The organism is Pseudomonas kielensis, assembly GCF_030505375.1.
Taxonomy (GTDB): Bacteria; Pseudomonadota; Gammaproteobacteria; order Pseudomonadales; family Pseudomonadaceae; genus Aquipseudomonas; species Aquipseudomonas kielensis.
The window spans coordinates 2,237,858-2,463,187 of sequence record NZ_CP130043.1 but is presented as its reverse complement, the minus strand read 5'-3'; the positions used below and the strand labels follow the sequence as shown (position 1 = coordinate 2,463,187).

At 62.0% G+C, this 225,330-nt stretch carries 207 protein-coding genes, 1 other RNA gene and 7 pseudogenes (2 of these 215 only partly in view); 111 read left to right on the top strand and 104 right to left on the bottom strand.

All coding sequences use genetic code 11. The annotated features are described in order from the left end of the window. A protein-coding gene (pepP, locus tag Q1W70_RS11405) for a Xaa-Pro aminopeptidase (RefSeq protein ID WP_166589209.1) crosses the window boundary here: on the bottom strand, window positions 1-965 show its 5' portion. The gene continues 370 nt to the left of window position 1, outside the view; only the first 965 of its 1,335 coding nucleotides appear in the window; its start codon is at window positions 963-965; its stop codon lies beyond the left edge, outside the window. 20 nt (window positions 966-985) lie between these two features. Beyond that, the gene (locus Q1W70_RS11400; protein WP_166589210.1) at window positions 986-1,543 is read right to left on the bottom strand and encodes a YecA/YgfB family protein; all 558 of its coding nucleotides are present in this window, start codon (window positions 1,541-1,543) and stop codon (window positions 986-988) included. Window positions 1,544-1,671: 128 nt separating this feature from the next. Here Q1W70_RS11400 and Q1W70_RS11395 point away from each other — a divergent pair, with 128 nt between their 5' ends. The 4 genes from Q1W70_RS11395 to Q1W70_RS11380 all read left to right on the top strand — a co-directional run bounded on the left by Q1W70_RS11395 (window position 1,672) and on the right by Q1W70_RS11380 (window position 3,121). Beyond that, window positions 1,672-1,881 carry a TIGR02449 family protein gene (locus tag Q1W70_RS11395; RefSeq protein ID WP_166589211.1) on the top strand — a complete coding sequence of 70 codons (210 nt, stop codon included), beginning with the start codon at window positions 1,672-1,674 and terminating at the stop codon, window positions 1,879-1,881. Beyond that, on the top strand, window positions 1,878-2,195 hold the full coding sequence (locus tag Q1W70_RS11390) for a cell division protein ZapA (RefSeq protein WP_095164733.1): 318 nt from the start codon (window positions 1,878-1,880) through the stop codon (window positions 2,193-2,195). Before Q1W70_RS11395 ends, Q1W70_RS11390 begins: the two co-directional genes overlap by 4 nt. A gap of 30 nt (window positions 2,196-2,225) precedes the next feature. After that, a non-coding RNA gene (ssrS, locus tag Q1W70_RS11385) (6S RNA) lies at window positions 2,226-2,404 on the top strand. 87 nt (window positions 2,405-2,491) lie between these two features. Then, window positions 2,492-3,121: a 5-formyltetrahydrofolate cyclo-ligase gene (locus Q1W70_RS11380; RefSeq protein WP_166589337.1), complete on the top strand. Its 630-nt coding sequence runs from the start codon at window positions 2,492-2,494 to the stop codon at window positions 3,119-3,121. Window positions 3,122-3,124: 3 nt separating this feature from the next. Here the strand turns inward: Q1W70_RS11380 and Q1W70_RS11375 are convergent, their stop codons facing one another. Continuing rightward, complete coding sequence (locus Q1W70_RS11375; protein WP_166589212.1) at window positions 3,125-3,271, bottom strand: hypothetical protein; 147 nt, start codon at window positions 3,269-3,271, stop codon at window positions 3,125-3,127. A gap of 198 nt (window positions 3,272-3,469) precedes the next feature. Here Q1W70_RS11375 and Q1W70_RS11370 point away from each other — a divergent pair, with 198 nt between their 5' ends. The 4 genes from Q1W70_RS11370 to Q1W70_RS11355 all read left to right on the top strand — a co-directional run bounded on the left by Q1W70_RS11370 (window position 3,470) and on the right by Q1W70_RS11355 (window position 8,860). Further along, window positions 3,470-3,919, top strand: a complete 450-nt coding sequence (locus Q1W70_RS11370; protein ID WP_166589213.1) for an EVE domain-containing protein — start codon at window positions 3,470-3,472, stop codon at window positions 3,917-3,919. 140 nt (window positions 3,920-4,059) lie between these two features. Beyond that, window positions 4,060-5,025 carry an HlyD family secretion protein gene (locus Q1W70_RS11365; protein ID WP_166589214.1) on the top strand — a complete coding sequence of 322 codons (966 nt, stop codon included), beginning with the start codon at window positions 4,060-4,062 and terminating at the stop codon, window positions 5,023-5,025. Then, on the top strand, window positions 5,022-7,742 hold the full coding sequence (rbbA, locus tag Q1W70_RS11360; RefSeq protein WP_182342816.1) for a ribosome-associated ATPase/putative transporter RbbA: 2,721 nt from the start codon (window positions 5,022-5,024) through the stop codon (window positions 7,740-7,742). The genes Q1W70_RS11365 and rbbA overlap by 4 nt, the downstream gene beginning before the upstream one ends. Then, window positions 7,742-8,860 carry an ABC transporter permease gene (locus tag Q1W70_RS11355; RefSeq protein ID WP_166589216.1) on the top strand — a complete coding sequence of 373 codons (1,119 nt, stop codon included), beginning with the start codon at window positions 7,742-7,744 and terminating at the stop codon, window positions 8,858-8,860. Before rbbA ends, Q1W70_RS11355 begins: the two co-directional genes overlap by 1 nt. A 190-nt stretch (window positions 8,861-9,050) precedes the next feature. Here Q1W70_RS11355 and Q1W70_RS11350 read toward each other — a convergent pair whose 3' ends face one another. Beyond that, window positions 9,051-9,458: a flagellar basal body-associated protein FliL gene (locus tag Q1W70_RS11350; protein WP_166589217.1), complete on the bottom strand. Its 408-nt coding sequence runs from the start codon at window positions 9,456-9,458 to the stop codon at window positions 9,051-9,053. A gap of 158 nt (window positions 9,459-9,616) precedes the next feature. Here Q1W70_RS11350 and Q1W70_RS11345 point away from each other — a divergent pair, with 158 nt between their 5' ends. Further along, on the top strand, window positions 9,617-10,594 hold the full coding sequence (locus tag Q1W70_RS11345; RefSeq protein WP_166589218.1) for an NADPH:quinone oxidoreductase family protein: 978 nt from the start codon (window positions 9,617-9,619) through the stop codon (window positions 10,592-10,594). A gap of 49 nt (window positions 10,595-10,643) precedes the next feature. Here Q1W70_RS11345 and Q1W70_RS11340 read toward each other — a convergent pair whose 3' ends face one another. Next, window positions 10,644-11,252 (bottom strand): energy transducer TonB, encoded by a 609-nt coding sequence (locus Q1W70_RS11340; protein ID WP_166589219.1) that lies wholly within the window; start codon window positions 11,250-11,252, stop codon window positions 10,644-10,646. Between the two features lie 324 nt (window positions 11,253-11,576). On the opposite strand from Q1W70_RS11340, the pseudogene glpT reads away from it, so the two are divergent. Beyond that, window positions 11,577-11,741: pseudogene (gene glpT, locus Q1W70_RS11335) on the top strand (glycerol-3-phosphate transporter); the annotation flags it as partial. 32 nt (window positions 11,742-11,773) lie between these two features. On the opposite strand, the gene Q1W70_RS11330 reads toward glpT, so the two are convergent. After that, window positions 11,774-12,442, bottom strand: coding sequence for a gamma-glutamylcyclotransferase (locus Q1W70_RS11330; protein WP_166589221.1), 669 nt, complete (start codon window positions 12,440-12,442; stop codon window positions 11,774-11,776). 331 nt (window positions 12,443-12,773) lie between these two features. On the opposite strand from Q1W70_RS11330, the gene Q1W70_RS11325 reads away from it, so the two are divergent. Next, window positions 12,774-13,253 (top strand): sn-glycerol-3-phosphate transporter, encoded by a 480-nt coding sequence (locus tag Q1W70_RS11325; protein WP_166589222.1) that lies wholly within the window; start codon window positions 12,774-12,776, stop codon window positions 13,251-13,253. Window positions 13,254-13,346: 93 nt separating this feature from the next. Here Q1W70_RS11325 and Q1W70_RS11320 read toward each other — a convergent pair whose 3' ends face one another. From Q1W70_RS11320 to Q1W70_RS11300, 5 genes and pseudogenes are all read right to left on the bottom strand, one after another. Further along, complete coding sequence (locus Q1W70_RS11320; RefSeq protein ID WP_166589223.1) at window positions 13,347-14,315, bottom strand: CDP-6-deoxy-delta-3,4-glucoseen reductase; 969 nt, start codon at window positions 14,313-14,315, stop codon at window positions 13,347-13,349. Further along, complete coding sequence (gene ubiD, locus Q1W70_RS11315) at window positions 14,315-15,781, bottom strand: 4-hydroxy-3-polyprenylbenzoate decarboxylase (protein ID WP_166589224.1); 1,467 nt, start codon at window positions 15,779-15,781, stop codon at window positions 14,315-14,317. The genes Q1W70_RS11320 and ubiD overlap by 1 nt, the downstream gene beginning before the upstream one ends. Before the next feature lie 140 nt (window positions 15,782-15,921). Then, a pseudogene (gene rho, locus Q1W70_RS11310) lies at window positions 15,922-17,182 on the bottom strand (transcription termination factor Rho). Between the two features lie 248 nt (window positions 17,183-17,430). Next, window positions 17,431-17,760, bottom strand: a complete 330-nt coding sequence (gene trxA / locus Q1W70_RS11305) for a thioredoxin TrxA (protein WP_003206727.1) — start codon at window positions 17,758-17,760, stop codon at window positions 17,431-17,433. A gap of 120 nt (window positions 17,761-17,880) precedes the next feature. Then, window positions 17,881-18,588 (bottom strand): FadR/GntR family transcriptional regulator, encoded by a 708-nt coding sequence (locus Q1W70_RS11300; RefSeq protein ID WP_166589225.1) that lies wholly within the window; start codon window positions 18,586-18,588, stop codon window positions 17,881-17,883. 256 nt (window positions 18,589-18,844) lie between these two features. On the opposite strand from Q1W70_RS11300, the gene Q1W70_RS11295 reads away from it, so the two are divergent. The 5 genes from Q1W70_RS11295 (at window position 18,845) to ppx (ending at window position 23,412) form a co-directional block, all read left to right on the top strand. Next, entirely contained in the window at window positions 18,845-19,630 is a 786-nt protein-coding gene (locus Q1W70_RS11295; protein WP_166589226.1) for a transporter substrate-binding domain-containing protein, read from the top strand. 22 nt (window positions 19,631-19,652) lie between these two features. Next, window positions 19,653-20,321 (top strand): amino acid ABC transporter permease, encoded by a 669-nt coding sequence (locus tag Q1W70_RS11290; protein ID WP_166589227.1) that lies wholly within the window; start codon window positions 19,653-19,655, stop codon window positions 20,319-20,321. Further along, window positions 20,318-20,968, top strand: coding sequence for an amino acid ABC transporter permease (locus Q1W70_RS11285; RefSeq protein WP_166589228.1), 651 nt, complete (start codon window positions 20,318-20,320; stop codon window positions 20,966-20,968). The genes Q1W70_RS11290 and Q1W70_RS11285 overlap by 4 nt, the downstream gene beginning before the upstream one ends. After that, complete coding sequence (locus tag Q1W70_RS11280) at window positions 20,955-21,692, top strand: amino acid ABC transporter ATP-binding protein (RefSeq protein ID WP_027616882.1); 738 nt, start codon at window positions 20,955-20,957, stop codon at window positions 21,690-21,692. The genes Q1W70_RS11285 and Q1W70_RS11280 overlap by 14 nt, the downstream gene beginning before the upstream one ends. Window positions 21,693-21,909: 217 nt before the next feature. Beyond that, window positions 21,910-23,412 (top strand): exopolyphosphatase, encoded by a 1,503-nt coding sequence (gene ppx / locus Q1W70_RS11275; protein WP_166589230.1) that lies wholly within the window; start codon window positions 21,910-21,912, stop codon window positions 23,410-23,412. A gap of 75 nt (window positions 23,413-23,487) precedes the next feature. On the opposite strand, the gene ppk1 is transcribed toward ppx, so the two are convergent. Both ppk1 and hemB read right to left on the bottom strand, forming a co-directional pair. Further along, window positions 23,488-25,755: a polyphosphate kinase 1 gene (gene ppk1, locus Q1W70_RS11270; RefSeq protein ID WP_302098829.1), complete on the bottom strand. Its 2,268-nt coding sequence runs from the start codon at window positions 25,753-25,755 to the stop codon at window positions 23,488-23,490. An 18-nt stretch (window positions 25,756-25,773) separates the two neighbouring features. Further along, window positions 25,774-26,787 carry a porphobilinogen synthase gene (gene hemB, locus Q1W70_RS11265; protein ID WP_095164764.1) on the bottom strand — a complete coding sequence of 338 codons (1,014 nt, stop codon included), beginning with the start codon at window positions 26,785-26,787 and terminating at the stop codon, window positions 25,774-25,776. 207 nt (window positions 26,788-26,994) lie between these two features. Here hemB and Q1W70_RS11260 point away from each other — a divergent pair, with 207 nt between their 5' ends. Beyond that, window positions 26,995-27,624 (top strand): DedA family protein, encoded by a 630-nt coding sequence (locus Q1W70_RS11260; RefSeq protein WP_166589232.1) that lies wholly within the window; start codon window positions 26,995-26,997, stop codon window positions 27,622-27,624. On the opposite strand, the gene Q1W70_RS11255 is transcribed toward Q1W70_RS11260, so the two are convergent. After that, a complete protein-coding gene (locus tag Q1W70_RS11255; protein WP_302098828.1) occupies window positions 27,605-28,840 on the bottom strand; it encodes a sterol desaturase family protein in 1,236 nt (411 codons plus the stop codon). The two genes, Q1W70_RS11260 and Q1W70_RS11255, sit on opposite strands and share 20 nt — an antisense overlap. 114 nt (window positions 28,841-28,954) lie before the next feature. Between Q1W70_RS11255 and elbB the strand changes: the two genes are divergently transcribed. Continuing rightward, window positions 28,955-29,623 (top strand): isoprenoid biosynthesis glyoxalase ElbB, encoded by a 669-nt coding sequence (elbB, locus tag Q1W70_RS11250; RefSeq protein WP_166589234.1) that lies wholly within the window; start codon window positions 28,955-28,957, stop codon window positions 29,621-29,623. Between the two features lie 51 nt (window positions 29,624-29,674). Here the strand turns inward: elbB and Q1W70_RS11245 are convergent, their stop codons facing one another. The 5 genes from Q1W70_RS11245 to Q1W70_RS11225 all read right to left on the bottom strand — a co-directional run bounded on the left by Q1W70_RS11245 (window position 29,675) and on the right by Q1W70_RS11225 (window position 35,544). Beyond that, window positions 29,675-30,130, bottom strand: coding sequence for a YaiI/YqxD family protein (locus Q1W70_RS11245; protein ID WP_095164772.1), 456 nt, complete (start codon window positions 30,128-30,130; stop codon window positions 29,675-29,677). Between the two features lie 136 nt (window positions 30,131-30,266). Further along, window positions 30,267-32,165 carry a cytochrome c/FTR1 family iron permease gene (locus tag Q1W70_RS11240; protein WP_166589235.1) on the bottom strand — a complete coding sequence of 633 codons (1,899 nt, stop codon included), beginning with the start codon at window positions 32,163-32,165 and terminating at the stop codon, window positions 30,267-30,269. A gap of 147 nt (window positions 32,166-32,312) precedes the next feature. Next, window positions 32,313-32,945, bottom strand: coding sequence for a LysE family transporter (locus Q1W70_RS11235; protein WP_166589236.1), 633 nt, complete (start codon window positions 32,943-32,945; stop codon window positions 32,313-32,315). Window positions 32,946-33,052: 107 nt separating this feature from the next. Then, window positions 33,053-33,634, bottom strand: a complete 582-nt coding sequence (locus tag Q1W70_RS11230) for a mechanosensitive ion channel family protein (protein WP_265536947.1) — start codon at window positions 33,632-33,634, stop codon at window positions 33,053-33,055. Further along, window positions 33,634-35,544 carry an ATP-binding cassette domain-containing protein gene (locus Q1W70_RS11225; protein ID WP_302098827.1) on the bottom strand — a complete coding sequence of 637 codons (1,911 nt, stop codon included), beginning with the start codon at window positions 35,542-35,544 and terminating at the stop codon, window positions 33,634-33,636. Before Q1W70_RS11225 ends, Q1W70_RS11230 begins: the two co-directional genes overlap by 1 nt. A gap of 50 nt (window positions 35,545-35,594) precedes the next feature. Between Q1W70_RS11225 and Q1W70_RS11220 the strand changes: the two genes are divergently transcribed. Continuing rightward, a complete protein-coding gene (locus Q1W70_RS11220) occupies window positions 35,595-36,059 on the top strand; it encodes a TIGR02444 family protein (protein ID WP_302098826.1) in 465 nt (154 codons plus the stop codon). Here the strand turns inward: Q1W70_RS11220 and Q1W70_RS11215 are convergent. Continuing rightward, a complete protein-coding gene (locus tag Q1W70_RS11215) occupies window positions 36,056-37,066 on the bottom strand; it encodes an AlgP family protein (RefSeq protein WP_302098825.1) in 1,011 nt (336 codons plus the stop codon). The two genes, Q1W70_RS11220 and Q1W70_RS11215, sit on opposite strands and share 4 nt — an antisense overlap. 192 nt (window positions 37,067-37,258) lie before the next feature. On the opposite strand from Q1W70_RS11215, the gene Q1W70_RS11210 reads away from it, so the two are divergent. Then, window positions 37,259-37,924, top strand: a complete 666-nt coding sequence (locus Q1W70_RS11210; protein ID WP_265536949.1) for an FKBP-type peptidyl-prolyl cis-trans isomerase — start codon at window positions 37,259-37,261, stop codon at window positions 37,922-37,924. 66 nt (window positions 37,925-37,990) lie between these two features. Here Q1W70_RS11210 and rsd read toward each other — a convergent pair whose 3' ends face one another. The 7 genes from rsd to Q1W70_RS11175 form a co-directional block, all read right to left on the bottom strand. After that, the gene (gene rsd / locus Q1W70_RS11205) at window positions 37,991-38,449 is read right to left on the bottom strand and encodes a sigma D regulator (RefSeq protein ID WP_166589241.1); all 459 of its coding nucleotides are present in this window, start codon (window positions 38,447-38,449) and stop codon (window positions 37,991-37,993) included. Between the two features lie 177 nt (window positions 38,450-38,626). Beyond that, window positions 38,627-39,178, bottom strand: a complete 552-nt coding sequence (locus tag Q1W70_RS11200) for a disulfide bond formation protein B (RefSeq protein ID WP_182342830.1) — start codon at window positions 39,176-39,178, stop codon at window positions 38,627-38,629. Between the two features lie 231 nt (window positions 39,179-39,409). After that, a complete protein-coding gene (locus tag Q1W70_RS11195; protein WP_185818439.1) occupies window positions 39,410-40,648 on the bottom strand; it encodes a heme biosynthesis protein HemY in 1,239 nt (412 codons plus the stop codon). After that, window positions 40,645-41,784 carry a uroporphyrinogen-III C-methyltransferase gene (locus Q1W70_RS11190; RefSeq protein ID WP_166589244.1) on the bottom strand — a complete coding sequence of 380 codons (1,140 nt, stop codon included), beginning with the start codon at window positions 41,782-41,784 and terminating at the stop codon, window positions 40,645-40,647. The genes Q1W70_RS11195 and Q1W70_RS11190 overlap by 4 nt, the downstream gene beginning before the upstream one ends. A 16-nt stretch (window positions 41,785-41,800) precedes the next feature. Then, window positions 41,801-42,565 (bottom strand): uroporphyrinogen-III synthase, encoded by a 765-nt coding sequence (locus Q1W70_RS11185; protein WP_166589245.1) that lies wholly within the window; start codon window positions 42,563-42,565, stop codon window positions 41,801-41,803. Then, on the bottom strand, window positions 42,562-43,503 hold the full coding sequence (hemC, locus tag Q1W70_RS11180) for a hydroxymethylbilane synthase (protein WP_302098824.1): 942 nt from the start codon (window positions 43,501-43,503) through the stop codon (window positions 42,562-42,564). Before hemC ends, Q1W70_RS11185 begins: the two co-directional genes overlap by 4 nt. A gap of 137 nt (window positions 43,504-43,640) precedes the next feature. Beyond that, window positions 43,641-44,387: a LytR/AlgR family response regulator transcription factor gene (locus Q1W70_RS11175; RefSeq protein ID WP_166589247.1), complete on the bottom strand. Its 747-nt coding sequence runs from the start codon at window positions 44,385-44,387 to the stop codon at window positions 43,641-43,643. 470 nt (window positions 44,388-44,857) lie between these two features. On the opposite strand from Q1W70_RS11175, the gene argH reads away from it, so the two are divergent. Beyond that, window positions 44,858-46,252 carry an argininosuccinate lyase gene (gene argH, locus Q1W70_RS11165; RefSeq protein ID WP_166589248.1) on the top strand — a complete coding sequence of 465 codons (1,395 nt, stop codon included), beginning with the start codon at window positions 44,858-44,860 and terminating at the stop codon, window positions 46,250-46,252. A gap of 48 nt (window positions 46,253-46,300) precedes the next feature. Here the strand turns inward: argH and Q1W70_RS11160 are convergent, their stop codons facing one another. Next, window positions 46,301-46,960 carry a glutathione S-transferase family protein gene (locus Q1W70_RS11160; RefSeq protein WP_166589249.1) on the bottom strand — a complete coding sequence of 220 codons (660 nt, stop codon included), beginning with the start codon at window positions 46,958-46,960 and terminating at the stop codon, window positions 46,301-46,303. Window positions 46,961-47,085: 125 nt separating this feature from the next. Here Q1W70_RS11160 and Q1W70_RS11155 point away from each other — a divergent pair, with 125 nt between their 5' ends. From Q1W70_RS11155 to Q1W70_RS11145, 3 genes are all read left to right on the top strand, one after another. Then, on the top strand, window positions 47,086-47,385 hold the full coding sequence (locus Q1W70_RS11155) for a hypothetical protein (protein ID WP_166589250.1): 300 nt from the start codon (window positions 47,086-47,088) through the stop codon (window positions 47,383-47,385). 107 nt (window positions 47,386-47,492) lie between these two features. Beyond that, the gene (locus tag Q1W70_RS11150) at window positions 47,493-47,738 is read left to right on the top strand and encodes a TIGR02647 family protein (protein ID WP_007942381.1); all 246 of its coding nucleotides are present in this window, start codon (window positions 47,493-47,495) and stop codon (window positions 47,736-47,738) included. A 184-nt stretch (window positions 47,739-47,922) separates the two neighbouring features. Continuing rightward, the gene (locus Q1W70_RS11145) at window positions 47,923-50,772 is read left to right on the top strand and encodes a class I adenylate cyclase (protein WP_302098823.1); all 2,850 of its coding nucleotides are present in this window, start codon (window positions 47,923-47,925) and stop codon (window positions 50,770-50,772) included. Window positions 50,773-50,779: 7 nt separating this feature from the next. On the opposite strand, the gene rnk is transcribed toward Q1W70_RS11145, so the two are convergent. The 3 genes from rnk to cyaY all read right to left on the bottom strand — a co-directional run bounded on the left by rnk (window position 50,780) and on the right by cyaY (window position 51,898). Continuing rightward, the gene (gene rnk, locus Q1W70_RS11140) at window positions 50,780-51,190 is read right to left on the bottom strand and encodes a nucleoside diphosphate kinase regulator (protein ID WP_166589252.1); all 411 of its coding nucleotides are present in this window, start codon (window positions 51,188-51,190) and stop codon (window positions 50,780-50,782) included. A 146-nt stretch (window positions 51,191-51,336) separates the two neighbouring features. After that, window positions 51,337-51,561: a DUF1289 domain-containing protein gene (locus Q1W70_RS11135; RefSeq protein ID WP_166589253.1), complete on the bottom strand. Its 225-nt coding sequence runs from the start codon at window positions 51,559-51,561 to the stop codon at window positions 51,337-51,339. A gap of 4 nt (window positions 51,562-51,565) precedes the next feature. Then, window positions 51,566-51,898, bottom strand: coding sequence for an iron donor protein CyaY (gene cyaY / locus Q1W70_RS11130; RefSeq protein WP_166589254.1), 333 nt, complete (start codon window positions 51,896-51,898; stop codon window positions 51,566-51,568). A 239-nt stretch (window positions 51,899-52,137) separates the two neighbouring features. Here cyaY and lptM point away from each other — a divergent pair, with 239 nt between their 5' ends. The 6 genes from lptM to Q1W70_RS11100 are packed head-to-tail and all read left to right on the top strand — an operon-like array spanning window position 52,138 to window position 56,754. After that, on the top strand, window positions 52,138-52,320 hold the full coding sequence (lptM, locus tag Q1W70_RS11125) for an LPS translocon maturation chaperone LptM (protein ID WP_095164813.1): 183 nt from the start codon (window positions 52,138-52,140) through the stop codon (window positions 52,318-52,320). Between the two features lie 9 nt (window positions 52,321-52,329). Continuing rightward, a complete protein-coding gene (gene lysA / locus Q1W70_RS11120; protein WP_166589255.1) occupies window positions 52,330-53,577 on the top strand; it encodes a diaminopimelate decarboxylase in 1,248 nt (415 codons plus the stop codon). A gap of 4 nt (window positions 53,578-53,581) precedes the next feature. After that, window positions 53,582-54,412: a diaminopimelate epimerase gene (gene dapF / locus Q1W70_RS11115; RefSeq protein WP_166589256.1), complete on the top strand. Its 831-nt coding sequence runs from the start codon at window positions 53,582-53,584 to the stop codon at window positions 54,410-54,412. A 13-nt stretch (window positions 54,413-54,425) separates the two neighbouring features. Beyond that, window positions 54,426-55,151 carry a DUF484 family protein gene (locus Q1W70_RS11110; protein ID WP_166589257.1) on the top strand — a complete coding sequence of 242 codons (726 nt, stop codon included), beginning with the start codon at window positions 54,426-54,428 and terminating at the stop codon, window positions 55,149-55,151. A gap of 2 nt (window positions 55,152-55,153) precedes the next feature. Continuing rightward, window positions 55,154-56,053 carry a tyrosine recombinase XerC gene (gene xerC / locus Q1W70_RS11105; protein ID WP_166589258.1) on the top strand — a complete coding sequence of 300 codons (900 nt, stop codon included), beginning with the start codon at window positions 55,154-55,156 and terminating at the stop codon, window positions 56,051-56,053. Next, window positions 56,050-56,754 (top strand): HAD family hydrolase, encoded by a 705-nt coding sequence (locus Q1W70_RS11100; protein ID WP_265536953.1) that lies wholly within the window; start codon window positions 56,050-56,052, stop codon window positions 56,752-56,754. The genes xerC and Q1W70_RS11100 overlap by 4 nt, the downstream gene beginning before the upstream one ends. A 100-nt stretch (window positions 56,755-56,854) precedes the next feature. Here Q1W70_RS11100 and sutA read toward each other — a convergent pair whose 3' ends face one another. The 4 genes from sutA to glnK form a co-directional block, all read right to left on the bottom strand. Next, complete coding sequence (sutA, locus tag Q1W70_RS11095; protein ID WP_019694242.1) at window positions 56,855-57,181, bottom strand: dormancy-specific transcriptional regulator SutA; 327 nt, start codon at window positions 57,179-57,181, stop codon at window positions 56,855-56,857. Between the two features lie 102 nt (window positions 57,182-57,283). Continuing rightward, window positions 57,284-57,709, bottom strand: coding sequence for a secondary thiamine-phosphate synthase enzyme YjbQ (locus Q1W70_RS11090; protein WP_302098822.1), 426 nt, complete (start codon window positions 57,707-57,709; stop codon window positions 57,284-57,286). A gap of 215 nt (window positions 57,710-57,924) precedes the next feature. After that, complete coding sequence (locus Q1W70_RS11085) at window positions 57,925-59,262, bottom strand: ammonium transporter (protein ID WP_166589261.1); 1,338 nt, start codon at window positions 59,260-59,262, stop codon at window positions 57,925-57,927. 35 nt (window positions 59,263-59,297) lie between these two features. Further along, window positions 59,298-59,636 (bottom strand): P-II family nitrogen regulator, encoded by a 339-nt coding sequence (gene glnK, locus Q1W70_RS11080; protein ID WP_095164831.1) that lies wholly within the window; start codon window positions 59,634-59,636, stop codon window positions 59,298-59,300. Window positions 59,637-60,050: 414 nt separating this feature from the next. Between glnK and Q1W70_RS11075 the strand changes: the two genes are divergently transcribed. Together Q1W70_RS11075 and Q1W70_RS11070 are read left to right on the top strand one after the other, a co-directional pair. Then, complete coding sequence (locus Q1W70_RS11075; RefSeq protein WP_095164833.1) at window positions 60,051-60,311, top strand: accessory factor UbiK family protein; 261 nt, start codon at window positions 60,051-60,053, stop codon at window positions 60,309-60,311. Window positions 60,312-60,554: 243 nt separating this feature from the next. Beyond that, window positions 60,555-62,048, top strand: a complete 1,494-nt coding sequence (locus Q1W70_RS11070; RefSeq protein WP_302098821.1) for a YifB family Mg chelatase-like AAA ATPase — start codon at window positions 60,555-60,557, stop codon at window positions 62,046-62,048. 13 nt (window positions 62,049-62,061) lie between these two features. On the opposite strand, the pseudogene Q1W70_RS11065 reads toward Q1W70_RS11070, so the two are convergent. Then, window positions 62,062-62,983, bottom strand: a pseudogene (locus tag Q1W70_RS11065) (LysR substrate-binding domain-containing protein). A gap of 158 nt (window positions 62,984-63,141) precedes the next feature. Between Q1W70_RS11065 and Q1W70_RS11060 the strand changes: the two are divergent. Continuing rightward, on the top strand, window positions 63,142-64,539 hold the full coding sequence (locus Q1W70_RS11060; RefSeq protein WP_166589338.1) for a NorM family multidrug efflux MATE transporter: 1,398 nt from the start codon (window positions 63,142-63,144) through the stop codon (window positions 64,537-64,539). A gap of 18 nt (window positions 64,540-64,557) precedes the next feature. Here Q1W70_RS11060 and Q1W70_RS11055 read toward each other — a convergent pair whose 3' ends face one another. After that, on the bottom strand, window positions 64,558-66,231 hold the full coding sequence (locus Q1W70_RS11055) for a putative bifunctional diguanylate cyclase/phosphodiesterase (protein ID WP_166589269.1): 1,674 nt from the start codon (window positions 66,229-66,231) through the stop codon (window positions 64,558-64,560). A 265-nt stretch (window positions 66,232-66,496) separates the two neighbouring features. On the opposite strand from Q1W70_RS11055, the gene rep reads away from it, so the two are divergent. Then, the gene (gene rep / locus Q1W70_RS11050; protein WP_166589270.1) at window positions 66,497-68,506 is read left to right on the top strand and encodes a DNA helicase Rep; all 2,010 of its coding nucleotides are present in this window, start codon (window positions 66,497-66,499) and stop codon (window positions 68,504-68,506) included. A 56-nt stretch (window positions 68,507-68,562) separates the two neighbouring features. Continuing rightward, complete coding sequence (locus Q1W70_RS11045; RefSeq protein ID WP_095081958.1) at window positions 68,563-69,135, top strand: xanthine phosphoribosyltransferase; 573 nt, start codon at window positions 68,563-68,565, stop codon at window positions 69,133-69,135. 40 nt (window positions 69,136-69,175) lie between these two features. Here Q1W70_RS11045 and Q1W70_RS11040 read toward each other — a convergent pair whose 3' ends face one another. From Q1W70_RS11040 to dadA, 6 genes are all read right to left on the bottom strand, one after another. Then, window positions 69,176-71,098, bottom strand: a complete 1,923-nt coding sequence (locus Q1W70_RS11040) for an acetyl-CoA hydrolase/transferase C-terminal domain-containing protein (RefSeq protein ID WP_302098820.1) — start codon at window positions 71,096-71,098, stop codon at window positions 69,176-69,178. Between the two features lie 135 nt (window positions 71,099-71,233). Then, entirely contained in the window at window positions 71,234-71,647 is a 414-nt protein-coding gene (locus Q1W70_RS11035) for a c-type cytochrome (RefSeq protein ID WP_095164845.1), read from the bottom strand. A gap of 182 nt (window positions 71,648-71,829) precedes the next feature. Then, window positions 71,830-72,378 carry a cupin domain-containing protein gene (locus tag Q1W70_RS11030; protein WP_166589272.1) on the bottom strand — a complete coding sequence of 183 codons (549 nt, stop codon included), beginning with the start codon at window positions 72,376-72,378 and terminating at the stop codon, window positions 71,830-71,832. Between the two features lie 128 nt (window positions 72,379-72,506). Further along, window positions 72,507-73,580: an alanine racemase gene (gene alr, locus Q1W70_RS11025; protein ID WP_166589273.1), complete on the bottom strand. Its 1,074-nt coding sequence runs from the start codon at window positions 73,578-73,580 to the stop codon at window positions 72,507-72,509. A gap of 92 nt (window positions 73,581-73,672) precedes the next feature. Beyond that, on the bottom strand, window positions 73,673-74,026 hold the full coding sequence (locus Q1W70_RS11020) for a RidA family protein (protein ID WP_182342843.1): 354 nt from the start codon (window positions 74,024-74,026) through the stop codon (window positions 73,673-73,675). Then, window positions 73,998-75,302 carry a D-amino acid dehydrogenase gene (gene dadA, locus Q1W70_RS11015; protein WP_095164851.1) on the bottom strand — a complete coding sequence of 435 codons (1,305 nt, stop codon included), beginning with the start codon at window positions 75,300-75,302 and terminating at the stop codon, window positions 73,998-74,000. The genes Q1W70_RS11020 and dadA overlap by 29 nt, the downstream gene beginning before the upstream one ends. A 156-nt stretch (window positions 75,303-75,458) precedes the next feature. On the opposite strand from dadA, the gene Q1W70_RS11010 reads away from it, so the two are divergent. Next, window positions 75,459-75,947 carry an Lrp/AsnC ligand binding domain-containing protein gene (locus Q1W70_RS11010; RefSeq protein ID WP_010465173.1) on the top strand — a complete coding sequence of 163 codons (489 nt, stop codon included), beginning with the start codon at window positions 75,459-75,461 and terminating at the stop codon, window positions 75,945-75,947. Between the two features lie 34 nt (window positions 75,948-75,981). Here the strand turns inward: Q1W70_RS11010 and Q1W70_RS11005 are convergent, their stop codons facing one another. Continuing rightward, the gene (locus Q1W70_RS11005) at window positions 75,982-76,335 is read right to left on the bottom strand and encodes a YkgJ family cysteine cluster protein (RefSeq protein WP_166589275.1); all 354 of its coding nucleotides are present in this window, start codon (window positions 76,333-76,335) and stop codon (window positions 75,982-75,984) included. Window positions 76,336-76,484: 149 nt separating this feature from the next. Between Q1W70_RS11005 and Q1W70_RS11000 the strand changes: the two genes are divergently transcribed. Continuing rightward, window positions 76,485-77,795 carry an NAD(P)/FAD-dependent oxidoreductase gene (locus tag Q1W70_RS11000; protein WP_166589276.1) on the top strand — a complete coding sequence of 437 codons (1,311 nt, stop codon included), beginning with the start codon at window positions 76,485-76,487 and terminating at the stop codon, window positions 77,793-77,795. Between the two features lie 12 nt (window positions 77,796-77,807). Here Q1W70_RS11000 and Q1W70_RS10995 read toward each other — a convergent pair whose 3' ends face one another. Continuing rightward, complete coding sequence (locus tag Q1W70_RS10995) at window positions 77,808-78,053, bottom strand: DUF1127 domain-containing protein (RefSeq protein ID WP_166589277.1); 246 nt, start codon at window positions 78,051-78,053, stop codon at window positions 77,808-77,810. Between the two features lie 175 nt (window positions 78,054-78,228). Here Q1W70_RS10995 and Q1W70_RS10990 point away from each other — a divergent pair, with 175 nt between their 5' ends. Further along, a complete protein-coding gene (locus tag Q1W70_RS10990; protein WP_166589278.1) occupies window positions 78,229-79,650 on the top strand; it encodes an aminotransferase-like domain-containing protein in 1,422 nt (473 codons plus the stop codon). 110 nt (window positions 79,651-79,760) lie between these two features. Continuing rightward, window positions 79,761-81,326 (top strand): phospholipase D family protein, encoded by a 1,566-nt coding sequence (locus tag Q1W70_RS10985; RefSeq protein WP_166589279.1) that lies wholly within the window; start codon window positions 79,761-79,763, stop codon window positions 81,324-81,326. 24 nt (window positions 81,327-81,350) lie between these two features. Here Q1W70_RS10985 and Q1W70_RS10980 read toward each other — a convergent pair whose 3' ends face one another. Beyond that, the gene (locus tag Q1W70_RS10980) at window positions 81,351-82,496 is read right to left on the bottom strand and encodes an MFS transporter (RefSeq protein ID WP_166589280.1); all 1,146 of its coding nucleotides are present in this window, start codon (window positions 82,494-82,496) and stop codon (window positions 81,351-81,353) included. Window positions 82,497-82,669: 173 nt separating this feature from the next. Further along, window positions 82,670-84,163 carry an aldehyde dehydrogenase gene (locus Q1W70_RS10975; RefSeq protein WP_166589281.1) on the bottom strand — a complete coding sequence of 498 codons (1,494 nt, stop codon included), beginning with the start codon at window positions 84,161-84,163 and terminating at the stop codon, window positions 82,670-82,672. A 225-nt stretch (window positions 84,164-84,388) separates the two neighbouring features. Here Q1W70_RS10975 and Q1W70_RS10970 point away from each other — a divergent pair, with 225 nt between their 5' ends. The 3 genes from Q1W70_RS10970 (at window position 84,389) to Q1W70_RS10960 (ending at window position 85,375) form a co-directional block, all read left to right on the top strand. Then, window positions 84,389-84,751, top strand: a complete 363-nt coding sequence (locus Q1W70_RS10970) for a cupin domain-containing protein (protein WP_182342850.1) — start codon at window positions 84,389-84,391, stop codon at window positions 84,749-84,751. Window positions 84,752-84,837: 86 nt separating this feature from the next. Beyond that, window positions 84,838-85,038, top strand: coding sequence for an I78 family peptidase inhibitor (locus Q1W70_RS10965; RefSeq protein WP_166589283.1), 201 nt, complete (start codon window positions 84,838-84,840; stop codon window positions 85,036-85,038). Between the two features lie 118 nt (window positions 85,039-85,156). Then, complete coding sequence (locus Q1W70_RS10960) at window positions 85,157-85,375, top strand: peptidase inhibitor (RefSeq protein ID WP_166589284.1); 219 nt, start codon at window positions 85,157-85,159, stop codon at window positions 85,373-85,375. Window positions 85,376-85,455: 80 nt separating this feature from the next. Here the strand turns inward: Q1W70_RS10960 and rpmG are convergent, their stop codons facing one another. Both rpmG and rpmB read right to left on the bottom strand, forming a co-directional pair. Next, window positions 85,456-85,611: a 50S ribosomal protein L33 gene (rpmG, locus tag Q1W70_RS10955; protein ID WP_007894709.1), complete on the bottom strand. Its 156-nt coding sequence runs from the start codon at window positions 85,609-85,611 to the stop codon at window positions 85,456-85,458. A gap of 11 nt (window positions 85,612-85,622) precedes the next feature. Continuing rightward, complete coding sequence (rpmB, locus tag Q1W70_RS10950) at window positions 85,623-85,856, bottom strand: 50S ribosomal protein L28 (protein ID WP_007894701.1); 234 nt, start codon at window positions 85,854-85,856, stop codon at window positions 85,623-85,625. A 481-nt stretch (window positions 85,857-86,337) separates the two neighbouring features. Between rpmB and Q1W70_RS10945 the strand changes: the two are divergent. Then, window positions 86,338-87,922 (top strand): annotated as a pseudogene (locus Q1W70_RS10945) (ABC transporter substrate-binding protein). A gap of 109 nt (window positions 87,923-88,031) precedes the next feature. On the opposite strand, the gene radC reads toward Q1W70_RS10945, so the two are convergent. Further along, window positions 88,032-88,706, bottom strand: coding sequence for a RadC family protein (radC, locus tag Q1W70_RS10940; RefSeq protein ID WP_166589286.1), 675 nt, complete (start codon window positions 88,704-88,706; stop codon window positions 88,032-88,034). Between the two features lie 135 nt (window positions 88,707-88,841). Here radC and coaBC point away from each other — a divergent pair, with 135 nt between their 5' ends. The 4 genes and pseudogenes from coaBC to argB all read left to right on the top strand — a co-directional run bounded on the left by coaBC (window position 88,842) and on the right by argB (window position 93,062). Further along, window positions 88,842-90,050 (top strand): bifunctional phosphopantothenoylcysteine decarboxylase/phosphopantothenate--cysteine ligase CoaBC, encoded by a 1,209-nt coding sequence (coaBC, locus tag Q1W70_RS10935; RefSeq protein ID WP_182342856.1) that lies wholly within the window; start codon window positions 88,842-88,844, stop codon window positions 90,048-90,050. A gap of 5 nt (window positions 90,051-90,055) precedes the next feature. Further along, window positions 90,056-90,511 carry a dUTP diphosphatase gene (dut, locus tag Q1W70_RS10930; RefSeq protein ID WP_166589288.1) on the top strand — a complete coding sequence of 152 codons (456 nt, stop codon included), beginning with the start codon at window positions 90,056-90,058 and terminating at the stop codon, window positions 90,509-90,511. 202 nt (window positions 90,512-90,713) lie between these two features. Then, a pseudogene (locus Q1W70_RS10925) lies at window positions 90,714-92,117 on the top strand (phosphomannomutase/phosphoglucomutase); the annotation flags it as partial. A gap of 39 nt (window positions 92,118-92,156) precedes the next feature. Beyond that, window positions 92,157-93,062, top strand: a complete 906-nt coding sequence (gene argB / locus Q1W70_RS10920) for an acetylglutamate kinase (protein WP_095164880.1) — start codon at window positions 92,157-92,159, stop codon at window positions 93,060-93,062. Between the two features lie 67 nt (window positions 93,063-93,129). Here argB and pyrE read toward each other — a convergent pair whose 3' ends face one another. Then, window positions 93,130-93,774 (bottom strand): orotate phosphoribosyltransferase, encoded by a 645-nt coding sequence (pyrE, locus tag Q1W70_RS10915; protein ID WP_150638147.1) that lies wholly within the window; start codon window positions 93,772-93,774, stop codon window positions 93,130-93,132. 82 nt (window positions 93,775-93,856) lie between these two features. Between pyrE and crc the strand changes: the two genes are divergently transcribed. Continuing rightward, complete coding sequence (gene crc / locus Q1W70_RS10910) at window positions 93,857-94,636, top strand: catabolite repression control protein Crc (RefSeq protein ID WP_003176915.1); 780 nt, start codon at window positions 93,857-93,859, stop codon at window positions 94,634-94,636. Window positions 94,637-94,791: 155 nt separating this feature from the next. Here crc and Q1W70_RS10905 read toward each other — a convergent pair whose 3' ends face one another. Beyond that, on the bottom strand, window positions 94,792-95,160 hold the full coding sequence (locus Q1W70_RS10905; RefSeq protein WP_166589290.1) for a DUF4870 domain-containing protein: 369 nt from the start codon (window positions 95,158-95,160) through the stop codon (window positions 94,792-94,794). A 29-nt stretch (window positions 95,161-95,189) separates the two neighbouring features. Then, entirely contained in the window at window positions 95,190-95,912 is a 723-nt protein-coding gene (gene rph / locus Q1W70_RS10900) for a ribonuclease PH (protein ID WP_095164885.1), read from the bottom strand. A gap of 268 nt (window positions 95,913-96,180) precedes the next feature. On the opposite strand from rph, the gene Q1W70_RS10895 reads away from it, so the two are divergent. From Q1W70_RS10895 to Q1W70_RS10870, 6 genes are all read left to right on the top strand, one after another. Continuing rightward, the gene (locus tag Q1W70_RS10895; RefSeq protein ID WP_302098819.1) at window positions 96,181-97,044 is read left to right on the top strand and encodes a YicC/YloC family endoribonuclease; all 864 of its coding nucleotides are present in this window, start codon (window positions 96,181-96,183) and stop codon (window positions 97,042-97,044) included. Between the two features lie 12 nt (window positions 97,045-97,056). Then, the gene (gmk, locus tag Q1W70_RS10890; RefSeq protein WP_166589292.1) at window positions 97,057-97,677 is read left to right on the top strand and encodes a guanylate kinase; all 621 of its coding nucleotides are present in this window, start codon (window positions 97,057-97,059) and stop codon (window positions 97,675-97,677) included. Between the two features lie 168 nt (window positions 97,678-97,845). Beyond that, on the top strand, window positions 97,846-98,109 hold the full coding sequence (rpoZ, locus tag Q1W70_RS10885; protein WP_003177259.1) for a DNA-directed RNA polymerase subunit omega: 264 nt from the start codon (window positions 97,846-97,848) through the stop codon (window positions 98,107-98,109). 57 nt (window positions 98,110-98,166) lie between these two features. Continuing rightward, window positions 98,167-100,272, top strand: a complete 2,106-nt coding sequence (gene spoT / locus Q1W70_RS10880; protein WP_166589293.1) for a bifunctional GTP diphosphokinase/guanosine-3',5'-bis pyrophosphate 3'-pyrophosphohydrolase — start codon at window positions 98,167-98,169, stop codon at window positions 100,270-100,272. A gap of 37 nt (window positions 100,273-100,309) precedes the next feature. Next, a complete protein-coding gene (locus Q1W70_RS10875) occupies window positions 100,310-100,690 on the top strand; it encodes a RidA family protein (protein ID WP_003229509.1) in 381 nt (126 codons plus the stop codon). Window positions 100,691-100,745: 55 nt separating this feature from the next. Continuing rightward, entirely contained in the window at window positions 100,746-101,486 is a 741-nt protein-coding gene (locus tag Q1W70_RS10870; protein WP_166589294.1) for a hypothetical protein, read from the top strand. Between the two features lie 128 nt (window positions 101,487-101,614). Here Q1W70_RS10870 and Q1W70_RS10865 read toward each other — a convergent pair whose 3' ends face one another. Beyond that, window positions 101,615-102,472, bottom strand: coding sequence for an SDR family oxidoreductase (locus Q1W70_RS10865; protein ID WP_166589295.1), 858 nt, complete (start codon window positions 102,470-102,472; stop codon window positions 101,615-101,617). Window positions 102,473-102,660: 188 nt separating this feature from the next. Between Q1W70_RS10865 and exbB the strand changes: the two genes are divergently transcribed. The 6 genes from exbB to Q1W70_RS10835 all read left to right on the top strand — a co-directional run bounded on the left by exbB (window position 102,661) and on the right by Q1W70_RS10835 (window position 109,473). Continuing rightward, complete coding sequence (exbB, locus tag Q1W70_RS10860; protein WP_166589296.1) at window positions 102,661-103,647, top strand: tonB-system energizer ExbB; 987 nt, start codon at window positions 102,661-102,663, stop codon at window positions 103,645-103,647. Between the two features lie 6 nt (window positions 103,648-103,653). After that, window positions 103,654-104,082 carry a TonB system transport protein ExbD gene (exbD, locus tag Q1W70_RS10855; RefSeq protein ID WP_166589297.1) on the top strand — a complete coding sequence of 143 codons (429 nt, stop codon included), beginning with the start codon at window positions 103,654-103,656 and terminating at the stop codon, window positions 104,080-104,082. Beyond that, window positions 104,079-104,825, top strand: a complete 747-nt coding sequence (locus tag Q1W70_RS10850; protein WP_166589298.1) for an energy transducer TonB family protein — start codon at window positions 104,079-104,081, stop codon at window positions 104,823-104,825. Before exbD ends, Q1W70_RS10850 begins: the two co-directional genes overlap by 4 nt. A gap of 161 nt (window positions 104,826-104,986) precedes the next feature. Beyond that, window positions 104,987-105,910 carry a hydrogen peroxide-inducible genes activator gene (locus Q1W70_RS10845; RefSeq protein ID WP_095164903.1) on the top strand — a complete coding sequence of 308 codons (924 nt, stop codon included), beginning with the start codon at window positions 104,987-104,989 and terminating at the stop codon, window positions 105,908-105,910. Between the two features lie 9 nt (window positions 105,911-105,919). Beyond that, window positions 105,920-107,995 carry an ATP-dependent DNA helicase RecG gene (gene recG, locus Q1W70_RS10840; RefSeq protein WP_166589299.1) on the top strand — a complete coding sequence of 692 codons (2,076 nt, stop codon included), beginning with the start codon at window positions 105,920-105,922 and terminating at the stop codon, window positions 107,993-107,995. Window positions 107,996-108,072: 77 nt separating this feature from the next. Beyond that, window positions 108,073-109,473 carry an aminoacyl-tRNA deacylase and HDOD domain-containing protein gene (locus tag Q1W70_RS10835; protein ID WP_166589300.1) on the top strand — a complete coding sequence of 467 codons (1,401 nt, stop codon included), beginning with the start codon at window positions 108,073-108,075 and terminating at the stop codon, window positions 109,471-109,473. An 81-nt stretch (window positions 109,474-109,554) separates the two neighbouring features. On the opposite strand, the gene Q1W70_RS10830 is transcribed toward Q1W70_RS10835, so the two are convergent. The 5 genes from Q1W70_RS10830 to Q1W70_RS10810 form a co-directional block, all read right to left on the bottom strand. After that, entirely contained in the window at window positions 109,555-110,811 is a 1,257-nt protein-coding gene (locus Q1W70_RS10830; RefSeq protein WP_302098818.1) for an NHL repeat-containing protein, read from the bottom strand. Between the two features lie 159 nt (window positions 110,812-110,970). Then, window positions 110,971-111,357 (bottom strand): SCP2 sterol-binding domain-containing protein, encoded by a 387-nt coding sequence (locus Q1W70_RS10825; protein ID WP_166589302.1) that lies wholly within the window; start codon window positions 111,355-111,357, stop codon window positions 110,971-110,973. 275 nt (window positions 111,358-111,632) lie between these two features. Beyond that, window positions 111,633-111,908: an HU family DNA-binding protein gene (locus Q1W70_RS10820; protein ID WP_003213368.1), complete on the bottom strand. Its 276-nt coding sequence runs from the start codon at window positions 111,906-111,908 to the stop codon at window positions 111,633-111,635. Between the two features lie 188 nt (window positions 111,909-112,096). Beyond that, a complete protein-coding gene (locus Q1W70_RS10815; RefSeq protein ID WP_185818431.1) occupies window positions 112,097-113,245 on the bottom strand; it encodes an NAD(P)/FAD-dependent oxidoreductase in 1,149 nt (382 codons plus the stop codon). A gap of 19 nt (window positions 113,246-113,264) precedes the next feature. Continuing rightward, a complete protein-coding gene (locus Q1W70_RS10810) occupies window positions 113,265-113,432 on the bottom strand; it encodes a rubredoxin (protein ID WP_007954349.1) in 168 nt (55 codons plus the stop codon). Window positions 113,433-113,633: 201 nt separating this feature from the next. Between Q1W70_RS10810 and Q1W70_RS10805 the strand changes: the two genes are divergently transcribed. Beyond that, window positions 113,634-114,197 (top strand): chorismate--pyruvate lyase family protein, encoded by a 564-nt coding sequence (locus Q1W70_RS10805; protein ID WP_166589304.1) that lies wholly within the window; start codon window positions 113,634-113,636, stop codon window positions 114,195-114,197. Beyond that, window positions 114,197-115,087, top strand: a complete 891-nt coding sequence (ubiA, locus tag Q1W70_RS10800) for a 4-hydroxybenzoate octaprenyltransferase (RefSeq protein ID WP_166589305.1) — start codon at window positions 114,197-114,199, stop codon at window positions 115,085-115,087. Before Q1W70_RS10805 ends, ubiA begins: the two co-directional genes overlap by 1 nt. A gap of 61 nt (window positions 115,088-115,148) precedes the next feature. Here ubiA and Q1W70_RS10795 read toward each other — a convergent pair whose 3' ends face one another. Further along, window positions 115,149-115,535 carry a COG4315 family predicted lipoprotein gene (locus Q1W70_RS10795; RefSeq protein WP_166589306.1) on the bottom strand — a complete coding sequence of 129 codons (387 nt, stop codon included), beginning with the start codon at window positions 115,533-115,535 and terminating at the stop codon, window positions 115,149-115,151. Between the two features lie 152 nt (window positions 115,536-115,687). On the opposite strand from Q1W70_RS10795, the gene phoB reads away from it, so the two are divergent. From phoB to Q1W70_RS10780, 3 genes are all read left to right on the top strand, one after another. Continuing rightward, window positions 115,688-116,377 carry a phosphate regulon transcriptional regulator PhoB gene (gene phoB, locus Q1W70_RS10790; RefSeq protein ID WP_095164918.1) on the top strand — a complete coding sequence of 230 codons (690 nt, stop codon included), beginning with the start codon at window positions 115,688-115,690 and terminating at the stop codon, window positions 116,375-116,377. An 81-nt stretch (window positions 116,378-116,458) separates the two neighbouring features. Next, the gene (gene phoR / locus Q1W70_RS10785; RefSeq protein ID WP_206684572.1) at window positions 116,459-117,745 is read left to right on the top strand and encodes a phosphate regulon sensor histidine kinase PhoR; all 1,287 of its coding nucleotides are present in this window, start codon (window positions 116,459-116,461) and stop codon (window positions 117,743-117,745) included. A 127-nt stretch (window positions 117,746-117,872) separates the two neighbouring features. Next, a complete protein-coding gene (locus Q1W70_RS10780) occupies window positions 117,873-119,213 on the top strand; it encodes a hemolysin family protein (protein ID WP_166589308.1) in 1,341 nt (446 codons plus the stop codon). Between the two features lie 62 nt (window positions 119,214-119,275). Here Q1W70_RS10780 and Q1W70_RS10775 read toward each other — a convergent pair whose 3' ends face one another. From Q1W70_RS10775 to Q1W70_RS10740, 8 genes are all read right to left on the bottom strand, one after another. Beyond that, window positions 119,276-120,169, bottom strand: coding sequence for a peptidoglycan DD-metalloendopeptidase family protein (locus tag Q1W70_RS10775; protein WP_302098817.1), 894 nt, complete (start codon window positions 120,167-120,169; stop codon window positions 119,276-119,278). 84 nt (window positions 120,170-120,253) lie between these two features. After that, a complete protein-coding gene (locus tag Q1W70_RS10770) occupies window positions 120,254-121,174 on the bottom strand; it encodes a response regulator (RefSeq protein ID WP_166589310.1) in 921 nt (306 codons plus the stop codon). A 163-nt stretch (window positions 121,175-121,337) separates the two neighbouring features. Next, complete coding sequence (gene phoU, locus Q1W70_RS10765; protein ID WP_166589311.1) at window positions 121,338-122,099, bottom strand: phosphate signaling complex protein PhoU; 762 nt, start codon at window positions 122,097-122,099, stop codon at window positions 121,338-121,340. 113 nt (window positions 122,100-122,212) lie between these two features. Beyond that, window positions 122,213-123,046, bottom strand: coding sequence for a phosphate ABC transporter ATP-binding protein PstB (gene pstB / locus Q1W70_RS10760; protein WP_020797931.1), 834 nt, complete (start codon window positions 123,044-123,046; stop codon window positions 122,213-122,215). A gap of 143 nt (window positions 123,047-123,189) precedes the next feature. After that, a complete protein-coding gene (gene pstA / locus Q1W70_RS10755) occupies window positions 123,190-124,860 on the bottom strand; it encodes a phosphate ABC transporter permease PstA (RefSeq protein ID WP_182342872.1) in 1,671 nt (556 codons plus the stop codon). A gap of 15 nt (window positions 124,861-124,875) precedes the next feature. Continuing rightward, complete coding sequence (locus Q1W70_RS10750) at window positions 124,876-126,909, bottom strand: ABC transporter permease subunit (protein WP_178117363.1); 2,034 nt, start codon at window positions 126,907-126,909, stop codon at window positions 124,876-124,878. 381 nt (window positions 126,910-127,290) lie between these two features. Next, the gene (locus Q1W70_RS10745; protein WP_166589314.1) at window positions 127,291-128,292 is read right to left on the bottom strand and encodes a phosphate ABC transporter substrate-binding protein PstS; all 1,002 of its coding nucleotides are present in this window, start codon (window positions 128,290-128,292) and stop codon (window positions 127,291-127,293) included. A 200-nt stretch (window positions 128,293-128,492) separates the two neighbouring features. Beyond that, window positions 128,493-129,791, bottom strand: a complete 1,299-nt coding sequence (locus Q1W70_RS10740; protein ID WP_166589315.1) for an MFS transporter — start codon at window positions 129,789-129,791, stop codon at window positions 128,493-128,495. A gap of 361 nt (window positions 129,792-130,152) precedes the next feature. Between Q1W70_RS10740 and Q1W70_RS10735 the strand changes: the two genes are divergently transcribed. Together Q1W70_RS10735 and Q1W70_RS10730 are read left to right on the top strand one after the other, a co-directional pair. Next, window positions 130,153-130,557 (top strand): acyl-CoA thioesterase, encoded by a 405-nt coding sequence (locus tag Q1W70_RS10735; protein ID WP_095164936.1) that lies wholly within the window; start codon window positions 130,153-130,155, stop codon window positions 130,555-130,557. Between the two features lie 30 nt (window positions 130,558-130,587). Further along, window positions 130,588-131,487 carry a D-hexose-6-phosphate mutarotase gene (locus Q1W70_RS10730; protein ID WP_166589316.1) on the top strand — a complete coding sequence of 300 codons (900 nt, stop codon included), beginning with the start codon at window positions 130,588-130,590 and terminating at the stop codon, window positions 131,485-131,487. Between the two features lie 27 nt (window positions 131,488-131,514). On the opposite strand, the gene Q1W70_RS10725 is transcribed toward Q1W70_RS10730, so the two are convergent. The 4 genes from Q1W70_RS10725 to purE all read right to left on the bottom strand — a co-directional run bounded on the left by Q1W70_RS10725 (window position 131,515) and on the right by purE (window position 134,077). Continuing rightward, window positions 131,515-132,051 (bottom strand): DUF3299 domain-containing protein, encoded by a 537-nt coding sequence (locus Q1W70_RS10725; protein ID WP_166589317.1) that lies wholly within the window; start codon window positions 132,049-132,051, stop codon window positions 131,515-131,517. A gap of 87 nt (window positions 132,052-132,138) precedes the next feature. Further along, the gene (locus Q1W70_RS10720) at window positions 132,139-132,384 is read right to left on the bottom strand and encodes a GlsB/YeaQ/YmgE family stress response membrane protein (protein WP_166589318.1); all 246 of its coding nucleotides are present in this window, start codon (window positions 132,382-132,384) and stop codon (window positions 132,139-132,141) included. Window positions 132,385-132,488: 104 nt separating this feature from the next. Beyond that, the gene (locus tag Q1W70_RS10715; RefSeq protein ID WP_302098816.1) at window positions 132,489-133,574 is read right to left on the bottom strand and encodes a 5-(carboxyamino)imidazole ribonucleotide synthase; all 1,086 of its coding nucleotides are present in this window, start codon (window positions 133,572-133,574) and stop codon (window positions 132,489-132,491) included. Between the two features lie 11 nt (window positions 133,575-133,585). After that, entirely contained in the window at window positions 133,586-134,077 is a 492-nt protein-coding gene (purE, locus tag Q1W70_RS10710; RefSeq protein ID WP_017341565.1) for a 5-(carboxyamino)imidazole ribonucleotide mutase, read from the bottom strand. Window positions 134,078-134,533: 456 nt separating this feature from the next. Between purE and Q1W70_RS10705 the strand changes: the two genes are divergently transcribed. Further along, a complete protein-coding gene (locus tag Q1W70_RS10705) occupies window positions 134,534-135,262 on the top strand; it encodes a zinc metalloprotease (RefSeq protein WP_302098815.1) in 729 nt (242 codons plus the stop codon). A gap of 96 nt (window positions 135,263-135,358) precedes the next feature. On the opposite strand, the gene Q1W70_RS10700 is transcribed toward Q1W70_RS10705, so the two are convergent. Then, on the bottom strand, window positions 135,359-136,270 hold the full coding sequence (locus tag Q1W70_RS10700; protein ID WP_166589321.1) for a LysR substrate-binding domain-containing protein: 912 nt from the start codon (window positions 136,268-136,270) through the stop codon (window positions 135,359-135,361). 180 nt (window positions 136,271-136,450) lie between these two features. Here Q1W70_RS10700 and aspA point away from each other — a divergent pair, with 180 nt between their 5' ends. The 7 genes from aspA to Q1W70_RS10665 all read left to right on the top strand — a co-directional run bounded on the left by aspA (window position 136,451) and on the right by Q1W70_RS10665 (window position 152,441). Continuing rightward, a complete protein-coding gene (gene aspA / locus Q1W70_RS10695) occupies window positions 136,451-137,875 on the top strand; it encodes an aspartate ammonia-lyase (protein WP_265536968.1) in 1,425 nt (474 codons plus the stop codon). 359 nt (window positions 137,876-138,234) lie between these two features. Continuing rightward, on the top strand, window positions 138,235-139,683 hold the full coding sequence (locus tag Q1W70_RS10690) for an alanine/glycine:cation symporter family protein (protein ID WP_166589322.1): 1,449 nt from the start codon (window positions 138,235-138,237) through the stop codon (window positions 139,681-139,683). A 79-nt stretch (window positions 139,684-139,762) separates the two neighbouring features. After that, a complete protein-coding gene (locus Q1W70_RS10685) occupies window positions 139,763-140,767 on the top strand; it encodes an asparaginase (protein WP_166589323.1) in 1,005 nt (334 codons plus the stop codon). Window positions 140,768-140,912: 145 nt separating this feature from the next. Next, entirely contained in the window at window positions 140,913-141,905 is a 993-nt protein-coding gene (locus tag Q1W70_RS10680; RefSeq protein ID WP_166589324.1) for an AraC family transcriptional regulator, read from the top strand. Window positions 141,906-142,064: 159 nt separating this feature from the next. Then, entirely contained in the window at window positions 142,065-143,093 is a 1,029-nt protein-coding gene (locus Q1W70_RS10675; RefSeq protein ID WP_302098814.1) for a histone deacetylase family protein, read from the top strand. A gap of 188 nt (window positions 143,094-143,281) precedes the next feature. Further along, a complete protein-coding gene (locus Q1W70_RS10670) occupies window positions 143,282-147,862 on the top strand; it encodes a DUF6543 domain-containing protein (RefSeq protein WP_302098813.1) in 4,581 nt (1,526 codons plus the stop codon). A gap of 28 nt (window positions 147,863-147,890) precedes the next feature. Continuing rightward, window positions 147,891-152,441: a dermonecrotic toxin domain-containing protein gene (locus tag Q1W70_RS10665; protein WP_265536971.1), complete on the top strand. Its 4,551-nt coding sequence runs from the start codon at window positions 147,891-147,893 to the stop codon at window positions 152,439-152,441. Window positions 152,442-152,476: 35 nt separating this feature from the next. Here Q1W70_RS10665 and pdxR (Q1W70_RS10660) read toward each other — a convergent pair whose 3' ends face one another. Next, window positions 152,477-154,030, bottom strand: coding sequence for a MocR-like pyridoxine biosynthesis transcription factor PdxR (pdxR, locus tag Q1W70_RS10660; RefSeq protein WP_185818422.1), 1,554 nt, complete (start codon window positions 154,028-154,030; stop codon window positions 152,477-152,479). Window positions 154,031-154,119: 89 nt separating this feature from the next. Here pdxR (Q1W70_RS10660) and Q1W70_RS10655 point away from each other — a divergent pair, with 89 nt between their 5' ends. Genes Q1W70_RS10655 through Q1W70_RS10645 form a run of 3 tightly spaced genes read left to right on the top strand, consistent with a single transcriptional unit; the run spans window position 154,120 to window position 155,887 of the window. Beyond that, complete coding sequence (locus tag Q1W70_RS10655) at window positions 154,120-154,749, top strand: FMN-binding negative transcriptional regulator (RefSeq protein ID WP_166589329.1); 630 nt, start codon at window positions 154,120-154,122, stop codon at window positions 154,747-154,749. Window positions 154,750-154,751: 2 nt separating this feature from the next. Beyond that, window positions 154,752-155,198, top strand: coding sequence for a GNAT family N-acetyltransferase (locus tag Q1W70_RS10650; RefSeq protein WP_302098812.1), 447 nt, complete (start codon window positions 154,752-154,754; stop codon window positions 155,196-155,198). A gap of 17 nt (window positions 155,199-155,215) precedes the next feature. After that, entirely contained in the window at window positions 155,216-155,887 is a 672-nt protein-coding gene (locus tag Q1W70_RS10645) for a GNAT family N-acetyltransferase (protein ID WP_166589331.1), read from the top strand. A 49-nt stretch (window positions 155,888-155,936) separates the two neighbouring features. On the opposite strand, the gene Q1W70_RS10640 is transcribed toward Q1W70_RS10645, so the two are convergent. Next, window positions 155,937-156,836: a homocysteine S-methyltransferase family protein gene (locus Q1W70_RS10640; protein ID WP_166589332.1), complete on the bottom strand. Its 900-nt coding sequence runs from the start codon at window positions 156,834-156,836 to the stop codon at window positions 155,937-155,939. Between the two features lie 113 nt (window positions 156,837-156,949). On the opposite strand from Q1W70_RS10640, the gene Q1W70_RS10635 reads away from it, so the two are divergent. From Q1W70_RS10635 to Q1W70_RS10625, 3 genes are all read left to right on the top strand, one after another. After that, entirely contained in the window at window positions 156,950-157,771 is an 822-nt protein-coding gene (locus Q1W70_RS10635) for an ABC transporter substrate-binding protein (protein WP_166589333.1), read from the top strand. After that, entirely contained in the window at window positions 157,768-158,601 is an 834-nt protein-coding gene (locus Q1W70_RS10630) for an amino acid ABC transporter permease (protein ID WP_159998627.1), read from the top strand. Before Q1W70_RS10635 ends, Q1W70_RS10630 begins: the two co-directional genes overlap by 4 nt. A gap of 175 nt (window positions 158,602-158,776) precedes the next feature. Next, window positions 158,777-159,982 (top strand): ISL3 family transposase, encoded by a 1,206-nt coding sequence (locus tag Q1W70_RS10625; RefSeq protein ID WP_302098811.1) that lies wholly within the window; start codon window positions 158,777-158,779, stop codon window positions 159,980-159,982. Between the two features lie 64 nt (window positions 159,983-160,046). Here the strand turns inward: Q1W70_RS10625 and oadA are convergent, their stop codons facing one another. Together oadA and Q1W70_RS10615 are read right to left on the bottom strand one after the other, a co-directional pair. Continuing rightward, on the bottom strand, window positions 160,047-161,852 hold the full coding sequence (gene oadA, locus Q1W70_RS10620; RefSeq protein WP_166588802.1) for a sodium-extruding oxaloacetate decarboxylase subunit alpha: 1,806 nt from the start codon (window positions 161,850-161,852) through the stop codon (window positions 160,047-160,049). Window positions 161,853-161,863: 11 nt separating this feature from the next. Then, window positions 161,864-163,279: an acetyl-CoA carboxylase biotin carboxylase subunit gene (locus Q1W70_RS10615; RefSeq protein WP_166588803.1), complete on the bottom strand. Its 1,416-nt coding sequence runs from the start codon at window positions 163,277-163,279 to the stop codon at window positions 161,864-161,866. A 191-nt stretch (window positions 163,280-163,470) separates the two neighbouring features. On the opposite strand from Q1W70_RS10615, the gene Q1W70_RS10610 reads away from it, so the two are divergent. Then, the gene (locus Q1W70_RS10610; protein ID WP_182342891.1) at window positions 163,471-164,433 is read left to right on the top strand and encodes a LysR family transcriptional regulator; all 963 of its coding nucleotides are present in this window, start codon (window positions 163,471-163,473) and stop codon (window positions 164,431-164,433) included. Here Q1W70_RS10610 and Q1W70_RS10605 read toward each other — a convergent pair. From Q1W70_RS10605 to Q1W70_RS10595, 3 genes are all read right to left on the bottom strand, one after another. Beyond that, a complete protein-coding gene (locus Q1W70_RS10605) occupies window positions 164,375-164,587 on the bottom strand; it encodes a PA3496 family putative envelope integrity protein (protein WP_166588805.1) in 213 nt (70 codons plus the stop codon). The two genes, Q1W70_RS10610 and Q1W70_RS10605, sit on opposite strands and share 59 nt — an antisense overlap. Before the next feature lie 124 nt (window positions 164,588-164,711). Next, window positions 164,712-165,578 (bottom strand): transcriptional regulator HexR, encoded by an 867-nt coding sequence (hexR, locus tag Q1W70_RS10600; RefSeq protein ID WP_095164987.1) that lies wholly within the window; start codon window positions 165,576-165,578, stop codon window positions 164,712-164,714. Between the two features lie 165 nt (window positions 165,579-165,743). Further along, window positions 165,744-168,605 carry a GGDEF domain-containing phosphodiesterase gene (locus Q1W70_RS10595; protein ID WP_166588806.1) on the bottom strand — a complete coding sequence of 954 codons (2,862 nt, stop codon included), beginning with the start codon at window positions 168,603-168,605 and terminating at the stop codon, window positions 165,744-165,746. A gap of 259 nt (window positions 168,606-168,864) precedes the next feature. Between Q1W70_RS10595 and uvrD the strand changes: the two genes are divergently transcribed. From uvrD to Q1W70_RS10580, 3 genes are all read left to right on the top strand, one after another. Next, window positions 168,865-171,048 (top strand): DNA helicase II, encoded by a 2,184-nt coding sequence (gene uvrD, locus Q1W70_RS10590; RefSeq protein WP_166588807.1) that lies wholly within the window; start codon window positions 168,865-168,867, stop codon window positions 171,046-171,048. A gap of 275 nt (window positions 171,049-171,323) precedes the next feature. After that, window positions 171,324-172,199, top strand: a complete 876-nt coding sequence (locus Q1W70_RS10585) for a Tim44 domain-containing protein (protein ID WP_166588808.1) — start codon at window positions 171,324-171,326, stop codon at window positions 172,197-172,199. Between the two features lie 136 nt (window positions 172,200-172,335). Beyond that, window positions 172,336-172,743, top strand: a complete 408-nt coding sequence (locus Q1W70_RS10580) for an SMI1/KNR4 family protein (RefSeq protein ID WP_166588809.1) — start codon at window positions 172,336-172,338, stop codon at window positions 172,741-172,743. Between the two features lie 160 nt (window positions 172,744-172,903). Here the strand turns inward: Q1W70_RS10580 and Q1W70_RS10575 are convergent, their stop codons facing one another. Beyond that, on the bottom strand, window positions 172,904-174,667 hold the full coding sequence (locus Q1W70_RS10575; protein WP_166588810.1) for a cation:proton antiporter: 1,764 nt from the start codon (window positions 174,665-174,667) through the stop codon (window positions 172,904-172,906). A 238-nt stretch (window positions 174,668-174,905) separates the two neighbouring features. On the opposite strand from Q1W70_RS10575, the gene Q1W70_RS10570 reads away from it, so the two are divergent. Next, a complete protein-coding gene (locus Q1W70_RS10570) occupies window positions 174,906-175,388 on the top strand; it encodes an acyl-CoA thioesterase (protein ID WP_166588811.1) in 483 nt (160 codons plus the stop codon). Window positions 175,389-175,392: 4 nt separating this feature from the next. On the opposite strand, the gene pdxY is transcribed toward Q1W70_RS10570, so the two are convergent. Beyond that, window positions 175,393-176,265, bottom strand: a complete 873-nt coding sequence (gene pdxY, locus Q1W70_RS10565) for a pyridoxal kinase PdxY (RefSeq protein WP_166588812.1) — start codon at window positions 176,263-176,265, stop codon at window positions 175,393-175,395. Window positions 176,266-176,380: 115 nt separating this feature from the next. Between pdxY and Q1W70_RS10560 the strand changes: the two genes are divergently transcribed. After that, on the top strand, window positions 176,381-176,779 hold the full coding sequence (locus Q1W70_RS10560) for a DUF3301 domain-containing protein (RefSeq protein WP_166588813.1): 399 nt from the start codon (window positions 176,381-176,383) through the stop codon (window positions 176,777-176,779). A 7-nt stretch (window positions 176,780-176,786) separates the two neighbouring features. Here the strand turns inward: Q1W70_RS10560 and Q1W70_RS10555 are convergent, their stop codons facing one another. From Q1W70_RS10555 to zigA, 3 genes are all read right to left on the bottom strand, one after another. Then, window positions 176,787-177,758, bottom strand: a complete 972-nt coding sequence (locus tag Q1W70_RS10555; protein WP_182344630.1) for a CobW family GTP-binding protein — start codon at window positions 177,756-177,758, stop codon at window positions 176,787-176,789. 88 nt (window positions 177,759-177,846) lie between these two features. After that, a complete protein-coding gene (locus tag Q1W70_RS10550) occupies window positions 177,847-178,491 on the bottom strand; it encodes a DUF1826 domain-containing protein (protein ID WP_166588814.1) in 645 nt (214 codons plus the stop codon). Continuing rightward, on the bottom strand, window positions 178,488-179,696 hold the full coding sequence (gene zigA / locus Q1W70_RS10545; RefSeq protein WP_166588815.1) for a zinc metallochaperone GTPase ZigA: 1,209 nt from the start codon (window positions 179,694-179,696) through the stop codon (window positions 178,488-178,490). The genes Q1W70_RS10550 and zigA overlap by 4 nt, the downstream gene beginning before the upstream one ends. Window positions 179,697-179,848: 152 nt before the next feature. Here zigA and Q1W70_RS10540 point away from each other — a divergent pair, with 152 nt between their 5' ends. The 5 genes from Q1W70_RS10540 (at window position 179,849) to Q1W70_RS10520 (ending at window position 184,060) form a co-directional block, all read left to right on the top strand. After that, window positions 179,849-180,226, top strand: coding sequence for a glutamine synthetase (locus Q1W70_RS10540; RefSeq protein WP_166588816.1), 378 nt, complete (start codon window positions 179,849-179,851; stop codon window positions 180,224-180,226). An 88-nt stretch (window positions 180,227-180,314) separates the two neighbouring features. After that, on the top strand, window positions 180,315-181,211 hold the full coding sequence (folE2, locus tag Q1W70_RS10535; RefSeq protein WP_166588817.1) for a GTP cyclohydrolase FolE2: 897 nt from the start codon (window positions 180,315-180,317) through the stop codon (window positions 181,209-181,211). Further along, window positions 181,208-181,768, top strand: a complete 561-nt coding sequence (locus Q1W70_RS10530) for a gamma carbonic anhydrase family protein (protein ID WP_166588818.1) — start codon at window positions 181,208-181,210, stop codon at window positions 181,766-181,768. Before folE2 ends, Q1W70_RS10530 begins: the two co-directional genes overlap by 4 nt. Window positions 181,769-181,770: 2 nt before the next feature. Further along, complete coding sequence (locus tag Q1W70_RS10525; RefSeq protein WP_182342897.1) at window positions 181,771-183,108, top strand: dihydroorotase; 1,338 nt, start codon at window positions 181,771-181,773, stop codon at window positions 183,106-183,108. Between the two features lie 37 nt (window positions 183,109-183,145). Further along, a complete protein-coding gene (locus Q1W70_RS10520) occupies window positions 183,146-184,060 on the top strand; it encodes a His/Gly/Thr/Pro-type tRNA ligase C-terminal domain-containing protein (protein WP_302098810.1) in 915 nt (304 codons plus the stop codon). Here Q1W70_RS10520 and Q1W70_RS10515 read toward each other — a convergent pair. Beyond that, complete coding sequence (locus tag Q1W70_RS10515; protein WP_166588821.1) at window positions 184,044-184,565, bottom strand: DUF3617 domain-containing protein; 522 nt, start codon at window positions 184,563-184,565, stop codon at window positions 184,044-184,046. The genes Q1W70_RS10520 and Q1W70_RS10515 overlap by 17 nt on opposite strands. A gap of 131 nt (window positions 184,566-184,696) precedes the next feature. Here Q1W70_RS10515 and cls point away from each other — a divergent pair, with 131 nt between their 5' ends. After that, window positions 184,697-186,136: a cardiolipin synthase gene (gene cls, locus Q1W70_RS10510; RefSeq protein WP_166588822.1), complete on the top strand. Its 1,440-nt coding sequence runs from the start codon at window positions 184,697-184,699 to the stop codon at window positions 186,134-186,136. Here the strand turns inward: cls and cfaB are convergent. Beyond that, a complete protein-coding gene (gene cfaB / locus Q1W70_RS10505) occupies window positions 186,133-187,320 on the bottom strand; it encodes a C17 cyclopropane fatty acid synthase CfaB (RefSeq protein ID WP_265536976.1) in 1,188 nt (395 codons plus the stop codon). The genes cls and cfaB overlap by 4 nt on opposite strands. A gap of 477 nt (window positions 187,321-187,797) precedes the next feature. Here cfaB and lpdA point away from each other — a divergent pair, with 477 nt between their 5' ends. Beyond that, window positions 187,798-189,198, top strand: coding sequence for a dihydrolipoyl dehydrogenase (gene lpdA / locus Q1W70_RS10495; protein WP_302098809.1), 1,401 nt, complete (start codon window positions 187,798-187,800; stop codon window positions 189,196-189,198). A gap of 25 nt (window positions 189,199-189,223) precedes the next feature. Here lpdA and Q1W70_RS10490 read toward each other — a convergent pair whose 3' ends face one another. The 7 genes from Q1W70_RS10490 to Q1W70_RS10460 form a co-directional block, all read right to left on the bottom strand. After that, complete coding sequence (locus Q1W70_RS10490; RefSeq protein ID WP_185818743.1) at window positions 189,224-191,365, bottom strand: hypothetical protein; 2,142 nt, start codon at window positions 191,363-191,365, stop codon at window positions 189,224-189,226. Continuing rightward, window positions 191,352-192,551 (bottom strand): DUF3142 domain-containing protein, encoded by a 1,200-nt coding sequence (locus Q1W70_RS10485; protein WP_302098808.1) that lies wholly within the window; start codon window positions 192,549-192,551, stop codon window positions 191,352-191,354. Before Q1W70_RS10485 ends, Q1W70_RS10490 begins: the two co-directional genes overlap by 14 nt. Window positions 192,552-192,660: 109 nt before the next feature. Continuing rightward, window positions 192,661-193,515 carry a class I SAM-dependent methyltransferase gene (locus Q1W70_RS10480; protein ID WP_302098807.1) on the bottom strand — a complete coding sequence of 285 codons (855 nt, stop codon included), beginning with the start codon at window positions 193,513-193,515 and terminating at the stop codon, window positions 192,661-192,663. After that, entirely contained in the window at window positions 193,509-194,663 is a 1,155-nt protein-coding gene (locus Q1W70_RS10475; protein WP_166588828.1) for an acyltransferase family protein, read from the bottom strand. The genes Q1W70_RS10480 and Q1W70_RS10475 overlap by 7 nt, the downstream gene beginning before the upstream one ends. Beyond that, entirely contained in the window at window positions 194,660-195,565 is a 906-nt protein-coding gene (locus Q1W70_RS10470) for a class I SAM-dependent methyltransferase (protein ID WP_166588829.1), read from the bottom strand. The genes Q1W70_RS10475 and Q1W70_RS10470 overlap by 4 nt, the downstream gene beginning before the upstream one ends. Next, complete coding sequence (locus tag Q1W70_RS10465; protein ID WP_166588830.1) at window positions 195,562-196,845, bottom strand: glycosyltransferase; 1,284 nt, start codon at window positions 196,843-196,845, stop codon at window positions 195,562-195,564. The genes Q1W70_RS10470 and Q1W70_RS10465 overlap by 4 nt, the downstream gene beginning before the upstream one ends. Further along, window positions 196,839-198,479, bottom strand: coding sequence for a glycosyltransferase (locus Q1W70_RS10460; RefSeq protein ID WP_302098806.1), 1,641 nt, complete (start codon window positions 198,477-198,479; stop codon window positions 196,839-196,841). Before Q1W70_RS10460 ends, Q1W70_RS10465 begins: the two co-directional genes overlap by 7 nt. A 428-nt stretch (window positions 198,480-198,907) precedes the next feature. On the opposite strand from Q1W70_RS10460, the gene Q1W70_RS10455 reads away from it, so the two are divergent. From Q1W70_RS10455 to Q1W70_RS10420, 8 genes are read left to right on the top strand one after another with little or no spacing between them, the layout of a single operon-like run. After that, entirely contained in the window at window positions 198,908-199,822 is a 915-nt protein-coding gene (locus Q1W70_RS10455; RefSeq protein WP_166588832.1) for a GDP-mannose 4,6-dehydratase, read from the top strand. Further along, window positions 199,819-200,790 (top strand): GDP-mannose 4,6-dehydratase, encoded by a 972-nt coding sequence (gene gmd, locus Q1W70_RS10450; RefSeq protein ID WP_166588833.1) that lies wholly within the window; start codon window positions 199,819-199,821, stop codon window positions 200,788-200,790. Before Q1W70_RS10455 ends, gmd begins: the two co-directional genes overlap by 4 nt. A gap of 3 nt (window positions 200,791-200,793) precedes the next feature. Next, window positions 200,794-202,236 carry a mannose-1-phosphate guanylyltransferase/mannose-6-phosphate isomerase gene (locus tag Q1W70_RS10445; RefSeq protein ID WP_166588834.1) on the top strand — a complete coding sequence of 481 codons (1,443 nt, stop codon included), beginning with the start codon at window positions 200,794-200,796 and terminating at the stop codon, window positions 202,234-202,236. After that, on the top strand, window positions 202,237-203,034 hold the full coding sequence (locus Q1W70_RS10440) for an ABC transporter permease (RefSeq protein ID WP_095165044.1): 798 nt from the start codon (window positions 202,237-202,239) through the stop codon (window positions 203,032-203,034). It abuts the gene before it with no gap. Further along, on the top strand, window positions 203,034-204,299 hold the full coding sequence (locus Q1W70_RS10435) for an ABC transporter ATP-binding protein (RefSeq protein WP_166588836.1): 1,266 nt from the start codon (window positions 203,034-203,036) through the stop codon (window positions 204,297-204,299). The genes Q1W70_RS10440 and Q1W70_RS10435 overlap by 1 nt, the downstream gene beginning before the upstream one ends. Continuing rightward, window positions 204,296-205,672, top strand: coding sequence for a glycosyltransferase family 4 protein (locus tag Q1W70_RS10430; RefSeq protein WP_166588837.1), 1,377 nt, complete (start codon window positions 204,296-204,298; stop codon window positions 205,670-205,672). The genes Q1W70_RS10435 and Q1W70_RS10430 overlap by 4 nt, the downstream gene beginning before the upstream one ends. Then, complete coding sequence (locus Q1W70_RS10425) at window positions 205,656-206,786, top strand: glycosyltransferase family 4 protein (protein ID WP_182342911.1); 1,131 nt, start codon at window positions 205,656-205,658, stop codon at window positions 206,784-206,786. Before Q1W70_RS10430 ends, Q1W70_RS10425 begins: the two co-directional genes overlap by 17 nt. Continuing rightward, on the top strand, window positions 206,787-207,917 hold the full coding sequence (locus tag Q1W70_RS10420) for a glycosyltransferase family 4 protein (RefSeq protein WP_166588839.1): 1,131 nt from the start codon (window positions 206,787-206,789) through the stop codon (window positions 207,915-207,917). On the opposite strand, the pseudogene Q1W70_RS10415 reads toward Q1W70_RS10420, so the two are convergent. The 5 genes and pseudogenes from Q1W70_RS10415 to Q1W70_RS10395 all read right to left on the bottom strand — a co-directional run. After that, window positions 207,909-208,799 (bottom strand): annotated as a pseudogene (locus Q1W70_RS10415) (pyridoxamine 5'-phosphate oxidase family protein); the annotation flags it as partial. The gene Q1W70_RS10420 and the pseudogene Q1W70_RS10415 overlap by 9 nt on opposite strands. A 31-nt stretch (window positions 208,800-208,830) precedes the next feature. Next, a complete protein-coding gene (locus Q1W70_RS10410) occupies window positions 208,831-209,454 on the bottom strand; it encodes a glutathione S-transferase family protein (RefSeq protein WP_182342915.1) in 624 nt (207 codons plus the stop codon). A gap of 130 nt (window positions 209,455-209,584) precedes the next feature. After that, window positions 209,585-210,487 carry a LysR family transcriptional regulator gene (locus Q1W70_RS10405; protein ID WP_166588842.1) on the bottom strand — a complete coding sequence of 301 codons (903 nt, stop codon included), beginning with the start codon at window positions 210,485-210,487 and terminating at the stop codon, window positions 209,585-209,587. A 238-nt stretch (window positions 210,488-210,725) separates the two neighbouring features. Further along, window positions 210,726-211,817 (bottom strand): flavin-containing monooxygenase, encoded by a 1,092-nt coding sequence (locus tag Q1W70_RS10400; protein WP_265536981.1) that lies wholly within the window; start codon window positions 211,815-211,817, stop codon window positions 210,726-210,728. 41 nt (window positions 211,818-211,858) lie between these two features. Beyond that, complete coding sequence (locus Q1W70_RS10395) at window positions 211,859-212,197, bottom strand: ArsR/SmtB family transcription factor (protein WP_166588844.1); 339 nt, start codon at window positions 212,195-212,197, stop codon at window positions 211,859-211,861. Between the two features lie 172 nt (window positions 212,198-212,369). Here Q1W70_RS10395 and Q1W70_RS10390 point away from each other — a divergent pair, with 172 nt between their 5' ends. From Q1W70_RS10390 to Q1W70_RS10360, 7 genes and pseudogenes are all read left to right on the top strand, one after another. Continuing rightward, window positions 212,370-212,726 (top strand): metalloregulator ArsR/SmtB family transcription factor, encoded by a 357-nt coding sequence (locus Q1W70_RS10390; RefSeq protein ID WP_166588845.1) that lies wholly within the window; start codon window positions 212,370-212,372, stop codon window positions 212,724-212,726. Between the two features lie 19 nt (window positions 212,727-212,745). Further along, a pseudogene (locus tag Q1W70_RS27410) lies at window positions 212,746-212,829 on the top strand (arsenate reductase/protein-tyrosine-phosphatase family protein); the annotation flags it as partial. A gap of 241 nt (window positions 212,830-213,070) precedes the next feature. Further along, window positions 213,071-213,787: an arsenical resistance protein ArsH gene (gene arsH / locus Q1W70_RS10380; protein WP_166588846.1), complete on the top strand. Its 717-nt coding sequence runs from the start codon at window positions 213,071-213,073 to the stop codon at window positions 213,785-213,787. 118 nt (window positions 213,788-213,905) lie between these two features. Further along, a complete protein-coding gene (locus Q1W70_RS10375) occupies window positions 213,906-214,910 on the top strand; it encodes an ArsJ-associated glyceraldehyde-3-phosphate dehydrogenase (protein WP_302098804.1) in 1,005 nt (334 codons plus the stop codon). A gap of 9 nt (window positions 214,911-214,919) precedes the next feature. Next, window positions 214,920-216,143: an organoarsenical effux MFS transporter ArsJ gene (arsJ, locus tag Q1W70_RS10370; protein ID WP_302098803.1), complete on the top strand. Its 1,224-nt coding sequence runs from the start codon at window positions 214,920-214,922 to the stop codon at window positions 216,141-216,143. Window positions 216,144-216,156: 13 nt separating this feature from the next. Next, window positions 216,157-217,221 (top strand): ArsO family NAD(P)H-dependent flavin-containing monooxygenase, encoded by a 1,065-nt coding sequence (locus Q1W70_RS10365; protein WP_166588849.1) that lies wholly within the window; start codon window positions 216,157-216,159, stop codon window positions 217,219-217,221. A gap of 119 nt (window positions 217,222-217,340) precedes the next feature. Next, window positions 217,341-218,303 (top strand): bifunctional GNAT family N-acetyltransferase/nucleoside diphosphate kinase regulator, encoded by a 963-nt coding sequence (locus Q1W70_RS10360; RefSeq protein ID WP_185818737.1) that lies wholly within the window; start codon window positions 217,341-217,343, stop codon window positions 218,301-218,303. Between the two features lie 181 nt (window positions 218,304-218,484). On the opposite strand, the gene glyA is transcribed toward Q1W70_RS10360, so the two are convergent. The 5 genes from glyA to serC all read right to left on the bottom strand — a co-directional run bounded on the left by glyA (window position 218,485) and on the right by serC (window position 223,274). Then, a complete protein-coding gene (glyA, locus tag Q1W70_RS10355) occupies window positions 218,485-219,750 on the bottom strand; it encodes a serine hydroxymethyltransferase (RefSeq protein ID WP_185818736.1) in 1,266 nt (421 codons plus the stop codon). A gap of 25 nt (window positions 219,751-219,775) precedes the next feature. Further along, window positions 219,776-219,946, bottom strand: coding sequence for a hypothetical protein (locus Q1W70_RS10350; protein ID WP_244647764.1), 171 nt, complete (start codon window positions 219,944-219,946; stop codon window positions 219,776-219,778). A gap of 23 nt (window positions 219,947-219,969) precedes the next feature. Next, window positions 219,970-220,815, bottom strand: a complete 846-nt coding sequence (locus Q1W70_RS10345; protein ID WP_166588851.1) for a YggS family pyridoxal phosphate-dependent enzyme — start codon at window positions 220,813-220,815, stop codon at window positions 219,970-219,972. Next, window positions 220,815-222,068, bottom strand: a complete 1,254-nt coding sequence (locus tag Q1W70_RS10340; protein WP_302098802.1) for a benzoate/H(+) symporter BenE family transporter — start codon at window positions 222,066-222,068, stop codon at window positions 220,815-220,817. The genes Q1W70_RS10345 and Q1W70_RS10340 overlap by 1 nt, the downstream gene beginning before the upstream one ends. Before the next feature lie 123 nt (window positions 222,069-222,191). Continuing rightward, on the bottom strand, window positions 222,192-223,274 hold the full coding sequence (gene serC / locus Q1W70_RS10335; protein ID WP_166588853.1) for a 3-phosphoserine/phosphohydroxythreonine transaminase: 1,083 nt from the start codon (window positions 223,272-223,274) through the stop codon (window positions 222,192-222,194). A gap of 136 nt (window positions 223,275-223,410) precedes the next feature. Between serC and pdxR (Q1W70_RS10330) the strand changes: the two genes are divergently transcribed. Continuing rightward, window positions 223,411-224,907 (top strand): MocR-like pyridoxine biosynthesis transcription factor PdxR, encoded by a 1,497-nt coding sequence (gene pdxR, locus Q1W70_RS10330; protein WP_166588854.1) that lies wholly within the window; start codon window positions 223,411-223,413, stop codon window positions 224,905-224,907. 274 nt (window positions 224,908-225,181) lie between these two features. Beyond that, window positions 225,182-225,330, top strand: partial view of an MFS transporter gene (locus Q1W70_RS10325; RefSeq protein WP_166588855.1) — the 5' end (the start) only. It continues 1,066 nt past the right edge of the window; only the first 149 of its 1,215 coding nucleotides appear in the window; the start codon lies at window positions 225,182-225,184; its stop codon lies off the right edge, out of view.

Below are 225,330 nucleotides of genomic sequence, written 5' to 3'. Positions count from 1 at the left end.
GTAATCACCTGGACCGTCGCCTCGTGGGCCTGGTTCCAGTGCTTGTTCGGTGCGATCTGGGCAAAGGCCGCTTCCTGGGCGGCCAGCACCAGTTCGTAGATCGCCTTCTGCTCCGCAGTGAACGTGCCGTTGACCGGCCAGGTGCGGGTGATGTCGCTGGCATAGCAGTCGATTTCACACCCGGCGTCGATCAATACCAGGTCACCGTCCTTGAGCAACGCGTCGTTCTGCTGGTAATGCAGGATGCAGCTGTTGCGCCCGGCCGCGACGATCGACCCGTAGGCCGGCATTTTCGCCCCGCCCTTGCGGAACTCGTAATCCAGCTCCGCTTCCAGGCTGAATTCATGCAGCCCGGCACGGCTGGCCTGCATCGCACGAATATGGGCCTGGGCGGAAATCCGCGCGGCCTCGCGCATGACCTTCACTTCTGCCGCCGATTTATACAGGCGCATGTCATGCAGCAGATGATCCAGGGCAACGAATTCGTTCGGCGGCTGGGCACCCAGGTGCGCCTTGGAGCGGATCACGTTGATCCAGTCCATCAAATGCCGGTCGAACTCCGGATTACTGCCCATGGCCGAGTAAACCCGGTCGCGGCCTTCGATCAGGCCCGGCAGGATGTCGTCGATGTCGGTGATCGGAAAGGCGTCGTCGGCCCCGAAGTCGCGAATCGCGCCTTCCTGGCCGGCGCGCAGGCCATCCCACAACTCACGTTCGGCGTTGCGTTCACGGCAAAACAGCAGGTACTCGCCATGCTCGCGGCCAGGCATCAGCACGATGACTGCCTGCGGCTCGGGGAAACCACTGAGGTACTGGAAGTCGCTGTCCTGGCGATACACGTGCTCAACGTCACGGTTGCGGATCGCCACGGCGGCGGCCGGCAGGATTGCGATGCTGTTGGGTTCCATCTGCGCCATCAGCGCCTTGCGCCGGCGCGCGTATTCCGACTTCGGGATATGGATCATGGGCAGATGGGGATCCTTTCTTAGTGCAGCGACGGCTTGGGTGCAGCCGGCTCAACCGGTTTTTTGGTCTCGGCGAACAGCAGGAGCGGCGCAACGCGCAGGTATTCCATCACTTCCATGTAGTCGCTTTCACCGTCTTCGGACTCTTCCAGGGCGTCTTGCACCTGGGAGATGGCCGCGAGGTCCTGCAGCACTTCCCGGGCATCGATGCTCAGGTCCAGGCCGGAGGCGTTGACGCCGAAGCCGTGGAGAAAGCCCTGGCACCATTGGCCCAGTGCCGCGGCGCGTTCGGTAAGCGGTGCGTCGTCGGAGGGCAGCAGCAGGACTACGGTGACTTCGTCACCCGTCAACTCGCCCTTGACCATTTCCTGCAGGCCGATCAGCGCGTTGCGTACGTTCTCGGCAGGCTCGGTTTCCAGCAGCTCGGCGACGTCAGCCAGCCAGTTGTCGGCGTCAAAGCCGACACCGGTGCAACTGCGGCCCAGCAGCACGCCGTGAAGCTCGGCAGGAGAGCAAGGATGGCCGCTGGTGCTCAGCAGGGTGGCAAAGGCGTTATACGGGGAATTCTGATTGGTCATGGGTAGCTAGGCGCCAAGCGGCGCTATGTCTAGAATGAAGGCCTTGTATCCTACATCGACAGACTCGCCAAGACTATTAAAGGCTGTCCGCCCGTTACCGCCCATCAGACAAAAAACCGTGGAACGCTATGGAAGACACCGACCTGCAAGCGCTGATGGCCAGACTCGAACTGCTAATTACCCGGGTCGAGCAACTTAAGGGCCAAAACGGACTCTTATTAGCTCAGGAAAAGACCTGGCGCGAGGAACGCGCGCACCTCATTGAAAAAAATGACATCGCCCGGCGTAAGGTCGAATCGATGATTTCGCGCCTCAAGGCCCTGGAGCAAGACTCATGAGTTCAAGCAATAGCGTAACCGTGCAGATCCTCGACAAAGAGTATTCGATCATCTGCCCCCAGGAAGAGCGCAGCAACCTGGTGAGCGCCGCCCGTTACCTGGATGGCAAGATGCGCGAAATCCGCAGCAGCGGAAAAGTCATCGGTGCCGACCGCATTGCCGTGATGGCCGCCTTGAACATCACCCACGACCTGCTGCACAGCCAGGAGCGACCGGACGTGCAGGCCAGCGGCTCGACTCGCGAGCAGGTGCGCGACCTGCTCGATCGCGTGGATCTGGTGCTGGCCACCGATCCGGATGTCAGCAAAGGCTGATTCCTTGGGGTGGTTGCGGTATACTCGCGCCACTCCCTGGGGTGCTTGCCAGTTGACGATGTCCCTGAGCCGATTCGCACTACCCTGGAGGTTGCACGTTGGGCTGGTGTGCATGTCCGCTAGACGGAAAGCCTGAAAGCCTACTGCATCTTCCACCTTGAACTTTCGGGTTCAAGGGCTAAGTCAGCAGCGGTTCATCCGGGGAGCCTGATTCAAGCCGATGCCAGCCCACGCTGGCATCGGCTTTATTACGCGAGCACCGTGCTGGTGCCTCGCCACTCGAACAGCCCATGACGATGACCGAACCTGCGCCGCTTTCTCGCCCGCAACTTCGACGCAAGCTGCGCCAGGCCCGCCGCGCACTGACCGGCAGCCAGCAACGCCAGGCCGCCCATGGGCTGTATCGGCAACTGGCGCAACACGCGCTGTTCCGCCGTGCCAGACACCTCTCCCTGTACCTGCCCACCGACGGTGAAATCGATCCGCGCCTGCTGCTGCGTGCGGCACAGCGCCGGGGCAAGGCGACCTACCTGCCGGTGCTCAGCGCCTGGCCACGCACCAAGATGGTATTCCAGCGCATTCGCCCGGGCGAAAAGCTGCGGCCCAATCGTTTCCGCATTCTCGAACCACGAGCCAACCCGGCACGCCAGCGCAAGATCTGGACCCTGGACCTGGTGCTGCTGCCATTGGTCGGCTTTGATCAGGAAGGTGGACGCCTGGGCATGGGCGGCGGCTTTTATGACCGCAGCCTGGCTTACCTGGCGCGGCGCCAGAGCTGGCGCAAGCCGACGTTGCTGGGCCTGGCCCATGAATGTCAGAAAGTCGAAAGACTGGATCAGGCGAGCTGGGATGTACCGTTGCAAGGAACGGTGACGGACCGCCAGTGGTACGTGGCGGATCCGCTGGCAGCGACGCCTATTGCGTGAAAATCAGCGCTTGAAGGGTTGAATCTGTTGCGCGAGCTCGATCGGAGCATCGGTTTTATTCGCCCACAGGCTCTGCGCGTAGCCGGTGGTCACCACACCCAAACCGAACACTATGACCAGAATCCAGAGTAAATCCGGTTTGCGTTTCATCGATTGCCCCCCTCAAGGCATTCCACACACGATGTCAGCAGCGGTGTCCATTTCAGGCCGTGCTTGCCGCGTCTTGCTTAAAAGTCCGGCATTTTGCGGTAACGTGAGGCGACACGCAAACGCTGGCGTCAACCGACCGTCGGTTTGTCATGTATTTGCCGGAACCCTTTTCCGCCCCCCTCTTCTGGAGCAAAAAAGATGGCCTATTGGCTGATGAAATCCGAGCCCGACGAGCTCTCGATCAAGGGCCTGGAAAAGCTTGGGAAAGCCCGCTGGGACGGGGTTCGCAACTATCAGGCGCGTAACTTCCTGCGGGCCATGGCGGTGGGTGACGCGTTCTTTTTCTATCACTCCAGCTGCCCGGAGCCGGGCATTGCCGGAATCGGCCAGATCATCGAGGCCGCCTACCCGGACCCCACGGCCCTCGACCCGCAAAGCCACTACCACGACCCCAAGGCCAGCGCCGAAAAAAACCCCTGGAGCGCGATCGACGTCGCGCACGTGGAAACCTTCGCCAAGGTCCTCAAGCTCGATTACCTCAAGCAGCAAACGGCATTGGCAGAAATGCCCCTGGTGCAAAAAGGCAGCCGGCTGTCGGTGATGCCGGTCACTGCCGAGCAATGGGCGGCAGTGCTCGCCTTGCGCTGAGCAACAGAACCCGACGGTCACGCCTGCCGCGGATGCATAAGCCCCCGGTACGGGTTAGGCTGGCGTTTCATTTGACGAGCATCAAGTCGCCACTGCGCTGAAGCCGTCAAACTAGGGCGCTACAGTTGCAGGATGCACTCATGTCGACGAACCATCGCTCATCCCGTCTATTTGCCGTTTCGTTAATGGTCCTGCTGGTCGCCGCCGGCGGTTTCGGCTATTGGAAATCCCTGAGCGACCGCCTGCCCGAAGGCATGAGCATGGGCAATGGCCGGCTTGAAGCCACCGAAGTGCAGATTGCCAGCAAGCTCCCCGGACGCCTCGCCGACGTAAATGTCGACGAGGGCGACAAGGTGCTCAAGGGCCAGTTACTGGCGCGCATGGACACCCGCACGCTGGAGGCGCAGCGCAACCAGGCCGAGGCCGAAGTGCTGCGCGCCCGACAAAACTACGCGGCGGCCGAGGCCAATCTGCAGTTGCGCCACAGTGAACTGCTGCTGGCCAGCCAGGAAATCAAGCGCTCACGGGAACTGTTCAATCGCGGATACGCCAGCCAGCAGATTATCGACCAGCAACAGGCCCGCCTGAATACCGGCAATGCCGCGGTCCAGGCCGCCAATGCCCAGGTCGCGGCGGCGCAGGCGGCGATCGGCGCAGCCCAGGCGCAAGTCGCCCAACTGGACAGTGAGATCGAAGACAGCAGCCTGCGGGCGCCGATTGACGGGGTGATCCAGCTGCGCCTGGCAGAACCGGGCGAAGTACTCGGCGCCGGCGGCCGGGTGCTGCTGCTGATCGACCCGAGCGATCAGTACATGAACCTCTATCTGCCGGCCTCGGTCACCGGACGCCTGACCGTCGGTGCCGAGGCGCGCATCCTGCTCGACGCCCTGCCCGACCGGCCATTGCCGGCCAGAATCAGTTTTGTGGCGGCTAAGTCGCAGTTCACCCCCAAGGAAGTGGAAACCCGTGACGAGCGGCAAAAGCTGGTGTTCCGGGTCAAACTCAAACTGACTGAACCGGCCGCCGTGCCCGAGGCCAAACCAGGGATGCCGGGTGCCGGTTATGTGCGCACGGCGACGGTGGACTGGCCGGCCAACCTGCAATGAGCGCCCTGGCGCTGCAGGCCAGCGGCCTGTGCCATGCCTACGGTGCACAACAGGCACTGATCGACATTGCCTTCAGCCTGCCCGGCGGCACACGCTGCGGCCTGATCGGCCCCGATGGTGCGGGCAAGTCCAGCCTGCTGGGGCTGATTGCCGGGGTGAAGAAGCTGCAACAGGGCGACCTGCAGGTGCTGGGGGGCTCTATCGACCAGCGCCGCCATCGCAACAGCCTGTACCCGCGCATCGCCTTCATGCCCCAGGGCCTGGGCGGCAACCTGTACCCGGACCTGTCGATCAACGAGAACATCCGCTTCTTCGCCACCCTGTTCGGCCTGTCGAAGGACGAATGCGAGCAACGCATGCACAGCCTGTTGCTGGCCACCGACCTGGCACGGTTTGCCGAGCGGCCGGCGGGCAAGCTGTCTGGCGGGATGAAACAGAAGCTCGGCCTGTGCTGCGCGCTGATCCACGAGCCGGATTTGCTGATCCTCGATGAGCCGACCACCGGCGTCGACCCGCTTTCCCGCCGGCACTTCTGGGAGTTGGTAGAGGATGTCCGCCGCCAGCGTCCACAACTGACCCTGCTGGTCGCCACCGCTTACATGGAAGAGGCCGAACAGTTCGAGCACTGCCTGATGCTCGACGCCGGCAAGCTGATCGCCGATGGCCTGAGCCGCGACCTGGCGGCCGTGACCCCCAGCGGCAAACTGGACGATGCCTTCACCTACTTTCAAGGTGACCACAAACGCAGCAGCCAACCCCTGGTCATTCCACCGCGCGCCCCCGACAACCAAGACATCGCCATCCAGGCCCACGAACTGACCCTGCGCTTCGGCGACTTCACGGCCGTGGACAAGGTCAGCTTCGCCATCGGCCGTGGCGAGATTTTCGGCTTCCTCGGCTCCAATGGCTGCGGCAAGACCACCACCATGAAGGTCCTCACCGGCCTGATGCCGGCCAGCGAAGGCAGCGCCACGCTGCTGGGCAGACCGGTGGACGCCAAGGACCTGGCCACGCGCAAGCGGGTCGGGTTCATGTCCCAGAGCTTCTCGCTCTACGGCGAACTCAGCGTGCGCCAGAACTTGGAGCTGCACGCCCGTCTGTTCGACTTGCCCAAGGCCCAGAGCGCGACGCGTATCGAGGAACTGATCCAACGCTTCGACCTGGGCAGCATTGCCGGGCAACAGTCGGGGGCACTGCCGCTGGGCTTGCGGCAGCGCTTGTCACTGGCGGTCGCGGTGCTGCATCGCCCGGAAGTGCTGATCCTCGACGAGCCGACTTCCGGCGTCGACCCGGCGGCCCGGGATGATTTCTGGCGGCTGCTGATCGAGCTGTCCCGCGAGCAAGGAGTGACGATCTTCCTGTCGACCCACTTCATGAACGAAGCCCAGCGCTGTGACCGTATTTCGCTGATGCACGCTGGCAAGGTCCTGGCCTGCGACACCCCGGCGGCACTGCAACAGCAGTTTGCCGGCGACACCCTGGAAGACGCCTTCGTGCGCTGCCTGCAAGACGCCCAGGACGCCAGCCCGGCAGCGCCGCCTCCCGCTGCGGTCAGCGCCGCGACAGGCCCTGCACCGATGGGCGGCAGCGCATTCAGCCTGCGCCGGCTGATCGCCGTGGCCAGCCGCGAGGGCAAGGAGTTGCTGCGCGACAAGGTGCGCCTGGCCTTCGCCCTCGCCGGGGCCCTGTTCATGATGGTGATCTTTGGCTACGGCATCTCCCTGGACGTCGAGAAACTGGCTTTCGCCGTCTACGACCAGGACCAGACCCCGCAAAGCCGCGCCTACCTCGAAGCGTTTCGCGGCTCGCGCTACTTCGCCGAGCAAGCGCCCATCCAGGACGCCCGGCAATTGCACCAGCGCCTGCAACGCTCGGAGATCAAGCTCGCACTGGAGATCCCCCCAGGCTTCGGCCGCGATCTGTACGCCGGCCGCCAACCGGCCGTGGCCGCCTGGCTCGACGGCGGCATGCCGTTTCGCGCCGAGACCAGCCGCAACTACGTCCAGGCGGTGCACCAGGCCAACCTCGAGCAACTGGCCGCGCAAAGCAGCCCGGCGCTCAACCAACGCCCGGCGGCCAGGCTGGAAACGCGCTTTCGCTACAACCAGGACGTGGTGAGCGTGAACGCCATCGGCCCAGGCGTCATGGCGCTGATCCTGGCGTTCATTCCGGCCATGCTCACCGCACTGGGCATCGTCCGGGAAAAAGAGCTGGGCTCGATCACCAACTTCTATGCCACGCCACTGACCCGCCTGGAGTTCCTGCTGGGCAAACAGGCGCCATACCTGGCCGTGAGCCTGGTCAACCTGGGTTTGCTGGTGGCGATGAACCGCTGGCTGTTCGATGTGCCGTTCAAAGGCAGCGGCCTGACCCTGGCCTTCGGTGGCCTGCTCTATGTACTGGCGACCACCAGCATGGGCCTGCTGATTTCGGCGTTCACCCGTACCCAGATCGCCGCCATCCTCGGCACCATGATTATCACCAGCCTGCCGACCATCCAGTTCTCCGGCCTGATCGTGCCGCGGTCTTCGCTCGAAGGCGCTGCGGCGCTGATGGGGCAGTTGTTCCCGGCCGGCTACTTCCTCGATATCGCCGTCGGCACCTTTACCAAGGCCCTGGATGTGCGCCAATTGTGGCCACAGTTTTTGGCCCTGTTCGGGTTTTTCCTCGGATTCACCGGGTTGAGCCTGATCATGCTCAAGAAGCAGGAGGTCTGATGCACAAGCTCTCGCACATCCTGCGCCTGGGGCTCAAGGAGCTCACCAGCCTGCGCCACGACAGCGTCCTGCTGCTGTTCTTGCTGTACGCCTTCAGCGTGGCGATCTACATGCCCGCCGCCGGCTCGGTGATTGGCGTCAACAACGCCAGCGTGGCCTTCGTCGACGAAGACCACAGCCAGCTCTCACGCCAGCTCGCCGACGCCCTGCAACCGCCGCAGTTCCAGCCCGCCGTACCCTTGCCGTACGACCAGCTGGACAAGGTCATGGACCGCGGCCAGTACACCTTTGTGATCAACGTGCCGGCCAACTTCCAGGCCGACCTGCTGGCAGGGCGCTCGCCGACCGTGCAGGTCAACGTCGACGCCACCGCCATGAGCCAGGCGTTCATGGGGGCTGGCTACATCGGGCGGATCTTCCAGCGCGAACTGCTCAACTACGGCGGGCAGGCGGACACGGCCAGCCAGGCACCGGCCCTGCTGACCACCCGCGCGCTGTTCAACACCAACCTGGAGGGTGGCTGGTTCCTGGCGGTGATCCAGATCGTCAACAACATCACCATCCTCGCCATCATCCTGACCGGCACCGCGCTGCTGCGCGAGCGCGAACACGGCACCCTCGACCATTTGCTGGTGCTGCCGCTGACGGCGCTGGAAATCATGCTGGCGAAAATCGGCAGCAATATGCTGGTGGTGGTGCTGTGCACCTGGGTGTCACTGGAGGTGGTGGTCAAAGGGCTGTTGGGGGTTCCGCTGGCAGGCTCCCTGGGACTGTTCCTGCTGGTGACGGCGCTGTATCTGTTCGCCAGCACGGCGCTGGGGATTTTTCTCGCAACCCTGGCCCGCTCGACGCCGCAGTTCGGCCTGCTGGCGATTCCGGTGATCATTCCGATGTTGCTGCTCTCGGGCGGGAGCACCCCGCTGGACAGCATGCCGCAATGGCTGCAGTGGGTCATGCAGGGCTCGCCCTCCACCCACTTCGTCAGCCTCAGTGCCGCGATCCTGTTCCGCGATGCCGCACTCGACGTCGTCTGGCCCGACGTGCTGGCACTGGCCGTGATCGGCCTGGTGTTCTTTGCGATTGCCCTGGCCCGGTTTCGCAAGAGCCTGACGTCCTGACAGACCGCCATCGCGAGCCCGCTCGCTCCCACGCAGGTTTGGTGGTTGTATGCAAAATCTGCGAACACCCAGAATCCCTGTGGGAGCGAGCTTGCTCGCGACGGGGGCGGTGCATTCACCATCGATGGCGCTCGATGCACCGCTATCGCGAGCAGGCCGCAAGCGGGCACTCGCTCCTACAGATCCAGCATTACTGGATGATCAGGTTGTTGAACAACAGATCGTCCACCATCGGCTTGCCGGTTTCGTCGTTCATCACTTGCTGGGTCTGCTTCAGGGCTTCCTGGCGCAGCTTTTCCTTGGCTTCGACGTTGTTCATGGTCTCGGTCGTCTGCTGGCCGAACAGCGCCACCAGTTGGTTACGAATCAACGGTTCATTGGCCTTGACCGCCTTGGCGGCTTCCTCGCCCGTGACCCGCAGCGCCACATCGGCTTTATAGACCTTGAGCCTGGTCGTGCCATCCAGGCCGTAATTGCCCACGAACGGCGGGCTCAGGCTGATGTAGCTGACCTTCGGCGCTTCGCCCTCTTTGGCTTCTTCGGCCTGCACTGCCACAGGCAGCGACAGGGCCAGCATCAACATGATCCACGCTTTCACACTTCGCTCCTTATCCGGTTTGCGGCCTAGCATAACCATCCACCCCCATGCGCCCAAGCGCAAAGCTTATGGGCGGCTATCAGGGTGGGGCATGCTCGTTGACCCCTTGACTCACCCACCTACACTTATCGGCCATCACTCCCAAAGGAATAGCCCTGATGAAAGCCGTGCTGTGCAAAGCCTTCGGCCCTGCCGAATCGCTGGTGCTGGAAGAAGTCGCCAGTCCTGTCGCCAAGAAGAACGAAATCCTCCTGCAAGTGCACGCCGCCGGGGTCAACTTTCCGGACACGCTGATCATCGAGGGCAAATACCAGTTCAAGCCACCCTTCCCGTTTTCCCCGGGCGGGGAAGCGGCCGGAGTGGTCAGCGCGGTGGGCGAAAAGGTCAGCCACCTCAAGGTTGGCGACCGGGTCATGGCGCTGACCGGCTGGGGCAGCTTTGCCGAGGAGGTCGCGGTGCCGGGCTACAACGTGCTGCCGATCCCGCCGTCCATGGACTTCAACACCGCCGCCGCCTTCAGCATGACCTACGGCACTTCGATGCACGCGCTCAAACAACGCGGCCACCTGCAGCCGGGGGAAACCCTGCTGGTGCTGGGTGCATCCGGCGGTGTGGGCCTGGCTGCCGTGGAAATCGGCAAGGCCATGGGTGCCCGGGTCATCGCCGCGGCCAGCAGCGCCGAGAAGCTGGCGGTGGCCAAGGCGGCCGGCGCCGATGAACTGATCAACTACAGCGAAACCAGCCTCAAGGACGAAATCAAGCGCCTGACCGACGGCCAGGGCGCCGACGTGATCTACGACCCGGTCGGCGGCGACCTGTTCGACCAGGCCATCCGGTCCATCGCCTGGAACGGCCGCCTGCTGGTGGTCGGTTTCGCCAGCGGGCGCATCCCCGAATTGCCGGTGAACCTCGCCCTGCTCAAGGGCGCTGCCGTGGTCGGCGTGTTCTGGGGCTCGTTCGCCCAACGCCAACCGCAGGACAACGCGGCGAACTTCCAGCAACTGTTCGGCTGGTTTGCCGAAGGCAAACTCAAGCCGCTGGTGTCGCAGGTCTATCCTTTGGCCAACGCGGCCCAGGCCATCAATGATCTGGGCCAGCGCAAGGCGGTGGGCAAGGTGGTGGTGCAGGTTCGCTGAGTCGATGGCGTGCTCTGCACAGCTGACAACGCTGCGCAGTGCCCGCCGGCTAAAGCACCTTGCGAATCTCCTCCGGCAGAAACCGCACGAACCTCGATGCGGGGTAGTCCAGGCAGCGCCTGGCGATCATGTGCGCTTGCTTGTTCAGCCTGGCGATCATGGCCAGGCGCTCTTGTGTCGTCCATTGATGCTGGAAAAAGCCACTCGACAGATACGCCCGGGTGTATCGGAACGCGGCGAGGTCGACCCACTGGTAATCGGCGGTACGGGCGAAATCCGGGTTGATCTCTCGGCATTTCACCTCTTTGAGCCATTGGTTGAGGCCGGTCGGGTCATCCAGATGGAACTGCATCGGCGCGATGATTTCCAGTTCAGCCGGCTTCTCCTTGCTCACCGTCCAGGGCTTGAAGCGCCACTGCTCGATCGCTTTTTTACTGACCGCGCTCAGATCCGGGTGAACGCTTTGGAGAATCCTGACCCGGTCCACCGAACCATCGGCCTGCACCGTAAAACCAACCCGTACCTCACCGCTGATCCCCGCCCTATGCAACGCCCGGGGATAAACCGGTTTGGGCGTGTCCTCTGGAATCAGGAACAACTCCCCGGCCAAAACGTCACTCGAAATACACCAGATCAAAAGCAAACCCAACCAACGCATGTCACCCTCCGCGATTTCCGTGCCAGCGTTGGCACCTGCGCAAAAGGTTACGGCGAAGGGTTCTGAGGCCCCATCCCCCGACTTCCGACCGACTCGCAGGAAGTCTCCCAAATCATTGCTGTTTTTTACCAGGCGACCGCCGGCGTTCAGCTCCGGAGAAATCTCCTACACCGCCCTTCAGTTATATCTGAGCGACATGTTCATAAAAGAACACGCGACTTTGTTCGTTTGCGACTGTTTTGCGGATGAGATGCAGTGCTATTTTCGGTAACGAAACTGTAACATTCGCATCCGCAGTCAAAACAAGAAATTTGGAGCTCTTGAATGTTTGCTTTTTTTCGCCCTGCCGCCCATCAGGCCCCCTTGCCTGAAGAAGACGTTGACAGCACTTACCGGCGCTTGCGCTGGCAGATTTTCGCCGGGATTTTCATTGGCTATGCAGGCTACTACCTGCTGCGCAAAAACTTCTCCCTGGCCATGGCATTCCTGGCGCCCACCCTGCGCCACAAGCAAATCGCCAGTCAGGGCCGCGAAGCTATCGCCTGATCCCTGGATGAGCCGCAACGCTTGAGCCGCGCCTCCAGATTCCGGTCTGGCATGGCGTGGCTACGCAGGGCGCTGACGGTCTGCTCAACATATTCGCGCGTGCTGCCGTAGCGTCCGCTGGCACTTTCAAAGACCTGGCTGAGCACATGGTCCGGCAAGTTGCCGGCATAGCTGGGCAGGTGCCGCTCCAGGACAAAACCCAATGCCTGAACCTTGCTGCCATCTTCCAGACGGCAATTGAGCCAGTGCGGACGGTACGAAGGGACCGGCATTTCGCGTTGCCACAAGGCGTACAACGACGCTTCCAGTTTCTCCTCGGGCAAGCGGTAGGCAAAACCACTGCAGGAACCGCCGCGATCCAGACCAAACACCAGCCCTGGCAACTCCGGCGTGCCCCGGTGTTCGTGGGACCACAGGTACAGACCACGATGGTAGCCATGCACGCGACCGCGCACCCGCTCGACGGCGGTGCACTCGGGACGCCAGATCAACGAGCCATAGGCGAACAACCAGACCGGCCCACCTTTGTGCAGGGCCATGGTGGAGTGCATCGAGTGCAACAGCTGCTCGCGCGTCAATTGCGCACCCAGATCAAGTCGCGGAGGGTAAGCCAGATCGAGAATGTCGGATTCAATGGCTGTCATGATAAAAACGATCGCCCCCACACATGTTGCAAGATGTAATTAACTTTAGCTCAACTGAAGGTAAAACTGTAAATACAACGCGCAAAGCACTAAGAACTCAGCACTTTCCCGAACAACAAAGTTAAATATTGGCGGGTATATAGCCTAACGCCATTTGGAAGTGATCTTAAATACCGTTATGAGCTAACCATAAGCGATTCGAGCCAATGCTCGCGCTGCCCATAACACGACCTTTGCCACGCCCCCGGCAACGTGTTCAGCCTGGTTACAGGAGCGACCCGGTATAAAGGCCTGCTGCCGTGCAAGTCCAACCGCACCCAGGGAGCGAACGATGAACACAACCTGGATCTGCCTGCTTCTGGCATTCACTCAAACTGCCCTGGCGTGGGGGCAGGAAGTCCCGCAACCCACGGGCCAAGGGCCGTGGTACCTGCAAACCAGTGTGTATACCCGACACTTCTCCCCCGACCCCGAGCACAATAATCACCAGCAGTTGATTGGCCTGGAGTACCACGACACTTCTGGCTGGCTGTTGGGTGGGGCAACCTTTCTCAATTCATTCGACCAGCGGGCTTATTACGCCTACGGCGGTCGACGTTATGCCAGTGCGGACTATCCCCTTTATGTAAAGCTCACGGGCGGATTACTGGAGGGCTATCACGGCAAGTACCAGAACAAAATCCCGCTCAATCGCTACGGCATTGCACCGGTCGTCATCCCATCGCTTGGAACCTATTACGGACCGGTCGCCGCCGAGCTGATTCTGCTCGGTTTCAACGCGGCGATGGTGACCACGGGGGTGCGGTTTTAGACGGGGGGATTGTGGGGAAGACCTTGATCCGCGATTGCGGATCAAGGTCGAGGATCAAGAGCGAGGATCAAGATAGAGGCTCAAGAGCGTGGCTCAAGAGCGAGGCGCGTATGCAAATACGTCGGCGCGCATTTGGTGGGCGTCCATGCCGGCTTCGACCAAGGCGTCCAACGTGCCATAGACCATCGCCGGCGAACCGCTGGCGTAGACATGCAGGGGCTTGAGGTCGGGGAAGTCCTGGCAGACCGCTTCATGCAACATGCCGCAACGCCCTTCCCAGCCACACAGGTCGCTGACCACCTGGTGCAGGAACAGGTTGGGCAACTTCAGCCACTCGTCCCAATGTTCCATCTGGTAGAAGTCTTCCGGGCGGCGCACGCCCCAGTACAGGTGCACCGGGTACTTGAAGCCCTTGGCCCGGCAGTGTTCCAGCAGGCTGTGGATCTGACCCATGCCGGTACCGGCCGCAATCAGCACCAGCGGCCCCTCCGGCAACTCAGCCAGGTGGGTATCGCCGAATGGCAGCTCGACCCTGGCCATGCGGTTGCGCTGCAACTGCTCGATCAGGCTCAGGGCACTGGCTTCGCGGGCCAGCACGTGGATTTCCAGGTCACGCCCCGAATGGGGCGCCGAGGCCAGGGAAAACGCCGACTTTTCACCGTTTTCCCGTTCGATCATCAGGTACTGGCCGGCGTGATAGCGCGGCGGCTTGCCTGCCGGCGCGCGCAAGCGTATCCGCCAGGTATCGCCACCCACGTCCACGCACTCAATCACCTGACACGACACGCTGCGCACCGGCAGTTCTCCCAACGCTAGGACGCCATCCCACAATACGATGCAGTCTTCCAGCGGCGCTGCTATGCAAGTGTAGAACTCGCCGTGGTCGCGCACCTCTGCGGCCTGCTCGACCCGGCCTTCGACCAGCAGCGCCGCGCACACGTGGCAATTGCCGTTGCGGCAGCTTTGTGGGCAGTCGTAGCCCAGGCGCCGCGCCCCATCGAGAATCCGCTCGCCGGGCAGTATCTCAAGCACTGCTCCGGACGGCTGCAAGGTTACACGCATCAATCTATTCCTAACTGATTCCAGATGGCATCGATCCGGCGCGTCACCGCCTCATCCTTGACGATAACCCGGCCCCACTCGCGGGTGGTTTCACCCGGCCATTTATGCGTGGCATCGAGCCCCATCTTCGAGCCCAGGCCGGAAACCGGCGAGGCGAAGTCCAGGTAGTCGATCGGCGTGTTGTCGATCATCACCGTATCGCGCTTGGGGTCCATGCGCGTGGTGATGGCCCAGATCACGTCGTTCCAGTCGCGGGCGTTGATATCGTCGTCAGTGACGATAACGAACTTGGTGTACATGAACTGTCGCAAAAACGACCAGACACCCAACATTACCCGCTTGGCGTGGCCCGGGTACTGCTTCTTCATGGTCACCACCGCCATACGGTACGAGCAACCTTCGGGCGGCAGGTAGAAGTCGGTGATCTCCGGGAACTGCTTTTGCAGGATCGGAACGAACACTTCATTGAGCGCCACGCCGAGAATCGCCGGCTCATCTGGCGGCCGGCCGGTGTAGGTGCTGTGGTAGATCGGCTTGATGCGGTGGGTGATGCGCTCGACCGTGAACACCGGGAAGCTGTCGACTTCGTTGTAATAGCCGGTGTGATCGCCATAGGGACCTTCGTCGGCCATTTCACCCGGATGGATCACGCCTTCGAGGATGATTTCAGCCGTGGCCGGTACTTGCAGGTCGTTGCCACGGCACTTCACCAGTTCGGTGCGGTTACCGCGCAGCAGCCCGGCGAACGCGTACTCGGACAGGCTGTCCGGCACGGGCGTCACCGCGCCGAGAATGGTCGCAGGGTCGGCCCCCAGGGCCACGGACACCGGGAACGGCTGGCCCGGGTGCTTCTCGCACCATTCGCGGTAGTCCAGCGCGCCGCCACGGTGGCTCAGCCAGCGCATGATGACCTTGTTGCGGCCAATCACTTGCTGGCGATAGATGCCCAGGTTCTGGCGGTCCTTGTTTGGCCCCTTGGTGACCGTCAGGCCCCAGGTGATGAGCGGGCCGACATCGCCCGGCCAGCAGGTCTGCACGGGCAGCATCGCCAGGTCGACGTCGTCGCCCTCGATGACCACTTCCTGGCACACCGCGTCCTTGACCACCTTGGGCGCCATGGCAATGATCTTGCGGAAGATCGGCAGCTTGGACCAGGCGTCCTTGAGCCCCTTCGGCGGCTCCGGCTCCTTGAGGAAGGCCAGCAGCTTGCCGATTTCGCGCAGTTCGCTGACCGCTTCGGCGCCCATGCCCAGGGCCACGCGCTCAGGCGTGCCAAACAGGTTGCCGAGCACCGGGATGTCGTAGCCGGTGGGGTTTTCGAACAGCAGCGCCGGCCCCTTGGCCCGCAGAGTGCGATCGCAAACCTCGGTCATTTCCAGCACAGGGGACACTGGAACCTGGATGCGCTTGAGTTCGCCGCGCTGTTCCAGGCCGCTGATAAAGTCGCGCAAGTCGCGATACTGCATGCGTTAGCCTCGCTTGGCCGTGGCGTTCGGGGGCATGAGTTTAGCGCCGAACCCGACGGTTCAAAATAGTGACAGCTCAGATCATGAAAAGTCAGATAGCAAAAAGCCGGGTTTCCCCGGCTCTTGCGGTCCCGCTCGACTTACTTGCGTTTCATCGACAGGAAGAACTCATCGTTGGTCTTGGTCTGTTTCAGCTTGTCGACCAGGAACTCGATGGCAGCCACTTCATCCATTGGATGCAGGAGCTTGCGCAGGATCCACATGCGCTGCAACTCGTCGTCGGCAGTCAGCAACTCTTCGCGGCGGGTGCCGGAACGGTTGATGTTGATCGCCGGGAAGACGCGTTTTTCAGCGATTTTGCGGTCCAGGGGCAGTTCCATGTTGCCGGTACCCTTGAACTCTTCGTAGATCACTTCGTCCATCTTCGAGCCGGTTTCAACCAGCGCGGTGGCGATGATGGTCAGCGAACCGCCTTCTTCGATGTTCCGTGCCGCGCCGAAGAAACGTTTTGGTTTCTCCAGGGCGTGGGCATCGACACCACCGGTCAGAACCTTGCCGGAGTCTCGGGATCACGGTGTTGTAGGCACGTGCCAGACGGGTGATGGAGTCGAGCAGGATGACCACGTCTTTCTTGTGTTCAACCAGGCGCTTGGCCTTCTCGATGACCATTTCGGCAACCTGCACGTGGCGGGTTGGCGGCTCGTCGAACGTCGAGGCAACCACTTCGCCGCGCACGGTGCGCTGCATTTCGGTTACTTCTTCCGGACGCTCGTCGATCAGCAGCACGATCAGATGAACTTCCGGGTTGTTACGGGCGATGTTCGCTGCGATGTTTTGCAGCATGATCGTCTTACCGGCTTTGGGCGGTGCAACGATCAGACCGCGCTGGCCTTTGCCGATCGGGGCGCACAGGTCGATGACACGACCGGTCAAGTCTTCGGTGGAACCGTTGCCGGCTTCCATCTTCATGCGCACGGTCGGGAACAGCGGGGTCAGGTTCTCGAAGAGAATCTTGTTCTTCGCGTTCTCCGGACGATCGAAGTTGATCGTGTCGACCTTGAGCAGTGCGAAGTAACGCTCGCCTTCCTTTGGAGGGCGGATCTTGCCAACGATGGTGTCACCGGTGCGCAAGTTGAAACGGCGGATCTGGCTCGGCGAGACGTAGATATCGTCTGGGCCGGCGAGATAGGAAGCGTCTGCAGAGCGCAGGAAGCCGAAGCCGTCCTGGAGGATCTCCAGCACGCCATCACCGGAGATTTCCTCGCCGCTTTTCGCGTGCTTTTTCAGCAGGGAGAAAATCACGTCCTGCTTGCGCGAACGGGCCATATTTTCTATGCCCATCTGTTCGGCCAATTCGAGCAGTTCGGTAATCGGCTTTTGCTTGAGTTCAGTCAGATTCATATAGGAATGACGTAATCATTTATGGAGGGGGGGGAAATTAAGCTTTTGGCTTAATGAGGCCGCGCCGCAGAGAAGGCGACAGGATCGCGTACTTATTCGAAAAGGAGTGCGTCGGCGACGGCTAGCAGGGGGCAATGGAGAAACCAGTGCGGGGCCGAATGTACCACCTGAGTTTCGGAGCGTCTAGCCCTCTATAACGAAAAAGCCCCGCAATTTGCGGGGCTTTTCGGTGCTGCAGGCAACGACGCTTAGATGTTGGCGTCGAGGAAGGCAGCCAGTTGCGACTTCGACAGCGCACCGACCTTGGTGGCTTCGACGTTGCCGTTCTTGAACAGCATCAGCGTCGGGATACCACGCACGCCGTGCTTGGCCGGGGTTTCCTGGTTTTCGTCGATGTTCAGCTTGGCAACGGTCAGCTTGCCTTTGTAGGTCTCAGCGATTTCGTCCAGGACCGGAGCGATCATTTTGCATGGACCGCACCACTCAGCCCAGTAGTCGACCAGTACAGCACCTTCGGCCTTGAGTACGTCAGCTTCGAAGCTAGCGTCGCTAACGTGTTTGATAAGATCGCTGCTCATGGAAGTCTCCAGGTTGTAAGCAAAAAAACGTGGCCCATCATAGCCGCCCTTCCCTCGTTCAGGAAGCCGCAGTTGATTGAGTCTCGCTATGGTGTTGCGTGAGTTTGGGTATAGCTCAAGTCAGGCGGTGGCGGGAGCGACGAAAGCGATTCCGGTGCGTAGCGCGGCGTTGCGCACGTGTTCGTGCATGGCCCTCTGTGCCGCGCCTGACGCTCGGCGAGCCAGTGCGCGAAGGATTTTGCGGTGCTCCTGCCAGGTTTCCATGGCCCGCTCGGCCCGGATGAACGGTAGCTTCTGGCTCTCGAGGAAGATATCGGCACTGGCGGTCAGAATGCTCAGCATCGCCTGATTGCCGCTGGCCAGCAGAATGCTGCGGTGAAATTCGAAATCCAGCCGCGCGGCGGCCTCGAAGTCACCGCACTTGAGTTCAATGCGCATGGCGGCAACGTTGTCTTCCAGCGCATCAAGCGCCTCGGTGCTCAAGGTCACGGCCGCCAACCCTGCAGAAAACCCTTCCAGCGCATAACGCAGCTGGAAGATATCCAGCGGCGACGCCTGCGCCGCGAATGGCCAGGCCGGCGCCGAGTCACCCCGCGGCAACGCCTGCGGCGACTGCACGAACACACCTTTGCCTGGCTGGATGCTGATGACTCCCAGCGCACTCAGCGATGACAACGCCTCGCGCAGCGACGCCCGACTGACCCCCAACCGCAGCGCCAGGTCTCGTTGCGAGGGCAGCGCCTCCCCCGGCTTGAAGCCCTGCTCGGTGATCAGTTTGCGGATCGCTTGGAGCGCCACTTCGGGTACGGCGCGGGAGATCGAATTCATGGTTTTCCATACAAACCAGGCCAATGTGCGCCCAGTTGTAAAGCTATTCGAGGCGCCCGGCAAGTCGCGCCCCATGGGGGTTCGTCGAGTTCCACGGATGCGCTATCGGGGTGCGAAATCCAACCTGACTGTTCAGACCAGTAAGACCGTTCAACGCCAGTAAAACCGTGCCCTGGCCACCCCGAAACCCCATGTTGGCATGTCCCGTGCTCTGTCGATCCGCAGAAATCACTAATCGAAGAGTCGGAGATTTGCCATGATCCAGCGTTACAGCGCCCTCCTCGCAGCCTTGTTCACCAGCCTGATGCTGATCCAGGCACCCGCCCACGCCGACGGCCTGGAAGATGTGGTCAAGCGCGGCATCCTCAAGGTGGCCGTGCCACAGGACTTCCCACCCTTCGGTTCGGTCGGGCCGGACATGAAGCCGCGCGGCCTGGACATCGACACCGCGAAACTGCTGGCCGAGCAGCTCAACGTCAAACTCGAACTGACCCCGGTCAACAGCACCAACCGCATTCCATTCCTGACCACTGGCAAAGTCGACCTGGTGATCTCCAGCCTGGGCAAGAACCCGGAGCGTGAGAAGGTCATCGATTTTTCCCGCGCCTACGCGCCGTTCTACCTCGCCGTGTTCGGCCCGCCAGACGCCGACATCAAGGGCCTGGACGACCTCAAAGGCAAAACCATCAGCGTCACCCGTGGCGCCATCGAAGACATCGAGCTGACTAAAGTTGCCCCGCCAGGCGCGACCATCAAGCGCTTCGAAGACAACAACTCGACCATCGCCGCCTACCTGGCAGGGCAAGTCGACCTGATCGCCAGCGGCAACGTGGTGATGGTGGCAATCAGCGAAAAAAGCCCGAAACGCGTGCCGGCACTGAAAGTGAAACTCAAGGACTCACCCGTCTACGTGGGCGTGAACAAGAACGAGCCGGCGCTGCTGGACAAGGTCAATCAGATCCTGATCACCGCCAAGGGTGATGGCGCACTGCAAAAGAATGCCCTGACCTGGCTCAAAGAACCGCTGCCGGCCGACCTCTGATCCGGCGCGCAGGAGACACGTTATGGCTTATCAGTTCGATTTTTTGCCGGTGATAACCAACACCGATCTGTTGTTGCGCGGTGCGTTGTTCACCCTTGAGCTGACGGCCATCGGCGCGGTGCTCGGCGTCGGGCTGGGCATCATCGGGGCGTTGGTGCGGGCGTGGAACATTCGTCCGTTTTCCGGGATTTTCGCGGTCTACGTCGAATTGATCCGCAACACACCGTTTCTGGTGCAGTTGTTTTTCATCTTCTTCGGCCTGCCGTCACTGGGCGTACAGATATCCGAATGGCAGGCGGCGGTGCTGGCGATGGTGATCAACCTCGGCGCTTATTCGACCGAGATCATCCGCGCCGGCATTCAAGCGATCCCCCGCGGTCAACTGGAAGCCGCCGCCGCGTTGGCGATGACGCGCTTCGAGGCGTTCCGCCATGTTGTATTGCTGCCGGCGCTGGGCAAGGTCTGGCCCGCCCTGAGCAGCCAGATCATCATCGTCATGCTGGGTTCGGCGGTGTGTTCACAGATCGCCACCGAGGAGCTGACCTTCGCCGCCAACTTCATTCAGTCTCGCAACTTCCGCGCCTTTGAGACCTACGCCCTGACCACGCTGCTGTATTTGTGCATGGCCTTGTTGATCCGCCAACTGCTGAACTGGATCGGGACACGTTACATTTCGAGGAGCAGCCGATGAGCGACTTCACTTTCTGGGACATCGTGCGCAACCTGCTCACGGGCCTGCAATGGACGCTGTTGCTGTCTCTGGTGGCGTTTATCGGCGGCGGCATCATCGGCCTGCTGGTCATGGTGCTGCGCATCTCCAGCAAACCCCTGCTGCGCAGCGTCGCGCGGACCTACATCGAGCTGTTCCAGGGCACACCGTTGCTGATGCAGCTGTTTCTGGTGTTTTTCGGGGTGGCATTGGCTGGCGTGGATATTTCCCCGTGGATGGCCGCTGCGGTCGCCCTGACGCTGTTCACCAGCGCCTATCTGGCGGAGATCTGGCGCGGTTGCGTCGACTCGATCCCCAATGGCCAGTGGGAAGCCTCGTCGAGCCTGGCGCTCACCCCGTTGGAACAATTGCGCTATGTGATTCTGCCGCAGGCACTGCGCATCGGCGTGGCGCCGACCGTGGGCTTTTCGGTGCAAGTGGTCAAAGGCACTGCTGTGACGTCGATCATCGGCTTCACCGAACTGACGAAGACCGGCGGCATGCTCGCCAACGCTACGTTTGAACCCTTCATGGTCTACGGCCTCGTTGCCCTCGGCTACTTCCTGCTCTGCTACCCCTTGTCGCTCAGCGCGCGCTACCTGGAAAGGAGACTGCATGCCTCTGCTTAGAATTTCCGCCCTGCATAAATACTACGGCGATCACCATGTGCTCAAAGGCATCGACCTGAGCATCGAGGAAGGCCAGGTGGTAGCAATCATCGGCCGCAGTGGCTCGGGTAAATCCACGTTGTTGCGCACGCTTAACGGCCTGGAGTCGATCAACGATGGGGTCATCGAAGTCGATGGCGAATACCTGGACGCAGCCCGCGCCGACCTGCGCAGCCTGCGGCAGAAGGTCGGGATGGTGTTTCAGCAGTTCAACCTGTTCCCGCACCTGACGGTGGGCGAGAACGTGATGCTCGCGCCACAAGTGGTGCAAAAAGTGCCCAAAGCCAAGGCCGCCGAACTGGCACGCCAGATGCTCGAGCGGGTCGGGCTGGGTGAGAAGTTCGATGCTTTCCCGGATCGCCTGTCCGGTGGACAGCAGCAGCGGGTAGCCATTGCCCGGGCGCTGGCGATGTCGCCGAAGGTGTTGCTGTGTGACGAGATCACCTCGGCCCTGGACCCGGAACTGGTCAACGAAGTGCTGAGCGTGGTCCGGCAACTGGCCAAGGAAGGCATGACACTGATCATGGTCACCCACGAAATGCGCTTCGCCCGGGAGGTGGGGGACAAGTTGGTGTTCATGCACCAGGGCAAAGTGCATGAAGTGGGCGATCCAAAGACGCTGTTTGCCCAACCGCAGACGGCGGAGCTGGCGAATTTCATCGGGACCGTCGAGGCGGCGGGCTGACCGTTCTTCAGCGTCAGTCAGCCCGTCCTCGCAGGCAAGCCCGCTCCCTCAGTGAATGGCAACATGGAAACCCACAGGTGGGAGCGGGCTTGCCCGCGATTGACCGCGCAGCAGTCAGCGGTTTTCCTGCACTGGATCAAGGCTTTGAACACTGCGCGTTGGCGGCAGCGATTGATCGTGGCACGATGGTCGGGTTATCGACCGAGACCTCTAGACCATGCCCCAATCCCAAGCCAAGAATCTGTCCCTGATCGCCGCTATCGACCTGGGCTCGAACAGCTTTCATATGGTCGTGGCCAAGGCTCACCACAATGAGATCCGCATTCTCGAGCGGCTTGGCGAAAAGGTGCAACTGGCGGCCGGGATCGACGAGGCCCGCCAGCTCAATGAAGAATCCATGCAGCGCGGGCTCGATTGCCTCAAGCGATTTGCCCAACTGATCAACGGCATGCCTTTGGGCGCGGTGCGGATCGTCGGCACCAACGCCCTGCGTGAGGCGCGCAACCGTGGCGAATTCATCCGCCGCGCCGAAGAAATCCTCGGCCACCCGGTCGAAGTCATCTCCGGCCGTGAAGAGGCGCGCCTGATTTACCTGGGCGTCTCCCACACCCTCGCCGACACCCCGGGCAAGCGCCTGGTCGCCGACATTGGTGGCGGCAGTACCGAATTCATCATTGGCCAGCGCTTTGAGCCGCTGCTGCGCGAAAGCCTGCAAATGGGCTGCGTGAGCTTCACCCAGCGCTACTTCAAGGACGGCAAGATCACCCCGGCACGCTACGCCCAGGCATACACCGCAGCGCGCCTGGAGATCATGAGCATCGAACACGCCCTGCACCGCCTGACCTGGGATGAGGCGATCGGCTCCTCGGGCACCATCCGCGCCATCGGCCTGGCCCTCAAGGCCGGCGGTCATGGCACGGGCGAGGTCAATGCCGAAGGCCTGGCCTGGCTCAAGCGCAAGCTGTTCAAGCTGGGCGACGTCGAGAAAATCGACTTTGAAGGCATCAAGCCTGACCGCCGGGCGATCTTCCCGGCCGGCCTGGCGATTCTCGAAGCCATTTTCGATGCCCTTGAACTGCAGCGCATGGACCATTGCGACGGCGCCCTGCGCGAAGGTGTGCTGTACGACCTGCTGGGCCGCCATCACCACGAAGACGTCCGTGAGCGCACCCTGAGCTCGCTGATGGACCGCTACCACGTCGACCTGGAACAAGCCGCCCGGGTTGAACGCAAGGCCCTGCACGCGTTCGACCAGGTGGCGGTGGACTGGGAGCTGGATGACGGTGTGTGGCGCGAGCTGCTGGGCTGGGCCGCCAAGGTCCATGAAGTTGGCCTGGATATCGCCCACTACCATTACCACAAGCACGGCGCCTACCTGATCGAGCACTCCGACCTCGCCGGTTTCTCCCGCGAGGACCAGTTGATGCTGGCGCTGCTGGTGCGCGGCCACCGCCGCAACATTCCCAAGGACAAGTTTGCCGAGTTCGGCGACGAAGGCATCAAGCTGATCCGCTTGTGCGTGCTGCTGCGCTTCGCGATCCTGTTCCATCACATCCGTGGCACCCAGACGATGCCCCAAGTCACCCTGCACGCCAACGGCGACAGCCTGGATGTGCTGTTCCCGGAAAAGTGGCTGGACGACAATCAACTGACCCAGGCCGACTTCGCCCTGGAGGCCGAGTGGCTGGCGCGGATCGGGTTCACCCTCAACGTGCGCTGACCCGTGGCCTGAGCGCTGCACAAACAAAAATGGCGATCCCCAGGGATCGCCATTTTTTTGCCTGCTAGCTGCAGATCAACTGCTGACCGGCAGGATCGGGCTGCCCAGGCGCTCGAGCAACGTCGCCTGCGCACTGCGCGGGTTCTGGTTGCCGGTCGGGGTGTTGCGGATGTACCGACCGTCCGACTGCAGGCTCCAGCTGTGGGTGTTGTCGCTGAGGTACAGCTCCAGCTCTTTCTTGACCCGGGTCAGCAGTTTCTTGCCTTCCACCGGGAAGCAGGTCTCGACCCGTTTATCCAGGTTGCGCTCCATCCAGTCGGCACTGGACAGGAACATCTGCTCCTCGCCGCCATTGAGGAAGTAGAACACCCGTGTGTGCTCAAGGAAGCGACCGATGATCGAACGCACGTGAATATTGTGCGAGACCCCGGCGATGCCTGGCCGCAGGCAGCACATGCCACGCACCACCAGGTCGATGCGCACCCCGGACTGGCTGGCCTTGTACAGCGCGCGGATGATCTTCGGATCGGTCAGCGAGTTGAACTTGGCGATGATGTGTGCCGGCTTGCCGTCGAGCGCAAACTGGGTTTCGCGGGCAATCATGTCGAGCATGCCCTTCTTCAGGGTAAACGGCGCGTGCAACAGCTTCTTCATGCGCAGCGTCTTGCCCATGCCGATCAACTGGCTGAACAGTTTGCCGACGTCTTCGCACAAGGCATCGTCGGACGTCAGCAAGCTGTAGTCGGTGTACAGACGGGCGTTGGCGGCGTGGTAGTTACCGGTACCCAAGTGCGCGTAGCGGACGATCTCGCCGGCCTCGCGACGCAGGATCAGCATCATCTTGGCGTGGGTCTTGAAGCCGACCACCCCGTAGATCACCACCGCACCGGCAGCCTGCAAGCGGCTGGCCAGTTGCAGGTTGGACTCTTCATCAAAGCGCGCGCGCAGTTCGATCACGGCCGTGACTTCCTTGCCGTTGCGCGCGGCGTCGACCAGGGCATCGACGATTTCCGAGTTGGCGCCGGAACGGTACAGCGTCTGGCGGACCGCCAGCACATGTGGGTCCTTGGCGGCCTGGCGCAGCAGATCGACCACCGGCGTAAACGACTCGAAGGGGTGCAGCAGCAGAATGTCCTGCTTGCTGATCACGCTGAAAATGTTCTCGCTGTTCTGGAGCAGTTTCGGGATCTGCGGGGTGAACGGCATGTATTGCAGCTCGGGATGACTGTCCAGGCCGGTGATGCTGAACAGGCGCGTCAGGTTGACCGGGCCGTTGACCTGATACAACTCGGTCTCGTGCAGGTTGAACTGCTTGAGCAGGTAGTCGGACAGGTGTTTCGGGCAGGTATCGGCCACCTCCAGGCGCACCGCATCACCGTAGCGCCGCGAGAACAGCTCACCGCGCAGAGCGCGGGCCAGGTCTTCGACATCTTCGGTGTCGACCGACAGGTCGGCGTTGCGGGTCAGGCGGAACTGGTAGCAGCCCTTGACCTTCATGCCCTGGAACAGGTCGTCGGCGTGCGCGTGGATCATCGACGACAGGAACACATAGTTGTCGCCCGTGCCGCCCACTTCTTCCGGCAGTTTGATGACCCGCGGCAGCAAGCGTGGCGCCGGGATGATCGCCAGGCCGGAGTCGCGACCGAAGGCGTCGATACCCTCGAGCTCGACGATGAAGTTCAGGCTCTTGTTCACCAGCAATGGGAACGGGTGCGTCGGATCGAGGCCGATCGGGGTGATGATCGGCGCGATCTCGTCGCGGAAATAGCGGCGCACCCAGGTCTTGATCTTGGTGTTCCAGTGACGCCGACGGATGAAGCGGACCTGATGTTTCTCCAGCTCCGGCAACAGGATGTCATTGAGGATGGCGTACTGGCGATCGACGTGGCCGTGCACCAGTTCGCTGATGCGCGCCAGCGCCTGATGCGGCTGCAGGCCGTCGGCACCGGCTTGTTCACGGGCGAAGGTGATCTGCTTCTTCAGCCCGGCGACACGAATCTCGAAGAACTCATCCAGGTTGCTGGAGAAGATCAGCAGGAACTTCAGCCGCTCCAGCAAGGGATAGGACTCGTCCAGCGCCTGTTCCAGCACGCGGATGTTGAACTGCAGTTGCGACAGCTCGCGATGGATGTACAGGCTGCTGTCATCCAGGCCCGGGATCGCGATGGCCGGTGCCGCAGGGGCGGTGTCGGCGACCACCACCGGCGCCGCCGCGACCGGGGCCGGGACCGGGACCGGGACCGGCTCAAGTTCCGGCAGCGCTTCGGGGGTGGATTCAACGACGGGCTCGACCACGGGCTGAGCTTCGTTTACAGCAACTTCAGTGAGTCCTTCGGTATTCATCGCGTGTTCCTGGGAGGGCTATTTTTGCTCTCGTAACAATTGAGCGGCACGTACGGCAAAGTAAGTGAGGATGCCATCAGCACCGGCGCGTTTGAAAGCGGTCAGGGATTCAAGAATCACCCCCTCGCTCAACCAGCCATTCTGGATTGCCGCCATGTGCATGGCGTATTCACCGCTGACCTGATAGACAAAGGTCGGCACTTTAAATTCTTCTTTGACCCGATAAAGAATATCCAGGTACGGCATGCCTGGCTTGACCATGACCATATCCGCACCTTCTGACAAGTCGCTAGCCACTTCATGCAAGGCTTCGTTGCCGTTGGCCGGGTCCATCTGGTAGGACGCCTTGTTCGCCTTGCCCAGGTTCAGGGCCGAACCGACCGCATCGCGGAACGGGCCGTAGTAGGCACTGGCGTACTTGGCCGAGTAGGCCATGATCCGCACGTTGACATGACCGGCCAGCTCCAGCGCCTCGCGGATTGCCTGGATTCGCCCATCCATCATGTCCGAGGGGGCCACCACCTGGGCGCCCGCAGCGGCATGGGACAAGGCCTGGCGGACCAGTGCATCGACGGTGATGTCGTTCTGCACGTAGCCTTCCTCATCGAGGATACCGTCCTGGCCGTGGGTGGTGAACGGGTCCAGCGCGACATCCGTGATTACCCCCAGCTCCGGGAAGCGTGCACGCAGGGCGCGGGTGGCGCGCTGGGCGATGCCGTCCGGGTTCCAGGCCTCGGCGGCGTCCAGGGACTTGAGCTCGCTCGGGGTCACCGGGAACAGCGCAATGGCCGGGATGCCCAGCTCGACCCACTGGGCCGCTTCTTCGAGCAACAGGTCAATGGTCAGGCGCTCCACGCCCGGCATCGAGGCCACCGCTTCGCGACGGTTCTCACCGTCCAGCACAAACACCGGCAAAATCAGGTCGTTGCTGGTCAGGACATTTTCCCGCACCAGACGGCGCGAAAAATCATCACGACGGTTGCGTCGCAGGCGGGTTGCAGGAAACAAACGGTTGGCGGGGGTAAAGCTCACGGCAGACTCCTGAGCCCGCGCTGGCGGGCGAGCGTGACAGTTATAAGCACTCATTATGACCGTCGTATGACAGTTGTGTGCACCCCTGTGACCGGTAGCCGCATTCATTGTCCTTGTAGGAATAGTTCACGTCGAGACACATTTGGATACTTTCCTCCATGGGCCCGAAGGGTTAGGCTGCGCGTTCATTTCGCCAGCACCCAGACAATGCTCCAACAATTCCTGCATGATTTTGGCTACTTTGCCCTCTTTCTAGGCACGTTCTTCGAAGGCGAAACCATCCTGGTTCTTGCGGGATTCCTCGCGTTCCGCGGATACATGGACATCAATGTGGTGGTGGTCGTCGCGTTCCTCGGCAGCTATGCCGGTGACCAGCTGTGGTACTTCCTGGGACGCAAGCACGGGCGCAAGCTGCTGGCGCGCAAGCCACGCTGGCAAATGATGGGCGACCGGGCGCTGGAGCATATCCGCAAGCACCCGGACATCTGGGTCCTGAGCTTTCGTTTCGTCTACGGCCTGCGCACGGTGATGCCGGTGGCCATCGGCCTGTCGGGATACCCGCCGGGACGCTACCTGATCCTCAACGGCATCGGCGCGGCGATCTGGGCCACCGCGCTGGCGGCAGCCGCCTATCATTTTGGCGCCGTGCTCGAAGGCATGTTGGGCAGCGTCAAGAAGTACGAGCTATGGGTACTTGGCGCCCTGCTGGTGCTGGGCGTGGTCCTGTGGCTGCGTCGACGTTTCAAGAACGCGCGCCTGGCCCGCCAGATCTATGCCGACGAGCAGGCCTTGATCGCCGAAAAGGCCAAGAACGAGCCTAAGACGCCAGCCGAGTGAAAGACCTTCGGCAACCGTAGAGCGCAATCACACTCAGCACGCTGTAAGCGCACAGGCCGACCCAGACCAGATGGCTGGCCGGCCATAGCCCCACCAGCGGTGCCAGCCACACCAGCGGCAGGTTCGATAGCAGCCGCAGCAGTTCCAGCCTGACCGCCTGCAGGCGATTCTCCAGGGCCATACCCAGCACATAGAGACCGAACGCCAGCGCGGCCCAGCCCAGCAGCAATGCGCTGCCTGGCAGTTGTTGCTCGCGGCCCAGCAGGTAACTGCCCAAGGCAACGTACAGGCAGAACTGCATGGCTATGTACAGTTGCTGGCGCCTGCCCAATGGCACCTCGAACTTGCGGAACTGGCTCAACTGCGGCTTGGACAGCGGGTACTTGGCGGCGACGTCCGCCGGCCGCCAGCCGGTGCGCATGAACCAGATCCGCAGCTTGTCCCACCGCCGCTCGGCGCGCCGCGCATCGGCCCACAACTGCGCGTAGAACTGCACATTGGCCCACAACGGATTCCAACTGGCCAGCGGCGTGGTCACGCCAAAAATCACCGGCTCGTTGTCGTCTTCCTCCTGATAGGAGCCAAACAGTCGGTCCCAAATAATGAACACCCCGCCGTAGTTGCGATCCATGTAGAGAGCGTTCTGTGCATGGTGAACCCGATGATTGGATGGGGTAATGAAGAACCACTCGAACCAGCCCAGCTTGGGAATGTGCCGGGTGTGGACCCAGAACTGGTACAGCAGGTTCAGCGCCGCGACACTGACAAACACCAGCAGGGGCACGCCGAGCACCGCCAGCGGCAGATAGAAGATCCAGCCCAGCAGGAACCCGGTGCTGGTCTGGCGCAGCGCCGTGGACAGGTTGTAGTCCTCGCTTTGATGGTGCACCGAATGTGCCGCCCAGAGGATGTTGCGCTCGTGGCCACAGCGATGCAGCCAGTAGTAGCAAAAGTCATAGAGGACAAAGGCCGACACCCAGGTCCATGGGTTGTCGGCCGACAGCTCGAACAGCGCCAGGTGCTCGAGGGCAAAGGCGTAGGTCAGCAGGCCCACGCCCTTGGTCAGCAACCCGGTGGTGGTCGACAACACGCCCGTGCTGAGGCTGTTGATCGCGTCCGCCAGGCGGTAATAACTGACGCCACGCCAACGGTCGGCCAGCAACTCGATGGCAATCAGCACGAAGAAAAACGGCACCGCATACAAAATGAAATTCATGACGCGACCCGTGAGCAGTGGTTGCCCTGAGATTAGGCCCGGACGCGCAGCAACCCTATGGCAACGAGCGACAAATTAGTGGACATTTAGCGCCATGAACCTGGAGAAGAACCCATGAGCAAAAAAGTTGCAGTGATACTTTCCGGCTGTGGCGTCTATGACGGCGCCGAGATCCACGAAAGCGTGATTACCCTGCTGCGCCTGGACCAGCGCGGCGCACAAGTGCAGTGCTTCGCCCCGAACATCACCCAGTTGCATGTGATCAACCACCTGAGCGGCGAAGAAATGCCCGAGTCGCGCAATGTGCTGGTGGAGTCGGCCCGCATCGCCCGCGGCCAGGTCAAGGACCTGCGTGACGCCAACGCCGAGGACTTCGACGCGCTGATCGTTCCCGGGGGCTTCGGTGCCGCCAAGAACCTCTCCAACTTTGCTCTCGAAGGCGCGGGTTGCAGCCTGCAGCCGGAAGTCCTGGCCCTGGCCGAAGCCTTTGCCGAAGCCGGCAAGCCCGTGGGCCTGATCTGTATTTCCCCAGCGCTGGCGGCGAAGATCTACGGCCCCGGCGTCACCTGCACCATTGGCAACGACGCCGATACCGCCGCCGCGCTGACCAAAATGGGCGCCACCCATACCGACTGCGCCGTCACCGACATCGTCGAAGACAAGGCACGCAAACTGGTGAGCACCCCGGCCTACATGCTGGCGCAGTCGATCAGCGAAGTGGCTTCAGGCATCAACAAGCTGGTGGACCGGGTGCTCGAACTGACCCACGAAAACGACGCCTGACCTGCCCCGCAGGCGCTGGCTGGCCAGCGCAGAGGGCCTGGGTGGCAACGCTCAGGCCTGGCGGCTGAGCCGGGTCAGGATACGGTCCAGTGCATTGGCAAACGCCTGTTTTTCCCGTTCGCCGAACGGCGCCGGACCGCCACTCATCTGCCCCTGCTCACGCAAGTCGGTGAACAGGTTGCGCACCGCCAGGCGGTCGCCCATGTTCTGCGCATCGAACTCCTTGCCACGCGGGTCCAACGCGGCAACGCCCTTTTTCACCAGGCGGTCGGCCAGCGGCACATCGCTGCAGATCACCAACTCGCCAGGTACGGCGTGCTCAACCAGGTAGTCGTCCGCCGCATCCGGGCCACTGGGCACCACGATCAACTTGACCAGTGCCAGGCCCGGCTTGGTCTGCGGCTGCCCCGCCACCAGCAGCACCTCGAACTGACGCTTGAGGGCAAACTTCACTACCAGATCCTTCGCCGCCCTGGGGCAGGCGTCGGCATCGATCCAGACACGCATCGTGTTTTCCTCTGTTAAAAGCATCGCGGGCAGTCGAATCGTCGCCCCGCTGCCCCCACAAGGTTAACGCTAAATTTGTGGGAGCGGCGGTGCGACGATTCGACTTGCCCGCGATTGTGAGCGAAGCGAATGCTGGTTACGAAACCATCATTCGCCGCTTCTCGGCCATACGACTGCGGCTGTACAGCACGGCAATCGCCAGGATCGCCACCGCCTGGGCGCCGAGCGAGTAAGCGTCAGCGTGAATCCCCAGCCAATCGAAGTCGAAGAATGGCACCGGACGCGTGCCAAAGATCCCGGCCTCCTGCAAGGCTTTCACGCCATGCCCGGCAAACACCACCGACAAGGCGCACAGCAGGCCGGCATTGATGCCGAAGAACAGCGCCAGAGGCAGCTTTGCCGAGCCGCGCAAAATCACCCAGGCCAGGCCAATCAACAGCACCAGCGCGGTTGCACCGCCCGCCAGCACCGCGTTATGCCCGGCCGGACCGGCTTGCAGCCACAGGGTTTCGTAGAACAGGATCACTTCGAACAGCTCGCGGTACACCGAGAAAAACGCCAGGATCGCAAAACCGAAACGCCCGCCTCCGCCCACCAGGCTGCTCTTGATGTAATCCTGCCAGGCCGCCGCATGGCGACGGTCGTGCATCCAGACCCCCAGCCACAGCACCATGACGCTGGCAAACAGCGCGGTCGCCCCTTCGAGCAATTCGCGCTGGGCACCACTGACATCGATCACATAGGCGGCCAACGCCCAGGTGGCAAGGCCAGCCAACAAGGCCAGGCCCCAGCCGACGTTGACGCTGCGCACCGCCGATTGCTGGCCTGTGTTACGCAGGAACGCCAGGATCGCCGCCAGCACCAGGATTGCTTCCAGACCCTCGCGCAACAGGATCAACAGGCCGGAGAGGTAACTCAGCGACCAGCTCAAGCCATCACTGCCCAGCCGGCTGGCGGACTCCTTGAGCTTGGCTTTGGCGGTGTCCAGGCGCTGCTGGGCCTGCTCCACCGGCAAGCCGTCCTGCAGTGACTGACGGTAGGCCATCAGCGACTTTTCGGTGTCTTTGCGCACAGTGGCGTCGACGTTATCCAGGGAGCTCTCGACCAGTTCGAACCCTTCCAGGTAGGCCGCCACCGACAGGTCGTAGGCCTGGTCGTGGTCGCCGGCACGGTAGGCGGCGATGCTCTTGTCCAGGGTCGCGGCGGTGTAGTCGAGCAACTGCCCCGGGCCACGCTTGACTTGCGGAGGCTGGGCCCGTTGCGCGCGAAAGGTGGCCGCCGCTTCAGGACCGTTGGCTGCCAGCACTTCGGCTGGAGTCTGGCGCGCCAGATCCGCCAGGTTGTAGGTCTGTTGGTTTTTCACCGCCGCCGGGTCGACGCTGAAACTGGCGATGTAAGTCGCCAGGTCCCAGCGCTGACGCTCGTCCAGCTGATCGGCGAACGACGGCATGTCGGTGCCTTCGATGCCCTGCCCAAGGGTGCTGTAGATCGCGTAGAGGCTCAGACGGTCCTGGCGCGACCTGTCCCGCAGGTTCGCGGGCGCAGGCTCCAGGCCGACCCCTGCGGGGCCATCGCCAGCACCATTGGCGCCGTGGCACACCGAGCAATGCTGGGCGTACAACGGCGCACCGCGCACGGGGTCAGGGGTAATGATCGGCGCCTGGCTGACCTCGTAGGCCACTGCCAGCTTCGCACCCAGTTGCCGCGCCTGGCGGGCGACACTGGCACCGTCCTGGCGCTCGGCGACCGCCTTGTTCAGTGCCAGCACGCCCTGCTCCAGCTCCGCCTTCTGCGGCTTGGCCGGCAGCGCGGCGATAGAGGCTTGCAGCGCTCGCAGGAACTCAAGCTGCTCCTGGTACTCGGCGCTATCAATCACCTTGCCTGCCTCGACCGTCGCCGGGTAGTCGGCGCCAATGTAGTCAAGTACATGCAGGGCTTGGGGAGCACCGTCCACGGTGTCGGCCAGCAGATTGAAGCTGCACAGCGTTAACCACGGGAGCACCAGCCAGGCCAGAAAACGGGACGGGGCAGTCATGAATGAATCTCAATTGGAAATACGAAGTTACACATTGTTCACTTCGAATGAGTTTCATTCAAGCTTTGTCGTGCTGTGTGCGATTTTATCCCGCGCAGAAATGAAAAAGGCGACCCCTCGGGGTCGCCTTGCCAGGTGGCGGAAGGCCTACACCACGGCTTTACGCAGGGTCGCCATAAACGCTGCGGCACCGATGAACAAACCGGCAAAGGTACGGTTCATGCGCTTCTGTTGTTTAGGCGTACGCAGCAGGCGCAGCACCTTGGACGCGAGGCCGGTGTAGCCGGCCATCACCACCAGGTCAACGCAGATCATCGTCGCACCCAGGATCAGGTACTGCGCCACGAGCGGGGCGTGCGGGTCGATGAACTGTGGCAGTACCGCCAGCATGAACACCAGCGCCTTGGGGTTGCTGATGTTGACCAGGAAACCGCGAAACACCAGCGCCAGGGGCTTGCCGATCGGGCGGACTGCCGCCTCATCGTTCAGGTCGCTGGGCAGCGCTTGCCATTGCTTGACGGCGAGAAACACCAGGTAGGCCACACCAAACCATTTGATCGCATAAAACGCAGTGGCTGAGGTCGCCAGGATCGCCCCGACCCCGGCCGCGACGATCGCGATCTGCAAGGCCAGGCCCAGTTGCAGGCCCAGGGCATTCCAGTAACCGCGCCAGAACCCGTAGCGCAAACCGCTGGACATCGACGCGATAGCGCCAGCGCCCGGAGAAAGACTGATTACCCAGCACGCGGCAAAAAACGCCAGCCATGTTTCTAGCACCATCGCACACCTCGACTCAAACGCTTGTCAGGCGTCTAAGCTAATGCGCCAGCCGGTGAATGACTATCGATTTTTTGTAGAAAGTGGCCGCTGCCGACCAGCGTGTCCGGCTATTTTTCAAAGCCGCTGGAAGGCAGTACGTCGCTACCGCGCCAGCGGCGCACCGAGCGCTGGAAGAACAGGCTGTTGGGCACTTGCACCATGGCGCTGCCGGTGCCCAGTTCCTCGGCCTCGATCAACGTGGTGTACAGCAAGTTGATCGCCACCACCCGCCCCTTGACGCCGGGCTTGTCCGTGGTATCCACCAGTTCGACCACATCACCCAGGCGAAACGGCCCGACGGTGAAGATCAGGATCGCGCACAGCAGGTTCGACAGCACACTCCAAATGGCGAAGAACGCCACCGCGGCGACCGCGACAAACCCGGACAGCGCGGTCCACAGCACCGTGGCGGAAACCCCCAGCCGTTCGAGGACAAAGATCAACGCACTGCCCATGATCAGCCAGCGCAGGCCGCCGCGCAGCGGCATCAGCAACTGCGGCGGAAACGGGTAGCGCTCACCCAGACGGGTCAGGCCCTTCGCCACGAAGCGCTGCGTCAGGTAGCCCGCCAACAGGATCAGCAGGATCTGCACGCCGAGCCAGATCGGCTCGACCCACACTGCCGGCAATGGCAGCTTGAAGGCTTCCATCACGACAACGCCTCCAGCTCCGCCTGCATGCCCTCCAGCAGCTCCAGGGCTTCCATCCAGGCCTCTTCGAGCTCGGCTTCACGGACTTTCAATTTGGCCTGTTCGGCCAGCAGGTCACGCAATTCGTTCTTGCGCGCCGGCTCGTAGATGTCGCTGTCGCCCAGACTGGTGTCGACCTTCGCCAGCTTCTCGTGAAGCTTGCCCAGTTCGGCTTCCAGCTTGTCGGCTTCGCGCTTGTGCGGTGCCAGTTGCTGACGCAACGCCGCGGCGGCCTGGCGCTGGGCCTTCTTGTCGGTCTTGTCCGGGTTGACCGGGGTGTTGCTCACCGGCGCGTTGCGCTGGCGATACTCGACCAGCCAGCGGGCGTAGTCTTCCAGGTCGCCGTCGAACTCCTCGACCTTGCCATCGGCCACCAGGAAAAAGTTGTCGGTGGTGCTTTTGAGCAGGTGACGGTCGTGGGAGACCACCAGTACCGCGCCACTGAATTCCTGCAGGGCCATGGTCAGCGCCAGGCGCATTTCCAGGTCCAGGTGGTTGGTGGGTTCGTCGAGCAGCAGCAGGTTCGGCCGCTCCCAGGCGATCAAGGCCAGCGCCAGGCGAGCCTTTTCACCGCCGGAGAAGTTCAGCACCGGCTCGTCGATCCGTGCACCACGGAAGTCGAAGCCGCCGAGGAAGTCGCGCAGGGTCTGCTCACGCTCGGTCGGCGCCAGGCGTTGCAAGTGCAGCAACGGGCTGGCCTTGGCATCCAGCGAGTCCAGTTGGTGCTGAGCAAAGTAACCCACCACCGTGTTCTCGCCACGGGTCAGGCGGCCCGCCAGGGGATCGAGCTCACCGGCAAGGTTTTTGATCAGGGTCGACTTGCCGGCACCGTTGGGGCCGAGCAGGCCGATCCGGGCGCCGGGGGTCAGTTGCAGCTTGACCTTCTCCAGGATGGTCTTGTCGCCATACCCCAGGCGGGCGTCGGACAGGTCGATCAGCGGGCTGGAGATTTTTGTCGATTCGCGGAACACGAAGTCGAACGGCGAATCGACGTGGGCCGCGGACAACTCTTCCATCCGCTCCAGCGCCTTGATCCGGCTCTGGGCCTGACGGGCCTTGGTGGCCTGGGCCTTGAAACGGGCGATGTAGCTTTCCATGTGCGCCCGTTGCGCCTGCTGCTTCTCGTAGGCCTGTTGCTGCTGGGCCAGACGCTCGGCACGGGCCCGTTCGAACGCGGTGTAGCCACCGCGGTACAGGGTGATCTTGCGCTGGTCGACGTGGGCCACGTGATCGACCACTGCATCGAGGAAGTCACGGTCGTGGGAAATCAGCAGCAGAGTGCCGGGGTAGCTCTTGAGCCACTCTTCGAGCCAGATGATGGCGTCGAGGTCCAAGTGGTTGGTCGGCTCATCGAGCAGCAACAGGTCCGATGGACACATCAATGCCTGCGCCAGGTTCAGACGCATCCGCCAGCCACCGGAGAAATCTCCGACCTGACGGTCCATCTGCTCGTTGGTGAACCCCAGCCCGGCGAGCAATTTGCGCGCACGGGCGTCGGCGGTATAGCCATCGGCGCTGTCGAGCTCCGAATGCAGGCGCGCCAGGGCGGCACCATCATGGGCCGCTTCGGCTGTCGCAAGGTCGCGTTGGACCTCGCGCAGACGCAGGTCGCCATCGAGCACGTAGTCGACCGCCAGGCGTTCGAGTGTCTCGATTTCCTGGCGCATGTGGGCGATACGCCAATCGGCCGGCAGGAAGCAGTCACCCGAGTCCGGGTGCAGTTCACCCCGGATCAAGGCGAACAGGCTCGATTTGCCGGCGCCGTTGGCACCGATGAGGCCGGCTTTGTGGCCGGCGTGCAGGGTCAGCTCGGCGTCTTCTAGCAGACGTTGCGGGCCACGCTGTAAAGTCAGGTTCTGAAGTCGAATCATAATGGCGGCGGAGTCTACCAGCTTCGCTCGCAACTAGCGCGAGTAGCACTATGCCCTCTGACCTATGGAGCTTTTCCCTCGACACCTATGCACGGCCAGGCGTGGAAGACGCGTGCCTGCGATTGCAAGGCGCCGGGGCCAACGTCTGCCTGCTGCTCTGCGCAGCCTGGCTCGGTGCGCGGGGTGTTGCCTGTAGCCAACAGCGCCTGCAAGCCCTTTCGCAAGTCGCCTTGCCCTGGTCCCGCGACGTGGTGGAGCCCCTTCGGCAATTGCGCACGTTGTGGAAGCCCGCCGCCGGCGCGGACCCACAGCTCGCGACTCTGCGCACGCAGGTCAAGGCACTGGAGCTTGCAGCCGAGCGGCAACTATTGGAGCGTCTGGAAAGTTCGGCACAGGACTGGCCGGTCGCTCAAGCGATCGACTTGACCGCGTGGCTGGAAGGTTTGGCGACGGACGCCGCCAACCTTGATCGCGACGCGCTGCAGCAGCTGCGCGTCGCGTTGACCTCGGCTTAGGAAGCGCTGGTCGGGGTGGTGGTGCTGTTGGTGGCGGCTGGCGCGGTGCTGGTCACTGCGGCCGGTGCTGGTGCAGCAGCTGGTGCAGGGGTCGCAGGCTTGGCAGCCACGGCAGCGGGGGCCGGTTTGGCAGCAGCCGGTTTCGCGGCGACCGGTTTTTTCACCGCAGGTTTGGCGACGGGTTTGGCCGCTGCTGGCTTGGCGGCAGGTTTCGCAACGCTGGCTGCCGCGGGTTTTGCTGCAGGTTTGGCAGGTGCCTTGGCAGCTGGTTTAGCAGCCGGCTTGGCAGCAGGTTTAGCGGCAACCGGTTTGGCGGCTGGCTTGACGGCCGGTTTGGCGGCTGCGGTTTTCGCTACTGGCTTGGCAGCCGGTTTGGCGGCGGCTGGTTTGGCTACTGGCTTGGCAGCTGGTTTGGCCACTGGCTTGGCTGCTGGTTTGGCGGCTGCGGTTTTAGCCACTGGCTTGGCCACTGGCTTGGCCGCTGGTTTGGCCGCTGCAGTTTTAGCCGGGGCCTTGGCTGCAGGCTTGGCTGCTGCAGTTTTAGTCGCAGCCTTGGTCGCTGCCGGTTTGGCCGCAGGTTTTTTTGCCGCAGGTGCTGGCTTGGCCGAACGCTGGGTCAGGACCTTGCCAACGGCCTCTTTCACCCGGCCCACACCCTGGGCCAGTTTCAGGCTTTCCTGGGCATCGCGCTTGAGATTGAGGATGTAGTTGCGCGTCTCGGATTGACGGTCCTTGAGCGCGTCGAGCAGGTCTTCAAGTTCCTTGACCGCACCCTTGGCCTTGGCCTGTGCCTTGGCTTTGCCGGCCGCCGCAGCGTCCTGCAATTTGGTGCGCGACTTGTGCAGTTTTTCCTGAGCTTTTCCGCGTTGCTTTTCCAGCTTGGCGAGCAGTTTTTCAGCATCAGCCAAGGCTTGCGAACAAGCAGTTTCCAAATGTTCGAGCAGGCTGCCCGAAAGCTGTTGGAGTAAGTGCAACGGAGTATTTACAGGCTTCTTATTGGCCGACATGGTTTACCTCCTGGCTGACGTGAGTGCGGCTCATACTAGACCTCTGCTGCTACCGCCGCTAGGTCATGTTGACAGTATCGATTGCCTTGGGTTGCACGGAACAGAAAATGTTCCGCCTGCACCACAAAGCAGTTCACCGTCCGACGTATTCTCACTGGCATAATCCTGAGCATTCCACGCTGGAGAGTGCTCATGTCGCGTCTGCTTTTTTTACCCCTGTGCCTGATCTTTTCAATGGCTCAGGCTGCTGAAAAAAAACCCGGAAATGAGGCTCATGATCTCGCCTACAGTCTCGGCGCGAGCCTGGGTGAACGCCTGCGCCAGGAGGCTCCCGACCTGCAGATCCAGGCCTTGGTCGAAGGGTTGCAACAGGCCTATCAAGGCAAGCCGCTGGCGCTGGACGACCAGCAGATCGAGCGAATCCTGGCCGAGCACGAAGCACGAATGAGCGAGCAGCCGGGCGTACCGCAAAGTGAAGTTGCCCTGCAAGCCGAGCAGCGTTTTCTGGCCAGCGAAAAGGCCCGACCGGGAGTACGCGAACTGGCGGACGGCATTCTGCTGACCGAGCAAGTTGCCGGTAACGGCGTCAAGGCCGGCCCCCACGGCAAGGTCCAGGTTCGCTACGTTGGCAAGCTACCCGACGGCACGGTGTTCGATCAGAGCGAGCAGCCACAATGGTTCAGTCTCGACAGTGTGATCCGTGGTTGGCACACGGCTCTGCAGCAGATGCCGGTGGGCGCGAAATGGCGTTTGGTGATTCCTTCGGCACAAGCCTATGGTGCCGACGGCGCCGCAGATCTGATCGCTCCGTTTACACCCTTGGTATTTGAAGTGGAGCTGCTGGGCGCCTCCGGCTGATCAATCCGCGAAAACGAAAAACGGCGCGCCATGCGCACCGTTTTCAGATTGCCAACCGATCAAGACTCAGGCTTGTGCCGGAGCCTCTTCCTTGTGGGCGGTATGCAGCACTTCGATCAGGCAGTCTTCCAGTTCGAAGCGCTCGTGGAGCAAGCCCCCCAACTCCTTGAACTTCTCGGCAACACACTTGCCGGCATCACACAGATCGTTGAACGCCAGCAGCTTTTCAGTGATGACGTCGATGCGTGGGTAGAGGGTTTCAGCCAACTCCAGCCCGCGTTTGTCGCCAAACGCCTTGGCCTCGCCGGTGAGCTGTTCGTAGATTTCGAAGTGGCCGGCAGAGACGTAGTCGACCAGGATTGCGCAAAACTCCTGCAAGGGCTGTCGATTGTCGCCCAGCGCCTCGGGCTTGGCGCCGAGAGCATCATAGGCCCGAACCAGCTCGTGACGCTCCTGCAACCAGCGATCGATCAGCAGGTGCACTCCACCCCAGCGTTCCTGAGCATTCTGACAACTTTCGAGCATGGTGATCTCTCTTCCCTTTTGGGTAATGCCACCCGCGCTGGCCGCAAGACTTGAGGATCAAGGTTCGGCCAGGCAAGGCACCATCGAGCAACATGAATCCAATGACACGTGCGGGCCAGATTATGCTCGCACGCCAACTGCTTCAAGGTACGCAGGAGATAAAGTTCATACAAGTGTTTAATCCGTTGTCCAGCTCGGGTGCGACGACTCGCCGCTGGACGGTCGCTGACGGGCATACCAGACCAGTCGCAGGGTTTGGTAGGCGGCGAGAATCAGCACAGCGACAAAAAACATCAGGCTCCACTCAGCGATGCTCAGGTCGAACAGCGACCAGGAAATATGCGCACAATCGACAGTGCCATCGAACATTCGCCTGAGCAGGCACAACAGCGGAGTGTCGGAAGAATAGGCCAGGGCTTCGGGCGAACAGGCCACCAATTGCTCGACCGGGTCACTCTGCAACAGCACCTGGCGCCACGCAATGGCCGTGCCCGCACCGGCACAGGCAAGCCCCGCCAGCCAGTACAGGACGCTGCCCAGGCGACGGGGGCCGTGCAATGCAGCGCTCATGCAGACCAGCGTGAACAGCAGCAGGCAGACCCGTTGCAGCATGCAAAGGCCACAAGGCTCGAGCCCGATGGCGTACTCCAGATAATACGAAGCGCCCAAGGCCATGGCACCAGCAAGGAACGCCATGAAGAACAAGGAGCGTGAGCAGGCCAAAGGCATGGCATATCCGTAGAAGAAGGGACAGGCCATTACGGTAGAGGAAAGCGCTGAGGCCTTTCAAGGCGGGGCTGCGCGGAGACTTCGACAAGTACGTAGGGAAACGCCGACAAATGTGAAAGGACCCCGTGTAGCCCACTGTAAGACTGCGCCTACAGCGTGAGGATCAACACGTAGCCCGGCCTTCGTGACGCGGCAGGTCCGCCCTTCTGGACGGCCCTGCCTGATCCCATCCTACACTCGAACGGGAACCGGTAACGGTGAAGCCAGCAGGCGCTCATCCAGCAGCCCAAGCCCTTCCTGGAAGAGTTGATTGCTGCGGTCGGTATCACCCAGTTGTGCCAGCAGCCGCGCCAGCTCGGCACAGGCTTCCGGATTGCGCTGCAAGCGCAGGCTGCTTTCCAGATAGTCCCGCGCCTTGCCCCACAGGCTGGTCTGCAGGCACAAGCGGCCGAGGGTCAGCAACAGGCTTGGGTCGTTGGGGTGCTGCTTCAGCCAGCCCTCGGCGGTCTGCAACTGGCGCGCCGGATCGCTGCCGCGCAGCAACCCGTACAGGCGCGCCAGGTGGCTGTCGTATTGACGCTTGAGGGCGGCCCGCAGGACCTCTTCAGCCTCGACCTCGGCGCCCAGCTGACGCAACTGCTCGGCATAGGCCAGCACCAGTTGTGGCTCCTGGCGCTGGGCCGAAGTCAGCTGTTGCCAGGCGCGATTGAGCGATTGCAGGCCCACGGTCCCACCCTCGTCCTGGCGCGCTGCCAGGGTCAGGTTTTCCCCCCAGGCCCGACGTTCCAGCTCAGCCAGCTCACTGGCCGGCAAAGCCTTGTCCTTGCGCAGCTCGGGCAACAGGCGGATCACCGAGGACCAGTCGCCCCGTTGCTGATACAGACGCTGCAACTGGCGCAACACTTGAACACTGTGGGGATGACGTTCGTGCATGGCCAGCAGCGTGGACAGGGCGCCGTCGGTATCGCCACGGTCGGTCTGCAGTTGCGCATGGCTCAAGGCAATCGCCAGCTCGGCCTGGGGCTGACGCTCCAGGGCACGCTCCAGCAGGTTGTCGCTTTCTTCATAGCGCCCCTGCTCATTGGCTGCCCGGGCAGCGCCCAGGTAGTAGAGCAGCGGCTGGCGCTCGGCCTCGGCAGCGCGTTGCAGGTGGCGCTGGGCGCTGGCCCAGCGGCCTTCGGCGAGGTCCAGCTGACCGTGCTCGATCGCCACCTGGACCCGCCGGCTGCGGTTGCGGTTCGACCAGGGATTGACCACACCACTGGAGACCGCCACCAACTCGACCAGGGCCTTGACTCCCCACAGCACCAGCCAGATCAGCGCAACCAGCAGCAAGGTCGCCCACAGGCTCGACTCATAACGGAAGGTCTTGTAGGCGATCAGTACGTACCCAGAGTGCTGGGCAATCGCCAGCCCCAACGCACCAGCGGCGGCGATCACCAGGAACACAATCACATAGAGACGTTTCATGGACTGGTCTCCGGCGTCGAGCCCTCGACGGCCTTGGCCGCAGGCTTGACCGACTCCTCGGCATTCACGTTACGCCGCTCCAGATAACCCTGGACCGCGCTCAAGGTGGTCGCCAGGTCAGGGGTCATTACCGTGACCGGCTGCTTGCTCAGTTCGTTGAGCTGCTCAAGCATCACCTGGCTTTGCGGGTTGTCCTGATTGAAACTGCCTTTGAGCACATCCCGCGCCTCGGTCAGCGCCTGGCTGTAGACCGGTGCCTGACCGTTAAGCGCGGCCCATTGCGCCTGCTCGATCGCCAGGCTCAAGGCCAGGCGGACCTGGGTCAGGCTCTGGCCGGCGAGCAACGGACGGATGTTTTTGTCGGCATTGAAATCGATGCGGATGTAGCGCGATATCTGGTCCCACCATTGCGCCCAGCGACTGGCCCCGTCGCCATCGGCGGTCAGGCCCAGCAGCGAGTCGCCGCGGTCGTGGTACTCGGGCGCCAGCTCGGTGAGTTCGGTGACCTGGTCACGCAAGGCGCCCAGCTTCAGGAACAACCCGGTGCGGTCCGGCTGCTCGGTGCTGCGCAACGCTGCCAGGCTCTTGGCGAGCTGCTCGCGGGCGGCAAAGGCACCCGGGTCATTCTGCTCACGGAGAATTTCGTCAGCACCCTGGACCAATGCCCGGGCGCTGCTGATGTCTTGCAGAGCGGAGAGGCGCAGGCTGGCCAGGCGCAGCAGATGTTCGGCCTCAGCCAAACGCCAATCCTTGCGGCTGGCCCCTAGCACGGTTTCCAGGCGCTGGTTCAAGCGCTGCTGGTCGCCCTGCAACTGGGCGACCAGGCGCTGTCGGGCGTCCAGCTCGTCGGCACCCGGCAATTGCTCCAGGCGTGCCGTCAGGCGTTGCTCATTGAGCTTGAGGCCTTGCGCCTGGTCGCTCAGCGCCTGCATTTGCGCCATTTGTTGCTGGGTGTTGGCCTGCAGGCTGCGCATCTGCCAGACGCCCCAGCCGCCAACGGCCACGCCCGCGGCGCCCACCAACAACGCCAGAATCGCCAGTCCGTTACCCCGGCGTGGCTCTGGGCTGTTCACAGTTTCAACCGGCGCATCGAGCGCGGGCTGGACGTCATCTTTAGGCAAGGCTGTTTCGCTCACGTATCCATCCTTTGCATTAGAGAACGGGTCGGGTTGCTCCCAACGCCGTTAGCAAGGCCGTGGCACTGGCACCACGACAATCCACAACTGTTCGGGCGCCCGCTGCCCGTGCCATTTCGGCGACACGCGGGCTCGGCACAAACAAGGGCAACTGCGCCAACGCCGGCCAGGCATCACCGGCCATTTGGTGCAGGTGCGCAAAACCCTGTCCACTGCTGACCACCAGGCCGTTCAAGCGTTCCGCTCGAATCAGTTCCGGCAAGGTCGCCTCGGCGTACTGCGGCAAGTCGCGACGATACACCTCCAAGTAATCGACACTAGCACCTTGCTCGCGCAAACGCTCAGCCAGCAGCTCACGCCCACCCTCACCGCGCAGGATCAACACGCGCCCTGCGGGCCGCGCGATCGCCTCACGCAACTGCCTGACCTGCAGCAACGCTTCGCTGTCATCGCCTTCCAGCGGAAAGCTGACGTCCAGGCCGTGTGCCTGCAGAACCTGCGCCGTCGCCGCGCCGACGCTGAACCACGACACCCGTGGTAACGGCGACCAGCGTTGCTCGAGCAGGGCCAGGCCCATTCTGGCTGCCGGCTTGCTGACCACTATGACCGCGCAGTAACGGTCGAAACCGTCGATCACCGCACGCATTGTGTCAGTCAATGCCAAGGGAGCCATTTCCAAAAGCGGCAAGCTGCTGCTGAAAATCCCCTGTTCGGCCAGCAAGCTCGCCAGTGCCGCCGAATCCTCAGCCGGACGCGTCAGCAGCAGGCGCCAGCCAGTCACTCGTGACCTGCCTCACCGTAGACCGCCTTCAGAATGTCATCGGCACCCTGGCGCAGAAGGTCTTCGGCTACTTGCACACCCAAGGCCTCGGCAGCGGCGCGTGGCGCACGGGCCTCAGCGCTGAGCAACAAGCCACCGTTCGGATCGCCGACCAGGCCACGCAACCAGAGCTGCTCGCCTTCAAGCACGGCGTAACAGGCGATCGGCACCTGGCAACCACCATTGAGGTGCTTGTTCAGAGCGCGCTCGGCAGTGACCCGGGTGGCGGTGTCTTGGTGATGCAGAGGCGCCAGCAGCGCGTGGATTTCGCTGTCGGCGCTGCGGCATTCAATGCCCACGGCGCCCTGGCCACCGGCCGGCAGGCTGTCGTCGACGCTGATCGAGTCGCTGATGCGGTGTTCGAAGCCCAGGCGAATCAGCCCCGCGGCGGCGAGGATGATCGCGTCGTACTCGCCGGCATCGAGCTTGGCCAGGCGAGTGTTGACGTTGCCACGCAGGAAGCGGATCTGCAGGTCAGGGCGACGGGTCAGCAGTTGAGCCTGGCGACGCAGGCTCGAAGTGCCGACCACACTGCCCGGGGGCAATGCGTCGAGGCTGGCGTAGGTGTTGGAGACAAAGGCATCGCGCGGGTCTTCGCGCTCACAGATGCAGTACAGGCCCAGGCCTTCGGGGAAGTCCATGGGCACGTCTTTCATCGAGTGCACGGCAATATCGGCTTCGTTTTCGAGCAGCGCGGTTTCCAGCTCCTTGACGAACAGGCCCTTGCCTCCGATCTTCGACAGGGGCGAATCAAGCAGCTTGTCGCCGCGACTGACCATGGGCACCAGCGTCACGACCAGGCCGGGATGAGCCTGCTCCAGACGAGCTTTGACGTATTCGGCCTGCCACAAGGCCAGGGCACTTTTGCGGGTAGCGATGCGGATTTCGCGAGGGGACATGGATCAATCCGTACTGAATAGATACGGCGGATAATAACAGCTCAGCCAAATTCGCTTTGACTTGTATCAGAAACAGCGCGGCCTCCCTGGCCTCGCTTGCCCGCGAAAGGGCCGCGCAATCGTTGCACCGCAGCCTTCTACAGCTGTTGCATCATCTTGCGTACACCGGCGACATGGCGCCGGCTGACAATCAGCGCATCGCCGTTGAGACCTTTGAGAAACAGCTGGAAATGTCCCAGTGGCGTGCGTTGCAGGCGCTCGATCCGCTCGCGGGCCACCAGCGCATTGCGGTGGATACGAACAAAACGGTCGCCAAATTCGTCTTCGAGGGCCTTGAGCGGCTCATCCAGCAGCACTTCGCCGCCCTCGTGACGCAAGGTCACGTATTTGTGGTCGGCGATGAAATAGACCACTTGCCCCAGCGGGATCAGTTCGATGCCTTTGCGGGTACGGGCGCTGATATGGCTGCGTGGCCCGCTGCCGCTTTCGGCCGCAGGACGGGTCAGGGCCGCGAGCTGTACCCGGTTGGGTCGCTCGGCCTTTTTCAGGGCGTCGAGCAGTTGCTCCGAACGCACCGGCTTGAGCAGGTAACCCACGGCGCTGGCTTGCAGGGCTTCAGTGGCAAATTCATCCTGGGCTGCGCAGAACACCACCGCGGGTGGGGTTTCACGCTCGCACAAGCGGGCTGCGACTTGCAGCCCATCAAGGCCGGGCATGCGGATATCGAGCAGCACGATGTCGGGTTTCAGGCTGTCGATCAGGGTCAACGCCTCATCGCCATTGGTGGCGCTGGGCTCCAGGACACTGTATCCCTCGAGTTCGCCGACCATACGGCTCAGGCGCTCGCGGGCTAGGGGTTCGTCATCAACGATCAGGACATTCATATTGCGCTGGATTCCTGCGTGAGTCTCGCACAAGGATAGCGTAGACAGGTGAAGTGACATCCGTCACCGCGATCCACGCTAAGACTAGCGCGAGCGCCAAAAAGTGCCGCACGTCGGACAGCAATATTTATCGGTGCCGGTGCAGCCGCGTTCAAAATCAGTCCTGGCCAGGCATCACCGCGGGGAATGTTGGTAGCCAATATGAACACCCCGCTCGTTGGTTTTCGGCCTGGCGTCTGAGCGCTGCGCGCATCGTTCGCGCGGCTCCTAACGTGCAACTGTAGACGCTCGCCGTGCCAAAAGTGGGCAATTGACAAATATCGTTGCGCATTCGTGGCGGCGACCTCTTGAGTATGGCCCCCCATCAGGAAAAAACGTATCGACCAGCGTCACCGACACGATTGGCAACCCTGTTATTATCCGCCGCAGGTTTTTACGCCATCTTCCTTCAGCCGATCACGAGCGAATTCATGAGCACTGACAAGACCAATCAGTCCTGGGGCGGCCGCTTCAGTGAACCCGTCGACGCCTTCGTCGCCCGCTTCACCGCCTCCGTCACTTTCGACCAGCGCCTGTATCGCCACGACATCATGGGCTCCGTCGCCCACGCCACCATGCTGGCCAAGGTGGGCGTGCTGACCGACGCCGAACGCGACAGCATCATCGACGGCCTGCGCACCATCCAGGGTGAAATCGAGGCCGGCACCTTCGACTGGCGCATCGACCTCGAAGACGTGCACATGAACATCGAGGCGCGTCTGACCGACCGCATCGGCGTCACCGGCAAAAAGCTGCACACCGGGCGCAGCCGTAACGACCAGGTGGCGACCGATATTCGCCTGTGGCTACGGGACGAGATCGACCTGATCCTGGCTGAAATCACCCGCCTGCAAAAAGGCCTGCTGGAGCAGGCCGAGCGCGAAGCCGAGACCATCATGCCGGGCTTCACGCACCTGCAGACCGCCCAGCCAGTGACCTTCGGGCATCACTTGCTGGCCTGGTTCGAAATGCTCAGCCGTGACTACGAGCGCCTGGTCGACTGCCGCAAGCGCACCAACCGCATGCCCCTGGGCAGCGCCGCGCTGGCGGGCACCACCTACCCGATCGACCGTGAACTGACCGCACAGTTGCTGGGCTTCGACGCCGTAGGCGGCAACTCGCTGGACAACGTGTCGGATCGCGACTTCGCCATCGAATTCTGCGCCGCCGCAAGCATCGCCATGATGCACTTGTCGCGCTTCTCCGAAGAGCTGGTGCTGTGGACCAGTGCACAGTTCCAGTTCATCGATCTGCCGGACCGCTTCTGCACCGGCAGCTCGATCATGCCGCAAAAGAAAAACCCCGACGTTCCGGAACTGGTGCGCGGCAAGAGCGGCCGGGTGTTCGGCGCGCTGATGGGCCTGTTGACCCTGATGAAAGGCCAGCCCCTGGCCTACAACAAGGACAACCAGGAAGACAAGGAACCGCTGTTCGACGCTGCCGACACCCTGCGCGACTCGCTGCGGGCCTTTGCCGACATGATCCCGGCGATCAAGCCAAAACACGCCATCATGCGTGAAGCGGCCCTGCGTGGCTTCTCCACCGCGACTGACCTCGCCGACTACCTGGTCCGCCGCGGCCTGCCGTTCCGTGACTGCCACGAAATCGTCGGCCACGCCGTGAAGTACGGCGTGGAAAGTGGCAAGGACCTGGCGGAAATGAGCCTGGAAGAACTGCGCAAGTTCAGCGACCAGATCGAGCAGGACGTGTTTGCCGTGCTGACCCTGGAAGGCTCGGTCAATGCCCGTAACCACATTGGCGGCACTGCACCGGCTCAGGTGAAGGCGGCGGTGGTTCGCGGCCAGGCGCTGCTGGCCAGCCGTTAAACGCTGAAAGCTTCGCTGGCGGCCGCTTGCGGCTCGCCAGCGAAAGCTCTACTTCCTTGAGGCGATCATCGCCAAAAATGCAGGCATCCCGGCCTCTTTGTCGGCATTGATACGCTGCGCAATCGGCGTTTCCTGCAAACGCTCCAGCAATGCCCTGGCCGCCGGCAGCTCTGCCAACAGGTCCAGCTCGAACAGTTTTTTACCCACCGCACAGGCCAGGCTGACGCTGTACAGGAAGTACAGATCGGCGATGCTCAGGCTGTCCCCCGCCACGTAGGGGGCAAACTTGCCATGCCGCCCCAGGGACGCAATACCCAGCAGCAACTCGCCCTTGGCTTTTTCCTTGATCGCGTCGGGTACCGACATGCCAAAAAACGCCTCGGCGAAACACGCGCGGGCGGGCAGTTCGATGTACAGCTCGATTTCCTTGGCCAGTGCCAGCACCTGGGCCCGCTCGAACGGTGCCTTGGGCAGCAGCGCAGGGCCAGCCTGGGTGTCTTCAAGGTACTGCAGGATCACACTCGTCTCATTGACAAACCCCTGCTCGACCTCCAACACCGGGACTTTGCCGCGCGGGCTGATCGCCAACGCCTCCGGGCTTTGGCCGGCATAAAAGGCGACCTCCTCGAACGCCAGGCCCTTCTCCAGCAAGGCGTGCTTGACCATGTTGTAGTAATTGCTGACGGAAAAACCATAAAGCTTGAGCATCACAAAGCCTCCAGGCCGTGCAGGGGGTTGGCAGCGACTGTTATAGATCCTCGGGCGCACTCTCGCCAGCAGCATCACGGCGCTGAATGCAGGTAAACTGCTGGCCTTACCTTGAGGAGCCTGCCATGAGCGAGCTGACCCCCGGCACCAATGCGAACGACGACATCGACGACGAAACGTTCGCCGAGAACACCCTGATCGAAGCCATCGAAAACCAGATCGAAAGCGATAACCCGCCTGCGGCCAAAGCCACCTTCAACAAACTGACCCTGGTGGGTTACGAGCGCGAGGAAATCCTCAACCTGATGGCCCACGTGCTGGCGGTGGAAATCGACGCGATCCTCGAAGAAGACCGCGCGTTCGACACCCAGTGGTACGAAGCCGCCCTGCGCGCCCTGCCCGAGCTGCCGCCGGAAAAGAAATAAGAATCACCCCAGCGGGCGAAAAGCCCGCAGCCAACACTGGACAGCTCGCCCGAGTGCGTTCACCTTAGGGGCGCTACAGTCATATTCCTAGAAAGTCTGGAGTCCTTATGTCGCTTACCCCTGAGCTGGTTGCCGAACTGGAAATCCTTGCACTCTTCAACCTGGACAGTTCCCAGGAAGGTTTGAAAATTCATCAGACCGCTGCCCCGAAAGCTATTGCTGCCGCACAACGCCTGTTCGAAAAAGAATTGATCGATCAACCCGACGGCGGTTATCTGACCAGCCTGGGGCGTGACGCCGCGCAGAATGTGCAGACTCTACTGACCATCCTGTCCGTCGAAGAAACCGCATAACGACACCGGTATCGCCCACGGGAACCCCTGTATCGGGATTTCCGCGGGCAGACTGTCGCCAAGCGATAGAAATTTGGCGCCAGAAATCACTAATCAGCTTAAAAGTCCTGCGCGCGAGGCTGTAGACTGACTCCCGCCCTGAGACTTTCCCACGTTCGTTGACTGCGAGCCGGTTTGAGCTGACATGACCCGCACCCATGAAATCCGCCCCGACCTGGACGAGGGAATCGATCGCAAGGTTCTCAGCCAGTTGCGCGCACGCTTCCTCACGCTCAATGAAGGCCGCATGGCCCGGGCCATGGAAGGGTTATCGCCGCGCCAGCAAATGGTCCTCAAGCTGCTGCCGCTGTTTTTCCATGTCAATCATCCCCTGTTGCCGGGCTACGTCTCGGGCAGCACCCCTGCCGGAGTGGCGAACTTCGAACCTGACGCCGCCACCCTCGCGGAAGCGCAGCGCCTGACCCGATCCTTTTCCTACAAGGCCCGTCGCGGCAACCCACCACAGCCGATTCACGGCCTGTTCCTGATGGGCAGCCTCGGCACCCTGGCCCAGGCCGATCAGAGCGACATGGACCTGTGGATCTGCCACGCCCCGGACCTCAGTGCGGACGAGCTCGCCGAACTGGGCAAAAAATCTCAGTTGCTCGAAGCCTGGGCCGCCAGCCAGGGCGCCGAGGCCCATTGCTTCCTGATCGAGCCGCAGCGGTTTGTCCGCGGCGAGCGTGATAGCCAGCTCAGCTCCGAAGACTGCGGCACCACCCAGCACTACCTGCTGCTGGACGAGTTCTATCGCACCGCAATCTGGCTCGCCGGGCGCACGCCGATCTGGTGGCTGGTGCCGGTGTATGAAGAAGCCGGCTACGAGCTGTACACCCATACCCTGCTGTCCAAACGCTTTATTCGCGCCGACGAGACCCTTGATCTCGGTCACCTGGCCCACATTCCGCCCGGCGAGTTCATCGGTGCCGGGCTCTGGCAATTGTTCAAAGGCATTGAGTCGCCGTACAAGTCGGTGCTCAAGCTGCTGCTGATCGAGGTCTACGCCAGCGAGCATCCGCAGGTCGAATGCCTGAGCCTGCGCTTCAAGCAGGCCGTGTTTGCCAACCGCCTGGAGCTGGACGAGCTCGACCCCTACATCATAGTGTACCGGCGCATCGAGCACTACCTGAGCGCCCGGGGCGAGACGGAGCGCCTGGAGCTGGTGCGTCGCGCCTTGTACCTCAAGGTCAACCGCAAACTCACCGGGGCCAACGCTCAACGCAACAGCCGCTGGCAGAATCAGCTCCTGCAGCGACTGGCCGAAGAGTGGCGCTGGGACCATCGACAGCTGGCACTGCTCGACAGCCGCAGCCAGTGGAAGGTCCGTCAGGTCAGCGCGGAGCGCCGGGCCCTGGTCAACGAGCTCAACTTCAGCTATCGCTTCCTCAGCCAGTTTGCCCGCACGGAACGCAGCGTCAGCCTGATCAACAAACGCGACCTCAATGTGCTCGGCCGTCGGCTCTATGCGGCCTTCGAACGCAAGGCCGACAAGGTCGAGTTCATCAACCCGGGCATTGCCCCGGACCTGGCCGAAGACACCCTGACACTGGTGCACTCCACCAACAAAAAAGCCCCCGGGCAAACCCAATGGGGCCTGTACAACGGCAGCCTGGGCAACCTGGAGTGGGAGCACTTCGCGCCGCTCAAGCGCAGCAGCCAACTCTTGGAGTTGCTGACCTGGTGCCACCGTAACGGCGTGATCGACAGCAGCACGCGCCTGGCACTGCACCCGGGCAGCAGCGACCTGAGTGAGTTCGAGCTGTTCAACCTGCTGGGCAGCCTGCAACAGACCATCGCCCTGCCCCTGGCCAGCGTCGACGAGGAGCCGCTGCTGCGTGCCAGCGAGCCGGTCGAAGTGCTGATCCTGGTGAACGTGGGCATCGACCCGCTCAAGCATCACCGCGACCTGAACATCCTGATGACCACCGAGCGCACCGACTCGCTGAGTTATGCCGGGGTCCGCGAAAACCTGGTACTGACCCTCGACCAGGTCACGCTCAACAGCTGGAATGAAGTGCTGGTCAATCGTCATGAGGGGCCCCACGCCCTGCTCGACTGCCTGCGCGACTACCTCAACCACCTGCCCCAAGGCCCCCGGCAACCGCACCTGCGGGTCCAGTGTTTCTGCCACAACCGCGCGCCGTTCATTGCCCGGCGCGTCGAAGAAATCTTCGACACCGCACAACACCTGCTGCTGAGCGACCTCAACCAGCGCTACCTGATTCAGGTCCAGCAGCACTACCACGTGCTGGAGCTGGTGCCCGGACAGGTCCGGCATGTGGCCCTGGGCACCCTGCCCGCACTGCTCGACTACCTGGGCCAGGAGCAGAGCGCCTACAGCCCGCTGCACCTGGACCCGATGGCCCTGGAAGAACTCGACCTGGCGCTGATCCTGCCGATGGGCCAGCCCGGCTGTATTCAAGTGTTCTACCGCGTCGGCGACAGCGGGGCCGAGCTGTACGTGCTGGATGAGTTCAACGCCCTGTGGCACCAGCGCCAGCCCTATCACGATGACAGCAGCCTGCTGGTGCCCCTGCAGCGATTCGTGCAGTCGATCCTGTTCCGCCGCGATGCCATGCTGCCCATGGACGCCACGCAGCCGCTGCCGCAACTGGACATCCACTACTACCAGTTGCTGCCTGCGGGCACCGGGCGTGCGCGCCGGGTCGAGCCGCAGCCAGCACCGCAGATACCCGCCGACAGGCCGCGCTATGACGTACAGGCGATTGTCGGCAAAGCTGCGCCGGGGAAGGTGCAGGTCACCCTGTATTGCAATCAACGGGAGTACAGCGAACTGGAGTACGGCGATCAGCTGTTTGCCGTGGTGGCGCGGGAGATCGTCGGGCAACGCCGGGAGTTGCAGCCCTATCGCTGCTACATCACCGACCTGGATCTGTCAGGGCTGCTGGGTGACAGCCCGGGCTCGAGCAATCTGTACCTGCGCTACAAGGCAGACCTGGAGCGCGCTTTGAACAAGGCGCTCGAACAGGTTTGAAGCCTTCTCAGAGGGAGAAATCGCCGCCATTGGCCGGCTGGTTTTCGACTTCGAGCAGGGTCAGCTTCAGGGTCTTGCCACCCGGCGCCGGCCAGTCGATGTGCTGGCCAACCTTCAGGCCCAGCAAGGCGCTGCCGACCGGTGCAAGAATGGAAATCTTGCCTTCGTCGGCATTCGCGTCCTTGGGATAGACCAGGGTCAGGTGATAGTCCTTGCCGCTGCTTTCTTCACGGCAATGAACACGCGAGTTCATGGTTACGACATCGGCAGGCACCTCATCGTGACCGACCAGAGTATCGGCGCGATCCAGTTCGGTTTGCAGCGCGATCACGCCCGGCAGCGTGTCATCCAGGCTGTCGATCAGGCGCTCCAGACGTTGTACGTCCAGACGGGTAAGAGTGATGGAAGGTACGGTCATGATTCAGGCAGACTCCTTTCTTCTGCACGAAAAAAGCAAAACCCCGCCATAAACAGGCGGGGTTTTCACGCGCCTCGATGGGTTGAGGCGTAACCGGACACTATCACAGCTCAAAAAATATACAAGCCGGTCGCGGCAGGTGGCGCCTACGGAGCGATGCGGGCACGGCGATTGTGCGCCTGGGCGCAAATCACCCGGCGTCGTTCATCGTCCGCCGAACGCCATTCACGAATGTCCTCGACATGGCGAAAACAGCCCTTGCAGACTTTCTCCTCGTCCAGCCGGCAGACATTGGTGCAGGGCGACGGCACGGCCGGGCTGACATTGCTGTACAGCGGCTTGGGCGCACGAACGGGGGCAGGTTCAGTCACGCTGTCAGAGACCTTCGAAGTCGAGCTCGGCGTCGGCTTGCTGCTTGACGATGCGCTCAAGCATTTCGCCCAGTTGCTCTTCGCTCTTGTCACACATCCAGCGCTCGCTTTCTTCGTCGTAGTCGAAGTGGAAACCGCCGGACACCGCTGCCAGCCACAACTGACGCAGTGGCTCCTGGCGGCTGAAGATCAACTGGCTGCCGCCTTCGAACTTGACGGTCAGGACCCCGGCCGAACTTTCCAGATCCACATCCAGGCCGCTGTCGTCGAAAATATCTTCCAGTGTCTGCTGGGTGGCATCGACCAGGTCGTGGAAACGGGCTTCAGTCAAACTCATTGCGGCAACCTCAAAAAGTGTCTACTTACGCTCAAGCGCCGCAAGATACGGACGCGCCCCGGCGATTGCAAAGGATACCGACCAAGCACCGGACAAGGTGGACCCATAAACGCCCACCACTGACTGCCCGATCGCAGGCGGCGGGCAAAGGCCCGCCGGACGGGTGGCCCGTCGCATAGGCAAGCTGCCGGGTGGCCGGTATACTCCGGCGCAATTAACGCATTCTCAAGGATTTCGCCATGAAGCGCCTGATCTCTTCCCTTGCTGCGCTCGCTTCGCTCGTCGCTTTTACCTGCCTGTTATCGGCCTGCGGTCAAAAAGGCCCGCTGTACCTGCCCGATGACAGCAAGCCTGCTGATGAACAGGCGAAATCGTCGCAGTCCAAAGCGCACGAACACAGCAACAGCAACAGCACCTACTAAGGGAACATCATGGACGCTTTTAACTACCGTGACGGTGAGCTGTTCGCGGAAGGTGTTGCCTTGTCCGCCATCGCCGAGCGCTTTGGCACCCCCACCTATGTCTACTCCCGTGCGCACATCGAAGCCCAGTACCTGGCGTATGCCGATGCCCTGGCAGGCACCCCGCACCTGGTCTGCTTCGCGGTCAAGGCCAACTCCAACCTGGGTGTACTGAATGTCCTGGCGCGCCTGGGCGCCGGTTTTGACATCGTCTCCCGTGGCGAGCTGGAACGGGTTCTGGCTGCAGGCGGCGCGGCCGACAAGATCGTGTTCTCCGGTGTTGGCAAGACCCGCGACGACATGCGCCGTGCCCTGGAAGTCGGCGTGCACTGCTTCAACGTCGAGTCCACCGATGAGCTGGAGCGCCTGCAAGTGGTGGCCGCCGAGCTGGGTGTGCGTGCACCGATCTCGCTGCGCGTGAACCCGGACGTCGATGCCGGCACCCACCCGTACATCTCCACCGGCCTCAAAGAAAACAAGTTCGGCATCGCTATCGCCGACGCCGAAGACGTCTATGTGCGCGCCGCCCAACTGCCGAACCTGGAAGTGGTCGGCGTCGATTGCCACATCGGTTCGCAACTGACCACCCTGCCCCCGTTCATTGATGCCCTCGACCGCCTGCTGGCGTTGATCGACCGCCTCAGCGATTGCGGGATCTACCTGCGCCACATCGATTTGGGGGGTGGCCTGGGTGTGCGTTATCGCGATGAAGAGCCACCGCTGGCGGCCGACTACATCAAGGCCGTGCGCGAGCGTATCGACGGTCGCGACCTGGCGCTGGTGTTCGAGCCAGGTCGCTTCATCGTCGCCAACGCCGGCGTGCTGCTGACCCAGGTCGAGTACCTCAAGCACACCGAACACAAGGATTTCGCCATCGTCGACGCGGCGATGAACGACCTGATCCGCCCGGCGCTGTACCAGGCCTGGATGGACGTCACGGCCGTGCGCCCACGCGACAACGCCGCCCGTGCCTACGACATCGTCGGCCCGATCTGCGAAACCGGTGACTTCCTGGCCAAGGATCGTCAACTGGCGCTGGAAGAAGGCGACCTGCTGGCGGTGCATTCGGCCGGTGCCTACGGGTTTGTCATGAGTTCCAACTACAACACCCGCGGCCGTTGCGCCGAAGTGCTGGTGGACGGTGATCAGGCATTTGAAGTGCGTCGCCGCGAGACGGTAGCCGAGTTGTTTGCTGGCGAAAGCCTGCTGCCGGAGTAACCCCATGCTGCTGCGTTTTACCAAGATGCACGGCCTGGGCAACGACTTCATGGTCCTCGACCTGGTCAGCCAGCACGCGCACATTCTGCCCAAGCACGCCAAACAATGGGGTGACCGACACACCGGTGTCGGCTTCGACCAGCTGCTGATCGTCGAAGCACCGAGCAACCCGGAGGTGGATTTCCGTTACCGGATCTTCAACTCCGACGGCTCTGAAGTGGAGCAATGCGGCAATGGCGCGCGTTGCTTCGCCCGTTTTGTGCTGGACAAGCGCCTGACGGCCAAGCGCCAGATCCGCGTCGAGACCAAGAGCGGCATTATCGAACTCGATATCCGCAATGACGGTCAGATCAGCGTCAACATGGGAGCACCGCGCCTGGTACCGGCGGACATCCCGTTCCAGGCCGACGTGCAAGCCAACAGCTACCCGGTCGAGGTCGACGGCCAGACCGTCGAGTTGGCCGCCGTGTCCATGGGCAACCCGCACGCCGTGCTGCGCGTGAACGACATCAACAACGCGCCGGTGCATGCACTGGGGCCGAAGATCGAACATCACCCGCGCTTTCCGGCACGGGTCAACGTCGGTTTCCTTCAGGTCATCGACCGCAATCGTGCGCAGTTGCGCGTCTGGGAACGGGGTGCCGGGGAAACCCAGGCCTGCGGTACCGGTGCCTGCGCCGCTGCAGTGGCCGCGATCAGCCAGGGGTGGATGGATTCGCCGCTATTGATCGACCTGCCCGGCGGGCGCTTGTCCATTGAATGGGCAGGCCCTGGCCAACCGGTGATGATGACCGGTCCGGCAGTGCGCGTATACGAAGGACAAGTGCGTCTTTGAGTGAGCCAAATCCATGACTGATCAGCCCAAGGTTCCAGCCCCGCAGCCCGACGAATGCCCTTCCGAGAGCCTGGAGGCGGCGGCAATTGCCGCGTACCTTGAGGCTCATCCGGATTTCTTCGTCGAACACGAGGACCTGCTCCCGGCCCTGCGCATACCGCACCAGCGTGGCGACACCATCTCGCTGGTCGAGCGGCAGATGAAAATCCTGCGCGAACGCAACATCGAGATGCGCCACCGCCTTTCGCAGTTGATGGATGTCGCCCGCGACAACGATCGGCTGTTCGACAAGACCCGCCGCCTGATCCTCGCCCTGATGGACGCCAACAGCCTGGATGACCTGGTCATAAGTGTCGAAGACAGCCTGCGCCAGGACTTCCAGGTGCCCTTTGTCAGCCTGATCCTGTTCAGCGACGAGCCCTTGCCGGTCGGCCGCTGGGTCAGCGATGCCGAAGCGCACAAGGCCATTGGCGGGCTGCTGTCCGAAGGCAAGAGCGTCAGCGGCACCCTGCGCGAGCATGAACTGGACTTCCTGTTTGGCGAAGAACAACGCCTGCAGATCGGCTCCACGGCCGTGGTCGCCATCAGTCACCAGGGCCTGCACGGTGTGCTGGCCATCGCCAGCCGTGACCCGCAGCACTACAAAAGCTCGGTAGGCACCCTGTTCCTCAGCTACATCGCCGAAGTCATGGGCCGCGTCTTGCCACGGGTCAACACCACCCTGCGCTCGGTACGCTGACCATGGAACGGCAACTGGACGCCTACTGCGAGCACTTGCGCAGTGAGCGTCAGGTGTCGCCACACACGCTTGAAGCCTACCGCCGCGACTTGAACAAGGTCCTGGCACACTGCGAGAAGCTGCACATCGCCAGCTGGAGCGCACTGGACATTCAGCGCCTGCGCGGCCTGGTCGCGCGCCTGCATGCCCAGGGCCAGTCATCGCGCAGCCTGGCGCGCCTGCTGTCGGCCGTGCGCGGGCTCTATCACTACCTGAACCGCGAAGGCCTGTGCGACCACGACCCGGCCAATGGCCTGGCCCCGCCCAAAGGCGAGCGCCGCCTGCCCAAGACCCTCGACACCGACCGCACACTGCAGCTGCTCGAAGGGGCGGTCGAGGACGACTTCCTGGCCCGTCGCGACCAGGCGATTCTCGAGCTGTTCTACTCCAGCGGCCTGCGCCTGTCGGAGCTCACCGGCCTGAACCTCGACCAGCTCGACCTCGCGGACGGCCTGGTGCAAGTGCTCGGTAAGGGCAGCAAGACCCGAGTGCTGCCCATCGGCAGGAAAGCCCGCGAGGCCCTGGAATACTGGCTGCCCTTGCGCGCCCTGGCCAATCCGCCGGACGATGCGCTATTCGTCAGCCAAAAAGGCCGGCGCCTCGGTTCACGCGCCGTGCAACTGCGGGTCAAGGCCGCAGGCGAGCGGGAGTTGGGGCAGAACCTGCACCCGCACATGCTCAGGCACTCCTTCGCCAGCCACGTGCTGGAGTCCTCCCAGGACTTGCGCGCCGTGCAGGAACTGCTTGGACACTCGGACATCAAGACCACCCAGATCTACACCCACCTGGACTTCCAGCACCTGGCCACGGTCTACGACAGCGCCCACCCTCGGGCCAAACGCATCAAGGGCGATGAGCAATGACAATCCAACTGATCACCTTCGACCTCGACGACACCCTGTGGGACACCGCCCCGGTGATCGTCAGCGCGGAAGCCGCACTGCGCCAATGGCTAACCGAGCACACGCCGGTCCTGGGCGCCTTGCCGGTCGAGCATTTGTGGGCCATCCGTGAACGGGTACTCAGCCTCGAACCCCAGCTCAAGCATCGCATCAGCGCCTTGCGTCGCCGGGTGTTGCTGCACGCCCTGGAAGAAGCCGGCTACGCCCACCCACAGGCCAGCGAACTGGCCGAGCAAGCGTTCGAAGTCTTCCTGCACGCACGGCACCAGCTCAAGATTTTCCCCGAGGTGCAACCGACGCTGGAGATCCTGCGCAACCGCTACGCCCTGGGCGTGGTCACCAACGGCAACGCCGACGTGCGCCGCCTGGGGCTGGCTGACTACTTCAAGTTTGCCCTGTGCGCCGAAGACATCGGCATCGCCAAGCCCGACGCCCGCCTGTTCCACGAAGCCCTGCAGCGTGGTGCAACCACGGCCGCCAGCGCGGTGCATGTCGGCGATCATCCCGGTGATGACATTGCCGGGGCCCAGCAAGCGGGATTGCGCGCCATCTGGTTCAACCCGATGGGCAAGGCGTGGGAAGCAGACAAGGCACCGGATGCCGAGATTCGTTGCCTGACAGAACTGCCAGAGTTGCTGGCACGCTGGTCGGAGCGGCGTTAAGCCCGAGCGTGTGGTATTGAACCGGAGGCGATGCCCCTCCATCACCCATGAAAAAGCCCGCAGCGACGGCGGGCTTTTTCAATCAGCACAGTGCAGACCCTTAGATAGGTCGGCTGCCGTACTTGTTATCAGGCTTCTTTGGTGGATCGGCCACCACGTTGGCCTCGACTTCCTGAACCTTGCCGCCTTTGGCCAGGAACTCTTCCATCGCACGTGCCAGAGCATCACGCTCCTTGTTCTTGGCTTCAACGCTCGGCAGTTCGTCTACCGACACCGCAGCCTTGGCCTTGCCTTTGGCGGTCGGGACCGGCGTATCGTCGCCACCGTCGTCGTCAGCAACGTCTTCCGCTGCTGCTTCAAGGCCTTCTTCGGTCTCGTCTTCGTCGCCTACTTCGAGGTCGTCGTTTTCCAGATCATCGTCGCTCATGTTCTACCTCATGACTTGCGAAAAGCAGATTAGTTATAGCCCAGCTTCGTCGCCTGTCGACGACTGCCAGAAAAAATTCAAAATCCACTGGTAACCAGCGGTTTATGCCCCGTCACCGTGTACGGTGGCGAGGACTTTACGAGCACCGCCATGATCACGGTGCTCGCCCAGATAAACACCTTGCCAGCTACCTAACGCCAATCGGCCCGCCGTGATCGGCAAACTCAATTGACAGCCTAGCAAACTGGCCTTGAAGTGCGCCGGGAGGTCGTCCAGGCCTTCGTCGTTATGCTCATAGCCGGCTGCGCCTTGTGGGATCAGCCGGTTGAAAAACCGTTCGAAGTCGCGACGTACCGCCGGATCGGCGTTCTCGTTGATGGTCAACGACGCCGAGGTATGCTGCAGCCATAAGTGCAACAGACCGACCCGACATGCCTTGAGTTCAGGCAAGCCGGCGAGTAACTCGTCCGTCACCAGATGAAAGCCCCGGGGCTTGGCCCGCAGGGTAATCAGAGTCTGTTGCCACATACAGTTCTCCGCACGTTCGGGGCGCATTCTAGCGCGCTCTGGGAAAAAACAAAGACCCTAATATTCGCGCCATGCTGTAAGCCATCGCCCCTGGAAAAACCGCTGCGGCAAACCTCGTCAAAGCTGTCTGAAAAATCCTTTCAGCCTGGGCCTGAGTGACAAATCCAGGATAAAAAAATGCCCGGCAAGCCGGGCAAGTTTTTTTCGGCGCCTGCTTACAGGTTGTAGCCGCGCTCGTTGTGTTGTGCCAGGTCCAGGCCGACGGCCTCTTCCTCTTCGGTCACGCGCAGCCCCATCACGGCATCAAGTACCTTGAGGATGATGTAGGTGACGATCGCGGTGTAGATCACCGTGAAACCCACGCCTTTGCACTGAATCCAGACTTGTGCGGCGATGTCGGTCACGGTGCCGAAGCCACCCAGCGACGGAGCAGCAAACACGCCGGTGAGGATGGCGCCGAGGATACCGCCAATGCCGTGCACGCCGAAGGCGTCGAGGGAATCGTCGTAGCCCATTTTGCGTTTCAGGGTCGTGGCGCAGAAAAAGCACACCACGCCGGCCGACAGGCCGATCACCAGGGCGCCCATCGGGCCCACGGTACCCGCGGCTGGAGTAATGGCCACCAGGCCGGCAACCACACCCGAGGCGATGCCCAGGGCACTAGGTTTGCCGTGGGTCAGCCACTCGGCCAGCATCCAGCCCAGGGCAGCGGCAGCGGTTGCGATCTGGGTTACCAGCATTGCCATACCGGCAGTACCGTTGGCCGCCGCGGCGGAACCGGCGTTGAAACCGAACCAGCCAACCCACAGCATGGCCGCGCCCATCAAGGTGTAGCCCAGGTTGTGCGGCGCCATTGGGGTGGTTGGGAAACCCTTGCGCTTGCCCAGCACCAGGCAGGCCACCAGACCGGCGATACCGGCGTTGATGTGCACCACGGTGCCGCCTGCGAAGTCCAGGACGCCCCAGTCCCACATCAGGCCGCCGTTGCCGGCCCAGACCATGTGCGCGATCGGTGCATACACCAGGGTGAACCACACACCCATGAAGATCAGCATTGCGGAGAACTTCATCCGCTCGGCGAAGGCACCGACGATCAGCGCCGGGGTGATGATCGCGAAGGTCATCTGGAAGGTGATGAACACCGCTTCAGGGAACAGTGCCGCCGGCCCTGTCACGCTCGCCGGGGTGACACCGGCCAGGAACGCCTTGCCCATGCCGCCGAAGAACGAGTTGAAGTTGACGACGCCCTGCTCCATGCCCGTGGTATCGAACGCAATGCTGTAGCCATAAATGACCCACAGGACGCTGATCAGACCGGTAATGGCGAAGCACTGCATCATCACGGAAAGAATGTTTTTGGAGCGCACCATGCCGCCGTAGAACAGCGCAAGGCCGGGAATGGTCATGAACAGCACCAAGGCTGTCGCGGTCAGCATCCAGGCGGTATCGCCAGAGTTGAGGACTGGAGCCGCCACTTCGTCTGCCGCCATGGCCAGGCTGGGCATTACGAGGGACAACAGGGCTCCTAGCCCTGCGAATTTACGCAGAGTCATATTGTTTTCTCCTGGGGCGTTGGGGTTGTGGCGGCTTAGATTGCGTCGGTATCGGTTTCGCCGGTACGGATGCGAATAGCCTGTTCCAGATTGACCACGAAGATCTTGCCGTCACCAATCTTGCCGGTGTTGGCCGCCTTGGTTATCGCCTCGATAACCCGGTCCAGATCCTTGTCGTCAATGGCGACATCGATCTTCACCTTGGGCAGGAAATCGACCACGTACTCCGCGCCGCGATACAGCTCGGTGTGACCCTTCTGCCGACCGAAGCCTTTGACCTCAGTGACGGTAATGCCCTGCACGCCGATCTCGGACAATGCCTCGCGGACGTCATCCAGTTTGAACGGCTTGATGATGGCAGTGACTAGCTTCATGAAAACTCTCTCCCGAATTGGTGGACTTGCCCCAGGAAAACAAACCCGACTCAAGTCTAAGCGCAGTGCCTGGCTTTGTAACGCATCGTCGGCCGTACCTGCCCGACTGACGCCAGTTAACCGCTGCCGACGAAACTCCCCGCTTCGCCTGCCGCACTGCATTCGTCACAGCGACTGCATCAGTGCATGGGTCACAGAGGTCTTAGCAGAAAGCTTGCCATCTCCAGAAAAACCACTGATTTCAATCCCTTGCCATTGAAACCAAGCGATTGCACGAAAGTGCGCGCACAGATACGCACAATAACGGTGCGCCGACCAACCAGCGAATGCGCGAAAAGCGTGCGCCGTAGCAGCACAAATGAGCCTGAACGCTGCGTGATACACTGCCCGCCATCAGTTTAAGGACTCCCTCACATGCTCGCGCCCAAAGACCTCCTCGACGCCCTGAGCGGCCACGCCTCCCGCCTGTTCAGCGGCGACACCCCGCTGCCCAAAAGCGAAATCGAAAGCCAGTTCAAGGCCCTGCTGCAAAGCGGCTTCAGCAAGCTGGACCTGGTCAGCCGGGAAGAATTCGACAGCCAGATGGTCGTCCTGGCACGCACCCGGGCACGCCTGGAAAGCCTTGAAGCGAAAGTCGCGGAGCTGGAAGCCAGGCTCAATCCGCCTGCCGAGTAATCCCCTGCCCCATGGTGGGAGCGACCCTGCTCGCGATGGACGTCAACGATACTGCGTCAAGCCTGACTCAACGCGTCGTCCTTGAGTGCTTCGCGAGCAAGCTAGCGCCTACGCAAAACCCCGCACAGGCCGCCGGCAACATCCTGCGAATCTTTGCCACCCCGCGCGCTGCGCTAAAACACCCCCTCGCAACTACACTTGAACAACCGCAGGAAGCGGTTCTTTTTCGTTCAAGGAATGCTCATGTCCCTGTCCATCGTCCACAGCCGCGCCCAGATTGGCGTGGAGGCGCCGGCTGTCACCGTTGAAGTCCACCTGGCCAATGGCTTGCCATCACTGACGATGGTCGGCTTGCCCGAAGCGGCGGTCAAAGAGAGCAAGGATCGGGTGCGCAGCGCGATCATCAATTCGGGCCTGCAGTTTCCGGCACGGCGCATCACCTTGAATCTCGCCCCCGCCGACTTGCCCAAGGACGGCGGGCGCTTCGACCTGGCGATTGCCCTGGGGATACTTTCGGCCAGCGTACAGGTGCCCACCCTGACCCTGGACGACGTGGAGTGCCTGGGCGAACTGGCGCTGTCCGGTGAGGTGCGGGCCGTACGCGGAGTGCTGCCGGCCGCCCTGGCGGCGCGCCAGGCCGGCCGGGTGCTGGTGGTGCCCTGGGCGAATGCCGAGGAAGCCTGCCTGGCCTCCGGACTCAAGGTGATCGCGGTGCATCACTTGCTGGAGGTAGTCGCTCACTTCAATGGCCATACCCCCATCGAACCTTATCGCTCCAATGGCTTGCTCCACGCCATCAAGCCCTACCCCGACTTGAGCGAAGTACAGGGCCAGGCCGCCGCCAAGCGGGCCCTGCTGATTGCCGCAGCGGGCGCCCATAACCTGCTGTTCAGCGGACCACCCGGCACCGGGAAAACCCTGCTGGCCAGTCGCTTGCCCGGGTTGCTGCCGCCGCTGACGGAAAGCGAGGCGCTGGAAGTGGCGGCGATCCAGTCGGTTGCCAGTGGTGTGCCGTTGAGTCATTGGCCGCAACGTCCTTTCCGCCAACCCCATCACTCAGCGTCCGGCCCGGCGCTGGTGGGTGGCAGTTCAAAACCCCAGCCCGGGGAAATCACCCTGGCCCATCACGGCGTGCTGTTTCTTGACGAGTTGCCGGAGTTCGATCGCAAGGTGCTGGAGGTATTACGAGAGCCGCTGGAGTCCGGTCATATCGTGATTGCCCGGGCCCGGGACCGCGTGCGTTTCCCGGCCCGTTTCCAGTTGGTGGCGGCCATGAACCCATGCCCCTGTGGCTATCTGGGCGAACCCAGCGGCCGCTGCTCCTGCACCCCGGAGATGGTCCAGCGTTATCGGCACAAGCTCTCCGGCCCGCTGCTCGACCGCATCGACCTGCACCTGACCGTCGCCCGCGAAGCCACTGCACTCAATCCCGCCACCCAGCCGGGTGACAACTCCGCCTGTGCCGCCGAGCGCGTGGCCAGGGCTCGCGAGGTTCAGCAGCAGCGCCAGGGCTGCCCCAACGCCTTCCTCGACCTGCCTGGCCTGCGCCAGCATTGCCAGTTATCCACAGCAGACGAACACTGGCTGGAGAGCGCCTGCGAACGCCTGACCCTGTCGCTCAGGGCCGCCCACCGACTGCTCAAGGTCGCCCGCACCCTGGCCGATCTCGAGCACGTTCAGGGCATCAGCCGCGAGCACCTGGCCGAAGCGCTGCACTATCGGCCGACCAATCAGTGAGTTTGCCGCCGACTCATTCCAGACGCTCGACGTCCGGCAACTCCATGGCCTGCGCTTCGCCTTGCAGGAAGTCGCTGAGCCGGCGCAAACGTTCACCACCTGGGCGGGTTTTCGGCCACACCAGGTAGTAATTCAGGCCACTGGCAACGGCGGTCGGCCAGGGCAGGCTCAGGCGCCCCTGCGCCACATCCTCGGCCACCATCAACAGGTCACCCATGGACACCCCATAGCCACGCGCCGCGGCGATCATCCCCAGCTCCAGGGTATCGAACACTTGCCCGCCCTTGAGCGACACCTGCTCGGAGAGCCCCATGCGCTCCAGCCAACTGCGCCAGTCGCGACGATCAGGGGTGGGGTGCAGCAGTTCGGTAAGGGCCAGCCGCTCGACATCCCAGGGCTGATCGTTGAGCAGGTTCGGCGCACCGACCGGGATCAACAGTCTCCGCGAACAGGTAACTGGCTTCCCAGTCCGGTGGAAAATGCCCGTTGCTCAGCAATACCGCGCAGTCGAAGGGTTCATGATTGAAATCCACCGAGTCGACGTCCATCCAGGCGCTGGTCAGTTGCACTTCATTGCCCGGCTGCAGATGCCGAAAGCGGCTGAGCCGCGCCAGCAACCAGCGCATGGTCAGGGTTGAAGGGGCTTTCATGCGCAAGATGTCATCTTCGCTGCGCAAGGTGCTGCAGGCGCGCTCCAGGGCACCAAAACCTTCACGCACACCGGGCAGCAACAGGCGAGCGGCCTCGGTCAATTGCAGGTTGCGACCACTGCGCTGAAACAGTCGGCAGGCAAAGTGCTCTTCCAGTGTCCGGATATGCCGGCTGACGGCGCTCTGGGTAATCGACAGTTCTTGCGCGGCACGGGTGAACGAACTGTGGCGGGCCGCAGCCTCGAAAGCACGCAGGGCATACAGCGGAGGAAGACGACGGGACATCGGGAAAGCTCCTATAGCGCAATGGGCAAACCCTAGCAGAATCTCCCCAGCATGAGTTTTAATCATGCCAGCGATCGTTTTTATCCCTTTGTGCATTCGCCTCGGAGCGCCGAGAATCAGCGGCTCACCCCTATTTCCAGGAAACCCGCGTGATGACCATGCAGCATCCAGCACGTATCGAACTGCGGGCCATCCTACGGCTGGCGGGGCCGTTGATCGCCTCGCAGTTGGCGCACATGCTGATGGTGCTCACCGACACCTTGATGATGGCCAAAATCAGTCCCGAGGCGCTGGCCGGTGGAGGCCTGGGTGCGGCGACCTATTCGTTCGTATCGATCTTCTGCATCGGCGTGATCGCCGCAGTTGGCACGCTGGTGTCGATCCGCCAGGGCGCAGGCGACATTCCGGGTGCGGCGCGCCTGACCCAGGCCGGGTTATGGCTGGCTTGGCTGATGGCGTTGGTCGCGGGCCTGCTGCTGTGGAACCTCAAGCCGGTCCTGCTGTTGTTCGGCCAGACGGCCAGCAACGTCGAGATGGCCGGCCAGTTCCTGTTGATCCTGCCGTTTGCCTTGCCTGGCTACCTGAGCTTCATGGCCTTGCGCGGCTTCACCAGCGCCATTGGCCACGCCACGCCGGTGATGGTCATCAGCGTCATCGGCACCCTGGCCAACTTCCTGCTCAACTACGCGCTGATCACCGGCATGTTCGGCCTGCCGAAATTGGGCCTGATGGGGATCGGCCTGGTGACTGCGATCGTGGCCAACTGCATGGCCCTGGGCCTGGCCTGGCACATTCGCCGGCACCCGGCGTACGAGGCTTACCCGTTGCGCGCAGGCCTGTCCCGGCCCAATCGCCAGTACCTGCGGGAGCTGTGGCGACTGGGCCTGCCGATTGGCGGTACTTATGCGGTCGAGGTCGGGCTGTTCGCCTTCGCGGCCCTGTGCATGGGCACCATGGGCAGCACGCAACTGGGCGCCCATCAGATTGCCCTGCAGATTGTCTCGGTAGCGTTCATGGTGCCGGCGGGGTTGTCCTATGCCATCACCATGCGCATCGGCCAGCATTACGGCGCCGGGCAACTGCTCGATGCACGCCTGGCCGGACGTGTAGGCATCAGCTTTGGCGCGGTGGCGATGCTCGGTTTCGCCATGGTGTTCTGGCTGCTGCCCAATGAACTGGTCGGCTTGTTCCTGGACCACAACGACCCGCAGTTTGCCGACGTCATCCAACTGGCCGTCAGCCTGCTGGCCGTGGCCGCGTGGTTCGAGCTGTTCGACGGCGTGCAGACCATCGCCATGGGCTGCATACGTGGCCTCAAAGACGCCAAAACCACCTTCCTGGTAGGCCTGGGCTGCTATTGGCTGATCGGCGCTCCGGCCGCCTGGTGGATGGCCTTCCACCTGCACTGGGGGCCGACCGGCGTCTGGTGGGGCCTGGCCCTGGGGCTGGCCTGTGCGGCGGTGAGCCTGACGCTGGGGTTTGAATGGAAGATGAGACGGATGATTCGCCAGGAGCCGGCGCCGCACGCTGATTTCCAGATGCCTCAGCCGGATTGACCCGCCTGTGGGGCGAGCTCAGTTGACGATTTCCAGCACCGGCTGCTGGCTGGAGCCGAACGTCAGGTATTCCACCAGTTCGCTCAGCGGCAACGGCTTGCTGATCAGGTAGCCCTGCACCTGGTCGCAACCGAAGCCGCGCAACAGCTCTAGTTGCTCCGGGGTTTCGACGCCCTCGGCGACCACCTCCAGATGGAGGTTGTGAGCCAGGTTGATCATCGCGTGGACCAGCTTGCGATTCTCCTCACGCCGCTCCATGCCTGCGACAAAGCTCTTATCGATTTTCAACAAGGCGATCGGCAGGCTGTTGAGGTGCACGAACGAGGAGAACCCGGTGCCAAAGTCGTCCAGGGAAAACCGCACGCCGAGTCGCCCCAGGGCATCCATGGTCTGCTGGACCAGATCACTGCGCCGCATCACCGCGGTTTCAGTGAGTTCGAACTCCAGCCACTGCGCATCGACTCCCCGCTCGGTGATCAGGCGGCTCAAGGTCGAGAGCAACTGGCTGTCCTGGAACTGGCGGAATGACAGGTTGACCGCCATGTGCAACGGCGGCAGGCCGCGCTCGCGCAACGCCTGCATGTCCCGCAGAGCGCGGGAGATGACCCAGTAGCCAAGCGGCACGATCAGCCCGCTCTGCTCGGCGAGCGGCACAAACTCACTGGGCGGCAACAAGCCACGCTCGGCATGTCGCCAGCGCACCAGGGCTTCGAGGCCGACAATCTGCCCGTCCTCCAGGTTCAGCCGTGGCTGGTAATGCAGCTCCAGCTCGTCGCGGCGCAAGGCTCGGCGCAACTCGCTTTCCAGGTCCGCCATGCTGCGGGCGTTGCGGTTGATCCGCTCGTTGAAGATATGGAAGGTGCAACCCTGGGTGCTCTTGGCCTGCTGCATGGCGATATGGGCATGCCACATCAGCGGGTCGGCCCCGGCCTGGGCGCGTGCGTGGGCAATCCCCAGGCTGGCGCCGATCAACAGGCTTTCACCGTCGATCCAGTAGGGTTCGGACAAGGCTTCGGTGATGCGCTCGGCCATCCACTCGGCGCGTTGTGGCGCGCGGCGGGTGTCGATGAGCAAGGCAAATTCATCACTGCCCAGCCGCGCCAGTTGATCACCGGCCTCCAACTGGCTCTTGAGCCGCGCAACCACCTGCAAAATCAACCGGTCGCCGGCCTGATGGCCCAGGGCGTCGTTGGCGTAGCGAAAGTTGTCGAGGTCCAGGTGCCCCAGTGCCAGGCCCCGGCCGTCATTTTCCGCCAGGCGCGTGGCCAGCAAGGTCTGGAAGCCCTGGCGATTGGCGATGCCGGTCAAGGGGTCCTGTTCGGCAAGACGCTGCAAAGTGTTTTCCAGCACCCCGCGCTCACGCACATGCCGTAGGCAACGCCGCAGCATGCCCGCATCCAGTGCATCGCGCACCAGCCAGTCGCTGACACCGTCCGGCGGGGTGAGGGGTTCGTGTTCGAGCAGCAACACCGTTGGCAGGCTGCACCGCCCCGGTTCCGGTTGCAGGGCAGGAATAGTCAGCAGGACCGCGGTGCGGTTGTCGGTAAATAGACTGCTCACCGACTCCCAGGTCGGTGCACTGATCAGCACAGCCGAGCTCCCCATCGGAGCCAGACACTCGCGCAACAACGCTGCCCACACTGGCTCTTCGGCCAGCAGCAACAAGCGCAAGGGTTCGACAGGCGTAGACAAGCTAGCTCCCTAGACTCTGCAAAGGTGTTGGCGGCGGCATTATGACGCACCGATGATCAATGACAAATGCCATTGATTCTCAATAATAGCGTTGTGCCACTTCAGAGATCGAACATTAGACGCAAATTCTTCCTGCATCCTGCGCGAAAGTAACAAAACCGGCAAATACTGATCGAGTGCTGCGTCACAAGTCGGAGAGAGGCGGCAGAATCCGTGCATCCTGTTAAAATGCCCGCCCTTTTCGCAAACGACTCCTTTTTCCGTCATGTCCCGACTCAATCCCCGGCAGCAAGAAGCCGTGAGCTACGTCGGCGGCCCTCTTTTGGTGCTCGCCGGCGCTGGCTCCGGCAAGACCAGCGTGATCACCCGCAAGATCGCGCATCTGATCCAGAACTGCGGCATTCGCGCCCAGTACATCGTCGCCATGACCTTTACCAACAAGGCGGCGCGCGAGATGAAGGAGCGCGTCGGCACCCTGCTCAAGGGCGGTGAAGGCCGCGGCCTGACGGTGTGCACCTTCCACAACCTGGGGCTGAACATCATCCGCAAGGAGCATGTGCGCCTGGGCTACAAGCCCGGTTTCTCGATCTTCGACGAAACCGACGTCAAGTCCCTGATGACCGACATCATGCAGAAGGAATACTCGGGCGACGACGGCGTCGACGAGATCAAGAACATGATCGGCGCCTGGAAGAACGACCTGATCCTGCCGCCCGAGGCGCTGGAGAATGCGCGCAATCCCAAAGAGCAGACCGCGGCCATCGTCTACACCCACTACCAGCGCACGCTCAAGGCGTTCAACGCAGTGGACTTCGACGACCTGATCCTGTTGCCGGTCAAGCTGTTCCAGGAACACGCCGACATCCTCGAAAAGTGGCAGAACAAAGTCCGCTACCTGCTGGTGGACGAGTACCAGGACACCAACGCCAGCCAGTATTTGCTGGTGAAGTTGCTGATCGGCAAGCGCAACCAGTTCACCGTGGTGGGCGACGATGACCAGTCGATCTACGCCTGGCGCGGCGCCCGTCCGGAAAACCTGATGTTGCTCAAGGACGACTACCCGTCCTTGAAAGTGGTGATGCTGGAGCAGAACTACCGCTCCACCAGCCGCATCCTGCGCTGCGCCAACGTGCTGATCTCCAACAACCCCCATGAGTTTGAAAAACAACTGTGGAGTGAGATGGGCCACGGGGACGAGATCCGCGTGATTCGCTGCCGCAACGAAGACGCCGAAGCCGAGCGCGTGGCCGTGGAAATCCTCAGCCTGCACCTGCGCACCGACCGCCCGTACAGCGATTTTGCGATCCTCTACCGGGGCAACTACCAGGCCAAGCTGATCGAGCTCAAGTTGCAGCACCACCAGGTGCCGTATCGCCTGTCCGGCGGCAACAGCTTTTTCGGACGCCAGGAAGTCAAAGACCTGATGGCCTACTTCCGGCTGATTGTGAACCCGGACGACGACAACGCCTTCCTGCGCGTGATCAACGTCCCGCGCCGGGAAATCGGCTCGACCACCCTGGAAAAGCTCGGCAACTACGCCACCGAACGCAAGATTTCGATGTACGCCGCCACCGACGAGATCGGCCTGGGCGAGCACCTGGACAACCGCTTCACCGACCGCCTGGCGCGCTTCAAGCGCTTCATGGACAAGGTCCGCGAGCAATGCGCCGGCGAAGACCCGATTTCGGCCCTGCGCAGCATGGTCATGGACATCGATTACGAGAACTGGCTGCGCACCAACAGCTCCAGCGACAAGGCCGCCGACTACCGCATGGGCAACGTCTGGTTCCTGATCGAGGCGTTGAAAAACACCCTCGAGAAGGACGAAGAAGGCGACATGACCGTGGAGGATGCCATCGGCAAGCTGGTCCTGCGTGACATGCTCGAACGCCAGCAGGAAGAGGAAGACGGCGCCGAAGGCGTGCAGATGATGACCTTGCACGCCTCCAAGGGCCTGGAATTCCCCTACGTGTTCATCATGGGCATGGAAGAAGAAATCCTCCCGCACCGCTCCAGCATCGAAGCCGACACCATCGAAGAAGAACGTCGCCTGGCCTATGTCGGGATTACCCGCGCACGCCAGACCCTGGCCTTCACCTTTGCCGCCAAGCGCAAGCAGTACGGCGAGATCATCGACTGCTCCCCGAGCCGGTTCCTCGATGAGCTGCCGCCGGACGACCTGGCCTGGGAAGGCAATGACGACACCCCGACCGAAGTCAAAGCCGTGCGCGGTAATACCGCATTGGCCGATATACGCGCGATGTTAAAGCGCTAGAATCGACTACTTTTTAATCTACTTTCGGCGCCGTCGCGCCACCAGAGGAAGCTGTTGTGGAAGCACTGCACAAGAAAATTCGCGAAGAAGGCATAGTGCTTTCCGACCAGGTCCTGAAAGTCGACGCCTTTCTGAACCACCAGATCGACCCGGCGTTGATGAAGCTGATCGGCGACGAATTCGCCGCGCTATTCAAGGACTCGGGCATCACCAAGATCGTCACCATCGAAGCCTCCGGCATTGCCCCGGCTATCATGACCGGCCTGAACCTGGGCGTTCCGGTGATCTTCGCCCGCAAGCACCAGTCCCTGACCCTGACTGAAAACCTGCTGTCGGCGACCGTGTACTCGTTCACCAAGCAGACCGAAAGCACCGTGGCCATCTCCCCGCGCCACCTGACCAGCAGCGACCGCGTGCTGATCATCGATGACTTCCTGGCCAACGGTAAGGCGTCCCAGGCCCTGATTTCGATCATCAAGCAGGCGGGCGCCACCGTGGCCGGCCTGGGCATCGTGATCGAGAAGTCGTTCCAGGGCGGCCGCGCCGAGCTGGACTCCCAGGGCTACCGCGTAGAATCCCTGGCGCGGGTCAAATCCCTGGCAGGCGGCGTAGTGACCTTTATCGAGTAATGCCCCCCGGCTCGCTCCCACCGATGTTTGGTGGGGGCCGCTACTGCGCCGTGGCCTTCAAGCCTGCCAGCAGTAACCGCTGATACAGATCCTGCTTCAAGCCCTCAGGCTTCGTCAGTTGCATGCGCGCCAGGTGCTGCGGGTACTCTGACGGCTGCGGCGCATCCAGCGCTGCCTTGCCCAACTGCAGGATCTCGGTCAGCTTGAATTTGCTCTTGAGCCAGTTCAACGCCCGCAACACGTCCCGCTCCTCGCTGGAAAAATCACTGCCCAACGGATACTCCGGGAACAACTGTGGGTGCCGCGCGGCGATGGCCTGCAAACGCTGCGGGGTGTTGTCGGTGAAGCGCGCGTCCAGGCGGAAATCCTTCGCCAGCTTGCCGGCTTTCTGCGCCTGCTCGATCAAGCCGGGCTGGAAACGTGAGTCGCTGATGTTGAGCAGCAATTCGATGACCTTGGCATCGGTTTGACCGCGCAGGTCGGCGATCCCGTACTCGGTGATCACGATGTCGCGCAGGTGCCGCGGGATCGTGCAGTGGCCGTACTGCCAGACGATGTTGGAGCTGATGTCGCCACCGGACTCACGGCAACTGCGCAGAATCAGGATCGAGCGCGCGCCCTCCAGGGCATGGCCCTGGGCGACAAAGTTGTATTGCCCGCCGACCCCACTCAGCACCCGCCCATCTTCCAGTTGGTCGGCCACCCCGGCCCCCATCAGGGTCATGGTGAAGGCACTGTTGATGAAGCGTGCATCCTGGCGCTGCAAGCGCTTGAGCTGCTCCTGGCCGTACAGCTCGTTGATATAGCTGATGGCGGTCATGTTGAATTCGCCGAGCTGGTCCCGGGGCAGATCGCGCAGGCGCTGATAGAAGCTGCGCGGGCCGAGGAAGAATCCACCGTGAATCGACACGCCCCCCTGCGCCACCGTCTCATCCAGGGTGCCCGCATTGGCCTGCTGTTGCAGGGCAATGCTGGGGTAAACCTTGCGCCGCACGATGCCGGCGTCAGACAACGCCAGCAGGCCGTTGACGAACATCTCGCTGCAACCGTACAGCCCCTTGGCAAAAGGCTCGACGCCACCTTCGCGACTGATCAGGGGGGCCCAGTAGTGCGCGTCGAGGTCGGTCAGCAGCGTGCGGTACTGCTCGTTGTCCGCTTGCCGCGCGAGCAACGCGGCGGTCAGCGCATCGCCCATGGAACCAATGCCGATCTGCAGGGTGCCGCCGTCGCGCACCAGGGTGCTGGCGTGCAGGCCAATGAAATGATCCTGGAAACCCACTGGCATGTTGGGGGTGGAAAACAGGGTGCTGCGCTCCTCCTCGTCGATCAGCCAATCGAACGTCTGGCGGTCGACTTCTGAATCGCCGGGCATGTACGGCAGGTCGCTGTGCACCTGGCCGAGCATCAGGATGGTTTCGCCCGCCGCCCTGCGCTTGGCGATCATGGGCAGCAGGTCGAGGGTGATATCGGGATTGCAGCTCAGGCTCAGGCGGCCCGGATGCTGCGGGTCCTGGGCCACCAACTGCGCCACCAGGTTCAAGCCAGCGGCGTTGATATCCCGGGCGGCGTGGCTGTAATTGCTGCTGACGTAGTCCTGCTGTGCCGAGGCGCTGTGCAGCAAGCTGCCAGGCTGCATGAAAAATTGCTCGATGTGGATGTTCGCGGGCAGTTGGTCTTTACGCAGGTCCGCGAGGAAGTCCAGCTCCGGGTAGTCGCCAAACACGCGCTCGATGAAAGGCTCCAGGAACCGCCGCTGCAGGCCGTCGCCCAAGGGCGGACGCCCCAGGCTCAAGGCGGTATAGACCGTCAGTTGGCGCTCGGGCAACTGGGCGATGCGCTGATAGAGCGCGTTGACGAAGCGGTTGGGCTTGCCCAACCCCAACGGCATGCCCAGGTGGATGTGCGCGGGTAATCGCGCCAGTACTTCATCGACTGCCTGCTCGATTGAAACGGACTGCACCATCAGACCCCTCCCGACCTATCCATGAACAACGCTTGCCCGAGCTTGCCGGGTCTTGCGCGCCATGACCAGTCGTGAGGTCAAATCCCAGGCACAAAAAAGCCGCTCGCAAGCGGCTTTTTTGCTGAAGATGGCGGCTTATTTCAGGCCGGACATCTTCTGGATAGCGCCTTTGAGGTCATCATCGGAGCAATCTGCGCAGGTGCCTTTAGGTGGCATTGCGTTGATCCCGGTGATGGCCTTGGCCAGGATGCCGTCAAGGCCGCCCTGGTGATCGGCACGCTCTTTCCAGGCTGCAGTGTCACCGATTTTCGGTGCACCCAGCAGGCCACTGCCGTGGCAAGCGTTGCAATGTTTGGCAATGATCTCGTCCGGGGTTTTCGCCCCGCCGCCGCCTGCCGAAGCAGCGACTTCCATCCCCTTGCACTCCTGACCTTGCACACAGACCTGACCGACTGGTTCAAGGCGTTTGGCAATATCGTCGTTGGTCGCAGCTTGAGCGCTGACTGCCCAAAGGGCCAATACGGTTGCTGGTGCGGCCAGCATTTTCATAATTAGGTTCACGCGTACACCCTCAATGGTGGCTAGTCACGCCCACGGCCACGGTTTCGCAGGCGGGCGCAAGTATAACGGTTAGCCCGCCACACTGAAACAACCCTAAAGTCCTAGGGGTATTAAGTCATGGCGAAATACTGCTCGGGCGCCTCGAAAAACCTTGGCGGACGCCTCTTTTCTTAGAAATTGGCCGGCGTGGCTGCGCTGATTAGTCGCGCTGGCGCATCAAACGGATTGCGGAAACGATGGGGCTTGGTGCTTTCAAAGTAGTAGCTGTCACCGGCTTCGAGCACGAAGGTCTCAAGCCCGACCACCAGTTCCAGACGCCCTTCAAGCAGAATCCCGGTTTCCTCCCCTTCGTGGATGAGCATCTCTTCACCGGTATCGGCACCGGGTGGATAGATCTCGTTGAGGAAGGCGATTGCACGGCTCGGATGGGCCTTGCCCACCAGTTTCATGGTCACCGCGCCATCAGAGATATCGATCAGCTCGCTGGCTTTATAGACGATCTGCGTGGGTTTTTCCTGGAGGATCTCTTCGGAAAAGAACTCGACCATGGACATGGGGATGCCGCCAAGCACCTTCCTCAGCGAACTGATGGAAGGGCTGACACTGTTTTTCTCGATCATGGAAATGGTGCTGTTGGTCACACCCGCGCGTTTGGCGAGCTCACGCTGGGAAAGACCTTTGAGTTTACGGATCGATTGCAGTCGTTCACCGACGTCCAATGCATTTGCCTCCCAGGATTCAGGTTATGTAAATATTGAGCGTTATCATGGCGACAGCGTTCAGTATTTACAACACTTGAGCCCAGGTCCTGTTCGGCAGAAGCCCGGCGGCTGTAGCCCGCGGCCCGTCAGACCTCGGAATAGAGCCGTGGCACCCGACGCAGGTTGCAGAAGATCTGATAAGGAATGGTGTCCGCAGCCATCGCGATATCGCTGGCGAGGATGTTCTTGCCCCATAACTCGACCGTCGAGCCCAGGCCTGCCTGGGGTACATCGGTCAAATCGATGCACAGCATGTCCATCGACACTCGCCCCAGCAGCTGACTGCGCTGCCCCGCCACCAACACCGGCGTACCGGTCGGCGCCTGACGCGGATAGCCGTCGGCATAGCCCATGGCGACCACGCCAAGGCGCATGGGTTTAGGCGTGATGAAGCGGGCGCCATAACCCACGGGTTCACCGGCGGGCAACTCGCGCACACTGATGACTTTCGACTCCAGGGTCATCACCGGTTGTAAACGCGCGGCCACCGCGTTGGCTTCCTCGAACGGGGTGGCGCCGTACAGCATGATGCCGGGACGCACCCAGTCGCTGGGCACCTGCGGCCAACCCAGCACCGCCGGGGAGTTACGCAGGCTGACCTGTGCCGACAAGCCCTGGCGCGCCGCTTCAAATACCGCGACCTGCTCGCTGGCGCTGTTGCTGTCGAGCTCATCGGCGCGGGCGAAGTGGCTCATCAGCACGATCTTCGCGACCTTGCCGCTGGCCAGCAGCCGTTGATACGCCGCCTGATAGTCCGCCGGGTGCAGACCGACCCGGTGCATGCCCGAGTCCAGCTTGAGCCAGACCGTGATCGGCTTGCGCAGCGTCGCCTGCTCGATGGCTTCGAGCTGCCACAACGAATGCACCACGCACCACAAATCCTGCTCGACGATCAGCGACAGCTCATCGGCTTCGAAAAAGCCTTCGAGCAGCAGCACCGGCGCACGAATTCCAGCAGCGCGCAGCTCCAGGGCTTCTTCGATGCAGGCCACGGCAAACCCATCGGCATCCGCTTCCAGCGCCTGGGCACAGCGCACTGCGCCATGGCCATAGGCATCGGCCTTGATCACCGCGAGGGCGCGCGCCCCCGAGACTTCACGGGCCAGTTGGTAGTTGTGACGCAGGGCTTGCAGATCAATCAGGGCACGAGCAGGACGCATGGCGGCAGGCTTCCAGGCGGTTGGCGGGGGGGAAAGAAAAAACCGGTGCTGGAGACAGTATGAACCGCCAACAGCACCGGCAGAGGGATCATTTACGGCAGCGCGGCAACGACCGACATTTCCACCAGGATTTCCGGTTCACACAGCTTGGCTTCCACCGTCGCCCGCGCTGGCGCGACGTTCTTGGGCAGCCAGTTGTCCCAGACACTGTTCATGCCCTGGAAATCGGCATCGATGTCTTTCAGGTAGATCGTCACCGACAACAACCGGGTCTTGTCGGTACCGGCCAGGTCCAGCAAACGCTCGATGTTGGCCAGGGTCTCGCGGGTCTGCTGTTCAATCCCGGCGTTCATGTCGTCGCCGACCTGTCCCGCCAGGTACACCGTACCGCTGTGGACTACGATCTGGCTCAAACGCTCATTGGTGAGCTGGCGCTGGATTGACATGTTTTGCAGACTCCTGGTGGGTGTTGCCATAACGGGAAATATCGAGGCCTTCGGCGCTGATCTGCGGCGTTTTCTTGGCCATCAGGTCAGCCAGCAGGCGGCCGGAGCCACACGCCATGGTCCAGCCGAGCGTGCCGTGGCCGGTGTTCAGGAACAGGTTCTTGAACGGGGTGGCACCGACAATCGGCGTGCCATCCGGCGTGGTCGGACGCAGACCGGTCCAGAAGCTGGCTTGCTGCAGGTCGCCGCCCTGAGGATAGAGATCGTTGACGATCATCTCCAGCGTTTCACGCCGACGCGGATTCAGCGACAGGTCAAAACCGGCAATCTCCGCCATGCCGCCGACGCGGATGCGGTTGTCGAAACGGGTGATCGCGACCTTGTAGGTCTCGTCGAGAATGGTCGAGGTCGGGGCCATGGCCGGATTGGTGATCGGCACGGTCAGCGAGTAACCCTTGAGCGGATACACCGGGGCCTTGATGCCCAACGGCTTGAGCAACTGCGGCGAGTAACTGCCCAGCGCCAGCACGTAGCGGTCGGCGGTTTCGAGCTTGCCGTCGATCCACACGCCGTTGATCCGGTCACCGGCGAAGTCCAGGCGCTGGATGTCCTGGCCAAAGCGGAATTCAACACCCAGCTTGATCGCCATTTCCGCCAGGCGGGTGGTGAAGATCTGGCAGTCGCCGGTCTGGTCGTTCGGCAGGCGCAGGGCACCGGCCAGGATGTCGGTGACGCTGGCCAGGGCCGGTTCGACGCGGGCAATGCCGGCGCGGTCGAGCAGCTCGAACGGCACGCCGGACTCCTTGAGTACCGCGATGTCCTTGGCGGCGCCATCAAGTTGCGCCTGGGTGCGGAACAGCTGGGTGGTCCCCAGGCTGCGGCCTTCGTAGGCGATGCCGGTTTCGGCACGCAATTCGTCGAGGCAGTCACGGCTGTACTCGGACAGACGGACCATGCGCTCCTTGTTCACCGCATAACGGCTGGCGGTGCAGTTGCGCAGCATCTGCGCCATCCACAGGTACTGGTCGATATCGGCGGTGGCCTTGATGGCCAGCGGGGCGTGGCGCTGCAACAGCCACTTGATGGCCTTGAGCGGCACACCCGGGGCAGCCCATGGCGACGCATAACCCGGCGATACCTGGCCGGCGTTGGCGAAACTGGTTTCCATGGCAGCGGCCGGTTGACGATCCACAACCGTCACTTCAAAGCCGGCCCGAGCCAGATAGTAGGCACTGGCGGTACCGATTACGCCGCTACCCAAGACCAGAACGCGCATTTTTTTATCCCTCATCGCGGCAAACCGCTGACGTTGTTGTGTACAAGCATTGATGAGCGCAGTGTAAAAAACATTTGCCAGTGCTTTTCACTATATAAGTGCCTATATTTGGCGACAATTCTCGGCAATTTGGCTTTTCACGGAGGCGCATCCCCTATGCGGACCAACACTCAAACCAAACGCGAGCTGGACAAGATCGACCGCAACATCCTGCGCATCCTCCAGGCTGACGGGCGCATTTCGTTTACCGAGCTGGGGGAGAAGGTCGGCCTGTCGACCACGCCCTGTACCGAGCGGGTGCGGCGCCTGGAGCGCGAAGGGATCATCATGGGCTACAACGCCCGGCTCAATCCGCAACACCTCAAGGGCAGCCTGCTGGTGTTCGTCGAGATCAGCCTGGACTACAAGTCCGGTGACACCTTCGAAGAATTCCGCCGCGCGGTGCTGAAACTGCCTCACGTACTGGAATGCCACCTGGTGTCCGGGGATTTCGACTACCTGGTGAAGGCGCGGATTTCCGAGATGGCCTCATACCGCAAATTGCTCGGCGATATCCTGCTCAAACTGCCCCACGTGCGTGAGTCCAAGAGCTACATCGTGATGGAAGAGGTGAAGGAGAGTTTGTGCTTGCCGATTCCGGATTGAGGCTTGTGGTGCGTGTTTGGACGCTTCGCGAGCCCTAGACCAAAACCTGTCGGTTCGCAGCCATGTACTCGAACACCTGTGCCTCGGCCCGTGGGTGGATCAACTCCACCGGCCCACGACCGTTGGGGCATGGCAGGGTCTTGGTGGTGCCGAACAAGCGACAGATCAGCGGCCGCTCCTCGTACACGGTGCAGCCGTTGGGGCCCAGGTGTACGCAGTTCAGTTCTTCCAGGGCGGCATCCTGCTCGGCGCGGGTCTTGCGTGGCAGGCGGGACATTTCTTCCGGCGAGGTGGTGACCGGACCACAGCAGTCATGACAGCCGGGCACGCACTCGAATGTGGGGATCTGCTGGCGCAGGGTACGAACGGTCTCGCGGTTGCAGCTCATCGAAACAAATACCCCTAAGGTGAACAAGGACGGATTTTGCCCTAAAAGCCCTGCGCCAGACAGCAACAACCGACCAGTGTTGCCCAGGCTGAAAGGTCCGGCTTATGCTCCGTAAAATTTACTCAACACCCGATAATCAGGATCATCCCATGACTGCCCGTGTTCAGCCGCCTGTCCCGAGCACCCACATCGCCTCCTATTACGCCGCCAGCAGCCTGCCGCAGCCGGATCATCCGGTGCTTGCGGGTGAACAGCTGGCCGACGTGTGCGTGGTGGGCGGCGGCTTTTCCGGGCTGAACACGGCCATCGAACTGGCCCAGCGCGGCCTCAGCGTGGTGCTGCTGGAGGCACACAAGATCGGCTGGGGCGCCAGCGGACGTAATGGCGGGCAGTTGATTCGTGGCGTCGGCCATGGCCTGGACCAGTTCAGCAATGTGCTGGGGGCCGAAGGCGTCCGCCAGATGAAACTGATGGGCCTGGAAGCGGTGGACATCGTTCGCCAGCGGGTCGAGCAGTTCCAGATCCCCTGCGACCTGACCTGGGGCTACTGCGACCTGGCCAACAAACCCCGCGACCTGGAAGGTTTCGCCGCAGACGCGGACGAGCTGCGCAGCCTCGGCTATCGCCACAGCACCCGCCTGCTGCAAGCCCACGAAATGCACAGCGTGGTCGGCTCGGACCGCTACGTGGGCGGGCTGATTGACATGGGTTCGGGCCACCTGCACCCGCTGAACCTGGCCTTGGGTGAAGCCGCCGCTGCCCAGCAACTGGGGGTCCGCCTGTTCGAGCAATCGGCAGTGACCCGCATCGACTACGGGCCTGAGGTCAAGGTCCATACCGCGCAAGGTTCGGTCCGCGCCAAGACCCTGGTGCTGGGCTGCAACGCCTACCTCAATCACCTCAACCCGCACCTGAGCGGCAAGGTGCTGCCCGCCGGCAGCTACATCATCGCCACCGAACCCCTGAGTGAAGAGCAAGCCCACGCCTTGCTGCCGCAGAACATGGCCGTGTGCGACCAACGCGTGGCACTGGACTATTACCGGCTTTCGGCGGACCGGCGCCTGCTGTTTGGCGGCGCCTGCCACTATTCGGGCCGCGATCCGGCAGACATCGGCGCCTACATGCGGCCGAAGATGCTGGAGGTTTTCCCGCAACTGAGCGCGGTGAAGATCGACTATCAGTGGGGCGGCATGATCGGCATTGGCGCCAACCGCCTGCCCCAGATCGGCCGGCTCAAGGACCAGCCGAATGTGTACTACGCCCAGGCGTACTCCGGACACGGGGTGAATGCCACTCACCTGGCCGGCAAACTGCTGGGTGAGGCCATCAGCGGCCAGCACAGCGGCGGTTTCGACCTCTTCGCCAAAGTACCGCACGTGACCTTCCCGGGCGGCCGCTACCTGCGCTCGCCACTGCTGGCCCTGGGGATGTTGTGGCACCGGCTCAAAGAGCTGGCCTGAGCCGAAGGCCGTTCAAAGCCGCCAGAACGGCTTCAGCGCCTCCTCCTTCGCCTGCTCATGACTCAAGCCGACGTCGCGCAGTTGTTCCGGGGTGAGTTCGAGCAGGGCCTTGCGCGTGTGCAGACGATGCCAGAGCAGGCCCCAGCGCCCCAGGCAGGACGGCGCATTGCGGATCGCCGTCGGCTGCATGCCCTGATCGTGCCCTGCCACCAGTTCCTGACTGTGTAACGTCAGCCGCACATCGCTCAAGCCGTTCATTTTTAGTGCTCCTGTTTACTTGGGTAGCCAGAGATTCCATGATGCGCGGGCAGGCAAAACCATTACAGATTCAATGGACCTGTATTACATCCATACAGATTTGCCGAATTAACCGCTGAATGATGGTTTTTTGCCTAATCTGTACTGGTCCCTCCTCTCTCGCCGAGGCCGCACCATGACGCTGTACGTCAACCTCGCCGAATTGCTCGGCACGCGCATCGAACAGGGCTTCTACCGGCCCGGTGACCGCCTGCCGTCGGTGCGGGCCTTGAGTGTCGAGCATGGCGTCAGCCTGAGCACCGTGCAGCAGGCCTATCGGGTGCTGGAGGACAACGGGCTGGCGCGGCCAAAGCCCAAGTCCGGCTACTTTGTCCCTGTGGGGCGCGAACTGCCCGAACTGCCGGCGGTGGGCCGCCCGGCCCAGCGCCCGGTGGACATTTCCCAGTGGGACCAGGTGCTGGAGCTGATCCGCGCCGTGCCCCGCAAGGACGTGGTGCAACTGGGCCGCGGCATGCCGGATATCACCACACCGACCATGAAACCCCTGCTGCGCAGCCTGGCGCGCATCAGCCGACGCCAGGACATGCCGGGGCTGTATTACGACAACATCTACGGGGTGCTGGAACTGCGTGAGCAGATCGCCCGCCTGCTGCTCGATTCCGGCAGCCAACTGAGCGCCAGCGACCTGGTGATCACCACCGGTTGCCACGAAGCGTTGTCCTCCAGCATTCGCGCCATCTGCGAGCCGGGCGACATCGTGGCCGTGGATTCGCCAAGCTTCCACGGCGCCATGCAGACCCTCAAGGGGTTGGGCATGAAGGCCCTGGAGATTCCCACCGACCCCCTCACCGGGATCAGCCTCGACGCCCTGGAACTGGCCCTCGAGCAGTGGCCAATCAAAGCCATACAGTTGACCCCCAACTGCAACAACCCGCTGGGCTACATCATGCCGGAATCGCGCAAACGTGCGCTGTTGACCCTGGCACAACGGTTTGACGTGGCCATTATCGAGGACGATGTGTATGGCGAACTGGCCTACACCTACCCTCGACCGCGCACCATCAAGTCCTTCGATGAAGACGGTCGCGTGCTGCTCTGCAGTTCGTTTTCCAAGACCCTGGCGCCCGGCCTGCGGATCGGCTGGGTCGCTCCGGGACGCTACCTGGAGCGGGTGCTGCACATGAAATACATCAGCACGGGCTCGACCGCACCACAGCCACAAATCGCCATCGCCGAGTTCCTCAAGGGCGGGCATTTCGAGCCGCATTTGCGGCGGATGCGCAACCAGTACCAGCGCAACCGCGACCTGATGCTCGATTGGGTCAGCCGCTACTTTCCCCTCGGCACCCGCGCCAGCCGCCCCCAGGGCAGCTTCATGCTGTGGGTCGAACTGCCGGAGGGCTTCGATACGCTCAAGCTCAATCGGGTGCTGCTCGACCAGGGCGTACAGATTGCCGTGGGCAGCATTTTTTCCGCCTCAGGCAAGTACCGTAACTGCCTGCGCATGAACTACGCGGCCAAACCCACGGCCCAGGTCGAGGAAGCCGTGCGCAAGGTGGGCGCAGCGGCGATCGCCCTGCTGGCCGAGGACCGTTAGCGCCTCTGGAAACTCGATGTCCGACAGTTTCCCAGGCGCCATCGCCACGCCATGACGACATCGCCAACCGTGCCATACTCCAAACCTGCCCTTTTGCGGGAACATTCGACTTGCGCCCAGAAAAAGCCCTGCTCTGCGTGTTGTTCGCCGCGTTGCTGAGCAGTTGCGCCTCGCTCAACGTACCCCGTGAACCCAGCCAGGCGTTGCCGGCTGCCGAGTCTGCCTTCGGGCGCTCGATCCAGGCCCAGGCCGCCCCCCATGCAGGGCGATCCGGATTTCGCCTGCTATCGGACAGCAGCGAGGCCTTTGCCGCCCGTGCCGAGTTGATCCGCAACGCGCAGCGCAGCCTCGACCTGCAGTACTACATCGTGCAAGACGGCATCAGCACCCGATTGCTGGTCAGCGAACTGCTCAAGGCCGCTGACCGTGGCGTGCGGGTGCGCATCCTGCTTGACGACCTCACCAGCGATGGCCAGGTCCAGACCATTGCCACACTGGCCGCTCACCCACAGATTCAGATTCGCCTGTTCAATCCGCTGGAGCTGGGTCGCGGTACCGGTGTCACCCGCGCCATGGGCCGGCTATTCAATCTCTCGCAGCAGCACCGTCGCATGCACAACAAGCTGTGGCTGGCGGACAGCAGCGCCGCCATCGTCGGCGGGCGCAACCTGGGTGACGAGTACTTCGACGCGCAGCCCAAGCTCAATTTCACTGACATCGACCTGCTGGGTGTCGGACCTGTCGCTGAACAGCTCGGCCACAGTTTCGATCAGTACTGGAACAGCGCCCTGAGCACGCCGATCGATGAGTTGGTCTCCAGCCAGCCCACGGCCAACGATCTGGCCAAGACGCGGGCGCAGCTGCAAGCGTCCCTGGACGAAAGCCATCGGCAGAACCAGGCCCTGTACCAACAGTTGAAGGCCTACCAGACCGATCCGCGCCTGGACCTCTGGCGCAGCGAGCTGATCTGGGCCTGGAACCAGGCGCTGTGGGACGCGCCGAGCAAGGTGCTGGCCAAGGGTGAGCCAGATCCGCAACTGCTGCTGACCACCCAACTGACCCCTGAACTGCAAGGGGTGAGCAAAGAGCTGATCATGATCTCGGCGTACTTTGTGCCTGGCCCACCCGGGCTGGTGTACCTCACAGGGCGGGCCGATGCCGGGGTGTCCGTCAGCTTCCTGACCAACTCGCTGGAGGCCACCGACGTGCCCGCCGTCCACGGCGGCTACGCCCCCTACCGCAAGGCGCTGCTGGAACACGGCGTGCAACTGTTTGAACTGCGCCGGCAACCAGGCGCAGGTGGCGGTAGCGGACCAAGCCTGTTTCGCAGCGCCAGCTACCGCGGCTCCGAATCCAGCCTGCACAGCAAGGCGATCATCTTCGATCGGCAAAAGGCGTTCATCGGCTCATTCAACTTCGACCCGCGTTCGGTGCTGTGGAATACCGAAGTCGGGGTGCTGGTCGACAGTCAGGCGCTTGCCGAGCGAGTTCGCGAACTCGCCCTGGAAGGCATGGCGCCTCCCCTCAGCTATGCGGTGCGGTTACAGGAGGGTCAACTGGTCTGGGTCACTGAAGACGATGGCAAGCTGCACACCCTGACCCGCGAACCGGGAAATGGGTGGCGCCGCTTCAATGCCTGGTTCAGCGACATCCTGGGCCTGGAACGGCTACTGTGAACCCCGGCCCACAGTGGCCACAGGTCAAACCGGCTCCGCCGCCTCGCCAAACGCCCCTTGGCGCAGCAACAGCAGCACCAGGCCAAAGGCCCCGGCCGCCATCAGCAACGGCAAGGCGTGACCGCTGACCCACTGACTGCCGGCACCGGCTGCAAGCGGGCCGATCAGACAACCGATCCCCCACAGCTGGGCGATGTGGGCGTTGGCCCGCACCAGGGCATCATCGCGATAACGCTCGCCCACCAGAATCAGCGACAGGGTGAACAAGCCACCGGCGCTGGCACCGAACAGCACCCACAGCGGCCAGATCAGCAGCGTGTCGAGCAACAGCGGGATCGCCAGGCTCGACAGCATCAGGATCACCGCGCAGCCGGCAAACAAAGTTCGCCGCGACAAATAGTCCGCGAGGGCACCAATGGGCAGTTGCAGCAAGGCATCGCCGACGACCACGGTGCTGACCATGGCCAGGGCAATGTCTGCGGTGAACCCCTGTTGCAGGCAGTACACCGGCAGCAAGGTCAGGATCATCGCCTCGAACGCAGCAAACAACGACACCGCCCAGGCGATGGCCGGCAGGCCGCGACAGAAACCCAGCAGGTCACTGAAGGTCACACTCAGGGCTTCGCTGCTCGGCGCCCCGCTACGCCCCAACAAGACCAGCGGTGAAGTCACCAGCAGCGCGACCCCGACCCAGAAACCGATGTCGTTGTCGGTGCCCAGCACCCCCAGCAGCAACGGCCCAGCCAATTGGCTCAAGGCATAGCTGCAGCCATACAGCGCCACCAGCCGACCGCGCCATTGCTCAACCACCAACTGGTTGATCCAGCTCTCGCCGAGAATGAACACGATGGTCAGGATGACCCCGATCATCAGCCGCAGTACCAGCCACACCGGGTAGCTGGGCAACAACGCCAGCAGGCCGATGGAGAGGGCTCCGGCCCACAGGCACAGGCGCATCAGGTTGGCCGTGCCCAGGCGGGCCGCCAGGTGGCTGGAGATCTTCGCCCCCAGCAGGACGCCAATGGCCGGCATGGCCGCCATCACCCCGATAGCAAACGAGCCGTAGCCCCAGCTTTCCAGGCGAAACGACACCAGCGGCATGCTGACGCCCAGGGCCAGGCCGACACTCAGGACCGAGGCCAGAACGGCGAAATAAGTCGCCCAACGCATGTTCCACGCTCCTGTGGATATTTTCATGTGTGGCACAAAGCATTGTGGGAGCGAACCTGCTCACGATGGCGGCGCAACATTCAACACGACGTCGACTGTCATACCACTATCGCGAGCAGGCTCGCTCCCACAAGGGATCTGCATCGTTCAGGGAGCCAGGCTCCCTGAAAGGCTTACAGCTTGATCCAGGTCGCCTTCAGCTCGGTGTACTTGTCGAAGGCGTGCAGCGACTTGTCACGGCCGTTGCCCGATTGCTTGAAGCCACCGAACGGGGCGGTCATGTCGCCGCCATCGTACTGGTTGACCCACACGCTACCAGCGCGCAGGGCCTTGGCCGTCAGGTGAGCCTTGGAGATGTCCCGGGTCCATACCGCTGCGGCCAGGCCATAGGGCGTGTCGTTGGCGATCTGGACGGCCTCTTCGGCGGTATCGAAGGTGATGACCGACAGTACCGGGCCAAAAATTTCTTCCTGGGCGATCTTCATGGCATTGCTCACGCCGTCGAAAATCGTCGGCTCCACGTAGGTGCCACCGGTTTCCTCAAGAATACGCTTGCCGCCCGCCACCAGTTTGGCGCCGTCGGTATGGCCAGACTCGATGTACGACAGCACGGTATTCATTTGCTGGGTATCGACCAACGCACCCACGGTAGTGGACGGGTCCAGCGGATTGCCCGGCTTCCAGGTTTTCAGGGCCTCGATCACCAGTGGCAGGAACGTGTCCTTGATCGAACGCTCCACCAGCAGGCGTGAACCGGCGGTGCAGACTTCGCCCTGGTTGAACGCAATCGCGCCGGCAGCGGATTCGGCGGCGGCCTGCAGGTCCGGTGCATCGGCAAACACGATGTTCGGGCTCTTGCCGCCGGCTTCCAGCCAGACGCGCTTCATGTTCGACTCGCCGGAGTAGATCATCAGTTGCTTGGCGATCTTGGTCGAGCCGGTGAACACCAGGGTATCGACGTCCATGTGCAGGGCCAGGGCCTTGCCCACGGTGTGGCCGTAGCCTGGCAGCACGTTGAGCACGCCTTTGGGGATACCGGCCTCGACGGCCAGGGCCGCGATGCGGATGGCGGTCAATGGGGATTTTTCGGACGGCTTGAGGATCACCGAGTTACCGGTGGACAGCGCCGGACCGAGTTTCCAGCAAGCCATCATCAGCGGGAAGTTCCACGGCACGATAGCGCCAACCACGCCCACTGGCTCACGGGTCACCAGACCCAGTTGATCATGAGGGGTCGCCGCCACTTCATCGTAGATCTTGTCGATGGCTTCACCGCTCCAGCTCAGTGCCTGGGCGGCACCCGGAACGTCGATGCCCAGGGAATCGCTGATCGGCTTGCCCATGTCCAGGGTTTCCAGCAGGGCCAGCTCCTGGGCATTTTGCTTGAGCAGGCCGGCGAAACGGATCATGACGGCCTTGCGCTTGGCCGGAGCCAGGCGGGACCAGACACCGGAATTGAACGTGGCACGGGCATTGTCCACGGCGCGCTGGGCGTCGGCGGCATCACAGCTGGCAATCTTGCCCAGCAGACGGCCATCGACCGGGCTGATGCACTCGAAGGTCTCGCCAGAGACCGCGTCGGTGTATTCGCCATTGATGTAGGCGCGGCCTTCGATTTTCAGGTCGCGGGCACGTTGTTCCCAGTCGGCACGAGTCAGGGTGGTCATACGAGTGTCCTCCTCTTATTAAATACGACACCCGCGTTCTTCACGGGCGCTGTCAGGAATTCTGCCCGGCCAGCCTTGAAATCGGCCCGAGGCACCCGCCACCCTAAACCAGCCGCCCCTCAAGTTTCAATATATTTGACATAAGGCCGGCAAACGACCTTGCGATGTTCATTTTAATAAACATAGACTCGGGGCTTTCCAAGCAAACACGGGGGGATTACCAGTATGAGCATCCAGGACATCGTCGATTTCAGCCAGGCCGGCACCGCCGCCGAACGCTACCGCCCGGACGCGGCCAAAATCCTCAAGGGCGACCCTGAGCAAACCGTCTACAACCACTACAACAGCCCGTGCGGCCAGCTCAATGCCGGTGTCTGGGAGGGCGCGGTCGGGCAGTGGACGGTCAATTTCACCGAACACGAGTACTGCGAAATCGTCCAGGGGGTTTCGGTGCTACGCGACACCGAAGGCCATGCCAAGACCCTGCGCACCGGTGATCGGTTTGTCATCCCAGCCGGATTCCGGGGCACCTGGGAAGTCCTGGAAACATGCCGCAAGATCTACGTGGCGTTTGAACAGAAACCATAGATATATACCGCACATCGGGTCATGGCTCAGAGGAGGATCGAACTGTCCCAACGGACAATAATCGTTCACTTAAAGGATTAATGAACATGACCAATGAAGAAGTCCTCCAACAGCTTCAACACCTGATCGGCCAGCCTTATGTGGCTTCCATGAAGGCCTACATCAGCGAACTGACTGCGCGACGCGTAGTCGGCGCCAGTGAAGTCGCGACCAAGGAACTGGATAGCACGCGAATTCACGTCGTCACCAATGCCTCCGGCACCATTGAGGCGTTCAACTTCGGTTGAGTGCTCGCCGAGCGGCACTGGCGTAAGTAAAAAGGCCGGTATCTCGCGATACCGGCCTTTTTTTAGCAAGAGCGCACAGGACGTGCCTCAATCCAGACCCACAACGCAAGGAGGCAACATGCCCGACACTCAAGACTCATGCGACGTCACGATCGCCGAATACACCATCGGCCAGACCTGCACCCCTCAGTTGCTCGAGGAGGTACGAGCCCAGGCCAATGGCGCACCGGTGCGGGTCACCGGCCCTCGCTACGCCTCAGACCACAAGCGAGTCCCACGACGAATCAGCCTGCTGACCAATGCCGACAATGTCATTGTCAGCATTCAGTGCGGTTGAGCACGTGAAGCTTTTCCCCCGGCCACAAAAAAGGCCCGTATCTTGCGATACGGGCCTTTTTCTTAAGAGGGAAAAATCAATTACTTGATTTTGCCTTCTTTGTAGATCACGTGCTTGCGAACAACCGGATCAAATTTCTTGATCTCGATTTTGTCCGGAGTAGTGCGCTTGTTCTTGTCGGTAGTGTAGAAGTGACCAGTACCGGCGCTCGAAATCAAACGAATCAATTCACGCATGATTAGCTCCCTTAGATCTTGCCAGCTTTGCGGATTTCGGCCAGCACGACAGTGATGCCACGCTTGTCGATGATACGCATGCCTTTGGCAGATACGCGCAGACGCACGAAACGTTTCTCTTCTTCAACCCAGAAGCGATGATGCTGCAGGTTCGGCAGGAAACGACGACGGGTTTTGTTGTTTGCGTGGGAAATGTTATTCCCAGTCACCGGACCCTTACCGGTAACTTGACATACTCTCGACATGCCTCAGCCCTCTAAAACCACATGCCCAACCCGGCATGGGTTGGCCGCTTAATCTCTCAGTCATTTGGCGCCAGGCGCCGCGTTTCTTTAGAGGTCTTACCGGCTACACCTACAGTGAAGGAACCGGGCCCCTAGAAAAGAGCGCTGCTTTATACCAGAAAGACCCCATAGCAACAACTATTGGTGTGAAGAGAGTTTTCAAAAACCCCGGATTTACGACGCCAGACGCCTTGGATAAAGGCTATCGATGGCAGTGACCGCTCGTCGCAGAGCAACACCCTGCCCCCTCGCACAGAGGGTGCCGGCACGCCACCTTACGCTATTTCGCCCCGGCCCAAGCGCAATAAACGGCGAAAACATGCACCGTCGAGCAGGACACAAATCAAAAAAGGGGATAGTCATTTGCCTGGCAGGCCACTAGGGTAAGCCTTTTCCAGACTGCACTCGCAGATGGGCCTCCGATCTGCAAAGGAATCCACACATGCGCCTCGCTGCCCTACCGCTGTTGCTTGCCCCACTGCTGCTGAGCCCTTTGGCCCAGGCTGCCGCCCTGAGCGTCTGCACCGAGGCCAGTCCGGAAGGGTTCGACGTCGTTCAATACAACTCGCTGACCACCACCAACGCCTCGGCGGACGTGCTGATGAATCGCCTGGTGGATTTTGACACCGTCAGTGGCAAGGTCGTGCCGAGCCTGGCTGACAGCTGGGAAGTCTCGGCCGACGGCCTGATCTATGTCTTCAAGCTGCGCCCGGAGGTGAAGTTCCATCGCACCGAGTACTTCAACCCGAGCCGCACCCTGACCGCCGAAGACGTGAAGTTCAGCTTTGACCGCATGCTGGATCCGGCACAGCCCTGGCACAAGATCGCCCAGAGTGGCTTCCCTCACGCCCAATCGATGCAGACTGCCTGCGCTGATCAAGAAAATCGACGCCCTCGACCCGCTGACCATTCGCTTCACCCTCGACCACCCCGACTCGACCTTCCTCGCCACACTGAGCATGGGTTTCGCCTCGATCTACTCCGCGCAATACGCCGATCAGTTGCTCAAGGCGGGCACACCCGAGAAACTCAACAGCCAGCCGATCGGCACTGGGCCGTTCATTTTCGGACGTTTCCAGAAAGACGCATCGATCCGCTACAAGGCAAACCGCGACTACTTCGCCGGCAAGCCCGCGATCGACACCCTGGTGTTCGCCATTACCCCGGACGCCAACGTGCGCCTGCAGAAACTGCGGCGCAACGAATGCCAGATCGCCCTGTCGCCCAAACCGCTGGACGTCCAGGCTGCCGCCCAGGAGCCGAGCCTCAAGGTCGAGAGCACGCCAGCCTTCATGACCGCCTTCGTCGCCATCAACAGCCAGCATCCGCCGCTGGACAAACCGGAGGTGCGCCAGGCGATCAATCTGGCCTTCGACAAGGCCAGCTACCTCAAGGCCGTGTTCGAAGACACCGCCCAAGCCGCCAACGGCCCTTACCCGCCCAACACCTGGAGCTATGCCAAGGACCTGCCGGGCTATCCGAAGGACCTCACCAAGGCGCGCGCGCTGATGGCCAAGGCCGGACTCAAGGACGGCTTCAAGACCACCATCTGGACCCGCCCTTCCGGCAGCCTGCTCAACCCCAACCCGAGCCTGGGCGCTCAATTGCTGCAGGCGGATTTGGCGGAACTGGGGATTCAGGCGGAAATTCGCGTGATCGAATGGGGCGAACTGATTCGTCGGGCCAAAGCCGGCGAGCACGACCTGCTGTTCATGGGCTGGGCCGGTGACAACGGCGATCCGGACAACTTCCTGACCCCGCAATTCTCCTGCGCGGCCGTGCAGTCCGGGACCAACTTCGCACGGTACTGCGATCAAGGCCTGGACAAGCTGATCAACGCCGGCAAGACCACCACCGAGCAGGGCGTGCGCACCAAGCTCTACGAGCAGGCCCAGGGGCAAATCCAGCAGCAGGCGCTGTGGCTCCCCCTGGCCCACCCGACCGCCTACGCCCTGACCCGCAAGGAGATCCAGGGCTACTCGGTCAGCCCGTTCGGCCGCCAGGACTTCTCGAAAATCAAACGCTAGGCGCGAGCTTGCTCGCGAAAAAACTCAATCCTCACGCAGCGGTCCGGGTGGAGCGCTGCGTGCTGAGCACTACTCCCGCATGGCCATGGATGGGGGACGCATTCGGCGCCTAGATCCACCCATACTCGGCCATCGACAACGGATCACCGTCACCGACGATGAAATGGTCGAGCACTCGCACATCGACCAACTCCATCGTCTCCTGCAAACGCTTGGTCAGCGCCCGGTCGGCCGGGCTCGGCTCGGCGTTTCCCGAGGGGTGGTTGTGGCACAGGATCAACGCCGCCGCGTTGTGCGCCAGGGCGCGCTTGACCACCTGGCGCGGATGAACGCTGGTGGTGTCGATCGAGCCGCGAAACAGGATCTCGAATGCCAGGACCCGATGCCGGGAATCGAGGAACAGACACGCAAACACCTCGTGGGGCTCATGCCGCAGCATGGCCTTGAGGTAGTTGCGCACCTCGATCGGGCTCTTGAGTACTGAGGCCTGGCGCAGGTGCTCGGCCAAGTGCCGACGCGCCATCTCCAGTACCGCCTGCAATTGGGCGAATTTCGCCGGCCCCAACCCCAACTGGCCGGCGAACGTCTGCTGGTCCGCCTCCAGCAAGTTACGCAAACTGCCAAACTGCTGCAGCAAGTGCCTGGCCAGGTCTACCGCGCTTTTCCCGGCGACCCCGGTGCGCAGAAAGATCGCCAACAATTCCGCGTCGGAGAGGCTCGCCGAACCCTGCTCCAGAAGTTTCTCCCGTGGCCGCTCTGTCGTCGGCCAATCTCGAATGCTCATAGCACCTCCCTGTCGATGGGCGCCGCTGTTCCGTAGCGGTCGCTGTGATATCGTAGCCCATCTTTTTTGCGGGCGATTGTTCCCTGGGGAGGGGGTTTCGCCACGTATGTCACCAACGAATTGAAAGGCAGACCTATGCAGCGGCTGTATCGGAAACGCATCGTTCTGGGCGTCGGCGGCGGCATTGCTGCCTACAAGAGCGCCGAACTGGTTCGCCGCCTGATCGACCAGGGCGCCGAAGTGCGCGTGGTCATGACCCGCGGCGGCAGCGAGTTCATCACCCCGCTGACCATGCAGGCCCTCTCCGGGCACCCGGTGCACCTCGACCTGCTGGACCCGGCGGCCGAAGCCGCGATGGGCCACATCGAGCTCGCCAAGTGGGCTGACCTGGTACTGATCGCCCCCGCCACCGCGGACCTGATTGCCCGCCTGGCCCAAGGCATTGCCAACGACCTGCTGACCACCCTGGTCCTGGCCACCGACGCCACCATCGCCCTGGCGCCAGCCATGAACCAGGCAATGTGGCGCGACCCGGCCACCCAGGCCAATACCCAGTTGCTTGAAAGCCGCGGCTTCAAGGTCTTCGGCCCGGCCTCGGGCAGCCAGGCCTGCGGCGACGTCGGCATGGGCCGCATGATGGAGGCCGATGACCTGGCCCAGTGCGCGGCCGATTGTTTCCAGCGCCAGGCGCTGACCGGCCGGCACGTGCTGATCACGGCCGGTCCGACCCAGGAAAACATTGACCCGGTCCGCTACATCACCAACCACAGCTCCGGAAAAATGGGCTTTGCCCTGGCCGAAGCCGCGGTGGAAGCCGGTGCCCGCGTGACCCTGATCACCGGCCCCGTGCACTTGCCGACCCCGGACCGGGTGACGCGCATCGATGTGGTCAGCGCCCGCGACATGCTGGCCGCCTGCGAGGCCGCGATTCCTTGCGACCTGTTCATCGCGTCCGCTGCGGTTGCGGACTACCGCCCGGAAGTCGTCGCCCCGCAAAAACTCAAGAAAGACCCTACGACAGGCGACGGCTTTGTCCTGCAAATGGTGCGCAACCCAGATATTCTGGCCACCATTGCCACCCGACCTGACCGTCCGTTCAGTGTCGGATTCGCCGCCGAAACCGAACACCTGCTCGATTACGCCGCACGCAAGCTCAAGGACAAGAACCTCGACCTGATCGTCGCCAACGACGTGGCCAACCCCAGTATTGGCTTCAACAGCGAGGAAAACGCCTGCAGCGTGATCGACCGTGAGTTGCACGCCACCCTTTTCGCCCAGACCAGCAAGGGCAAGATTGCCCGCCAACTGATCACTTTTATCGCCGAACGTCTGAACCAGGTTTAATTCGTATGCACGCTTTGCAAGCCAAGATCCTCGACCCACGCATCGGCAGCGAATTTCCGCTGCCCCAGTACGCCACACCTGGTTCCGCCGGCCTTGACCTGCGGGCCATGCTGGAACAAGACACCATTATCCAGCCCGGCGAAACGGTGCTGATCCCTACCGGCCTGTCAGTGTACATCGGCGATCCGGGCCTGGCCGCGCTGATCCTGCCGCGCTCGGGCCTGGGCCATAAGCACGGGATCGTGCTGGGCAACCTGGTCGGCCTGATCGACTCCGACTACCAGGGCCCACTGATGGTGTCCTGCTGGAACCGCGGCCAGAGCGCATTCACCATGACGGTCGGCGAACGCCTGGCGCAATTGGTGCTGGTGCCGGTCGTGCAGGCGCATTTCGAGATGGTTGAAGAGTTCGTTGAAACCGAGCGCGGCGTCGGTGGTTTCGGCCACACCGGCGCCAAATAGCGGGACCCGGACTGGGGCAGGTTCGAATGAACGGATTGACGCCGAAAATCGAGCTACTGGCGAAACAAAGCCACGCCCCACGATGCATCATGGCCCTTTCATACCACGAACTATGGGTGGAAAACGCCGTCATACCCTTCAGTTTGAATCCGCCGTCGAATGAATTGACGGTTTGTCCTGCCACTTTCGAAATGGAGCATTTCCGCAGATGAGCACCCCAAGCAAGATTGCCCCGACGCTTCCCGACAGCATCTTTCGCGCCTATGACATTCGCGGCACCGTACCGAAATTCCTCAACGCCGAAACCGCTTACTGGATCGGTCGCGCCATCGGCGCCCAGACCCTGGCCCAGGATGAACCGAACATCAGCGTCGGCCGTGACGGCCGCCTGTCCGGCCCGGAACTGGTTGAGCAACTGATCCAGGGCCTGGCCGATGCTGGCTGCCATGTCAGCGACGTCGGCCTGGTGCCAACTCCGGCGCTGTACTACGCCGCCAACGTCCTCGCGGGCAAGTCTGGGGTGATGCTCACCGGCAGCCACAACCCGTCGGACTACAACGGCTTCAAAATCGTGATCGCTGGCGACACCCTGGCCAACGAACAGATTCAGGCCCTGCACGAGCGCCTGAAAAGCAACAACCTGACCAGCGGCCAGGGCAGCATCACCAAGGTCGAGATTCTCGATCGGTACAGCGCCCAGATTGTCCAGGACATCAAGCTCGCACGCCGCCTGAAAGTGGTGGTTGACTGCGGCAACGGCGCTGCCGGCGTGATTGCCCCCCAACTGATCGAAGCCCTGAATTGCGAAGTAATCCCGCTCTTCTGCGAAGTCGACGGCAACTTCCCCAACCACCACCCGGACCCGGGCAAACCAGAAAACCTGGTGGACCTGATCGCCAAGGTCAAGCAAACCAATGCCGACCTGGGCCTGGCCTTCGACGGTGACGGTGACCGTGTCGGCGTGGTGACCAATACCGGCGACATCGTGTTCCCGGACCGCCTGCTGATGCTCTTTGCCAAGGACGTGGTCGCACGTAACCCGGACGCTGAGATCATCTTCGACGTCAAATGCACCCGCCGCCTGACCCCGCTGATCAAGGAATATGGCGGTCGCCCACTGATGTGGAAAACCGGCCACTCGCTGATCAAGAAAAAAATGAAGCAGTCCGGTGCCCTGCTCGCTGGCGAAATGAGCGGGCACATCTTCTTCCAGGAGCGCTGGTTCGGTTTTGACGACGGCATTTACAGCGCCGCTCGCCTGCTGGAGATCCTCAGCCAGGAGAAATCCACGGCTCAGGAACTGTTCGAGACCTTCCCGAACGATATTTCCACGCCGGAAATCAATATCCATGTGACCGAAGAGAGCAAATTCAGCATCATTGATGCACTGCACGACGCCCAGTGGGGCGACGGCGCCGACCTGACCACCATTGACGGTGTGCGAGTCGACTACGCCAAAGGCTGGGGCCTGGTTCGCGCCTCCAACACCACACCGGTGCTGGTGCTGCGTTTCGAGGCTGACGACGAGGCCGAATTGCAGCGCATCAAGGATGTGTTCCACGCTCAGCTGAAACGTGTTGCACCTGACCTCCAACTCCCGTTTTGATTATTTGAAGCGCCTTTTACACAAGTGCCGGAGCCCTGAATGACCCTCGAACGCGAAGCCGCCGCCAACACCGCCAAGGTCCTGTCCGAAGCGCTGCCTTATATTCGCCGCTATGTCGGCAAGACGCTGGTGATCAAATACGGCGGCAACGCGATGGAAAGCGAGGAGCTCAAGACTGGCTTCGCCCGTGACATCGTGATGATGAAAGCCGTGGGCATCAACCCGGTGGTGGTGCACGGGGGTGGCCCGCAGATCGGCGACCTGCTCAAGCGCCTGTCGATCGAGAGTCATTTCATCGACGGCATGCGGGTGACTGACGCCCAGACCATGGACGTGGTGGAGATGGTGCTCGGCGGCCAGGTCAACAAGGACATCGTCAACCTGATCAACCGTCATGGCGGCAGCGCCATCGGCCTGACCGGCAAGGACGCCGAGCTGATTCGCGCGAAGAAGCTGACTGTCACCCGCCAGACGCCGGAGATGACCCAGCCGGAAATCATCGACATCGGGCAAGTGGGCGAAGTGGTCGGGATCAACACCGACCTGCTCAACCTGCTGGTCAAGGGCGACTTCATTCCGGTGATTGCGCCGATCGGCGTAGGGGCCAACGGCGAGTCGTACAACATCAACGCCGATCTGGTGGCCGGTAAAGTGGCCGAAGCGCTGAAAGCCGAGAAGCTGATGCTGCTGACCAACATCGCCGGCTTGATGGACAAGTCAGGCACTGTGCTGACTGGCCTGACGACCCAGCAAGTCGACGAACTGATCGCCGACGGCACCATCTACGGTGGCATGCTGCCGAAGATTCGTTGCGCGCTGGAAGCGGTACAGGGTGGCGTGGGCAGTTCGCTGATCATCGATGGCCGGGTACCCAATGCGATCCTGCTGGAAATCTTCACCGATACCGGTGTGGGCACCCTGATCAGCAATCGCAAGCGCCCATAAGCGCTGGCACCTGTAAAAAGACCCCGCTCAGCCAGGCTGAGCGGGGTCTTTTTTTGTCCGGCGACGGCTACACGCCGAACTGCGCGCGGTAGGCTTCTACGGCTGGCAGATGCTGCTTGAGCTGAGGATCGTCGGCCAGGAACTCCAGGACCTGGTTCAACGAAACGATGCTGATGACCGGAATCCCGAAGTCACGCTCCACTTCCTGGATCGCCGACAGCTCACCATTGCCGCGCTCCTGACGGTTGAGGGCAATCAACACGCCAGCAGCCTTGGCGCCGTCCTGGGAAGCGATGATCTGCATCACTTCACGGATCGCGGTGCCCGCGGTGATCACGTCGTCGATGATCAGCACGTCGCCGGTCAGCGGTGCGCCCACCAGGCTGCCGCCTTCGCCGTGGGCCTTGGCTTCCTTGCGGTTGAAGCACCATGGCAGGTCACGGTTGTGATGCTCGGCCAGCGCCACGGCGGTGGTTGCCGCCAATGGGATGCCCTTGTACGCCGGGCCAAACAGCACGTCGAAGGAAATACCGCTCTCGACGATGGCCGCCGCATAAAAGCGACCCAGCTGCGCCAGGGCGCTGCCGGAGTTGAACAGGCCGGCATTAAAGAAGTAAGGACTGGTACGCCCGGACTTCAGGGTGAACTCACCGAAGCGCAAAACGCCGCGATCGATGGCAAAACGAATGAAATCGCGCTGATACGCTTGCATGCAAAAAACCCCAAATACCACGGATTTAGCTAATTAGCTTGACGCCGTGTATCATACACGCACGCGATTTTTGGGGCCATTTATGCGGATCATCAGTGTGAACGTCAATGGTATTCAGGCGGCAGTCGAGCGCGGTTTGCTCAGTTGGCTGCAAGCCCAGAATGCCGACGTCATCTGCCTGCAGGACACCCGCGCCTCCGCCTTTGAACTGGACGATCCAGCCTTCCAACTGGATGGCTACTTCCTTTATGCCTGCGATGCCGAAGTCCCCGCCCAAGGTGGCGTGGCTTTGTATTCGCGGCTGCAACCGAAGGCTGTCATCAGCGGTCTCGGTTTCGAGACGGCCGACCGCTACGGGCGCTACCTGCAAGCCGATTTCGACAAGGTCAGCATCGCGACCTTGCTGCTCCCTTCGGGGCAGAACGGCGATGAAGACTTGAACCAGAAGTTCAAGCTAATGGACGATTTCGCCCGTTATCTGGATAAACAGCGGCGCAAGCGGCGCGAGTACATTTATTGTGGCTCGCTGTACGTGGCGCAACAGAAGCTGGATATCAAAAACTGGCGCGACAGCCAGCAATCCCCGGGCTTCCTGGCACCTGAACGTGCCTGGATGGACGAGATTGTCGGCAACATGGGTTATGTCGACGCCCTGCGCGAAGTCAGCCGTGAAGGCGACCAGTACAGCTGGTGGCCAGACAACGAACAGGCTGAGATGCTCAACCTAGGCTGGCGCTTCGACTACCAGCTGTTGACCCCAGGCCTGCGCCGCTTTGTTCGCAGTGCACGTCTGCCCCGTCAACCGCGGTTCTCGCAGCACGCACCGTTGATCGTGGACTACGACTGGACGCTGACCATCTAGGCGTCGATACGCAAGACACAAAAAAGCCGACAGCGATGTCGGCTTTTTTGTGGGAGCGGGCTTGCCCGCGATGAGGCTATGACATTCAGCCCATGTGCTGCCTGCCAGATCGCTATCGCGGGCAAGCCCGCTCCCACAGGAACTGCATCTGGTTATTACTTGATCAACCGCCAGGTGAACGGGTAACGATACACCTGCCCCTCATTGGCCTTGACCCCGGCAATGATGGTCAGCACCAGCGCGCCAATGGCCAGCAGGCCAAACAGGAAGAACCCGATCACCACCACCATCAACAGCAGGCATATGGCCGAGGCAATGGCCACGCTGATCTGGAAGTTCAGCGCCTCCTTGCCCTGATCGTCGACGAACGGGTCCATCTCACGCTTCATCTGCCACAGAATCAGCGGGCCGATCAGTGAGCCGAACGGCACCCAGATCCCCAGCAAGGCCGAGAGATGGCAGAACATCGCCCACTGACGAACCTCACGGCTCGGCGCGGGCACCGGTAGTTGCTCATCACTCATGACGCTCTCCTTGCTGGCGACCGGAACAATCAGTCCGCCAGCGCAGCCTGTTGCAAGTCGAAAATCTCGGCCATGCCTTTTTTCGCCAGCTCCAGCATCGCCGTCAGCTCTTCAGGCTGGAACGGCGCGCCTTCGGCGGTGCCCTGCACTTCGATGAAACCACCGGTGCTGGTCATCACCACGTTCAGGTCGGTCTCGGCTGCCGAATCTTCCAGGTAGTCCAGGTCCAGCACTGGCTCGCCCTGGTACATGCCCACCGACACGGCTGCGATCATTTGCTTGAGCGGGTCGCCGCCTTTCAGGCCGCCACGCTTCTTGATCACTTTCAAGGCATCGACCAGGGCCACCATGGCGCCGGTGATCGAGGCAGTACGGGTACCGCCGTCGGCCTGGATCACGTCGCAATCGACGTACAGGGTCACATCGCCGAGCTTGGACATATCCAGCGCAGCGCGCAGCGAACGGCCGATCAGGCGTTGGATTTCCAGGGTGCGGCCGCCTTGCTTGCCACGGCTTGCTTCGCGCTGGTTACGCTCGCCGGTGGCGCGCGGCAGCATGCCGTACTCGGCGGTCAACCAGCCCTGGCCCTGGCCCTTGAGGAAGCGCGGTACGCCGTTCTCGACGCTGACGGTGCAGATCACCTTGGTATCGCCAAACTCGACCAGTACAGATCCCTCGGCGTGTTTGGTGTAGTTGCGGGTGATGCGGATCGAGCGAAGCTGATCGGCAGCGCGACCACTTGGACGTTTCATAGGGGATACCTGTACGAAGGACGGAAATCTGCCGAGCATTATAGGGCGGCCGGGCACGCCTGGGCACTTCTAAAAAAAACCGGCGACGAGCGAGGGCTCTGCCGCGCACGCTGCGACGAGCTGCAGCGCTTTGTCGCACGCCTCGTTTGGGAGCTCCCCCTGCACTGCGCTACAATCCTGCGCCTTTGTTGCCTGTGGGCTTTAATTCATTCAAGCAGGTTCGCCGAACCCCGGGGTTCGCTGGCGATCTGCATCGCGAGGTACCGCCATGGTGCACAGCATGACCGCCTTTGCCCGCGTCGAAAAAGCCGGCAGCCAGGGCACCCTGAGCTGGGAGCTGCGCTCGGTCAACAGCCGCTATCTGGAACCGCACCTGCGCCTGCCAGACTCCTTTCGTGACCTCGAGGGCAATGTGCGCGAGGCCCTACGCCAGGGCCTGTCGCGTGGCAAGCTCGAGTGCACCCTGCGTTTTACCGAAGAAACCACCGGCAAGGCGTTGCAGGTTGATCGCGAGCGCGCCGCGCAACTGATCGCCGCCGCCGAAACCATTGCCAGCCTGATCAGCAATCCTGCGGCACTCAACCCGCTGGAAGTGCTGGCCTGGCCGGGGGTCCTGGTGGCCGACGCCAGCGACCCACAAGCGCTCAATGCCGAGGCACTGGCGCTGTTCAACCAGGGCCTCAAGGAGCTCAAGGCCGGCCGCGAGCGCGAAGGCGCGGAGCTGGCACGGCTGATCAACGAGCGCCTGAGCGCCATTGAAGAAGACGTCGTGACCCTGCGTGAGCTGGTCCCGCAGATGCTCGCCACCCAGCGTCAGAAAGTCCTCGACCGCTTCGCCGACATGCAGGCCGAACTCGACCCGCAACGCCTGGAGCAGGAAATGGTCATGCTCGCGCAAAAGAGCGACGTTGCCGAAGAACTGGATCGCCTGAGCACCCACATCATTGAAGTTCGCCGCGTCCTCAAGTCCGGCGGTGCCGCCGGCCGGCGCCTGGACTTCCTGATGCAGGAGCTCAACCGCGAAGCCAACACCCTGGGCTCCAAAGCCTTCGACCCGCGCAGCACCCAGGCTGCGGTCAACCTCAAAGTGTTGATCGAGCAAATGCGCGAACAAGTGCAGAACATTGAGTAAGGCTACCCCGACATGACCCACAGCACTGGCACCCTGTACATCATTTCCGCCCCCTCGGGCGCGGGCAAGAGCAGCCTGGTCAAGGCCCTGACCGACACCAACCCGGAGATTCGCGTATCGATTTCCCACACCACCCGCGCCATGCGTCCGGGCGAAGTGGACGGCGTGAACTATCACTTCGTGACCCGCGAAGCCTTTGTGAAAATGGGCGAACACGGCGATTTCCTGGAGCGCGCCGAAGTATTCGGCAACTTCTACGGCACCTCGCAAAGCCATCTGCAGCAAACGCTGGACGAAGGTCACGACCTGATTCTGGAGATCGACTGGCAAGGCGCCGAGCAAGTGCGCAAGCTGATGCCCCAGGCGCGTTCAATTTTCATTCTGCCGCCATCGCTGCAAGCCTTGCACCAGCGTCTGACCAACCGTGGCCAGGACAGCGACGAGATCATTGCCAACCGGATGCGTGAAGCCGTCAACGAAATGAGCCACTATGTCGAGTACGACTACCTGATCATCAATGACGATTTCTCCCACGCGCTGGATGACTTGAAGGCGATTTTCCGTGCCAATCAATTGCAACAGAAGCGCCAACAGGTGCGTTTCGGTATGTTGCTGGCTGAATTACTGGGCTGAAACAGCACTTCCCAAAACCGCTGCAAGGGCTTTACATTGGCACTTGCAGCGCGTTGAAGAGCTTGGTTAAAAAATCAGCGCTTCCCTAATCGCTGGTGATTTTTTAAACTGTTGAGTCCGCTCGCCCAACCGGGCAGCGCGCATATTGCATTCGCTCCGAGGAATACCATGGCCCGCGTAACCGTTGAAGACTGCCTAGAACACGTGGAAAACCGCTTTGAGCTGGTCATGCTCTCTACCAAGCGTGCCCGTCAACTGGCCACCGGCGGCAAAGAGCCACTGGTCCAGTGGGAAAACGACAAGCCTACCGTTGTCGCCCTGCGTGAAATCGCCGAAGGCCTGATGAGCTACGAGTTCATCGCCAATGCTGAAATCGTCGAAGACGAACCGCTGTTCGCAGCGTTCGAGGACGAGTCCAACGAGGCCGTCTAAGCCTATGCCTGGTCGACGTAGCACGGCGCGGGATCACAGCCATCGGCAGGAGTCATCATGCCGAGCATAGACGCCCTCGCCGATCGCTTATCGACCTACCTCGGCAATGACCAGGTCAACCTGGTCCGCCGAGCGTACTTCTACGCCGAACAAGCCCACGACGGCCAACGCCGCCGTAGCGGCGAGGCGTACGTCACGCACCCTCTTGCGGTGGCGAATATTCTTGCCGACATGCACATGGACCATCAGAGCCTGATGGCAGCAATGCTGCATGACGTGATCGAAGACACCGGTATTGCCAAGGAAGCGCTACAAGCGCAGTTCGGCGAAACCGTGGCCGAACTGGTCGACGGGGTCAGCAAACTGACCCAGATGAATTTCGAGACCAAGGCCGAAGCCCAAGCGGAAAACTTCCAGAAAATGGCCATGGCCATGGCGCGCGACATTCGCGTGATCCTGGTCAAGCTGGCCGACCGCCTGCACAACATGCGCACGCTGGAGGTGCTGTCCGGTGAAAAACGCCGGCGCATCGCCAAGGAAACCCTGGAAATCTATGCCCCCATCGCCAACCGGCTGGGCATGCACGCCATCCGCATAGAGTTCGAAGACCTCGGCTTCAAGGCCATGCACCCGATGCGTTCCGCGCGGATCTACCAGGCCGTCAAACGCGCCCGGGGCAACCGCAAGGAAATCGTCAACAAAATCGAAGAGTCCTTGAGCCACTGCCTGGCGATCGATGAAATCCAGGGCGAAGTCAGTGGCCGGCAGAAACACCTCTACGGCATCTACAAAAAAATGCGCGGCAAACGTCGGGCCTTCAACGAGATCATGGACGTCTACGCGTTCCGGATCATCGTCGACAAGGTCGACACCTGCTACCGCGTGTTAGGTGCTGTACATAATTTGTACAAACCGCTGCCGGGGCGCTTCAAGGACTACATCGCGATCCCCAAAGCCAACGGCTACCAGTCGCTGCACACCACGCTGTTCGGCATGCACGGCGTACCGATCGAGATCCAGATCCGTACCCGTGAAATGGAAGAGATGGCCAACAATGGCATCGCCGCGCACTGGCTGTACAAGTCCAGCGGTGACGAGCAGCCAAAAGGCACCCATGCCCGCGCCCGCCAGTGGGTCAAGGGCGTGCTGGAAATGCAGCAACGCGCCGGCAACTCGCTGGAATTCATTGAAAGCGTGAAGATCGACCTGTTCCCGGACGAGGTCTACGTGTTCACGCCCAAAGGCCGGATCATGGAGCTGCCCAAAGGCTCCACGGCGGTCGACTTCGCCTACGCGGTGCACACCGACGTCGGCAACAGCTGCATCGCCTGCCGGATCAACCGCCGTCTGGCGCCGCTGTCCGAGCCCCTGCAAAGCGGCTCCACGGTCGAGATCGTCAGCGCCCCGGGCGCCCGACCAAACCCGGCGTGGCTCAATTTCGTGGTCACCGGCAAAGCCCGTACCCACATCCGCCATGCGCTGAAACTGCAACGCCGTTCCGAGTCCATCAGCCTCGGCGAACGCTTGCTGAACAAGGTGCTCAACGGCTTTGACAGCTCGCTGGAAAAAATCCCTGCCGAGCGGGTCAAGGCAATGCTCACCGAGTACCGCCTCGAACTGATCGAAGACCTGCTCGAAGACATCGGCCTGGGCAATCGTATGGCCTATGTCGTGGCTCGCCGCCTGCTGGGCGAAGGCGAACAACTGCCCAGCCCGGAAGGTCCGCTGGCAATCCGCGGTACCGAAGGCCTGGTGCTCAGCTACGCCAAGTGCTGCACGCCGATTCCGGGCGACCCGATCGTCGGCCATCTGTCCGCGGGCAAAGGCATGGTCGTGCACCTGGACAACTGCCGCAACATCAGCGAAATCCGCCACAACCCGGAAAAATGCATCCAGTTGTCGTGGGCCAAGGATGTCACCGGCGAATTCAACGTCGAGTTGCGCGTCGAACTGGAACACCAGCGCGGCCTGATCGCCCTGTTGGCCAGCAGCGTCAATGCCGCCGACGGCAACATCGAGAAAATCAGCATGGACGAACGCGATGGTCGCATCAGCGTGGTTCAACTGGTGGTCAGCGTGCACGACCGCGTGCACCTGGCCCGCGTGATCAAGAAACTGCGCGCCCTGACCGGGGTGATCCGCATCACCCGCATGCGTGCATAGCTCGCCAACGTAGCCAAGCCATTACAAGGAGTCATCAATGACCAAGACTGTTATCACCAGCGACAAGGCCCCAGCCGCTATCGGCACTTATTCCCAGGCGATCAAGGCCGGCAACACCGTCTACATGTCCGGTCAGATCCCCCTCGATCCAAAAACCATGGAACTGGTCGAAGGCTTCGAAGCCCAGACCGTCCAGGTGTTCGAGAACCTCAAGGCCGTTGCAGAAGCTGCCGGCGGTTCGTTCAAGGACATCGTCAAGCTGAACATCTTCCTCACCGACCTGAGCCACTTCGCCAAGGTCAACGAGATCATGGGCAAGTACTTCGACCAGCCTTACCCTGCCCGCGCCGCCATCGGCGTGGCTGCCCTGCCTAAGGGCTCCCAGGTTGAAATGGACGCCATTCTGGTAATCGAGTAACACGCGCGGCGTTACCTGACAGGTAACGCCGACCCCGCTCCCAAAGGATTTCCTCATGCGCAAAGCGCTAGCTCTCTCGTTGCTTGCGATGCTGCTCGGCGGCTGTGCCAGTGACCCTGCCGACCGCGACATCAGCGGCACGTGGATCAACCAGGCGGCGATCGATGCCGCAGCCAAGGGCGTTCCGCTGCGTGAAGCCCTGCAAGCCAATGGCCCGAACCTGGAATGGGACGTCAACACCAAGGCCAGCCAGGCGCGCTACACCAACGGCTTTGAAAACATCGAGGGCAAGATCCTCGGCGAGCAATCCGGCACCTGGAAGATCGAGGTGTACGGCAGCTCCGGCAGCGAATTGAAACGCGACGGTAAACGACTGCAACAAGCGGCCAACGACAATGAGCCGGAGCAGACGTTTGACCTGCCCAAGGAAGCCGTTCCCGCAGGCGCCCCGCTGGGTGCCAGCTTTGAGCGCGCACTTTATTCGGCCTACCTGGGCGGCGGCTGGAAGATCGTCAACGGACCTGGAGAAGGCAATACTGTGCAGTTCCAGGCCGACGGCTCCGTGCAGGGCTTGCCGGGTGCCGATCGCTACGCCTTGTGCCTGGCCGGCGATTGCGCGTCGATGAGTGGTGGCAATGACACCATCTGGCTGCAACTCAACGAACAGGGCAACCCATGGATCTTTACCCGCAAGGGCGATGACATGGAGATTTTCCAGGCCGTCAACGGCGCGCAAGCCGATGAAAAGCCGTCGTTCTCCCCGGGCACCCGTCAATGGGCCCTGGAAAAGCAGTAAGCCGTTAGGTAACGGTGGGAGCGAGCTCGCTCGCGATGAACTCAACGCCAACGCATGGATTCAAGCAGCACACGTAGTCGTTGACGTGCATCGCGCGCAGCCGGAATCCCACCCGGCTCGCTCCCGCCTCAGGCCTTGCCTGCCAGAATCGCCCCATAACCTTCACGGTAGCTTGGATAGTGCGGCGCCCAGCCCAATGCCCTGGCGCGCGCATTGCTGCATCGCTTGCTGCCGGTACGCCGCACGCTGGCGTCCTCGGCCCACTCCGTCACGCCCAGGTATTCGCGCAGCCACGCCACCACCTCGGCCAGCGGGGCCGGCGCATCGTCGACGCCGATGTAGCAATCGTCCAGCGCCACACCCTGTTGATCGGCATTGAGCAAGAACGCCAGCAGACCGGCCGCGTCATCGGCATGAATCCGGTTGCCATACAGCGGCGGGTCGACGGCCACGCGATAGCCACGACGCACCTGGGTCAACAGCCACTCACGGCCCGGGCCGTAGATACCGGTCAAGCGCACCACGCTGGCCGGGATGCCGCTACCCAGCGCTACCTGCTCGGCCTCCAGCATCACCCGTCCGGAATAGGCCGAGGCCTTGGCCGCTGAGGTTTCATCGACCCAACCACCGTCCTGCTGCTCGTAGACACTGCTGCTGGAAACAAACAGCAAGCGCTCGGGCACCTGGCCGTAGTCGTCCAGCCAGCCCAACACATTCCGCAGGCCCTGCACATAGGCCGCACGATAGCCCGCCTCATCGTGATCGGTGGCCGCCGCGCAATACACCAGGTAGTCCACTGCGCCGACGGGCCAGGTCTCCGGGCAATCTTCGTTGAACAGGTCACCGGCGACCCCGATCACCCCAGCCGGCAGGTTGGCAATGGTGCGGCGCAACCCATAGACCTGCCAGCCTTTTGCCAGCATTTGCTCGGCCAGACGGCCGCCGACATCACCACAACCGGCGATCAACACACTAGGCGCGGACATCAAATAACTCCCCTGATAAAGGCACAGACTAGCTTCGACAATGGACGAGCGGCTAGTAATAGAAGAAAAAAAGAGACGCTATTACTTCTGTTAACAAGAATTAATTGCAATAATGCCCGCCACTTTGTTCTCGGCCCCACGAGGCCTGGAAGGACATTAACCCTCTTTTTCTCTCAGGTCCGGCCAGCATGACACGTAATCCACTCTCCGCTTCGCCAACCACACCCATCCGCCCGCTGCGCGCCTTGAGCGCCGTCGCCGCACTGGTGTTCAGTCTCCTGCTGGCCCCCACCGCCGCGTTCGCCGATGAGCCGACCTCCGCCACCGCGCCAGCCGCAGCAGTAGCCCCTGCACCAGCCGCCGACCACGCAGCGCCCACCGTGACGCCGGTCGTTACCGACCCGGCCCTGGCGACCGACGCACCGGCCGCTGACGAGCCGCAAGTCCTGGAAGCTGACAACACCCTGGGCATGGCCCATGACCTGTCGCCGTGGGGCATGTACCAGAACGCCGACATCATCGTGAAAATCGTGATGATCGGCCTGGCCATCGCCTCGATCATCACCTGGACCATCTGGATCGCCAAGGGCTACGAGCTGATGGCTGCCAAGCGTCGCCTGCGCACTGAAATCACTCACCTGAAAAAGGCCACCACCCTCAGGGAAGCCAGCGCCACTGCCACCAAGGCCGGGACCCTGGCCAACCTGCTCGTCCACGACGCCCTGGAAGAAATGCGCCTGTCGGCCAACAGCCGTGAGAAGGAAGGCATCAAGGAACGTGTCAGCTTCCGCCTGGAGCGCCTGGTCGCGGCCTGTGGTCGCAACATGAGCAACGGTACCGGCGTGCTGGCCACCATCGGTTCCACCGCCCCCTTCGTCGGTCTGTTCGGTACCGTGTGGGGCATCATGAACAGCTTCATTGGCATCGCCAAGACCCAGACCACCAACCTCGCCGTGGTCGCCCCAGGCATCGCCGAAGCCCTGCTGGCAACGGCACTGGGCCTGGTGGCGGCAATCCCCGCCGTGGTCATCTACAACGTCTTCGCCCGCTCCATCGCCGGCTACAAGGCTCAGGTCTCCGACGCCTCCGCTGAAGTCCTGCTGCTGGTCAGCCGCGACCTCGATCACCTGCCAAGCGAGCGCTCCTCGCAGCCGCATATGGTCAAAGTAGGGTAATCAGTCATGGGCCTGCATTTGAAGGAAGGCGCGAGCGACGACCTCGCCGAGAACCACGAAATCAACGTCACGCCGTTCATCGACGTGATGCTGGTGCTGTTGATCATCTTCATGGTGGCGGCCCCGCTGGCCACCGTGGACATCAAGGTTGACCTGCCCGCCTCCAGCGCCAAGCCGGCGCCGAGGCCGGAAAAGCCGGTGTTCCTCAGCGTCAAGGCCGACCAACGGCTGTACCTGGGCGAAGACGAAGTCAAGGCCGAGACCCTCGGCGCGACCCTCGATGCTCGCACCCAGGGCAAGAAGGACACCACCATCTTCTTCCAGGCCGACAAAGGCGTGGACTATGGCGACCTGATGCACGTAATGGACGCCCTGCGGGCAGCCGGTTACCTGAAGGTCGGCCTGGTCGGACTTGAGACGGCAGCCAAAAAATGATCACGACGCGCCAAAAGCTGACGCGTTACAGCGCTAGCCTGGCAGTGGTGCTCGGCGTCCACGCGGTCGCGGTAATCCTCGCGCTCAACTGGAAGTCCTCGCCCCCCGTCACGCTGCCGCCGATGGCGATGCTGGTCGAGTTGGCGCCTGTTCCGGCGCCACCTCAACCGGCACCGCCCAAGGTCGTAACGCCACCCCAACCGCCGACACCGGTAGAAGAACTGCCACTGCCAAAACTGGCCGAGGCGCCAAAACCGACCATCTCGGTGCCCAAGCCAAAACCCAAGCCCAAGCCTCAGCCGCCCAAACCGGTAGAGAAAAAGCCTGAGCCGGTGAAGGAAAAGCCTTCGGACTCGCCACCGTCCGAGGCCCAGCCAAGCAACGTACCGCCCGCCACATCGGCGCAGCCCAACCCCGGCCCAACGGCAGCACAAAATGCCGCCAAGGCCAGTTGGCAAGGCTCGCTGCTGGCGCACCTGCAGAAGTACAAGAAGTACCCGCCGGGCGCCCAGGCACGCGGCAAGGAAGGCCTGAACCGCTTGCGGTTTGTGGTCGATGCCGAAGGCAAGGTGTTGTCCTATGAGCTGGTAGGACGCTCCGGTAACGCCGATCTGGACCGGGCCACCCTGGAAATGATCCGCCGCGCCCAGCCCCTGCCCAAGCCACCGGCCGATATGCTCAACAACGGCTCGATCGAAATCGTCGCACCGTTTGTGTATTCGCTGGAGAAGAAGCGCCGTTAAGCAACACAATGCCCTGCAAGGAAGGCACCGAAAGGTGCCTTCTGCATATCCGGCAACGGCAAAGATGCATTGCCCAGTGTCACTCGACACACTCAGTCTGATAACGTGCGTCTATCGATTGCAGCCGGTATGCTTGGCCCGCAACTTCATGGACGCCCGCTATGACCCTCACAGAATTACGCTACATCGTTACCCTCGCCCAAGAACAGCATTTCGGCCACGCGGCTGAACGCTGCCACGTCAGTCAACCGACCCTGTCGGTGGGCGTGAAAAAGCTTGAAGACGAACTCGGTGTGCTGATTTTCGAGCGCAGCAAAAGCGCGGTGCGCCTGACCCCGGTCGGCGAAGGCATCGTCGCCCAGGCGCAGAAGGTCCTGGAACAGGCCCAGGGCATCCGTGAACTGGCCCAGGCTGGCAAGAACCAGCTGACCGCGCCGCTCAAGGTCGGGGCGATCTACACCGTCGGTCCGTATCTGTTCCCGCATCTGATTCCACAACTGCACCGGGTCGCCCCGCAGATGCCGTTGTACATCGAAGAAAACTTCACCCACGTGCTGCGCGACAAGCTGCGCAATGGCGAGCTCGACGCAATCATCATCGCCCTGCCGTTCAACGAAGCCGACGTGCTGACCCTGCAGCTCTACGACGAGCCGTTCTACGTCCTGATGCCGGCCCAGCACCCCTGGACCCAGAAAGACACCATCGACGCCAGCCTGCTCAACGACAAGAGCCTGCTGCTGCTCGGTGAAGGTCACTGCTTCCGCGACCAGGTCCTCGAAGCCTGCCCGACCCTGGCCAAGGGCAACGACGGCGCCAAGCACACCACCGTCGAGTCCAGTTCACTGGAAACCATCCGCCACATGGTGGCCTCGGGCCTGGGCATCTCGATCCTGCCGCTCTCGGCCGTCGACAGCCACCACTACGCCCCCGGCGTGATCGAAGTCCGCCCGCTGACCCCACCCGTGCCATTTCGCACCGTGGCCATCGCCTGGCGCGCCAGCTTCCCACGGCCCAAAGCGATCGAAATCCTCGCCGACTCGATCCGCCTCTGCTCGGTGGCCAAGCCGGCCACGGCTGCGGGTTAAGCGTTCGCCATGACTGAGCTGTCGCAAGTGCCGGTCACGGCACTCAAGGGTGTCGGCGAAGCCATGGCCGAGAAACTCGCCAAGGTCGGCCTGGAGAACCTCCAGGACGTCCTGTTCCACCTGCCGCTGCGCTATCAGGACCGCACCCGGGTGGTGCCCATCGGTCATTTGCGGCCCGGGCAGGACGCGGTCATCGAAGGCACCGTCAGCGGCGCCGACGTGGTCATGGGCCGGCGCCGCAGCCTGGTAGTACGCCTGCAGGACGGCACCGGCAGCCTGAGCCTGCGCTTCTACCATTTCAGCAACGCGCAAAAGGAAGGCCTGAAACGCGGCACCCGCCTGCGCTGCTACGGCGAAGCGCGGCCCGGCGCGTCGGGGCTTGAGATCTACCACCCGGAATACCGCGCCATCACCGGCGACGAACCGCCGCCGGTGGATGAAACCCTGACCCCGGTCTACCCGCTCACCGAAGGCCTGACCCAGCAGCGTTTGCGCCAACTGTGCCAGCAAACCCTGACCCTGCTCGGCCCCAGCAGCCTGCCGGACTGGTTGCCCAACGAACTGGCGCGCGACTACCAACTGGCGCCGCTGGACGACGCCATCCGCTACCTGCATCACCCACCCGCCGATGCCGATGTCGACGAACTCGCCCTGGGCCACCACTGGGCGCAACATCGCCTGGCATTCGAAGAGTTGCTGACCCATCAACTGTCGCAACAGCGCCTGCGCGAAAGCATGCGCTCGCTCCGCGCGCCGGCCATGCCCAAGGCCAGCCGGTTACCGGCCCAATACCTGGCCAACCTGGGCTTCCCGCCGACCGGCGCGCAGCAACGGGTGGGCAATGAAATCGCTTACGACATGAGCCAGCAAGAGCCCATGCTGCGGCTGATCCAGGGCGATGTCGGCGCCGGCAAGACCGTAGTCGCCGCCCTCGCCGCCCTGCAAGCGTTGGAGGCCGGCTACCAGGTGGCGCTGATGGCGCCCACCGAGATTCTCGCCGAACAACACTTCATCACCTTCAAGCGCTGGCTCGAGCCCCTGGGCCTGGAAGTCGCCTGGCTGGCCGGCAAGCTCAAGGGCAAGAACCGCGTCGCCGCCCTGGAGCAGATCGCCAGCGGTACGCCCATGGTGGTCGGCACCCACGCGCTGTTCCAGGACGAAGTGCAGTTCAAGAACCTGGCGCTGGTGATCATCGACGAACAACACCGCTTCGGCGTCCAGCAACGCCTGGCGCTGCGCCAGAAAGGCGTGGGCGGGCGGATGTGCCCACACCAGTTGATCATGACCGCCACGCCGATTCCACGGACCCTGGCCATGAGCGCCTACGCCGACCTCGACACCTCGATCCTCGACGAACTGCCGCCCGGTCGTACCCCGGTCAATACCGTGCTGGTCACCGACACGCGCCGCGTCGAAGTCATCGAGCGCGTACGCGGGGCTTGTGCCGAAGGACGCCAGGCGTATTGGGTGTGCACCCTGATCGAGGAATCGGAGGAACTCACCTGCCAGGCGGCCGAGACCACCTTTGCCGACCTCACCGCCGCCCTCGGCGAATTGAAAGTGGGGCTGATCCACGGCCGCATGAAGCCTGCGGAAAAGGCCGCGGTGATGGCCGAGTTCAAGGCCGCTGCCCTGCAACTGCTGGTAGCCACCACGGTGATCGAAGTCGGGGTCGACGTGCCCAATGCCAGCTTGATGATCATCGAAAATCCGGAACGCCTGGGCCTGGCGCAATTGCACCAACTGCGTGGCCGGGTAGGCCGGGGCAGCGCCGCCAGCCACTGCGTGCTGCTCTACCATCCGCCACTGTCGCAGATCGGCCGGCAACGCCTGGGCATCATGCGCGAAACCAACGACGGATTTGTGATCGCCGAAAAGGACCTCGAACTGCGTGGCCCCGGCGAAATGCTCGGCACTCGCCAGACCGGCCTGCTGCAATTCAAGGTCGCCGACCTGATGCGCGACGCCGACCTGCTACCTGCGGTGCGCGACGCGGCCCAGGCGCTGCTGGAACGCTGGCCGCACCATGTCAGCCCGTTGCTGGATCGCTGGCTGCGCCATGGGCAACAATACGGCCAGGTGTAACGTGCCGCCTGGCTTGGCCAGCAAGGGCACCAGCAAGCTGGTTATACTCTCGAAATTGTAGGGATCGGATCCATACCATGACTGAAGTTGCTCTCGCTGGCGAAACTCCGCACACGCCGTCGGTTATCCGGCTGTTGCTCGGCAAGCTGGGCATCAGCTACACCGAAGTGCTTGAACACCCCGGCCTGAATGCCGAGCGCAAGGTCCAGGCGGTGCTGCTCGACGACGCCATCGGTGCGCTCATGGTGCTGTTCCCGCAGAGCCAGCTGCTGGACCTCAATCGCTTGGCCGAACTCACCGGTCGCCGCCTCACCGCAGTGCCGCAGGAGCGCCTTGAGCGCATGCTCGGCAAGCACAACCTGAGCCTGCTGCCCGGCCTGCCGGCACTCACCAGCTCTCCGTGCCTGTACGAACAAAGCCTGCTCGACCAGCCGCTGCTGCTGATCAACTCCGGCGAGCCGGGCATGCTCCTGGAAATCCGCGGCGAAGATTTCAAAAGCATGCTCACCCAGGCCAGCGCCGCCCATTTTGGCGAGCCGCTGAGCCGCATCCGTCCGAACCTCGACCGCCCGGGAGATGACCGCGAGGAAATCACCCAGGCCGTCCAGGCCTTCACCGCGCGCCGCATCCAGCAGCGCCTGGAAGCGACCATCGAGATCCCACCCCTGGCCGGTTCCGCGCAGAAAATCATCAAGCTGCGGGTCGACCCCAACGCCACCATCGACGACATCACCGGCGTCGTCGAGACCGATCCGGCGCTCGCCGCCCAAGTGGTGAGCTGGGCCGCATCGCCGTACTACGCATCGCCCGGCAAGATCCGTTCAGTGGAAGACGCGATTGTCCGCGTACTGGGGTTTGACCTGGTGATCAACCTGGCGCTGGGTCTGGCCCTGGGCAAAACCCTGAGCCTGCCCAAGGATCACCCACAACAGGCCACGCCGTACTGGCAGCAGTCGATCTACACCGCCGCCGTCATCGAGGGCCTGACCCGGGCCATGCCGCGCGCCCAGCGCCCGGAAGCCGGCCTGACCTACCTGGCGGGCTTGCTGCACAACTTTGGCTACCTGCTGCTGGCGCACGTCTTCCCGCCGCACTTCTCGCTGATCTGCCGTCACCAGGAGGTCAACCCGCACCTGTGCCACACCTACGTCGAGCAGCATTTGCTGGGGATCAGCCGGGAACAGATCGGCGCCTGGCTGATGCGCCACTGGGACATGCCCGACGAGCTGGCCACGGCCCTGCGCTTCCAGCACGACCCGACCTACGACGGCGAATTCGCCGAGTACGCCAACCTGGTGTGCCTGGCCGTGCGCCTGCTGCGCAGCCGAGGCGTCGGTTCCGGCCCGGACACCAACATCCCCGACGCCCTGCTCGAGCGCCTGGGCCTGACCCGCGACAAAGCCGAAGAGGCGGTCAGCAAGGTGCTGGAGGCCGAAGTGCTGTTGCGCGAACTGGCGTCGCAGTTCACTCACAACTGAAAAGCATCGCGGGCTTGCCCGCGATGAAAGCACGTGCGCCCTGAGCGAGCATGGCTTGCCTTCGAAGCTTCGTCCTACTTCTCAAGTCAGGTAGCGTAACAAGCTACTCTGCCCTATCAGGACAAGCTTCCTATCGTTTGTTACCACCATGTCTTCATAGCTGTTTCTGTGGGCGTTCCAACCCTTCTCGTTGAACGATGTATCCAGTGAGCCGCTCAACAGATAGCGTGCCACTACTGATCCGGACACAAGAATTGTATCTTCCTGCCATGCACAATTTCGCCACCAGCTCTTAGCGGGCAATACTCGCGCGAAAAGTGGAGTGCCATTATTAAACGAGGGTCTGAAGGATCCTTCAGTACTTAGAACTGCAATCCACGGCGTTTCGGAAGATGGCGTTGCATTCCACTTCTCATAGGCGGCTCCTACAACAACAATTTCTCCGTCACTCTCCCTGACTGAGAGGGTCGCAGCCGCCGTCATTTCAAAACCAGGATCAGTAATGATTACTGGCCGCCCATTATTGAAACTGCTGTCCAGCTCGCCATTTTCTTTGTAACGAATGACATAGCTACTTACGGTTGTTCCAACAACGAAGGCACCGCACACCAGAAATGCTCCATCCTTCTGCAGCGCAATACTAATGGCTTCATTACTCTCTGCGTTTACGCCATTAAGCTCGATAAGTAATACACCCGCCCCGTTAAATGTCTTATCAACCGAGCCATCCGGCATAAGGCGAAAAACCAATCCACTATTCCGGTCCTCGGCATCCCGAACGCCGCTATGCGCCACTAGAATCTTGCCGTCAGGTTGCACGCACACAGAACCGCCAATGTAGTTAATTGCGGGGGTTAAAGATTTGCCTGTGTGTTCATTTTTTGGCTTTGCCGTTCCAGGGCAAATCAGATCATAGGGTTCGATCCTCACGAACCCATCGGTGCCAAAAGTAGTATCAATTCGACCATCGAAATCCAGCCGAGCGAATACCATATCGCGCTGACCATCCTCACTCAGGTGTGTACCCTTTATCAAAAATTTATCTGCCGGATATGAAAACAATCCAAATCGAGGCGCGGTGCTCCATCCAATATGCAGTGTTACCGCTCCGCTTTCGCCGAAGGAAGCGTCGAAGAAACCGTTGGCATTCACACGCCTCAACTTCAAAGTATTTTGCCAATCCGTATGATCACCGTTGGCATAAATCAACTTTCCGTTAGACAGGGCAAGAATGGAGTGACGAACACTTCTGTCTCCGTCAGCGACTAAATCCACCACACCATTATCACCAAAAGACGGGTCAAGGGTGCCCGCCGCCGCTTCGTTCAAACTGTTCATGTCCGCACTCCATGGTGTTAAACAAAGGGTGCACAACCCCCTACACCCGTACAGTGGAGCACGTAAAAAGACGTCCGTAACCTGTCATAAATGACAGGTCTTTAGTGCTTTTTAATCACAACTTGGCTCGATTAAGCACAAAAACTTTCCAAGGCTCTATCAGCGACCAGCAGCCGGCTTTTTCTTCGGCTTCAGATACTTGGTCAGGCCCTGGAACCACATCACCAGCGCTGGGTTGCCCTTGATCTGGATCGACTTGTCCTGGATCCCGGTCATGAACGCCAGTTGCTTGTTCTTCGCCTGCATCGTGGCAAAGCCATAGGCGGCGTCCTTGAAGGCAATCGCGAAGGCCGGCTCGGCATACAGCCCGGACTTGCTGGTGATGCGCTGGTCCTTGACCACGAAGTGCCGCGCCACCTTGCCGTCCAGCGTCTGCAACTGGAACACCAGGTCCTTGTCGGCCAATTGCTGTTGAAAAGCCGGGTTGGTCCGGCTGGCCTTGCGCATCAGCAAGCCCAGCATCCACAGGAGAAAACGAAATTTCATGCTCAAGCCCCAGAAGAAAAAAGTGAACGCCGGGGCAGTTTAACGAGTTCAAACCGGAACGCCACTGTTACCTATCGTTAGCGGGAGATGAGCTGCTTTTTACGTAAGATGACCACCAAGTCACCGTTATCAGTTCAAACCGGAGACCGCCACACGCCCGTGCCTGCCCGCAGCCTGCCCGGGTAAGCGGCCACAAAAAATGGGCACCCAACCTCGTTGGCGTGCCCATTTTTCGATCCAGCTCACCCGTTAGACGGGAGCGTGGTCGGGGGGGATTACGGATTGACGCTGTCTTTCAACGATTTGCCTGGCTTGAACGCCACGGTGTTGCTGGCCTTGATTTTCACTGGCTCACCGGTCTGCGGGTTTTTGCCGGTGCGGGCACCACGGTGGCGCTGCAGGAAAGTGCCGAACCCTACCAGGGTCACGCTGTCTTTGCGGTGCAGTGCGCCGGTGATCTCTTCAAGAACGGCGTTGAGGACGCGGTTGGCCTGCTCTTTGGTGAGATCAGCTTTTTCGGCGATTGCGGCGGCGAGTTCTGGTTTACGCATAGTGAAGCCTCTTTGACGGTTTTTTGTTGTTATGTCCGTGCTGTTCTTCCGGAACAGCGCCCAAGGCGCCGCAGGCTCTACTCTGCGGCAGACGGGTGTGAGGATGGCACGCGGATACGGGCTACGCCAGTCTCGGCGCGACCTTTGTAGGGGTTAAAGCGGGGTGATTCCGACAGAACGACCTGTATTTATGCCAGAAGCGCCGGAAGCTCCTTGTTTAGAGCCAATTTGTCCATCACCGCCGCTCCCGTAAGGGCGTAACCCAGCAGCTTGCCGCTGCTGTCGCGGCACAACGCCTTGATGTCGGCGCCCTGCCCCTCCACCGTCCAGACGCCCTCACAACCCCGTGGCGGCGGGGACACCACCAGCGGGCACACTGGGGTTTTCACGGTAATTGGCATCGCGCCATAGCTCACCGCGGTCGGGTTGCCGGCCAGGGTTTGTGCCAGCGCCCGCGCACAACTCATGAGGGGCATCACGTACAGCAGATTCAGCCCATCGACCTCGGCGCAGTCGCCCAGGGCATAGATATTGGCGTGGGAGGTTTTCAGGTGACGATCGACCATCACCCCACGATTGGTCTGCAAGCCGGCGGCCGCCGCCAGATCGATCCGCGGGCGCAGGCCAATGGCCGAGACCACCACGTCACAAGGAATCACCTGACCGTCGGACAAATGCCCTTCCAGGCCATCAGCGGTGCGCTGCAAACGGTTGAGCACCGGCCCCAGATGGAATTTCGCCCCCAGGCTTTCCAGCCCGGCCTGTACCGCAGCCGCGGCGGCCGGGTGCAACAGCGTCGGCATCACCTGTTCGCACGGCGCCACCAGTTGCACCTCATAGCCCCCCAGGATCAGGTCATTGGCAAACTCACAGCCGATCAGCCCGGCCCCCAGCAACAGCACCCGGCGCTTGCCGGCGGCGGCGGCGCGAAAACGGGCGTAGTCTTCCAGGTCATTGATCGGGAAGATCGCCTCGGGCGCATCGCCCTGCACCGGCACACGCACGGTTTCTGCGCCCCAGGCCAGGATCAGGTCGCGATAGGCTACCGCCTCTTCGCCGATCCACAGGCGCTTGTGGCCCGGGTCGATGCCGCTGATGCGCGTATGGGTGCGCACCTCGGCCTTGAGCTGCTCGGCCATGGCGCCAGGCTCGGCCATGCTCAGGCCGTCGGCGTCCTTGTTCTTGCCGAAACCGGTGGAGAGCATTGGCTTGGAGTAGGAGCGCCCGTCATCTGCGGTAATCAGCAACAGCGGAGTTTCGCCATCGAGTTTGCGAAACTCCCGGGCCAGGTTGTAGCCAGCCAGCCCAGTGCCGACGATCACGACAGGTGCGTTCATTCCTTACTCCTCGAATCGGTTAGTTGATTTCAATCATTTCGAAATCCATCTTGCCCACGCCGCAGTCCGGGCACAGCCAGTCTTCCGGCACGTCCTGCCACAGGGTACCCGGTGCGATGCCGTCATCCGGCCAGCCGTCGGCTTCGTTGTAGATCAGCCCACAGACTACGCATTGCCACTTCTTCATTGCTTGTTTCCTCGGATTCACAGGCTTTATCTGGCGCGGACGGTCGCCCGCCAAGGGTCCGCCGTCCGGCTCAGGGCGTTTTGTACTGATCGCACTCGACAGATGCAAGCGTGTTCGACGCCGCAGGCCGGTCCGATCACTCAATGTCGCCGATCAACATGTTAAGCTCGCCGCCTCATTTGCTGCCAATAATGACTCACTGTGCCGCACTCAAACGCCCTCGCCCCGACTCCGCTCTGGCTGCCGCAAAGCCAGCTGACCCCCCTTCCCGATGCGCAAACCCTCGACTGGCTGTTCGATCAAGGCTCGCTCACCCGACGCCTGACGCGCTTGTCGAATGACGGTTTCAGCGTCACCCCGCTGTACGAAGGCTGGCAGCCGTTGCGGGACGATGAGTGCGCCGCCCTCGACTTGCCACAGAACAGTGAAGGTTGGGTGCGCGAGGTGTATTTGCGCGGCCACGGCCAGGCCTGGGTGTTTGCCCGCAGCGTGGCGGCGCGCAGTGCATTGCAAGATGGCGGGTTGAACATGGATGAGCTGGGCAGCCGCTCCCTGGGTGAGCTGCTGTTCTGCGACCAGGCGTTCCAGCGCCGCGCCCTCGAGGTCTGCCACTACCCGGTTGAATGGCTGCCCCCTGCGGTTCAGGCCCCGGCCTTGTGGGGTCGCCGTTCGCGTTTCGACCGCGGTGGCTTGAGCGTGCTGGTCGCAGAAATTTTCTTGCCGGCCCTGTGGCGGGCGATTGTCGCGCCTGCGGAGAATGGCTGATGTACCAGAACCTGCTCAAATCGCTGAATCGCTTGAACCCACGCGCCTGGGACTTCGTCCAGTTGACACGCATGGACAAACCCATCGGCATCTACCTGCTGCTGTGGCCGACCCTGTGGGCCCTGTGGATCGCCGGTGAAGGCTCGCCGTCCCTGGCCAACATCGTGATTTTTGTCCTCGGCGTGGTACTGACCCGCGCCGGCGGCTGCGTGATCAACGACTGGGCCGACCGCAAGGTCGACGGCCACGTAAAGCGCACCGCCCAACGCCCGCTGGCTGCCGGCAGAATCAGCTCCCGGGAGGCGCTGGTGTTCTTTGCGCTGCTGATGGGCCTGAGCTTCCTGCTGGTGCTGTGCACCAACGCGGCGACAGTCTGGCTGTCATTCGGTGGCCTGGCACTGGCGGCCAGCTACCCTTTCATGAAGCGCTACACCTACTACCCACAAGTGGTGCTGGGCGCTGCGTTCTCCTGGGGCATGCCGATGGCGTTCACCGCCGAGACCGGCGAACTGCCGGCCGTCGCCTGGCTGCTGTGGATCGCCAACCTGCTGTGGACAGTTGGCTACGACACCTATTACGCCATGACCGACCGCGACGACGATCTGAAGATCGGCGTGAAATCCACGGCGATCCTGTTTGGCGATGCCGACCGGGTAATCATTCTCACGTTGCAGGGGCTGGCGCTGGGCTGCCTGTGGCTGGCCGGCTCGAAATTCGCCCTGGGTGGCTGGTTCCACCTCGGCTTGCTGGTGGCTGCCGGGTGTTTCGCCTGGGAGTTCTGGTACACCCGTGACCGGGACCGGATGAAGTGCTTCAAGGCGTTCCTGCACAATCACTGGGCGGGTTTGGCGATTTTTGTCGGGATCGTACTGGATTACGCGTTGCGCTGAGGGGCGCTGCAGGGATCGTGTCGAAGCTGGCGCAGGCTGCGCCAGCTGCGACAACAACGGGTTATTTCTGCGACTGGTGAACCACGTGCCAGACGTCTTTCATCTTGTCGCCCTTCATTTCGCCGGGCTTTTCGTCCTTGATGAAGGTGTACAGCGGCTTGCCGTCATAGGCCCATTGCATCTTGCCGTCGTCACGCTTGATCGCCGTCCATTTACCGTCGGCCTTGGCATCCGCCGGCGCCATCAGCGGCGGCCAGTTTTTTGCGCAATCGTCGTTACACATCGACTTTCCACCACTGTCCTTGTCGAACGTGTACAACGTCATGCCTTGGGGATCGACCATCATGCCGCCTTTCATCATGGCCGGCTCAGCCGCCATGGCCATTCCCGGCAAGGCCAGGGCAGCCGCCAGTACCAAGGCTTTAAAGGAGTGAGCAAAGTCAGTCATGGAAACCTTCTTTTGTGGTAGTCAGGATTCGGAGTTACAGCTTAGTCCAGGATCACGCGCCTTGCTTCACCACTGAAATGCTGTAACACGACTGCAATAATTCCGTTATCTAATGCGGCGCAAGACAGTTAAATGACAAGAGGATTTAACCCATGGTTGGCAGGAGCATTCTGATCGTCGACGACGAAGCGCCTATTCGCGAAATGATCGCCGTTGCGTTGGAAATGGCCGGCTATGACTGCCTGGAGGCGGAGAACGCCCAGCAGGCGCACGCCATTATCGTCGACCGCAAACCGGACCTGATCCTGCTCGACTGGATGCTGCCCGGCACGTCGGGGATCGAACTGGCCCGCCGTCTCAAGCGTGACGAGCTGACCGGTGATATCCCGATCATCATGCTCACGGCCAAGGGCGAGGAAGACAACAAGATCCAGGGCCTGGAAGTCGGCGCGGATGACTACATCACCAAGCCGTTTTCCCCCCGCGAGTTGGTCGCTCGTCTCAAGGCCGTGCTGCGCCGCACCGGCCCTACCGAAGGTGAAGCCCCCATTGAAGTGGGCGGCCTGCTGCTGGACCCGATCAGCCACCGGGTCACCATCGACGGCAAACCCGCCGAGATGGGCCCCACCGAATACCGCCTGCTGCAGTTTTTCATGACCCACCAGGAACGCGCCTACACCCGCGGCCAGTTACTGGACCAGGTCTGGGGCGGCAATGTGTATGTCGAGGAGCGCACCGTGGACGTGCACATCCGTCGCCTGCGCAAAGCCCTGGGTGACGCTTACGAAAGTCTGGTACAAACCGTGCGCGGCACCGGCTATCGTTTTTCGACCAAAGCCTGATTACACCCCGACCCGCTCCAAACGCTGACAAGGACGCATGTTCAAGTGAACCAAAACTGGCATGGCACCCTGATCCGCCACATGCTGCTGCTGGTCACCGGTTGCCTGGTGATCGGCCTGATCACCGGCTACTACGGCTGGAGCCTGGCCGCGGGCCTGGGTCTTTACCTGGGCTGGACCCTCAAGCAATTGCTGCGCCTGCACGAGTGGCTGCGCCTGCACAAACCCGATGAAGCGCCACCCGATGGCTACGGCCTGTGGGGCGAAGTGTTCGACAGCATCTATCACCTGCAACGCCGCGACCAACGGGTGCGCGGGCGCCTGCAAGCGGTGATCGACCGGGTCCAGGAGTCCACGGCGGCACTCAAGGACGCGGTGGTGATGCTCGACAGCGACGGCAACCTGGAATGGTGGAACCGCGCCGCCGAAACCCTGCTGGGGCTCAAGACACCCCAGGACAGCGGCCAACCGGTGACCAACCTGGTGCGCCACCCGCGCTTCAAGGAGTACTTCGAGCAGGACAGCTATGCCGAGCCGCTGGAAATCCCCTCGCCGACCAACGACCGGATGCGCATCCAGCTGTACATCACCCGCTATGGCAACAACGAGCACCTGATGCTGGTGCGTGACGTGACGCGCATCCATCAGCTGGAACAGATGCGCAAGGATTTCATCGCCAACGTCTCCCACGAACTGCGCACGCCACTGACGGTGATCAGTGGCTACCTGGAAACCCTGCTGGATAACGTCGAAGACGTGAACCCACGCTGGACTCGCGCGCTGCAACAGATGCAGCAGCAGGGCAGTCGCATGCAGACCTTGCTCAATGACTTGCTGCTGCTGGCCAAGCTGGAGGCCACCGACTACCCCTCGGACAACCAGCCCGTGGCGATCGACAGCCTGTTGCAGTCGATCAAGAGCGACGCCCTGGCGCTGTCCGGGCAACGCAACCAGCACATCACCCTGGAAGCCGACCCGTCGATCCAGCTCAAGGGCAGCGAGGCCGAGTTGCGCAGCGCGTTCTCCAACCTGGTGTTCAATGCGGTCAAATACACCCCGGCCGAAGGTCATATCCGCATCCGCTGGTGGGGCGATGAGCAAGGCGCGCACCTGAGCGTGCAAGACTCGGGGATCGGCATCGACAGCAAGCACTTGCCGCGCCTGACCGAACGTTTCTACCGCGTCGATTCGAGCCGCAACTCCAACACCGGCGGCACCGGCCTGGGCCTGGCGATCGTCAAGCACGTGTTGCTGCGCCACCGCGCCCGGATGGAAATCAGCAGCGTGCCAGGCCATGGCAGCACCTTCACCTGCCATTTTGTGCCCGCGCAGGTGAGCAAATCACGCACCGGCAGCCTGACCGACTAGCCCCCCGCACGACGTCCCCCTAGGCAATTGCCCTGTCAGCCGCTACATTGGCTGACTTGGGCCTGCCTTTCAGGCTCGTCTGCACCCTCTTTTTTATTCGAATATACGGAACCCGCAAAACTCCATCATGGACCCTTCTCCTGGCTTGTCCCTCGCTACACTCTTCGCCGATTTCGGCATGATTCTTTTTGCACTGATCCTGGTTTTGCTCAACGGCTTCTTCGTTGCGGCGGAATTTGCCATGGTCAAACTGCGCTCGACCCGGGTCGAGGCGATTGCCGATAAAAACGGCTGGCGCGGCCACATCCTGCGCACGGTGCACAGCCAACTCGACGCTTACCTGTCTGCCTGCCAACTGGGTATCACCCTCGCCTCCCTCGGCCTGGGCTGGGTCGGTGAGCCGGCGTTTGCGCACATTCTCGAGCCGCTGCTGGCCGCCGTGGGCGTCGACTCGCCGGAAGTGATCAAGGGCGTGTCGTTCTTTACCGCCTTCTTCATCATTTCCTACCTGCACATCGTGGTCGGTGAGCTGGCTCCGAAATCCTGGGCGATCCGCAAGCCCGAGCTGCTGTCGCTGTGGACGGCCGTGCCGCTGTACCTGTTCTACTGGGCCATGTACCCGGCCATCTACCTGCTCAACGCCAGTGCCAATGCGATCCTGCGCATCGCCGGCCAGGGTGAGCCCGGCCCGCATCACGAGCACCACTACAGCCGTGAAGAACTGAAACTGATCCTGCACTCCAGCCGTGGCCAGGACCCGAGCGACCAAGGCATGCGCGTGCTGGCCTCGGCCGTGGAAATGGGCGAGCTGGAAGTGGTCGACTGGGCCAACTCCCGGGAAGACCTGGTGACGCTGGAGTTCAACGCGCCGCTCAAGGAAATCCTGGCGATGTTCCGCCGCCACAAGTTCAGCCGCTACCCGGTGTACGACAGCGAGCGCCAAGAGTTCGTTGGCCTGCTGCACATCAAGGACCTGTTGCTGGAACTGGCCGCCCTGGACCACATTCCCGAGTCGTTCAACCTGGCCGAGCTGACCCGACCGCTGGAGCGTGTGTCGCGGCACATGCCGCTGTCGCAGTTGCTGGAACAGTTCCGCAAAGGCGGCTCGCACTTCGCCGTGGTCGAGGAAGCCGACGGCAACATCATCGGCTACCTGACCATGGAAGACGTGTTGGAAGTGCTGGTCGGCGATATCCAGGACGAACATCGCAAGGCCGAGCGCGGCATCCTGGCCTACCAGCCGGGCAAGTTGCTGGTACGCGGTGACACCCCGCTGTTCAAGGTCGAGCGCCTGCTGGGCGTGGACCTGGACCACGTCGAAGCCGAAACCCTGGCCGGCCTGGTCTACGACAGCCTCAAGCGGGTGCCGGAAGAGGAAGAAGTGCTGGAAGTCGAAGGTTTGCGGATCATCATCAAAAAGATGAAAGGCCCGAAAATCGTCCTGGCCAAGGTCGTGATGCTCGATTGAATCTGTAAAGGATCGCAGCCCTCGGGAGCCGCCGCAGGCTGCGATCGTTTACCCAGCCCCTCTTACCTCCCCAGCGCAAAGTTCGGCAGGCTGCCCACCGGCTGGCTGAACTGATACGGAATCGACACCAACCCCAACCCGGTATTGCGCTGCACCACGAAATGCAGGTGCGGCCCGCTGCTGTTGCCGGTATTGCCGGACAACGCCAGGGCGCTGCCCACCGCCACCCGCTGCCCTTCTCGCACCCGTACCGAACCCTGCTTGAGGTGCAGGTACACGCCCATGGTCCCGTCGTTGTGCAGCACGCGCACGAAGTTACCCGCCGGATCGGTGCCGCGACCGCTCTGGCGGTTCTCGGTTTTCACCACCACCCCGGCCCGCGCAGCAATGATCGGCGTGCCTTCGGGCATGGCGATGTCCATGGCGTAGCGATTCTTCGGCCCGTAATGGCTGTATTGGCCGTTGACGCCCTGGCTCAGGCGAAACGGACCACCGCGCCAGGGCAGCGGGTAAAGATAGGTCAGCGTGGCGCCTGAGGGGTCGCCCAAGGCGTATTTGAGCCTGGGGGTATAGACCAGCGGCTTGCCGGGGCGGGACGCCGTGAGCAGCGCCAGACGGGTGTTACTGCGCGCCGGCAGAACTCGGCGGATGGCCTGGGCAGGCGCGCCCTTGAGGTTTTTCACCTGGTGAAAGCTCAACTCGACCTCGACCGGCGCATACAGGTCGTTGCGCACAAACACTGTGTGGCTGCCCGGCTGCTTCTTGATCTGCAGGTGCACCTGGCGTTCGAGGCGCTCGTCCATCCGGTCACGGAATACAAACACCTGGGCCCCACGTGACGGCCGATCGCTGTAGGACACCACGCCATTGGCGTGCTGGGTCTTGTAGATGGTCGTGGCCACGGCCAGGCTCGAGGCCATGAGCAGACCACAGCAAATCAGCAATCGCGCGAACATGGGCAGCATTCTGTCGGGGGCAGGCTTGGGTGAGCCTAGCAGTCAGAATGCCCTCAGGCTGGCGACAGCTGTTTCAAAAGCTGATTACGCACCCGGCACGAAGTGCTTCTGCGCCGTACCCCGGGCGATCAGCCGGGAAATGTAATCGAGCTTCTGGGCATCCTGGTCGACGAAGCGGAAGGTCAGTTGCAACCACTCGCTGTCGGGTTTCGGCTCGTGGGCAACGATGGCATGCAGATAGCCGTTGAGGCGGGCGATTTCGGCGTTGTCCCCCTGCTCCAGGTCGAGCACGGCGCTGTCGAGCACTTGGGGCAGCGTCTCGCTGCGTTTGACCACCAGCAGCGCTTCCTTGATGCTCAGGGCCTTGATCACGCAGGCCTGGATGCCGCTGGGCAGGCGCAACTGGCCCTGGCCACGGCCACCAGCGGGTGCCGGCGTAGGGGCCTTGATCGGCGGGCTGCTGAGCAGGCCCTTGGCGGTTTCCTCGGTGCGGTTTTGCAGGTAAGCGTTGGGGGTCGGCGCAGCGACCACTGGCGCCTTGCCGGCGGTCAGGGCACTCAGCGAGTCGTTGGCGAATGCCGGCGCCAACTTGGCCGGGGCCTGATTCATCAAGGCATCGAGCTTGCCGATCTTGTTCAGGGCCTGTTTGACTTTGCTCAGCAATTGCTCGTTGGTGAACGGCTTGCTCACATAGCCCGACACACCGGCCTGGATCGCCTGGACCACGTTTTCCTTGTCGCCACGGCTGGTGACCATGATGAACGGCATGGTCTTGAGGGCGTCCTGTCCGCGGCACCAGGTCAGCAACTCCAGGCCGGACATTTCCGGCATCTCCCAGTCGCACAGCACCAGGTCGAAGGTTTCGCGGGCCAGCAGGCTTTGTGCCTTGCGGCCGTTGACCGCGTCTTCGATGCGCATGCCCGGAAAGTAGTTGCGCAGGCACTTCTTCATCAGATCACGAATGAACGCCGCATCGTCCACGACCAACACATTGACCTTACTCATCGACCACCCTCGTAATTATCCCGACCAGCAAAACGCCTGGCTTGGCACTTCGCCAAAATACTTCAGTCACGCCGGGACCTTTGTCGTTCGCGGGTGCTATGAAATCCAGCCAGCACCAACAAAAACGCCCGGCCAAGGGCCGGGCGTTTTTACTTGGGCAATCTTACTTATCGTCAGGTTTACCCGGAACATTAGCGGTTTCGCCACTGGTGCCTTCAACTTCTTCCTTCATGCGCTTGAGACCCAGGTGACGCACGTCCGTGCCGCGCACCAGGTAGATCACCAGCTCGGAGATGTTGCGGGCGTGGTCGCCGATACGCTCCAGCGAACGCAAGACCCAGATGATGCTCAGCACGCGCGAGATCGAGCGCGGGTCTTCCATCATGTAGGTCGCCAGTTCGCGCAGCGCCGTCTTGTACTCGCGGTCGATGATCTTGTCGTACTGGGCCACGGACAGCGCCAGGTCAGCGTCGAAGCGGGCGAAGGCATCCAGCGCGTCGCGAACCATGTTGCGCACCTGGTCACCGATGTGGCGCACCTCGACGTAGCCACGCGGGGCCTCGCCTTCTTCGCACAACTGGATGGCCCGGCGGGCAATCTTGGTGGCTTCGTCGCCGATGCGCTCCAGGTCGATCACCGACTTGGAGATGCTGATGATCAGACGCAGGTCGGACGCCGCCGGCTGACGACGGGCCAGGATGCGCAGGCATTCTTCGTCGATGTTGCGTTCCATCTGGTTGATCTGGTCGTCGATCTCGCGCACCTGCTGGGCCAGGCCGGAGTCGGCCTCGATCAGCGCCGTGACCGCGTCGTTGACCTGCTTCTCGACCAGCCCACCCATGGCCAGGAGGTGGCTGCGCACCTCTTCAAGCTCGGCGTTGAACTGCTGGGAGATGTGGTGGGTTAAGCCTTCCTTCGAAATCATGGTTTTGCTCCGCAAAAGCTGTGAGCTGCAAGCTTCAAGCTGCAAGCTGATGTGTGTCGTACTCGAACCGCCCTGGCTGACCGCTTGACGCTTGCGGCTCGCAGCTGTCCCCACTAGCCATAACGACCGGTGATGTAGTCTTCGGTCTGCTTTTTCGCCGGATTGGTGAACAAGGTGTCGGTGTCGCCGAATTCCACCAGCTTGCCCATGTACATGAACGCGGTGTAGTCAGAAACCCGGGCAGCCTGTTGCATGTTGTGAGTCACGATGACGATGGTGAACTTGGATTTCAACTCGTAGATCAGCTCTTCAACCTTCAGCGTCGAGATCGGGTCGAGTGCCGAGCAGGGTTCGTCGAGCAGCAGCACTTCCGGCTCCACGGCGATGGTCCGGGCGATCACCAGACGCTGCTGTTGACCACCGGACAGGCCCAGTGCCGACTCGTGCAGGCGGTCCTTGACCTCATCCCACAGCGCCGCCCCTTTCAACGCCCACTCAACGGCTTCGTCGAGTACGCGTTTTTTGTTGATGCCCTGAATCCGCAGGCCGTAGACCACGTTTTCATAGATGGTCTTGGGGAACGGGTTGGGCTTCTGGAACACCATGCCGACCCGGCGACGCAGCTCGGCCACGTCTTCGCCCTTGCGGTAGATGTTGTTGCCGTACAGGTTGATCGCGCCCTCGACACGGCAACCGTCGACCAGGTCGTTCATCCGGTTGAACGTACGCAGCAGGGTCGACTTGCCACAGCCGGACGGGCCGATGAAGGCGGTCACTCGCTGCTTGGGAATGTTCATGCTGACGTCGAACAGCGCTTGTTTGTCGCCGTAGAACAGGCTCAGGCCCGGCACTTCGATGGCTACGGTTTCCTGCTCGAGGCTCAGGCTCTGCTTGTCGCGACCCAGGGCCGACATGTTGATGCCGTGGGTATGTGCTTCGTGCTGCATGGGAGGCTCCCTGTGCTAACAAATTCGGTTCGGTTTTTGTGGGAGCCAGCCTGCTGGCGGTTCGGGCAACGCGGTGTATCTGTGAAACCGCGGTGATGCCATCGCGAGCGAGCTCGCTCCCACATAGAAATCAGTGCTGCAAATCAGCTATCCAGCGCTTTGTATTTTTCGCGCAGGTGGTTACGGATCCACACGGCCGACAGGTTGAGTGTGGCGATCACCAGTACCAGCAGCAGCGCCGTGGCGTACACCAGTGGGCGTGCGGCCTCGACGTTCGGGCTCTGGAAGCCGACGTCATAAATGTGGAAGCCCAGGTGCATGATCTTCTGGTCCAGGTGCAGGTACGGGTAGTTCCCGTCCAGCGGCAACGACGGCGCCAGCTTCACCACGCCCACCAGCATCAGCGGTGCGACCTCACCGGCCGCACGGGCCACCGCGAGAATCATGCCGGTCATCATCGCCGGACTGGCCATCGGCAGCACGATCTTCCACAGGGTTTCCGCCTTGGTCGCACCGAGGGCCAACGAGCCCTCACGCACGGTGCGAGGAATCCGCGCCAGGCCTTCTTCGGTGGCCACGATCACCACCGGCACCGCCAGCAGCGCCAGGGTCAGCGAGGCCCAGAGCAGGCCCGGGGTGCCGAAGGTCGGCGCCGGCAAGGCTTCCGGGAAGAACAGGCGGTCAACCGAACCACCCAGCACATAGACGAAGAAGCCCAGGCCGAACACCCCGTAAACAATCGCCGGTACACCCGCCAGGTTGTTCACCGCGATGCGGATCAGCCGGGTCATGGTGCCCTGGCGTGCATATTCACGCAGGTAAACCGCCGCCAGCACACCAAACGGGGTGACGATCATCGCCATGATCAAGGTCATCATCACGGTGCCGAAGATCGCCGGGAAAATCCCGCCTTCGGTGTTGGCTTCACGTGGGTCGTCGCTGAGGAATTCCCAGACCTTGCTGAAGTAGAAACCGACCTTGGTCAAGGTGCTCATCGCGTTCGGCTGGAAGGCGTGAACCACCTTGCCCAGTTCGATTTCGATTTCCTTGCCGTTGCCATCGCGGGCGGTCAGGCTGTCGCGGTTGACCTGCGCATGCAGATCGCTCAGGCGCTTTTCAATGTCCTGGTAGCGGGCATTGAGCTCGGCGCGTTCCGATTCCATGTCGGCCTGGGCCGCGGCGTCCAGCTTGCCGTCCAGCTCCAGCTTGCGACCGTGCAGGCGAATACGCTCAAGGCCGGCGTTGATCGCCCCGATGTCGGATTTTTCCAGGGTCTTGAGTTCGGCCGCCAGTTTGCTGACGCGCTCGATCCGCGCTTGCAGCTCAGGCCAGGCGGCCTCGCCTTCAGCGATGACCTTGCCGTCCTGCTTGACGTTGACCAGGTAGCCGTAGAAGTTGCCCCACTCACGACGCTCGATCGCCATCAATTCCGGCGGCGTGGTCTGGTTGGTCAGCCACTCGCCGACGATCCAGGTGAAGTCGGTGCCATTGAGATCACGGTTGCCGACCTTGATCAGCTCGCGGGTCATGAACTCCGGGCCCTGCTCCGGGACCGGCAGGCCCGCGCTTTTCAGGCGCTCACGTGGCACTTGTTCTTTCTGTACCACTTCGCCGATGACCACATGGCTGGCCTGGCCCGGCACCTCGTACTGGGCATGCACCAGGTCGGCGGGCCAGAAGTGGCCCAGACCGCGCACGGCAATCACCGCCAGCAAACCAATGGTCATGATGACGGCGATGGCCACCGCGCCACCGCTGATCCAGACGCCGGGGGCGCCGCTCTTGAACCATCCTTTCAGGGAGTTCTGTTTCACAGACTTCTACCTTTCTTAAAGCGACGAGTATTTCTTGCGCAGACGCTGACGAATCAGTTCCGCGAGGGTATTCATGACGAAGGTGAACAGCAGCAGCACCAAGGCCGAGAGGAACAGCACGCGGTAGTGGCTGCCGCCGACTTCCGACTCCGGCATTTCCACCGCGACGTTGGCCGCCAGGGTCCGCAGGCCTTCGAACAGGTTCATCTCCATCACCGGGGTGTTGCCGGTGGCCATCAGTACGATCATGGTTTCGCCGACTGCGCGCCCCATGCCGATCATCAAGGCCGAGAAAATGCCCGGGCTGGCGGTGAGGATCACCACCCGCGTCATGGTCTGCCAAGGTGTGGCACCCAGGGCCAGCGAGCCCAGGGTCAGGCCGCGCGGCACACTGAACACGGCGTCTTCAGCGATCGAGTAGATGTTCGGGATCACCGCGAAACCCATGGCCAGGCCGACTACCAGGGCGTTGCGCTGGTCGTAGGTGATGCCCAGGTCGTGGGAAATCCACATCCGCATGTCGCCGCCGAAGAACCACGTCTCCAGGTACGGGCTCATGTACAGCGAGAGCCAGCCGACGAAGATGATCACCGGGATCAGGATCGCGCTTTCCCAGCCATCCGGCACTTTCAGGCGGATCGACTCCGGCAGGCGGCTGAAGATGAAGCCGGCCAGCAGAATCCCGATCGGCAGCAGCATCAACAGGCTGAAGATGCCCGGCAAGTGCCCTTCCACATACGGGGCCAGGAACAGGCCGGCGAAGAAGCCGAGGATCACCGTCGGCATCGCTTCCATCAGCTCGATCACCGGCTTGACCTTGCGGCGCATGCCTGGGGCCATGAAGTAGGCGGTGTAGATCGCTGCGGCCACGGCCAGCGGTGCGGCCAGCAGCATGGCGTAGAACGCCGCTTTCAAGGTACCGAAGGTCAGCGGCGACAAGCTCAGCTTGGGCTCGAAGTCGGTGTTGGCCGCAGTCGATTGCCAGACGTACTTAGGCTCGTCGTAGTTTTCGTACCAGACCTTGCTCCACAGTGCGCTCCAGGAAACTTCCGGGTGCGGGTTGTCGAGCAGCAAGGGTTGCAGCTTGCCGCCCTGCTCCACGATCACCCGGTTGGCACGAGGCGACAGGCCGAAGATGCCCTGGCCATCGACCACCTGGTCCACCAGCAGGGTGCGGTGGGCGGTGCTGTGGAACACGCCGAGCTTGCCGGAAGCGTCCAGGGCAACAAAGCCTTTGCGACGCTCTTCGGCAGTGATCTCAACGATAGGCGAAGTGCCCATCTGGAAGGTCCGGATCTGCTTCAGGCGTTGCTCGCCATCTGGATCGCGGGCCATGAACCATTGGGCCAGGCCACCCTTGGAGTCACCGATGATCAGCGAGATACCACCCACCAGCTGGGTGCTGGCGGTGACTTGGCTTTCGCCATCTTCGAGCAGCTTGTAGCGACCGTTGAGGCTTTTTTCCCGCAGGCTGAACACGTCGGCCTGGGCACGGCCGTTGAGCACGTACAGCCACTGTTGGCGCGGGTCGATGAAGATGTTTTTCACCGGCTCGGTCATTTGCGGCAAGTCGATGCGCTGCTGATCACTGGTGATTTCACCGGTCATCATGTTTTCTTCTTTGCTCAGCGCCAGGACGTGCAACTGCGCACCGCTGGAACCGGCGACCATCAGGGTCGAGTCGGTCGCATTGAGGCTGACGTGCTCCAGCGCGGTGCCCTGCTCGTTCAGCGCAATCGGCGCCTCACCGTAGGGGTACTCGATGGCCGGCGAGATGGTCTTCTTGCCATCCGGGTAGCTGACCTTGTAAGTGTGACGGAACACCAGGGCCTGACCGTTGGACAGGCCGACGATCACCAGCGGGCTGCCGGGCTGGTCTTCACCGATCGAAGCAACGCTGGTACCGGCCGGGATCGGCAAGTCGACACGGCGCAGTTCGGCACCACTGTCGAGGTCAAAGAACAGCGCCTGGCCCTTGTCGGAAACCCGCATGGCGACCTGGTTCTGCTCTTCAAGGGAAATCATCAGCGGCTTGCCGGCGTCTTGCATCCAGGCAGGCGTGATCGAGTCTTTGGCGGTCAGTTCGGCACCCTGGAACAGCGGGGCGACGACATAGGCCAGGAAGAAGAAAATCAGGGTAATCGCGCCGAGCACGGCAAGGCCGCCGATCAGTACGTACCAGCGGGTCAGGCGATCCTTGAGCGCACGGATGCGCCGCTTGCGTTGCAGCTCAGGCGTATTGAAATCAATGCGCTTGGGAGGGGAAGTCGTAGTCATTGGGGAATTGGCCAGATCATTCATGCGCACACCCTAGCGATCCTGTATGACAGAAAGATGACAATGCAGTGACGCAACAAATCCGCCGCCCGTGGAAACGGGCAGTGGACCGAAAAATGTTGGGTGATCCGGGGCTAGCCCCGGATCAGGGTTTTACTTCTTTGCGACTTCAGCGCCGCCTTCGTGCAGGCCCAGGTCAGCCAGTGCCTTGGCGGCTACTTTGGCTGGCAGAGGGATGTAACCGTCCTTGACGACCACTTCCTGACCCTGTTTCGACAGGATCAGTTTCACGAACTCGGCTTCCAGCGGGGCCAGAGGCTTGTTCGGGGCCTTGTTGACGTACACGTAGAGGAAACGCGACAGCGGGTACTTGCCGTTCAGGGCGTTTTCTTCGGTGTCTTCAACGAAGTCAGTGCTGCCTTTCTTGGCCAGGGCCACGGTCTTCACGCTAGCGGTCTTGTAACCGATACCCGAGTAGCCGATGCCGTTCAGCGAAGAGCTGATCGATTGCACCACCGAGGCCGAGCCCGGTTGTTCGTTGACGTTAGGCTTGAAGTCGCCTTTGCACAGGGCTTCTTCCTTGAAGTAGCCATAAGTGCCGGATACCGAGTTACGACCGAACAGCTGTACCGGCTTGTTGGCCAGGTCGCCGGTCACACCCAGGTCACCCCAGGTTTTCACATCGGCCTTGCCGCCGCACAGACGAGTCGAGGAGAACACGGCATCGACCTGTTCCATGGTCAGGTGCTTGATCGGGTTGTCTTTGTGCACGAACACGGCCAGGGCATCCACGGCAACCGGGATGGCAGTCGGCTTGTAGCCGTACTTGGTTTCGAAGGCCTGCAGCTCGTTGTCCTTCATCTTGCGGCTCATCGGGCCCAGGTTAGCGGTGCCTTCAGTCAGCGCAGGTGGCGCGGTGGAGGAACCGGCAGCCTGAATCTGGATATTGACGTTCGGGTATTCTTTTTTGTAGTTCTCGGCCCACAGGGTCATGAGGTTGGCCAGGGTATCGGAGCCGACGCTGGACAGGTTGCCCGACACACCAGTGGTCTTGGTGTAGCTCGGGATAGCAGGGTCAACAGCGGCAACTGCGTTGGCAGTCGCAACGCCAGCAGCGACAAAAGTCATTGCCGCCATCAAACGCTTCAGTTTCATGCCTTACTCCTGGTAATAGGGTGTGTTAAGTCGGGGCCAAGTATCGGCAGGCCGTGTGAACACTCTATGACTTGAATATGACAATTAGATGAAAGGCCAGCATGGGCTGTTAGCGATGAGTCGTGGTGCCCTCAATCGCGAGCAGGCGGAGCGCCGCCTGCTCGCGATGATGACAGTGCAAACGATGTAAGGAATCGGGCTTAGCGCCCCTTCCTCCACAGATACCCACCCACGACGATCCCCACGCCGCAGATGATTGCCACGTAGTAGGCCGGCCCCATCGGGCTCTCCTTGAGCAGCAAGGTGACGACCATCGGCGTCAGGCCGCCGAAGATGGCGTACGCCAGGTTGTAGGAGAACGACAGGCCGCTGAAGCGCACCACGGCCGGGAAAGCCTTGACCATGACGTAGGGCACGGCGCCGATGGTGCCAACCAGCAGGCCGGTCAGGGAGTACATCGGGAACAGCCAGTCCGGGTGATTGAACAGGCTGTGATAGAAGGTCCACGAACTGAGCAGCAGCAAGCCGCTGCCGAACACAAACACCCGGCCCGCACCGAAGCGGTCAGCCAGGGCACCGGACGCCACGCAACCCAGGCTCAGGAACACGATCGCCAGGCTGTTGGCCTGCAACGCGGTGGTGGCCGAGAAGTGGTAGACGGTTTGCAGCACGGTCGGGGTCATCAGGATGACCACGATGATCCCGGCCGACAGCAGCCAGGTCAGCAGCATCGAGATGGCGATGGCCCCACGATGGTCGCGCAGGACCGCACGCAGCGGCACTTCTTCAGCCAGGGCCTTGCGCAGCTGCAACTCGGCGAACACCGGGGTTTCGTGCAGCCAGCGGCGCAGGTAGACCGAGAACAGGCCAAACACGCCACCCAGCAGGAACGGGATCCGCCAGGCGTAATCAGCCACCTGCTCGGGGGTGTAGAGGCTGTTGATCGCCGTGGCCACCAGCGAGCCCAGGAGGATGCCAGCCGTCAGGCCTGACGTCAGCGTGCCGCAGGCATAGCCGATGTGTCGCGCCGGCACGTGCTCGGAAACGAATACCCAGGCCCCCGGCACTTCCCCGCCAATGGCAGCGCCCTGGATCACCCGCATCAGCAACAGCAGGATCGGTGCCCACATGCCAATCTGCGCGTAGGTCGGCAGCAGGCCCATGATTAACGTCGGCACCGCCATCATGAAAATGCTCAGGGTGAACATCTTCTTGCGACCCAAAAGGTCACCGAAGTGGGCCATGACAATGCCGCCCAGTGGCCGTGCCAGGTAACCGGCGGCAAAGATCCCGAAGGTCTGCATCAGGCGTAGCCACTCGGGCATGTCCGCCGGGAAGAACAGCTTGCCGACCACCGTGGCGAAAAACACAAAGATGATGAAGTCGTAGAACTCCAGCGCACCGCCCAGGGCAGAAAGCGACAGGGTCTTGTAGTCGTTGCGGGTCAAGGGACGTGCAGGCTGCGCGGGTGACGCTATGCTCGATGGCGCTGTGGTCATGGCAAGGGCTTCTCTTATAGTCGGATCTGCAACCCCAACAACGCTGGCTGGGGCTTGGGCAGGTTCGGCACGATAGCAAATTGTTCGAAAAAGCACAGGGATGCGCGTAATTGACAGCCAAAATGAGAACCGGATGGTCGTCGCGCGGTCTACCGCTCGATATACTCGCAGCCTGCAACACGCTGCAAGGGTTGCTGTGCGAAGACGCTGCTGGTGCGACCAGTCGATTTCGCAGAGTTTCCCTTTAGCACGCCTTATGGAAAACGCGACGAACGTAGTATGTTCGGGCTGAATCGTTTTTCTGAAGACGGCTATTCACCTGAAGTACCAATGAGAGTCACGGGTTAGAGGCACCCCCGGCATGATAGAACTCGAACAAGACGATCCGATCCCGCAAGGCGACCTGGCCCTGCAAATCACCGCGCTTCCTCGCGAGACCAACGGCTTTGGCGATATTTTCGGCGGCTGGCTGGTGTCCCAGATGGACTTGGCCGGCACGGCAATGGCCAGCAAGATCGCCGGCGGGCGCGTCGCCACCGTGGCCATCGATCGCATGGCTTTCCTGGTACCGGTCGCCGTCGGCGCACAGCTCTCGTTCTACACCCAGGCCCAGGAAATCGGTCGTACGTCGATCAAGATGCTGGTCGAGGTCTGGAGCGACGATCCGCTGTCCAGCGAGTGGCGCAAAGTGACGGAAGCGGCGTTCGTGTTTGTTGCCATCGACGGCAGCGGTCGTACCCGCTCGGTCCCCCCACGAGCCTGTTGAATCCCCCTGTTGCCGATCGAGAGCTGTCCCATGAACACCCCCACTGTTGAAGCGGTAAAACTGGATCAACTGAACTGCTGGCGGATTCGCCACGGCCAGGCCGAATTGCTGGTCGCCCAGCAAGGCGCGCATATCCTCAGCTATCAACTGGCCGGGCAGCCGCCCCTGATCTGGCTCAACGACGAGGCGGTGTTCCAGACCGGCAAGAGCATCCGCGCCGGGGTGCCCGTGTGCTGGCCGTGGTTCGGCAACCTCGAGCGCAACCCACCGAGCGTGCAGGCCATGCGTGTCAGCGATCAACCCGCTGCCGCCCACGGCCTGGTGCGGGCGCTGGACTGGACACTGGAAGGCATCGAAACCGAGGGCGACAGCCTGAACGTGGTGTTTACCCTGCCTGTGCCGGAAAACGGCCTGCCCGGTTGGCCGCATCAGGTCGACCTGAAGCTGAGCATTCGCCTGGATGAGCACCTGCAGATCGATCTGACCAGCCACAACCGAGGCACCGACAGCGTCACCATCAGCCAGGCGCTGCACAGCTACTTCGCGGTCAGCGACGTACGCAACGTGCATGTGGAAGGCGTAGACGGGCTGGAGTACATCGAAACCCTGGACAACTGGAACACCGCCACCCAACGCGGTGATCTGCGGTTCAGTGGGGAAACCGACCGGATTTACCTCAATACCCCGGAAAAACTGAGCATTGTCGACCCGGCCTGGGAGCGACGTATCGAATTGACCACCCGGGGTTCACGCACGGCGGTGATCTGGAATCCCTGGATCAACCGCGCGGCGGCGTTCAGCGACATGGCCGACGATGGCTGGCAGCGCATGCTGTGCATCGAGACGGCCAATGTGATGGGTGACGTGGTCACTCTGGCGCCGGGTAGCAGCCACACCCTGGGCGTGAGCATCGCGAGCCACGCGGTTTAGCTCAAAAGATCAGCGCCCGCGCAGCGCCTACAGGTCGGACTCTTGCACCACCCGCACCTGCGCGGCATCCAGCGCGTAGGCGGCATCGGCCAGGTCGTTGTTGACCGTCTCGATCTTCAACGTGCCGCTGACCCACAAGGGCGTGTAGATATCATCCAGCTTCAGGCCCTTGGGGTAGCGCACCAGCACCAGTTGATTGGGCGGCGGTGGCGGCACGTGGATGCAGGCGCCCGGGTACGGCACCAGGAAGAACAGCGTGCTGCGGCCCTTGCCATCGGTTTCCAGCGGCACCGGGTAACCGCCCATGCGCACCTGCTTGTGGTTCATCGCCGCCACGGTCTTGGTCGAGTACATCACCGCCGGCAAGCCCTTGCTCTGCTTCAAGCCACCCTTATCGGTAAAGGTGCCATTGGCTTCCGGAGAGTTGTGGTCGATTTCCGGCATGGCTTCCAGCGCCTTCTGGTCCGACTTGGGCATCAGCTCGAGCCAGTCGGTTTCCGGCAGGTCGCCAGCATGGGCCAGGCCAGTGCCCAGCAATACAAGAGTCAGCAGAAGACGGCGCATGAAAGTGCTCGGCAAAGAAGGGAAGACAGGTCGCCGGGCATTCTAGCCCGCTGCGCGTGAACCGCGCAGCGGGCTTGATCGTCTGAATCAGTTCTTTTTGACCAGACCGTAGACCACCAGCAGCACCACCGCGCCCACCAGGGCACCGAGGAAGCCCGCGCCTTGGCCGGCCTGGTAGATGCCCAGTGCCTGGCCACCGTAGGTCGCGGCCAGCGAGCCGGCGATACCGAGCAGGATGGTCATGATCCATCCCATGCTGTCATCACCCGGTTTCAGGAAACGAGCCAGCAGGCCCACGATCAATCCGATGAAGATGGTTCCGATAATTCCCATGGCGCTTCCCTCTGAGTGAATTAGCTATGCCAAAGCCTAGACAGACTTTGGCATCCTGCCATCAGAGAACACGGGGCCCCGAAGGTTCCCAGCGCGCCACGGGTTTATTGCTCGGCGATCAGCGCCTGGACCTTGAGGATCTGCTGCTCGAGCGTGGCCTTGTCGGCGCAGCGCAGGTTGGCGTGACCGACCTTGCGCCCGGCCTTGAACGCCTTGCCATAGTGATGCAGATGGCAATCGTCGATGGCGATGACCTTGTCCACCGGCGGTACCACACCGATGAAGTTGAGCATGGCGCTTTCGCCGACTTTGGCCGTCGAACCCAGCGGCAGGCCGGCAACGGCGCGCAGGTGGTTTTCGAACTGGCTGCACTCGGCGCCTTCGGTGGTCCAGTGCCCGGAGTTGTGGACCCGCGGGGCGATTTCGTTGGCCTTGAGGCCACCGTCGACTTCAAAGAACTCGAACGCCATCACGCCGACGTAGTCCAGTTGCTTGAGCACACGGCTCGAGTAGTCCTCGGCCAGGGCTTGCAACGGGTGCTCGGTGCTGGCCACGGACAACTTGAGAATGCCGCTGTCGTGGGTGTTGTGCACCAGTGGGTAGAATTTCGTCTCGCCATCACGGGCCCGCACGGCAATCAGCGACACTTCGCCGGTGAACGGTACAAAACCTTCCAGCAGGCAGGCCACGCTGCCCAGCTCAGCGAAAGTACCCACCACGTCTTGCGCGGTGCGCAAGACTTTCTGGCCCTTGCCGTCATACCCCAGGGTGCGGGTTTTCAGCACGGCGGGCAGGCCGATGGCAGCTACCGCGGCGTCCAGGTCAGCTTGCGACTGGATGTCGGCGAACGCCGGGGTCGGAATCCCCAGGTCCTTGAACATGCTTTTTTCGAACCAGCGATCACGCGCGATGCGCAGCGCTTCGGCGCTCGGGTAGACCGGGACGAACTGCGACAGGAAGGCCACGGTTTCAGCCGGGACGCTTTCGAACTCGAAGGTCACCAGGTCGACTTCGTCGGCCAGTTGACGCAAGTGATCCTGATCGCCGTAATCGGCCCGCAGATGCTCACCCAGCGCGGCGGCACAGGCATCCGGTGCCGGATCCAGGAAAGCGAAGTTCATGCCCAGCGGAGTCCCCGCCAGGGCTAGCATGCGGCCCAGTTGGCCGCCACCGATTACACCGATCTTCATCGTCAACAACCTCAGGCGATGCGTGGGTCTGGATTTTCCAGGACGCTGTCTGTCTGCTCAGCACGGAAGGTTTTGAGCACCGCGTGGAACTGCGGGTGCTTGGCGCCAAGGATACTCGCCGACAGCAGGGCGGCGTTGATCGCGCCCGCTTTGCCGATGGCCAGGGTGGCGACCGGAATGCCTGCAGGCATTTGCACTATAGAGAGCAGCGAATCGACACCCGAGAGCATCGACGACTGCACCGGAACGCCCAGTACCGGCAGGTGGGTCTTGGCCGCACACATACCTGGCAGGTGCGCCGCGCCACCGGCGCCGGCGATGATCACCTCGATGCCACGCGCCTCGGCCTCTTCAGCGTACTGGAACAGCAGGTCCGGGGTACGGTGGGCAGAGACCACTTTCACCTCGTAAGGGATGCCGAGCTTTTCCAGCATATCGGCGGTGTGGCTAAGGGTGGACCAATCGGACTTGGAGCCCATGATCACGCCAACCAGTGCACTCATCGTCGCGCCTCTTCTCTCTGGGCGCCCGCAGGCGCGTCAAAAAACAACAAGCCACGCAGGATGCGTGGCTTGATTGTACGAATTTTGGCCAGACAAGCCGGCCGAAGGCCGCGCAGTATACCGCAATAAGGCAGATAAATAGCCCCTCTCACGACCATCTGACAGATGACTGAAATCGGCGTGATTATTGACTCCAAGGTCAATCGCCAGTTTGACCCGACAATCCACTTCTAGCCCCACTTGAAGCCCATGGGCCAAGTCCTGCAAGAGCAATCAACACGCCAAAACATACCGACGATTAACACTCACACTTTCCTGCCACGCCAACACCGCGCAACAACTTAGCGTTAACTAATTACCGCGCCGCGTTATAGCCAATGCTATAGCTTAAATAACAGCCCCCACCACAACGTGTTACTTGCGCCGCACGCGAGCCGACTTTACTGGATTATAAACATGCGAAAACTATCGACAGCTCTATACGCAATTATTTGCACCCTGACGATCAACTTAAACAGCCTCGCAATGACCGAAACAGACACGCAAAACCAGGAGGATGGCGCCACCTTGACAATATTTGCGATCTACCACGACGACGTGCCAGCCGCAAAAAAAAGTACTATCCACTCGGATTACATAGAGCCTTTTACCAAAGAATTTGAAAGTATAACCGGGCGAAAAATCCGCGTGATCGTTGATCAAGACAAACCACCATATAGCAACTTCGACTACCGAAAAAGCAACACCAGCGAGACTATCCTTGAGTGGCTGATATTATCCAATCGTTATAAACAGGAAAGAGATGAAAACAATGAATCCCTCTATTCCTACAATGATCGAGTGATCTTGATCACCAATAACCTGCTGGCTGGAAGTTCGCTGCTCGGAGGGACAGCCGGCATCGCCTTTGCAGGGACTCCGGCCGCTATCGCATCACTGGGCTCAAAACGGACCCTAGGTCATGAACTGGGTCACACCTTCAATGCCATCCACGCAGATGGCGAAATCAAGTACAACGGCTGGTGGTGCGAAACGTTCATGTACACGCCGCGTCTTCCCTTGCGAGCGGATTGCAACGTGTTCAGCCAAAGCAACCGACAACGCATCAAGACCTATGTCGACAGCCTGTTTGACGGACTCAACGTGCATGAGATTCCAGAGGAAGATATCACCATCCTGGACTGAGCATTGGCAGGGGAATGCCAACCGTCACAGCGATAAAGACCAGAAGAGTGAAAGCCGCACTGGCTTTCACTCTCTATCCGGCGTCAGAAGCCGGCCTCAGGCGGTCGAGCTCGCCGCCCCACCTTCAAGCTTGCGCCACAACAACCGCACGTTGGCTTTGCGCACCAACGCACAGCGGTACAGGCGAATTTCCAGCGGCACATGCCATTGCGGACCGCCGCAAACCACCAGTTCGCCGCGTGCCAGTTCCGCGCGCACACTGAGCTGCGGCACCCAGGCAATGCCCAACCCCTCCAGGGCCATGCTCTTCAAACTATCGGCCATGGCGGTTTCGTAGATGGTCGTGAAGCGCAACGCGCGCTGGCGCAGCAGCATGTTTACCGACCGTCCGAGAAAGGCCCCAGTGCTGTAGGCCAGTAGCGGCACGCTGGTTTCGCCTTCGAGATCGAACAGCGGTTGGCCCTCGGCATCGGCCGCGCACACCGGGAGCATCTCGGTGTGGCCCAGGTGCAGCGAAGGAAAGATCTCCGGGTCCATTTGCATGGCGGCATCCGGGTCGTAGAACGCCAGCATCAGGTCACAACCGCCCTCGCGCAGCGCATGCACCGCGTCGCCGACGTTGGTCGCCACCAGGCGCGTGGCGATGTTCAGGCCTTCGTTGCGCAATTGCGCGATCCAGCGCGGGAAGAACCCCAGGGCCAGGGAGTGCGCGGCCGCCACCTGCATGACCTCGCCCTGGCCGCCTTCAAGGTGGTGCAAATGCCGCAGCACTTCGCCCAACTGCTCGACCACGGTGCGTGCGGTCACCAGAAACAACTGGCCGGCCGCCGTCAGCTCGATCGGCGTGCGCGAGCGATTGACCAGTTGCAGGCCCAGCGCGGCCTCCAGGCTGCGGATTCGCCGGCTGAACGCCGGCTGGGTGACGAAGCGTCGCTCAGCCGCCTGGGAGAAACTGCGGGTGGCAGCCAGGGCACTAAAGTCCTCCAGCCATTTGCTTTCCAGATTCATCAGGTCCTCCCGGACACGCACCATTTTAGGTCACACGCTCGCCGCTCGGGCGGCGTCACATCGGCATTATGCCGAATACGCATAGGCCAGTGTTTAACAGCATTGGCCCAAAATTCTCCACAAGCCTAGCATTCACAGCGTTCCGGCACAGACCGGGTCCATATCGAGATGATTTCTATCATGTCCTCCGCTGCATCTTTCCGCACCGAAAAAGACCTGCTTGGCGTACTCGAAGTACCGGCTCAAGCGTACTACGGCATCCAGACCCTGCGAGCGGTGAACAACTTCCGTCTCTCCGGCGTTCCGATTTCGCATTACCCGAAGCTGGTTGTGGGTCTGGCAATGGTCAAGCAGGCCGCTGCTGACGCCAACCGCGAGCTGGGTCACCTCAGCGAAGCCAAGCACGCTGCCATCAGCGAAGCCTGTGCCCGCCTGATCCGCGGCGATTTCCACGAAGAATTCGTGGTGGACATGATTCAAGGCGGCGCTGGCACTTCGACCAACATGAATGCCAACGAAGTGATCGCCAACATCGCGCTGGAGGCCATGGGCCACCAGAAAGGCGAGTACCAGTACCTGCACCCCAACAACGACGTGAACATGGCGCAGTCGACCAACGACGCTTACCCAACGGCCATCCGCCTGGGTCTGCTGTTGGGTCACGACGCCCTGCTCGCCAGCCTCGACAGCCTGATCCAGTCGTTCGCCGCCAAAGGTGAAGAATTCGGTCACGTCCTGAAGATGGGTCGTACCCAGCTGCAAGACGCCGTGCCGATGACCCTTGGCCAGGAATTCCGTGCCTTCGCCACCACCCTGGGTGAAGACCTGGCACGCCTGAAGACTCTGGCTCCGGAGCTGCTGACCGAAGTCAACCTGGGCGGCACCGCGATCGGTACCGGCATCAACGCCGACCCGCGCTACCAGCACCTGGCCGTTGAGCGCCTGGCCCTGATCAGCGGTCAACCGCTGGTACCGGCTGCCGACCTGATCGAAGCCACCTCCGACATGGGCGCCTTCGTGCTGTTCTCCGGCATGCTCAAGCGCACCGCGGTCAAGCTGTCGAAGATCTGCAACGACCTGCGCCTGCTGTCCAGCGGCCCACGCACCGGCATCAACGAAATCAACCTGCCAGCGCGTCAGCCAGGCAGCTCGATCATGCCAGGCAAGGTCAACCCGGTTATTCCGGAAGCCGTCAACCAGGTGGCGTTCCAGATCATCGGCAACGACCTGGCCCTGACCATCGCGGCCGAAGGCGGCCAACTGCAACTGAACGTGATGGAACCGTTGATCGCCTTCAAGATCTTCGACTCGATCCGCCTGCTGCAACGCGCCATGGACATGCTGCGCGAGCACTGCATCATCGGCATCACCGCCAACGAAGCCCGCTGCCGCGAACTGGTCGAGCACTCGATCGGCCTGGTCACCGCGCTGAACCCGTACATCGGCTATGAAAACGCCACCCGTATTGCCCGTATCGCGCTGGAAAGCGGCCGCGGCGTACTGGAACTGGTGCGCGAAGAAGGCTTGCTCGACGAAGAAATGCTCGCCGACATCCTGCGCCCGGAAAACATGATTGCCCCGCGTCTGGTGCCTCTGAAGGCCTGATGCTGTAACACCGCTCACCAGGTCGAGGGACTAGACACCTCTCACCTTTTGAGGGCCTGGAGATCATTCTCCAGGCCCTTTTTTTTACCGATGAAAACCTCCGTGTGGAATTGGGGCTGAATCCTTTAATCACGTTTTGCAGACGTGTGCGCCATGGATAGGTATAGTGCCGCCCCTCTTCGCAGGAGCGGTCGTCGGTAGCGAGACCCAACCCATGCGAAACCCGAACTAATAACAAACCCGCGATATGAAGCCGGGACAAACACCGCTTGGCCTGTAGTGCTGCGCACAAACAGGTGTAACGGAATGTGTCCGACTGGCCAGCATTTGCCTACACAAAAAACAGCGAGGAACACTCCATGCTCGAAGTCATCAACGACTTCCTCTCAGGGAAAGTACTGATCGTGCTCATTGTCGGGCTCGGTGGTTACTTCACGATCCGCTCGCGTTTCGTTCAATTGCGTCACTTTTTCCACATGTTCGCGGTGTTCCGCGACAGTCTCAAAAGCAGCGCTGGCCAGCTCAGCTCGTTCCAGGCCCTGATGCTCAGCCTCGCCGGCCGTGTCGGTGCAGGTAACATCGCCGGGGTCGGCATTGCCGTGACCCTCGGCGGCCCGGGCGCGGTGTTCTGGATGTGGGTGACCGCGCTGGTCGGCATGTCCAGCAGCTTCTTCGAATGCTCCCTCGGCCAGCTCTACAAGCGCTGCGACTCTGAAGGCCAGTACCGTGGCGGTCCGTCCTACTACATCCAGCACGGCCTGCAGAAACGCTGGCTGGGGATGATCATGGCGTTCCTGCTGCTGATCACCTTCGGCTTCGCTTTCAACGGCCTGCAAGCCCACGCCGTGACTCACTCGCTGAACAACGCCTTCGGCCTCGACACCACCTACACCGGCCTCGGCCTGGCGGTGCTGCTGGGCCTGGTGTTCGTCGGCGGGATCAAACGCATCGCGGCCATCGCCGACCTGCTGGTGCCGGTCAAGACCCTGGCCTACATCGCAGTGACCCTCTACGTGATCGTGCTGCAGTTCGACCAGGTGCCGGGCATGCTGATGACCATCGTCAAGAGCGCCTTCGGCCTGGACCAGGCCTTCGGCGGCCTGGTGGGCAGTGCCATCATCATGGGCGTGAAACGTGGGGTATTTGCCAACGAAGCCGGCCTGGGCAGCGCGCCCAACGTCGCCGCCGTGGCGTCGGTCGAACACCCGGTCGCCCAAGGCGTGGTCCAGGCGTTCAGCGTGTTCCTCGACACCTTCATCATCTGCACCTGCACCGCGCTGCTGATCCTGCTGTCGGGTTTCTACACCCCAGGTTTCGAAGGTGACGGCATCGCCCTGACCCAGAACTCCCTGGCCGCGGTTGTCGGCGAGTGGGGCCGGGTATTCATCTCCGTGGCACTGGCGTTGTTCGTGTTCACCTCGATCCTCTACAACTACTACCTGGGCGAGAACAACCTGCGCTACCTGATCGGCGACAACCGCAAGGCCCTGATCGGCTATCGCGCCCTGGTGCTGGCCCTGATCTTCTGGGGTGCCATCGAGAACCTCGGCACCGTGTTTGCGTTCGCCGACATCACCATGACCATGCTCGCGTTCGTCAACCTGATCGCGCTGTTCCTGCTGTTCAAGGTCGGGATGCGCATCCTGCGCGACTACGATGACCAGCGCGCCGCCGGCATCAAGACCCCGGTGTTCGACTCCAGCAAGTTCCCCGACCTGGACCTGGACCTCAAGGCCTGGCCCGCCAACCCGCCCGCCGCGCCCCAGGCTCAGGCAGAGCTGAAAGGCGTGACCGCAGCGCAACGCTGATCGGTATAAACGACGGGCGCATCCCCTGCGCCCGTCAGTTAAAGTGCTCCCACCTGTCACCTCTTGCGGAGACCTGCACATGATTGCCAATACCTACCCCGCCGCCCAACACGTCATGGTGCTCTACACCGGTGGCACCATTGGCATGCAAGCCAGTGCCCACGGTCTGGCTCCGGCCTCCGGCTTTGAAACGCGGATGCGCGACTACCTGCACAGCCAGCCCGAACTGGTGGTGCCGCAGTGGCGGTTTCGTGAAATGGCGCCGCTGATCGACAGCGCCAACATGACCCCGGACTACTGGCAGCGCCTGCGTGAAGCCGTGGTCGAGGCGGTCGAGATCGACGGCTGTGACAGCGTGCTGATCCTGCACGGTACCGACACCTTGGCGTACAGCGCAGCGGCCATGAGTTTCCAACTGCTGGGCCTGCACGCCCGCGTGGTGTTCACCGGTTCCATGCTGCCGGCCGGCGTGACCGACAGCGATGCCTGGGAAAACCTCAGCGGCGCCCTGGTCGCCCTCGGCCAGGGGCTGGCACCGGGCGTACATCTGTACTTTCACGGCGAACTGCTGGACCCGACCCACTGCGCGAAAGTGCGCAGCTTCGGTCGGCATCCGTTCAAACGCCTGGAGCGTCAGGGTGGCGGCGAAAAGGCCGGTGGCATCCCGACACCGCTGAACTATAACCAGCCCAGACAACTGGCGAAGGTCGCGGTATTGCCCTTGTTCCCGGGCATCGATGCCCAGATCCTGGATGGCCTGCTCGCCAGTGGTATCCAGGGGTTGGTGCTGGAGTGCTACGGCAGCGGCACCGGGCCAAGCGATAACCCGCAGTTTCTTGCCAGCCTGGAACGGGCCCGGGACAAAGGCGTAGTGGTAGTGGCCGTCACGCAGTGCCATGAAGGGGGTGTCGAGCTGGACGTGTACGAAGCCGGGAGTCGGCTGCGAGGCGCCGGCGTGCTTTCGGGTGGCGGCATGACCCGCGAGGCGGCATTCGGCAAGCTGCATGGGCTGCTGGGAGCCGGGCTGGAACCCGCTGAAGTCCGGCGGTTGGTCGAGCTCGACCTGTGTGGCGAACTCAACTGACACACCGCCCACCCCCAGAGCTGTCTTGCCAGCGATAGCGGTGTTGCCTGACACAGCGCTTTCGCCGGCAAGCCAGCGCCTACGGCGTTCGTCGCCAGGCACATAACTTGCTGCCTATTCCAGTACCCCATCGCTGGAATTACCCATGCTGCACTCCCACCTCACCACGCTCAATGCTGTCTCCCTGGTGCTCAACGCGTTCAAGGCCCAAGGCCCGTCCAGCGAAGCACTGCTGGCCGGCAGCGGCATCAGCATCGCGGACCTGAGCCGGGCAGATACGCGCATCACCACCACCCAAGAGATGCAGGTCTGCGCCAATGCCGTCGCGTTCAAGCGTGATATCGGCCTGGAACTGGGCCGGCGAATGCACGTTTCCTGCTACGGCATCCTCGGTTACGCCCTGCTCACCAGTGCCACCTTCGGTGACGCATTGCGCCTGGCCATTCGCTACCCGGCGCTACTGGGAACACTGTTCGAGCTGAGCCTGGAGGAGGATGGCGAGCGCGTCTGGTTCGTCGCGGCCGATTACCGCGAAAGCCCGACCATGGCGGTGTTCAATGCCGAGTTTTGCCTGGTCTCGTTGAAAGTCATCTGTGATGACCTGCTGGGCCATTCGTTGCCGCTGCGCGGGGCGCGCTTCGAGCATCCAGCGCCCGACTATGAAGCCAGCTACGCCGAGCACTTCGACTGCCCTCTGCATTTTGGCGCGCGCGACACGGCCTTTGCCTTCGACAGACACTGGCTGGAGCAGCCACTGCCGCTGGCCGATGTCATCACCCACCGGGCCATGGCCGAACGCTGCCGCAAGCAGAACCTGGAATTCACCGGACGCCAGGCGTGGCTGGGGCGCATCCGGCAATTACTCAGCGCCCAATTGAACGCCGCGCCAGGGCTTGAAGGCCTGGCCGGGCAGATGAATTGCTCGGCGCGCACCCTGCGCCGCCACCTCAAGGACCTGGGCTGCAGTTATCAGGAACTGCTCGACGAATTGCGCTTCGAGCAGGCCAAGCAAATGCTCTGCGAAAACCAACTGCCGATCTACCGCATCGCCGAGGCATTGGGCTTCAGCGAAACCGCCAGCTTCCGCCATGCGTTCGTGCGCTGGAGCGGGGTCGCGCCGAGTCAGTTCCGCCCCTGAGGACTGTCGTGAGCGATCGGCCGCCACACTGCCAAGGGGCGAATTTCGGTCATCTTTTTTGGCCGTATCAATCCCCTTTTGGCCTTTCCTGTCGTTCTCTGAAACCCTGCGTGCCGCAAGACTGTGTTCAATCGAATCAGCCCTGCGGAGAACAACAACATGCTGACCATCTACTCGGACGATCACCACCTGCACCACGGCCGTTGCGAACTGATCGACGGGCAACTCAAGCCCTGCTTCGAGATGCCGTCACGCGCCGACCACGTGCTGGCACGGGTGCAACAGCAGAACCTGGGGCCGGTCGAGACGCCCAAGGACTTCGGCCTTGAGCCGATCGCGCGCATCCACAGCCGCGACTACCTGGACTTCTTCAAGGGCGCCTGGGCGCGCTGGACCGAGTTCAACACCGACGGCGATCTGCTGCCCTACACCTGGCCCGCCCGCACCCTGCGTGCAATCAAGCCCACCAGCCTGCACGGCCAGCTCGGTTACTACAGCTTCGACGGCGGCGCTCCGATCACCGCCGGCACCTGGCAAGCGGCCTATAGCGCTGCACAGGTCGCCCTGACCGCACAGGCAGCCATCCAGGCCGGTGCCCACAGCGCCTTCGCCCTGTGCCGACCACCGGGACACCACGCCGCGGGCGACTTGATGGGCGGTTACTGCTACCTCAACAACGCCGCCATCGCCGCCCAGGCGTTCCTCGACCAAGGCCACAAAAAGGTCGCGATCCTCGACGTTGATTACCACCACGGCAATGGCACCCAATCGATTTTCTACGCGCGCAGCGACGTGCTATTCACCTCGATCCACGGCCATCCTGAAGCCGAGTTTCCTTTCTTTCTCGGCTACGACGATGAACGGGGCGAAGGCGCGGGTGAAGGGTTCAACTTCAACTACCCCTTGGCGGCCGGCAGCGGCTGGGACACCTGGAGCGCGGCGCTGGAACAGGCCTGCAAAGAGATCGAAGGCTACGGCGCCGACATTGTCGTCGTGTCCCTGGGTGTCGACACCTTCAAGGATGACCCGATCTCGCAGTTCAAGCTCGACAGCCCGGACTACCTGGCCATGGGCAAACGTATCGCCAAGCTCGGCGTGCCGACCCTGTTCGTCATGGAGGGCGGTTACGCGGTCGAAGAAATCGGCATCAACGCCGTGAACGTTCTGCAAGGTTTTGAAAACGCTTGAAGCGCAAGTAATCCAATAAGAGGGTTCAAAGCCGACTGGCTCCTGCCGCTCCCAGACCTGCGCTCGCGCAGGTCTTTTTTTGCCCGCGATACTTCTTTACCGCCTATGCCGCCCTGCCCGTCACTACCTTGCAATGGATCGCGCACCCACCCCTCCAGGGTGCCTGCTGCCCCCACAAGGACGTGACCATGACTGAAGCTTCCACCCCCCCTTCTGTACCCGACCTTCCACCCGATCAAGATGCCCTGCTCACCCAATTGGTGGCCGGCCCCTCGATCCGGGAAGTCGCCACCCACGCCCTGCAACCCGCCTTGAAAACCCTGTACCCGCAACTGTCTATCGACCCCCAACTGGCGATGGTGGTCACACCGACCTGGACCTCGCACGATCATGCCGTCGTCCCCGGTCCGCGACATTTCGAATCGCTGACCGATGCCCTGGTACGCCACGGCGTAGCGGGTTCGCCGGTGGTCTACCTCGATGGCGAGCACTACCTCACCCTGCATCCTCTGGAGCAGACGCCCGCTCAACTGCCCGTGCGCATTGACGCCATCGGGCAGATGCTGAACGAGTTGGTGCCGCTGCTGTTTGTCGCGTTTCAAGAACAGCAGGTCGATTACTGGAACCAGTTCACCAGCGCCTCGGCACCGCGCTGGAAAGAATTGTCCAAATCCCTGCGCGGGTTCTGGAACACCCATACCCACCCAAAATGGAGCAACGATCTGTGTGCGATGGCCCGCAACCTGTTCGCCTACCCGGAAAAGACTACCCGCGCGCTTCACGACCGTTATCGGTCGCGTGCGTGCCTGATCGACCTGGACTATCTGGATGAGGGGGTTGCCAACCACCTCAACATTCTCGACATGGCGGTACTCATTGGAACGCTGGGCAACCGCACTTTAATTCTCAGTCACAGCATCACCAGTGGGTTCCAGGCATACGACTCCCTGGAGGAACTAGGCGAGTCCTTGCAGGCATACGTCGATGAGTCGACACCGGGCAATGCCCTGCAATGGCGATTGATAGAGCCCGAAGGCAATTACTTCGACCATCTGGCGTGCAACCTGATTGCCCTGCAGGCCGATTCGATTGGCGCGCTGGCGAACAATCGCCAAACCCCGAATCCTGACCTGGCCCCCCACATCAGCCGTACGCAAAACGAACTCGACCCGACGGACAAACAGGCACCTTCGCGATTCAATCGGGTCGAGCAAGCACTGCCGGACTGGATGGCCCACGCCTCATCCCGAGACCTCAGTGCTTACAGCCGTCACCTGTTGGACCTGGTAACCGTACAGGAGCAAAACGCCGGACAGTCCTTTCAGGACGGTATCAAGCCAATCCGCGAGTTCGCCCTGGAAAAGCTGCGCGATGCCATGCTCACAGAACATGCCGATGCCGCAGGACTGAACCTGGCAGACATCGAAATCGTGGTCGACAGCGTGGTGGTCTGGGGCAGCTTTACGCCGCTGGCGGAGCCTGAGCGCACCACCCTGAGCCTGGTCGACCTGGCGCTGCAGAATCTGATTGCGTTGCCGTTGGGCAACAAGTCCGTGCGCAGCGCCAGCGCCAAGGCACTGCCCGACTGGATGACGGTGAGTTACCTGGAGGCGCTGATCGTCAGCGTCGACATCGGCAAGACCTACCCGGCCCTGATCAAAAGCAAACTGCTCGACGATCCGCTGGACAGCTTGCGGCGCCAGAACCTGTTCACCAGCCACCTTCGCGTCGAGCTGCCGCTGCAGGCCTTGCAACAGAAGATACGCGCGCAGGCCGGTATCGATGAGCTGGGTTACCGCTACGTCGCCGCCGTGGTCCAGGTACTCGACGCCAATCGCTGGGTCGATGGCCAGGAGATCGTCATTCGCCCACTGGCTTTCACACCCGGTTGGCGCATTGGAAACTCGACCGACGAAGTGGCCAACATGTTCGTGATCGGGCCTCGGCAGATGGATAAGGGGCCATGCCTGCTGTACCGCCCCATGCGCGAGCGGCCCCTGAGCCAGCACCCGACGCCGGCCAACCTGATTTATGCCATCAAGCATTCCCCGACACTGCGCCGAGACGTACTCGCCTGGCTGCCGGACGCGGCGCGCGCCAATTACACCAACTACGTGTTCACCGGAGACCGGCCTTCGGTCTGGACCCTTTCACAACTCCTGGCCGACCCTCTGACCCCCTTGCAGATGGGTGGCACGTTGGCCCTGGGTTCTCGGGTCCTGGCCGGCGATTACCTGGCCACGCTGTTCAAGGCCAACGTCAACGCGCTGGTAGAACTGGCACAACGACAATCGGTGTCCAACGCGCAGAATCGCTGGGACAGCTTCAAGCGTGCTGCCTGGTTGATGCTCAACGCAGCGTTGCCCTTTCTTGGCCGAACGGTCGGGACAGCCGCCTGGATCTGGCAAGTGCTCGATGACGTCCAACAAACCGTCGATGCCGCGGATACCGGCAACAGCGCACAACAGAAAACCGCCCTGACCGATCTGTTGCTGACCCTGGCCATGGTCCTCGCCCACCACGCCAGCACACGCAAACCGACGGCCCGCCGAATCGAAGAAAAGACGCCCGCAACCCGAGCAACCGAGGCCCAGGAAAAACCGGCAACCGCCCGCATGAGCCTTGTTCAACAGCCTGATGTCATCGGCGAACATCCTGCACAACACCGCACATCCGTAGCCACCGACGCCGCCCTGAACCTGAGCAAAGCCCTGGATCGCTTCGCAATCACCCGGCCCGATCACCTCACCGGACCTGTCGCTGAAAACACGGTTCATCGCGGGCTCTACCGTCACGGGAACCAGCACTACGTACCTGTGGGTGAACGCTGGTTCAAAGTGGCCGTCAAGGACACGGGCGACGTCGAGATTATCGACACTCGACAGTCCCCTGTGCGCAGCGGTCCCGGGTTGATCCGCAATGCCCGCGGCGAGTGGTTCATCGATACCCGCTTGCGCCTGCGGGGTGGCGGTTTATCGAGTCGGCGCCAGGCGCTGAAACAGAAAAACCGAGCGCGCGTCACCGAACTCAAAAAGCAACTCGCCGAATTTGATAACGAGCGGGAACGGGCGAGCACCGAGCTCAAGGACGCTCACAACGCCATGAAGCCGCTCAGCGGTGATGCACGCCTGGCAGCGCAAACGCAGTTTCTTGAGACGCTCGAGCGTCGGACCCAGGAGTACACCACACCCATCGAACAGCTGAAATCGCTGAACCTGCTCGACACGGTGCCCAACTACCGAGCGGCCATGGTCGAAATGCTCGGCACCCAGCTGTTCTTCAACCAGACATGGCTCGATCAGCGCAGTCCCGTCTTCGCCCAGACCCTGTCGAAAACCCTGGCACTGCTTGAGGCCGAAGAAACGACAGCGGGGGCTGCCGAGCGCGCAACCTACCGGAAAATGATCGACCTGAGCGAGGAGATGATCGGCAAAATCGAGTTTGCTCACGCGCGTTTCCAGGAGTTGAGTCGACTGGGGCGAAACGCTGCGCAGGTCATCAGCACCTATCAGGCAAAATTGCCCAGGTTCAGCCTTAACGATCTCAAGGCGCTTCAGGTCTCACTGGCCCGCGAGGTCTGCCTCAAAGCACCCACCAACGCTGCGCTGATCGACGCTCAACACTCATTCGAACGCCTGCTCGACACCACCAATCTGGTGATCCAGACCTCGCAGGAGTTGATGCTGGAGGAAACGGCCTGGGTGGCGGGCGAGCGCACGGAGGGCCTCAGCGGGATGCTGGAGCAGTTCGCCGCCGTCGACCAGGCACTCGAAGACTTCGCCCTCGACCACAAGGACGCGGTGCTGGAGCAACCCTTCAAACACCTGCGGATGCGGGTCAGCGAGTTCCAGCAGGCCACCGAGGGTTACCTGGCGCAGTTGCTCCGTGAGCAACTGCCACTGGAGCCCCGGCCCGGCCCTTCAAGACCGGCGCCCGTGTCGCGCAAACGGGTGATCAAGACCCGCTTTCGCGGCACGGTCGTGGGCGAACTCCGCCCCTCGGCACCGGGACAACCGATATTGCTGGATGTGAAAGCGCCCATGACCGGCGACGTGATTGCCACCTTTCACGAAAAAACACCCGGGGTCTGGGTTGAGCGAGTACAGCCCAGGCGTCGTCGCCCGACCGTACAACTACCCGATCTCCCGGCGCAGATCGCCCAAGGCCGGACACTGCTTGATGGCGTGGAAAGCTTCATTCGGCAAACCGAAGCGAGCGCGAAAAAACCGGGACGCATCCCCGTAGAAATCGAGGAACTGTTCCAACGCAAAGCCGACCTGCTCGACGAGGCTGCCAGGAATCTGGAGCAGGCCCGGATCAACGCCAACAGCACCGGCAAGCCGGCGTCCGAAATCGCGGAACTCAACGCGGCACGCGATCGACTGAACGCCGAGGGTTACCGGATACGGGTCGAGATGATCAAACAGCAACCCCCCACAGCCGCCCGTATCGAATGGCTACTCGCCAAGAATGAAATCGACATTGTGTCGGGGGGGCAACGACGCCGGCTCAAAGGCCCGCGTCGGGATTACTTGCAGGAGTATGAGATTCGCGAGCGCCGCGGCGGGCAAACCCTGTGGTACGCGCACTTCCACTACCCCAGCCAGGACGCGCCGCTCAATGCGTTCACCGCCGCCCACCTGAAACTGCGCGATCAGCGATTTCTGGCCGGTGCATTGGACGTGCGCACGGCCAGCAGCGCCCAGATGATCGCCATCTATCGCAGCGAGATCAGCCCCCACCTGGCGCACTCACTGTTCTTTTCGTAAATCCCGGACGTCAAAAAGGAAAATGACGATGACTGAACCTACTGAAAACACCGATACCCACGCCCTCCTGGAAAAAAGCCAGGTCGTGCATCAGACCAGCCGGGGTCCCACCGTCGAAGAGGTGGCCGCTCAACTGCTGCGCCAGGCGCTGGAGGCGCTGTATCCCGAACGGGATATCGACCCCGACCAAACGCTGATCGGCACGCCTCAGTGGCAGCCCATCGACGGTACGCTCGTGGCCATGCCGACCCGGTTCGAATCACTGACCCAGGCATTGGTCCGGCAATTTTTCAGCGCTACCACTGCCAACTATCTCGAAGGCGAGCACTTCCTGACATTGAACCCGCCCGCCTCGCCCGTGGTGCATCTGGACATCAGTGTCGAGGCCGTTGCCGGCTTGCTCAATGACTACGCCCCACTGCTCTTCGTTGCCTTCGGCGAGCGCCAACTGGCCTATTGGAACGACACCGGGCGCCAGCTGCCGCACTGGCTGGAACTGTCCAATACCTTGCGCAAAACCCTCGACGTGCAACACGCCAAAGGCTGGGATGAAGCGCAGTGCCAGTTGGCCCGGGCCGTCTCGCGCCATCCGGACAAAAAAAAGCGTCAGGCCCACGATGCAACGCTTTCGACTATCCAGGTGAGCCTGATCGACATTGACTCGGTCGACGCCCAAGGCAACACCCAACATTTGAGACTGGTGGGTGCCTGCGTGATCACAGGGCGCTATCAACAGCGCGATCTGGTGATGATGTACACCGTTGAATACGGTTATGAAACGTTCGACTCCCTGGAGCAGCTGGGGGCTTCGTTACCGGATCGCATCGAGACACAAACCCCTGTGCGAAACCTGAAATGGCGGTTGTTCGAGCCCGAGGGAAATTTTTTCGATCATATGGCCTGGGCGTTGATCACCAACCAGCTCGATGCCATTGGCACCATCACCCAGGCAAGCCTCGCGAGCGAGGCGGACGAGCACATCGATTCAAACCCTCTGGTGGAACAGGCCAGCGTTGAGGAGAAAAAGGCGCTCATTGACCTTGATGACTCAATACCCGATTGGCTGTTCGGTGCTTCGGTTGCCGACCTGAATCAGTACAGTCAATCCGTCAACGCGCTGGGCAAACTGTACAAACAGAATGAAAAGAGGCTGTTCCGGATTCTGCCCCTGACGACCTATGCCCAGGACCGCCTGCGTGACGCAATCATTGCCGATCAACCCGGCGCCGCCGGACTGCCGCTGGACAGCCTCGAGATCACCGTCACCAACAGTTTCGAGTCCGGTGGCTTGACGCTGCCCAACCCGTTCGACGTCCACACTGAAACACTGGGCGAGTACGCCGTGCACAACAGCGCACCGTACCAGGCAACCCTCAGGTTCAAGCCGACGCAGCCGCTGCCTGATTGGCTGAACGTCGCCTACCTGACGAAAATGGCGAGCGCGGTGGACGTCGGCGAGGCGTACCCCCGATTGATCAAAGACAAACTGATCGATGATCCGCTGCAAGCGCCCTTGCAGCAGCATTTTTACATCAACCAACTGCGAGCCCTGCTGCCGCTGATTGCGCTGGAGTGCAAGATCCGTCGCATCGCTGGCATCGATGAATTGGGTTGCCTTTACGTGCGCGAATGGCTCAATCCGACCCCCGGTCACCCGCAGCCGGTGCTCACCCGTCCACTGACGTTTGTCCAGTCCGGGCAAACCAATGGCGACACCGTCGCCAATATGTTCATCATCGCCCCGCGCGAGCCGGCAGCCGGGCCTTGCCTGCTCTACCGCCCGTTGTTCGACCCACCATTGCTGCAGTTCCCTTCAGCGCAAAACCTGCTGTATGCCCTGCATCAACCGGGAGCGCTGAGGGATTCAGTGCTGGCGTGGCTGCCTGACTCAGACATCGCGTTCAAGTTCGCCCAATACACATTCCCCGTCGGCCTGCCCAGCCCATGGTTGGCGGCGCAGCTGCTCGCCGAGCCCTGGACAAGCGTGGACTGGACCGGGCCGGTGGAACTCGCGTCGCAGGCGTTGGACGGTGACATCTTCCCGGTCCTGTTCAAGACCCATGCCCTGGCCATGGCCGAACTCTCCGACCGCCAGTCGCTCTCCAATGCCCAACGACGCTGGGCCTTGCTGTGTGACAGCGGCTGGGCATTGTTCAATGTGGCCGCGAATTTTCTCAGTGGCCCGGCGGGGGCGGCGGTCTGGGTCTGGCAAAGCATCAGTGAAATCGAGCAAGTACTGGACGCCCATCAGCGCGGTGATGCCCAGGCTCAATGGAGCGCAGTCGCCGATATGCTGCTGAACCTGAGCATGATCCTGGCCCATCACGCCGCCACGCGGCGCAAAACAGGCCCGCGCACAGCATCAGCGCCGTTACGTGTGCATGACCGGTTGCCCAAGACCACCACCCCCGCGGCCACCAAACCCGCGGCACCCGTGGTGACACTGATTCCCACCCCCATGACCGGTGAGCTTGCCTCCAGCCATTACTCCTCACTGGCCGCCAGCGGCTCAGTGCCTCATCGCTCGCCCTCGGCCCTGGTGGCTTTTCTGAGCACCTTGAGCGTGCCGGCCCCCGATATCACCAGCCCCGTCACGCAGACCCTGTTGCACGACACCGCCGAGCTGTATCGCCTGGGTGCAAAAACCTATGCACAGGTCGGCGAACGCTGGTACTGCGTGATAGAACATGAAGATGGGCAGATCCAAATCGTTGATCCACACACCCCTTCGAAAACCGGTCCCCTGCTGAGCCCTACCCAACAAGGTCGATGGTTCGTCGACACCCGTTTGCGCTTGCGCGCCGGTGCGGGAGGTACCAGCCTGCGAAGCCAGCTCAAGGCCCAGCGCAAAGCCAAGGAGCAGCAGAAGAAACAACTGGGAGTGGAGCTGGAGAACTTCAAACGCCAGGAAGCCCCCAACAATGCCGCGTTGAAAAAGGCCCAGACAGAGCTCGAAGGCTCCACCGGGCAAGCGCGCGAACAGGCGACGGAGCGCTACCTCATCCAGGTGGAAAAACTGATTGGTGACTACGATCAAGCCCTGAAAAACCTGGAGCAATGGCGCATCCACGGCGCAAGTGAGGGCTACCTCAACGATTTACAGCGCATGACCATCGAGCTGCAAAAAAACCTCGCCCTCTGGTTCGCGCTCAAGCGCAACGCCTACGCAACGCTCACCCACCGGCTGGCCCAAGACGCGGCTATCGACACGAGCGCGTTGTTTGAAGCACACGTTCAAGGCGTCAGGGAGGCGCTGGCATTGAGTCAGGAGATCGTCGCCCGCCTGCACATTTCCCAAACGTCGCTGCAAAGAATTGAAGCGGTTGGCCGTGCCGGCATGACCACCGCACAAAGTTTGCGAAAGCTGCTGCCTGTGTTCACCCAATGGGACTTGAAGTCCAATGAGATCGGCATGTCGCATGAGGTGTGCATGCGTGGTACTGCCACCGAGAACGCTGAGCCGGCCCGTGAAGCGGTGGGTGCATTGATTATCGAGGCCGCGACCGCCACCCACCGGCATACCGCCTTGATCAGAACGCCGGATGACGGTGAGACAAGCGTCCATCGCATCGACACCCTAAGCCGACTGATCGATGTCTACGTCGATACCGATCAACGCCTCAAAGACCTTCCTCAAGAGTACCCCGACAAGGTCGAGCCGACTGAGCTTGAACGGGTCAGCACCTTGATCGGCGAGTTCAGGCAACTGGCTCAGGACCAACTGGCGGCGCTGTTGCCCGAGAGTGGGACGAGCGCCGTACCGGTGGCGTCGAAACCCGCTGTGGCGGGCCCCTCCCGGCCTGCTGGCAAAGTCACCAAGAGCCGCCCCCGCGACCCCGCGCCCGCCAAACCCTCGACACCCAGCCAGCCACTGCTCGAGGAAATACTCCCCACCCGCAAAAGTCCTTCTGCGGTGTCGGAACTGGACGATATCGATGTCATTAACCATGCCCTGACCCTGAATGAAGACGTCCAGGGCTTTATTGATCGGACCCGAAAAGACGCCGCCAAACCCAACCGTATCCCGGCAGACATGCAGGACTTGTTCGACCTCCAGGCCCAACGACTGGAACACATGGCAGTCAAGGTCGATCACGTACTGGAGCGCATGCGCGCCTCGGGCGGAGTGCGACTGCCCGTGGGCAACCTGAGTTCGGAGCTCAAGGGGGCCGCCGTCCGGTTACGCGCCCAAGGCATCGATACCCGCACCCGCCTGCTCAAGGAGCGCCCGCCACGGCAGGCCTATGTGCAGTGGCTGCTGGACAACAACCAGGTCAGGATCGTCAGGAACCCACAAGGCCGCATCAAGACCAAAAAACGCCAGGACTACTTTCAGGAGTACCAGGTGCTCGACATGACAGACAAGGATCAACCGTTGTGGCTTGCGCACTTTCACTACAAATCGCCCGAGGCCCCGTTGGAGGACTACACCGCGGCACACTTGAAGATCGCCGACGAGCATTTGCAGCAATTCACTGCCGAGCGGCGCAAGGCCCTGACGACCCTGATGCCAATCGACTACGTGTTGCGGCGCATCAGTGACCCATCGCTGTTCTTCGGGCTGGAAACCCAAGCCTGATACACGGCTGCGGGCGGGCTGGGAGTCCGCCCGCTTCAGCGATCACGCCACACCGCTCGCAATCGCCCCAGCGCCGCCTCGATCGCCTTTTCGGGCACGGCGGCAAAGCCCAGCACCAGCCCGGCACGTTGCTCCGGCGCCGTGGTGGATTCCGGCAGCCAATAACTGCTCAAGCCATTGATCTCGACGTCGACGCTGCACGCGGACTCGATCAGTTCGCGCTCACGCGCCACGCTGTCGACGGGTACCGTCATGTGCAGCCCTGCGGCAACCGTGGGTAAAGGGCCGATACCCGGGATATCCAACGGCCAGCCACTGAGCAGCGTATTGCGCCGACTCAACGCCGCGCGGCGCATGCGGCGGATGTGCCGCTGGAAGTGCCCGGCGGCCATGAACTCAGCCATGACCGCCTGGGTACTGACTTCGGAATGACGAACATCCACGGCGCGCCGCTGGGAAAACGCGTCCACCAGCCCCCTCGGCAGCACCAGGTATCCCAGGCGCAGGGCCGGGAACGCGACTTTGCCAAAAGTCCCGACGTACAACACCCGCCCCTGGCGATCCAATGCTGCCAACGGCGCCAGCGGCGCACCGCTGTAACGGTATTCGCCGTCGTAATCGTCTTCGACGATCCAGCCTTGCGTGCGCTCGGCCCAGGCCAGCAGCTCAAGACGACGAGCAAGGCTCATCACCACGCCTGTGGGGTACTGGTGGGATGGCGTGACGTAGGCCAGGCGGCAGTCAGTGAGTTTCGCCAGTTCGCCGCAATCAATGCCCTCGCTGTCCACCGCCACCCCGTGCAATCGCGCGCCCGCTACGGCAAAGGCGTGACCCGCCGCGCGGTAGCCCGGATTCTCAATCCCAACCCCGTCACCCGGCTCCACCAGCAACTGTGCACAAAGGCTAATCGCCTGCTGCGCACCGCTGGTGATCACAATTTGTTCAGCCGAGCATTGCATGCCCCGTGCACTGCGCAGATACGCCGCAATCAGGCCACGCAATCGGCCGTCGCCGGCCGGGTCGCCGTAACACAGCTGCTGCAAGTCCGGTTTGCGCCAGAAAGCCGCATTCAGCTTGGCCCAGACCTCGAAGGGAAACAGATCGAACGCCGGGACACCGACCCGAAATGCCCGTGGCGGGCCACTCGGAGGACTCGGCAAATGGTGCTTTTCCACACGCTCCAGCGCACCGCTGTGGATAACTTTACTGGATGGAACCACAGGTAAATCCAGCCAATCTGTGGATAAGGCTGTGGGTAAGCCTGTTGAAAACCCTGTGGATACTTTTGTGGATAATTTTTTCACGGGCAATGCGCTGTGCGGCAATTGCGCGACATAGGTTCCATCGCCGACCCGCCCCTCGATAAAACCTTCGGCGTAGAGCTGGTCGTAGGCACGCACCACGCTATTGCGGGAAATCGCCAATGCCGCCGCCAGATCGCGACTGGCCGGCAACCGTGTGCCGCTGGCGAGCCGACCGTCCAGCACGCGCACGCGCAGTGCCTGATAAAGCTGGCGACTCAAGCCCTGGCGGCGATCGAGTTCGATCCCCGCAGGATTGAACGACAAGGACAGCGGTTCGCGGGTCATGGCAATGGACCTATGAAATTGGTCATTAATGGCTCTTACAACAGACCAATAGCCTGCCTAGGATGCAGGCATTCGCCAAGGAAAATTCCATGTACACGCCCAAAGCCTTTGCCATCGACGACTTACAGGAACTGCAGCAGCAGATACTCGGCACCCGACTCGCCTTGCTGGTCACCCATGGCCAACAAGGGCTGCTCGCCAGTCATCTGCCGCTGCTGCTGAACACCGATGAAGGTGAGCATGGCACCCTCTACGGCCACTTCGCCAAGGCCAACGCGCAGTGGAAGGCATTGCACGATGGCGCCGAAGCGCTGGTGATTTTTGCCGGTGCCGATGCGTACGTGAGCCCGGGGTTTTATCCAAGCAAGGCCGAGCACGGCAAAGTTGTACCGACCTGGAACTACGTCGCGGTACACGCCTATGGCACCGCCGAAGTGTTCACGGATGCCGATCGCCTGCTCAGCCTGGTCAGTGCCTTGACCGATCGTCATGAAGCCAGTCGTGCCCAGCCATGGAAAGTCGCCGACGCGCCCACCGATTACATCGATGGCATGCTCAAGGCCATCGTCGGCTTCGCCCTGCCCATCCAGCGCCTGGAAGGCAAACGCAAGCTCAGCCAGAACCGTAGCACCCCAGATATCGCCGGCGTACGTGAAGGGCTGGCTGCCAGCCCAGACCCGCACGACCAGGCGCTCGCCCACTTGATGCCAAAGGAATGAACATGAGTCAGATTAAAATTCGCCGCGTCAGCGCCGACGACCACGCGGCCTGGCTGCCGTTGTGGCAGGCCTACCTGAGCTTCTACAACACCGAGCTGCCGGACGCCGTCAGCCACAGCAGCTGGCAGCGCTTGCTGGACCCCAGCGAGCCGACCCATGCAGCGCTGGCCTGGGCTGACGGCAAGGCGGTAGGCATGGTGAATTTCATCTACCACCGCTCGAACTGGAGCATCGAAAACTCCTGCTACCTGCAGGACCTGTTTGTGGCACCGCAAACCCGCGGCACCGGAGTTGGCCGTCAACTGATCGAGTTCGTTTACAGTACCGCCAAGGCCGACGGCTGCGGCAAGGTCCACTGGCTGACCCACGAAACCAATGCCACTGCGATCCAACTCTACGAGCGCATCGCCGAACGCCCCGGTTTCATCCAGTTTCGCAAAGCCCTTTAAGGTTCAAGGAGAACAACATGTCGACTTCACTCGCAGACTGGCAAGGCGTGCCACCGCCCTCGGCGCAACGGCTCGAAGGGCGTTTCATCCGCCTGGAGAAACTTGACCCGGCGCGCCATGGCGAGGGTCTGTTCAAGGCCCTGCAAGGCCCCGACGCCGACCCGAAACTCTGGGACTACCTGCCTTACGGCCCGTTCCCGGAGCGCAGCGTCTTCGATGCCTGGCTGAACAACCACGCTGCCCACAGCGACCCGTATTTCTTTACCGTCATCGACCGCGCCAGCGGCGAGGTGCAGGGCATCCTCAGCCTGATGTCGATTGTCCCGGCCCATGGCCGCGTCGAAATCGGCCACGTCGCCTTTGGCGCGCCGATGCAGCGCTCACCGAAAAGCACCGAAGCCGTGTACTTGCTGGCCAAGGAGTCATTTGCCCTGGGCTACCGCCGCCTGGAGTGGAAGTGCAACAACGCCAACGCCCGCTCCAAGTACGCCGCCGAACGCCTGGGCTTCAGCTTTGAAGGGGTGTTTCGCCAGCACATGGTGGTCAAGGGCCAGAACCGCGACACCGCGTGGTATTCGATCCTGGATTCGGAATGGCCGACGATTGGCGCAGGGTTCGAGAAGTGGCTGGCAGATGACAACCAGACAGACTCGGGGCAGGTGAAGACGCTGGTGGAGTGTCGCGCCTAAGTGCTTTGACCGCAAAAGATCGCAGCCTGCGATCTTTTGCCCTGGTGGCTTAAGCCAGTTTCTGCGCCAACACGGCGATGTGCTCCGGACCGATACCGCAGCAGCCGCCCAGATGACTGGCGCCACGTTGCTGCCAGTCGGCCGCCCAGTGCAGATAACCCGGCGGATCCAGGTCATCGCGCAACGGGTCCAGGCCGTCGTTGGCCGTGGCCTCCTTGGGTTGCGGCGGGAACGCGTTGGCGTATGCACCGAGGTGAATGTCCACAGCCAAGCGGGCGAAGGTTTGCCGCGCGGCATCGATTGCTGCCCCGATCACTTCCGGCTGGCTGCAGTTGAACAGCAGGGTCTGGACCCCCAACTCGGCCGCCACCGCGGCAGCCTCGGCAACGGGCTCGCCGGAACGCAAGCGCGGCACGTCATCGGTGTCTTCATCCTTGAGGGTAAAGGACAGCCAGAACGGCTTGCCGTCTTTGGGCAACCCGGCGTGAATCGCCCGAGCTTCGGCGATCGAGCTCTGGGTTTCAGCCAGCCACAGGTCGACATGGGGCGCCAGGCCCTTGACCAGCGGCGTCAGCAATTCGCTGACGCGCGCTGCTTCGAACAGGTCCGGACGATAGGAACCGAACAGCGGAGGCAATGAGCCTGCGACACGCACCGGCTTACCCGACGCGTCCACTGCCCGCCGCGCCAACTCACCGGCCAACGCGGCAAGCGCCTCACCTTCAGCCGCAAAACGCGATTCGCCGATATGAAACGGCACCACTGCGTAACTGTTGCTGGTGATCACATTGGCACCGCTTTCGATATAAGCCGCATGCACCGCCTCAACCGCTTGCGGCGCTTCACTCAGCGCCAGCGCCGACCACTCGGGCTGTCTGAATGGCGCTCCTCGGCGTTGCAACTCACGGCCCATGCCGCCATCCAGAATCACTGTCCTTGCTACGCCCATATGCTTTTCACTCATATGCTTATGAAAATAACTCACTACCAGAGTCAAACTTATAACTATTTAATACGCACCATTCAGTTAATCACAACCTCTTTTTTACTCAGGGATCGACCGTGAAATTTCAACCGCTGCTGGCCCTGGGCCTGACGATCCTCGCTGCCTCCACCCAGGCTTTTGCCGGCACAACCCTGGACCGGGTCGAGCAGAAAAAGGAGTTGGTGGGGGTGCTGATGGAGAGTTACCCGCCCTTCTCGTTCCTCAACGATCAGAACCAGATCGACGGTTTCGACGTGGACGTGGCCAAGGCCGTGGCCGCCAAACTGGGGGTCAAGCTGCGCCTGGAAACCCCGTCCTGGGACGTGATCGCGGCCGGTCGCTGGAGCGGTCGCTACGACATCTGCATCTGCTCCATGACCCCGAGCAAGGCCCGCGCCGAAGTGTTCGACTTCCCGGTGCAGTACTACGCCTCGCCAGCCGTGATCGTGGTCAACGCCAAGGATGAGCGCATTCACGGGGCCAAGGACCTGAGCGACAAGAAGGTCGGCCTCACCAGCGCCTCCAGCTATGAAAGCTACCTGAACAAGAACCTGGTGATCGAAGGCGCCGAAGACACCCAGTTGCACTACCCGTTCGAGAACGTGCAGATCGCCCCCTATGACACCGACAACGTGGCGTTCCAGGACCTCGGCCTGGGGGCCGGTGTGCGCCTGGATGCGATCCTCACCAACCTGGTCACCGCCCAGCCGCGCCTGACCCAGGACGCACGCTTCAAGCTCGCCGGTGAGCCGCTGTACTCGGAGCCCAACTCGGTGGCCATCGAGAAAGGCGATGCCCAGTGGGACGCCAAGGTGCGTGAGGTGTTCGCCCAACTGAAACAGGACGGCACCTTGAGCCAGCTGTCGCAGAAATGGATCGGCGCCGACATCAGCCAATGACTTCTTTCCCTCCTCCTCAGCCACCGCAACCGGTGGCTGAGTCGTTGCTCAAGCGCCTCTGCGGTTTTCGCACTCGCCTGTACCTGACCTGGGCGGCGATGTTCGGGTTGTTCGCCAGCTTCTTCCTGAGTTTCGACCTGAAGTTCTCGATCATCCTCGACAAGCTGCCGAACCTGGTAGGCCTGCACCTGGCTCCCAATGGTTTCCTGCAGGGGGCGGCGCTGACCCTGTTCCTGTGCCTGTGCTCGATTGTTGCCTCATCGTTGCTGGGCTTCGTCACCGCGCTCGGGCGCCTGTCGAACAGTGCCGTGGCCTTTGGCATCGCCAGCTTTTACGCGTCGTTCTTTCGCGGCACGCCGCTGCTGATCCAGATCCTGCTGATCTACCTGGGTTTGCCGCAACTGGGTATTGTCCCGGGCGCCATCGCTGCCGGCATCATTGCCCTGTCGCTGAACTACGGCGCCTACCTGAGCGAGATCTTCCGCGCCGGCATCCTGGGCGTCCCCTACGGCCAACGCGAAGCCTCGCTGGCACTGGGCATGCGTGAGAGTGTGATCTTCTGGCGCGTGACCCTGCCACAGGCCATGCGCACCATCATCCCGCCCACCACCAACCAGTTCATCTCGATGCTCAAGGACTCGTCGCTGATTTCGGTGATGGGGGTCTGGGAAGTGATGTTCCTGGCGCAGTCCTACGGCCGCTCCAGCTACCGCTACATCGAGATGCTCAGCACCGCAGCGATCATCTACTGGCTGATGTCGATCGGCCTGGAACTGATTCAGGCACGCATGGAAAAGCACTACGGCAAGGCCTACGCCAAGCGCGGTTAAGACCGTCTTGTTTGGCGCTTTCAGCCTGCCCACCAGGCTGTCCCACCTTTCCCGTTGGCCGCAGAGCAGGCAAAAAAAAGGTTCTTCACGGAATCCCGGGAAACACAGAAACAAGAACGCCGATTTGATTGATGATGTTCGTGCGAGCAAACACATCTAACAAACCGGCGTTCTTATGCGTGATATTAATACTTTCCTTCCTTTTTGGGAGGGCTTTTCTGTCGTCACGATCAAGCCTGATGGTGACGCCCTCCAGATCGATCTGACACCCCACGCCACCCGATTCCCTTCCTGTGGCGGGTGCCAAAAACCCTGTTCAACCACGCATGAGTATTGCGAGCGAGTCATTCGTGATTTGCCCATTCTCGGTCGTGCGGTGCGCCTGAGCGTTTTGCTCCGACGCGTTGGTTGCCGCGACTGTGGTAAACGCATGGAGGCCGTCAGTTGGCTGGATCGCTATGCCCGCATGACGCGGCGTCTGGCAGAGGCGGTCATTCAAGCCTGTGAGCGCCTTCCCACGCTGCACGTGGCGCAGATGTTTGGGCTGCATTGGGACACCGTTCGGTTGCTGGAGCGTCGTGCCTTGCAAGCGGCATTGAGCGATCTGCCGAAGGCGCAACCACGGCGTCTGGTGATGGACGAGTTCGCCCTGTTCAAGGGCCATCGTTACGCCAGTGTGGTGCTGGATGCGGATACACGACGAGTGCTGTGGATCGGCGAAGGCCGCAGCCGGGCGGCGGTCAGGCCGTTTTTCGAAGAGCTGGGGCCAGAGGGATGCGCCCGAATCGAAGCGGTGGCAATGGACATGAACACCGCTTTTGACCTGGAGGTTCGTCAGCACTGTCCCAACGCGCGAGTGGTCTACGACCTCTTCCATGTGGTGGCCAAGTATGGCCGAGAGGTGATTGATCGGGTTCGTGTCGACGAAGCCAATCGACTGCGTCATGACAAGCCGGCCCGACAGGTCATCAAGCAGGCGCGTTGGCTGCTCCTGCGCAACCCGCAGAACCTGAAAACACCGGAGCAACAGGTCCGCTTGGAGGATCTGCTGGCGGCCAACCACGCGTTGATGAAGGTCTATTTGATGAAGACTGAACTCAAAACGCTTTGGACGCCGAGCACCGCTTGGGGTTGGCGATCGGCCTGGAAGCAATGGCTGCGCCATGCGCATGAAAGCGAAATACCGGCACTGATCCAGTTCGCCAAACGGCTAAAGACTCACTGGCGGGGCATCGTCAGCCGGGTTCGCTGGCCGATGCACACCGGTCAGTTGGAAGGAATAAATAATCGAATAAAGGTCATCAAGCGAATGGCGTACGGTTACCGGGATAGCGAGTTCTTTTTCATGAAGATCAAGAGCGTCTTTCCCGGTAATCCGTGAAGAACCAAAAAAAAGGGGAGCATGTGCTCCCCCGAGGTAAAACGTTGCAGATGAAGGCGTGAAATCAGCCTTCGATCTCGATCAGGATTTCGCCCGGGTTGACCCGGTCGCCCTTGGCCACGTGAATGGCGGTGACCTTGCCGGCGATGGCCGATTGCACTTCGGTTTCCATCTTCATCGCTTCGGTGATCAATACGGCCTGGCCGGCTTTCACGGTGTCGCCTTCCTTGACCAGCACATCGACGATGTTGCCCGGCATGGTGGTGCTGACGTGGCCTGGGGCCGTGGCTTGCTTGCGCTTGCTGCTGCCACCGCCGACAAATTCGTTGAGCGGTTCGAACACCACTTCTTCCGGCATGCCGTCGATGGACAGGTAGAAGTGACGCTTGCCTTCGGCCTTGACGCCCACCCCGGTGATGTCGACGCGGTAGGTTTCGCCGTGCACGTCGATGACGAACTCGGTCGGCACGCCTTCGCCGCCCGCCGAGGTCACGCCGCCCGCTTCAGGAATCGGCAGCAGCACTTCCGGTGCCAGGGTGCCGGCTTCACGCTCTTCGAGGAACTTGCGCCCGATGTCCGGGAACATGGCGTAGGTCAGCACGTCTTCTTCGGACTTGGCCAGTGCGCCGATTTCGCCGCGCAGCTTGGTCATTTCCGGCTTCAGCAGGTCGGCCGGACGAACGTCGATCACGTCCTCGCTGCCGATTGCCTGGCGACGCAGCTGCTCGTCAACGGCACCCGGCGCCTTGCCGTAACCGCCTTGCAGGTACAGTTTCACCTCGTTGGTGATGGTCTTGTAACGCTCGCCGGCCAGCACGTTGAAGAACGCCTGGGTGCCGACGATCTGCGAAGTCGGGGTCACCAGCGGTGGGTAGCCGAGGTCATGGCGCACCCGCGGGATTTCCGCCAGCACTTCGCTCATGCGGTTCAGGGCGCCCTGCTCTTTCAACTGGTTGGCCAGGTTGGAAATCATCCCGCCCGGTACCTGGTTGACTTGCACGCGGGTATCGACCGCGGTGAACTCGCTTTCGAACTGGTGGTATTTCTTGCGCACGGCGTAGAAGTACAGGCCGATCTCTTGCAGCAGCTCCAGGTTCAGGCCGGTGTCGAACTCGCTGCCTTTAAGGGCGGCAACCATCGACTCGGTACCTGGGTGGCTGGTGCCCCAGGCGAAGCTGGAGATGGCGGTATCAATGTGCTCGGCACCGTTTTCAATGGCCTTGAGTTGGCACATCGCGGCCAGGCCAGCGGTGTCGTGGCTGTGGATGAACACAGGCAGCGACTGTTCGGCCTTGAGTGCCTTGACCAGTTCGCCCGTGGCGTACGGGGTCAGCAGGCCGGCCATGTCCTTGATTGCCACCGAGTCGCAACCCATGGCTTCCATCTGTTTGGCCTGGGCCACGAACGCTTCGATGGTGTGCACCGGGCTGGTGGTGTAGGCGATGGTGCCCTGGGCGTGCTTGCCGGCGGCTTTCACCGCTTCGATGGCCACGCGCAGGTTACGCACGTCGTTCATTGCATCGAAGATGCGGAACACGTCGATGCCGTTGACGGCGGCCTTGGCGACGAAGGCTTTGACCACGTCGTCGCTGTAATGGCGGTAGCCCAGCAGGTTCTGGCCGCGCAGGAGCATCTGCAGGCGGGTGTTGGGCAAGGCGGCGCGCAGTTTACGCAGGCGCTCCCACGGGTCTTCCTTGAGGAAGCGTACGCAGGCGTCGAATGTCGCGCCGCCCCAGCATTCCAGCGACCAGTAGCCGACTTTGTCGAGCTTGTCGCAGATCGGCAGCATGTCTTCGGTGCGCATGCGGGTAGCAAGCAGCGACTGGTGGGCGTCGCGCAGGATGGTGTCGGTAACGTGGATCTTGGACATTGTTGTATTCCTCACAGGCCTGCGTGGGCGGCGATGGCGGCGGCGATGGCCAGGGCCAGCTCTTCGGGTTTGCGCTTGATCGAGTAGTTGGTCAGTTCCGGGTGGCTTTCAACGAAGCTGGTATTGAACTGGCCGCTACGGAATTCCGGGTTGCGCAGGATTTCCTGATAGTACGCGGCAGTGGTCTTGACCCCCTGCAGGCGCATGTCGTCGAGGGCGCGCAAGCCACGGTCCATGGCCTCTTCCCAGGTCAATGCCCAGACCACCAGTTTCAGGCACATCGAATCGTAGAACGGTGGAATGGTGTAGCCGGTATAGATCGCCGTGTCGGTACGCACGCCGGGACCGCCGGGGGCGTAGTAGCGGGTGATCTTGCCGAAGCTGGGCAGGAAGTTGTTCTTCGGGTCTTCGGCGTTGATACGGAACTGCAACGCGAAACCACGGTGATGAATGTCTTCCTGCTTCACCGACAATGGCAGGCCGGAGGCAATGCGGATCTGCTCACGGACAATGTCGATGCCGGTGATTTCCTCGGTGATGGTGTGTTCCACCTGCACCCGGGTGTTCATCTCCATGAAGTACACCTCGCCCTCGGCGAGCAGGAACTCCACGGTGCCGGCGTTTTCGTAGCCCACGGCCTTGGCTGCGCGCACCGACAGGTCGCCGATGTAGGCGCGCTGTTCCGGGGTCAGTTGTGGGCTGGGGGCGATTTCGATCAGCTTCTGGTTACGGCGCTGGATCGAGCAGTCGCGCTCGAACAGGTGCACCACGTTGCCAAAGCTGTCGCCGAGGATCTGCGCTTCGATGTGCTTGGGATTGACGATGCATTTTTCCAGGAACACTTCCGCCGAACCGAAGGCCTTGGTGGCCTCGGAAATGACGCGCGGGAAGTTCTGTTCCAGTTCTTCACGGCTGTTGCAGCGACGAATACCACGGCCGCCACCACCGGAAGTGGCCTTGAGCATCACCGGGTAGCCGATGCGATCGCCTTCGGTGAGCGCTTCTTCGATACCTGAGACGTTGCCTTCGGTGCCCGGGGTTACGGGCACACCGGCCTTGATCATGCTGCGGCGCGCTTCAGTCTTGTCGCCCATGCGGCGAATGACTTCTGCCGACGGGCCGATGAACTTGATCCCGCGCTCGGCGCAGATATCCGCCAGTTCAGCGTTTTCCGAGAGGAAGCCGTAGCCTGGGTGCAACGCGTCGCAACCGGTTTCCACGGCCAGGTTCACCAGCTTGCGCGGGTTCAGGTAACCGGCCAATGGCTCGGCACCGATGCTGTGGGCCTCATCGGCGCGTTTCACATGCAAGGCATGACGGTCGGCGTCGGAATAAATGGCAACCGAGCGAATGCCCATCTCGGCGCAGGCACGTACGATTCGTACGGCAATTTCACCACGGTTGGCGATCAGGATCTTTGTTATCACTTGGAGTTTCCCTTGAGCCGGTTGCTACCCACGACCCGCTAGACCGGGTCGGCGAGTGACTAAATGTTTCAAGCCAGTCGCAGAGCCACACTATCCCGCGCAAGGGATTAACAAAAATCAATAATTATTGGGTTAGCCATAAGCAAAGACTTATAGTTGAGCGACAGGCCCGCCACAAGAGCACCTACATAATGCGTAAGTCATTGATGCGTATGACATTACGTCAATTGCAGATCTTCAACGAAGTCTGCGATTTACGTTCCTACAGCCGCGCAGCTGAGGAAATGTCACTCACGCAACCGGCAGTTAGCCTACAAATTCGTCAGCTTGAAGAGCTGGTTGGGCAGCCTTTGTTCGATTATGTCGGCAAAAAGCTCTACATGACCGAAGCAGCTGAAGCGTTACAGCACGCCAGTCGGGATATTTTTGGCCGCCTGGAAAACCTCGATATGCAGCTGTCCGACATGCAGGGCTCGCTGCAAGGACAGCTGAAACTGGCGGTGGAATCCAGCGCCAAATACTTCGTCCCTCACCTGTTCGCTGCCTTCAAGCGCCAGCACCCGGAGGTCAACCTGCAACTGACAGTCGTCAACCGCGGGCAAGTGATCCGACGCCTGTCGGATAACCGCGACGACCTGGTGATCATGTCCATGGTGCCGCAGGACATGGGCCTGGAGTTCCTGCCCTTTCTCAACAACCCGATCGTCGCCGTGGCCCCGCCCGACCACCCGCTGTGCCACATGGGCCCCCTGCGCTTGCAGGACCTTGAGCCTTACACCTTGTTGTTGCGCGAGCCTGGCTCCGGGACACGCCTGGCCTGTGAAGAGTATTTCAAGGAGAAGCGCGTGCACTTCAACCAGACCCAGGAGGTCTCGTCGGCCGAGGCCCAGCGCGAATGTGTGGTGGCGGGTCTGGGCGTGGCGCTGTTGACGCGCCACGCCCTGAACCTGGAGTTGGCGACCGGCGGGCTCAAGGAGCTGCCGGTCGAAGAGCTGCCGTTGTATCGCAGCTGGTGCCTGGTGCAGGCCAAAGCCAAGCGCCTGTCACCGGTCGCGCATGCGTTCCTGGGTTTTATCCGCAGTGAACGGGTGCAGATCAGCGCGCTGGTTGAGCGCTTCGACGCGAAACTGCCGGGGTCGCTTGCCAGTAATTGAGTTCAAGGCTGTCGGAAAAATCGCCAATCTCGGCGAGAAGCTGCCGGCGCTCACAGCGATCTTCAATTGCGCGGCGGAATGCCATACGGCGTTGATCTTCCTGCTGACGACGGGTTTTGACAGCGCTGTTGCGTTCTTCGTAGGGCTGGGCCATTTCGAGTCTCCCAAGGCGAGTACGGGAGTTTCACGATAGGCCGCGGGGATGACGGTTTGGCGGCGCGCGGGTTACAAAGCGATGAACCTTGCCGAAAGCTGCGATCTTTTGCCCTTGCGGGACCTCAATCGTCCAGCGCTTTCACCGACTTGGGCGACAAGCGCAAGCTGCGCAGGCTGCGCTTGACGCTCTTGAGGTGATTGACCAGGCTCGGGCCACGCGCCATGGCCACGCCCATGGCCAGCACGTCGATCACCACCAGGTGGGCGATACGCGAGGTCAGTGGGGTGTAGATTTCGGTGTCCTCGTGCACATCGATCGCCAGGTTGACCGTCGACAGCTCCGCCAGCGGCGTCTGGCTCGGGCAGAGGGTGATCAGCGAAGCGCCGCTTTCACGCACCAGGTTGGCGGTGATCAGCAGGTCCTTGGAACGCCCCGACTGGGAAATACAGATCGCCACATCGCTGGGCTTGAGCGTCACCGCCGACATCGCCTGCATGTGCGGGTCGGAATAGGCTGCAGCCGTCAGCAGCAAGCGGAAGAATTTATGCTGGGCATCCGCCGCCACCGCGCCAGACGCACCAAAACCATAGAACTCGACACGCTGGGCCTGGGACATGAGCGTCACAGCCCGCTGCAGTTCGATCGGATCGAGCTTCTCGCGAACTTCCATCAGGGTGTGCAGGGTGGTGTCGAAAATTTTCAGGCTGTAGTCCGCAACCGAATCGTCTTCGTGGATTGCGAACTGGCCGAAGCTTGCACCGGCAGCCAGGCTTTGCGCCAGCTTCAACTTCAGGTCCTGGAAACCGGAGCAACCGATAGCGCGACAGAAGCGCACGATGGTCGGCTCGCTGATGCCCACGCTGTGGGCAAGATCGGCCATGGAACTGTGCATCACTGCCGCGGGGTCAAGCAGCACGTGGTCGGCAACCTTGAGTTCCGATTTGCGTAACAGGTGACGAGACTGGGCGATATGTTGCAACAGGTTCAAAGGGCAGGACTCATTGTTATGGGCAGGCGCCGGGGATGTAGCAAGCTTGTAGTTATACTACAAGAATCCGTTTTTTGCCTGCTCAATCCGTAACTCGATCTCCCTGTTTTGGCTGGGCAGACCTCATGTAGCAGCTTGGGGCGGTTCCGGCAGCGGATCCAGAATTCATTGGCCGGCTCGCAACAAGTCAGCTAAATCCTGCGCCTCCACCGGCCGACTGATCAGATACCCCTGCACCTCATCGCAGTGCTCAGCCTTGAGAAACGCCAGTTGCTCCGGCCGCTCCACCCCTTCGGCCACCACCTTGAGCGACAGGCCATGGGCCATGGCGATGATTGCCCGGGTGATTGCCGCATCGGCACCGCCCTCGCCCAGGCCGCGGATAAACGCCTGGTCGATCTTCACGTAGTCCACCGGAATGCGCTTGAGGTAGCTCAACGAAGAATAGCCGGTGCCAAAGTCGTCGATGGCCAGCTTTACCCCCAGGCCACGCAGTTGCTCGAAGGTGGCGATGATGTGCTCGACGCTATCGAGCAACTGACTTTCGGTCAGCTCCAGTTCCAGGTAGTGCGGCGCCAGGCCGGTTTCCTCGAGGACCTGGCGCACCAGGCTGACCAGCTTGCCCTGGCGCAGTTGGTGCACCGACAAATTCACCGAAACCCGGATCGGCTCGAGCCTCTGCCGCTGCCACTCGCACGCCTGCCAGCAGGCCTGGCGCAGCACGAACTCACCAATCGGGCCGATCAGCCCGGTTTCCTCAGCCAGGCCGATGAACTCAGCCGGCGGCACCCGCCCCATGGTTGGATGGTCCCAGCGCACCAGCGCTTCGGCCGCGTTCAGGCGACCGCTGGCCAGGCACTGCTTGGGCTGGTAATAGACTTTCAGCTGTCGCTCTTCGATGGCCTTGCGCAGCTGGTTTTCCAGGTGCAGGCGCTCAAGGGTGCTGGCCTGCAGGCTATCGGTGTAGAACTGGAAATTATTGCCGCCCAGGTGCTTGGCGTGCTGCATGGCCATGTTCGATTGGCTGACCAGCGCGGAAATTTCCCGCGCGTTGTCCGGCAACATGCTGATGCCCATCGAGGCACTGACCACCAGCTCATGCCCATCGATGCTCAGCGGCACCCGCAGTTTGGCCGCCAACCGGGTGGCGACCCGCGCCAGGCTCGACAGGCTGCCATAGGCATCGAACAGCACGGCGAATTCATCACCGGACAAACGGGCGATGGTGTCCGCTTCCGGCAGCGCATTGACCAGGCGCCGGGCCATTTTCTGCAACAACTGGTCGGCCACATCATGGCCCAGGCTGTCGTTCAACAGTTTGAAGCGATCCAGGTTGATGTGCAGCAGCGCCAGGCTGCGACCGCCCTGGCGCACCCGTTGATGGGCGTCCTGCAGACGCTCACGGAACAGCGCACGATTGGCCAGGCCGGTGAGTTCGTCGTAGTGGGTCAGGTAGCGCATGCGCTCTTCGGATTCACGTCGAGCGGAGAGATCGGCGAAGAAGCCCACTATATGGCTCACGATTCCCCGAGAATCGCGCACCACGTTCAGTTGCAGCCATTGCGGGTAGAGCTCGCCGTTCTTGCGCGCCTCCACCAGTTCGCCCTGCCAACTGCCGTTTTGCTCCAGCGCCTGATGAATCGCTGGGTAGTGGCGGCGGGCGTCACGGCTGCAAGGTAGCTCGATCACATTGCGCCCCAGCAGATCCTCGATCTGATAGCCCGTTACCCGGCTAAAAGCCTGATTGACCGCGATCAACGCGTAATTGGGGTCGAAAATCACGATGCCTTCGCTGGCGGCCTCAAACACCGTGGCCGCCAACTGACGCTGCTCCTCCAGACCTTTGCTGGCGCTGATATCGCGCCGCGTGCCCACCATGCGCAGCACCCGACCGTCAGGGCCACGCTCCACCGCCCGGCCGCGGTCTTCGATCCACACCCAGTGCCCGTCACCGTGACGCACGCGGTACTCGATCTGGTAATCCTCGCTGCGCCCCTTCAAATGCGCCACCAGCGCCCGCCGCAGTGGCGGCAAGTCCTTGGGGTGCAGGCGCGGCTTGAGGTGGCTGAGCATCTCGGTGATGAACTCGGGCTCGATGCCGAACAATTCCTTGAGCCGGGTGTGGTGCACTTCGTCGGTTTGCAGATTCCAGTCCCACAAGCCCAGTTCGCTGGCTTTCAACGCCAGCGCCAGGCGCGCTTCGCTTTTGCTCAGGGCCTGGTTGGCGGCGTCCAGTTCGAGGCTGCGTTGCGCCACCCGGCTCTGCAGGCCGACTTGCGCGGCACGCAACTCGGCTTCGGCCTGGCGGCGCTGGTCGATTTCCCGCGCCAGTTCCTGGTTGAGCTGGTCACTCCCGCTTTGCGCCTGCCGCAAATGCTCGATCAGGGCCTGATTCTGGAAGCGGCGCAGCATGCCTCGCCCGATCAGCCGGTTGACCTGCCATGCCACCACACTCAAGGAACCCAGCAAAATCAGGCCGAGCCAGCCCCAGCCTTGCTGCTGTTGATCGCCGTCCCAGAACAGATAGCCGATGGCCGGCAGCAGGCACGGCAACGTAAAGGACAGGAAGGCCGGCAGGCTGACGGCGTAGGCGACACTGGCACTCAGGGTGGCGGCCCCGATCAGGCCAAACACCCAGGCTTGCTGCAGAAAACTGTCGGTGGGTACCAGGGCGATACCGGCTGCGGCCAGGGTCAGGCCACTGAGGGCCGAGCCCAGCAGGAACCTGCGGCGCCAGATCGGCTGCGCCTGGCGGCTGGGCATGGCCGAATCGAAGGCCGCCACCTGGATCACCCGCAATGCCACCAGCAACAGCAACCAGACCAGCCAGGCACTGACCTGCACATAACGCTGCGGGTTCCAGAGCAGGCCGGCGCAGACCAGGCCATTGAGCAACATCAGCAAGGTGGGCAGCAGTGAACCCTGGTAGAGCAGGCGCGTGCGCTCCACCGCCATCTCCATGGCGTATTGCTTGCGGATAACCTGGGGCTCCGCGAGGGAGCCTGCCAGGCTGGAGCTGAAGGTCATAGGCGATATTCTTGTTCTTATAGAAGGGGCATACGTGCCCAAAACGTCGACGGAGCATACACAAGCAATCACCCCGACCAAACTGGCGAAAGGGATAAAGCCGACGAAAGCGACTCACTGGCAAAACCGCGCAAAACCGCAGAGCCACGGCCTGTAAGGGCTGCTGCTGCGTGACTGGGCGGTCGCCCGGGGCAACGCTTTCATCGATTAATGCAAAGCTCGGTTTGCCCGGTTTGACGCGGCACCCTAGAATGCCCCGATGCGCGATGACCTCTCCCTTTTGCTGAACTCACTCAACGATGCCCAACGCCAGGCCGTAGCCGCCTCCGTGGGTCGTCAGTTGGTCCTGGCCGGTGCTGGCTCCGGTAAAACCCGTGTGCTGGTGCACCGTATCGCCTGGTTGATCCAGGTCGAAAACGCCTCGCCTCACTCAATCCTGTCGGTGACCTTCACCAACAAGGCTGCTGCCGAGATGCGCCATCGCATCGAGCAGTTGATGGGTATCAACCCGGCCGGCATGTGGGTCGGCACCTTCCACGGCCTGGCACACCGCCTGTTGCGGGCGCACTGGCAGGAAGCCGGCCTGAGCCAGACGTTCCAGATCCTCGACAGCGACGACCAGCAGCGGCTGGTCAAGCGGGTGATCCGTGAACTGGGCCTCGACGAACAACGCTGGCCGGCCCGCCAGGCCCAGTGGTTCATCAATGGCCAGAAAGACGAAGGCCTGCGTCCACAACACATTCAAGCCAGCGGCGACCTGTTCCTGGGCACCATGCGCAGCATCTATGAGGCCTACGAGGCCGCGTGCCTGCGCGCCGGTGTCATCGACTTCTCCGAGTTGCTGCTGCGCGCCCTCGATCTGTGGCGCGACCACCCGGGGTTGCTGGCGCACTACCAAAAACGCTTCCGCCATATCCTGGTGGACGAGTTCCAGGACACCAACGCCGTGCAGTACGCCTGGTTGCGCCTGCTGGCCAAGGGCGGCGACAGCCTGATGGTGGTGGGTGACGACGACCAGTCGATCTACGGCTGGCGTGGGGCGAAAATCGAGAACATCTATCAGTACTCCGACGATTTCCCGGATGCCGAGACCATTCGCCTGGAACAGAACTATCGCTCCACCGCCGGTATCCTCAAGGCGGCGAACGCCCTGATCGCCAACAATACCGGGCGCATGGGCAAAGAGCTGTGGACCGATGGCGGCGAAGGCGAAGCGATCAATCTCTACGCCGCGTTCAATGAACACGATGAAGCCCGCTACGTGGTCGAAACCATCGAAAGCGCGCTGAAAACCGGCTTGGCGCGCAGCGATATCGCGATTTTGTACCGCTCCAACGCCCAATCGCGGGTTCTGGAAGAAGCCCTGCTGCGCGAACGCATCCCGTACCGCATCTATGGCGGCCAGCGCTTCTTCGAACGTGCTGAAATCAAGAACGCCATGGCTTACCTGCGTTTGCTTGAAGGGCGCGGCAACGACGCGGCCCTGGAGCGGGTGATCAACGTTCCTGCCCGTGGCATTGGCGAGAAAACCGTCGAAGCGATCCGCGACCACGCCCGCCACAGCGACGTGTCGATGTGGGAAGCGATGCGCCTGCTGATCGCCAATAAAGGCCTGACCGGTCGCGCTGCCGGCGCCCTCGGCGCGTTCATCGAGCTGATCGAGAACCTGGCGGCGAAAACCGCCGAGATGCCGCTGCACTTGATGACCCAGACAGTCATCGAGCAGTCGGGGCTGATTGCCTACCACGAAGCGGAAAAAGGCGAGAAAGGCCAGGCCCGGGTCGAAAACCTTGAGGAACTGGTCAGCGCCGCGCGCAACTTCGAAAACAGCGAAGAAGACGAAGAGCTGACACCACTGGCCGCTTTCCTCGGCCATGCCTCCCTGGAGGCTGGCGATACCCAGGCCGACGAGCACGAAGACAGCATTCAGTTGATGACCCTGCACAGCGCCAAGGGCCTGGAGTTCCCCTACGTGTTCCTGGTGGGCATGGAAGAGGGTCTGTTCCCGCACAAGATGAGCCTGGAAGAGCCCGGCCGCCTTGAAGAGGAGCGGCGCCTGGCGTACGTCGGCATTACCCGCGCCATGCAGAACCTGGTGATGACTTATGCTGAAACCCGACGCCTGTATGGCAGCGAGACCTACAACAAGGTCTCGCGTTTCGTACGCGAAGTGCCTAAGGGCCTGATCCAGGAAGTGCGGCTGTCCAATAGCGTCAGCCGGCCGTTCGGCGGTGGCCAGAAGCAGAGTTCGAGCAGCATGTTCGCCGGCACGGAAATTCCGGAAACTGCGTTCAGCCTGGGCCAGCAAGTGCAGCACGCGGTATTCGGCGAAGGGGTGATCCTCAACTTCGAAGGCGCCGGGGCCCAGGCCCGAGTGCAGGTGAACTTCAGCGAAGGCAGCAAGTGGCTGATGCTCGGCTACGCCAAGCTGGAAGCGATCTGACAAACACTCCCTGATGGGCAGCCACCCGGCTGTCTATCAGAGAGGTAGACGGGTCGCTCACGGGCAAATTCCATCGGTTATGGCGTTGCGAGGTTCAGCAACGCTCCTTCTGAACTTGTCGGCCCATCCCACAGACAAAAGTACATAGGCCTACACAGGCCGGCTGAGCTGAACCCAGCCTGTCAGGCAAAAGCCCGAAACACTCTGCCGCTAGCCAGCAACACTTCACCTGTGCAACATGGCGCGCGTGCCATCCACAAATGGGAATTCCCTTTATGAAACGTTTTCTTAGCATCGCCATGGCGTTGTGCATCGGCCTGACGATGAGCCTGGACGCCAACGCCAAGCGCTTTGGTGGCGGCAAGAGCTCCGGCGCTGCGCCGACTCACCAGACCAGCCAAATGGCTCCTTCTTCTCCTGGCATGGGCGGCGCTGCGGCGACCGCTGGTGCTGCCGGTGCCGCTGGCGCTGCGGCCAAGGCCGGCGGTGCTTCGCGCTGGCTCGGCCCGCTGGCCGGTATCGCCGCTGGCGGCCTGCTGGCCTCCATGTTCATGGGCGACGGCTTCCAGGGCATGCAGATCTTCGACATGCTGATCATGGCGGTCATCGCTTTCGTGATCTTCCGCTTCATCGCCGCTCGTCGCCGCAAGCAGCAGGAGCAACTGGCCCCGGCCGGTCACGCGCCAATGCAGCGTGAAGTGTTCGAGAACAAACCTGCCATGGGTTCGATCTTCGGTGGTTCGGCCGCTCCGGCTGCCGCTCGTCCGGTGATCAACGCTCCGGCCTGGTTCAACGAAGAGCGCTTCATTGAAGCGGCGCGCAACCACTTCCAGTCCCTGCAGCAGCACTGGGACGCCAACGAAATGGACAAGATCGCCGAGTTCGTGACCCCGCAACTGCTGGAGTTCCTCAAGCGCGAACGTGCTGAGCTGGGCGAAGGCTTCCAGTCGACCTACATCGACAACCTCACCGTGCAACTGGACGGCGTGGATGATCGTGCAGACAAGACTATCGCCACCCTGACCTTCAGCGGCGTGTCGAAAACCTCGCGTTTCGACCAGGGCGAAGTGTTCAGCGAAAGCTGGAACATGGAACGTCCGCAAGGCGACAACCAGCCTTGGCTGGTCGCCGGTATCCGCCAGAACGGCTAATACCTCGCGCGGTTCGCATGCAGTAATAAAAACCCCAGCCTCGGCTGGGGTTTTCTATTTCGCGGTTGCATCTATAGCAAGCTACTGTATAAACCGCCCCAACCAAACCGCGCCATTGAGCAAGAGGATCCCGGACGTGGAAGAAATCATCGAACAACTGCGAGAAGCCAACGAACCGGTACCGGTGCCCTTGGAGCTGCCTGACGAAGACCAACTGGTGGAAATCGAAGAACAACTGTTCATCGACATCCCGTTTGTCTTCAGGGAGTTCCTGCTGAACGTCAGCGACGTGGTCTACGGCAGCCTGGAACCTGTGACTGTCACGGACCCACAATCCCACACCTACCTGCCGGACGTTGCCGCCAACGCCTGGGACGCAGGTGTGGACCGTAGCCTGATCCCTATCTGCCAGGATGGTGACGACTACTACTGCGTCGAAGAGGACGGCACCGTGGTGCTGTGGCAAGCCGAAGACGAGCTGATTGCCGAAGAAACCTGGGAATCGGTATGGCACTGGGCGCGGGACGTCTGGCTGGAAAGCTAAGGCTGCCCCTGCCTGCGGTTTTTGTAGCCGCTGACGAGGCCTATGACCGATTCTGTAGCGGCTGGCGAAGCCTGCGGCGGTGCACCAGGGCTTTCGAACAGGCGACGGCTACGCCGCCGAACGCAGGCTCGGCAGCTGCTACGGGCCAAGGATCTACGCTTCAATGGCCGGACGATTCCTTGTGGTTGTCCAGGGTTTCCAGCAGGGCCACCTGCATCCGCGTATGCACACGGATGAACCAGCGCCAGAGGAGCGCCGCCACCGCGGCGGTGACCACGGCAATCAACGCCAGCAACTTGTTGGTCGGTAAAATACTGGCCGACAAGGCTGCCAGCAGCAGGAAAATCACCAGCAGCGCGAGAACCGGAATCACCTCGGCGATCACTCGGCGCACCCGTTGTGTGTGGCGGCCAGCCATCTCCGGCTTCACCCCCATTTCCGCCAGCAGCATCGAGAGCGCCTTGATCTTGCGATAGGCGGCAATCAGGAAAGGCAGCGATACCAGCAGCGCCCCACCCCAGATCAGGGCTTTCTGCCAGCTCGGATCACTGATCCAGTCCTGCAGATAAGCCGACATGCGCTCGGCGAAAAAACCGCCCGACAGGAAGATCGCCACCACCAGTGCCAGGTTCACCCCCACCTGCATCAGAATCCGCCGGATCATCGAAGCCAGCAGCGCGCCCTCACCCTGCGGCTGGATACTGCGCAACCATTCGCCATACATGCCCAGCACCCGGCCCAGGCGCGTCGGTATGACCGCGGCGAGCTTGATCGACAGTGGGTCAGCCGCGCGGATCAGGTACGGCGTCAGCAGCGTGGTGATCACCGAGACGGCCACCGCCACCGGGTAGAGGAAATTGCTGGTGACCTGCAAGGTCATGCCCAGCGCCGCGATGATGAAGGAGAACTCGCCAATCTGTGACAGGCCCATGCCGACTCGCAGCGAAGTGCGCCCGTCGTTGCCGGCGATAAAAGCCCCAAGGCCGCAAGACAGCATCTTGCCCAGCACCACGGCGACGGTGATTACCGCAATCGGCCAGGCGTACTGCAACAGGATCATCGGATCGAGCATCAGGCCAATGGCGACAAAAAAGATCGCGCTGAACAGGTCGCGAACGGGTTCGATCAGGCGCTCGATTTTCAGCAGTTGCCGGGACTCAGCCATGATCGCGCCAATCAGGAACGCCCCCAGCACCATGCTGTACTCCAGCTTGACCACCAGCAGGCAAAAGCCGAAACACAGGCCCAGCACGGTGATCAGCAGCATTTCATTGCTTTCGAACTTCGCCACATAGGCCAGCAGCCGCGGCACCAGCAGAATGCCGATGACCAGCGCGACGATCATGAACAGCGAGAGTTTGCCGACGGTGGAAAACACCTCGCCCGAACTCACGGTACCGCTCACCGCGATGCTCGACAGCAAGGCAATGATGCCGATCCCGAGGATGTCCTCGACGATCAGCACGCCAAAAATCAGTTGGGCAAAACGCTCGTTCTTCATCTTCAGGTCGTTGAGCGCCTTGACGATGATGGTGGTCGAGGAGATCGCCAGGATCGCCCCGAGAAACAGCGAATCCATGGTGTTCCAGTCGAACCAGCGGCCGATTTCGTAGCCGATCCAGATCATCAGCACGATTTCCAGGAACGCCGCGATAAACGCCGTCGCGCCGACCTTGAACAGCTTGCGCAGGCTGAACTCGAGGCCGAGGCAGAACATCAGGAAAATCACCCCCAGCTCGGCCAGGGTCTTGATGGTCTGTTCGTCATGGATCAGGCCGAACGGCGGGGTGTGCGGGCCAATGATGAAGCCGGCAACGATGTACCCCAGGACCACGGGCTGCTTGAAGCGATGGAACAGCACGGTCACCACCCCCGCCACCAGCATGATCACTGCCAAATCCTGAATGAAACTGATGGCATGCATGGCGAAGGCTCCTTGATGGGGGTGCAGTAGGCGTGACGCGAGAAAAAGCCCGTCGAACGGGCTTTTGAAGGGTAACACCGCGACTTCCGGCAGAAACGCGGTGCAATATATGGAAACAGATGGATACAAGCGTGACGACCGCGAGCGGCGCGGCGTCCCGTTAAGGATGCTTTGAAAAACCGTTCAAGTGCCCGCAGAGGTACGTCCCTGAATCCCTGCCTAGAACCGTGAGTGTGCTATGGAACCCGGAAATGCCCAGCTGTCGATGACAGTCCTGATGACCCCCGACATGGCCAACTTCTCTGGCAATGTCCACGGCGGTACCCTGCTCAAGTACCTCGACGAAGTGGCCTACGCGTGCGCCAGCCGTTATGCCGGTCGCTACGTGGTGACCCTGTCGGTGGACCAGGTGATTTTCCGCGAGCCGATTCACGTCGGTGAGCTGGTGACGTTCCTGGCGTCGGTCAACTACACCGGCAATACCTCGATGGAGGTGGGCATCAAGGTGGTGACCGAAAACATCCGCGAGCGCTCGGTGCGCCACACCAACAGCTGCTTCTTCACCATGGTGGCGGTCGACGACCAGCGCAAGCCCGCGGCCGTGCCCCCGTTGCAACCGCAGAACAGCGAAGACCGCCGCCGCTACATCCAGGGCAAACAGCGTCGCCAGATCCGCCAGGAACTGGAAAAGCGCTACCAGGAAATCAAGGCCGACGTCTGAGCAATCAGAGGCTGATCGCAGTGGCTTCGAACTTCACCCGCGGATGGGCGATGCGGTCCTGGGCCCGGACCAGCTCCAGCTCGTAGCTGGCGCAGGCCTGGGTTTCCAGCAGCACTTCATGCACCGCCGCTGCGGCAAACTCGAACGCTGCCACCAGGCTGTCGCCCAGTAGCACCCGCGCCAGGAACAGCCCCGACGTCAGGTCGCCCACGCCCACCGGCTGGCGCGGGAACGCCAACAGCGGACGACGCAGGTGCCAGCTGCCTTCGGCGGTCACCAGCAGCATCTCGAAGCCGTCCGCCAGTTTGCCGGGATAGTCCAGGTGCTTGACCAATACCGCCTTCGGGCCACGCGCCAGCAGGGCGCGGGCCATGCCCAGGCAATCGAACAGCGACTGCGGCTTGCGCCCGCAGAAGCTGTCCAGTTCCAGTTGGTTCGGGCACATGAAGTCAGCCACGGCCGCCGCTTCATTGAGCAGGAAGTCGCTGACTTCGGCAGGCACGATGCACCCCTTCTCGGCATGGCCCATGACCGGATCGCAGAGGTACAGCGCCTGCGGGTTGATCGCCTTGATCCGCGCTACGCCACTGAGGATCGCCCGCCCCTGTGCCGCGCTGCCCAGGTAACCCGACAGCACCGCGTCGCAGTTGCCCAGCTCGCCGATGGCGGCAATCCCTTCCACCAGCGCTGGAATCTGCTGGGGCGCCAGCACCTCGCCGGCCCACTGGCCGTACTGCGTGTGGTTGGAGAACTGCACCGTGTTCAGCGGCCAGACGTTCACCCCGACCCGCTGCATCGGGAAAACCGCGGCGCTGTTGCCAGCATGACCGAAAACCACGTGGGACTGGATGGCGAGCAGATGAGGTGTACGTTTCATGCGGGATTTCCGTAAAACGATTGAAATTCGAGCCGCGCAGTATGCGACTAAACGCAGCCTGTACGACAGGCCAATGTCGCAGTTAAGCTGGAGCCAATTAGTTGGAGTGCGTTTGATGCTGACCCTGGGAAATATCTTCGTGCTGATGCTGCTGGCGACCGGCGCAGCATGGCTGTGGCACAACCACGGCTTGCGCGAGCGAGCGCTGGAACGGGTCAAGCGCCATTGCGCCAAACTCGACATCGAATTGCTCGACGGCAACGTGGCGCTGAAGAAAATCGCGTTCGTCAAAGATGCCAACGGCCGACGCCGTCTGGCCCGGATCTATAATTTTGAGTTCACCGTCACCGGCGAGACCCGGCATGCCGGCACCATCACGCAGTTCGGCCCGCACAGCGCGCAAATCGAACTGGCGCCCTACCCGATGCCCTACGAAGAAAAACCGGCGATGCCGAGCGCCGAAGTGATCGAGCTGAGCCAGTGGCGCCAGGATCACAGCAAGCAGCGGCCTTAAGAAGGCTTCAAGCCCGCGTCACCCGGCAAGCGGCCAGGGCCTGTTGCAGTTCATCCACCGCTTGCGGCGCCTCGAAGATCAATTCCAGGCGTGAATCCTGGCGCCATTCACTGGCCCGCCAATCCAGCGTCGCGTTGTCCAGGGTATTGGCGGATATCCAGCCTTCGGCGCTGTGGATAACCAGCTTGGCCCGACGCCACGTCAAGCCCTGCAACCAAGCGGCAAGGCGCTGGCGATCGAATACCTGGCTCGCGTGCCAGCGCCAGCCGATGCTCCACCCCCCTTCCTGCTGCTGACTCAAACAGATCGGCAAGGCCGGGTCCGTCCAGATCAATGGCGCGGGCGCCACGCCCTTGGCTGCGGTGAAGTTATCCACAAGCGCTTGGGCCTGGCTTTGCACGCCTGGCAGCTCACTCAATGACAACCGCCCTTGCTCGGTCCAGATCAGTGGGCACTGGTGCAACAACCCGCGAATCCGTTGCCGCTGGTCCTCAGCCAGGTGCTCGGCCTTGTTCAGCAGCAACAGCCCGGCGCTGGGCAGTGCTTGTTGTTGCGCGGCGGGCAGGGGCTTGCCGGCGGCCAGCGCCTGGGCGTCGAGCACCATCACGCTCGGCTGGACCGCCAGCACCCCTTGCCAGGGAGCCTCGCTCAATTGCCGGAGCAACTGTGCCGGGTGGCCGAGACCCGAAGGTTCGATAAACAGGCGATCGGGACGTGAGCGCCGCAGCAACCGACCCAGGCCGATCTGGAAGGGCGCGCCATTCACGCAGCACAGGCAGCCACCGGCCACCTCCCCCAGCGCAATACCATCAGCGCCGGTGGTCAACAGTGCGGCGTCGAGGCCGATCTGCCCGAACTCGTTGATCAGCACCGCCCAACGCTCGTGCGCCGGCCGCTGCGCCAGCAGGTGACGGATCAGGCTGGTCTTGCCGGCGCCCAGTGGGCCGGCAATCACATGGGTAGGGATGTTCTGTAACAGGTTTGGCGATTTCACGGCACAGAGCGGCATCACAGGAAGATCAACGCAATATGCCTGAGGGCCGGTCGATTCACTATCACCACCTGACTCACGCCAGCCAGTCCAGTGTCAGGATCAGACGGCGCTCTCCCGCCGCCAGGGCCGGAGAACGGTGGATCAGCCCGGCGCCTTCGTTGCCCTGCCACTTCTCCCCCTTGAGCAACGCCACTTCACCACCGAGCATCTGTTGGTACTGCCCGGGCTCGGCTTGCGGATTGCCCAGGAGCTGGCGATCGATCATGCCCTCCTCCAGCCACTGGCTGCCGACCCCAGCGTAGGTGGTGATCAGCCGCACCGGCACATGGTCGACGTGAAAACGCGGACACATGGCTTTATCCAGGGTGCGCACCCGCACCCCGATCCGCCGCGCCCCGAGCAGGCAGGCAAAGGCACTGATCAGCCACGCCACATCGGCGATGAACCCCTCATAGCCCTCTAGATCACTGCAACAAGCCGCCAGGCTGCGCAGGTCGGGTTGCGCCTCGTCATTGGCCAACTCGACCACCAGCGATTCGGCCAGCGGCTGGTTCAGCGACAACAACAGCGTGGCGAAATCCACGATATGCAACGGTAGCCGACGCTGCCACAGCGCCAGGTTGGTGCCGTCCTCGAGAATCCGGGTGAACACTTCGGGAGTTTGACCAATGGCCTGGCGGACCAACGGCCGAGTCTGGAGCGCGGGCGCCAGGCTCATGCCGCCTCCTCGTCGAACCAGGGCCCAAACGGATCCTCCAGCGAGCGCCATCCCTCGACACCCATGGCCATTTCGTCAGCGCTGAGCAGGCAGTCATCCAGTTCGGCGGTGAGCTGGGCAAAGTCGATGTTCTGGCCGATGAACACCAGCTCCTGGCGACAATCGCCGGTGCCAGGCAGCCAGTTTTGCATGATCGCCGCGGTGCTTTCCTGATCGTCCGGCCATTGCTCTTTCGGTACAAAACGCCACCAACGTCCGGCAAACCCGTGGCGCATCAAGCCACCGGCCTGGGACCAACTGCCGGCATCCTGGTGCTTGCTGGCCAGCCAGAAAAAACCCTTGGAGCGCAGCAGTCTGCCGTTCACCCAGGGCCGGTCGATAAAGCTGAAAAAACGCTGGGGGTGAAATGGCCGACGGGCCCGGTAAGCCATTGAGGCGATGCCGTACTCGGTGGTTTCCGGCACGTGCTCGCCGCGCAACTCCTGGAGCCAGCCCGGCGCCTGGGCTGCCTTGGCGAAATCGAAACGCCCGGTATTGAGGATCTGCCGCAACGGCACCTCGCCCATGACCATGGGGATGATCTGCGCCTGGGCATTCAGGCGCTTGAGGATGGCGATCAACTCCTCGCGTTCGGCACTGCTGATCAGATCGATCTTGCTGATCAGCAGCACGTCGGCGAACTCGATCTGCTCGATCAGCAGATCGGTGATCGAGCGCTCATCGTCCTCACCCAGGGTCTGCCCGCGGGAGGCGAGGCTTTCAGCGGCCTGGTAATCGAGCAGGAAGTTCATCCCGTCGACCACCGTGACCATGGTGTCGAGCCGCGCGATGTCGGCCAGGCTTTGCCCCTGCTCATCACGAAAGGTGAACGTCTCCGCCACCGGCAACGGTTCGGAGATCCCGGTGGACTCGATCAGCAGGTAATCGAAACGACCGTCCCGGGCCAGCTTGCTGACCTCCTCCAGCAAGTCCTCACGCAGGGTGCAGCAAATGCAGCCGTTACTCATTTCCACCAGTTTTTCTTCGGCGCGGTTCAGGCTGACATCGCGCTGCACCTCGCTGCCGTCGATGTTGATTTCGCTCATATCGTTGACGATCACCGCCACCCGCAGATGCTCGCGGTTGCGCAGGACATAATTGAGCAGGGTGCTTTTACCGGCACCGAGAAAGCCGGAGAGCACGGTAACGGGAAGGCGATTGGGCATCAGGTATTCCTCTGGGCAGCAGGCATCACGGGAGATCACAGATCAGGCAAGGCGCAAATGTTATAGTATAACAATGCAAATAAGCCAATCAGTGCTTGTCGCCCGCGACGAAGGGCGCAATCCTTGGCCCTGCCACCTGCACGAGAAACCCCATGCCCTACGCCCTGAAATGCACCTTGTCCGGCCTTTTGCTGCTGTTCGCGGCCGACGCCTGTGCGCAACTACCGGGGCTGGCCACCTGCACCCGCAGCGCCACCCTGCTGGCCTGTGTCGACCCCGAAGGCAATGCCTACAGCGTCGCCACGGCGGGCAACACCACCTACATGCGTGGCTTTGAACAACGCGGCAAACGTTACTGGGCGCAAACCACCAGTCGTTACGGCCAGCTCACGTTCTTCACGGGCCTGGCCTCTGATGGCGAGGCCTGGGTCGGCTATAGCCGGCGTGTCGGCTGGACCACCCTCAACCGGTTTTCCAGTTCAGGCGGTGCCAGCGCCCGTTTCACCTGCAGCCGCCTGACGGGCTGTTGAGTGCGATAGGGGCAACCTTGAAAAAGCTGTCGTCGATTTGATTGTTATAATATAACATTCGCAATCATCTCCTACGACGGACCTGCTCATGAATGCGCTGACTCTGCCGGATATCGCCGCGCAGGCCGCACGCCAATCCTTGCCTCTGGACTGGGTGGGTATGTGCGGCATTGCCCTTCCTGTTCTACTCGCCGACCAACGCCTGAATGCCAAAGCCGATGCCGGTGTCAGCCTGGATGACGCCCAAGCCCGAGGCATTCATATGTCGCGCCTGTACCTGGCACTGGCCATGCTGGAGCAGGAGAACCTGACACCCGCGCTCCTGCGCCGCGTGCTACAGGATTTTCTGGACAGCCATGAAGGCCTGGCGACCTCAGCCTACCTGCGCATTCACAGCGATGTCCTGCTCAAGCGCCCCGCCTTGGTCAGCCCGTTGGCTGGCTGGAAAAGCTACCCCATCAGCCTCGATGCGCGCCTGCAGGGAACGGTGTTCCACGTGGAACTGCGGGTCGATGTCAGTTACTCCTCGACCTGCCCCTGCTCTGCGGCGCTGTCCAGGCAATTGATTCAGCAGCAGTTCGTCGATGACTTTGCCAACACACCCTTGCAGCACGCCGACGTGCTGGCTTGGCTCGGCTCCACCCGTGGCATAGTCGCCACCCCCCACAGTCAGCGCAGCACGGCCCAGTTGTGCTTGCACCTGGACGGGGTGCTCGACGATCTGCCACTGATCGCCGCCATCAACCACGCCGAAGCCGCCCTGGGCACCGCCGTACAAACCGCAGTCAAGCGCGCGGACGAACAGGCCTTCGCCCTGGCCAACGGGCAAAACCTGATGTTCTGCGAGGACGCCGCGCGCCGCCTGCACCTGGCACTGCAACGCTTCCCGGGCCTGCTGGCATTCGATGTGCGTGTGGTCCACAGCGAAAGCCTGCATGCCCACGACGCGGTCGCCGAAAGTCACTGGCACCAGGAGCAACCATGATCCGCAAAAACCCTTCCGGCGACTTGCCGCATATTGCCGAGTCCGCCTACGTCGATAAAACCGCGATCATCTGCGGCAAGGTGGTGATCGGCGAGAACGTGTTCGTCGGCCCCTATGCGGTAATTCGGGCCGACGAAGTCGATGAATCGGGCCAGATGCAACCGATCACCATCGGCGCCAATTCAAACATCCAGGACGGCGTGGTCATCCACTCCAAATCCGGAGCGGCGGTGACCATCGGCGAGTACAGCTCCATCGCTCACCGCTCCATCGTCCACGGCCCCTGCACCGTCGGCAATCGGGTGTTCATCGGTTTCAACAGCGTGCTGTTCAACTGCGCGGTCGCCGATGGTTGTGTGGTGCGGCACAACTCGGTGGTCGATGGGCGCGACTTGCCCAGGGATTTCTACGTGCCCTCCACCACCCGCATCGGCCCCCACACCGACCTGTCCCAGTTCCCGCCGGTCAGCGTCAGCGCCTCGGAGTTTTCCGAAGATGTGGCGCGCACCAATGTCGATCTGGTGCGCGGCTACAAAGCCTTGCAGAACGAGTTTTAAACATGGCCAGTGTGCTGATTCGCAATGCGCGGCTGGTCAACGAAGGACGAGTATTCGACGCCGATCTGCTGGTGGATCATGGGCGCATCGTGAAAATTGCCGGCAGCATCGACGGCGAAAACGCTACGGTGGAAATAGACGCCAGCGGCCAATGGCTGCTGCCGGGGATGATCGACGACCAGGTGCATTTCCGGGATCCTGGCGCGCCGGAAAAAGGCAGCATCTACAGCGAGTCGCGGGCAGCCGTGGCCGGTGGCATCACCAGTTTCATGGACATGCCCAACACCCACCCCGCGACCCTGACCCTGGCCGCGCTGGCCGATAAAAAACGTCGGGCGGCGATGCATTCGGTGGCCAACTACGGCTTTCACTTCGGCGTCAGCAACGACAACCTGGACACCGTCGCGGCGCTCAATCCCAGTGACGTGGCGGGAGTCAAAGTGTTCATGGGCGCGTCCACCGGCAACATGCTGGTGGATGACCCGCGCGTTCTGGAACGGCTGTTTGCCGAGGTGCCGACCCTGCTCCTGGCCCATTGCGAACACAGCCCCAGCATCCGCCTCAACGAGAGCACATTCGCCGAACGTTATGGCGACAATGTGCCCGCCAGCGCTCATCCGCTGATTCGTGATGCCCAGGCGTGCTTTCGCTCCTCCTCCCTGGCCGTCGACCTGGCCAAGCGTTTTGGCACCCGCCTGCACGTCCTGCACCTGACCACCGCCCGTGAACTGGCGCTGTTCGATGACCGGCCCCTGGCGCACAAACACATCAGCGCCGAGGTCTGCCTGCATCACTTGTTGTTCGATGATCGTGATTACCCACGCCTGGGCAACCTGATCAAATGCAACCCGGCCATCAAGACCCAGGCTGACCGCGATGCGTTGCGCCTGGCCTTGCTGAGCGACCGGCTGGACGTCATCGGCAGCGACCATGCCCCGCATACCTGGGCGCAGAAACAGCAGCCTTACCCACAGGCCCCCGCCGGCTTGCCACTGGTGCAACACGCCCTCCCCGCGCTGCTGGAGCTGGTGGCCGAGGGTCTGATTCCCCTGCCGACGCTGGTGGCGAAAACCAGTCACCGGGTGGCGGATCTGTTTGCCATTCCTGACCGTGGATACCTGCGTGAAGGCTATTGGGCCGACCTGGTGCTGATCCGTCCCGAGCCTGCTGGCAAAGCGGTCGACACGCAGCCAGTTCTCGCGCAATGCGGCTGGACGCCGTTTGCCGGACGGCAGTTTCGACACAGCGTCAGTACCACCCTGGTCTCGGGGCAAATCGCCTGGCATGCCGAAAGTATTAATGACGACTGCCAGGGTTTACCTTTACGTTTCATGCGTTGAATCCGGTCTGGCGTAAAACTGCCGGGGGTCACTGAGCATGCCTAACATCACATTGCCCGACGGTACCGTGCGCGAGTACGACCAGGCACTTTCGGTATCGGAGCTGGCCTCGAGCATTGGCCCGGGGCTGGTCAAGGCAGCGGTCGCCGGGCGGGTGAACGGCCTGCTGGTGGACTGCGCGTTCGTGATCCGCCAGGACGCCCGCGTCAGCCTCATTACCGCCCGCGAACCGCAAGGCCTGGAGATTCTGCGGCGCTCCTGCGCGCTGCTGCTGGGCATGGCGCTCAAGCAACTGCATGCCAAGGTCGAGTTGGTGGCCGCCGCTGCCGTCGGCGATGGTTTCTTCTGTGATTTCACCCTGGCGCGCGTCTTGGGCCCTGAAGATCTGCAACGGCTCGAGACGCGGATGATCGCGCTGGCCGCCGCCAACCATTCACTGCATTACGTGCTGTCGTCCTGCTGGTCGATGGACGGTGCAGTACTGAGCGAAGGCCCCTATGTACCCAGCACCGGGGTGATGAGCGCGTTCGCCCTGACCCACGCAAGTGGCAAAGGAGCGCAACGCATCTATGGCGTGTGCTGGACCGACCAGCAGGAACTGCAGGCGTGGCAAGCCACCCCGCAAGTGGTCGTCATCAACATTGATGAACGCCAGATCGACTACAGCCAGGCGCTGACCGACACCCCGCGCCGCGCCGGGGTGCACGCTCACTCGGACCTGCGCAACGAGCACATTGTCAGCAAGATCCGCCAGCATCGATTACGGGGGGTCGAGTATGTGTTGGTGATTGGGCAACGGGAGATGGAGGGCGGTTTTGTCAGTCTGCGCGCCAACGCTGGAGACGACCTGGGCAGGATGAGTGTGCAGGCGGTGTGTGACTACTTGCTCAAGGCACCAGTGACGGGCGGCATTGCGCCGCCCCACAGTAAAGCGTTCAAGCCCTTGGCTTGACGGTGCCGCAATCCTGCCCCAACCACACGGCACGGGTGTCCATGCTGCCCTGTTGCGGGATGCCGGTGGCATTGAAGGTGCCATTGACCTTGGTATTGAACTCGCGATCGCTGAGGAACGTGGCCACTCCGGAACCCTGGGCTTTCGGGCAACTGAAGCGGAATTTCCACTGGTTAGCGCTGCGGTCGGTGATCTCTTGCCTGCAGCCCGACTGCGCGTCCTGCAGGGGAATCTCGTCGGTTTTCACTTGCTCGGGCGTCAGGCAGACGCGAATGCCCTTGCCGCCCATGTTGATCCCCTGTTTCTCCAGGGCGGCCTTTTGTGCCGGAGTCATCTGACTGCCCAACTGCCCGAGGATCAATTGCAGGTCCGGTAGATTCTGGTTGTCGACCTTCATGTTGCTGGAGGTCAATTCCCACAAACCCGGTTGCAGCATCTGCGCCTGAGCGGCCACAGGAAGTGACAAGCCAACAGCCATAGCCAAACCCAGCAGACGTACGTTCATCAAGTAACTCCTAGTCAGTAATGGCCGTTAGACGTCGCCAATCTACTTCGGTTGCATAGCGAATTAAATAGCGACATTCATCGCAGAACATGGTCTGTTACGCATTGAATTCTCCGGAGCAAGGTTGCCCCATGGATTTTTTTGGCCCCCATCTTTTTGCCTACCTGATCACGCTCATTCACTCCCTGGGCACAATGGCCGCAGTCCACGCCGTGCTGACCGTCAGGACCGCCCAAGGCTCGATTGCCTGGGCCCTGTCGCTGATCTTCATTCCCTACCTGACCCTCATTCCCTACCTGGTATTCGGACGCAGCACCTTCGATGCCTACATCAAGGCTCGGCGCCAGGCCAACGAAGAAATGCGCAAGGCCATCGCCGACCTGAACTGGCGACCCTGGGTCGAGGAAGCGCTGACCGCCCGCGCCTCCAATGCCTACGACTCGCTGCGCGCCATGCCGAAGTTGGGGCGCATGCCGTGCCTGGCGAACAACCAACTGCGCCTGCTGATCAATGGCCAGGCCACCTTCGATGCCATCTTCGAGGCCGTCGAGCAGGCCCGGGAAGCAGTGCTGATCCAGTTCTTCATTGTCCATGACGACCAGCTCGGACGGCGCCTGCAGCACCTGCTGATCAAAAAAGCTGCGCAAGGGGTCCCGGTCTACCTGCTCTATGACCGCATCGGCAGCCACTCCCTGCCCCACCACTATGTCCAGGCCCTGCGCGACGCCGGCGTCCAGGTCAAAGCGTTTGCCACCCGCAGCGGCTGGCTCAATCGGTTCCAGGTCAACTTTCGCAACCATCGCAAGATCGTGGTGGTCGACGGCAGGCAAGGCTTCGTCGGCGGACACAACGTCGGCGACGAATACCTGGGGGCCAAGGCCCCGCTATCGCCGTGGCGCGACACCCACGTGGCGGTCAGCGGCCCGGTGGTGGCCTGCATGCAGGAGTCGTTCGCCGAAGACTGGTTCTGGGCGGCCCGCGAACTGCCGCCCTTGATCCTGCCACAGAGCTATCCCGACGACGGCGTGCTGTGCCAGTTGCTGGCCAGCGGCCCGGCAGACCCCTACGAGACCTGCTCGTTGTTTTTCGTCGAGGCGATTCATGCCGCCACGCAGCGCGTGTGGATCACCAGCCCCTACTTCATCCCCGATGAAGCGGTGTTTGCCGCGCTGCGCCTGGCGGTCCTGCGTGGCGTCGATGTGCGGCTGCTGCTGCCCTCCCGGCCGGATCACCGCATCGTCTATGCCGCCTCCAGCCTGTACGCCTTCGAAGCGGTCCGCGCCGGCGTCCGGGTGTTCCGCTATCAACCGGGTTTCCTGCACCAGAAGGTGGTGCTGGTCGACAGCGAAATCAGCGCCATCGGCAGTGCCAATCTGGACAACCGCTCGTTCCGGCTGAATTTCGAAGTGATGTTGTTGACCGTCGACAAGACCTTTGCCGGCGAAGTGGAACAGATGCTCAACGCCGACTTCGCCCTGTCCCACGAGATCAACGAGGACGAAGGCCGGGAGACCCACCGCCTTAGACAGCTCGGCATGCGGGTCGCCCGCCTGATTTCGCCGATTCTCTAGGGCGTGTAGATATCGTCCCGGGTCCAGGGCAGCTCGTGGCTGCCATCGGCATGGGCCTTGACCGCCAGTATCTGGTGCAGGTTGATCCAGCCCCGCGCGAACGCGTAGGCGCAACCTGCCAGGTACAACCGCCAGATCCGCAACGCTTGCTCCGGCACCTCTTTGGCCGCGGCTTCAAGGTTGTCTTCCAGGCGCTCGCTCCAGTGATCCAGGGTGCGCGCGTAGTGCAGGCGCAGGCTTTCGACATCGACGATTTCCAGGCCCACCTCGCTGATCTCGGCCGAGATCATCGACAGATGGGGCAGCTCGCCGTTGGGGAATACATAGCGCTCGATGAACTCACCAGCGCCCCGCCCCACGGGCCGACCATCGATGTGCTTGGCGGTAATCCCGTGGTTCATCACCAGGCCGCCTTCGCGGACCGCACCGAACAAGGTCTGGCAGTACTGCGCCAGGTTGGCGTGGCCAACGTGTTCGAACATGCCGACGCTCACCACCTTGTCGAATCGGCCATCCTGCGGCAGGTCGCGATAGTCGAGCAGTTGCAGCTCCACCTGGTCCTCCAGCCCTTCGTCGATGACCCGCTGCCGGGCCAGCGCCAGTTGTTCTTTACTCAGGGTGATGCCGAACACCCTGACCCCGAACTCCCGCGCCGCATAACGCGCCAGCCCGCCCCAGCCGCAGCCGACATCCAGCAGGTATTCACCCGGTTGCAACCGCAGCTTGCGGCACAGGTGGCGGAATTTGGCTTGCTGGGCCTGTTCCAGGGACTCGCTGCCGGTTTCGAAATAGGCACAGGAGTAGGCCATGTCGCTGTCCAGCCACAGCTGGTAAAAGGCATTCGACAGGTCGTAGTGGTAGGAAATCGCCGCCGCGTCAGTGGCTTTGTCATGCACGCTGCGTACCGGCTGGTCGTCATCGTCTTCGTTGAGCAGGGCCTGGCTCCACGCATCACAGACGCGGATCACATCGCTGATCGACCCTTCCAGCTCCAGCTTGCCCTCGACGAAGGCCGCGCCCAGCAGGTCCAGGCTGGGGTGGGTAAATTGCGAGACCATTCGCGGGTCCTTGACCACAATGGTGACACTGGGCTCAGGGCCCAGGTTAAATTCGTGGCCGTCCCAGAGTCGCAAGCGAAGCGGCAGTTGCAGATTCTGTAAGGCCGGTGGAAGTTGCGCGAGCATGAAAATCCCCCCCTTGTTTCAGACGTCTGAAATGAGGGTAGACCATCGTAGAAAATTAGCTGGCTATCGACTTAAACAGCTGCTCAGGCACGCCCTCATTGCAGTTGACTGTCATTTCTGTTTTGAGTTCGATAAAGCCGATTGCTCACATTTTGTCCAAAAGACCCAGGCCAATCCCGCCAGCACCGTCACCCCATACAGCGCCATGACGGTTAGACACCCGGCGCGAATCCACGGGTTGCCCCGCGCACTTGTTCCACGTGGAACCCCACTCATGTGTGCGCTTGGACTGCGCCCACCCACCATCGCGCGCCGTTATTGTCGTTACGATATAACAGCGCTCGATCATTTTTTGTCATGGCGTTTTCCCTCCCTCTGAGTGAGGCCTTGACGGAGAAATATTACGATCATAATATTGGCTGCCCGCCGGGTTAAAGCCCCGCCTCTTCCATTGAATGCCTATGCAGGAGTACTGCCATGAGTACCTACGACGTCGTGATTCTCGGGGGTGGCCCCGGTGGCTATAACGCAGCGATCCGCGCCGGACAGTTGGGCCTCAAGGCGGCCTGCGTCGAAGGGCGCACGACTCTGGGCGGGACCTGCCTGAACGTCGGCTGCATGCCGTCCAAGGCCCTGCTGCACGCCTCGCAGCTTTACGAAGCGGCAAGCGGGTCAGCGTTCGCCAACCTCGGCATCGAGGTCAAGCCGACCCTCAATCTCGCGCAAATGATGCAGCACAAAGATCAAAGCGTGGCGGCACTGACCAAAGGCATCGAGTTCCTGTTTCGCAAGCACAAGGTCGACTGGATCAAGGGCTGGGGCCATATCGCCGGGCCCGGCCAGGTCCGCGTGACCGACAGCCAAGGCAACCAGCGCGACCTGCAAGCCAAGGACATCATCATCGCCACCGGCTCGGAACCCACCCCGCTGCCCGGGGTGACTATCGATAACCAGCGCATCCTCGACTCCACGGGAGCCCTGTCGCTTGCCGAAGTGCCCAGGCAACTGGTGGTGATCGGCGCCGGGGTGATCGGCCTGGAACTGGGCTCGGTCTGGCGGCGACTGGGGGCGCAGGTCACCGTGATCGAATACCTGGACCGCATTTGCCCGGGGGTCGATGCCGAAGCAGGCAAGACCCTGCAACGCGCCCTCGGCAAACAGGGCATTGAGTTCAAGCTCGGTTGCAAAGTGACGGCCGCCACCCCTTCCGCCACCGGAGTGCAGGTGCACGTGGAAGCTGCGGCCGGTGGCAGCGCCGAGGTGATCGAAGCCGATTATGTGCTGGTGGCCATCGGGCGCCGGCCGTTTACCCAGGGCCTGGGCCTGGAGAACGTCGGCCTCGCCACGGACGCTCGCGGGATGCTGGCCAACCGCGGCCATCGCACCGAAGCCGCCGGGGTCTGGGTGATTGGTGATGTCACGTCCGGGCCGATGCTCGCCCACAAGGCCGAAGACGAGGCCATGGCGTGTGTCGAGCAGATTGTCGGCAAGGCCGGCGAAGTGAATTACGCGCTGATCCCCAATGTCATCTACACCCGGCCGGAGCTGGCCAGCGTCGGCATGACCGAAGAGCAGCTCAAGGCGCAAGGCCGCGTCTATAAGGTCGGCAAATTCCCCTTTACCGCCAACAGTCGCGCCAAGATCAACCACGAGACCGAGGGGTTCGCCAAGGTCCTGGCCGACGAGCACACCGACGAAGTCCTGGGGGTGCATCTGGTGGGTCCCAGTGTCAGCGAGATCATTGGCGAATGCTGCGTGGCCATGGAGTTCAGCGCCAGCGCCGAAGACATTGCCCTGACCTGCCACCCGCACCCGACACGTTCCGAGGCCTTGCGGCAGGCGGCAATGGATGTCGCGGGGCTGGCGACGCAGATGTAAGCACACCCGCGGCGCCGCCCCGGGCTCAGGAAGCCTGGCGCCGGCGCCGCAGCAACAACAGGCCCACCGCCCCCACCAGGAGCAGCCCGCCGACCTGCAGCACGCGCTTGTACGGCCGCAGGTCCGAACGCACGTTGTCCAGTGCCTGGGTCACGTAGCGCTGGTTGGCGGCGGCGAAATCCGGCTCCTCGCACTGCTGGCCAAAGTTCTCTGCCCACGGCACATAAGGCCCCTGCTCGACGTAGCGCCGGTACAACGCACGCTGGTCTTCAAGGCCGGTGCCCCAGCCCGAAGCCTTGCACAACACGGCGGCAAACGCCTGGCTGGTATGGGGCAGCAGGTCGGCCGCCTGGCTCGCCAGCCCGGTGGCGACATAACGATAGTGGAAGCGCTCGTTCGGCTGGGCGACGCTGGCTTGCTGACGCTGGACCTCGCCGGCGGCGATCAGGGGAGCGGCCTTGATCTCGGGGATGTCGAGGCTGAAGTTACCCTCGAAGGTAGCGAAATCAGGGGCCATCTCATAGCCGAGCAGCTCCATGCCGTGTTCCCGGGCCAGCCGGCCCGCGTCATAGAGGGCGGCGGCGCGCTTGGTCGGCCACCAGCTCGACTGCGCGGTTTCGCGCAAGCCCGCGTACTCTTTGGCGAGCGCCTTCAGCCCGGGGTTGTCGAAGTACGCTGCGGCCTCGGCATAGCGCTCTTCACGCAGCAAGCGCCGGCCGAGCAGGTCGCGCAAGCGCGCGGCCACCGACAAGGGCTCGTAGTTGTCGCGCTGCTCCTGGGTCAATGGCGCGGGGGCCGGCACCTGCTGATCCACGAACTGCTTGAGTTCGTCCACCGTCAGCACCCGCTCCGCGACAAGCGCGGCATCCTGCCAATACAGGTCCTGGCTGCGATACAGCTGCTCGAATGCCTGCAGGTAGTCGCCGCGCTCCAATGCCAGCAAGGCACTTTCACCCTCGACCCGGCAGCCGGGCTTGAGCGCCTCGTAGTCACCACTGGCGGTGGTGCGCAAGCCCCAGTCTTCATCCTGTGGAAAGGCTTTGGCCGCCTTGGCATAGGCACTGGCAGCCAAGGCCTTGTCGCCGTCGCGCAGCGCCATTTTCGCCCGCAGCCACCAGGCCAGGCCCCCATCGCCGGCGTGCTCGAGCAGGGTTTTGCTGGTGGCGTAGTCACCGATCTGGTAATTCAGCGCCGCCAGGCGGTCTGCATTGTCCAGGCTGCCGGTGGTGCTCTGCACCAGGGCCTTGATGATTTTCTGTTCGGCCGGCGGTTGCTCACCGAAGGACCAGCCCACATGGCTGATCAGCGCCGCCGTGACCAATTGCTGGACCGCCTTGCCTTCGAGCAAGGGGATGAGCTGCGCCTCAGGCATGGCATTGAGCTCATCGATCAATTGCTTGAGGGAGCTGTAGCCGACGGGCGAACCTTGCCGGCTCTGGGTCGCGTACAACTCGACGGCGCTGTTCCAGTCACCCGCCTGGCGCACCACCCGCGCTTCTTCGCCGAGGCTGGCGATGCCCAGCTCGAGTGGGTCGCTGAAGCCGTCGACACTCAGTTGGCGGGCCTGGATAAAGGCCTGCCGAGCCTGCTGCAGGAGGTCCTGGCTGGCGTCTTGATTCTGCTCGATGGCCTGCTGATTGATAGCCATCAATGCCCGGCCGAGCGAGTACGCGGCCCAGGTGCTGCGCAGGGCGCGCTGGTCGGCCGGGAGCGCCAGCACCTGGCGGAAGTAGTCGGCCGCCGTGGCCGTATCACCCGCGTTGAACGCCACCGCACCGGCGGTATAGAGGCTGAGCTCCGGCGCCAGACCGGCACTTTCGGCCAACACCTGGTGGGCGTCCTGCAGGGTGCGCAGCCGGGTGACTTGCGCGCGCTGCGCGTCAGTCAGACCCAGCTGTTCAGCGTTGATCCGGGCTTGTACGTAAGGGTCCAGGTCACTCTCGTAATCGCGGCTCATGGCAGTGGCCGCCGCCGGTTTCAGGCCGGTGATGACCTTGCCCAGGCGATTGACCTCGAACTGGAAGCTGCCTTCGGGCAACTCACCCAGGGTCATCGCCCGGTCGCCCAGCAGGCGCAGTGGAAAGTCCGGCCCGCAGGCGGTGGCGGTGCCCAACGGCAGGAACAGACTCAACGCGAGCAAATGCCGCGGCCAGTTACGGGAATACATGTGAACCTCCTTGATCAATGTGTGTGCAGCGTGCCCAACCCAGGGTGCGCTCGGCACCGGCGGGCAAACGGCCGTCCCTGAGGCGGCTGAAGCTCAGTTGTCCAGGCGTCTGTTGTACGGCATAGCCGTTGAGCCCATCCGCGGCGACGCATTGGCTGACGGCCAGTGTCACCCGTTGCGGCAACGTGCCGTCGAGATTGCCGTCATTGCTGACCACGATGTCGTACAGACCTTGCTGGCTGGAAAGGTTCAACGCCAAGCGGCTGTGCAGTTGCTCACCGCGCGCCACGGCACCCAGGGTGGTCAGGCTCCAGGCACGACGGTCGCCCTTGAGCGGCAGGCGAAACCAGATCAATCCGGCCAAATGTGGCGGCGGCTCGGCACGCAACTGGCTGGCCAGCGTCGCCAGTTGTTGCGGGTCGGCCATCAGTTCGCGGCGCTGGCCCACCCGTTCGATCGGCACTTCGCTCTCCACCAGGGGCGCCCCGCCCTCTCCCGGCAGCAGGGCAATGCCATAGGCTGGCAATGCCAGGTAAAACGGTTGCCGGGTGATCCGGCTCCAGCGCTCGGCCCAGTGTCTGGCTTGCACCGGGTCGAACAGGCCAAGCTCGGGACGACTGACCGCATGCACCTGCAGGACACTGCTGTCGACTGCCGCCAGCAAGGCCGCCAGCTCAGGACTGTCGAGCCAGGCGGGCAAGGCGGTGATGCTCAGCTTCAAGGAAGCGGGCAAGGCCTGGCGCACACCCAGCAGGAACTCGCGATAGGCCGGCAACCGCGCGGTCCCGGCATCGTGATCAATTTCCACACCCGCCAGCGTCAGGCCCAGGGCCTGCCAATCGGCGATCATCTGCAGGATGCGCGCCGTGGTATCGACCGGGTCCAGGTGCTTGAGCTGGCCATCCAGGCGGACCACCGCAATCAGCGGCCGGCCGTCGCGCTGCAACAGCGCCCCATCGATCTGCGCTCGGCGCCAGCCGCCTTGTGGATAAGTCTGCAGGGCCAGGACCCGCAAGGTGGAAAAATCGGCACGTGATTGCGCCAGCGCCTCGGCATGGGCGGTGGTCCATTGGCGCTGCCAGATGTAGAGCTGTTGATCGAGAGGGGGTGCGGTCGACTGCTGGCAACCGCAAAGGAGCGCGAGGCTGAACAACAGCGCACGACGCAGAAGATAAATCGCTGACATTAAGGGCCTGTGGCTGAAAGACTGACCTGGCCGGCTGGGGTTGATGGATTTGTCGTGGGTGTTCGCTCCCACATCCCGCATCCACACACAGCCGGGCCGGTGCGTCAGCCTACGCAGCCAATGGCTTGCGGGCAATGATCACCTGACTTTTCGCGACCACGCCATCCAGCGCCTGCTTGATCTGTTCGCCGCGTGGCGACTCCAGAACCGCCTGCCAGGTCTCGGCCCAGTGGTTGAGCAGCGGATGGTCGGGACTGCCCAGGTCGACCTTGGCCTCCCAGAACAGCATCATCCACAGCGACCAGTAGAAGCCGTACTGGCTGTGACTGAGCACTTCCAGCCCGGCGTCGCCGACCATCTGCTTGAACTGGTCTTCGCTGATGATGCGGACGTGATTGGGCTTCTGGAAATACTCGGGGGCGGCGATGTCTTTCTGCAGATTTTCCGAGCTGGGGTGCGGGACACTCAGCAGGTAGAGCGCGCCCGGCTTGCCCACGCGCACCAGTTCGGCAAGAAACTGCGCCGGGTCGTCGACGTGTTCGATGACCTCGGTGGACACCACCCGGGTCGCCGTCTGATCGGCAATCGGCAGCGGTGCGCAGTCGGTGACGTGGCACTCGACGCTGGCCGCGATGGTATCGCCCAGGCGCAGGCGAGTGGCTTCGACCTTGGCCGCGTCGATGTCGGCAATGATGATGTGCGCCCCCCGGGTGGCACAGAAATGCACGTTGCCACCGTCACCACACCCCACGTCCAGCAACGTGTCGGCGGCCGTCACCGGGAAGCCGGTGAACAGTTCGCCGGTCTGCTGGTTGAACCAGCCACTGAGCACCGCATCGCGCAGACCCAGCATGTAGGGATCGACCTTGGGTGCCGGCGCAGGCGCTGGCGCGGGTGGCGCGGGTGGACAGGCCGCAGCGGGGGCAGCAGCGCCCCCCGCCAGCTTCTTCAACAGGCTCAGCATGAGGTGACTCCTGGGGATGGGGTGGCCGCTCGGGACGCACTCAAGCGTTTGACCAACGCCGCGCCGCGATTACGCATGGGCATTTCGATGAAGCGATAGTTGAGCTCGCTCAACAGCACGATCAGGCCGAACGCCAGCAACAGCGTGATGATCGGGTGGCCGGCCGGGCTTGGCAGAGATGCCGCCTGCAAGCGAAAGATCAATTCGCGCACCAGGCAATAGGCCGGGATATGAATCAGGTAGATGCCATAGGAGCGACTGCCGATCCAGGTCATCACCCGCTTGAACAGCCCCGGCGGCATCAGGTAGTCACCGTTGTAGGACGCCAGCCAGACCAACACCGCACTGAGCACCGCGATGGCGCCGATGCGGTAGGAGGTGAAGGTAAAACGGTCGGTCGCCAGAAAGCTCATCAGCAAGGCAATCGCCACCAGCACCGCAATACCGGCCCACGGCCGGCGCAGGAAGGTCGGCTGCCAACGGCGATAGGACGGTTGTGCACTCCACATGGCCAGCAACACCCCCAGCGCCAGCGCGTCGGTGCGGATCACCATCAGGATCGGCGTGCGCAACGTCAGCAGTTGCACGGCCACCAGGGCCAGCAAAGCCCACACCAGGTGTTTGCGGCAGACCATGATCAACAGCGGAAACAACAGGTAGAACTGCTCCTCCAGCGACAGGCTCCAGTACACGAAGCTGGTGCCGTACTCATAGTGGAAGAAGCTGTCAGCGAAGCGGAAGTTGGCGTATTGCAGCACCCCGGCCAGCGTCGCCTGCAGGTTGGCGGCCAGGGTGCCGAAGGCGCCTGAGCGGTTGATGAACAGGCAGGCCAGGAGCATCAGCGCCAGCCATAACCAGGCCGACGGCAAGAGTCGAAAGGCGCGCCGCAACCAGAAGTTGCGGGTCTGCTCCCAGTACTCCTGGCGCGTGCTGCAGCCTTGCAGCGCGGGGATCAGGCTACGCGCGATGACAAAACCGGAAATCGCGAAAAACAGATCGACGCCCCACCAGGGCTGGCCCAGGGCATGGATCGCCTGCAGCAGTGGGACCTGCCCGGTGAACAGGCTGTCTTGCAGGTGATGAAACAACACCCCGAGCACGGCGATGCCGCGCAGCAGTTCGATGTCCATGATCCGCTTGTCACTCATCCCGCGCTCCCAGGCGTTACGTCGCCGGCCATGGGCTTGCGCGCGATGATCACCTGGCTCTTGGGCATGAACTGGTCCAGCACCTGCTTGATGGCCAACCCGTCGGGCTGCATCAGCAAGTCATGCCAGGTGCGGGCCCAGCCTTCCATCAGGGGCGGGTAAGGCGCCTGGATCCGGTCGCGCACCGCGCCCGCCATATCCCGCCCGGCTGCACGCTCGCTGGCCCAGAAGAAAATCATGCCCATCACCCAGAAGAAGCCGGTGGCCTGGCGGTGTTCAATGATCAGCCCGGCGTCTTCGACCAGGGCGGCAAAGCGCTCATGGGAAAAGATCTGCACATGGTTTGGCGCCTGGAAATAGGCGGCGGGCGCGATGCCCTGTTGCAGGTGTTCACCCACCGGGGCGGGCACGCTGAGCAAGTACTGCGCACCGGGACGGCCCATGCGCACCAGCTCGGCCATGAATTGCTCGGGGGTATCGACATGCTCCAGCACTTCCATGCACACCACTTTGCTCGCACAGCCGTCCGCCAGCGGCAGCGGCAGGCTGTTGCTGACCAGGCCAAGGGCTGGGGCCTGGGTCATGGCATCGACCTGGCGCGCCAGTTCGCGGACCTTGTCCTGTTCGCTGTCGGTAAAAATCACCGCAGCGCCCTGGCGCACCGCAAACAGGGTCGCCGCGCCCTCACCACAACCGACGTCGAGCAGGGTGTCGTCGGCGCCAATGGCAAAGCCCTTGAGCAATTCCCCAGTAGCGCCGAGAAACCAGCCGTCGAGTACCGCATCGGTGAAACCACAGTCACGCGGCGATACCGCCGGAACCGAGACCGGGGCCGGTACTGGTTCCGGCTCCGCTACCGGGGCGGGCGCAGGGCGCAGCCAGTCGAGCAAGCGGCCCATCATGCTGGTTTCGCCTGGGCGATCACGCTTGCCAGAAACGCCTGCAAGCGCTGCTCGGTAGCCGCCTGGCTGCAGAACGCCTGCAGACGACTGACGGCGTGGGCCGACATGCGCGCATAGCGTGGCGCATCGTGGCGCGCCACTTGATAGCTGGCCTGGTAGGCCGAACACAGCGAATCCCAATTGGTGACGTACCGCAGGGTGCGGTAGGCGGCGCGCGGGTCATGGGGCCAGGCGGTGAGTTCGTCGGTCGAGTCGACGATGAAGGTGTTTTGCCCATCGATGTAATCGGCCATTGCCGTGTTGCACGGGGCAACCGCCGGTTTGCCGCAGGACATGAACTCCATCAGCGGCAGGCACTGGCCTTCACCGAATGAACTGTTGACCACAAAGCTGGTGGCCTGCACCAGGCGCTCATAGTCCGCATCGGCGAGAAAACCGTGGATCAACACGATGCGGCAACGGTAGTCCTGGTTCTTGTACAAGTGGTGCAGCATGTCATTCAAGGCGTCGGCGATGTCGTGGTGCGTGAGCTTGAGCACCAGGGTGGCATCGGCACACTCGCGGAACGTGGTGCAGAACGCGCTGAGCATGTCCTGCCAGTTCTTGCGCCCATCGTAGGGGTTGAACACCGAGGTGTAGATCACCCCGTCGAGCACCAGTTCGTGCTCGCCGACAGGCGCGTCGAAATCCACCGGCTCGCCTTCACGCAGCGCCGCCGGGCCATAGGGCCGCAGGTCGAGGTTGCGACTGTCGATCAGCAAGCCACGCAGGCTGAGCCTGACCTGTTCGGCCAGTGGCTGCTGGCCGAGGTTGCGCCCGCGCCCGGCAAAACGGTCCCAGACCGGCGCCGGAATCGCGCTGATCGGATAGTCGGGGCCCATGGCATCACGTACCGCGGTCACGGTAAAACTGGAATGGGTAATCGCAGCGCCGACCTTGTCCAGCACCAGGCGCCAGTCGTGCCGGGGTTCACCGTGCCAGGTGTCGGTGGGAATGGTGCTGAACTCCCAGGCAAACACCGGGATGGTCGGACAGGCGTAGTGGATCGGGGTGCGATGGGGCGGCGAGAACGACAGGAACACGCAGTCTTCGCCGCGGCTCTGGCAGTCGAAATACAGGCGGTCGACCAGTTCGTCGGGGTTGCTGACTTCGATCACCTGCCCCAGCCGTTCCAGTACCGGGCGGAATTCCTTGAGCACAAAGTAGTAGCTGTACTCGGGACGGCCAAGGTTCTGCTCGATGTTACTTTTGTTGGTTTCCGAATGAATGATGATCAGCATGGGGCCGCCCCTGCGGTCGCGACCGGCGACTCAGGCACCGGGCTGGTTGGCTGTTGCAGTTGCAGGAAGTCCGCCAGGCGTTGCTGCACCCCTGGGAAATTGCAGTAGTCGCGCATCCGCTCGCTGGCCGCAACGGCCATCGCCTGGTAACGCTCGGGCTGCTCCTTGGCCATGTGATAACTGGCCAGGTAGGCATTTTTCAGCGATCCCCAATCGGGGCGCTGGTAGACGGTGCGGAACAGGATCCGGCGGTCCTGCGGCCACACGGTCGGCTCCTGGCTGGAGTCGACGATGAAGGCCACGCGGTCGTCGATGTAGTCGGCCATCGCCGTGTGCCGAGGGGCGATCACCGGCTTGCCACAGGCCATGAACTCCATCAGGGGCAGGCACAGCCCTTCACAGCGCGAGGCGTTGACATAAAAACTGGCGGCGCCGTAGAGCCGGGCAAACTGCTGGTCGTCCAGGTAGCCGTGCATGACCACCACCCGGCAACTGAAGGGCGACAACTGCGACAGCAGGGTCAGCATGTGCACGTAGTAGGTGGACAGGTCGTTCTGGGTCATCTTCAACACCAGGGTGGCGTCTTCGACATCGCGCATGGCCCAGCAGAATGCAGTGATCAAGTGGTGCCAGTTCTTGCGCCCGTCATCGGGGTTGAACACGCTGACGTACACCACCCCCTCGACCTGGGTTTCGACCACTTGATCGGTGTCGGGGAACACCGCTTGCGGGTGTGAATCCTCAATGGGCGCCTGTACCACTTCCACCACCGGGGCAGGCGGCGGTACTTCGGCGGCCGGTCGCTCGCCGCGCAGGCGTGCCCGCAGGCTTTGCGGCAATAGATCACGGAAACCTTCGCCGTAGGTCTGGTGCAGGTAATGGCGAAAGATCAACAACTGCCGGCGCACGGGCTGGCCGGCAGCCTCGCGCAGGCTCTGGCGCAGATAATGTTTGGCGATGAACAGGCGGCGACGCCAGGTCAGCGGTGGCGCCGGGACCACGACTTCGGGCTCAGGCTCAGGCTCGGGCTCGGGCGTCGGTGGCGATTCGGTTTCTGCAACGATCGGCGCGATCAGGCCGTCCGCCGACAGCCCCAGTGTGCGGCTGTCGATAATGCAGCCCAGGGTCTGCAAGGTGGTGCCCGGGTTGACCGGCTGGCTGGCAAACCGCTGGCGAATATCGGCAAACCGTTCCCAGAGCGGGGTCGGCAGCACCAGCACCGGGAAGTCTTCGCCCAAGGCCCGGCGTACCGCCTGCGCCGTATGGCTGGACAGGGTGATGACCCGGCCATGTCGCGCCAGGGTGCGGCTCCAGTCCTGCCGGGGGTCGTTGTCCCAGTGCTCGGTGGGAATGGTGTCGAACTCCCAGGCAACCACGCAGATCGTCGGGCAGCTCAGGTCGGTGGGGGTCTTGTGTGGCGGTGCGAACGAAAGGAACAGGCTTTCTTCACCCTCGGCGGCGAGGCGTCGAAAAAGTGGATCGACCTCGCTGACCGCTTCCACCACGTGGACCCGGCCCAGGCTCTCAAGGACCGGACGATAGGCCTTGAGGACGAAGTAGTAGCTGTATTCAGGACGGCCGAGGCTCTGGCTGATCGAGCGGTCGTTCACATCCGAGTAAAGAATGAAATTCATGGCATCCCACGCTGAAACCGCCCTTTCGGCAGCCTCATTCTTATGACGGCACAGCCCCGGATCGACCCGCCATAGCGCAGTTCGTCCAGCGCCTGCATGCCCGTCTACGTTCTTGTTTTTGTGGTCAGCTTTGTGTGGTTGAAAGTCCACTTTGCTGATCGCTGGGCAATCGTGCTGAGGGGCATTCTAAACACATCCGTTGGGGATTCGTGAACACCGGCGATGAATAAATCCGACGGTCCTGACGAGAACTGCACGGTCACGTTAAGACCTGTTGAAATTGCCGCGTAATTGGCACAGATTGACGCAAACAACTACAACAACGACTTCGCATATTCAGAACCTTGCGAAAAAAGCGCACAGCTTTTCGGGTTCGCCCAACAAAATGGGTGGGGTATGGCAAAGTTTACCGATTGAGGGGCTGTTGCTTGAAAAAGCGTCTGTTCGTTACAGGCCTGAATGGTTTCGTCGGCCGTCATATCCAATCACGCCTGAACGCTGTCGACTCGCAGTGGCAATTGCTGCCTGTTGCCCCGGGCTACGACCTGCGCGAGCCAAAAAGCCTCGAAGGCCTATGGCCGGAACTGCCCGATGCGGTGATCCACCTGGCGGGGCAAACCTTCGTTCCCGAAGCCTTCCGTGACCCGGCCAATACCTTTCAGGTCAACCTGCTGGGCACTCTCCACCTGTTGCAAGCACTCAAGGCCCGCGGCTTCAGCGGCACCTTCCTGTATGTCAGTTCGGGCGATGTGTACGGCCAGGTCAGCGAAAGCGCCTTGCCCATCGACGAACACCAGCCACCCTGCCCGCGCAACCCCTATGCCGTGAGCAAGCTCTCGGCGGAATTGTTGTGCCTGCAATGGGGCATGACCGAGGGCTGGCCGGTGCTGGTCGCGCGCCCGTTCAACCACATTGGCCCCGGGCAAATGGACAGTTTTGTCGTCGCCAGCGCCGCCCGGCAGATCTGCCGGATCAAACAAGGCCTGCAACCGGCACAACTGCAGGTCGGCGATATCGATGTGACACGCGACTTCCTCGACGTCGCGGACGTGGTGTCGGCCTACCTGGCCTTGCTGGAGAAGGGGGAGCCTGGGCAGGTGTACAACATCTGCTCCGGCGTCGAGCAGAGCGTACGCGGCCTGATCGAGCAATTGGCGGATCTGGCCCAGGTCCACGTGCAACTGATTCAAGACCCCGCGCGCCTGCGCCGTGCGGAGCAGCGTCGCGTCTGCGGGAGCCATGCCCGGTTGCACCAGACCACCGGATGGGCGCCTGAACTTACAACACAACAATCCTTGCGGGCGATCCTGTCCGACTGGGAGTCACGGGTACGACAAGAATGACAAAAAGTGCACTGATCACAGGGATCACCGGCCAGGATGGCGCCTATCTGGCCAAACTGTTGCTCGACAAGGGATATCGCGTCCACGGACTGGTTGCACGGCGCAGCAGCGATTCGCGCTGGCGGCTGCGGGAAATGGGAGTCGAAAGTGATATCCATTACCTGGACGGTGACATGGCCGACGCCTGCTCGGTGCAGCGCGCGGTAATCAAGTCCGCACCGGATGAGGTGTACAACCTGGCGGCGCAAAGTTTTGTCGCGGCGTCCTGGGATCAACCCGTGACCACCGGGATTGTCGACGGCCTGGGCGTGACCCACCTGCTTGAAGCGATCCGTCAGTTCAGTCCACACACCCGTTTCTACCAGGCCTCGACCAGCGAGATGTTTGGCTTGATCCAGGCCGAGCAGCAGGACGAAAACACCCCGTTCTATCCACGCAGCCCCTACGGCGTGGCCAAGCTCTACGGCCACTGGATCACGGTCAACTACCGCGAAAGCTTCAACCTGCATGCCAGCAGCGGCATCCTGTTCAACCACGAATCGCCACTGCGCGGGATCGAGTTCGTAACCCGCAAGGTCACCGACGCCGCCGCCCGCATCAAGCAGGGCAAACAGCAGGAACTGCGCCTGGGCAACATCGACGCCAAGCGCGATTGGGGTTTTGCCGGTGACTATGTCGAAGCCATGTGGCTGATGCTGCAACAGGACCAGGCCGACGACTTCGTGGTGGCCACGGGCGTTACCACCACCGTGCGCGAGATGTGCCAGATCGCCTTCGATCATGTGGGCCTCAACTACCGCGACTTCGTGAAGATCGACCCGGCGTTTTTCCGCCCGGCCGAAGTCGACGTGTTGCTCGGCAACCCGGCCAAGGCGCAACGGGTGCTGGGCTGGAAACCAAAAACCGATTTGCAGACCCTGATCCGCATGATGATGGAAGCGGACATGAAACGCGTCGCCAAGGAGTAGGTCATGCTGATCCCTGTGATTCTTTCCGGCGGTGCCGGGACACGCCTGTGGCCGGTTTCGCGTGAAGGCCACCCCAAGCCATTCATGACCCTGCCTGATGGCGAGACTCTGCTGGGCAAGACCTACCGACGCGCGGCCTCGCTGCTGGGCAGCCACGGCGATATCGTCACCGTGACCAACCGCGACTACTACTTTCAAAGCAAGGATCACTACCAGGATGCCCACCTGGGCCATCACCGTGGTCACTTCGTGCTCGAACCAATGGGCCGCAACACGGCCCCGGCCATTGCTGCTGCTGCGCTGTCACTGCAGGCCCTGCACGGCAACGACGTGATTATGGTGGTGATGCCGGCCGATCACCTGATCCAGGACGAAGAGGCCTTCAAGGCGGCGGTCAAGCACGCCGTAGCCCTGGCCGAGTGCGGCCACCTGGTGACATTCGGCGTCATCCCGACTGCCCCCGAGACCGGTTTCGGCTACATCGAACGTGGCGCCCCACTCGACGAACACGGGGCGGCCAGGGTTGCGCAGTTCAAGGAAAAACCTGACCTGCAGACCGCCTCCCACTACCTGGATAGCGGCAACTTCCTGTGGAATTCGGGCATGTTCTGTTTCTCGGTCGCCAGCGTGTTGGCAGAGCTGAAAACCCATGCCCCCGAGCTGCTGGAACAGACAGACGCGTGCCTGGCGGCCAGTACGCTGGTGGAAGCTGGCGGCTGCCTGCAACAGGAGCTGTCGGCGAGTCATTTCGAGCAGATGAGCGATATTTCCATCGACTACGCCCTGATGGAGCGCTCCGACAACGTGGTGGTGGTTCCCGCCAGCTTCGACTGGAGCGACATCGGCTCCTGGGGCGCGGTCAGCAGCCTGATCGCCGCCGATGCGCAGAACAACCGCGCCAGTGGTGAAGCCCTGTTCATCGACAGCCACCACAACTTCGTGCAGAGCGATGGGCGCATGGTCGCCACAGTGGGTGTGGATAACCTGATTGTCATCGACACCGCCGATGCCGTGCTGGTGGCGCACGCCGACCGTGCCCAGGACGTGCGCAAGGTGGTCAAGCAGCTCAAGGACCAGGCGCACGAAAGCTACCGCCTGCACCGTACCGTGAGCCGTCCGTGGGGCACATATACCGTGCTGGAGGAAGGCCCGCGCTTCAAGATCAAGCGCATCGTGGTCAAGCCCGGGGCCAAGCTGTCCTTGCAGATGCACCATCACCGCAACGAACACTGGGTCGTGGTCGAAGGCATGGCCAAGGTCACCAACAACGGATCCGGTTCGCACCTGGTGGCCAAGAACGAGTCCACCTTCATCGCCGCCGGCCACAAGCATCGCCTGGAAAACCCTGGGGTCATCGACCTGGTCATCATTGAAGTACAAAGCGGTGAGTATCTGGGAGAGGACGATATTGTCCGCTTCGAAGATCAGTACGGCAGGACAGTCTGAATGCTCCTCAACCTCTACCGCTCGCTGCGCAGCTACCGGGGTTTCATCCTCGGCAGTGTCAAACGCGAGTTCCAGTCGCGTTATCGCAACTCCCTGTTCGGTGCCTTGTGGACCGTGCTCAACCCGCTGTCGATGATCGTGGTGTACACGGTGATCTTCTCCCAGATCATGCGCGCCCGGTTGCCGGGCGTGGAGGATGGGCTGGCCTATAGCGTGTACCTGTGCGCCGGCCTGCTGACCTGGGGGCTGTTCTCCGAGATCACCCTGCGCAGCCAGAGCATGTTCCTGGAAAACGCCAACCTGCTGAAGAAGATCAGCTTCCCCAGGATTTGCCTGCCGGTGATTGTGCTGCTCAACGCCGGGATCAACTTCGCGATCATTCTCGGCCTGTTCCTCGGCTTTTTGCTGATCACCGGGCGCTTGCCCGGCATGGCATTGCTGGCGCTGGTGCCGTTGCTGGCCCTGCAAGTGATGTTCTCGGCCGGGTTGGGGATGATTCTGGGCGTGCTGAACGTGTTCTTCCGGGATGTCGGGCAATTCTTCGGCATCCTCCTGCAGTTCTGGTTCTGGCTGACGCCCATCGTCTACCCGATGTCGATCCTGCCCGAGGGTATCCAGCGCGTCCTGGCGCTCAACCCGCTGACGGCCTTGATGCACAGCTACCAGAACGTGTTTCTCTACAACCAGTGGCCGGACTGGAGTTCGCTGACCCCCGTGCTGGTGATCGGCCTGCTGTTCTGTGTGATGGGGCTGCGGCTTTTCCGCCAGCGTGTCGGTGAAATGGTGGATGAGCTCTGATGGGAACCATACGCGTCACGGGCCTGGGCAAGGCCTACAAACAATACCCGAACCGCTGGAGCCGGCTGATTGAATGGCTGGTGCCCTTCTCCCGACCTCGCCATGAACAGCACTGGGTGCTGCAAGGCGTCGACTTTGAAATCCCGGCCGGTGAAGCGGTGGGCATTGTCGGGGTCAACGGCGCCGGCAAAAGTACCCTGCTGAAAATGATCACCGGTACCACCCAGCCCACCTGTGGCCAGATTCACCTGCAAGGCCGCGTGGCGGCCCTGCTGGAGTTGGGCATGGGTTTCCACCCGGACTTTACCGGTCGGCAGAACGCCTTCATGGCGGGTCAGTTGCTGGGCATGCAGGTCGAGGAAATCGAGGCGCTGATGCCGGAAATCGAAGGTTTCGCCGAGATCGGCGAGGCCATCGATCAGCCCGTGCGCACCTATTCCAGTGGCATGCAGATGCGCCTGGCGTTCAGTGTCGCCACCGCGCGCCGGCCCGACATCCTGATCGTCGATGAGGCGCTGTCGGTGGGTGATGCCTACTTCCAGCACAAGAGCTTCGAACGCATCCGCAGCTTCCGCCGCGCCGGCACCACGTTGCTGATCGTGTCCCACGACCGCTCGGCCATCCAGTCGATCTGCGACACCGCGATCCTCCTGGAGAAGGGCCGCATGGCCATGCACGGCAAGCCGGAAGAAGTCATGGACTACTACAACGCCATGCTCGCCGAACGCGAAGGCCAGATCGTGCGCCAGGAGATGCTCGCCAACGGCCAGGTGCAAACCATTTCCGGAACCGGTGAAGCGACCATCCACAGCGTGCGCCTGCTGGATCAGCGCCAGCGTTCGGTGGAAGTCGCCGAAGTCGGCCAGCCCATGGTGCTGGAGGTGCAGGTGGATGTGCGCCAGGACATCGAGCGCCTGGTCCTGGGCTTCATGATCAAGGACCGCCTCGGCCAGGCGATATACGGCATCAACACCCACCGCCTCGACCAGGCCCTGACGGACTTGCACGCCGGCGAACGGGTGACTTACCGCTTTGCGTTCCCCATGCGCTTGGGCAAGGGCAACTATTCCGTGGCCCTGAGCCTGTCGCGCCTGGACTCGCACCTGGACCGCAACTTCGAATGGCGCGATTACGGCCTGGTGTTCCATGTGATCAACAACCGTCAGGAAGACTTTGTCGGTTGCTCGTGGCTGGAGGCACAAACCAGCATCACCCGCTCATCAGAAACCTCGGGACAACCGCAGGCGCCGGAGATCGCCCCATGACACGACTGCTGGTTGAATGCACCTATGTGTTCGAACACCCTGAAGCCAACTCGGGGATCCAGCGCGTGGTGCGTAACGTCATTACCGAGCTGCCAAAAAACAACCCGGCGGTCGAATGCATTCCCGTGGTGATGCTCAAGGGCGCGTTGTACCAAGTGACCAGCCTGGCGCCACTGAAGGTGCCCAAGCTGGACCTGATGGGTGTGCGCGTACGGCTGGAGCAGATCGCCAACCGGTTCTGGCTGATGCACCGCACGCTGGAGCGGCGCACGCCGTTTCGCCAATCCCGGTTCGCTCGCCGAGTGTTGTATGTCGGCTGCCGGCTGGCGGCATTTGCCGCGTTGAGCGTGCCGATCCGGTTGCTCAATTACTGCCTCAGGCGCCAGGAAATCCCCACCCGCTGCCAACCCCTGCAGCATCAGGCGGGTGATCAACTGGTGCTCCTGGACTCTTCCTGGCACGCCGATTTTTTCCCCCTGGCCGAACAACTCAAGCGCGATGGCGTGGGCATTGTCTCGGTGATCTATGACTTGATCCCGCTGACCCATCCGCAGTTCTGCGACGCCGGGCTGGTCCGGGTGTTCAACGAGTGGTTCGACTGGATCGCGAAGACCGCCGACGGCTACGTGGCCATTTCCGCGACCATTAGCGATCAGGTGCGCGAGGAGATGCTGCGCCGCGTCGGCTCCGAGCAAGTGGCGCAACGCTGGTTCGACCACTTTCACCTGGGCAGCGAGCTGGACCTGACCGACGACGCGTTGCCGGTGGAGCCGGCCCTCAAGCAGATGTTCAAGAACAAAGACCCGGTGTACCTGATGGTCAGCACCATCGAGCCGCGCAAGAACCACGCCTACCTGCTCGATGCCTTCGAGCTGGCTTGGGCCAAAGGCTCGCGCGCACGGCTGTGCATTGCCGGGCGCATCGGTTGGAAGTGCGATGCGCTGATCGAGCGGATCCGCCAGCACCCGCAGCTCAACCAACGCCTGTTCATGTTCAACGCGCTCACCGACAAGAGCCTTGAGTACGCCTACTCCAACGCCACCGCGCTGGTCTTCCCGTCTTATGTCGAAGGGTTCGGCCTGCCGCTGGTGGAGGCCATGCAGCGCGGCTTGCCGGCGATGGGCAGTGACATCCCGGTGTTCCGTGAGATCGGTGGTCCGTTCATGGCGTATTTCGACCTGGATGAACCACAGACCCTGGTCGACCTGATGACGCAGATGGAAACCACCGGCACCTTCCCGGCGGAGCGCGACGTCAAGGAGTGGCGCTGGCTGGGTTGGCGCGAGGCCAGTGCACAACTGGTGGAGCGCGTCCTGCGCCATGTGCGCAAGACCCCGGCGACGGTTGAGAGGCAGCATGCAGATTGCTCTTAATGCGCGAATCCTGCAGGCGCCACGCACGGGCATCGGCCATTACCTGGCGGAGCTGGTCAACGCCCTAGGCCAGGAGCCGGACATCAGCCTGTCGTTATTCCACGGCTGGGGCTGGAGCTCCCAGCTGCCGAGCGCCGCGATGCCCGGTTACTCACGACTGAGTCCGGTGCTGCGGCAGATCCCCGGAGCGTATCAGGCACGCCGCTGGCTGGAGCAACGTCGCTTCGACCAGGGTCGCCCCGGCAATATCCAGCTGTACCACGAGCCGAGCCTGTGGCCGCTGGCATTCAAGGGGCCGACGGTCGTCACCCTGCACGACCTGACGCACGTGCACTACCCCGCCACCCAGCCGGCGGCACGCTTGAAAGAAATCGAACGACGCCTGGAACAGGGGGTGAAACAGGCCAGCCTGATCCTCACCGACTCCCAGTTCATCGCCGATGAAGCGCAAGCGTATTTTGGCCTGGGGCCGGAGCGCTTCGTGGTCGCCCCCCTGGGGTTTGCCCCGCGTTTTCACCCACGTACCGACGCGGACTTGCGCCAGGTACTGCAGGCGCACGGGGTCGAGCCGCGTGGTTACTTTCTGTGTGTCGGCACCCTGGAGCCGCGCAAGAACCTCGGGCTGGCGCTGCGCGCCCATGCCCAGCTGCCGGAATCGCTGCGCCAGCGCTTGCCCTTGCTGATTGTCGGGATGGCCGGCTGGAAGGCCCAGCAGCTCGATGATGAACTGCGCAAGGGCCTGGCCAGTGGGCATGTCTGCCTGCTCGGGTACCTGCCCGATGAGGACGTCGCCCACTTGGTGGCCGGTGCCCGGGCCCTGGTGTTTCCATCGATCTATGAAGGTTTTGGCCTGCCCGTGCTGGAGGCCATGGCCAGTGGTACCCCGGTCATCCTCACCCGACGCTCGGCCATGCCGGAAGTCGCGGGGGCTGCGGGCAACTATATTGAACCCGAGGACGTGCACGGCTTATGCGATGCCATGAGCCGGCTGGCCGACGATCAAGTGCATTGGCAGGTAAGCCGAGAAGCCGGGCTGCAACAGGCGAAGCTTTTTTCCTGGGATCGCTGCGCGACGCTCACCGCGCGCGCCTATCGCCAGGTTTTAGGAGGTTGAATGCGCGTCCTACATTTCTATAAAACCTATTTGTCGGAAACCGTCGGCGGCATCGAGCACGTGATGTTCGAGCTCTGTGAAAGTGGCGCCGCCCATGGCATCGAGAGCCAGGTGCTGACGTTGAGCGCCAACCCCGTACCGGCGGTTATCCCGTTTGGCCAGCACCAGGTGCACCGGGCCAAACTCGATGTGCAGATCGCCTCCACCGGGTTCTCCTACAGCGTGCTCAAACAGTTTCGTGAGCTGGCCGCCGAAGCTGACGTGATCAACTATCACTTCCCCTGGCCGTTCATGGATCTAGTGCATTTTCTCAGCGGCATGAACAAACCAAGCGTGGTGACCTACCACTCGGACATCATCCGGCAAAAGCTCCTGCTCAAGCTCTACCAGCCGTTGATGACGCGGTTTCTGGCCAGCGCCGACCGGATTGTCGCTGCCTCGCCGAACTACCTGCATACCAGTGAAGTGCTGAAAAAATTCCCGGACAAGACCCGGGTCATTCCCTATGGCCTTAACAAAGCCGCCTACCCCAAGTCCGACCCTGAGCGCATGGCCCGTTGGCGGGAACGCCTGGGCGAGCGCTTTTTCCTGTTCGTCGGGGTGATGCGCTACTACAAAGGGCTGCACATCCTGCTCGAGGCCCTCAAGGGTGTCGATTACCCGGTGGTGATCGTCGGTGCTGGGCCGCTGGAGGTTGAACTGCACGCGCAGGCCGCCGCACTGGGCCTGCGCAATGTCCAGTTCCTCGGCCGTCTCGACGATGAGGACAAGGCCGCCTTGCTGGAGCTGAGCTACGCCATCGTCTTTCCTTCACACCTGCGCTCGGAGGCCTTTGGCATTTCGCTGCTGGAAGGGGCGATGTATGGCAAACCGATGATCTCCAGTGAAATCGGTACCGGTACCAGCTACATCAACAGTCACGGCGAAACTGGGTTGGTGGTGCCACCGAGCGATCCACCGGCCTTGCGCCAGGCCATGCGCACCCTGTGGGATAACCCGCAACAGGCCGCCGTCATGGGCGTCAAGGCCGAGGCTCGTTACCGGCAGTTGTTCAGCGCTGAAGAAATGGGTCGCCAGTGGGCGGCGTTGTACGAGGAAGTGCTGGCCGAGAAGTCACTGTCCTACGCCTGAGCGACGCCAGCGTAAAGCCAGCGCCGCCGGCCGCCGGACGACCTGCTCCACCTGCAGCGTCCACAGCCGTTCAGCCCCTTGGAAGGCCGCCACTTGCGGCCCGTCCAGGATGATTTCGCTACGACCACTGAGCTGCAGCACATCACCGGTGGTGAAATCGATGAACAGCAGCCCGGCTCGGGGGTTGAGCAACAGGTTGCCCAAGGTGTTGAAGTGGCGGTTGCCGGCGAAGTCGGGAATGGTCAGGCGATTGCCCTGTACCTGAACGAAGCCGGCCGCGCCGCCGCGATGGGAAACATCCACCGCCCGTGAGTTATCCACATCCACATAACTGGCGACAAAGAAGGTGTCGGCTGTGCGAATCAACGCCCGGGCCGCGTCATCCAGGGCGTCGAGGTGGTGCGCGACGCGCATGGAGGGGTCGGCCGGCGGCACGGCTTCGTACTGGCGCAACTGGATGTACTGCGGGCAATTACCGAAGGCCTGCTCGACCGCAACACTCACCCCCGACTCGTCGACCGTCAGCACCCGGCCATTGAGGCGGTTGCGCCGACGACTGTGCAGTTCGATCCCCAGTAACCCGATCGCCGCGCCGGCCCGTATCTGCGCCGGATCATCGACACTGGGCAGGCTGTCCAGGCACAACCGCGCAGGCTCCGCAGAATGGGCAAAGCCGGGCGGGCCTTCGAGAACGCTGGCCCAGGGATGACCTAGAGCGTCGACTGCACCGAACAGCACGAAGGGTAACTGAGCATAAAACTGGCGATGTTGCTCCGGCATTTCGCTGCGGATCACCTTGCGGCCAAACGCTTCCATGCGTTCGGCAACGCCGACAAGGGTCTGCAACTGTCGCTCGCCTGCGTGCCAGGGTGAAACGTCCATCAAACAACTCCCCTGCGCACTTGGCGCAGTTTCAGGCGGTTTGCAGACCGGCGACTGTGCGGGGCATGGCCACGAAACCCGGCAGCGCTTCGATTCGCGCCAGCCAGGCCCGCACGTTGGCGTACTCGTCCAGGGCCACATTGCCTTCCGGGGCGTGGGCGATGTAGCTGTAGCCGGCGACATCCGCGATGGTCGGCTCGTCACCCACCAGGTAGCGGGAGCTGGCGAGTTCCTGATCCATCACCTTGAGCAGTGCGTGGGCACGGGCGATCACTTCTTGCGCGTTATGGGTGGCGCCAAACACCGTGATCAGGCGCGCGGCAGCCGGGCCATAGGCAATTGGCCCGGCCGCCACCGACAACCAGCGCTGCACCCGGGCAGCGCCCACGGGGTCGGCAGGCAGCCAACGGCCCTGGCCATATTTTTGCGCCAGGTACAGCAAAATGGCGTTGGAATCAGCCAGCACCACGCCTTGATCATCGATCACCGGCACCTGGCCAAACGCATTCAACGCGAGGAAATCGGGCTGCTTGTGCTCACCCTTCGCCAGATCGACAAATATCAGTTCGGTGGGCAGATCCAGCAAAGACAGCATCAGCTCCACCCGATGGGCGTGGCCGGAGCGAGGGAAGTTGTAGAGTTTGATGCTGTGCATGATCGACTCCAGGGGGAAATCGCGCCGCTCAGGAGCGAACTGCGCTGGTGAAGTCCATCTTGCATCGGCTGAAAAAACAACAGAATCACCAGAAAAGGCAATCCGCTATTTCACCCACCGCAATAATGCCTCAGCCGCGCAATGCCGGATGTTCGCGCAGAGCCTGCACCGCGTAGTCGACAAAACTGCGCACCCGCGCAGGCGCCTTGCGCCCGCCCTGATACACCACATGGATGGGCAACGGCGGCAGCTCAAAATCCTCGAGGACGATTTCCAGCTCACCGGCTGCCACCTTGTCGGCCACCTGATAGGACAACACCCGGGTCAACCCCAGGCCCAGCGTCGCCGCGGTAATGGCGGCCTGATTGGCTGTCACCACCATGCGTGGTTCCAGGCGCACACTCATCGAGGCACCCGCTGCCATGAAGGGCCAACTGCGCTGCTGACCGATGGCAGAGGTGGCGATAATCCGCGCGCGGTCGAGTTCCTCTGGGTGCAGGGGACGACCATGGCGCCTGAGGTAGTCGGCAGAGCCGCACACCACCCGGCGTACCTCACCGACCGCAATCGCGTACTGACTGCTGTCCGGCAGCTCGCCAATGCGCACCGCAACATCAACGCCCTCCTCGACCAGACTCACCACCCGGTCGACCAGCAAGGCATTGATGCTGACCTGCGGATACTGCTCAAGAAAGCCCACCACTACCGGCGTGACATACAAATCACCAAACAGTACCGGCGCGGTAATGGTTAGTTGCCCCCGAGGGTCGGCATGACTACCCGCCGCGGACTCTTCGGCGTCCTGAAGATCGGCAAGAATCCGTCGACAGTCTTCCAGGTACCGCTGCCCCGCTTCTGTCAGTTGCACAGCGCGAGTGGTGCGTATCAGCAACTGCGCACCGATCCGCACTTCCAGCGCCGCCACCGCCCGGGTCACGCTGGCAGCCGACAGCCCAAGGCGCCGGGCTGCCGCCGCGAAACCCTGGTCATGGGCCACGGCCATGAACACCTGCATTTCCTGAAAACGGTCCATTGCCTGTCCTCGGGCCGGGTAAAAAATGGCAGCCTGGGCTGCGATTTTTGGGTCTAGACAACAGAGTCTGACACAAGGCCTCTGCCACCTCCCAAAGGGATCGGCTAGGAGGGTGAGAGGATTTTGGGTGCAGTAGGGACGCAAGCCATGTGTCGAACTCAGAAAGCGAGCTGCTGCACGCCGATGGGCCGCGCAGCGGAACACTGCGTGCCGTCTCGCTCCGTCGCCCAGCCAAAGGTTAAACCTGGCGGGGCGACGCTGACAGGTGAGACGAGCAATCCCTGCTCAGGTGACGAAGCAGTCGAGGCATCAGGTAACCGGCGTCAGCGCCCACGCCCCTGAGCGTTGCGGAGGCGAAGTTTCGTTGCCTGGGCAAGCCCACGAAGTACACGCCAGGCACCTGGCTTGCCACTCCGTTGCGCTGCAGCACACGCCCGCCGTGGTCTGTTATCGGGAGAGCAGTCAGAAAATCCAGGTTTGGCTGGAACCCCGTCGCAAAGATCAGTGCATCGATCTGGGTTGTGCTTGCGTCCGACCAAACGACACCCTCTGGCAGCACCTGCTGGAACATGGCCCTGCGCTGGAATCGACCGGTATTGAGAGCATGTCGGTATTTGCCGCTGTCCAGCACGGGTGTGCGCTGGTCACTCAACCATCGCGTGTGCTCCAACCTGGTAAATTTCAGCCAGGTATGAAACTCGAGCCCGAGGATTCGCTGAGGGAAGAACCGAATTTTCTCGCGGGTCGCCAATGACACCTGCGCGACGCCTGCAAGTTCATAGGCAATTTGAACAGCCGAATTTGCGGCCCCTACCACCACGACACGCTGGCCGGCAAAAGGCTCTGGCGTTCGATAAGCCGAGCTATGCAGACAAGTACCTGAAAAACTCTCCAGCCCAGGAATGTTGGGGGTGAACGGCCGGCTGAATCCACCCGATGCCACCACCACCGCATGGGTGGTGAAGGTCGCACCGGTATCACAGCGAATCTCAAATAGCTTTCCCTTCTGCGCTACATCCACCACTCGGGTACCTCCCTGATACGGCAGTCGAAACTCGGCCGCGTACATTTCCAGGTACTTCACTACCTCGTCCCGTAGCGGATAGCTCTTGGGGTCGGCAGGAAACGGCAGCCCTGGCAGCCCTGAGTACTCTGCCGGTGAGAACAGCTGCAAGCTGTCGTAGTAGTTACGCCAGTTTCCGCCCGGGCGTGTCTGTTCATCGAGGATGAGGAAGTCCAAGCCGTGCTGCTGCAAGTGCCAGCCAAGCGCCAAACCTGCTTGCCCACCGCCGATGACAACCACATCCAAAGTACGACTCGATTCATTCATATGTGCGCACTCATGCATATATCAAGAGAAAAAAAGCCTGACTACGGGCAGCACAGCGACACCAGACCCTTGGTTCGCTGAAGGAGTCCTTCCAGACGCTCGACGATCGCCCCGCCGTTCACTTCGTAGAAAACCTGCCTACCGACCTTGGTGGCCTTCACGATCTGGGCGTCATGCAGCACCTGCAGGTGCCTTGAGATAACAGAACGCTCCTGCGGCAGCTCTTTGGCGATCTCACCGACATCCGCCCGGCCCAGCAGCAACACGCGCTTGAACACCGCGACCCTGGAGGGTTCGCAGAGGGCTTTGAAGAAGGCTTCATCCAACGCCTCAATGGCAGCATCGATGGCGTGGGTGCGGAGATTGTCAGGAGTCGTCATGGGGGCAATATATGTGTACGAAGGCGCACATGTAAAGCCACCCATCATCACAGGCTTGCGATGCATACGAAAAAGCGTATATTCGGAAAAACATATACGAGTGCAGCGTCCAGTGATGATCCGAACCCATCGAGATGTTCGCCCTCGTGAAAACCAAGCACTGAGAACCGCTATGACTGACTCACTGACCCCTACCAGGGTTTTCAAATGCCTCGCCGACGAGAATCGCATTCGGATGATGCTGCTGATCGCTCGCGAGGAAGAACTGTGCGTCTGCGAACTGATCTGTGCCCTGGAAGAAAGCCAGCCCAAGGTTTCCCGGCACCTGGCGCAACTTCGCACCTGCGGCCTGCTGGAAGACCGTCGGCAAGGCCAATGGGTCTATTACCGGCTGCATCCTCAGCTGCCCGCCTGGGTACGCGAGATTCTGGTAACGACGCTGGAGGCCAATCGCGAATGGCTGAGCACCAGCGCCAAACGATTGGACACCATGGGTGACCGCCCACAGCGCGTCGCCACCTGCTGCTGAACATTGCCGAGAAAAACCGATGAAAGTCCTGTTCCTCGGCACCGCCAATAGCTGCCGCAGCATTCTTTCTGAAGCCGTTTTCAAGCACCTGGCTCCCGACGGTGGAACGCTCTGACGTTTAGGAAGACTCACCATGAGCAAGAGTCGCCTTTCATTGCTCGACCGCAACCCGACGAGCTGGATTTTTCTGGCCGTGGGGTCAGGCATAGGCCTGGGCAGACTGCCCACGTACCACTGCGCTGGCCTTTACCGCCGCGAGTAACAACTTCGAACTGGCCATTGCCGTGGCTGAAACATCGCTGGTTCGATCAAGCATCTGGTGCCTTGCCCCAGGAGTCAAAATCATGACCGAACACCCTATCCCCAACCTCGACAATGAACTGATCGACCTGCCGTCTTCCGACAAACTGAAGATCGAGCAGCAGTCCACACACAAACCTCGCATCCTGCTGTTGTATGGCTCGACCCGCGAACGTTCTTTCAGCCGCCTGCTGACAGAGGAAGCGGCTCGCCTGCTGGAGCATTTCGGTGCCGAGACGCGGATCTTCAATCCAACCGGCCTGCCAATGCCCGATGACGTGCCCGATGACCACCCCATGGTCAAAGAGCTGCGCGACCTGGTGCTCTGGTCGGAAGGAATGGTCTGGTGTTCGCCAGAACGCCACGGCGCGATGACCGGTGTGTTCAAGTCCCAGATCGACTGGATTCCGCTGAGCATGGGAGCCGTGCGTCCGACGCAGGGCAAGACCCTTGCGGTGATGCAGGTCTGCGGCGGCTCGCAGTCGTTCAACGTGGTCAACCAGTTGCGTGTACTCGGCCGCTGGATGCGCATGTTCACCATCCCCAACCAGTCGTCAGTGCCGAAGGCCTATCTGGAGTTCGACGAAGCGGGCCGCATGAAGCCCTCTGCGTACTACGACCGCGTCGTCGACGTGATGGAGGAACTGGTGAAGTTCACCCTGCTGCTTCGTGACCGTGGCGACTACCTGGTCGATCGCTACTCCGAACGTAAAGAGTCGGCTGAAGAACTGTCGAAGCGTGTTGATCAACGATCCATCTGAGGCTGCCTGAGCATGCAACTGCACCCGCGAGCGATTCAAAGCCCTGCACACGTCGGCGACCTCAATCAGTTCACCCCCCCCTCTGACCATTCGCTAACCGCAACCCGAGAACAAGAACATGGCAATCAAAGTAGGCATCAATGGGTTTGGACGTATCGGCCGTTTGGCGCTGCGCGCGTCCTGGGACTGGCCGGATTTTGAGTTCGTGCAGATCAATGACCCGGCCGGCGACGCCGAGACTCACGCCCACCTGATCAACTTCGACTCGGTTCACGGACGCTGGCACCGTGAGGCAGGAGCAGAAGGCGACTCGGTAGTGATCGAGGGCAAGCGCATCAAGGTGACCGCCAACAAGACCATCGCCGACACCGACTGGTCGGGCTGCGACCTGGTCTTGGAGGCCAGCGGCAAGATGAAGTCGGTCGCAGTGCTCCAGGCCTACCTGGATCAAGGCGTCAAACGCGTGGTGGTCTGCGCCCCAGTGAAGGAAGAAGGCGCGTTGAATGTGGTGATGGGGGTCAACCAGCACCTGTTCGACCCGGCCCAGCACCACATCGTCACCGCCGCCTCCTGCACCACCAACTGCCTGGCTCCGGTGGTGAAGGTAATTCACGAGAGTCTGGTCATTCGTCACGGCTCGATCACCACCATCCACGACCTGACCAACACCCAGAGCATCCTTGATACACCGCACAAGGACCTGCGCCGCGCCCGTGCCTCGGGCATGAGCCTGATCCCAACCACTACCGGCTCGGCGACCGCGATCGCCGAGATCTTCCCCGAGCTGCGCGGCAAGCTGAATGGTCACGCGGTGCGGGTACCGCTGGCCAACGCCTCGCTGACCGACTGCGTGTTCGAGGTCGAGCACGCGACTACGGCTGAAGAGGTCAACGCGTTGCTGAAGGCGGCTGCCGAAGGCCCGCTGAAGGACATCCTGGGCTACGAAGAGCGTCCATTGGTATCCATCGACTACCGCACCGATCCGCGGTCTTCGATCATCGATGCCCTGTCGACGCTGGTGGTCAACGGTACCCAGGTGAAAATCTACGCCTGGTACGACAATGAGTGGGGCTACGCCAATCGTGCAGCGGAACTGGCCCGACTGGTCGGCGCGGCGGAGTAAACGGCGATCATGAAGGCATTGGCAGCCCTGTCTATGGAAGTGCGTCAGTACCTGCTGGTTACCGGCAACTACTGGGCCTTCACCCTCACCGACGGCGCGTTGCGCATGTTGGTGGTTTTGCACTTCCATTCGCTGGGCTACACGCCGCTGCAGATCGCAGCGCTGTTCCTGTTCTACGAAATTTTTGGCGTGATCACTAACCTGGTGGGCGGCTACCTCGGCGCCCGCCTGGGACTCAATCGCACCATGAACATCGGCCTGGGCATGCAGGTGCTGGCCTTGCTGATGCTCACGGTGCCGGCCGCCTGGCTGACAGTGCCTTGGGTGATGGCAGCTCAAGCGTTGTCCGGCATCGCCAAGGACCTCAACAAGATGAGCGCCAAGAGCGCCATCAAGCTCCTGGTACCGGACAGCCAGCAAGGCACCCTCTACAAATGGGTGGCCATCCTCACGGGCTCGAAAAACGCGCTCAAAGGGGTGGGGTTTTTCCTTGGCGGCGCGCTGCTTGCAATGCTTGGCTTCACCATGGCGGTGCTGGCCATGGCGGCAGTACTGGCAGTGATCTGGATCGCCAGTTTGATGCGCCTGAAAAAGGATCTGGGCAAGGCCAAGGCCAAACCAAAATTTCGCGACATGCTCTCCAAGAGCCGGGCGATCAACATTCTCTCGGCTGCACGGCTGTTTCTGTTCGGCGCCCGCGACGTCTGGTTCGTGGTAGCACTGCCGGTGTACCTGAGCACCGCATTTGGCTGGGACTTCTGGCTGGTCGGTGGCTTTCTTGCCGCCTGGATCATCGGCTACGGCATCGTGCAGTCTTTTGCGCCCTACATCACCGGCAAGAAACGTGGCCATGTGCCGGACGGTCGAGCCGCCTTCACCTGGGCCATTGCGCTGGCCGGACTTCCCGCGCTCATTGCTCTGGGGCTGAACGCAGGCTGGTCGGCTCAGGTCGTACTGCTCGGCGGGCTGATGCTATTCGGTGTGCTGTTCGCAGTGAACTCCTCGCTGCACAGCTACCTGATCGTCAGTTATGCCAAGGAGGATGGGGTATCGCTGGACGTGGGCTTTTACTACATGTCCAACGCATTGGGCCGGCTGGTCGGCACCTTGCTGTCTGGCTGGGTTTACCAGGCCCACGGACTGCAAGCCTGTCTGTGGATATCAAGCGGCTTTGTGCTACTGGCCGCCCTGATTTCCAGTGCGCTGCCCAAGCACACCACATCTGATCTCTGAAAGAGGAATGAACATGGACGCAAAAAAGCTCGATGTGATCATCATCGGCGGCGGACAATCCGCGCTGGCAACGGCTTATTTCCTGCGCCGCACTCAGCTTTCATTCCTGATCCTTGATGCCGGGGAAAAACCCGGCGGAGCCTGGCGTCATGGCTGGGACTCATTGCGGCTATTTTCGCCGGCCGCCTGGAGCTCCATTCCAGGATGGATGATGCCCCCCTCTGAGGACGAGTATCCCTCTCGCGATCACGTCATCAGTTATCTGGCCCAATACGAGGCTCGCTACCAATTCCCGATTGAACGTCCCGTACGGGTCACCTCTGTCGAGCGTATCGAAGGTGGGTTACGAGTTCATGCCGGCGATCGATCCTGGGATGCCCAGACCGTCGTAAGTGCAACAGGGACCTGGAGTGATCCCTGTATCCCTGAATACCCGGGATCAGAGCTTTTCGCCGGCACCCAGATTCACTCGGCGCACTACATGAATTCGCAGCCGTTCGCCGGAAAACGCGTATTGGTGGTTGGTGGGGGAAACTCTGGCGCGCAAATACTGGCTGAGGTCTCCACAGTGGCAGAGGCTACTTGGGTCACGCCGACGGAGCCGCTTTTCCTGCCAGATGAAGTCGATGGTCGAGTGCTGTTTGAGCGGGCGACCGAACGCTGGAAAGCCCAGCAGGAAGGGCGTGTCATAGAGCAGCCCGTCGGCGGACTGGGAGACATCGTCATGGTACCTGCGGTGGTCGAAGCCCGTGAGCGAGGCGTGTTGTGGGCGAAGCGTCCGTTCGAGCGCTTCACCGAAGCGGGCGTCATCTGGGCTGACGGAACCGAAACTCAGGTGGATGCGGTGATCTGGTGCACGGGCTTCAAACCCGCCCTAAACCATTTGGCCAAGCTGGGTGTCCTGAACAAAGACGGCCGGGTGGATGTTCAACGTACGCATTCATTGCTCGAACCAAGGTTATGGCTGGTGGGCTATGGAGAATGGACGGGGTCTGCATCGGCCACGCTTATCGGCATCACGCGCACGGCACGAGCTACGGCTGAGGAAATTGAGTCTGTGCTCATGCAGCAGTGCTAGCGGTGTAAACCCATCACGTTGTTCACGGATGCTATTCGGCTAATCGGTGACAAGTCACTCAGGCTGTTCGGCATTACTCGCGTTATGTCTTAAAATAGCCGGTTGCCGAAAGAACCGTCATGGCCATAGCCATGAAGGGCTTTCATCCTTTACGAATATGTGTGGTGAAGATGAACAAGCCTTTCATTTCGCTGTGCCCTGAAATTACTCGGGCGCACGCGCTGAAGCTGATGGACTGGATGGAGGATGAGCGCGTCACCTGCTATCTGAGCGATTCGCGTCATGTCTCTCGCTCCATCGAGCAAGTCATCGATCGGACTCAATTGCCGATCCTGACCCATCTATTCAACCAGGGCGGCCGATTCTTCATGGCCTATGACCGGCACGACGCCCCGGTGGGTTTTGTCCGTCTAATCAAGACCGGCTCAAATTGCGAGATCGTCCTGGTCATCGGAGACAGCGACAAATGGGGCCGAAACCTTGGCGTCCGTACGATCCGCGAAGGCATGAAACTGGCCTTCCTCGACATGCGGGCCAAGAAGCTCATCGCCAAGATCCACCCGGACAACGCGCGCTCGCTGAAAGCCTTTCTGCGCAGCGGCTTTGTGCTTGAGAGCGAAACGCCGACATTGAAGTCATTTTCCATGACGGCGGGGTGCTATCTCCAGTTCTTGCGCGAAGGAGCCGTTAGCGACTCCACCAGGATCTACATCACGGAGATCGACAAGGCCAGGCTCGAGAGTCTAATCGCGCTCGAACAAGGCCCAGCCGTTGTTGAGCTCGAACATGAGCTTGAGCGAGCCATTGTCGTCAAGCCGCAGCAGGTGGCGCGCAATGTCGTCACGATGAACTCCAGGGCCTTGCTGCAGCTGGACGACGAAGAGATCGAAGTGGCCTTGGTCTACCCTGAAGACGCAGACAGCAACGCCGGGAAGCATTCCGTGTCTTCCGACATCGGCGCCGCCATCCTGGGCTATCAGGAGGGGGACGCCATCGACTGGCGAATTTCTGATCGGACCCGTCGGATCGAGATCAGGAAAGTGCTTTACCAGCCGGAGGCTGCAGGCGATTTCCACCTGTAATTGCGCCTTTTGCTCAGTGTTCGTCCATCAGCGCGAGGATCCCCCAAAGGACGGGGCCTCGCTTTGCGTGCCTGAGCGGCCTGTTGGATGGTCAAGGGCGCGTGGGTGTGGCCAAAGGGATCGCCTGATAAAACAGTTGAATACCCGGCCACCACCCGATCAGGCAATGGCCGGGCCAGACTCAGCGATAGACCGGAAAACGACGGCACAGCGCGACAACTTGTTCGCGCACGTGGTGCCCGACCTTGTCGCTGCTTCCGTTTTCCAGGGCGTCCAGTACGTCGCACAACCAGCCAGCCACTTGCTCGCAGGCCTCCACACCAAACCCACGGGTGGTCACCGCCGGGGTACCGATACGAAGGCCGGATGTCACAAACGGTGAGCGTGGGTCATTCGGCACCGAGTTTTTGTTGGCGGTGATATAGGCACTGCTCAGGGCCGCGTCGGCCTCCTTGCCGGTGTAGGGCTTGTCGGACAGGTCGATCAGCATCATGTGGTTGTCGGTGCCGCCCGAGACGATTTTGTACCCGCGCTTTTGCAACACCCCGGCCATGGCCCGGGCGTTGATGACCACTTGGGTCTGGTAGATGCTGAACTCCGGCGCAAGCGCTTCCTTGAACGCCACGGCCTTGGCCGCGATCTGGTGCATCAGCGGCCCGCCCTGCACGCCGGGAAACACAGCGCAATCGAGCTTTTTGTAGAAAGCTTCATCCTGTCCCTTGGACAAAATCAAACCGCCGCGTGGCCCGCGCAGGGTTTTGTGCGTGGTGCTGGTCACCACATGCGCATGGGGAAGTGGGTCCGGGTATTCGCCCGCGGCGACCAGCCCGGCGACGTGAGCCATATCGACCCAGAAGATAGCCCCTACCTTGTCGGCAATGCTGCGCATGCGTGCCCAGTCCTTGTACCGCGAATACGCGGAAAAACCACCGATCAACATTTTGGGGCGTGTCTGCAGTGCGATTCGCTCCATCTCGTCGTAGTCGAGAAAGCCGGTTTTCGGGTCCAGTCCGTAAGGCACGATGGTGTAGTGACGCCCCGAAAAGTTGGCCGGGTTGCCGTGGGTCAGGTGACCGCCCTGGGCCAGGTTCATGCCCATCACCGTATCACCGGGGTTGATCAGTGCCAGGAAGACCGCCGCGTTGGCCTGGGCGCCCGCATGGGGTTGCACGTTGGCGTAGTCGCAGTCGAACAGGGCCTTGACCCGCTTGATGGCCAGCCGCTCGGCCACATCGACGTATTCACAGCCGCTGTAATAACGCTTGCCGGGGTAGCCTTCGGCGTACTTGTTGGTAAGCACCGTGCTCTGGGTTTTCATCACCAGCGGGCTGGCATAGTTTTCCGAGGCGATCAGCTCGATATGGTCTTGCTGGCGATGCTCTTCGCTGTGAATCGATTCATACAGCTCAGGGTCGAAAGCGTTGAGGGTCAGTGTCGAGTCGTACATGTGCAAAGTGTCCTTGGTCAAGAATTCAAGCGGCGGGTGACAGCAAGCGCGTGATGCGCGCGGCGATGTCGTCGATCTGTGCGTCATCGCAAATCAGCGCCGGCAACAGGCGCACGGTGTTGCCCCGTGTGACGGTGATCAGCAGACGTTGTTCTTCACGGGCCCGGCCGACCAGTTCAGCGATGGCTGCGGACATTGCGGGCCTCCTGTAGTGGGGGATCAACGGCTGGGAGTGGTCGACAACAACGTGTCTTCACCGAGAGGGCGGGCATCGGCGGACGGCCAGTAGTACGCATCCGGCATGGCTCGGGCACCGAAGATCGCCTGCCCGACGCGCACCACGGTCGCGCCCTCTTCAATGGCGACTTCAAAGTCACCCGACATGCCCATCGACAGCTCTTGCAGCGACACCCCGTCAGGCGCGCAATGACGCAAGCGGTCGCGCAATTCACGCAGCCGGACGAAGCAAGGGCGTACCCGCACCGCGTCGGCCGAGAACAGCGCCAGCGTCATCAACCCGCGAACCCGCAGTGTCGGGAACGCAGGCATTGTCTCCAGGAAAGCCGCCACGTCATCGGGCGCTAGCCCGTACTTGCTGGCTTCGCCGCTGGTATTGACCTGGACGAACACGTCCATCTGCCGACCGATAATGCGCAGGCGACGGTCCAGCGCCTCGGCCACCCGCAGGCTGTCCAGGGCCTGGAACTCGCTGGCGAAGCGTGCGACCTGCTTGGCCTTGTTGGTCTGCAAGTGACCGATCACCGACCATTGCAGGTCTTGCAGGTCGGTCATGGCCTCCCACTTGCGCTGCGCTTCCTGCACCTTGTTCTCGCCCAACAGGCGGCAACCGGCGGCATAGGCCAGACGCAGATGAGCTTCATCAAAGGTTTTGCTGACCGGCAGCAAGCGCACACCGGCCGGGTCCCGCCCTACCCGACGGCACGCCTCGACAATGCGTTGCTGCACGGCGGCCAGGTTGCGGCGAAAGTCTTCGACACTGTCGGCCTGTGGGTAACGACCATGGCGCGCATGCAGGATGTTGAGGTCTTCGGTTTGATCAGGCATCAGTTGGCCGCTCCCTTGGTGGGCACGGCAACCGGTTCGCCCTGTGGGACTGCAGTCTTTTCACGACGCGGCAACTGCCCATTGAGCACGGCGTAGGCCGCCAGGCCGATGACCAGGCCCCAGAACGCACCGCCGATGCCCAGCAGGGTGATATTGGCCGCGCAGGCCAGGAACGTGATCAGCGACGCTTCCCGCGATTTCACATCCGCCATGGCATTGGCCAGGCTCGCGCCGAGTGTGCCCAACAGGGCCAGCCCGGCCAGGGTGGTGATGAAGGTCGCCGGGAAGGCCATGAACACCGCCGCCAGGGTCACGCCGAAGATCCCCACCAGGATGTAGAAGATGCCCGCGGCCACGCCTGCGATCCAGCGCTTGGACGGGTCTTCCGACGCTTCCTTGCCCGTGCAGATGGCGGCGGTGATGGCCGCGATGTTGAAGGCATGGGAACCGAACGGCGCCATCAGCAGAGAACCCAGCCCGGTCACGCTGAGGATCGGGTTGGCACTGGTGTTGAAGCCGTCACTGCGCAGCACCAGCATGCCCGGCATGTACTGCCCCGTGAGGGTGATCAGAAACAGCGGCAACGCCACACTCAACAACGCATTGACCGAGAACTCCGGGCGGGTGAATACCGGTGTCGCAAACTCCAGCGTCAGCCCCGCGAAGTCCACGCGTCCCTGCATCAGCAGAAAGCCCAGCCCCAGCACCAGAATGCCGACCACCGCGTAGCGCGCACTCAAGCGCTTGAACAGGATGTAGGCGCCGATCAACACCCCGACCAGTAACGGGTCGAGGCTCATGCTGGCGAACGCACCGATGCCGAACTGCAGCAGGATGCCGCCCAACAAGCCCGCGGCTACACCCGGCGGGATCAGGCGAACGGCTTTTTCAAAGTAACCGGATACGCCCAGCAACACGAACGCTGCAGCCGAAATCATGTACGCCCCAATGGCCTCGGCGTAGGGTGTGGTCGCCAAGGCGACGATCAAAAACGCCGCCGCCGGGGTCGACCAGGCGGTGATGATCGGCTCGCGGCTCACCCAACTGAGGAGCAGCCCGGTCACCCCTACCCCGATCGACACAGACCACACCCACGACGCCGTCAACTCAGGGCTGAGCCCTGCGACCTTGGCGGCCTGAAACACCAGGATGAAGGTGCCGCCGTAATTGACGATCACCGAAATCAACCCGGCAACCACCGGGTGCAGCAAGTCCCGCAGACGCAGGGACGAGAGGGATTGAGTAGATGACATAGGTCTTGGCTCCTTGCTGGACGATGCATCCGGCCACTGGTAAGCGCTCATTTATAGCGGTTGAATGGCAGGTTTTACCCCTACGCTTTAACGCAGCAGACCAGACCACTTTCTGTGGTCGGCTCAGCCATGCTCACGCGCAAAGGCGTTCATGAAATCGCACAGAGCCTCGACCGCCGGCACTGAAACGGCGTTGTAGAGGCTGGCGCGCAGGCCGCCGACGCTGGCGTGGCCTTTGAGGCCGTTGAGGCCGGCCTGCTCCGCGCGCCGCAAAAAGGTCTTATCCAGCGCCACCTCGGCCAGCCGGAAGGGCACGTTATTGATGGAGCGATACGGTGCCTGCACTGAGTTGCGATAAAACCCGTCACTCCCATCGATGGCGCGGTAAAGCATTCGCGCCTTGGCCTGGTTGCGCTGATGCAGGGCCTGCAGGCCGCCACTGTGCTTGATCCACTTGAGCGTCAGGCCTGTGAGGTACCAGGGGAAGGTCGCAGGGGTATTGAGCATCGACTGCGCTTCGCTGATGCGCGCGTAGTTGAGAATGTCCGGGGTAAAGGCATGGGAACGTTCCAGCAACGCCGGGTCCACGATGACCACTGTCAACCCGGCCACGCCCATGTTTTTCTGTGCGGCGGCATACACCAGCCCATGCCTGGCGATGTCGATCGGCTTGGACAGCAGGCTTGAACAGGCATCGCACACCAGCGGCGCGTCACTCGCGGGCGTGTCGATGAACTGCACGCCGTGCACCGTCTCATTCTCGGTGTAATGCAGGTAGGCGGCGTCGGCATTCAGGCGCCAGTGCGAGGCATGGGGGACATGGTCGAAACCGGACGCGTGGGCGCTGGCAACCACGCGCACATCGCAGTAGCGCCGGGCAGCCTCGATCGCCTTGCCCGACCAGAGGCCGGTGTGCAGGTAATCCGCCGTACCTTTATCGCCTATCAGGTTCATCGGCACTTGAGCGAACTGCAACGAGGCGCCCCCTTGCAGGAACAGCACTTTGTAGGCAGGCGGCACCCCGAGGATATCGCGCAGGTCCCGTTCGGCTTCACTGGCCACCGCCATGAACACCTGCGAACGATGGCTGATTTCCATCACGGACATGCCGCTGCCGGCAAAATCGAAAAACTCCTCGTGCGCCTGAGTGAGGACGTCCAACGGCACCGCGGTGGGGCCTGCGCTGAAGTTGTGTGACCGAGCCATGGTTGAGTAACTCCTGTTCAAGAATGCTCGCCCTGCGCGTCATCACCGAGGTAAAGCCGTAGGGTGGCGAGGGCCAGAGTCTACGGATAAACTGGCCTGCCTTTACCTGCCAATTCATGGAAAGAGAGCAGACCACATGGCAACGGCCTTCGAGCTGGAAACCCTGAAGATGCGCCTCAACGACGCTGAATTTCAGCTGCTGGATCTGCATCAGCGAATCCAGCGTGCATTACGTGCGCTGATTCTCGACGGCGCCCTCGGCCCCGGCTTGAAACTGCCCGCCACGCGGGTGCTGTCCAAGTCACTGGGGTGCGCCCGCGACACCGTTGAGAACGCTTATGTGCAGTTGCATCGGGACGGGTTTATCGTGCGCCGCGAAGGCGCAGGCAGTTACGTCTGCGACGCGGTGGGGGTCGAATTGCGCGGTGCTGGCCGCCGACGCCTCAGGGCTCAGGAAATCAGGAGCAGCGTCGCCGCACCGGGCGCCGAACTCAGCCAACGCGGGCGGATGATCTTTGACGCCGGCGGCGTGCGCGATCAGCAAGTCATCAAGGCATTCGCCACCGGCCTGCCGGAAACCCGCAGCTTCCCGACGGATGTCTGGGAGCGTTTGCAGCGCCAGGTCATGAAGGACTATCGCGCGAGCGTGCTGCTGCATGGAGATCCACAAGGGGCTGAGCCCCTGCGCAAAGCGATTGCCACCTACCTGAACCTCGAACGCGGCGCCAAATGCTCCCCCGACCAGGTCCTGGTATTGAGCAGTACGCGTCAGGCGTTGTATCTGTGCGCGCAATTGCTGGTGGACGCCGGCAAGCCGATTCTGATGGAAAACCCCGGCTACTACGGCGCCCGCAAGGCCTTCCAAATCGCCGAAACCAAGGTGATGCCCATTGATGTCGATGAACATGGCATCCGCACCGACCTGTTGTACGCCGACCGCAGCGGCGCCAATTGCGTGTATGTCACGCCCTCTCACCAATACCCCACCGGCGCGACTTTGCCGCTGGAGCGGCGTCTTGAGTTGATCAATTGGGCGGCGCAAAAAGGCAAGTGGATCATCGAGGATGACTACGACAGCGAGTTCCATTACGACGGGCAGCCCACGGCGTGCGTGCAAGGCCTGGATAAGTATCAGCGCACGCTCTACATCGGCACGTTCAGCAAGACCCTCTACCCCGGACTGCGCATGGGGTACATGGTGCTGCCCTGCGAACTGGTAAAGCCCTTTGCCTATGCGCGCAGCATGATGGACGGCCACACTCCGCAAACGCTGCAACTGACGCTGGCGCGCTTTATGGAAGACGGCCATTACAACGCGCATGTCCGGGCCATGCGCAAGCTGTATGCCGGACGTCGGTCAATCATGCACGACGCCATCGGCAAGTACTTGAGCACGGTGGTCACCGCCGAACTGCCGCCGGGTGGGTTGCAAATCCCCTGCTTGTTGAAAGCCGGATGGTCCGAGGAAAAAACCATCCGCCAGGCCGCCGCTGCCGGCGTGCAACTGTCCGGCCTCAGCGGCTTGTACGCGGGCGAGCCGAAGCAACAGGGCTGGCTGCTGGGCTACTCCTCCCTGACCGCGTATGAAATAGAAGCCGCCATGTTACGTCTGGCCAACGCCCTGAAAATCTAATAGCCCAGCGCATAGTTCATCAGCAGCTGCTGGGCCTGAAAGGCCATCCGCGCACGCGGGGGGACAGCTTGGAGTATTCAACCGTGATGACGGGTTGATGTTGCAGACCACCGCACTCGACAACCTTGCCACTCGTCTACGCAAGGGCAGGAATGGTGAAATCGCCGCCATTAAAAGTGGTCTGGTGGCCTCATCGGTAATGGACTATCGCGCAAGACCATCGCCTCATTAAGCTCTGCGCCGAATTTGCCATGCTCACTACACAGGTTTCGCCATGACGATTCGTATCGGGTTGCTGCCTCAGGTCGCCGCCGCACACTTTGTCAGTCATTTGCACATCATGGTGCTGGCGGCGCTATTCCCCCTGCTTCCGGCTTTTTTCAACGTGGAATATGTGGAGCTGGGCCTGGCGTTGAGCCTGTT

Excerpts from the sequence above, each read along its gene's own strand:
- Q1W70_RS11400 (WP_166589210.1), bottom strand. The coding sequence starts at position 1,543 with ATGACCAATCAGAATTCCCCGTATAACGCCTTTGCCACCCTGCTGAGC.
- Q1W70_RS11395 (WP_166589211.1), top strand. The coding sequence starts at position 1,672 with ATGGAAGACACCGACCTGCAAGCGCTGATGGCCAGACTCGAACTGCTA.
- Q1W70_RS11390 (WP_095164733.1), top strand. The coding sequence starts at position 1,878 with ATGAGTTCAAGCAATAGCGTAACCGTGCAGATCCTCGACAAAGAGTAT.
- Q1W70_RS11380 (WP_166589337.1), top strand. The coding sequence starts at position 2,492 with ATGACCGAACCTGCGCCGCTTTCTCGCCCGCAACTTCGACGCAAGCTG.
- Q1W70_RS11375 (WP_166589212.1), bottom strand. The coding sequence starts at position 3,271 with ATGAAACGCAAACCGGATTTACTCTGGATTCTGGTCATAGTGTTCGGT.
- Q1W70_RS11370 (WP_166589213.1), top strand. The coding sequence starts at position 3,470 with ATGGCCTATTGGCTGATGAAATCCGAGCCCGACGAGCTCTCGATCAAG.
- Q1W70_RS11365 (WP_166589214.1), top strand. The coding sequence starts at position 4,060 with ATGTCGACGAACCATCGCTCATCCCGTCTATTTGCCGTTTCGTTAATG.
- rbbA (WP_182342816.1), top strand. The coding sequence starts at position 5,022 with ATGAGCGCCCTGGCGCTGCAGGCCAGCGGCCTGTGCCATGCCTACGGT.
- Q1W70_RS11355 (WP_166589216.1), top strand. The coding sequence starts at position 7,742 with ATGCACAAGCTCTCGCACATCCTGCGCCTGGGGCTCAAGGAGCTCACC.
- Q1W70_RS11345 (WP_166589218.1), top strand. The coding sequence starts at position 9,617 with ATGAAAGCCGTGCTGTGCAAAGCCTTCGGCCCTGCCGAATCGCTGGTG.
- Q1W70_RS11340 (WP_166589219.1), bottom strand. The coding sequence starts at position 11,252 with ATGCGTTGGTTGGGTTTGCTTTTGATCTGGTGTATTTCGAGTGACGTT.
- Q1W70_RS11330 (WP_166589221.1), bottom strand. The coding sequence starts at position 12,442 with ATGACAGCCATTGAATCCGACATTCTCGATCTGGCTTACCCTCCGCGA.
- Q1W70_RS11325 (WP_166589222.1), top strand. The coding sequence starts at position 12,774 with ATGAACACAACCTGGATCTGCCTGCTTCTGGCATTCACTCAAACTGCC.
- Q1W70_RS11320 (WP_166589223.1), bottom strand. The coding sequence starts at position 14,315 with ATGCGTGTAACCTTGCAGCCGTCCGGAGCAGTGCTTGAGATACTGCCC.
- ubiD (WP_166589224.1), bottom strand. The coding sequence starts at position 15,781 with ATGCAGTATCGCGACTTGCGCGACTTTATCAGCGGCCTGGAACAGCGC.
- trxA (WP_003206727.1), bottom strand. The coding sequence starts at position 17,760 with ATGAGCAGCGATCTTATCAAACACGTTAGCGACGCTAGCTTCGAAGCT.
- Q1W70_RS11300 (WP_166589225.1), bottom strand. The coding sequence starts at position 18,588 with ATGAATTCGATCTCCCGCGCCGTACCCGAAGTGGCGCTCCAAGCGATC.
- Q1W70_RS11295 (WP_166589226.1), top strand. The coding sequence starts at position 18,845 with ATGATCCAGCGTTACAGCGCCCTCCTCGCAGCCTTGTTCACCAGCCTG.
- Q1W70_RS11290 (WP_166589227.1), top strand. The coding sequence starts at position 19,653 with ATGGCTTATCAGTTCGATTTTTTGCCGGTGATAACCAACACCGATCTG.
- Q1W70_RS11285 (WP_166589228.1), top strand. The coding sequence starts at position 20,318 with ATGAGCGACTTCACTTTCTGGGACATCGTGCGCAACCTGCTCACGGGC.
- Q1W70_RS11280 (WP_027616882.1), top strand. The coding sequence starts at position 20,955 with ATGCCTCTGCTTAGAATTTCCGCCCTGCATAAATACTACGGCGATCAC.
- ppx (WP_166589230.1), top strand. The coding sequence starts at position 21,910 with ATGCCCCAATCCCAAGCCAAGAATCTGTCCCTGATCGCCGCTATCGAC.
- ppk1 (WP_302098829.1), bottom strand. The coding sequence starts at position 25,755 with ATGAATACCGAAGGACTCACTGAAGTTGCTGTAAACGAAGCTCAGCCC.
- Q1W70_RS11260 (WP_166589232.1), top strand. The coding sequence starts at position 26,995 with ATGCTCCAACAATTCCTGCATGATTTTGGCTACTTTGCCCTCTTTCTA.
- Q1W70_RS11255 (WP_302098828.1), bottom strand. The coding sequence starts at position 28,840 with ATGAATTTCATTTTGTATGCGGTGCCGTTTTTCTTCGTGCTGATTGCC.
- elbB (WP_166589234.1), top strand. The coding sequence starts at position 28,955 with ATGAGCAAAAAAGTTGCAGTGATACTTTCCGGCTGTGGCGTCTATGAC.
- Q1W70_RS11245 (WP_095164772.1), bottom strand. The coding sequence starts at position 30,130 with ATGCGTGTCTGGATCGATGCCGACGCCTGCCCCAGGGCGGCGAAGGAT.
- Q1W70_RS11240 (WP_166589235.1), bottom strand. The coding sequence starts at position 32,165 with ATGACTGCCCCGTCCCGTTTTCTGGCCTGGCTGGTGCTCCCGTGGTTA.
- Q1W70_RS11235 (WP_166589236.1), bottom strand. The coding sequence starts at position 32,945 with ATGGTGCTAGAAACATGGCTGGCGTTTTTTGCCGCGTGCTGGGTAATC.
- Q1W70_RS11230 (WP_265536947.1), bottom strand. The coding sequence starts at position 33,634 with ATGGAAGCCTTCAAGCTGCCATTGCCGGCAGTGTGGGTCGAGCCGATC.
- Q1W70_RS11225 (WP_302098827.1), bottom strand. The coding sequence starts at position 35,544 with ATGATTCGACTTCAGAACCTGACTTTACAGCGTGGCCCGCAACGTCTG.
- Q1W70_RS11220 (WP_302098826.1), top strand. The coding sequence starts at position 35,595 with ATGCCCTCTGACCTATGGAGCTTTTCCCTCGACACCTATGCACGGCCA.
- Q1W70_RS11215 (WP_302098825.1), bottom strand. The coding sequence starts at position 37,066 with ATGTCGGCCAATAAGAAGCCTGTAAATACTCCGTTGCACTTACTCCAA.
- Q1W70_RS11210 (WP_265536949.1), top strand. The coding sequence starts at position 37,259 with ATGTCGCGTCTGCTTTTTTTACCCCTGTGCCTGATCTTTTCAATGGCT.
- rsd (WP_166589241.1), bottom strand. The coding sequence starts at position 38,449 with ATGCTCGAAAGTTGTCAGAATGCTCAGGAACGCTGGGGTGGAGTGCAC.
- Q1W70_RS11200 (WP_182342830.1), bottom strand. The coding sequence starts at position 39,178 with ATGCCTTTGGCCTGCTCACGCTCCTTGTTCTTCATGGCGTTCCTTGCT.
- Q1W70_RS11195 (WP_185818439.1), bottom strand. The coding sequence starts at position 40,648 with ATGAAACGTCTCTATGTGATTGTGTTCCTGGTGATCGCCGCCGCTGGT.
- hemC (WP_302098824.1), bottom strand. The coding sequence starts at position 43,503 with ATGTCCCCTCGCGAAATCCGCATCGCTACCCGCAAAAGTGCCCTGGCC.
- Q1W70_RS11175 (WP_166589247.1), bottom strand. The coding sequence starts at position 44,387 with ATGAATGTCCTGATCGTTGATGACGAACCCCTAGCCCGCGAGCGCCTG.
- argH (WP_166589248.1), top strand. The coding sequence starts at position 44,858 with ATGAGCACTGACAAGACCAATCAGTCCTGGGGCGGCCGCTTCAGTGAA.
- Q1W70_RS11160 (WP_166589249.1), bottom strand. The coding sequence starts at position 46,960 with ATGCTCAAGCTTTATGGTTTTTCCGTCAGCAATTACTACAACATGGTC.
- Q1W70_RS11155 (WP_166589250.1), top strand. The coding sequence starts at position 47,086 with ATGAGCGAGCTGACCCCCGGCACCAATGCGAACGACGACATCGACGAC.
- Q1W70_RS11150 (WP_007942381.1), top strand. The coding sequence starts at position 47,493 with ATGTCGCTTACCCCTGAGCTGGTTGCCGAACTGGAAATCCTTGCACTC.
- Q1W70_RS11145 (WP_302098823.1), top strand. The coding sequence starts at position 47,923 with ATGACCCGCACCCATGAAATCCGCCCCGACCTGGACGAGGGAATCGAT.
- rnk (WP_166589252.1), bottom strand. The coding sequence starts at position 51,190 with ATGACCGTACCTTCCATCACTCTTACCCGTCTGGACGTACAACGTCTG.
- cyaY (WP_166589254.1), bottom strand. The coding sequence starts at position 51,898 with ATGAGTTTGACTGAAGCCCGTTTCCACGACCTGGTCGATGCCACCCAG.
- lptM (WP_095164813.1), top strand. The coding sequence starts at position 52,138 with ATGAAGCGCCTGATCTCTTCCCTTGCTGCGCTCGCTTCGCTCGTCGCT.
- lysA (WP_166589255.1), top strand. The coding sequence starts at position 52,330 with ATGGACGCTTTTAACTACCGTGACGGTGAGCTGTTCGCGGAAGGTGTT.
- dapF (WP_166589256.1), top strand. The coding sequence starts at position 53,582 with ATGCTGCTGCGTTTTACCAAGATGCACGGCCTGGGCAACGACTTCATG.
- Q1W70_RS11110 (WP_166589257.1), top strand. The coding sequence starts at position 54,426 with ATGACTGATCAGCCCAAGGTTCCAGCCCCGCAGCCCGACGAATGCCCT.
- xerC (WP_166589258.1), top strand. The coding sequence starts at position 55,154 with ATGGAACGGCAACTGGACGCCTACTGCGAGCACTTGCGCAGTGAGCGT.
- Q1W70_RS11100 (WP_265536953.1), top strand. The coding sequence starts at position 56,050 with ATGACAATCCAACTGATCACCTTCGACCTCGACGACACCCTGTGGGAC.
- sutA (WP_019694242.1), bottom strand. The coding sequence starts at position 57,181 with ATGAGCGACGATGATCTGGAAAACGACGACCTCGAAGTAGGCGACGAA.
- Q1W70_RS11090 (WP_302098822.1), bottom strand. The coding sequence starts at position 57,709 with ATGTGGCAACAGACTCTGATTACCCTGCGGGCCAAGCCCCGGGGCTTT.
- Q1W70_RS11085 (WP_166589261.1), bottom strand. The coding sequence starts at position 59,262 with ATGACTCTGCGTAAATTCGCAGGGCTAGGAGCCCTGTTGTCCCTCGTA.
- glnK (WP_095164831.1), bottom strand. The coding sequence starts at position 59,636 with ATGAAGCTAGTCACTGCCATCATCAAGCCGTTCAAACTGGATGACGTC.
- Q1W70_RS11075 (WP_095164833.1), top strand. The coding sequence starts at position 60,051 with ATGCTCGCGCCCAAAGACCTCCTCGACGCCCTGAGCGGCCACGCCTCC.
- Q1W70_RS11070 (WP_302098821.1), top strand. The coding sequence starts at position 60,555 with ATGTCCCTGTCCATCGTCCACAGCCGCGCCCAGATTGGCGTGGAGGCG.
- Q1W70_RS11060 (WP_166589338.1), top strand. The coding sequence starts at position 63,142 with ATGCAGCATCCAGCACGTATCGAACTGCGGGCCATCCTACGGCTGGCG.
- rep (WP_166589270.1), top strand. The coding sequence starts at position 66,497 with ATGTCCCGACTCAATCCCCGGCAGCAAGAAGCCGTGAGCTACGTCGGC.
- Q1W70_RS11040 (WP_302098820.1), bottom strand. The coding sequence starts at position 71,098 with ATGGTGCAGTCCGTTTCAATCGAGCAGGCAGTCGATGAAGTACTGGCG.
- Q1W70_RS11035 (WP_095164845.1), bottom strand. The coding sequence starts at position 71,647 with ATGAAAATGCTGGCCGCACCAGCAACCGTATTGGCCCTTTGGGCAGTC.
- alr (WP_166589273.1), bottom strand. The coding sequence starts at position 73,580 with ATGCGTCCTGCTCGTGCCCTGATTGATCTGCAAGCCCTGCGTCACAAC.
- Q1W70_RS11020 (WP_182342843.1), bottom strand. The coding sequence starts at position 74,026 with ATGTCAATCCAGCGCCAGCTCACCAATGAGCGTTTGAGCCAGATCGTA.
- dadA (WP_095164851.1), bottom strand. The coding sequence starts at position 75,302 with ATGCGCGTTCTGGTCTTGGGTAGCGGCGTAATCGGTACCGCCAGTGCC.
- Q1W70_RS11010 (WP_010465173.1), top strand. The coding sequence starts at position 75,459 with ATGCGGACCAACACTCAAACCAAACGCGAGCTGGACAAGATCGACCGC.
- Q1W70_RS11005 (WP_166589275.1), bottom strand. The coding sequence starts at position 76,335 with ATGAGCTGCAACCGCGAGACCGTTCGTACCCTGCGCCAGCAGATCCCC.
- Q1W70_RS11000 (WP_166589276.1), top strand. The coding sequence starts at position 76,485 with ATGACTGCCCGTGTTCAGCCGCCTGTCCCGAGCACCCACATCGCCTCC.
- Q1W70_RS10995 (WP_166589277.1), bottom strand. The coding sequence starts at position 78,053 with ATGAACGGCTTGAGCGATGTGCGGCTGACGTTACACAGTCAGGAACTG.
- Q1W70_RS10990 (WP_166589278.1), top strand. The coding sequence starts at position 78,229 with ATGACGCTGTACGTCAACCTCGCCGAATTGCTCGGCACGCGCATCGAA.
- Q1W70_RS10980 (WP_166589280.1), bottom strand. The coding sequence starts at position 82,496 with ATGCGTTGGGCGACTTATTTCGCCGTTCTGGCCTCGGTCCTGAGTGTC.
- Q1W70_RS10975 (WP_166589281.1), bottom strand. The coding sequence starts at position 84,163 with ATGACCACCCTGACTCGTGCCGACTGGGAACAACGTGCCCGCGACCTG.
- Q1W70_RS10970 (WP_182342850.1), top strand. The coding sequence starts at position 84,389 with ATGAGCATCCAGGACATCGTCGATTTCAGCCAGGCCGGCACCGCCGCC.
- Q1W70_RS10965 (WP_166589283.1), top strand. The coding sequence starts at position 84,838 with ATGACCAATGAAGAAGTCCTCCAACAGCTTCAACACCTGATCGGCCAG.
- Q1W70_RS10960 (WP_166589284.1), top strand. The coding sequence starts at position 85,157 with ATGCCCGACACTCAAGACTCATGCGACGTCACGATCGCCGAATACACC.
- rpmG (WP_007894709.1), bottom strand. The coding sequence starts at position 85,611 with ATGCGTGAATTGATTCGTTTGATTTCGAGCGCCGGTACTGGTCACTTC.
- rpmB (WP_007894701.1), bottom strand. The coding sequence starts at position 85,856 with ATGTCGAGAGTATGTCAAGTTACCGGTAAGGGTCCGGTGACTGGGAAT.
- radC (WP_166589286.1), bottom strand. The coding sequence starts at position 88,706 with ATGAGCATTCGAGATTGGCCGACGACAGAGCGGCCACGGGAGAAACTT.
- coaBC (WP_182342856.1), top strand. The coding sequence starts at position 88,842 with ATGCAGCGGCTGTATCGGAAACGCATCGTTCTGGGCGTCGGCGGCGGC.
- dut (WP_166589288.1), top strand. The coding sequence starts at position 90,056 with ATGCACGCTTTGCAAGCCAAGATCCTCGACCCACGCATCGGCAGCGAA.
- argB (WP_095164880.1), top strand. The coding sequence starts at position 92,157 with ATGACCCTCGAACGCGAAGCCGCCGCCAACACCGCCAAGGTCCTGTCC.
- pyrE (WP_150638147.1), bottom strand. The coding sequence starts at position 93,774 with ATGCAAGCGTATCAGCGCGATTTCATTCGTTTTGCCATCGATCGCGGC.
- crc (WP_003176915.1), top strand. The coding sequence starts at position 93,857 with ATGCGGATCATCAGTGTGAACGTCAATGGTATTCAGGCGGCAGTCGAG.
- Q1W70_RS10905 (WP_166589290.1), bottom strand. The coding sequence starts at position 95,160 with ATGAGTGATGAGCAACTACCGGTGCCCGCGCCGAGCCGTGAGGTTCGT.
- rph (WP_095164885.1), bottom strand. The coding sequence starts at position 95,912 with ATGAAACGTCCAAGTGGTCGCGCTGCCGATCAGCTTCGCTCGATCCGC.
- Q1W70_RS10895 (WP_302098819.1), top strand. The coding sequence starts at position 96,181 with ATGGTGCACAGCATGACCGCCTTTGCCCGCGTCGAAAAAGCCGGCAGC.
- gmk (WP_166589292.1), top strand. The coding sequence starts at position 97,057 with ATGACCCACAGCACTGGCACCCTGTACATCATTTCCGCCCCCTCGGGC.
- rpoZ (WP_003177259.1), top strand. The coding sequence starts at position 97,846 with ATGGCCCGCGTAACCGTTGAAGACTGCCTAGAACACGTGGAAAACCGC.
- spoT (WP_166589293.1), top strand. The coding sequence starts at position 98,167 with ATGCCGAGCATAGACGCCCTCGCCGATCGCTTATCGACCTACCTCGGC.
- Q1W70_RS10875 (WP_003229509.1), top strand. The coding sequence starts at position 100,310 with ATGACCAAGACTGTTATCACCAGCGACAAGGCCCCAGCCGCTATCGGC.
- Q1W70_RS10870 (WP_166589294.1), top strand. The coding sequence starts at position 100,746 with ATGCGCAAAGCGCTAGCTCTCTCGTTGCTTGCGATGCTGCTCGGCGGC.
- Q1W70_RS10865 (WP_166589295.1), bottom strand. The coding sequence starts at position 102,472 with ATGTCCGCGCCTAGTGTGTTGATCGCCGGTTGTGGTGATGTCGGCGGC.
- exbB (WP_166589296.1), top strand. The coding sequence starts at position 102,661 with ATGACACGTAATCCACTCTCCGCTTCGCCAACCACACCCATCCGCCCG.
- exbD (WP_166589297.1), top strand. The coding sequence starts at position 103,654 with ATGGGCCTGCATTTGAAGGAAGGCGCGAGCGACGACCTCGCCGAGAAC.
- Q1W70_RS10850 (WP_166589298.1), top strand. The coding sequence starts at position 104,079 with ATGATCACGACGCGCCAAAAGCTGACGCGTTACAGCGCTAGCCTGGCA.
- Q1W70_RS10845 (WP_095164903.1), top strand. The coding sequence starts at position 104,987 with ATGACCCTCACAGAATTACGCTACATCGTTACCCTCGCCCAAGAACAG.
- recG (WP_166589299.1), top strand. The coding sequence starts at position 105,920 with ATGACTGAGCTGTCGCAAGTGCCGGTCACGGCACTCAAGGGTGTCGGC.
- Q1W70_RS10835 (WP_166589300.1), top strand. The coding sequence starts at position 108,073 with ATGACTGAAGTTGCTCTCGCTGGCGAAACTCCGCACACGCCGTCGGTT.
- Q1W70_RS10830 (WP_302098818.1), bottom strand. The coding sequence starts at position 110,811 with ATGAACAGTTTGAACGAAGCGGCGGCGGGCACCCTTGACCCGTCTTTT.
- Q1W70_RS10825 (WP_166589302.1), bottom strand. The coding sequence starts at position 111,357 with ATGAAATTTCGTTTTCTCCTGTGGATGCTGGGCTTGCTGATGCGCAAG.
- Q1W70_RS10820 (WP_003213368.1), bottom strand. The coding sequence starts at position 111,908 with ATGCGTAAACCAGAACTCGCCGCCGCAATCGCCGAAAAAGCTGATCTC.
- Q1W70_RS10815 (WP_185818431.1), bottom strand. The coding sequence starts at position 113,245 with ATGAACGCACCTGTCGTGATCGTCGGCACTGGGCTGGCTGGCTACAAC.
- Q1W70_RS10810 (WP_007954349.1), bottom strand. The coding sequence starts at position 113,432 with ATGAAGAAGTGGCAATGCGTAGTCTGTGGGCTGATCTACAACGAAGCC.
- ubiA (WP_166589305.1), top strand. The coding sequence starts at position 114,197 with ATGTACCAGAACCTGCTCAAATCGCTGAATCGCTTGAACCCACGCGCC.
- Q1W70_RS10795 (WP_166589306.1), bottom strand. The coding sequence starts at position 115,535 with ATGACTGACTTTGCTCACTCCTTTAAAGCCTTGGTACTGGCGGCTGCC.
- phoB (WP_095164918.1), top strand. The coding sequence starts at position 115,688 with ATGGTTGGCAGGAGCATTCTGATCGTCGACGACGAAGCGCCTATTCGC.
- phoR (WP_206684572.1), top strand. The coding sequence starts at position 116,459 with ATGCTGCTGCTGGTCACCGGTTGCCTGGTGATCGGCCTGATCACCGGC.
- Q1W70_RS10780 (WP_166589308.1), top strand. The coding sequence starts at position 117,873 with ATGGACCCTTCTCCTGGCTTGTCCCTCGCTACACTCTTCGCCGATTTC.
- Q1W70_RS10775 (WP_302098817.1), bottom strand. The coding sequence starts at position 120,169 with ATGTTCGCGCGATTGCTGATTTGCTGTGGTCTGCTCATGGCCTCGAGC.
- Q1W70_RS10770 (WP_166589310.1), bottom strand. The coding sequence starts at position 121,174 with ATGAGTAAGGTCAATGTGTTGGTCGTGGACGATGCGGCGTTCATTCGT.
- phoU (WP_166589311.1), bottom strand. The coding sequence starts at position 122,099 with ATGATTTCGAAGGAAGGCTTAACCCACCACATCTCCCAGCAGTTCAAC.
- pstB (WP_020797931.1), bottom strand. The coding sequence starts at position 123,046 with ATGCAGCACGAAGCACATACCCACGGCATCAACATGTCGGCCCTGGGT.
- Q1W70_RS10750 (WP_178117363.1), bottom strand. The coding sequence starts at position 126,909 with ATGCAAGACGCCGGCAAGCCGCTGATGATTTCCCTTGAAGAGCAGAAC.
- Q1W70_RS10745 (WP_166589314.1), bottom strand. The coding sequence starts at position 128,292 with ATGAAACTGAAGCGTTTGATGGCGGCAATGACTTTTGTCGCTGCTGGC.
- Q1W70_RS10740 (WP_166589315.1), bottom strand. The coding sequence starts at position 129,791 with ATGACCACAGCGCCATCGAGCATAGCGTCACCCGCGCAGCCTGCACGT.
- Q1W70_RS10735 (WP_095164936.1), top strand. The coding sequence starts at position 130,153 with ATGATAGAACTCGAACAAGACGATCCGATCCCGCAAGGCGACCTGGCC.
- Q1W70_RS10730 (WP_166589316.1), top strand. The coding sequence starts at position 130,588 with ATGAACACCCCCACTGTTGAAGCGGTAAAACTGGATCAACTGAACTGC.
- Q1W70_RS10725 (WP_166589317.1), bottom strand. The coding sequence starts at position 132,051 with ATGCGCCGTCTTCTGCTGACTCTTGTATTGCTGGGCACTGGCCTGGCC.
- Q1W70_RS10720 (WP_166589318.1), bottom strand. The coding sequence starts at position 132,384 with ATGGGAATTATCGGAACCATCTTCATCGGATTGATCGTGGGCCTGCTG.
- Q1W70_RS10715 (WP_302098816.1), bottom strand. The coding sequence starts at position 133,574 with ATGAAGATCGGTGTAATCGGTGGCGGCCAACTGGGCCGCATGCTAGCC.
- purE (WP_017341565.1), bottom strand. The coding sequence starts at position 134,077 with ATGAGTGCACTGGTTGGCGTGATCATGGGCTCCAAGTCCGATTGGTCC.
- Q1W70_RS10705 (WP_302098815.1), top strand. The coding sequence starts at position 134,534 with ATGCGAAAACTATCGACAGCTCTATACGCAATTATTTGCACCCTGACG.
- Q1W70_RS10700 (WP_166589321.1), bottom strand. The coding sequence starts at position 136,270 with ATGAATCTGGAAAGCAAATGGCTGGAGGACTTTAGTGCCCTGGCTGCC.
- aspA (WP_265536968.1), top strand. The coding sequence starts at position 136,451 with ATGTCCTCCGCTGCATCTTTCCGCACCGAAAAAGACCTGCTTGGCGTA.
- Q1W70_RS10690 (WP_166589322.1), top strand. The coding sequence starts at position 138,235 with ATGCTCGAAGTCATCAACGACTTCCTCTCAGGGAAAGTACTGATCGTG.
- Q1W70_RS10685 (WP_166589323.1), top strand. The coding sequence starts at position 139,763 with ATGATTGCCAATACCTACCCCGCCGCCCAACACGTCATGGTGCTCTAC.
- Q1W70_RS10680 (WP_166589324.1), top strand. The coding sequence starts at position 140,913 with ATGCTGCACTCCCACCTCACCACGCTCAATGCTGTCTCCCTGGTGCTC.
- Q1W70_RS10675 (WP_302098814.1), top strand. The coding sequence starts at position 142,065 with ATGCTGACCATCTACTCGGACGATCACCACCTGCACCACGGCCGTTGC.
- Q1W70_RS10670 (WP_302098813.1), top strand. The coding sequence starts at position 143,282 with ATGACTGAAGCTTCCACCCCCCCTTCTGTACCCGACCTTCCACCCGAT.
- Q1W70_RS10665 (WP_265536971.1), top strand. The coding sequence starts at position 147,891 with ATGACTGAACCTACTGAAAACACCGATACCCACGCCCTCCTGGAAAAA.
- pdxR (WP_185818422.1), bottom strand. The coding sequence starts at position 154,030 with ATGACCCGCGAACCGCTGTCCTTGTCGTTCAATCCTGCGGGGATCGAA.
- Q1W70_RS10655 (WP_166589329.1), top strand. The coding sequence starts at position 154,120 with ATGTACACGCCCAAAGCCTTTGCCATCGACGACTTACAGGAACTGCAG.
- Q1W70_RS10650 (WP_302098812.1), top strand. The coding sequence starts at position 154,752 with ATGAGTCAGATTAAAATTCGCCGCGTCAGCGCCGACGACCACGCGGCC.
- Q1W70_RS10645 (WP_166589331.1), top strand. The coding sequence starts at position 155,216 with ATGTCGACTTCACTCGCAGACTGGCAAGGCGTGCCACCGCCCTCGGCG.
- Q1W70_RS10640 (WP_166589332.1), bottom strand. The coding sequence starts at position 156,836 with ATGGGCGTAGCAAGGACAGTGATTCTGGATGGCGGCATGGGCCGTGAG.
- Q1W70_RS10630 (WP_159998627.1), top strand. The coding sequence starts at position 157,768 with ATGACTTCTTTCCCTCCTCCTCAGCCACCGCAACCGGTGGCTGAGTCG.
- Q1W70_RS10625 (WP_302098811.1), top strand. The coding sequence starts at position 158,777 with ATGCGTGATATTAATACTTTCCTTCCTTTTTGGGAGGGCTTTTCTGTC.
- oadA (WP_166588802.1), bottom strand. The coding sequence starts at position 161,852 with ATGTCCAAGATCCACGTTACCGACACCATCCTGCGCGACGCCCACCAG.
- Q1W70_RS10610 (WP_182342891.1), top strand. The coding sequence starts at position 163,471 with ATGCGTAAGTCATTGATGCGTATGACATTACGTCAATTGCAGATCTTC.
- Q1W70_RS10605 (WP_166588805.1), bottom strand. The coding sequence starts at position 164,587 with ATGGCCCAGCCCTACGAAGAACGCAACAGCGCTGTCAAAACCCGTCGT.
- Q1W70_RS10595 (WP_166588806.1), bottom strand. The coding sequence starts at position 168,605 with ATGACCTTCAGCTCCAGCCTGGCAGGCTCCCTCGCGGAGCCCCAGGTT.
- uvrD (WP_166588807.1), top strand. The coding sequence starts at position 168,865 with ATGCGCGATGACCTCTCCCTTTTGCTGAACTCACTCAACGATGCCCAA.
- Q1W70_RS10585 (WP_166588808.1), top strand. The coding sequence starts at position 171,324 with ATGAAACGTTTTCTTAGCATCGCCATGGCGTTGTGCATCGGCCTGACG.
- Q1W70_RS10575 (WP_166588810.1), bottom strand. The coding sequence starts at position 174,667 with ATGCATGCCATCAGTTTCATTCAGGATTTGGCAGTGATCATGCTGGTG.
- Q1W70_RS10570 (WP_166588811.1), top strand. The coding sequence starts at position 174,906 with ATGGAACCCGGAAATGCCCAGCTGTCGATGACAGTCCTGATGACCCCC.
- pdxY (WP_166588812.1), bottom strand. The coding sequence starts at position 176,265 with ATGAAACGTACACCTCATCTGCTCGCCATCCAGTCCCACGTGGTTTTC.
- Q1W70_RS10560 (WP_166588813.1), top strand. The coding sequence starts at position 176,381 with ATGCTGACCCTGGGAAATATCTTCGTGCTGATGCTGCTGGCGACCGGC.
- Q1W70_RS10550 (WP_166588814.1), bottom strand. The coding sequence starts at position 178,491 with ATGAGCCTGGCGCCCGCGCTCCAGACTCGGCCGTTGGTCCGCCAGGCC.
- zigA (WP_166588815.1), bottom strand. The coding sequence starts at position 179,696 with ATGCCCAATCGCCTTCCCGTTACCGTGCTCTCCGGCTTTCTCGGTGCC.
- Q1W70_RS10540 (WP_166588816.1), top strand. The coding sequence starts at position 179,849 with ATGCCCTACGCCCTGAAATGCACCTTGTCCGGCCTTTTGCTGCTGTTC.
- folE2 (WP_166588817.1), top strand. The coding sequence starts at position 180,315 with ATGAATGCGCTGACTCTGCCGGATATCGCCGCGCAGGCCGCACGCCAA.
- Q1W70_RS10530 (WP_166588818.1), top strand. The coding sequence starts at position 181,208 with ATGATCCGCAAAAACCCTTCCGGCGACTTGCCGCATATTGCCGAGTCC.
- Q1W70_RS10525 (WP_182342897.1), top strand. The coding sequence starts at position 181,771 with ATGGCCAGTGTGCTGATTCGCAATGCGCGGCTGGTCAACGAAGGACGA.
- Q1W70_RS10520 (WP_302098810.1), top strand. The coding sequence starts at position 183,146 with ATGCCTAACATCACATTGCCCGACGGTACCGTGCGCGAGTACGACCAG.
- Q1W70_RS10515 (WP_166588821.1), bottom strand. The coding sequence starts at position 184,565 with ATGAACGTACGTCTGCTGGGTTTGGCTATGGCTGTTGGCTTGTCACTT.
- cls (WP_166588822.1), top strand. The coding sequence starts at position 184,697 with ATGGATTTTTTTGGCCCCCATCTTTTTGCCTACCTGATCACGCTCATT.
- cfaB (WP_265536976.1), bottom strand. The coding sequence starts at position 187,320 with ATGCTCGCGCAACTTCCACCGGCCTTACAGAATCTGCAACTGCCGCTT.
- lpdA (WP_302098809.1), top strand. The coding sequence starts at position 187,798 with ATGAGTACCTACGACGTCGTGATTCTCGGGGGTGGCCCCGGTGGCTAT.
- Q1W70_RS10490 (WP_185818743.1), bottom strand. The coding sequence starts at position 191,365 with ATGTATTCCCGTAACTGGCCGCGGCATTTGCTCGCGTTGAGTCTGTTC.
- Q1W70_RS10485 (WP_302098808.1), bottom strand. The coding sequence starts at position 192,551 with ATGTCAGCGATTTATCTTCTGCGTCGTGCGCTGTTGTTCAGCCTCGCG.
- Q1W70_RS10480 (WP_302098807.1), bottom strand. The coding sequence starts at position 193,515 with ATGCTGAGCCTGTTGAAGAAGCTGGCGGGGGGCGCTGCTGCCCCCGCT.
- Q1W70_RS10475 (WP_166588828.1), bottom strand. The coding sequence starts at position 194,663 with ATGAGTGACAAGCGGATCATGGACATCGAACTGCTGCGCGGCATCGCC.
- Q1W70_RS10470 (WP_166588829.1), bottom strand. The coding sequence starts at position 195,565 with ATGATGGGCCGCTTGCTCGACTGGCTGCGCCCTGCGCCCGCCCCGGTA.
- Q1W70_RS10465 (WP_166588830.1), bottom strand. The coding sequence starts at position 196,845 with ATGCTGATCATCATTCATTCGGAAACCAACAAAAGTAACATCGAGCAG.
- Q1W70_RS10460 (WP_302098806.1), bottom strand. The coding sequence starts at position 198,479 with ATGAATTTCATTCTTTACTCGGATGTGAACGACCGCTCGATCAGCCAG.
- gmd (WP_166588833.1), top strand. The coding sequence starts at position 199,819 with ATGACAAAAAGTGCACTGATCACAGGGATCACCGGCCAGGATGGCGCC.
- Q1W70_RS10445 (WP_166588834.1), top strand. The coding sequence starts at position 200,794 with ATGCTGATCCCTGTGATTCTTTCCGGCGGTGCCGGGACACGCCTGTGG.
- Q1W70_RS10440 (WP_095165044.1), top strand. The coding sequence starts at position 202,237 with ATGCTCCTCAACCTCTACCGCTCGCTGCGCAGCTACCGGGGTTTCATC.
- Q1W70_RS10435 (WP_166588836.1), top strand. The coding sequence starts at position 203,034 with ATGGGAACCATACGCGTCACGGGCCTGGGCAAGGCCTACAAACAATAC.
- Q1W70_RS10430 (WP_166588837.1), top strand. The coding sequence starts at position 204,296 with ATGACACGACTGCTGGTTGAATGCACCTATGTGTTCGAACACCCTGAA.
- Q1W70_RS10425 (WP_182342911.1), top strand. The coding sequence starts at position 205,656 with ATGCAGATTGCTCTTAATGCGCGAATCCTGCAGGCGCCACGCACGGGC.
- Q1W70_RS10420 (WP_166588839.1), top strand. The coding sequence starts at position 206,787 with ATGCGCGTCCTACATTTCTATAAAACCTATTTGTCGGAAACCGTCGGC.
- Q1W70_RS10410 (WP_182342915.1), bottom strand. The coding sequence starts at position 209,454 with ATGCACAGCATCAAACTCTACAACTTCCCTCGCTCCGGCCACGCCCAT.
- Q1W70_RS10405 (WP_166588842.1), bottom strand. The coding sequence starts at position 210,487 with ATGGACCGTTTTCAGGAAATGCAGGTGTTCATGGCCGTGGCCCATGAC.
- Q1W70_RS10400 (WP_265536981.1), bottom strand. The coding sequence starts at position 211,817 with ATGAATGAATCGAGTCGTACTTTGGATGTGGTTGTCATCGGCGGTGGG.
- Q1W70_RS10395 (WP_166588844.1), bottom strand. The coding sequence starts at position 212,197 with ATGACGACTCCTGACAATCTCCGCACCCACGCCATCGATGCTGCCATT.
- Q1W70_RS10390 (WP_166588845.1), top strand. The coding sequence starts at position 212,370 with ATGACTGACTCACTGACCCCTACCAGGGTTTTCAAATGCCTCGCCGAC.
- arsH (WP_166588846.1), top strand. The coding sequence starts at position 213,071 with ATGACCGAACACCCTATCCCCAACCTCGACAATGAACTGATCGACCTG.
- Q1W70_RS10375 (WP_302098804.1), top strand. The coding sequence starts at position 213,906 with ATGGCAATCAAAGTAGGCATCAATGGGTTTGGACGTATCGGCCGTTTG.
- arsJ (WP_302098803.1), top strand. The coding sequence starts at position 214,920 with ATGAAGGCATTGGCAGCCCTGTCTATGGAAGTGCGTCAGTACCTGCTG.
- Q1W70_RS10365 (WP_166588849.1), top strand. The coding sequence starts at position 216,157 with ATGGACGCAAAAAAGCTCGATGTGATCATCATCGGCGGCGGACAATCC.
- Q1W70_RS10360 (WP_185818737.1), top strand. The coding sequence starts at position 217,341 with ATGGCCATAGCCATGAAGGGCTTTCATCCTTTACGAATATGTGTGGTG.
- glyA (WP_185818736.1), bottom strand. The coding sequence starts at position 219,750 with ATGTACGACTCGACACTGACCCTCAACGCTTTCGACCCTGAGCTGTAT.
- Q1W70_RS10350 (WP_244647764.1), bottom strand. The coding sequence starts at position 219,946 with ATGTCCGCAGCCATCGCTGAACTGGTCGGCCGGGCCCGTGAAGAACAA.
- Q1W70_RS10345 (WP_166588851.1), bottom strand. The coding sequence starts at position 220,815 with ATGCCTGATCAAACCGAAGACCTCAACATCCTGCATGCGCGCCATGGT.
- Q1W70_RS10340 (WP_302098802.1), bottom strand. The coding sequence starts at position 222,068 with ATGTCATCTACTCAATCCCTCTCGTCCCTGCGTCTGCGGGACTTGCTG.
- serC (WP_166588853.1), bottom strand. The coding sequence starts at position 223,274 with ATGGCTCGGTCACACAACTTCAGCGCAGGCCCCACCGCGGTGCCGTTG.
- pdxR (WP_166588854.1), top strand. The coding sequence starts at position 223,411 with ATGGCAACGGCCTTCGAGCTGGAAACCCTGAAGATGCGCCTCAACGAC.